At 69.3% G+C, this 227,935-nt stretch carries 214 protein-coding genes, 1 tRNA gene and 3 riboswitches (1 of these 218 cut by a window edge); of the genes, 60 read left to right on the top strand and 155 right to left on the bottom strand.

The window, feature by feature from the left end:
• Positions 1-19 precede the first annotated feature (19 nt).
• Together AB0E69_RS18715 and AB0E69_RS18710 are read left to right on the top strand one after the other, a co-directional pair.
• The gene (locus tag AB0E69_RS18715) at positions 20-622 is read left to right on the top strand and encodes a DUF3000 domain-containing protein (protein WP_360146888.1); all 603 of its coding nucleotides are present in this window, start codon (positions 20-22) and stop codon (positions 620-622) included.
• Entirely contained in the window at positions 619-1,875 is a 1,257-nt protein-coding gene (locus AB0E69_RS18710) for an HRDC domain-containing protein (protein WP_360146885.1), read from the top strand. Before AB0E69_RS18715 ends, AB0E69_RS18710 begins: the two co-directional genes overlap by 4 nt.
• On the opposite strand, the gene AB0E69_RS18705 is transcribed toward AB0E69_RS18710, so the two are convergent.
• The 5 genes from AB0E69_RS18705 to AB0E69_RS18685 form a co-directional block, all read right to left on the bottom strand.
• On the bottom strand, positions 1,769-3,046 hold the full coding sequence (locus AB0E69_RS18705) for an MFS transporter (RefSeq protein WP_360146882.1): 1,278 nt from the start codon (positions 3,044-3,046) through the stop codon (positions 1,769-1,771). The genes AB0E69_RS18710 and AB0E69_RS18705 overlap by 107 nt on opposite strands.
• Positions 3,043-3,633, bottom strand: coding sequence for a helix-turn-helix domain-containing protein (locus AB0E69_RS18700; protein WP_360146879.1), 591 nt, complete (start codon positions 3,631-3,633; stop codon positions 3,043-3,045). The genes AB0E69_RS18705 and AB0E69_RS18700 overlap by 4 nt, the downstream gene beginning before the upstream one ends.
• Positions 3,634-3,723: 90 nt before the next feature.
• Positions 3,724-4,212 (bottom strand): glutathione peroxidase, encoded by a 489-nt coding sequence (locus AB0E69_RS18695; protein ID WP_360146876.1) that lies wholly within the window; start codon positions 4,210-4,212, stop codon positions 3,724-3,726.
• Between the two features lie 14 nt (positions 4,213-4,226).
• Positions 4,227-4,385: a hypothetical protein gene (locus tag AB0E69_RS18690; RefSeq protein ID WP_360146873.1), complete on the bottom strand. Its 159-nt coding sequence runs from the start codon at positions 4,383-4,385 to the stop codon at positions 4,227-4,229.
• A gap of 55 nt (positions 4,386-4,440) precedes the next feature.
• Complete coding sequence (locus tag AB0E69_RS18685) at positions 4,441-5,109, bottom strand: hypothetical protein (protein WP_360146870.1); 669 nt, start codon at positions 5,107-5,109, stop codon at positions 4,441-4,443.
• Between the two features lie 166 nt (positions 5,110-5,275).
• On the opposite strand from AB0E69_RS18685, the gene AB0E69_RS18680 reads away from it, so the two are divergent.
• A complete protein-coding gene (locus tag AB0E69_RS18680) occupies positions 5,276-6,493 on the top strand; it encodes an acetyl-CoA C-acyltransferase (RefSeq protein ID WP_360146868.1) in 1,218 nt (405 codons plus the stop codon).
• Positions 6,490-8,604 (top strand): 3-hydroxyacyl-CoA dehydrogenase NAD-binding domain-containing protein, encoded by a 2,115-nt coding sequence (locus AB0E69_RS18675; protein WP_360146865.1) that lies wholly within the window; start codon positions 6,490-6,492, stop codon positions 8,602-8,604. Before AB0E69_RS18680 ends, AB0E69_RS18675 begins: the two co-directional genes overlap by 4 nt.
• Positions 8,605-8,748: 144 nt before the next feature.
• Here the strand turns inward: AB0E69_RS18675 and AB0E69_RS18670 are convergent, their stop codons facing one another.
• The 5 genes from AB0E69_RS18670 to dxs form a co-directional block, all read right to left on the bottom strand.
• A complete protein-coding gene (locus AB0E69_RS18670) occupies positions 8,749-10,050 on the bottom strand; it encodes a basic secretory protein-like protein (protein ID WP_360146862.1) in 1,302 nt (433 codons plus the stop codon).
• Positions 10,051-10,110: 60 nt separating this feature from the next.
• Entirely contained in the window at positions 10,111-11,592 is a 1,482-nt protein-coding gene (locus tag AB0E69_RS18665) for an amino acid permease (protein WP_360146859.1), read from the bottom strand.
• Positions 11,593-11,679: 87 nt separating this feature from the next.
• Positions 11,680-13,053, bottom strand: coding sequence for a hypothetical protein (locus AB0E69_RS18660; protein WP_360146856.1), 1,374 nt, complete (start codon positions 13,051-13,053; stop codon positions 11,680-11,682).
• Between the two features lie 99 nt (positions 13,054-13,152).
• Positions 13,153-14,487: a hypothetical protein gene (locus AB0E69_RS18655; RefSeq protein WP_360146853.1), complete on the bottom strand. Its 1,335-nt coding sequence runs from the start codon at positions 14,485-14,487 to the stop codon at positions 13,153-13,155.
• 10 nt (positions 14,488-14,497) lie between these two features.
• The gene (dxs, locus tag AB0E69_RS18650; RefSeq protein WP_360146850.1) at positions 14,498-16,372 is read right to left on the bottom strand and encodes a 1-deoxy-D-xylulose-5-phosphate synthase; all 1,875 of its coding nucleotides are present in this window, start codon (positions 16,370-16,372) and stop codon (positions 14,498-14,500) included.
• A 157-nt stretch (positions 16,373-16,529) separates the two neighbouring features.
• On the opposite strand from dxs, the gene AB0E69_RS18645 reads away from it, so the two are divergent.
• Complete coding sequence (locus AB0E69_RS18645) at positions 16,530-17,054, top strand: DUF402 domain-containing protein (RefSeq protein WP_360146847.1); 525 nt, start codon at positions 16,530-16,532, stop codon at positions 17,052-17,054.
• 238 nt (positions 17,055-17,292) lie between these two features.
• Positions 17,293-17,787 (top strand): DUF402 domain-containing protein, encoded by a 495-nt coding sequence (locus tag AB0E69_RS18640; RefSeq protein WP_360146844.1) that lies wholly within the window; start codon positions 17,293-17,295, stop codon positions 17,785-17,787.
• Here AB0E69_RS18640 and AB0E69_RS18635 read toward each other — a convergent pair.
• Positions 17,784-19,292: a CocE/NonD family hydrolase gene (locus tag AB0E69_RS18635; RefSeq protein WP_360146841.1), complete on the bottom strand. Its 1,509-nt coding sequence runs from the start codon at positions 19,290-19,292 to the stop codon at positions 17,784-17,786. The genes AB0E69_RS18640 and AB0E69_RS18635 overlap by 4 nt on opposite strands.
• 131 nt (positions 19,293-19,423) lie before the next feature.
• Between AB0E69_RS18635 and AB0E69_RS18630 the strand changes: the two genes are divergently transcribed.
• Together AB0E69_RS18630 and AB0E69_RS18625 are read left to right on the top strand one after the other, a co-directional pair.
• On the top strand, positions 19,424-21,331 hold the full coding sequence (locus AB0E69_RS18630; RefSeq protein WP_360146838.1) for a Na+/H+ antiporter: 1,908 nt from the start codon (positions 19,424-19,426) through the stop codon (positions 21,329-21,331).
• A 4-nt stretch (positions 21,332-21,335) separates the two neighbouring features.
• Complete coding sequence (locus AB0E69_RS18625) at positions 21,336-21,746, top strand: HIT family protein (RefSeq protein WP_360146835.1); 411 nt, start codon at positions 21,336-21,338, stop codon at positions 21,744-21,746.
• Here the strand turns inward: AB0E69_RS18625 and AB0E69_RS18620 are convergent.
• A complete protein-coding gene (locus AB0E69_RS18620; protein WP_360146832.1) occupies positions 21,743-22,258 on the bottom strand; it encodes a GNAT family N-acetyltransferase in 516 nt (171 codons plus the stop codon). The two genes, AB0E69_RS18625 and AB0E69_RS18620, sit on opposite strands and share 4 nt — an antisense overlap.
• Entirely contained in the window at positions 22,239-22,799 is a 561-nt protein-coding gene (locus AB0E69_RS18615; RefSeq protein WP_360146829.1) for a HEAT repeat domain-containing protein, read from the bottom strand. The genes AB0E69_RS18620 and AB0E69_RS18615 overlap by 20 nt, the downstream gene beginning before the upstream one ends.
• Positions 22,800-22,901: 102 nt before the next feature.
• Here AB0E69_RS18615 and AB0E69_RS18610 point away from each other — a divergent pair, with 102 nt between their 5' ends.
• Positions 22,902-23,885 (top strand): hypothetical protein, encoded by a 984-nt coding sequence (locus AB0E69_RS18610; RefSeq protein ID WP_360146826.1) that lies wholly within the window; start codon positions 22,902-22,904, stop codon positions 23,883-23,885.
• A 9-nt stretch (positions 23,886-23,894) separates the two neighbouring features.
• Here AB0E69_RS18610 and AB0E69_RS18605 read toward each other — a convergent pair whose 3' ends face one another.
• The 6 genes from AB0E69_RS18605 to AB0E69_RS18580 all read right to left on the bottom strand — a co-directional run bounded on the left by AB0E69_RS18605 (position 23,895) and on the right by AB0E69_RS18580 (position 35,224).
• Positions 23,895-24,125: a cold shock domain-containing protein gene (locus AB0E69_RS18605; RefSeq protein WP_360146823.1), complete on the bottom strand. Its 231-nt coding sequence runs from the start codon at positions 24,123-24,125 to the stop codon at positions 23,895-23,897.
• Complete coding sequence (gene acnA, locus AB0E69_RS18600) at positions 24,122-26,896, bottom strand: aconitate hydratase AcnA (protein WP_360146820.1); 2,775 nt, start codon at positions 26,894-26,896, stop codon at positions 24,122-24,124. Before acnA ends, AB0E69_RS18605 begins: the two co-directional genes overlap by 4 nt.
• A 145-nt stretch (positions 26,897-27,041) precedes the next feature.
• Positions 27,042-27,974, bottom strand: a complete 933-nt coding sequence (locus tag AB0E69_RS18595; protein WP_360146817.1) for an LLM class F420-dependent oxidoreductase — start codon at positions 27,972-27,974, stop codon at positions 27,042-27,044.
• A gap of 21 nt (positions 27,975-27,995) precedes the next feature.
• Positions 27,996-31,961, bottom strand: a complete 3,966-nt coding sequence (locus AB0E69_RS18590) for a hypothetical protein (protein ID WP_360146814.1) — start codon at positions 31,959-31,961, stop codon at positions 27,996-27,998.
• 36 nt (positions 31,962-31,997) lie between these two features.
• Entirely contained in the window at positions 31,998-33,197 is a 1,200-nt protein-coding gene (locus tag AB0E69_RS18585; protein ID WP_360146811.1) for a class I SAM-dependent RNA methyltransferase, read from the bottom strand.
• Complete coding sequence (locus AB0E69_RS18580) at positions 33,194-35,224, bottom strand: APC family permease (RefSeq protein WP_360146808.1); 2,031 nt, start codon at positions 35,222-35,224, stop codon at positions 33,194-33,196. Before AB0E69_RS18580 ends, AB0E69_RS18585 begins: the two co-directional genes overlap by 4 nt.
• Before the next feature lie 108 nt (positions 35,225-35,332).
• Here AB0E69_RS18580 and AB0E69_RS18575 point away from each other — a divergent pair, with 108 nt between their 5' ends.
• Together AB0E69_RS18575 and AB0E69_RS18570 are read left to right on the top strand one after the other, a co-directional pair.
• Positions 35,333-35,980: a TrkA family potassium uptake protein gene (locus AB0E69_RS18575; protein ID WP_360148504.1), complete on the top strand. Its 648-nt coding sequence runs from the start codon at positions 35,333-35,335 to the stop codon at positions 35,978-35,980.
• Positions 35,980-36,660 carry a TrkA family potassium uptake protein gene (locus tag AB0E69_RS18570; RefSeq protein ID WP_360146805.1) on the top strand — a complete coding sequence of 227 codons (681 nt, stop codon included), beginning with the start codon at positions 35,980-35,982 and terminating at the stop codon, positions 36,658-36,660. The genes AB0E69_RS18575 and AB0E69_RS18570 overlap by 1 nt, the downstream gene beginning before the upstream one ends.
• A gap of 39 nt (positions 36,661-36,699) precedes the next feature.
• Here the strand turns inward: AB0E69_RS18570 and AB0E69_RS18565 are convergent, their stop codons facing one another.
• From AB0E69_RS18565 to dut, 4 genes are all read right to left on the bottom strand, one after another.
• On the bottom strand, positions 36,700-37,443 hold the full coding sequence (locus tag AB0E69_RS18565; RefSeq protein WP_360146802.1) for a DUF3159 domain-containing protein: 744 nt from the start codon (positions 37,441-37,443) through the stop codon (positions 36,700-36,702).
• On the bottom strand, positions 37,436-37,825 hold the full coding sequence (locus tag AB0E69_RS18560) for an OB-fold nucleic acid binding domain-containing protein (protein WP_360146799.1): 390 nt from the start codon (positions 37,823-37,825) through the stop codon (positions 37,436-37,438). Before AB0E69_RS18560 ends, AB0E69_RS18565 begins: the two co-directional genes overlap by 8 nt.
• Before the next feature lie 40 nt (positions 37,826-37,865).
• Positions 37,866-38,510: a DUF3710 domain-containing protein gene (locus tag AB0E69_RS18555; protein WP_360146796.1), complete on the bottom strand. Its 645-nt coding sequence runs from the start codon at positions 38,508-38,510 to the stop codon at positions 37,866-37,868.
• 77 nt (positions 38,511-38,587) lie between these two features.
• Positions 38,588-39,040 (bottom strand): dUTP diphosphatase, encoded by a 453-nt coding sequence (gene dut, locus AB0E69_RS18550; protein WP_360146793.1) that lies wholly within the window; start codon positions 39,038-39,040, stop codon positions 38,588-38,590.
• Between the two features lie 53 nt (positions 39,041-39,093).
• Here dut and AB0E69_RS18545 point away from each other — a divergent pair, with 53 nt between their 5' ends.
• Both AB0E69_RS18545 and AB0E69_RS18540 read left to right on the top strand, forming a co-directional pair.
• A complete protein-coding gene (locus AB0E69_RS18545; RefSeq protein ID WP_360146790.1) occupies positions 39,094-39,549 on the top strand; it encodes a DUF3093 domain-containing protein in 456 nt (151 codons plus the stop codon).
• 28 nt (positions 39,550-39,577) lie between these two features.
• Complete coding sequence (locus AB0E69_RS18540; protein ID WP_360146787.1) at positions 39,578-39,904, top strand: DUF4235 domain-containing protein; 327 nt, start codon at positions 39,578-39,580, stop codon at positions 39,902-39,904.
• An 82-nt stretch (positions 39,905-39,986) separates the two neighbouring features.
• Here the strand turns inward: AB0E69_RS18540 and AB0E69_RS18535 are convergent, their stop codons facing one another.
• The 3 genes from AB0E69_RS18535 to AB0E69_RS18525 all read right to left on the bottom strand — a co-directional run bounded on the left by AB0E69_RS18535 (position 39,987) and on the right by AB0E69_RS18525 (position 42,447).
• Entirely contained in the window at positions 39,987-40,286 is a 300-nt protein-coding gene (locus AB0E69_RS18535) for a DUF4193 domain-containing protein (RefSeq protein ID WP_130379292.1), read from the bottom strand.
• Between the two features lie 296 nt (positions 40,287-40,582).
• Positions 40,583-41,377, bottom strand: coding sequence for an inositol monophosphatase family protein (locus AB0E69_RS18530; RefSeq protein ID WP_360146784.1), 795 nt, complete (start codon positions 41,375-41,377; stop codon positions 40,583-40,585).
• Positions 41,374-42,447: a ferrochelatase gene (locus AB0E69_RS18525; protein ID WP_360146781.1), complete on the bottom strand. Its 1,074-nt coding sequence runs from the start codon at positions 42,445-42,447 to the stop codon at positions 41,374-41,376. Before AB0E69_RS18525 ends, AB0E69_RS18530 begins: the two co-directional genes overlap by 4 nt.
• A 72-nt stretch (positions 42,448-42,519) precedes the next feature.
• Here AB0E69_RS18525 and AB0E69_RS18520 point away from each other — a divergent pair, with 72 nt between their 5' ends.
• Positions 42,520-43,695 (top strand): MFS transporter, encoded by a 1,176-nt coding sequence (locus AB0E69_RS18520; protein ID WP_360146778.1) that lies wholly within the window; start codon positions 42,520-42,522, stop codon positions 43,693-43,695.
• A gap of 39 nt (positions 43,696-43,734) precedes the next feature.
• Positions 43,735-44,439 (top strand): MerR family transcriptional regulator, encoded by a 705-nt coding sequence (locus tag AB0E69_RS18515; protein ID WP_360146775.1) that lies wholly within the window; start codon positions 43,735-43,737, stop codon positions 44,437-44,439.
• On the opposite strand, the gene AB0E69_RS18510 is transcribed toward AB0E69_RS18515, so the two are convergent.
• Positions 44,422-45,027 (bottom strand): trimeric intracellular cation channel family protein, encoded by a 606-nt coding sequence (locus AB0E69_RS18510; protein ID WP_360146772.1) that lies wholly within the window; start codon positions 45,025-45,027, stop codon positions 44,422-44,424. The two genes, AB0E69_RS18515 and AB0E69_RS18510, sit on opposite strands and share 18 nt — an antisense overlap.
• A gap of 55 nt (positions 45,028-45,082) precedes the next feature.
• Between AB0E69_RS18510 and AB0E69_RS18505 the strand changes: the two genes are divergently transcribed.
• Positions 45,083-46,060, top strand: a complete 978-nt coding sequence (locus tag AB0E69_RS18505) for an aminoglycoside phosphotransferase (RefSeq protein WP_360146769.1) — start codon at positions 45,083-45,085, stop codon at positions 46,058-46,060.
• 17 nt (positions 46,061-46,077) lie between these two features.
• The gene (fdhD, locus tag AB0E69_RS18500) at positions 46,078-46,911 is read left to right on the top strand and encodes a formate dehydrogenase accessory sulfurtransferase FdhD (RefSeq protein WP_360146766.1); all 834 of its coding nucleotides are present in this window, start codon (positions 46,078-46,080) and stop codon (positions 46,909-46,911) included.
• On the opposite strand, the gene AB0E69_RS18495 is transcribed toward fdhD, so the two are convergent.
• Together AB0E69_RS18495 and AB0E69_RS18490 are read right to left on the bottom strand one after the other, a co-directional pair.
• Positions 46,895-49,642 carry an AAA family ATPase gene (locus AB0E69_RS18495; RefSeq protein ID WP_360146763.1) on the bottom strand — a complete coding sequence of 916 codons (2,748 nt, stop codon included), beginning with the start codon at positions 49,640-49,642 and terminating at the stop codon, positions 46,895-46,897. The two genes, fdhD and AB0E69_RS18495, sit on opposite strands and share 17 nt — an antisense overlap.
• The gene (locus AB0E69_RS18490) at positions 49,639-50,775 is read right to left on the bottom strand and encodes a metallophosphoesterase (protein WP_360146760.1); all 1,137 of its coding nucleotides are present in this window, start codon (positions 50,773-50,775) and stop codon (positions 49,639-49,641) included. Before AB0E69_RS18490 ends, AB0E69_RS18495 begins: the two co-directional genes overlap by 4 nt.
• 128 nt (positions 50,776-50,903) lie before the next feature.
• On the opposite strand from AB0E69_RS18490, the gene AB0E69_RS18485 reads away from it, so the two are divergent.
• Both AB0E69_RS18485 and AB0E69_RS18480 read left to right on the top strand, forming a co-directional pair.
• Positions 50,904-51,443, top strand: coding sequence for a GNAT family N-acetyltransferase (locus tag AB0E69_RS18485; protein WP_360146757.1), 540 nt, complete (start codon positions 50,904-50,906; stop codon positions 51,441-51,443).
• Positions 51,436-51,930 carry an HAD family acid phosphatase gene (locus tag AB0E69_RS18480; protein WP_360146754.1) on the top strand — a complete coding sequence of 165 codons (495 nt, stop codon included), beginning with the start codon at positions 51,436-51,438 and terminating at the stop codon, positions 51,928-51,930. The genes AB0E69_RS18485 and AB0E69_RS18480 overlap by 8 nt, the downstream gene beginning before the upstream one ends.
• A 1-nt stretch (position 51,931) precedes the next feature.
• Here AB0E69_RS18480 and AB0E69_RS18475 read toward each other — a convergent pair whose 3' ends face one another.
• Genes AB0E69_RS18475 through AB0E69_RS18455 form a run of 5 tightly spaced genes read right to left on the bottom strand, consistent with a single transcriptional unit; the run spans position 51,932 to position 57,515 of the window.
• On the bottom strand, positions 51,932-53,617 hold the full coding sequence (locus AB0E69_RS18475) for an ABC transporter substrate-binding protein (RefSeq protein WP_360146751.1): 1,686 nt from the start codon (positions 53,615-53,617) through the stop codon (positions 51,932-51,934).
• The gene (locus AB0E69_RS18470; protein WP_360146748.1) at positions 53,610-54,605 is read right to left on the bottom strand and encodes an ABC transporter ATP-binding protein; all 996 of its coding nucleotides are present in this window, start codon (positions 54,603-54,605) and stop codon (positions 53,610-53,612) included. The genes AB0E69_RS18475 and AB0E69_RS18470 overlap by 8 nt, the downstream gene beginning before the upstream one ends.
• Positions 54,598-55,593 carry an ABC transporter ATP-binding protein gene (locus tag AB0E69_RS18465; protein ID WP_360146745.1) on the bottom strand — a complete coding sequence of 332 codons (996 nt, stop codon included), beginning with the start codon at positions 55,591-55,593 and terminating at the stop codon, positions 54,598-54,600. The genes AB0E69_RS18470 and AB0E69_RS18465 overlap by 8 nt, the downstream gene beginning before the upstream one ends.
• Complete coding sequence (locus AB0E69_RS18460) at positions 55,586-56,584, bottom strand: ABC transporter permease (protein ID WP_360146742.1); 999 nt, start codon at positions 56,582-56,584, stop codon at positions 55,586-55,588. Before AB0E69_RS18460 ends, AB0E69_RS18465 begins: the two co-directional genes overlap by 8 nt.
• Position 56,585: 1 nt before the next feature.
• A complete protein-coding gene (locus tag AB0E69_RS18455; RefSeq protein ID WP_360146739.1) occupies positions 56,586-57,515 on the bottom strand; it encodes an ABC transporter permease in 930 nt (309 codons plus the stop codon).
• 145 nt (positions 57,516-57,660) lie between these two features.
• On the opposite strand from AB0E69_RS18455, the gene AB0E69_RS18450 reads away from it, so the two are divergent.
• A complete protein-coding gene (locus AB0E69_RS18450) occupies positions 57,661-58,143 on the top strand; it encodes an alpha/beta hydrolase (protein WP_360146736.1) in 483 nt (160 codons plus the stop codon).
• A gap of 162 nt (positions 58,144-58,305) precedes the next feature.
• Here the strand turns inward: AB0E69_RS18450 and AB0E69_RS18445 are convergent, their stop codons facing one another.
• The 3 genes from AB0E69_RS18445 to AB0E69_RS18435 form a co-directional block, all read right to left on the bottom strand.
• The gene (locus AB0E69_RS18445; RefSeq protein ID WP_360146733.1) at positions 58,306-58,926 is read right to left on the bottom strand and encodes a hypothetical protein; all 621 of its coding nucleotides are present in this window, start codon (positions 58,924-58,926) and stop codon (positions 58,306-58,308) included.
• A 23-nt stretch (positions 58,927-58,949) separates the two neighbouring features.
• Positions 58,950-59,498 (bottom strand): hypothetical protein, encoded by a 549-nt coding sequence (locus tag AB0E69_RS18440; RefSeq protein WP_360146730.1) that lies wholly within the window; start codon positions 59,496-59,498, stop codon positions 58,950-58,952.
• Between the two features lie 95 nt (positions 59,499-59,593).
• Positions 59,594-60,115: a sigma-70 family RNA polymerase sigma factor gene (locus AB0E69_RS18435; RefSeq protein WP_360146727.1), complete on the bottom strand. Its 522-nt coding sequence runs from the start codon at positions 60,113-60,115 to the stop codon at positions 59,594-59,596.
• Between the two features lie 91 nt (positions 60,116-60,206).
• On the opposite strand from AB0E69_RS18435, the gene AB0E69_RS18430 reads away from it, so the two are divergent.
• Positions 60,207-61,718 (top strand): TldD/PmbA family protein, encoded by a 1,512-nt coding sequence (locus AB0E69_RS18430; protein WP_360146724.1) that lies wholly within the window; start codon positions 60,207-60,209, stop codon positions 61,716-61,718.
• Positions 61,715-63,118, top strand: coding sequence for a metallopeptidase TldD-related protein (locus tag AB0E69_RS18425; RefSeq protein ID WP_360146721.1), 1,404 nt, complete (start codon positions 61,715-61,717; stop codon positions 63,116-63,118). Before AB0E69_RS18430 ends, AB0E69_RS18425 begins: the two co-directional genes overlap by 4 nt.
• An 82-nt stretch (positions 63,119-63,200) precedes the next feature.
• On the opposite strand, the gene AB0E69_RS18420 is transcribed toward AB0E69_RS18425, so the two are convergent.
• Together AB0E69_RS18420 and AB0E69_RS18415 are read right to left on the bottom strand one after the other, a co-directional pair.
• Complete coding sequence (locus tag AB0E69_RS18420) at positions 63,201-63,626, bottom strand: DUF805 domain-containing protein (protein ID WP_360146718.1); 426 nt, start codon at positions 63,624-63,626, stop codon at positions 63,201-63,203.
• A gap of 150 nt (positions 63,627-63,776) precedes the next feature.
• Positions 63,777-64,436, bottom strand: coding sequence for a class I SAM-dependent methyltransferase (locus tag AB0E69_RS18415; protein ID WP_360146715.1), 660 nt, complete (start codon positions 64,434-64,436; stop codon positions 63,777-63,779).
• 501 nt (positions 64,437-64,937) lie between these two features.
• On the opposite strand from AB0E69_RS18415, the gene AB0E69_RS18410 reads away from it, so the two are divergent.
• The 4 genes from AB0E69_RS18410 to AB0E69_RS18395 all read left to right on the top strand — a co-directional run bounded on the left by AB0E69_RS18410 (position 64,938) and on the right by AB0E69_RS18395 (position 70,777).
• Positions 64,938-67,016 carry a DUF2157 domain-containing protein gene (locus AB0E69_RS18410; protein WP_360146712.1) on the top strand — a complete coding sequence of 693 codons (2,079 nt, stop codon included), beginning with the start codon at positions 64,938-64,940 and terminating at the stop codon, positions 67,014-67,016.
• Between the two features lie 104 nt (positions 67,017-67,120).
• On the top strand, positions 67,121-68,683 hold the full coding sequence (locus AB0E69_RS18405; protein WP_360146709.1) for a PfkB family carbohydrate kinase: 1,563 nt from the start codon (positions 67,121-67,123) through the stop codon (positions 68,681-68,683).
• Between the two features lie 220 nt (positions 68,684-68,903).
• Complete coding sequence (locus tag AB0E69_RS18400; RefSeq protein ID WP_360146706.1) at positions 68,904-69,173, top strand: hypothetical protein; 270 nt, start codon at positions 68,904-68,906, stop codon at positions 69,171-69,173.
• Positions 69,174-69,232: 59 nt separating this feature from the next.
• Positions 69,233-70,777: a PfkB family carbohydrate kinase gene (locus tag AB0E69_RS18395; protein ID WP_360146703.1), complete on the top strand. Its 1,545-nt coding sequence runs from the start codon at positions 69,233-69,235 to the stop codon at positions 70,775-70,777.
• Here AB0E69_RS18395 and AB0E69_RS18390 read toward each other — a convergent pair.
• From AB0E69_RS18390 to AB0E69_RS18305, 18 genes are all read right to left on the bottom strand, one after another.
• On the bottom strand, positions 70,756-71,571 hold the full coding sequence (locus AB0E69_RS18390) for a hypothetical protein (protein WP_360146700.1): 816 nt from the start codon (positions 71,569-71,571) through the stop codon (positions 70,756-70,758). The genes AB0E69_RS18395 and AB0E69_RS18390 overlap by 22 nt on opposite strands.
• Positions 71,572-71,826: 255 nt before the next feature.
• Positions 71,827-72,342, bottom strand: a complete 516-nt coding sequence (locus tag AB0E69_RS18385; RefSeq protein ID WP_360146697.1) for a hypothetical protein — start codon at positions 72,340-72,342, stop codon at positions 71,827-71,829.
• 349 nt (positions 72,343-72,691) lie between these two features.
• Positions 72,692-74,326: an IucA/IucC family protein gene (locus AB0E69_RS18380; protein ID WP_360146694.1), complete on the bottom strand. Its 1,635-nt coding sequence runs from the start codon at positions 74,324-74,326 to the stop codon at positions 72,692-72,694.
• A 296-nt stretch (positions 74,327-74,622) separates the two neighbouring features.
• Positions 74,623-75,885: a SidA/IucD/PvdA family monooxygenase gene (locus AB0E69_RS18375; RefSeq protein ID WP_360146692.1), complete on the bottom strand. Its 1,263-nt coding sequence runs from the start codon at positions 75,883-75,885 to the stop codon at positions 74,623-74,625.
• The gene (locus AB0E69_RS18370; RefSeq protein ID WP_360146689.1) at positions 75,878-76,420 is read right to left on the bottom strand and encodes a GNAT family N-acetyltransferase; all 543 of its coding nucleotides are present in this window, start codon (positions 76,418-76,420) and stop codon (positions 75,878-75,880) included. Before AB0E69_RS18370 ends, AB0E69_RS18375 begins: the two co-directional genes overlap by 8 nt.
• A complete protein-coding gene (locus AB0E69_RS18365) occupies positions 76,417-78,036 on the bottom strand; it encodes an IucA/IucC family protein (protein ID WP_360146686.1) in 1,620 nt (539 codons plus the stop codon). The genes AB0E69_RS18370 and AB0E69_RS18365 overlap by 4 nt, the downstream gene beginning before the upstream one ends.
• Positions 78,033-79,742, bottom strand: a complete 1,710-nt coding sequence (locus AB0E69_RS18360) for a pyridoxal-dependent decarboxylase (RefSeq protein WP_360146683.1) — start codon at positions 79,740-79,742, stop codon at positions 78,033-78,035. The genes AB0E69_RS18365 and AB0E69_RS18360 overlap by 4 nt, the downstream gene beginning before the upstream one ends.
• A gap of 109 nt (positions 79,743-79,851) precedes the next feature.
• A complete protein-coding gene (locus AB0E69_RS18355; protein ID WP_360146680.1) occupies positions 79,852-81,153 on the bottom strand; it encodes a serine hydrolase domain-containing protein in 1,302 nt (433 codons plus the stop codon).
• A gap of 44 nt (positions 81,154-81,197) precedes the next feature.
• Positions 81,198-84,038, bottom strand: a complete 2,841-nt coding sequence (gcvP, locus tag AB0E69_RS18350) for an aminomethyl-transferring glycine dehydrogenase (protein WP_360146677.1) — start codon at positions 84,036-84,038, stop codon at positions 81,198-81,200.
• Positions 84,039-84,111: 73 nt separating this feature from the next.
• Positions 84,112-84,200: riboswitch (glycine riboswitch) on the bottom strand.
• Positions 84,201-84,289: 89 nt separating this feature from the next.
• Positions 84,290-84,796: a MerR family transcriptional regulator gene (locus AB0E69_RS18345; protein WP_360148501.1), complete on the bottom strand. Its 507-nt coding sequence runs from the start codon at positions 84,794-84,796 to the stop codon at positions 84,290-84,292.
• A gap of 337 nt (positions 84,797-85,133) precedes the next feature.
• Entirely contained in the window at positions 85,134-85,628 is a 495-nt protein-coding gene (locus AB0E69_RS18340; RefSeq protein WP_360146674.1) for a bifunctional nuclease family protein, read from the bottom strand.
• A 50-nt stretch (positions 85,629-85,678) separates the two neighbouring features.
• On the bottom strand, positions 85,679-86,377 hold the full coding sequence (locus AB0E69_RS18335) for a MerR family transcriptional regulator (RefSeq protein WP_360146671.1): 699 nt from the start codon (positions 86,375-86,377) through the stop codon (positions 85,679-85,681).
• Positions 86,364-86,921, bottom strand: coding sequence for an FHA domain-containing protein (locus AB0E69_RS18330; protein WP_360146668.1), 558 nt, complete (start codon positions 86,919-86,921; stop codon positions 86,364-86,366). Before AB0E69_RS18330 ends, AB0E69_RS18335 begins: the two co-directional genes overlap by 14 nt.
• 147 nt (positions 86,922-87,068) lie before the next feature.
• The gene (gcvH, locus tag AB0E69_RS18325; protein ID WP_360146665.1) at positions 87,069-87,452 is read right to left on the bottom strand and encodes a glycine cleavage system protein GcvH; all 384 of its coding nucleotides are present in this window, start codon (positions 87,450-87,452) and stop codon (positions 87,069-87,071) included.
• Between the two features lie 39 nt (positions 87,453-87,491).
• Complete coding sequence (locus AB0E69_RS18320; protein WP_360146662.1) at positions 87,492-88,382, bottom strand: DUF881 domain-containing protein; 891 nt, start codon at positions 88,380-88,382, stop codon at positions 87,492-87,494.
• A gap of 1 nt (position 88,383) precedes the next feature.
• Complete coding sequence (locus tag AB0E69_RS18315; RefSeq protein WP_131352136.1) at positions 88,384-88,716, bottom strand: small basic family protein; 333 nt, start codon at positions 88,714-88,716, stop codon at positions 88,384-88,386.
• Positions 88,713-89,543, bottom strand: a complete 831-nt coding sequence (locus AB0E69_RS18310) for a DUF881 domain-containing protein (RefSeq protein WP_360146658.1) — start codon at positions 89,541-89,543, stop codon at positions 88,713-88,715. The genes AB0E69_RS18315 and AB0E69_RS18310 overlap by 4 nt, the downstream gene beginning before the upstream one ends.
• Positions 89,544-89,547: 4 nt before the next feature.
• The gene (locus AB0E69_RS18305; RefSeq protein WP_360146655.1) at positions 89,548-90,144 is read right to left on the bottom strand and encodes a CDP-alcohol phosphatidyltransferase family protein; all 597 of its coding nucleotides are present in this window, start codon (positions 90,142-90,144) and stop codon (positions 89,548-89,550) included.
• A 198-nt stretch (positions 90,145-90,342) separates the two neighbouring features.
• On the opposite strand from AB0E69_RS18305, the gene AB0E69_RS18300 reads away from it, so the two are divergent.
• Both AB0E69_RS18300 and AB0E69_RS18295 read left to right on the top strand, forming a co-directional pair.
• Positions 90,343-90,711, top strand: coding sequence for a YciI family protein (locus AB0E69_RS18300; protein ID WP_360146652.1), 369 nt, complete (start codon positions 90,343-90,345; stop codon positions 90,709-90,711).
• Entirely contained in the window at positions 90,711-91,907 is a 1,197-nt protein-coding gene (locus tag AB0E69_RS18295; protein ID WP_360148498.1) for a DUF6596 domain-containing protein, read from the top strand. The genes AB0E69_RS18300 and AB0E69_RS18295 overlap by 1 nt, the downstream gene beginning before the upstream one ends.
• Here AB0E69_RS18295 and AB0E69_RS18290 read toward each other — a convergent pair.
• From AB0E69_RS18290 to AB0E69_RS18280, 3 genes are all read right to left on the bottom strand, one after another.
• On the bottom strand, positions 91,882-92,646 hold the full coding sequence (locus AB0E69_RS18290; protein ID WP_360146649.1) for a class I SAM-dependent methyltransferase: 765 nt from the start codon (positions 92,644-92,646) through the stop codon (positions 91,882-91,884). The two genes, AB0E69_RS18295 and AB0E69_RS18290, sit on opposite strands and share 26 nt — an antisense overlap.
• A gap of 110 nt (positions 92,647-92,756) precedes the next feature.
• A complete protein-coding gene (locus tag AB0E69_RS18285) occupies positions 92,757-94,310 on the bottom strand; it encodes a DNA polymerase Y family protein (RefSeq protein WP_360146646.1) in 1,554 nt (517 codons plus the stop codon).
• A gap of 56 nt (positions 94,311-94,366) precedes the next feature.
• Positions 94,367-95,287, bottom strand: coding sequence for a hypothetical protein (locus tag AB0E69_RS18280; protein ID WP_360146643.1), 921 nt, complete (start codon positions 95,285-95,287; stop codon positions 94,367-94,369).
• Positions 95,288-95,363: 76 nt separating this feature from the next.
• Here AB0E69_RS18280 and AB0E69_RS18275 point away from each other — a divergent pair, with 76 nt between their 5' ends.
• Genes AB0E69_RS18275 through AB0E69_RS18265 form a run of 3 tightly spaced genes read left to right on the top strand, consistent with a single transcriptional unit; the run spans position 95,364 to position 97,123 of the window.
• Positions 95,364-95,891: a hypothetical protein gene (locus tag AB0E69_RS18275; protein ID WP_360146640.1), complete on the top strand. Its 528-nt coding sequence runs from the start codon at positions 95,364-95,366 to the stop codon at positions 95,889-95,891.
• A gap of 9 nt (positions 95,892-95,900) precedes the next feature.
• Positions 95,901-96,365: a PPOX class F420-dependent oxidoreductase gene (locus AB0E69_RS18270; protein WP_360146637.1), complete on the top strand. Its 465-nt coding sequence runs from the start codon at positions 95,901-95,903 to the stop codon at positions 96,363-96,365.
• 20 nt (positions 96,366-96,385) lie between these two features.
• Entirely contained in the window at positions 96,386-97,123 is a 738-nt protein-coding gene (locus AB0E69_RS18265) for a PIG-L family deacetylase (protein ID WP_360146634.1), read from the top strand.
• Here the strand turns inward: AB0E69_RS18265 and AB0E69_RS18260 are convergent.
• From AB0E69_RS18260 to AB0E69_RS18200, 13 genes are all read right to left on the bottom strand, one after another.
• Positions 97,092-97,778, bottom strand: coding sequence for a GntR family transcriptional regulator (locus tag AB0E69_RS18260; RefSeq protein WP_360146631.1), 687 nt, complete (start codon positions 97,776-97,778; stop codon positions 97,092-97,094). The two genes, AB0E69_RS18265 and AB0E69_RS18260, sit on opposite strands and share 32 nt — an antisense overlap.
• A gap of 132 nt (positions 97,779-97,910) precedes the next feature.
• Positions 97,911-98,846 (bottom strand): zinc-binding alcohol dehydrogenase family protein, encoded by a 936-nt coding sequence (locus AB0E69_RS18255; protein WP_360146628.1) that lies wholly within the window; start codon positions 98,844-98,846, stop codon positions 97,911-97,913.
• A 64-nt stretch (positions 98,847-98,910) separates the two neighbouring features.
• Positions 98,911-99,810, bottom strand: coding sequence for an amidohydrolase family protein (locus tag AB0E69_RS18250; RefSeq protein WP_360146625.1), 900 nt, complete (start codon positions 99,808-99,810; stop codon positions 98,911-98,913).
• A gap of 1 nt (position 99,811) precedes the next feature.
• Positions 99,812-100,204, bottom strand: a complete 393-nt coding sequence (locus AB0E69_RS18245) for a cupin domain-containing protein (RefSeq protein ID WP_360146622.1) — start codon at positions 100,202-100,204, stop codon at positions 99,812-99,814.
• A complete protein-coding gene (locus tag AB0E69_RS18240; protein WP_360146619.1) occupies positions 100,201-101,757 on the bottom strand; it encodes an FAD-dependent monooxygenase in 1,557 nt (518 codons plus the stop codon). The genes AB0E69_RS18245 and AB0E69_RS18240 overlap by 4 nt, the downstream gene beginning before the upstream one ends.
• Positions 101,754-102,497 (bottom strand): SDR family NAD(P)-dependent oxidoreductase, encoded by a 744-nt coding sequence (locus tag AB0E69_RS18235; RefSeq protein WP_360146616.1) that lies wholly within the window; start codon positions 102,495-102,497, stop codon positions 101,754-101,756. Before AB0E69_RS18235 ends, AB0E69_RS18240 begins: the two co-directional genes overlap by 4 nt.
• Positions 102,494-103,192, bottom strand: coding sequence for a GntR family transcriptional regulator (locus AB0E69_RS18230; protein ID WP_360146613.1), 699 nt, complete (start codon positions 103,190-103,192; stop codon positions 102,494-102,496). Before AB0E69_RS18230 ends, AB0E69_RS18235 begins: the two co-directional genes overlap by 4 nt.
• Positions 103,189-104,034 (bottom strand): fumarylacetoacetate hydrolase family protein, encoded by an 846-nt coding sequence (locus AB0E69_RS18225; protein WP_360146610.1) that lies wholly within the window; start codon positions 104,032-104,034, stop codon positions 103,189-103,191. Before AB0E69_RS18225 ends, AB0E69_RS18230 begins: the two co-directional genes overlap by 4 nt.
• Before the next feature lie 40 nt (positions 104,035-104,074).
• Positions 104,075-104,470 carry a RidA family protein gene (locus AB0E69_RS18220; protein ID WP_360146607.1) on the bottom strand — a complete coding sequence of 132 codons (396 nt, stop codon included), beginning with the start codon at positions 104,468-104,470 and terminating at the stop codon, positions 104,075-104,077.
• A complete protein-coding gene (locus AB0E69_RS18215; RefSeq protein ID WP_360146604.1) occupies positions 104,470-105,558 on the bottom strand; it encodes an Ldh family oxidoreductase in 1,089 nt (362 codons plus the stop codon). The genes AB0E69_RS18220 and AB0E69_RS18215 overlap by 1 nt, the downstream gene beginning before the upstream one ends.
• Positions 105,555-106,334, bottom strand: a complete 780-nt coding sequence (locus tag AB0E69_RS18210; protein ID WP_360146601.1) for an ABC transporter permease — start codon at positions 106,332-106,334, stop codon at positions 105,555-105,557. The genes AB0E69_RS18215 and AB0E69_RS18210 overlap by 4 nt, the downstream gene beginning before the upstream one ends.
• On the bottom strand, positions 106,331-107,140 hold the full coding sequence (locus tag AB0E69_RS18205) for an ABC transporter ATP-binding protein (protein ID WP_360146598.1): 810 nt from the start codon (positions 107,138-107,140) through the stop codon (positions 106,331-106,333). Before AB0E69_RS18205 ends, AB0E69_RS18210 begins: the two co-directional genes overlap by 4 nt.
• Before the next feature lie 47 nt (positions 107,141-107,187).
• The gene (locus AB0E69_RS18200; RefSeq protein ID WP_360146595.1) at positions 107,188-108,213 is read right to left on the bottom strand and encodes an ABC transporter substrate-binding protein; all 1,026 of its coding nucleotides are present in this window, start codon (positions 108,211-108,213) and stop codon (positions 107,188-107,190) included.
• A 372-nt stretch (positions 108,214-108,585) separates the two neighbouring features.
• Between AB0E69_RS18200 and AB0E69_RS18195 the strand changes: the two genes are divergently transcribed.
• A complete protein-coding gene (locus tag AB0E69_RS18195) occupies positions 108,586-109,941 on the top strand; it encodes a histidine kinase (protein ID WP_360146592.1) in 1,356 nt (451 codons plus the stop codon).
• A gap of 1 nt (position 109,942) precedes the next feature.
• A complete protein-coding gene (locus tag AB0E69_RS18190) occupies positions 109,943-110,593 on the top strand; it encodes a response regulator transcription factor (protein WP_360146589.1) in 651 nt (216 codons plus the stop codon).
• An 18-nt stretch (positions 110,594-110,611) separates the two neighbouring features.
• Here the strand turns inward: AB0E69_RS18190 and AB0E69_RS18185 are convergent, their stop codons facing one another.
• Entirely contained in the window at positions 110,612-111,139 is a 528-nt protein-coding gene (locus AB0E69_RS18185) for a MarR family winged helix-turn-helix transcriptional regulator (protein WP_360146586.1), read from the bottom strand.
• Between the two features lie 121 nt (positions 111,140-111,260).
• On the opposite strand from AB0E69_RS18185, the gene AB0E69_RS18180 reads away from it, so the two are divergent.
• Positions 111,261-111,932, top strand: coding sequence for an NAD(P)H-dependent oxidoreductase (locus tag AB0E69_RS18180; protein WP_360146583.1), 672 nt, complete (start codon positions 111,261-111,263; stop codon positions 111,930-111,932).
• 54 nt (positions 111,933-111,986) lie between these two features.
• On the opposite strand, the gene AB0E69_RS18175 is transcribed toward AB0E69_RS18180, so the two are convergent.
• The 9 genes from AB0E69_RS18175 to AB0E69_RS18135 form a co-directional block, all read right to left on the bottom strand.
• Positions 111,987-112,817 (bottom strand): putative RNA methyltransferase, encoded by an 831-nt coding sequence (locus tag AB0E69_RS18175; RefSeq protein ID WP_360146580.1) that lies wholly within the window; start codon positions 112,815-112,817, stop codon positions 111,987-111,989.
• Between the two features lie 4 nt (positions 112,818-112,821).
• Positions 112,822-113,781 carry an ABC transporter permease subunit gene (locus AB0E69_RS18170; RefSeq protein ID WP_360146577.1) on the bottom strand — a complete coding sequence of 320 codons (960 nt, stop codon included), beginning with the start codon at positions 113,779-113,781 and terminating at the stop codon, positions 112,822-112,824.
• Positions 113,768-114,703 carry an ABC transporter ATP-binding protein gene (locus tag AB0E69_RS18165; RefSeq protein ID WP_360146574.1) on the bottom strand — a complete coding sequence of 312 codons (936 nt, stop codon included), beginning with the start codon at positions 114,701-114,703 and terminating at the stop codon, positions 113,768-113,770. Before AB0E69_RS18165 ends, AB0E69_RS18170 begins: the two co-directional genes overlap by 14 nt.
• Positions 114,704-114,779: 76 nt before the next feature.
• Positions 114,780-115,829, bottom strand: a complete 1,050-nt coding sequence (locus AB0E69_RS18160) for a hypothetical protein (RefSeq protein ID WP_360146571.1) — start codon at positions 115,827-115,829, stop codon at positions 114,780-114,782.
• 232 nt (positions 115,830-116,061) lie between these two features.
• Positions 116,062-116,661, bottom strand: a complete 600-nt coding sequence (locus tag AB0E69_RS18155; protein ID WP_360146568.1) for a hypothetical protein — start codon at positions 116,659-116,661, stop codon at positions 116,062-116,064.
• On the bottom strand, positions 116,658-117,998 hold the full coding sequence (gene bluB / locus AB0E69_RS18150; protein ID WP_360146565.1) for a 5,6-dimethylbenzimidazole synthase: 1,341 nt from the start codon (positions 117,996-117,998) through the stop codon (positions 116,658-116,660). Before bluB ends, AB0E69_RS18155 begins: the two co-directional genes overlap by 4 nt.
• Positions 117,995-119,503: a cobyrinate a,c-diamide synthase gene (locus tag AB0E69_RS18145; RefSeq protein WP_360146562.1), complete on the bottom strand. Its 1,509-nt coding sequence runs from the start codon at positions 119,501-119,503 to the stop codon at positions 117,995-117,997. The genes bluB and AB0E69_RS18145 overlap by 4 nt, the downstream gene beginning before the upstream one ends.
• A gap of 43 nt (positions 119,504-119,546) precedes the next feature.
• Positions 119,547-120,161: a cob(I)yrinic acid a,c-diamide adenosyltransferase gene (cobO, locus tag AB0E69_RS18140; RefSeq protein WP_360146559.1), complete on the bottom strand. Its 615-nt coding sequence runs from the start codon at positions 120,159-120,161 to the stop codon at positions 119,547-119,549.
• 1 nt (position 120,162) lies between these two features.
• Positions 120,163-122,289, bottom strand: a complete 2,127-nt coding sequence (locus tag AB0E69_RS18135) for a magnesium chelatase subunit D family protein (protein ID WP_360146556.1) — start codon at positions 122,287-122,289, stop codon at positions 120,163-120,165.
• Between the two features lie 171 nt (positions 122,290-122,460).
• Positions 122,461-122,526, bottom strand: a riboswitch (cobalamin riboswitch).
• 130 nt (positions 122,527-122,656) lie between these two features.
• On the opposite strand from AB0E69_RS18135, the gene AB0E69_RS18130 reads away from it, so the two are divergent.
• A complete protein-coding gene (locus tag AB0E69_RS18130; protein WP_360146553.1) occupies positions 122,657-123,343 on the top strand; it encodes a 3-keto-5-aminohexanoate cleavage protein in 687 nt (228 codons plus the stop codon).
• Here the strand turns inward: AB0E69_RS18130 and surE are convergent.
• The 5 genes from surE to AB0E69_RS18105 all read right to left on the bottom strand — a co-directional run bounded on the left by surE (position 123,340) and on the right by AB0E69_RS18105 (position 130,542).
• On the bottom strand, positions 123,340-124,116 hold the full coding sequence (gene surE / locus AB0E69_RS18125) for a 5'/3'-nucleotidase SurE (protein ID WP_360146550.1): 777 nt from the start codon (positions 124,114-124,116) through the stop codon (positions 123,340-123,342). The two genes, AB0E69_RS18130 and surE, sit on opposite strands and share 4 nt — an antisense overlap.
• Positions 124,117-124,129: 13 nt before the next feature.
• Entirely contained in the window at positions 124,130-127,837 is a 3,708-nt protein-coding gene (gene cobN, locus AB0E69_RS18120; RefSeq protein WP_360146547.1) for a cobaltochelatase subunit CobN, read from the bottom strand.
• A gap of 32 nt (positions 127,838-127,869) precedes the next feature.
• Positions 127,870-127,983, bottom strand: a riboswitch (cobalamin riboswitch).
• 2 nt (positions 127,984-127,985) lie between these two features.
• Positions 127,986-128,954, bottom strand: coding sequence for a DUF3500 domain-containing protein (locus AB0E69_RS18115; protein WP_360146544.1), 969 nt, complete (start codon positions 128,952-128,954; stop codon positions 127,986-127,988).
• Complete coding sequence (locus tag AB0E69_RS18110) at positions 128,945-129,625, bottom strand: phosphoglycerate mutase family protein (protein WP_360146541.1); 681 nt, start codon at positions 129,623-129,625, stop codon at positions 128,945-128,947. Before AB0E69_RS18110 ends, AB0E69_RS18115 begins: the two co-directional genes overlap by 10 nt.
• A complete protein-coding gene (locus tag AB0E69_RS18105) occupies positions 129,616-130,542 on the bottom strand; it encodes a cobalamin biosynthesis protein (protein WP_360146538.1) in 927 nt (308 codons plus the stop codon). The genes AB0E69_RS18110 and AB0E69_RS18105 overlap by 10 nt, the downstream gene beginning before the upstream one ends.
• Before the next feature lie 44 nt (positions 130,543-130,586).
• On the opposite strand from AB0E69_RS18105, the gene AB0E69_RS18100 reads away from it, so the two are divergent.
• Genes AB0E69_RS18100 through AB0E69_RS18090 form a run of 3 tightly spaced genes read left to right on the top strand, consistent with a single transcriptional unit; the run spans position 130,587 to position 133,314 of the window.
• A complete protein-coding gene (locus AB0E69_RS18100) occupies positions 130,587-131,396 on the top strand; it encodes a serine hydrolase (protein ID WP_360146535.1) in 810 nt (269 codons plus the stop codon).
• Positions 131,393-132,451, top strand: coding sequence for a dipeptide epimerase (locus AB0E69_RS18095; RefSeq protein ID WP_360146532.1), 1,059 nt, complete (start codon positions 131,393-131,395; stop codon positions 132,449-132,451). The genes AB0E69_RS18100 and AB0E69_RS18095 overlap by 4 nt, the downstream gene beginning before the upstream one ends.
• The gene (locus AB0E69_RS18090) at positions 132,448-133,314 is read left to right on the top strand and encodes an NlpC/P60 family protein (protein WP_360146529.1); all 867 of its coding nucleotides are present in this window, start codon (positions 132,448-132,450) and stop codon (positions 133,312-133,314) included. Before AB0E69_RS18095 ends, AB0E69_RS18090 begins: the two co-directional genes overlap by 4 nt.
• Here the strand turns inward: AB0E69_RS18090 and AB0E69_RS18085 are convergent.
• From AB0E69_RS18085 to AB0E69_RS18060, 6 genes are all read right to left on the bottom strand, one after another.
• Positions 133,308-134,333 (bottom strand): TerC family protein, encoded by a 1,026-nt coding sequence (locus AB0E69_RS18085; RefSeq protein ID WP_360146526.1) that lies wholly within the window; start codon positions 134,331-134,333, stop codon positions 133,308-133,310. The two genes, AB0E69_RS18090 and AB0E69_RS18085, sit on opposite strands and share 7 nt — an antisense overlap.
• Positions 134,334-134,556: 223 nt before the next feature.
• Complete coding sequence (locus tag AB0E69_RS18080) at positions 134,557-135,393, bottom strand: NAD(P)H-binding protein (RefSeq protein WP_360146523.1); 837 nt, start codon at positions 135,391-135,393, stop codon at positions 134,557-134,559.
• 115 nt (positions 135,394-135,508) lie between these two features.
• Positions 135,509-136,495 (bottom strand): Lrp/AsnC family transcriptional regulator, encoded by a 987-nt coding sequence (locus tag AB0E69_RS18075; RefSeq protein ID WP_360146520.1) that lies wholly within the window; start codon positions 136,493-136,495, stop codon positions 135,509-135,511.
• A gap of 41 nt (positions 136,496-136,536) precedes the next feature.
• Entirely contained in the window at positions 136,537-137,136 is a 600-nt protein-coding gene (locus AB0E69_RS18070) for an SDR family oxidoreductase (protein WP_360146517.1), read from the bottom strand.
• A gap of 68 nt (positions 137,137-137,204) precedes the next feature.
• Positions 137,205-137,564, bottom strand: a complete 360-nt coding sequence (locus tag AB0E69_RS18065; RefSeq protein WP_360146514.1) for an MmcQ/YjbR family DNA-binding protein — start codon at positions 137,562-137,564, stop codon at positions 137,205-137,207.
• Positions 137,564-137,932, bottom strand: coding sequence for a VOC family protein (locus tag AB0E69_RS18060; RefSeq protein WP_360146511.1), 369 nt, complete (start codon positions 137,930-137,932; stop codon positions 137,564-137,566). The genes AB0E69_RS18065 and AB0E69_RS18060 overlap by 1 nt, the downstream gene beginning before the upstream one ends.
• Before the next feature lie 60 nt (positions 137,933-137,992).
• Between AB0E69_RS18060 and AB0E69_RS18055 the strand changes: the two genes are divergently transcribed.
• Positions 137,993-138,907: a carbon-nitrogen hydrolase family protein gene (locus tag AB0E69_RS18055; protein WP_360146508.1), complete on the top strand. Its 915-nt coding sequence runs from the start codon at positions 137,993-137,995 to the stop codon at positions 138,905-138,907.
• 1 nt (position 138,908) lies between these two features.
• Here the strand turns inward: AB0E69_RS18055 and uvrB are convergent, their stop codons facing one another.
• From uvrB to coaE, 6 genes are all read right to left on the bottom strand, one after another.
• A complete protein-coding gene (gene uvrB / locus AB0E69_RS18050) occupies positions 138,909-141,026 on the bottom strand; it encodes an excinuclease ABC subunit UvrB (RefSeq protein WP_360146505.1) in 2,118 nt (705 codons plus the stop codon).
• A 47-nt stretch (positions 141,027-141,073) separates the two neighbouring features.
• Positions 141,074-141,754, bottom strand: coding sequence for a hypothetical protein (locus AB0E69_RS18045; protein ID WP_360146502.1), 681 nt, complete (start codon positions 141,752-141,754; stop codon positions 141,074-141,076).
• 202 nt (positions 141,755-141,956) lie between these two features.
• Positions 141,957-142,847 carry a hypothetical protein gene (locus AB0E69_RS18040; protein ID WP_360146499.1) on the bottom strand — a complete coding sequence of 297 codons (891 nt, stop codon included), beginning with the start codon at positions 142,845-142,847 and terminating at the stop codon, positions 141,957-141,959.
• Complete coding sequence (locus tag AB0E69_RS18035) at positions 142,844-143,905, bottom strand: hypothetical protein (RefSeq protein ID WP_360146496.1); 1,062 nt, start codon at positions 143,903-143,905, stop codon at positions 142,844-142,846. Before AB0E69_RS18035 ends, AB0E69_RS18040 begins: the two co-directional genes overlap by 4 nt.
• On the bottom strand, positions 143,902-145,023 hold the full coding sequence (locus AB0E69_RS18030; protein WP_360146493.1) for a PrsW family glutamic-type intramembrane protease: 1,122 nt from the start codon (positions 145,021-145,023) through the stop codon (positions 143,902-143,904). The genes AB0E69_RS18035 and AB0E69_RS18030 overlap by 4 nt, the downstream gene beginning before the upstream one ends.
• A gap of 205 nt (positions 145,024-145,228) precedes the next feature.
• Positions 145,229-145,846: a dephospho-CoA kinase gene (gene coaE, locus AB0E69_RS18025; RefSeq protein ID WP_360146490.1), complete on the bottom strand. Its 618-nt coding sequence runs from the start codon at positions 145,844-145,846 to the stop codon at positions 145,229-145,231.
• A gap of 33 nt (positions 145,847-145,879) precedes the next feature.
• Between coaE and AB0E69_RS18020 the strand changes: the two genes are divergently transcribed.
• Entirely contained in the window at positions 145,880-146,527 is a 648-nt protein-coding gene (locus AB0E69_RS18020; protein WP_360146487.1) for a hypothetical protein, read from the top strand.
• Between the two features lie 307 nt (positions 146,528-146,834).
• On the opposite strand, the gene rpsA is transcribed toward AB0E69_RS18020, so the two are convergent.
• Both rpsA and AB0E69_RS18010 read right to left on the bottom strand, forming a co-directional pair.
• A complete protein-coding gene (gene rpsA / locus AB0E69_RS18015) occupies positions 146,835-148,313 on the bottom strand; it encodes a 30S ribosomal protein S1 (protein WP_325040627.1) in 1,479 nt (492 codons plus the stop codon).
• 252 nt (positions 148,314-148,565) lie between these two features.
• Positions 148,566-149,423, bottom strand: coding sequence for a phosphotransferase (locus AB0E69_RS18010; protein WP_360146484.1), 858 nt, complete (start codon positions 149,421-149,423; stop codon positions 148,566-148,568).
• A 24-nt stretch (positions 149,424-149,447) separates the two neighbouring features.
• Between AB0E69_RS18010 and AB0E69_RS18005 the strand changes: the two genes are divergently transcribed.
• On the top strand, positions 149,448-150,248 hold the full coding sequence (locus tag AB0E69_RS18005) for a class I SAM-dependent methyltransferase (protein ID WP_360146481.1): 801 nt from the start codon (positions 149,448-149,450) through the stop codon (positions 150,246-150,248).
• Complete coding sequence (locus tag AB0E69_RS18000; protein ID WP_360146478.1) at positions 150,245-151,288, top strand: acyltransferase; 1,044 nt, start codon at positions 150,245-150,247, stop codon at positions 151,286-151,288. Before AB0E69_RS18005 ends, AB0E69_RS18000 begins: the two co-directional genes overlap by 4 nt.
• On the opposite strand, the gene AB0E69_RS17995 is transcribed toward AB0E69_RS18000, so the two are convergent.
• Positions 151,186-153,330, bottom strand: a complete 2,145-nt coding sequence (locus tag AB0E69_RS17995) for an alpha-(1->3)-arabinofuranosyltransferase family protein (RefSeq protein ID WP_360146475.1) — start codon at positions 153,328-153,330, stop codon at positions 151,186-151,188. The two genes, AB0E69_RS18000 and AB0E69_RS17995, sit on opposite strands and share 103 nt — an antisense overlap.
• A gap of 99 nt (positions 153,331-153,429) precedes the next feature.
• Here AB0E69_RS17995 and AB0E69_RS17990 point away from each other — a divergent pair, with 99 nt between their 5' ends.
• Positions 153,430-154,671 (top strand): polysaccharide biosynthesis protein, encoded by a 1,242-nt coding sequence (locus AB0E69_RS17990; RefSeq protein WP_360146472.1) that lies wholly within the window; start codon positions 153,430-153,432, stop codon positions 154,669-154,671.
• A gap of 28 nt (positions 154,672-154,699) precedes the next feature.
• On the top strand, positions 154,700-155,179 hold the full coding sequence (locus AB0E69_RS17985) for an NUDIX domain-containing protein (protein ID WP_360146469.1): 480 nt from the start codon (positions 154,700-154,702) through the stop codon (positions 155,177-155,179).
• On the opposite strand, the gene AB0E69_RS17980 is transcribed toward AB0E69_RS17985, so the two are convergent.
• Positions 155,163-156,008: a hypothetical protein gene (locus AB0E69_RS17980; RefSeq protein ID WP_360146466.1), complete on the bottom strand. Its 846-nt coding sequence runs from the start codon at positions 156,006-156,008 to the stop codon at positions 155,163-155,165. The two genes, AB0E69_RS17985 and AB0E69_RS17980, sit on opposite strands and share 17 nt — an antisense overlap.
• Positions 156,009-156,023: 15 nt before the next feature.
• The gene (polA, locus tag AB0E69_RS17975; protein WP_360146463.1) at positions 156,024-158,750 is read right to left on the bottom strand and encodes a DNA polymerase I; all 2,727 of its coding nucleotides are present in this window, start codon (positions 158,748-158,750) and stop codon (positions 156,024-156,026) included.
• Positions 158,751-158,797: 47 nt separating this feature from the next.
• Between polA and AB0E69_RS17970 the strand changes: the two genes are divergently transcribed.
• Positions 158,798-159,217: a hotdog fold thioesterase gene (locus AB0E69_RS17970; RefSeq protein WP_360146460.1), complete on the top strand. Its 420-nt coding sequence runs from the start codon at positions 158,798-158,800 to the stop codon at positions 159,215-159,217.
• On the opposite strand, the gene AB0E69_RS17965 is transcribed toward AB0E69_RS17970, so the two are convergent.
• Positions 159,180-159,779 carry a GNAT family N-acetyltransferase gene (locus tag AB0E69_RS17965; RefSeq protein ID WP_360146457.1) on the bottom strand — a complete coding sequence of 200 codons (600 nt, stop codon included), beginning with the start codon at positions 159,777-159,779 and terminating at the stop codon, positions 159,180-159,182. The genes AB0E69_RS17970 and AB0E69_RS17965 overlap by 38 nt on opposite strands.
• Before the next feature lie 114 nt (positions 159,780-159,893).
• Here AB0E69_RS17965 and AB0E69_RS17960 point away from each other — a divergent pair, with 114 nt between their 5' ends.
• Entirely contained in the window at positions 159,894-160,634 is a 741-nt protein-coding gene (locus AB0E69_RS17960) for a DUF554 domain-containing protein (RefSeq protein ID WP_360146454.1), read from the top strand.
• A 16-nt stretch (positions 160,635-160,650) separates the two neighbouring features.
• Here AB0E69_RS17960 and AB0E69_RS17955 read toward each other — a convergent pair whose 3' ends face one another.
• From AB0E69_RS17955 to AB0E69_RS17895, 13 genes are all read right to left on the bottom strand, one after another.
• Positions 160,651-161,367, bottom strand: coding sequence for an ABC transporter ATP-binding protein (locus tag AB0E69_RS17955; protein ID WP_360146451.1), 717 nt, complete (start codon positions 161,365-161,367; stop codon positions 160,651-160,653).
• Positions 161,364-162,335, bottom strand: coding sequence for an ABC transporter ATP-binding protein (locus AB0E69_RS17950; RefSeq protein WP_360146448.1), 972 nt, complete (start codon positions 162,333-162,335; stop codon positions 161,364-161,366). The genes AB0E69_RS17955 and AB0E69_RS17950 overlap by 4 nt, the downstream gene beginning before the upstream one ends.
• Positions 162,332-164,047 (bottom strand): branched-chain amino acid ABC transporter permease, encoded by a 1,716-nt coding sequence (locus AB0E69_RS17945; protein WP_360146445.1) that lies wholly within the window; start codon positions 164,045-164,047, stop codon positions 162,332-162,334. Before AB0E69_RS17945 ends, AB0E69_RS17950 begins: the two co-directional genes overlap by 4 nt.
• A complete protein-coding gene (locus AB0E69_RS17940) occupies positions 164,044-165,381 on the bottom strand; it encodes a branched-chain amino acid ABC transporter permease (RefSeq protein WP_360146442.1) in 1,338 nt (445 codons plus the stop codon). The genes AB0E69_RS17945 and AB0E69_RS17940 overlap by 4 nt, the downstream gene beginning before the upstream one ends.
• Positions 165,382-165,465: 84 nt before the next feature.
• A complete protein-coding gene (locus AB0E69_RS17935) occupies positions 165,466-166,707 on the bottom strand; it encodes a branched-chain amino acid ABC transporter substrate-binding protein (protein WP_360146439.1) in 1,242 nt (413 codons plus the stop codon).
• A 182-nt stretch (positions 166,708-166,889) separates the two neighbouring features.
• Complete coding sequence (locus tag AB0E69_RS17930; protein ID WP_360146436.1) at positions 166,890-167,471, bottom strand: response regulator; 582 nt, start codon at positions 167,469-167,471, stop codon at positions 166,890-166,892.
• A 25-nt stretch (positions 167,472-167,496) separates the two neighbouring features.
• Positions 167,497-168,261 carry a transcriptional regulator gene (locus tag AB0E69_RS17925; protein WP_360146433.1) on the bottom strand — a complete coding sequence of 255 codons (765 nt, stop codon included), beginning with the start codon at positions 168,259-168,261 and terminating at the stop codon, positions 167,497-167,499.
• Positions 168,262-168,293: 32 nt separating this feature from the next.
• Positions 168,294-168,378 (bottom strand) — tRNA-Leu (locus tag AB0E69_RS17920).
• A 414-nt stretch (positions 168,379-168,792) separates the two neighbouring features.
• Complete coding sequence (gene pyk, locus AB0E69_RS17915; protein WP_360146430.1) at positions 168,793-170,244, bottom strand: pyruvate kinase; 1,452 nt, start codon at positions 170,242-170,244, stop codon at positions 168,793-168,795.
• Between the two features lie 100 nt (positions 170,245-170,344).
• Positions 170,345-171,895: a metallophosphoesterase gene (locus AB0E69_RS17910; protein ID WP_360146427.1), complete on the bottom strand. Its 1,551-nt coding sequence runs from the start codon at positions 171,893-171,895 to the stop codon at positions 170,345-170,347.
• Between the two features lie 57 nt (positions 171,896-171,952).
• Complete coding sequence (locus AB0E69_RS17905; protein ID WP_360146424.1) at positions 171,953-173,419, bottom strand: glutamate synthase subunit beta; 1,467 nt, start codon at positions 173,417-173,419, stop codon at positions 171,953-171,955.
• Positions 173,419-177,957: a glutamate synthase large subunit gene (gltB, locus tag AB0E69_RS17900; protein ID WP_360146421.1), complete on the bottom strand. Its 4,539-nt coding sequence runs from the start codon at positions 177,955-177,957 to the stop codon at positions 173,419-173,421. Before gltB ends, AB0E69_RS17905 begins: the two co-directional genes overlap by 1 nt.
• Before the next feature lie 206 nt (positions 177,958-178,163).
• Entirely contained in the window at positions 178,164-178,988 is an 825-nt protein-coding gene (locus AB0E69_RS17895; protein ID WP_360146418.1) for a phytanoyl-CoA dioxygenase family protein, read from the bottom strand.
• A gap of 109 nt (positions 178,989-179,097) precedes the next feature.
• On the opposite strand from AB0E69_RS17895, the gene AB0E69_RS17890 reads away from it, so the two are divergent.
• Together AB0E69_RS17890 and AB0E69_RS17885 are read left to right on the top strand one after the other, a co-directional pair.
• Positions 179,098-179,949, top strand: a complete 852-nt coding sequence (locus AB0E69_RS17890) for an AraC family transcriptional regulator (protein WP_360146415.1) — start codon at positions 179,098-179,100, stop codon at positions 179,947-179,949.
• Between the two features lie 71 nt (positions 179,950-180,020).
• On the top strand, positions 180,021-180,878 hold the full coding sequence (locus tag AB0E69_RS17885) for an aminoglycoside phosphotransferase family protein (protein WP_360146412.1): 858 nt from the start codon (positions 180,021-180,023) through the stop codon (positions 180,876-180,878).
• Here the strand turns inward: AB0E69_RS17885 and AB0E69_RS17880 are convergent.
• Entirely contained in the window at positions 180,833-181,603 is a 771-nt protein-coding gene (locus AB0E69_RS17880) for a hypothetical protein (RefSeq protein WP_360146409.1), read from the bottom strand. The two genes, AB0E69_RS17885 and AB0E69_RS17880, sit on opposite strands and share 46 nt — an antisense overlap.
• A gap of 10 nt (positions 181,604-181,613) precedes the next feature.
• On the opposite strand from AB0E69_RS17880, the gene AB0E69_RS17875 reads away from it, so the two are divergent.
• Positions 181,614-182,636 carry a 1-aminocyclopropane-1-carboxylate deaminase gene (locus AB0E69_RS17875; protein WP_360146406.1) on the top strand — a complete coding sequence of 341 codons (1,023 nt, stop codon included), beginning with the start codon at positions 181,614-181,616 and terminating at the stop codon, positions 182,634-182,636.
• On the opposite strand, the gene AB0E69_RS17870 is transcribed toward AB0E69_RS17875, so the two are convergent.
• From AB0E69_RS17870 to hisI, 13 genes are all read right to left on the bottom strand, one after another.
• Complete coding sequence (locus tag AB0E69_RS17870) at positions 182,633-183,835, bottom strand: hypothetical protein (protein WP_360146403.1); 1,203 nt, start codon at positions 183,833-183,835, stop codon at positions 182,633-182,635. The two genes, AB0E69_RS17875 and AB0E69_RS17870, sit on opposite strands and share 4 nt — an antisense overlap.
• Before the next feature lie 81 nt (positions 183,836-183,916).
• Positions 183,917-184,558, bottom strand: coding sequence for a VIT1/CCC1 transporter family protein (locus tag AB0E69_RS17865; RefSeq protein ID WP_360148495.1), 642 nt, complete (start codon positions 184,556-184,558; stop codon positions 183,917-183,919).
• 76 nt (positions 184,559-184,634) lie between these two features.
• On the bottom strand, positions 184,635-185,693 hold the full coding sequence (gene lgt, locus AB0E69_RS17860) for a prolipoprotein diacylglyceryl transferase (RefSeq protein WP_360146400.1): 1,059 nt from the start codon (positions 185,691-185,693) through the stop codon (positions 184,635-184,637).
• A 93-nt stretch (positions 185,694-185,786) separates the two neighbouring features.
• Positions 185,787-186,473, bottom strand: coding sequence for a thioredoxin domain-containing protein (locus AB0E69_RS17855; RefSeq protein WP_360146397.1), 687 nt, complete (start codon positions 186,471-186,473; stop codon positions 185,787-185,789).
• Complete coding sequence (locus AB0E69_RS17850; protein ID WP_360146394.1) at positions 186,470-186,931, bottom strand: MauE/DoxX family redox-associated membrane protein; 462 nt, start codon at positions 186,929-186,931, stop codon at positions 186,470-186,472. The genes AB0E69_RS17855 and AB0E69_RS17850 overlap by 4 nt, the downstream gene beginning before the upstream one ends.
• Positions 186,928-187,581, bottom strand: coding sequence for an SCO family protein (locus tag AB0E69_RS17845; RefSeq protein ID WP_360146391.1), 654 nt, complete (start codon positions 187,579-187,581; stop codon positions 186,928-186,930). Before AB0E69_RS17845 ends, AB0E69_RS17850 begins: the two co-directional genes overlap by 4 nt.
• A 7-nt stretch (positions 187,582-187,588) precedes the next feature.
• Positions 187,589-188,413, bottom strand: a complete 825-nt coding sequence (trpA, locus tag AB0E69_RS17840) for a tryptophan synthase subunit alpha (RefSeq protein WP_360146388.1) — start codon at positions 188,411-188,413, stop codon at positions 187,589-187,591.
• The gene (gene trpB, locus AB0E69_RS17835; RefSeq protein WP_360146385.1) at positions 188,406-189,617 is read right to left on the bottom strand and encodes a tryptophan synthase subunit beta; all 1,212 of its coding nucleotides are present in this window, start codon (positions 189,615-189,617) and stop codon (positions 188,406-188,408) included. Before trpB ends, trpA begins: the two co-directional genes overlap by 8 nt.
• Positions 189,618-189,860: 243 nt before the next feature.
• The gene (gene trpC / locus AB0E69_RS17830) at positions 189,861-190,667 is read right to left on the bottom strand and encodes an indole-3-glycerol phosphate synthase TrpC (RefSeq protein WP_360146382.1); all 807 of its coding nucleotides are present in this window, start codon (positions 190,665-190,667) and stop codon (positions 189,861-189,863) included.
• A gap of 13 nt (positions 190,668-190,680) precedes the next feature.
• Positions 190,681-190,938 carry an HGxxPAAW family protein gene (locus AB0E69_RS17825; RefSeq protein ID WP_360146379.1) on the bottom strand — a complete coding sequence of 86 codons (258 nt, stop codon included), beginning with the start codon at positions 190,936-190,938 and terminating at the stop codon, positions 190,681-190,683.
• A 55-nt stretch (positions 190,939-190,993) separates the two neighbouring features.
• Positions 190,994-191,524: a Trp biosynthesis-associated membrane protein gene (locus tag AB0E69_RS17820; protein WP_360146376.1), complete on the bottom strand. Its 531-nt coding sequence runs from the start codon at positions 191,522-191,524 to the stop codon at positions 190,994-190,996.
• Positions 191,521-193,011: an anthranilate synthase component I gene (locus tag AB0E69_RS17815; protein WP_360146373.1), complete on the bottom strand. Its 1,491-nt coding sequence runs from the start codon at positions 193,009-193,011 to the stop codon at positions 191,521-191,523. Before AB0E69_RS17815 ends, AB0E69_RS17820 begins: the two co-directional genes overlap by 4 nt.
• Entirely contained in the window at positions 193,008-193,340 is a 333-nt protein-coding gene (hisI, locus tag AB0E69_RS17810) for a phosphoribosyl-AMP cyclohydrolase (protein WP_360146370.1), read from the bottom strand. Before hisI ends, AB0E69_RS17815 begins: the two co-directional genes overlap by 4 nt.
• Positions 193,341-193,390: 50 nt before the next feature.
• Here hisI and AB0E69_RS17805 point away from each other — a divergent pair, with 50 nt between their 5' ends.
• Together AB0E69_RS17805 and AB0E69_RS17800 are read left to right on the top strand one after the other, a co-directional pair.
• Positions 193,391-193,813 carry a hypothetical protein gene (locus AB0E69_RS17805; RefSeq protein ID WP_360146367.1) on the top strand — a complete coding sequence of 141 codons (423 nt, stop codon included), beginning with the start codon at positions 193,391-193,393 and terminating at the stop codon, positions 193,811-193,813.
• A 12-nt stretch (positions 193,814-193,825) separates the two neighbouring features.
• The gene (locus AB0E69_RS17800) at positions 193,826-194,902 is read left to right on the top strand and encodes a dipeptidase (RefSeq protein WP_360146364.1); all 1,077 of its coding nucleotides are present in this window, start codon (positions 193,826-193,828) and stop codon (positions 194,900-194,902) included.
• Here AB0E69_RS17800 and AB0E69_RS17795 read toward each other — a convergent pair.
• On the bottom strand, positions 194,899-195,765 hold the full coding sequence (locus AB0E69_RS17795) for a GNAT family N-acetyltransferase (RefSeq protein ID WP_360146361.1): 867 nt from the start codon (positions 195,763-195,765) through the stop codon (positions 194,899-194,901). The genes AB0E69_RS17800 and AB0E69_RS17795 overlap by 4 nt on opposite strands.
• Positions 195,766-195,886: 121 nt before the next feature.
• Here AB0E69_RS17795 and AB0E69_RS17790 point away from each other — a divergent pair, with 121 nt between their 5' ends.
• A complete protein-coding gene (locus AB0E69_RS17790) occupies positions 195,887-196,207 on the top strand; it encodes a Fe-S cluster assembly protein HesB (protein WP_360146358.1) in 321 nt (106 codons plus the stop codon).
• A gap of 323 nt (positions 196,208-196,530) precedes the next feature.
• Here AB0E69_RS17790 and AB0E69_RS17785 read toward each other — a convergent pair whose 3' ends face one another.
• Together AB0E69_RS17785 and AB0E69_RS17780 are read right to left on the bottom strand one after the other, a co-directional pair.
• On the bottom strand, positions 196,531-198,327 hold the full coding sequence (locus AB0E69_RS17785) for an ABC transporter ATP-binding protein (RefSeq protein WP_360146355.1): 1,797 nt from the start codon (positions 198,325-198,327) through the stop codon (positions 196,531-196,533).
• The gene (locus tag AB0E69_RS17780) at positions 198,324-200,165 is read right to left on the bottom strand and encodes an ABC transporter ATP-binding protein (RefSeq protein WP_360148492.1); all 1,842 of its coding nucleotides are present in this window, start codon (positions 200,163-200,165) and stop codon (positions 198,324-198,326) included. The genes AB0E69_RS17785 and AB0E69_RS17780 overlap by 4 nt, the downstream gene beginning before the upstream one ends.
• A 99-nt stretch (positions 200,166-200,264) precedes the next feature.
• Here AB0E69_RS17780 and AB0E69_RS17775 point away from each other — a divergent pair, with 99 nt between their 5' ends.
• Positions 200,265-200,906, top strand: coding sequence for a TIGR03085 family metal-binding protein (locus tag AB0E69_RS17775; RefSeq protein ID WP_360146352.1), 642 nt, complete (start codon positions 200,265-200,267; stop codon positions 200,904-200,906).
• On the opposite strand, the gene AB0E69_RS17770 is transcribed toward AB0E69_RS17775, so the two are convergent.
• The 4 genes from AB0E69_RS17770 to AB0E69_RS17755 form a co-directional block, all read right to left on the bottom strand.
• Positions 200,892-201,479 (bottom strand): VTT domain-containing protein, encoded by a 588-nt coding sequence (locus AB0E69_RS17770; RefSeq protein ID WP_360146349.1) that lies wholly within the window; start codon positions 201,477-201,479, stop codon positions 200,892-200,894. The genes AB0E69_RS17775 and AB0E69_RS17770 overlap by 15 nt on opposite strands.
• The gene (locus tag AB0E69_RS17765; protein WP_360146346.1) at positions 201,476-202,231 is read right to left on the bottom strand and encodes an MBL fold metallo-hydrolase; all 756 of its coding nucleotides are present in this window, start codon (positions 202,229-202,231) and stop codon (positions 201,476-201,478) included. The genes AB0E69_RS17770 and AB0E69_RS17765 overlap by 4 nt, the downstream gene beginning before the upstream one ends.
• Before the next feature lie 3 nt (positions 202,232-202,234).
• On the bottom strand, positions 202,235-204,373 hold the full coding sequence (locus tag AB0E69_RS17760) for an alkaline phosphatase family protein (protein WP_360146343.1): 2,139 nt from the start codon (positions 204,371-204,373) through the stop codon (positions 202,235-202,237).
• Between the two features lie 84 nt (positions 204,374-204,457).
• Entirely contained in the window at positions 204,458-205,756 is a 1,299-nt protein-coding gene (locus AB0E69_RS17755) for a family 43 glycosylhydrolase (RefSeq protein ID WP_360146340.1), read from the bottom strand.
• A gap of 94 nt (positions 205,757-205,850) precedes the next feature.
• Between AB0E69_RS17755 and dacB the strand changes: the two genes are divergently transcribed.
• The gene (gene dacB, locus AB0E69_RS17750; RefSeq protein WP_360146337.1) at positions 205,851-207,401 is read left to right on the top strand and encodes a D-alanyl-D-alanine carboxypeptidase/D-alanyl-D-alanine-endopeptidase; all 1,551 of its coding nucleotides are present in this window, start codon (positions 205,851-205,853) and stop codon (positions 207,399-207,401) included.
• 40 nt (positions 207,402-207,441) lie between these two features.
• Positions 207,442-208,380, top strand: coding sequence for a GNAT family N-acetyltransferase (locus AB0E69_RS17745; RefSeq protein WP_360146334.1), 939 nt, complete (start codon positions 207,442-207,444; stop codon positions 208,378-208,380).
• 42 nt (positions 208,381-208,422) lie between these two features.
• On the opposite strand, the gene AB0E69_RS17740 is transcribed toward AB0E69_RS17745, so the two are convergent.
• Both AB0E69_RS17740 and AB0E69_RS17735 read right to left on the bottom strand, forming a co-directional pair.
• Positions 208,423-209,022, bottom strand: a complete 600-nt coding sequence (locus AB0E69_RS17740; protein ID WP_360146331.1) for a hypothetical protein — start codon at positions 209,020-209,022, stop codon at positions 208,423-208,425.
• Positions 209,015-209,515, bottom strand: coding sequence for a sigma-70 family RNA polymerase sigma factor (locus tag AB0E69_RS17735; RefSeq protein ID WP_360146328.1), 501 nt, complete (start codon positions 209,513-209,515; stop codon positions 209,015-209,017). The genes AB0E69_RS17740 and AB0E69_RS17735 overlap by 8 nt, the downstream gene beginning before the upstream one ends.
• Before the next feature lie 101 nt (positions 209,516-209,616).
• Between AB0E69_RS17735 and AB0E69_RS17730 the strand changes: the two genes are divergently transcribed.
• Positions 209,617-210,201 (top strand): helix-turn-helix domain-containing protein, encoded by a 585-nt coding sequence (locus AB0E69_RS17730; protein ID WP_360146325.1) that lies wholly within the window; start codon positions 209,617-209,619, stop codon positions 210,199-210,201.
• Positions 210,201-211,481, top strand: a complete 1,281-nt coding sequence (locus AB0E69_RS17725) for an MFS transporter (protein WP_360146322.1) — start codon at positions 210,201-210,203, stop codon at positions 211,479-211,481. The genes AB0E69_RS17730 and AB0E69_RS17725 overlap by 1 nt, the downstream gene beginning before the upstream one ends.
• Here AB0E69_RS17725 and AB0E69_RS17720 read toward each other — a convergent pair.
• The 5 genes from AB0E69_RS17720 to hisF form a co-directional block, all read right to left on the bottom strand.
• Positions 211,448-212,122 carry a hypothetical protein gene (locus AB0E69_RS17720; protein WP_360146319.1) on the bottom strand — a complete coding sequence of 225 codons (675 nt, stop codon included), beginning with the start codon at positions 212,120-212,122 and terminating at the stop codon, positions 211,448-211,450. The genes AB0E69_RS17725 and AB0E69_RS17720 overlap by 34 nt on opposite strands.
• Before the next feature lie 111 nt (positions 212,123-212,233).
• The gene (locus AB0E69_RS17715) at positions 212,234-213,838 is read right to left on the bottom strand and encodes an MDR family MFS transporter (protein ID WP_360146316.1); all 1,605 of its coding nucleotides are present in this window, start codon (positions 213,836-213,838) and stop codon (positions 212,234-212,236) included.
• Entirely contained in the window at positions 213,838-214,344 is a 507-nt protein-coding gene (locus AB0E69_RS17710) for a MarR family winged helix-turn-helix transcriptional regulator (protein WP_360146313.1), read from the bottom strand. The genes AB0E69_RS17715 and AB0E69_RS17710 overlap by 1 nt, the downstream gene beginning before the upstream one ends.
• Before the next feature lie 236 nt (positions 214,345-214,580).
• A complete protein-coding gene (locus AB0E69_RS17705; RefSeq protein ID WP_360146310.1) occupies positions 214,581-215,072 on the bottom strand; it encodes a MarR family transcriptional regulator in 492 nt (163 codons plus the stop codon).
• Positions 215,069-215,830 carry an imidazole glycerol phosphate synthase subunit HisF gene (hisF, locus tag AB0E69_RS17700; RefSeq protein WP_360146307.1) on the bottom strand — a complete coding sequence of 254 codons (762 nt, stop codon included), beginning with the start codon at positions 215,828-215,830 and terminating at the stop codon, positions 215,069-215,071. The genes AB0E69_RS17705 and hisF overlap by 4 nt, the downstream gene beginning before the upstream one ends.
• Before the next feature lie 120 nt (positions 215,831-215,950).
• Here hisF and AB0E69_RS17695 point away from each other — a divergent pair, with 120 nt between their 5' ends.
• Positions 215,951-217,474 (top strand): M1 family metallopeptidase, encoded by a 1,524-nt coding sequence (locus AB0E69_RS17695; RefSeq protein ID WP_360146304.1) that lies wholly within the window; start codon positions 215,951-215,953, stop codon positions 217,472-217,474.
• Here the strand turns inward: AB0E69_RS17695 and AB0E69_RS17690 are convergent.
• Genes AB0E69_RS17690 through priA form a run of 6 tightly spaced genes read right to left on the bottom strand, consistent with a single transcriptional unit; the run spans position 217,471 to position 224,857 of the window.
• The gene (locus AB0E69_RS17690) at positions 217,471-218,073 is read right to left on the bottom strand and encodes a hypothetical protein (RefSeq protein ID WP_360146301.1); all 603 of its coding nucleotides are present in this window, start codon (positions 218,071-218,073) and stop codon (positions 217,471-217,473) included. The two genes, AB0E69_RS17695 and AB0E69_RS17690, sit on opposite strands and share 4 nt — an antisense overlap.
• Before the next feature lie 4 nt (positions 218,074-218,077).
• Positions 218,078-219,010 carry a lysophospholipid acyltransferase family protein gene (locus AB0E69_RS17685; RefSeq protein ID WP_360146298.1) on the bottom strand — a complete coding sequence of 311 codons (933 nt, stop codon included), beginning with the start codon at positions 219,008-219,010 and terminating at the stop codon, positions 218,078-218,080.
• Complete coding sequence (locus AB0E69_RS17680; protein ID WP_360146295.1) at positions 219,010-220,590, bottom strand: lactate racemase domain-containing protein; 1,581 nt, start codon at positions 220,588-220,590, stop codon at positions 219,010-219,012. The genes AB0E69_RS17685 and AB0E69_RS17680 overlap by 1 nt, the downstream gene beginning before the upstream one ends.
• Before the next feature lie 48 nt (positions 220,591-220,638).
• Positions 220,639-221,835: an alcohol dehydrogenase catalytic domain-containing protein gene (locus tag AB0E69_RS17675; protein WP_360146292.1), complete on the bottom strand. Its 1,197-nt coding sequence runs from the start codon at positions 221,833-221,835 to the stop codon at positions 220,639-220,641.
• Positions 221,832-224,123, bottom strand: coding sequence for an HAD-IB family hydrolase (locus AB0E69_RS17670; protein ID WP_360146289.1), 2,292 nt, complete (start codon positions 224,121-224,123; stop codon positions 221,832-221,834). Before AB0E69_RS17670 ends, AB0E69_RS17675 begins: the two co-directional genes overlap by 4 nt.
• Positions 224,120-224,857 (bottom strand): bifunctional 1-(5-phosphoribosyl)-5-((5-phosphoribosylamino)methylideneamino)imidazole-4-carboxamide isomerase/phosphoribosylanthranilate isomerase PriA, encoded by a 738-nt coding sequence (gene priA, locus AB0E69_RS17665; protein ID WP_360146286.1) that lies wholly within the window; start codon positions 224,855-224,857, stop codon positions 224,120-224,122. Before priA ends, AB0E69_RS17670 begins: the two co-directional genes overlap by 4 nt.
• Positions 224,858-224,980: 123 nt before the next feature.
• Here priA and AB0E69_RS17660 point away from each other — a divergent pair, with 123 nt between their 5' ends.
• Complete coding sequence (locus tag AB0E69_RS17660; RefSeq protein ID WP_360146283.1) at positions 224,981-226,093, top strand: cytochrome P450; 1,113 nt, start codon at positions 224,981-224,983, stop codon at positions 226,091-226,093.
• Here AB0E69_RS17660 and AB0E69_RS17655 read toward each other — a convergent pair.
• Complete coding sequence (locus AB0E69_RS17655; RefSeq protein WP_360146280.1) at positions 226,077-226,829, bottom strand: class I SAM-dependent methyltransferase; 753 nt, start codon at positions 226,827-226,829, stop codon at positions 226,077-226,079. The genes AB0E69_RS17660 and AB0E69_RS17655 overlap by 17 nt on opposite strands.
• Before the next feature lie 3 nt (positions 226,830-226,832).
• On the bottom strand, positions 226,833-227,609 hold the full coding sequence (locus tag AB0E69_RS17650; protein ID WP_360146277.1) for a TSUP family transporter: 777 nt from the start codon (positions 227,607-227,609) through the stop codon (positions 226,833-226,835).
• 100 nt (positions 227,610-227,709) lie between these two features.
• On the opposite strand from AB0E69_RS17650, the gene AB0E69_RS17645 reads away from it, so the two are divergent.
• Positions 227,710-227,935, top strand: partial view of a YciI family protein gene (locus tag AB0E69_RS17645; protein WP_360146274.1) — the 5' portion only. 170 nt of this gene lie beyond the right edge of the window; the window shows 226 of its 396 coding nt (coding positions 1-226); its start codon is at positions 227,710-227,712; its stop codon lies beyond the right edge, outside the window.

The raw sequence follows: 227,935 nt of genomic DNA, 5'->3' as shown, positions 1-227,935 counted from the left end.
CAGTCGTAGGCTGCGAAGCATGGGTGCCCGCAAGCAGGTCGACGCGCCACCCGCCGAGTTCGCCGAGGCAGTCTCGCAGTTACGAGGTGCCCGGTTCCGGCCCGAGGTCTTCGTCGAGGAGATGCCCGCGCCGCAGCGGATCGCTCCGCACGCGGCCGCGGTCAGCGCCGACGTGACGGTCGACGGCGACGATGTCGCCACCGGCCGGCTCGTCATCCTCTACGACCCGGACGGGAACGACGCCTGGCAGTCGACCTTCCGCTGTGTCGCGTACGTGCGCGCCGCCGTCGAACCGGAGATGGTGACCGACGCGCTGCTCGGTGGTGTGGGCTGGACCTGGCTGATGGAGGCCCTGGGCGACCGGGGTGCCGACTTCCTGGCCCCGAGCGGTACCGTCACCAGGGTGGTATCGGAGAGCTTCGGCGGCATGGCCGACGACGACGCGACGGCGGAGATCGAGATCCGCGCGTCCTGGAGCCCCGTGCCCGGACCGGGTGGACTGGTCGACGTGACCAAGCACGCCGAGGCGTGGGGCGAGGTGCTCTGTACGGCGGCCGGACTGCCGCCGGTTCCGCCGGGTGTGGTGGCGATGCCGACCCGGCGCGGACAGCGGGGCCGATGAGCCCAGCCGAGACCCAGCCCACCGAATCGGCCGACCCGGCCGCCCAACTGCCCCTGCTCGAGCTCAGGGACGGGCTGTCCGACGTGATCGACACCGACAGCGTGCTGACCGAGACGGTCGAGGCCTTCCGGGCCGGCACCGGACCGGTCGCCGTCGACGCCGAACGCGCCTCCGGCTATCGCTACTCGCACCGGGCGTACCTGGTCCAGCTGCGCCGTGAGGGCTCCGGCTCGGCGCTGGTCGACCCAATCCCGTTCGGCGACCTGTCCGCGCTCGGTGACGCGATCGTCGACGCCGAGTGGATCATCCACGCCGCCAACCAGGACCTGGCCTGCCTGGCCGAGGTCGGGATGGTGCCGCGGAAGGTGTTCGACACCGAGCTGGCCGGCCGCCTGCTCGGGTACCCGAAGGTCGGGCTCGCCTCGCTGGTCAGCGAAGTGCTGGGCTACCGGATGCGCAAGGAGCACTCGGCCGCGGACTGGTCGACCCGCCCGCTGCCCGCGCCCTGGCTGGTGTACGCCGCGCTCGACGTCGAGATGCTGATCGAGCTGCGCGACGCGATCGAGGCGGAGCTGCGCCGCGAGGGCAAGTGGGAGTGGGCCGAGCAGGAGTTCGCGGCCATCCTCGACGCCCCGCCGCGTGAGCCCAAGCCGGACCCGTGGCGGCGTACGTCGGGGATGCACCGGGTCCGGAACCGTCGCGCGCTCGCCGTGGTCCGCGCGCTGTGGGAGGCGCGGGACCAGATCGCCGCGGCAGCGGACATCTCCCCTGGCCGGATCCTGCCGGACGCCGCGATCGTCGAGGCCGCGTCGGCGATGCCGGCCGACCGGGACGCGCTCCAGAAGCTCACCGCGTTCAAGGGCCGGGGCGCCCACCGGCACATGCGGACCTGGTGGGAGGCGGTCGACCACGCCCGCCGGCTGCCCGACTCGGAGCTGCCAAAACAGGGACCGCGGTACGACGGCCCGCCGCCGGCCCGCGCCTGGGCCGACCGGGACCCGGACGCCGCCGCGCGCTTGTCCGCTGCCCGTGCTGCGGTCGCCGAGATCGCCGAGGCGCACCGGCTGCCGACCGAGAACCTGCTCTCCCCCGACACGATCCGCCGGCTGGCCTGGTCGCCGCCGCCCGACCTGAACCTTCAGGTGGTCACGACGTTCCTTCGGGAGCACCTGGCTCGGCCGTGGCAGATCGGGCTGACGGCAGAGGTTCTGACGGCGGCGATGTCGTCCGAGGCGAAGAAATCGCTCGACTGATCTCGTCGCGCAGGCTGACCACGATCTGCACCGCGCCGAGCAGGATCACGGCCGCGATGATCGCGAAGATCTGCCGGTAGCTCAGCAGACTCACGAGCAAGCTGCCGAGGGCGAGCGAGACCGCCTGCGGGGTGGAGAAGAGCACCTCGACCGCTGTCGACACCCGGCCGATCAGATGGCCGGGTGACCGGCGCTGCATCAAGGTCGTGAAGGCGACGAACGTCCACGGCAGGCCGAGCCCGCAGATGGCTGCACCCATCAGGACGACGAGGATGGTCGGCGCGACGATGCAGACGATCGTGGCGGCGGCGAGTGCGACCAGACCGAGCGCGCAGACCGCGACCTCACCGAGCCGGTGGACCGCACGCGCAGCGGTCAGGCCGCCGAGGATCGCGCCCACACCTTGCGCGGTGACGAAGACACCGGCGTACGTCGCCGGCTTGTCGAAGGCGTCCAGCAGCGCGTAGATCGAGGACTCGAAGAAGCCGATCACGAGGATCGAGATCGCCATCCCGATCAGGACGTTGCGGAGTACCCGCTCGCCGACCAGGAAGCGGACGCCGGCCAGTACGTCGTTCTTGAAGTGGTGCTCGACCGGGGCCGGAGCCTCGCGGACCTTGATCGTCGCGATCAGCAGGCCGGCCAGGACGAACGTCGTCGCGTCCACGACGGCCACCAGCCAGCCGCCCACGCCGGCGAAGATCGCGGCGCCGAGCAACGGGCCGAACAGCCGGTAGCCCTCCTTGATCGTGGCCAGGCTGGAGTTCGCGTCGACCAGGAGCTCGTCCGGCAGCAGGTCCTTCAGGAGGCCGTTCAGCGCCGCGGGCAGGACGACGAACGAAACGCCGTACAGGAAGGCGACCACCCAGATCAGCCACACGTCGTCGGCGTTCCGGACCAGCACGAGCGGGAGGACCGCGGCTGCGCTGGCGAAGTTGCCCCAGACCAGGATCGCCTTACGGGGCAGGCGATCCACCCAGACCCCGAGCAGCGGGGCGCCAAGCGCGGGCAGCACCATGAAGAAGAACGTCAGGCCGGCCAGCGCGTTCGAGCCGGTGAGGGTCTTCACCCACATGCTCAGCACCAGCAACATCACCGAGTCGCCGAGCATCGACGTACTCAGCCCGCTGAACAGCCGCGCGAAGCCAGGCTGCGCGAATAGTTTCCTCATGCCGGTTCCACCCCCGGGAAGTACGTCGGTACGCCCCAGACGACGAACTCGCAGAGTCGTGCGCCGACCGGCCGTTGCTTCGGATCGGTCAGGCGCTCCTCGTAGCGGTCGAGCACCGCGGTGAGCGCGTCGTTCATCTCCTTGAGCTCGGCGGCGGTCAGCCAGGCGACCATCTCCGAGCCGGCCTGCGCCTTCCGCCACTCCTCGGGCTCCTCCGGCGCGCGGTCGCGGGCCTCGCGCATCCGGTCCAGCGCCCGGCCCATCGTCACCTCGGACAGCGCCTGCGCGGCCCGCCGCTCCTCGAGCGACGGCGACGAGTGCTCCTCGTCCCAGCGGAATCCGAGCCCGGGCACCTGCCACGGCCGCTGCCGGCCCTTGCCGCCCTCGGCCTCCTCGACGAACCCGTGCTGCGCGAGCTTGCGCAGGTGCCACGAGCAGTTGGCAGGCGTTTCGTCGAGCCGGTCGGCCAGCTCGGTCGCGGTGAGCGGCCCACTGATCGAGAGCAGTTCGACGATCGCCATCCGCACCGGGTGGGCCAGTGCGTTGAGCTCACGCGGGTCGCTGAGACGGCGGTGTGGGGCCGGCATGCGTCGAAAGTACTCTTTCGAAAGAGTTGTTGCAATGCCAGACACAGAAAATCCCCGCCGCGGTGTCGGCGCGGCGGGGATTCGGTGGAGCTACTTCGTCAGCTGGGTCTCGATGGCGGCGACGACCTCGTCCGACTCGGGCTCGGTGCGCGGGCGGAAGCGGGCCGCGACGGTGCCCTCGGGGGTGATCAGGAACTTCTCGAAGTTCCACTGGATGTCGCCCGCCTCGCCGTCGGCGTCCGGCGTCAGGGTCAGCTCGGAGTACAGCGGGTGCCGGTCGTCACCGTTCACCTCGAGCTTGTCCAGCATCGGGAACGTGACGCCGTACGTCGTGGAGCAGAACGTCTCGATCTCCTCGGCCGAGCCGGGCTCCTGGCCGCCGAACTGGTTGCAGGGCACGCCGAGCACGGTGAAGCCGCGGGACCCGTACCGCTTCTGCAGGTTCTCGAGGCCCTCGTACTGCGGGGTGAGGCCGCACTTCGAGGCGACGTTGACGACCAGGACGGCCTTGCCCTTGTAGTCGCCGAGGGAGGTCGGCGCGCCGGACAGGGTCGTCAGTGGAATGTCGTAGAGGCTCATGAACGTCCTTGGGGCTAGGGAGCTGACGGGCGAGAAAGTCTTCGGTACGGCGCGAGCTCGAGCAGACCGGGCAGCGCGGAGCCGTGGTAGCTCACCAGCGCGTCCGGCGACGACACGGCGGACACGTTGAAGCCGAGGCCACCGCCGGAGCGTCGTCGGCGGCGGTGCCCCACTCGTGGACCGGCATCAAACCTGAGGCGGTGTCGATCTCGGTAAGTTTTGCCTGGGTCACACGGTGAAGCGTACGACCTCCGGCGAAACCGGCGCTGGCTCGGGTGCGGGCATCCAGGCCTTGGTCTCCTCGATCGCGTCGACCAGCAGCTTGTACAGCCGGTCGTCAGGATCGCGGACGCAGGCCTGGGAGATGCCTTCGACCGCGCACGACACCGCCCGTGGCGCCGTCCGGCGGGCGAAGTCCGGCGTACTGCGGTGCGACCGGGCGGTGAAGGACCGCGCCCACTTGGTCGCCGCCGGGACCGTCTCGAGCACTGCGGCCGAGGCTGCCTCGAGGTCGCCGAGCGGCCGGCCGTCGAGGTCGGCGAGGTGCTTCTCCCCCACCAGCAGCGCGACGGCCAGGATGTACTGGCGCTCCTGCGACACCACCGGCAGCGCGTGCTGGATGCAGCGCGCGGTGACCCGCGGTACGACGTGCGGGTCCTCGGGCGTCAGCCCGATCACCGACGGGATCAGCGGTGCCAGCCGGGACCGGCCGGCGTCCGTCGTGCAGTCGTTGACGTCGCGCGCGACGCCTGCGAGCAGGGCGTGGGTGCAGGCCGGGTGGTCCGACCAGGGCTCACCGGCGAGGAAGGAGGCGAACTCCATGAAGCAGGCGCCCTTGCGTGGGTTGCGGTGTTTCCCCCGGCTCAGGACCGGCACGGCAAGATCAAGATTGTTCATTGAACAGCTCCAGTACGGCGGACCTTGCCTCCAGGATGCGCCCAATCGCCGCAATTGACCACGGGTTGCTGTGAGCAGCTCCACAGCGCCGGGGTGTTTGGCGGTTCTGTTACTCACGGGTAGCATTCGGGTAGCTTTCCCGACCCCTTAGAGGAGGGCCACCAAGGTGCCCCGACAAAACAGCCCCCGTGAGATCCGCGACGTGGTGTTCGTCGACGGTGTTCGCACCCCGTTCGGCAAGGCCAAAGGTCAATACGCCGAAACCCGCGCCGATGACCTCGTCATCAAGTGCATCCGGGAGCTGCTGCGGCGGAACCCGGGTCTCCCCCCGGAGCGGGTGGACGAGGTCGCGATCGCGGCCACCACCCAGATCGGCGACCAGGGCCTGACCATCGGCCGCACCGCCGCCCTGCTGGCCGGGCTGCCGAACACGACGCCCGGCTACGCCATCGACCGGATGTGCGCCGGCGCGATGACCGCCGTCACCACGACGGCCTCCGGGATCGCCTTCGGTGCGTACGACGTGGTCGTCGCCGGCGGCGTCGAGCACATGGGCCGGCACCCGATGGGCGAGGGCGTGGACCCGAACCCGCGGATCATCGCCGAGAAGCTGGTCGACACGTCCGCGCTGGTGATGGGCTCGACCGCGGAGAACCTGCACGACCGGTTCCCGGGGATCACCAAGGAGCGCGCCGACAAGTTCGCCGCGGCGTCCCAGGAGAAGGCGGCCAAGGCGTACGCGAACGACCTGATCCAGCCGGACCTCGTGCCGATCGCGACCCGATCGGCCGAGCAGGGCTGGGGCTTCGCGGCCACCGACGAGCCGATGCGGCCGGGGACCACGGTCGAGGATCTGGGCACGCTGAAGACGCCGTTCCGTCCGCACGGCCGGGTCACGGCCGGCAACTCGGCCGGTATCAACGACGGCGCCACCGCCTGCGTGCTGACCTCGTCCGAGGCGGCCGAGGAGCTCGGACTCAAGCCGAAGATGAAGCTGGTGTCCTACGGCTTCGCCGGCGTCGAGCCCGAGGTGATGGGCGTCGGCCCGATCCCGGCGACCGAGAAGGCGCTGAAGCTGGCCGGCCTGACCATCGACGACGTCCAGGCCTTCGAGGTCAACGAGGCGTTCGCCGTCCAGGTGATCGCGTTCCTCGAGCACTACGGCATCGCGGACGACGACCCGCGGGTCAACCCGTACGGCGGCGCGATCGCGTACGGCCACCCGCTGGCGTCCTCCGGGGTCCGGCTGATGAACCAGCTGGCCACGCAGTTCGAGCAGCGCCCCGAGGTCCGCTACGGCCTCACCACCATGTGCGTCGGCCTCGGCATGGGCGGCACCGTCATCTGGGAGAACCCGAACTGGGAAGGGAACGCGGCCGCATGAGCGACTTGCAGGCATTGATCTCGGAAGCGTCCGCGCTGTCGACGGACGAGGTCGTCACGCTGGCGCACTCGCGGGACGTCGTACTGCCGGGCAAGGCCGGCACGATGGCGCTGATCACACTCGACAACGGGCACGACCACACCAAGCCGAACACCTTCGGCCCGAAGGGTCTCGGCTCGCTGAACGCGGCCATCGACGCGGCGCTGGCCCGCGACGAGATCGTCGCGATCGGCGTCACCGGCAAGCCGTTCATCCTGGCCGCGGGCGCGGACCTGTCCGGCGTACCGAAGCTGACCGACCGGGAGCAGGCGCTGGCGCTCGGCCAGATCGGGCACGGCGTACTGCGCAAGCTCGTCGACGGCGGCAAGCCGTCGTTCGCGTTCGTGAACGGGGTGGCGCTCGGCGGCGGGCTCGAGGTCGCGCTGCACGCCACGTATCGGACGGTGTCGGTGGCCGCGGGCATGCTCGCGACGCCGGAGGTGTTCCTCGGCCTGCTCCCGGGCTGGGGCGGCAACTTCCTGCTGCCGAACCTGATCGGCGCGGACAACGCGGTCGAGGTCGTCGTCGAGAACGCCCTGAACCAGAACAAGATGCTCGGCGGGCCGGAGGCGGTGAGGCTCGGGATCGGCGACGTACTGCTGGACTCGGCCGACTTCCTGGAGCAGTCGCTGCTGTGGGCTTCGAAGGTCCTCACCGGCGCGGTCGCCGTCGAGCGGCCCGCGGCTGACCGGGGCGAGGCATGGGACGCGGCCGTTGCCCGGGGCAAGGCGTTCGCCGATCTCAAGGTCAGCGGCGCGGCGCCGGCGCCGTACCGGGCGCTGGACCTGATCGCGGCGGCCAAGGACAACGACCGGGATCGCGGCTTCGCGGCCGAGGACGAGGCGCTGGCCGACCTGATCATGAGCGAGGAGCTGCGGAGCGGGCTCTACGCGTTCGACCTGGTGAACAGGCGGGCCAAGCGGCCGGCGGGTGCGCCGGACAAGTCGCTGGCCCGGCCGGTTACCAAGGTCGGTGTCGTCGGCGCCGGCCTGATGGCTGGTCAGCTGGCGCTGCTGTTCGTCCGGCGGCTCGAGGTGCCGGTGGTGCTGACGGACCTGGACCAGGAGCGGGTCGACCGCGGTGTCGGGTACGTGCACGGCGAGATCGACAAGCTGCTCGGTAAGGGTCGCATCCGCCCGGACAAGGCGAACCAGCTGAAGGCGCTGGTCACCGGGTCGGTGGACCGCTCGGCGTTCGCGGACGCGGACTTCGTGATCGAGGCCGTGTTCGAGGAACTGCAGCTGAAGAAGACGATCTTCGCCGACCTGGAGAAGATCGTCCGGCCGGACGCGATCCTGGCCACCAACACGTCGTCGTTGTCGGTGACGGAGATGGCGGCGGACCTGGAGCACCCCGAGCGGGTCGTCGGGTTCCACTTCTTCAACCCGGTCGCGGTGCTGCCGCTGCTGGAGATCATCCGGGCGGACCGCACCGACGACGCCTCGCTGGCGACGGCCTTCGCGGTCGGGAAGACGCTGAAGAAGTCGTGCGTGCTGGTGAAGGACGCGCCGGCGTTCGTGGTCAACCGGCTGCTCACCCGCTTCCTGGGTGAGGTCAGCGCGGCGGTCGACGAGGGTACGCCGATCCCGGCGGCCGACAAGGCGCTCTCGGCGCTCGGTCTCCCGATGCCGCCGTTCGTCCTGCTGCAGCTGGTCGGCCTGCCGGTCGCACTGCACGTGGCGGAGACGATGCACCGCGCGTACCCGGACCGGTTCGCCGTGTCCTCGAACCTCGCCAAAGTCGTTGCTGCAGGCAAGAGTTCCTTCTACCTCTGGCCGGAAGGCAAGCCGGTGGTCGACCCCGAGGTCGAGGCCCTCGTCACCGTAGGCGACAAACCCTCCACCCCGGACGAGCTCCGCACCCGAGTCCTCACCGCCCTGGCCGAGGAAATCAAGATCATGCTCGACGAGGGCGTGGTCGCCGAGGCACAGGACATCGACCTGTGCCTGCTGCTGGGCGCCGGCTGGCCCTTCCACCTGGGCGGCATCACGCCGTACCTCGACCGCTCCGGCATCGCCGAAAAGGTCAACGGCACCCGCTTCCTCCCCAAGGGCACCGCCAGCCTCGCGTGACGCAACACCCGCCCCCGCCACCCTCGCTCCCTCAACACGAGCGGATATCCCCGCGAGTTGAGGGTTCTCCCCTCGCATACCACCGGAGAACCCTCAGCTGCAGGGGATATCCCCTCGTGTTGGGAGGGACGGCGGCGCGGGGGGTCAGCCCTTGAAGGTTTTGACGGCGGCGGCTAGTTGGGTGCGGGTCAGGCCGGTGTACTTCGCTAGCGTGGGCTCGGAGAAGCCGGTGGTGGCCAGGGCTGTGTAGAGGGTGGCGAGCTTCTTTTCGCCCAGCTTGTGGGCGAGGTACTCGACGGTCCACCAGCTGGTGCCGTAGGCGGCGTCGGCGTTGGTGTCGAAGAGCGCTTGGTCGGGCAGCCCCTTCAGCTTCGGCAGGTACTTCGTTTTGACGGTCTTGCGGTACGGGTCGACGGTCCAGTGCGGGTCGTCCTCGATCGCCCGGCAGCGGACGTACTCGGCCAGCCCTTCGACCATCCAGATCGGCGCCCGAGTGCCCAGGGTGGCGGTGGCCACATGCGTCATCTCGTGGACCAGCAGGTCCTTGTCGAGACGCTTGCGGAGGTCCGGGTTGACCACGATCCGGCTGCCGATCGGCGGGCCGAGCGGTTTGCCGAGCTGCTCGCCCTGGAAGAGCGTGACCGCCTTCGCCGCGATCGTCCAGCCGGCGCCGTTCCCCGAGGTCCAGATCGTCGACATCACCTGGGTGTCCGGCATCGCGACCACCAGCACGGCACCGTTCCACGGGCGTTTCCAGTGCCGGCGTACCGACGCCACCGCGGCCTGTGCAACGTCGGCGACCTTCGTGCCGAGCGCCGCCTCCTTCTGGTCCACGACCACGACGACCGGCCCACGCCGGACCAGCGCGACCTCCTCGAAGTCCCACGGCTGCCGGTGCCCGTCGTGGCTGAGCAACGAGTCGGTCTGCACGTCGTCCACCAGGATCCACGCACTCCCCCGCCGTACGAACGTGTACCCGAGGTCGGTCTGCGCCGGCTTCGGGTCCAGCCCGCCGATCCGGTACCGCATCATCACCCGGGTCGAGAACGTCGTCGGCCCGAACTTCTCGATCAGCCCCGGTCCGGGGTCGAACTTGTCGGCGGTGAAGTACGACAACGAGGCGAGCCCGAACTTCCGCAGGTTCGTGAACAGCAGCTGCTGCCGCGCCACCAGCGCGGCCTGCTTCGGATCGACCGAAGCCATGAAGCCCTTCAGATCGCCCTTGAGTACGGCGCTCGCCCGGCGCGCGAGCACCGCGTCGACAGCCTGCTTCCGCGCGAGCTCGTCCGCTGCGGTCAACTGCCCCGGCGTCGAGGTCGGCACGACCGCGGCCGCGCTGCTGCGCGGCGGCGAATCACCCTGCCGGACGCGAACGGTGACCACGGTCGCCGACGCGGCGAGCGCCAGCACGGCGACGCCCGCGAGCAGGCGCCTCGGGTGATTCATGGGGTTCCCCTCGGACGGTCGGCTGATCCTATCGCCCGGCCGACCGCCCGAGGGCCCGGTTCAGGCCTTCTGCGCCTGGCCGGTGCGCTGCTCGATGCCGACCCGGCTCTTCCGGTAGCCGTAGAGCGCGTAGAGGACGAAGCCGAGCACCATCCAGATCGCGAACCGCAGCCAGGTCTCCAGCGACAGGTTCAGCATCAGGTACACACAGATGACCGCGGCCAGGATCGGGATCACCGGGTTGCCCGGCACCCGGAAGGAGCGCTCGATGTCCGGGCGGCTCTTCCGCAGCAGCGGTACGGCGATCGAGACCAGCGTGAACGCGGCCAGCGTGCCGATGTTCACCATCTCCTCGAGCTTCCCGATCGGGGTCACGCCGGCGATGATCGCGACGACGATGCCGATCCCGATCGTCAGCCGGTACGGCGTACCCCACTTCGGGTGCGTCTTGCCGAGCTGCCGGGGCATCAGGTGGTCGCGGCTCATCGCGAACACGACGCGGGCCGCACCGATCATCAGCGTCAGCACGACCGTGGTCAGACCGGCGACCGCGCCCGCCGAGATCAGCGTCGCGAAGCCACCCCGGCCGACCGACCGGAACGCCTCGGCGAGCGCCGCCTCACCATTGATGTCGGAGTACTTCACCATGCCGGTGATCACGACGCAGACCAGCACGTAGAGCACGGTGCAGATCGCCAGCGAGCCGATGATGCCGCGCGGCAGGTCGCGCTGCGGGTTCTGCGCCTCCTCGGCGGTGGTCGCGACCACGTCGAAGCCGATGAACGCGAAGAACACCAGCGACGCACCGGAGACCAGGCCCATCACGCCGAACGTCGACGGGGTGAAGCCGAAGATCGCCTGGAACAGCGGCGTGGTCAGCTCGACGCCGCCGCCCGCGGCCGGCTGGCTCGGCGGGATGAACGGGGTCAGGTTCGAGCCCTTGATGTAGAACAGGCCGGCCACGATCACGAACAGCACCACGAACAGCTTGATCCCGACCAGCACCAGGTTGACCCGCAGCGACTCCTTGATGCCGATCGTCGCCAGCGTCGCGAGCACCAGGACGAGCAGCATCGCGAGCACGTTGACGTGGCTGTCCGGGCCGATCGAGTCCGGCCAGCCCAGGCCTATCTCGTCGAGGAACAACTTCGCGTACGTCGACCAGCCCTGCGACACCACGCTGGCGCCGAGCATCAGCTCGAGCAGCAGGTCCCAGCCGATGATCCAGGCAAAGATCTCACCGAGGGAGAAGTACGAGAACGTGTACGCCGATCCCGACACCGGCACGGTGGACGAGAACTCGGCGTAGCAGAGGGCGGCCAGCGCACAGCAGACGGCGGCCAGGACGAAGGACAGTGCGATGCCCGGACCGGCGTACAGCTTGGCGGCCCGCCCGGTCAGGGTGAAGATGCCGGCGCCGATGATGACGCCGATGCCGAAGACCGTCAGGTCGATGGCGGTGAGGCGTTTCTTGAGCTGGTACTCGGGTTCGTCGGTGTCGGCGATCGACTGCTCGATCGTCTTCTTCCGGACAAGACTCATCAGCGCCTCCTCGACTGTGCCTTACCCAAAGGCAGGGACGGAACCCTTCGACTTTGCCTCTCTGACGCGACGAGGTCAAACCGCCACTCAGCGTTGCGGCCGGTACGTTGCCAGCGCCGTCCAGAGGGTCGCCTCGGTCAGTCCGGCCCGGCTGAGCAGGATCCGGTCGCGCGATCCCTGATCGGTGCCGTGCGCGGCCATGTCCTCGTACAGCGCCTCGACGTTGCCGATCCCGATCCGCTGGACGAGGTACCGGACGGCGAGCCAGCTCACGCCGTACACGTCCGCGTTGCTCTCGTAGAAGCCGAGATCGGTCGGCAGCGCGGTCATCTGCGGCAGCGCCTCGTCGATCACCTCCTGCTCCCACTTGCCGACCTCGCCCGATCCGCTGATCGCCTCGATCCCGCTCCAGGAGACGTACTCGGCCGACCCTTCGGCCAGCCAGAGCGGTTCGTACCCGCCGAGGTCGGCGGTCGCGACGTGGGTGATCTCGTGCGACAGCAGGATCTCGTCGACCCGGTCGCGCTCGTTCGGGTTGATCGCGATGTAGCCGCCGGCGACCGTGCCGTCCGCGGTGTCCTGACCCGGCAGCGACGAGAACGTGGAGCCGGTGCTGGCGGCCGACTCGATGTCCTCGTCGGCGAACCGAGCGTCCCGGACCTCGGTCTCGTCGAGCGCGATCACGAACACCGAGCCGCGCCACTTCCGCGGCCAGTACGCCGTGACCTCGGCGAGCCCCTCGTTCGCGGCCGCGGCGATCCGCTGCGCGCGCTTGGTGTCGCCCTTCTCGACCACGACCAGCACCCGCGGGCCGCGGTGCACCTCGATCCGGCCGAGGTCCCAGGCCTCCCGGTGCGCACCCGGGCCGAGCTCGCCGTCCAGGTCGTCGTCGTCCGCGAGCACCCAGTGCCCGTGCCGGGTGATGAAGGTATAGCCGAGCTCGGTCGTCACCGGGGTGATGTCGACCTTCGGGATCTGGTACCGCATCAGCACCCGCACGAGGTACGTCGACGGCCCGTGCGCCTGCACCGCGGTCTGGTTGATCCGCTCCTCGGCCTGGCTGTACCCGAGCTCACCGAAGCCGATCTCGACCAGGTTCGCGAACAGGATCTTCTGCGCCGCGCGAAGCTTCTTGTCGGCCGGGTCCACATCGGCCAGGAACAGCGCCTCGTTGCCGGTCTGAACGGCTTGCGCGCGGCGGATGAGGATGGAGTCGACGGCAACTTTCCGGGCCGCCACAGCCTGGCTGATGCGCGACGGCCGGGTGGACTTCGGCGGGTCCTGCTTCGGCGCCTGGGTCGCGACCGTGCGCGCCTCGGCGTCGTTCTTCCGGTCCTCGACCGTGTAGCCCACGCCACCCGACACCAGGGCGACCGCCAGCAGCAGGCCCGGCCAGCGGCGGGGCCCAGGGGGCGGGGCCTGGGCGCCGGAAGTTCCGCCGCCCGGGGTGGTCGCACTCACTTCGGGTCGTTCCCCTCCGAGTACCCGGTCAGTTGCAAGCCCGTACCCTACTCGACCGCGCCGGAAGCGTGCGGTATACAGCAGCCGATACAGCAGCCGTCAGGCCGAGGCGGCGGTCTTGAGGGCCTTGAAGAGGGTGGCCTCGGTCAGGCCGAGGTGCTCGAGCATGATCCGGTCCCGCTCCTGCTGCGAGGTGCCGAGCGCGGCCAGCTCGCGGTACAGCGTGCCGACCTCGACCCCGCCGTACCGGGTGAAGAGGTAGTCGACGGCCAGCCAGGACAGCGGGTACGAGCTGTCGGCCTGGTCGAAGAAGGTCGCGTCCGGCGGCAGCGCCTTCGCCGTGGCCAGATACTTCGTCCGGACGTCCTGGCGGTACCTCGTCAGCGCGAGGTCCTGCTCTCCGTCCATCGGCAGGAACTCGACGTACGTCGCGGCGCCCTCGACCATCCACCGCGGTGCGAACGGACCGTACGGCGCGGTCGCGACGTGGGTGAACTCGTGGGCCAGCGTGCGGGCGTCGACCTTGGCCCGGTTGTTCGGGTTGATCACGACGTACGAGTCGGCCCGCTCGCCCGCACCGGTGACCTCGCCGGGCAACGTGCGGTAGACGAACGTCGCCATCGCGAGCGCGTCCTCGGCGTTCTTGGGCTGGGTGTAGTCGGCGCCGCGGACCACCTTGTCGTCGAGCGCGATCACCACGCCGGAGCCGTTCCAGCCACCGGGCCAGCTCTTGCTGACCGCCTTCACCGCGCTACCGGCCATGCCGACGAGCTTGGTCGCGAGCTGGTCCTGCCCCTTCTCGACGACCACCAGGACACGCGGCGCACGTTTGACGAGCACGGCACCCATGTCCCAGGCCTCTTCGTGCGAGCCCTTCGGGAGCCGCGTATCGAGGTCGCTGTCGGACACCAGCATCCAGATGCCGCTCGCCGTCTTCGTGAACGTGTAGCCGAGCATCGCCCGGACGGGGACCAGGTCGATACCGCGGATCTGGTACGTCATCGCGATCGCGACCAGGTACGTCGAGGGGCCGTGCTTGCGGGTGATCGCGTCGTCGTACTGCTGCGCGAGCTGCTGGTACGCGAGCTTCGCGAAGCCGAACTCGCGGAGGTTGGCGAACAGGGTCCGCTGCCGGGTGACCAGCTTGGTGTCGGCCGGGTTGACGTCGGCGAGGAACGCCTTCTCGTCGCCGGTCAGGACGGCCTGCGCGCGGCGCTTCAGGACGTTGTCGACGGCGGTGGCGCGGGCGGCGAGGTCGACGCTGGGGGTGGTGTCGCTCGGGCTGTCTTTGTCCGCGGCCTCGGTCGAGCGGTGGAGGGCAAGGCCGCCGGTCACGGCGACCGCTACCAGGACGAAGGCAAGGAGAAACGGCCACGCTCGCGTACGGCGCCGTACCGCGGCGTGGCGGCTGTGCCGCCCTCCCCCCTCTACCACGGCTCGGACCTTAGGCGTTGCCGGCGGGCTCGGTCACGTCCGCGCCCTGGCGGCCGGCGATCAGTTCGGTGATGTCGCGGGCCAGTTCCTGCCCGGTGAGGCCGATCTCCTGCAGGACGGCCGGGCGCTTGGCGTGCTCGAGGAACTGCTGCGGGATGCCGAAGTCGCGGACCGGCGTGGAGACACCCGCATCGCGGAGCGCCTGGGCGATCATCGAGCCGCAACCACCGGCCCGGCCGTTGTCCTCGATCGTGACGACCAGCTTGAACTTCGTCGCCAGCTCGACCAGCTTCGGGTCGACCGGCTTCACCCAGCGCGGGTCGACGACAGTGACGCCGAAGCCCTGGGCCTCCAGCCGCCGGGCGACGTCCATCGCGGTGGCGGCCATCGAGCCGATCCCGACGAGCAGAACGTCCGTACCGGAACGCTTCAGGATGTCGCTGCCGCCGACGCGGTCGATCGCCTCGATGTCCGGGAACACCTCGCCCTTCGCGTACCGCAGCACGGTCGGGGCGTCGTCGACGTCGATCGCCTCGTTCAGCAACTCCTCGACGCGCTTGCCGTCGCGGGGCGCGGCCAGGCGGAGGCCCGGGACGACCTGCAGGATCGACATGTCCCACATGCCGTTGTGGCTGGCGCCGTCGTCGCCGGTCACGCCGGCGCGGTCGAGCACGAAGGTCACGCCGCACTTGTGCAGGGCGACGTCCAGCAGCAACTGGTCGAAGGCGCGGTTCAGAAAGGTCGCGTAGAGGCCTACGACCGGGTGCATGCCGCCCATCGCGAGACCGGCCGCGGACGTGACCGCGTGCTGCTCGGCGATGCCGACGTCGAAGGTCCGGTCCGGGAAGGCCTCCGCGAACTGCGCGAGACCGGTCGGGTGCAGCATCGCCGCGGTGATCGCGACCACGTCCGGGCGGCGGTGGCCGATCCGGACCAGCTCGTCGGAGAACACGTCGGTCCAGCCGCGCGGCTTGTTCGCCGGGCGGATCTGGTGGAAGTTGTCCTCCTCGTCCTGCTCGGCGGCGGCGTACCCGAAGCCCTTCTGGGTCACCGCGTGCACGATCACCGGGCCGCCGAAGGCCTTCGCGTTCCGCAGCGCGTCCTCGAGCGCCTGGCGGTCGTGCCCGTCCACCGGACCGACGTACTTGAGGCCGAGGTCCTCGAACATGCCCTGCGGGGCGAGCATGTCCTTCAGGCCCTTCTTGACGCCGTGCAGCACCTCGTACATCGGCGGGCCGACGTACGGCGTGCGGCCGAGGTTCTTCTTGATCAGGTCGAGGATCTTCTCGTACCGCGGGTTGGTGCGCAGGCTGGTCAGGTGCGTGGCCAGGCCGCCGACGGTCGGGCTGTACGAGCGACCGTTGTCGTTGACGATGATGACCAGCTTGAGGTCCTGGGCGGCGGCGATGTTGTTCAGCGCCTCCCAGGCCATGCCGCCGGTGAGGCCGCCGTCGCCGATCAGGGCGACCACATGGCGGTCCTCCTTGCGCAGCCGGTACGCCTTGGCGAGGCCGTCGGCGTACGACAGGCTGGTCGAGGCGTGGCTGTTCTCGACGATGTCGTGCTCGGACTCGGCCTGGCTCGGGTAGCCGGACAGGCCGCCCTGCTGGCGCAGCGTGTCGAACTTCGGTGCGCGGCCGGTGACGAGCTTGTGGACGTAGGTCTGATGGCCGGTGTCGAAGACGAACCGGTCCCGCGGCGAGTCGAAGACCCGGTGCATGGCGAGGGTGATCTCCACCATGCCGAGGTTCGGCCCGAGGTGACCGCCGGTCCGGGACACGGTCTCCACCAGGACGTCCCGGATCTCCGCCGCGAGATCGGTGAGCTGCTGACCGGTCAGCTTCTTCAGGTCCGCCGGCCCTGCGACCGTCTCCAGCACGCGCATCGAGCTCCTCCCGCGGGTCTTCCTCGAATGCTTGAGTCTATGCACCCCGTGCCCCGAATCCGAACCGGGCAACGGCCCCCTGACCAATCTCACACTCCAAGACGCCGAGCGGGAGTCGCTGGTTCGAAGTGAAGTGCGTCTCACTTAGAGTAGCGGCGTGGGAGCCGGTGAGGACGTCGATGCGCGAATGGTGAAGACGCTGTTCCTGAAGTACGACGGGCAGCCGCACCGCCTGGTCGAAGCCGTCCGCCTGGGTGAGGACGAGCACGGCCTCTGGGTCGGCTCCGTGCCGGGCACGCGCGGGCAGCGCGCGGACGGCAGCTGGACCACCATCGACCACCATCGCGTCCGACTCTTCCCGCGCGGCCAGTGGTGGAGCGCCCTCTTCAACGACACGCCGCACCAGACGGCCATCTACTGCGACATCACGATGCCGGCCGAGTTCGGCGTCGACTCCGTGACGCTGGTCGACCTGGACCTGGACATCCGCCTGATGCGCGACGGCTCGGTCCGCGTCATGGACGAAGACGAGTTCGAGGCCCATCAGCTCCGCTACAGCTACCCACCCCAGATCATCGCCACGGCCCAGGCCACCTGCAACCACCTCGCCACCGCGATCACGCGCTCCGAGCCCTTCACCACCGCCTACAAGCCCTACCTGGAACGGATCCGCTCGCTGTAAACGCTCTCCAGACGTCAACCGGCCCCCACCGGCTAGGAGCCCCCCTGAGCCGGCAAGGGCCGATCAGCGTGGCCGGGCAAACGCCGGGCACCAGGACATCCTCCGTCGCCCAGCGCAACGAGTCCACTCCCCAGAGCAAAGTTGCAGCTTCCTGCAGTTCAGCAGTCGGGACCTGCTGGGGCCTGCGGCGACTTGCGTCACCCGCCGCCCCGGACCCCGGGAACGATAGGTTTCGGGTATGCGCGATGTCCGGGTGGTGTATCGGAAGTTCGATGAGACGTTGCACTGGCACCAGTGGATGCGGTTACTCGGGGAGGACGAGTACGGCGTCTGGCTGGGCGCGCAGGCGGGGGCCGTGTCGCAGCGCGGGAACGAGCTGGTGGTGACCCAGGAGCAGGCGCACGTGCAGTTGTTTCCGCGGGACCAGTGGTTCACGGCGATCTTCAACGATCCGCCGCGGTTCACCGAGATCTACGCGGACATCACCACGCCGGTGGAGTTCTCCGAGGACGTGGTCACGATGATCGATCTCGACCTCGACGTGATCAAGCGGCGGGACGGGACCGTGTTCGTGGACGACGAGGACGAGTTCGCGGAGCACCAGGTGAAGTACGGCTACCCGGCCGACGTGATCGCGACGGCCCAGTCGACGTGCGACTGGCTGGTCGGTGCGGTGGCGACCGAGGAGCCGTTCCTGACCGTCTACAAGACGTACCTCGACAAGATCCGCTAGCCGGCGTGGACCGTGAGGACGCCGTGCTTCAGCAGTAGCGCGCCGGGGATCGGGCCGCGCTGACCGGCGTACATGTCGGCCAGTGGCGCGACGGTCAGGTAGAGGTTCTGGCCGGCCGGTACGTCGACGGCGATCGCGGGCAGCTCGATCGTCCGCCGCACTCCCCTGGCCGCGTGCTTCTCGCGGAGCGGCATCGTGTTGTTCTGCACGACCTTGGCGGTCAGCGGGTTGGTGCCGACGCTCAGCGCGAAGTACGCCGCGGACTGTGGGACGACGGTGTAGACGTTGGCGGTGAGGTGAGGCGTGCCAGCGACGGTGATCGGGCCTTTGGCCAGTTTGAGGTTGAGGGGCAGCCCGACGCCGGTCGGGATCGCGATCTTGCCGAGCTTGAAGGTCCGGTTCGGCGACAGGCTTCGTTGCGTCAGGCAACGACCATTCGCGGTGGACAGGTGGTAGGTGCCGAAACCGGACAAACCGGTCCGACTGCCGAGCAGCCGGAGCTTCATGAAGCGGATCGCCAGGCCGGAGAAGTCAGGTGAGCCGAGCGCGATCGAGCACGGATCACCCGGCGTCGCGAAGCCAGGTGGTACGACGGCCGGCAGCGTGTGGCCGCCGTTGTAGCCGATGAACAGCGACTTCGCCCGCGCCTGAGCTGTCAGCGCGCGATCGAAGTTCGCCAGCCCCTGGTTGAGGTTGAACAGGTTGTCCGAGATGCCCTGCCCGAGCAGCACCGGGATGTCGAGCTTCCGCCCTTGGGCCACGTGCCACGCGGGACCGTTGTGCGCGAAGAACGCGGTCAGGTCCCGCCCGGCCTTCCCGGCCGGCCACGCCCCGGTCGCGATCAACGTCACGAACCCGGCCGACACCGCGGGCGGCAGATGCGTCCCGCCACCCGCGAACAGGATCGACAGCCACAGCGTCCGCGCGGCTTCGGCCGGCGCCAGGCTCTGCTTCAGGTCCCACCACGTGATCTCCGGCGCCAGGGCATCGAAGCGTGTCCGGCCGCGGTCGCGCAGCTCGGTGAACGCGCCCGCGAACTGGTATCCGCCGCCGTACGACCCACCGATCGCGCCGATCAGCGGATCGCCCGGCCGCTGCTGGGTCACCCAGTCCAGCCCGGCGACCAGGTCGACGAGCTTGACCACGTCGCGCCCCTCGAAGTCCGGGTTCATCACGTGCGCGACGCCCGTACTCTCGCCGAAGCTCCGCTGGTCGAAGCTCAGCACCCCGAACCCCGCGTCGAGCCACGCCTTGAACGCGGCCGGGTCCTTGGTCCGGCTGCCGCCCCAACCGTGGCTGTGGAAGATCAGCGGCACGGTGTGCGCGGCCGAGGCCCCGGCCGGCCTGAAGAGCGAGTAGCAGATCTTCACCGGTGTCGTCGTACCCGGCTCCGGGACGGACGCGACGCAGCCGTTCACCTCCGTAGCGGCCGACGCGGGCACCGCCGTCAGGGCCGATGAGAGAACCGCGACCACTCCAGCCAGTGCAGCCATCCGACGACGCATCAGTCACTCCCGGTGATCGACGAACCTCGCTGCGCACACGTTAACCGACCCACCTGCCCGAGGACAGCTCTCGGCTCAGCCCACGGCGAACCAGCGCGGCGAAATCGGCACCGCGCTGCGACACTGTGCCCGTGCATATCGCGATCGAGGTCGTGGCCCTCGTCGCCGTGGTCGCGGCCGGAGCCGCGCTGGCCCGGCGGCTAGGGATCTCGGCTCCCCTGTTCCTGGTGGTCATCGGGATCGCCGCGTCGTACCTCCCGTTCATCCCGCGCGTCGAGCTGGCGCCGGAGGTCGTGCTGGTCGGCTTCCTGCCGCCGCTGCTGTACTCCGCCGCGATCAAGACCAGCCTGCTCGACTTCACCAAGCACCGCCGCTCGATCGGCCTGCTGTCCGTCGGCCTGGTCGCGTTCACCGCCCTCGGTGTCGGCGTGGTCGCCTGGTGGCTGCTCGGCGCGGTCGCCGAAGGCCTCGGCCAGCAGCCCCTTCCGTTCTGGGCCGCCTTCGCGATCGGCGCCGTCGTCGCCCCGCCGGACGCCGTCGCGGCCACCGCGATCGCCAAGCGCGTCGGCCTCCCCCGCCGCGTGGTCACGATCCTCGAGGGCGAGAGCCTGCTGAACGACGCGACCGCCCTGGTCTGTCTCCGGACGGCGATCGCTGCCGCCGCGGTGACGCCAACCGTGCTGCACGTCGGCCTGGACTTCCTCCGCGCGGCCGGCGGCGGGGTCCTGATCGGGCTGATCGTCGCGATCCTGCTGGCCAAGATCCGGCGGCGGTTCACCGACCCGGTGCTCGACACCACGCTCAGCCTGACCGCGCCGTTCGTCGCCTACATCGCGGCCGAGAACCACTACGTGCACGCGTCCGGCGTGCTCGCCGTGGTCGTGACCGGCCTGCTGCTCGGGCACAAGGCGCCGATCATCCAGTCGGCGAAGTCGCGGATGTCGGAGCGCACCAACTGGCGCACGTTCCAGTTCCTGCTGGAGAACACGGTCTTCCTGCTGATCGGCCTGCAGACCCGGTGGATTCTCGACGATCTCCGCGGGAGCCCGTTGCCGGCCTGGCTGATCGCCATGGCGACCATCGCGGTGTTCGCGGCGGTCGTGCTGCTGCGGCCGATCTGGATCATCCCGACCACGCTGCTGTCCCGGCGCGTCCTCGGCCCGTCGCGGCCGGGGCCGGTCTCGTTCCCGGCGCTCATCGTCGTGTCCTGGGCCGGGATGCGCGGTGTGGTCACGCTCGCCGCGGTCTTCACGCTGCCCGAGGACACCCCGCACCGCGAGGTCCTCGTGTTCATTGCGCTGGCCGTGACCGCGGGCACGCTCCTCGTCCAGGGCTCGACGCTGCCGTGGGTGGTCCGGCGGCTGAGGCTGCCCGGCCCCGACCCAGCGGAGGACGCGCTGCAGGAGGCCGCCGTACTCCAGGGTGCGCACCGGGCCGCGATCGAGAAGCTCGACGAGATCACTACGCCGTCCGACCCGCCTGCAGTGCTCGACATACTGCGGCAGCGTGGTGAGGCGCGGGCGCAGGCGGCCTGGGAGCGGCTCGGGCGGCCGGAGAGCGAGTACGAGACGCCGAGCGAGGCGTACCGGCGGTTGCGGATCGCGATGCTGGAGGCCGAGCGGTCGCACATCCTCAAGGTGCGCGACGCCGGGCTGGTCGCCGACGAAGTACTGCAGCGGGCCCAGTCCGCGCTCGACATCGAGGAGTCGATCCTCGACCGCGACGAGGACGACGACGTCGGTGGGCGCTCGGAGGACCTGCGGCCGAAGACGACGCCGGGTGGCGCGTGCGAGCACCTCGACCAGGCGCCGATCGTGGTCACGCCGAAGACGCCCGACGGCTGCGAGGAGTGCCTGGCCGACGGCGGCACCTGGGTCCACCTGCGGCTCTGCCTGGGCTGCGGCCACGTCGGCTGCTGCGACTCGTCGCCGGCGAAGCACGCGAGCCTGCACTTCGACGACACGAAGCATCCGGTGATGCGCAGTTTCGAGCCGGGCGAGAACTGGCGTTGGTGCTTCGTCGACGAGAAGCTAGGTTGACGAGATGGCGGACTGTCTCTTCTGCTCCATCATTGCCGGTACGACGCCGGCGCAGCTCGTGCTGGATACCCCGGAGGTCGTGGGCTTCCTCGACATCCGGCCGGTGTTCAAGGGGCACACGCTGATCGTGCCGCGCGCGCATATCGACACGCTGGTCGAGCTGCCGGACGAGCTGATGGTCCCGTTCTTCGGCGCGGCCCGGTCGGTGGCGGCCGCGGTGCGTACGGCGTTCGACGCGCAGGGGTCGTTCGTTGCCGTCAACAACGTGGTGTCGCAGTCCGTGCCGCACCTGCACGTCCACGTCGTACCGCGAACCAAGGGCGACGGGCTGCGCGGGTTCTTCTGGCCGCGGACGAAGTACGCCGACGACGCCGAGGCCGCGGAGTACGCCGGGAAGCTGCGGGCGGCGCTCTAGAGAGTCCGCTCGTACTCGACCTGGGCCAGCGGGACGCCGTCGCCGAAGTCGCGGGTCTGCGTGGTGCCGGTCTCGGTGAAGCCGCACTTGACGTAGAAGCGGCGGGATTGCGGGGTGTCGCGCAGGGTCCAGAGGTGGACGCGGTCGAAACCTTGCGCTTTGAGCTGCTCGAGGGTGCCGTCCATCAAGGCCATGGAGACGCCGCTGCCCCAGCCGTCGGGGTGCGTGTAGAAGCTGTAGATCTCGGCGAGGCCGGGACGGGTCTCGGACGGCATCGACCACGACATCGCCAGCGGCCGCTCGCCGACGAAGCCGAGCATGACCAGGCCGTTCGCGGACGCGAGCCGCTCGTGCCAGCGGCCGAGTCGACTCTCGATCCCACTGCGGGCCACCTTCTCCGGGAAGAGCGGAGCGTACGCCGCCGCCCACGAAGCCGCGTGGATCTCGCCGACCGTTTGACCGTCGTCGGTGGTCGCCGGACGCACGGTGATATCAGTGGACAGGTCGGTCAAGTCGCTCCTCCAGCTGAGCCAAAGCCCGCTCGACAGCCGCACGCACGGCCTGATCAGGATCGTCCGCCAGCGGCCGGATCGCCTCGGCGTGCTCGAACTCCCCCGCGGCTCCGACGGCCCGCACTGCCGCCGCCCGAACCCGCGGCAGCTCGTGCTCGAGCATCGGCAGCAGCAGCTCGACGAGCTGCCCCAGCTCGCGCTGCGCGGTAATGCGGGCCACGTGCTCCCGGACCCGCCACGCCTCGTCGCCCGCGGCAACGGTCAGCGCATCCACCACGTCGTCCCGCCAGACGTACAGGAACGCCCGCGCCGCCCACACCCGCACCCAGTAGTAGTTCACCGGATCCACCGGCGTCTTCCAACCGCCCGGGTTGCTGCTCCCGGTGATCGCCACCAGCTTCGGCAACTCGGCGCCGTACGCCGCCTCGCCGTCGATCTCGCCGGTCAGGAACGCGATGCACCAGTCGATCACCGTGTCCTCGCCGTACTTCGCGGTCGCGGCGAGGATCACGTCCCGGGGTTTCTCCCGCTCGGTGGCCATGCGCTCAGTAAAGCGGCTCGCACCGACAGTTTCGATCTCCCTGACCCCGCGCCGTCATTACGCTCGCAGCTCAGCTTCGAGGAGCTTCGAGGAGGTGGACGGATGGCCGGCGGACGTCTGCTCGACCCGTCGTCGGACGACTACCGGCGGGTCGCCGGGCTGATTCGGTCCGCCCATCGAGCGGTCGGAGCGACGCAAACGCAGTGGTGGAACGGCCAGATCGCTCTGCTCCGCACGCTGAGCAGCACGCGCAGCCGAGTGGATCTGGACGGCACGATCCACGTGCACCCGCGGCACGTGCTGGGAGCCCTGCGCGAGCACGACCTGTCGGCGTCGCGAGCTGCGTCGTACGACGTGGTGCGGGAGGCGCTGCGGATGGCCGGTCCGACCGGTCTGACGTCACGGCCGAACCAGCCGCTGGATCAGGCGTTGCCGGCCAATTACGGCGGTCTCGACCGTGCGCTGGCGGAGCAACGGGCGCAGGAGATCACCGCAGCCGTCATGGCCGAGAACGGGCTGCCGCACCTCACCACGTCGACCGAGGTGACGTCGACGGCGTACGCCGCCGCGGCCCGTGGGTTGGTCGATCGCCTCACCGAGGCCTGTGACCGGCCGCGCGAGGAAGTGTTCGACGAGGTACTGCGGAGCGAGAAGACCAATCGCTGGGTGAGCGCGATCGTGATGGTCGCCGAGGCGCAGCGTCCCGGACTACTCGACGCGATGAAACTGCATGGCCGGGACCTCAATCTGATGGAGGAGCACCGCGCCGCCGGTCGCCAGTGGGCGCGGCTGGGCACGCCGCCCGGTCGCGAGGACCTGACCGCAACCAGCCGCGGCTACGAGATCGGCCGGGACACCGGCGGCCTCCTCGCCGGCGCCGGAAGAGCAGCAGGAATAGTCGCCTCCGCCGGACTCGACCTGAACCCCCGGCCCGAGCCCAGGTCCGCGGCGTCGGCCACCCGCGAGCTGACGCCGGACGAACTCCTCGGCCCGCAGGTATCGCCTACAGGTACGCCGACCACAACCAGCACGGCTCCGGCAGTGCGCCCCACGCCCGAGCGCCCCGAGCACCAGACGGGCAAGTAGCCACTTCAGCTACAGAGTCTTGGCCCAGGTTGCGCGGTAGGCGTAGCCGTCCTGGCCGGGGTGTTCCCAGCGCAAGTGGACGGTGGTGCCAGGCGTGAGTGAGCGGAATCCGTCGGCCTCGATCACCGAGTAGTGCGTCCAGCAGCCGCCAGGAGTGCTGGGGCAGTCCAGGACGCCCCAGCCCTCCTCGTCGGACCAGGTGCGGACGACGGCGTCGTCCGCACCGGTGCGCCGGTTCATCCCGCGATCAGCGACCGCAGGACGTACTGCAGGATGCCGCCGTTGCGGTAGTAGTCGGCCTCGCCGGGGGTGTCGATGCGGACGACCGCGTCGAACTCCGTCTCCGCACCGTCCGGGGAGGTCGCCTTGACGTGCACCGTGCGCGGGACGTCGCCGTCGTTCAGCGCGGTGACGCCGGTGATGTAGAAGGTCTCCTCGCCGGTCAGGCCGAGCGACTCCGCGGTCTCGCCCTCCGGGTACTGCAGCGGGAGGACCCCCATGCCGATCAGGTTCGACCGGTGGATGCGCTCGAACGACTCGGTGATCACGGCCTTCGCGCCGAGCAGCGCCGTACCCTTGGCCGCCCAGTCACGGGACGAGCCCGAGCCGTACTCCTTGCCGGCCAGGATCACCAGCGGCGTACCGGCTTCGGCGTACGCCTGGGCCGCGTCGTAGATGCTCGTCACCGGCGCGTCGGGCTTGGTGAAGTCGCGGGTGAAGCCGCCCTCGGTGCCCGGCGCGATCTGGTTGCGGAGCCGGATGTTGGCGAACGTACCGCGGATCATCACCTCGTGGTTGCCCCGGCGGGAACCGTACGAGTTGAAGTCCTTGCGCGCGACACCGTGGTCGGCCAGGTACGTCCCCGCCGGGCTGTCGGCCTTGATCGAGCCGGCCGGCGAGATGTGGTCGGTGGTGACCGAGTCGCCCAGCTTGGCCAGCACCCGCGCCCCGGCGATGTCGGTCACCGGCGACGGGTCCTTGGCCATGCCCTCGAAGTACGGAGGCTTCCGCACGTACGTCGAGTCGGCGTCCCAGGCGAACGTCTTGCCCTCGGGCGTCGGCAGCGACTGCCAGCGCTCGTCACCGGCGAACACGTCCGCGTAGTCCTTGGTGAACATCTCCTTGTTGATCGACGACGCGATCGTCGCCTCGACGTCCTCGGCGGTCGGCCAGATGTCCTTCAGGAACACGTCGTTGCCGTCCTGATCCTGGCCCAGGGCGTCGGTCTCGAAGTCGAAGTCCATCGTCCCGGCGAGCGCGTACGCGATCACCAGCGGCGGGCTGGCCAGGTAGTTCATCTTCACGTCCGGGTTGATCCGGCCCTCGAAGTTCCGGTTGCCGGACAGCACGCTCACGACCGCCAGGTCCGCTTCCTGGACGCCGGCCGAGATCGGCTCGGGCAGCGGGCCCGAGTTCCCGATGCACGTCGTACAGCCGTAGCCGACCAGGTGGAAGCCGAGCTTCTCGAGGTACGGCGTGACGCCGGCCTTCTCGTAGTAGTCGGTGACGACCTTCGACCCCGGTGCGAGCGACGTCTTCACCCACGGCTTCGACGCCAGACCCTTGTCGACCGCGTTCTTCGCCAGCAGCGCGGCGGCCAGCATCACCGACGGGTTGGAGGTGTTGGTGCAGGAGGTGATGCTCGCGATCACCACGTGGCCGTGGTCGAGCTCGATCTCCTGGCCGTCGAGGCTGACCGTGGTCTTCTTCGACGGCCGGTCCTTGGCACCCTGCACCACGTGCGGGTTGTCGTCGGGATGGCCGTGCCCGTTCGGCGCGTCGCTGCCCGGGAAGCTGCCGAGCTCCGAAGGGTCGACGTCGAGCTCCTCGGTCGCGTAGTCACCGAGCACGCCGCGGAACGACTCCTTGGCCTTGCTCAGCTCGATCCGGTCCTGCGGACGCTTCGGGCCGGCGATCGACGGCACGACCGTCGACAGATCGAGCTCGAGGTACTCCGAGAACCGCGGCTCGACGGCCGGGTCGTGCCAGAGGCCCTGCTCCTTCGCGTACGCCTCGACCAGCGCGACGTCGTCGTCCGAGCGACCGGTCAGCCGCAGGTAGTCGAGCGTCACGTCGTCGATCGGGAAGATCGCGCAGGTGGAGCCGAACTCCGGGCTCATGTTGCCGATCGTGGCGCGGTTGGCCAGCGGCACCGCGGCGACGCCGTCGCCGTAGAACTCGACGAACTTGCCGACCACACCGTGCTTGCGCAGCATCTGGGTGATCGTCAGCACGACGTCGGTGGCGGTCGCGCCGGCCGGGACCGCGCCGGTGAGCTTGAAGCCGACGACCTTCGGGATCAGCATGCTGACCGGCTGGCCGAGCATCGCGGCCTCGGCCTCGATCCCGCCGACGCCCCAGCCGAGCACGCCGAGGCCGTTCACCATCGTGGTGTGGCTGTCGGTGCCGACGCAGGTATCGGGGTACGCCTGGCCGTTGCGGACCATCACCGTGCGGGCCAGGTGCTCGATGTTCACCTGGTGCACGATGCCGGTGCCCGGCGGGACGACCTTGAACTCGTCGAACGCGGTCTGGCCCCAGCGCAGGAACTGGTACCGCTCGCGGTTGCGCTCGTACTCGAACTCGACGTTGCGCTCGAACGCGTCCTGGCGGCCGAAGACGTCGATGATGACCGAGTGGTCGATGACGAGCTCGGCCGGCGCCAGCGGGTTGATCTTGGTCGGGTCACCGCCGAGCTCGCCGACCGCCTCGCGCATCGTGGCCAGGTCGACGACGCACGGGACGCCGGTGAAGTCCTGCATGATCACCCGGGCCGGGGTGAACTGGATCTCGGTGTCGGGGGCCGCGTTCTGGTCCCAGCTGCCGAGCTTGCGGATGTGGTCGGCGGTGATGTTCGCGCCGTCCTCGGTCCGCAGCAGGTTCTCGAGCAGGACCTTCAGCGAGTACGGCAGCGTGTCCGCACCCTCGATGCCCGCCAACCTGAAGATCTCGTACGACTGCCCGTTGACCTCGAGTGCCCCCTTGGCACCGAAGCTGTCGACGCTCGCCATCAACCTGCTCCTCTGTCCGTCCGTGTCCGCTGTGCCCATCCTGCCGAGGGGCCTGCCCGGGCACGAGGTCAGGTCGACCTAACCTCGCGCCCCGCAAACTCTCTCGACATCAAGATACACGACATCGAGCCACCTTCGGCGGCTGTTACGAAACCTGTGGAAGAACTTCGGCCGCGATCAGGTCGAGGTGGTCGAGGTCCTTCAGGTCCATGATCTGCACGTACTGGCGCTGCGAACCGATGGCGGCGTACTGACCGATGCGGTCGACGACCTCGGCGGGGGTGCCGGCGATGCTGTTCGCCTTCAGGTCGTCGACGTCGCGGCCGATCGCGTCGGCGCGCTGCTTCACCTCGGCGTCGTCCTTACCGACGACGACCGTGTGAGCGGTGGAGAGGGCGAGGGTCTTCGGGTCGCGACCGGCCGTGGTGCACGCGGCCTGGACCCGCTTGAAGAGGGTCTCGGTCTCCTCGACTCCACGGAAGCCGGCGTTGAACTCAGCGGCGTACTGCGCGGCGAGGGCGGGCGTACGCTTCTTGCCCGCACCGCCGACGATGACCGGCGGGTGCGGCTGCTGGACCGGCTTCGGGAGCGCCGGGGAGTCGGTGAGCCGGTAGTGCTTGCCCTCGAAGTTGTACTTCTCCCCCACCGGCGTGTCCCACAGGCCGGTGATCAGCTCGAGCTGCTCGGTCAGCAGGTCGAAGCGGCCGGGGGTGTCGGGGAACTCGAGGCCGTACGCCTGGTGCTCGGCCTCGTACCAGCCGGCGCCGAGCCCGAGCTCGGCGCGGCCGCCGCTCATCTGGTCGACCTGCGCGACGGTGATCGCGAGCACGCCCGGGTTACGGAAGGTGGCTGAGCTGACGAGGGTGCCGAGCTTGATGCGCTTCGTCTCCCGGGCCAGTCCGGCCAACGTGATCCAGGCATCCGACGGACCGGGCAGGCCGTCGCTGGGGCCCATCACCAGATAGTGGTCCGAGCGGAAGAACGCGTCGAAGCCGTTCTCCTCGGTCTTGCGGGCAACGGCAAGCAGGTCGTCGTACGACGCGCCCTGCTGGGGTTCGGTGAAGATCCTGAGCAGCATGCCGCCCACGCTATCTCGGACCTACGTCACCGAGGTGTAGAGCTGTTCGAGGTACGACGGTTGCCACTCCGGGCCGCGGTTGTAGAGGCGGCGTACCAGGCCCATGACGTCGAGGCGCGGCTCGATCGGGTTGTCCCACCAGTCGGGCACCTGGTCGTACCACCGGTCGATCCGGAGCGTCCGGCCGGCCGCGTCGATCCGCGCGAACAGCCAGCCGCCGAGCTCGCCCTTGCTCTCGGTCAGCCAGAGATCGCCGAGCAGGCCGCTGAGCTTGTCGGGCGCGTGCTCCTCGTCGTCGATCTCGGGAGGCTCAAGATCGAACCGGTACGACGGCGCCGCCGGATCCAGCACCTGCACCTGAATCGTGAACCCCGAAGGCACCACCGCAGTCCGCGCCCGGCACCAGGCATGCAACGCCCGCACCGCCTCCGACTCCCCCGGCTTGGGCCGCGGCCGCTCGACCTCAGCCCGCATAGCCTCCTCCACCGACCCAACAACAGGCACCACCCGAGGCCCATCAGCCCCCACCAGCCCCAACCCCGGAACAGACATCCGAGCGACGACGGATGCATCCGCCGCCCCGTTCGCCAGCCCGTTGGTTCCGTTGGCGAGCCCATTGGTCGTCCCGTTGGCGAGCCCGTTGGGGCCTCCATGCAGCAGCCCGTTGGCCCGCCCATCAGCCAACCCGTTGCCTACCGCATGAACCTGCCCATTCGACCCCTGACCAGGCTCAACCTCATCAAACCCAACAGCCTGAATAACCCCAGTCGGCTCCTCATCCCCAACAACCGGCACCACCCCAGTCGGCACCTCATCCCCCGCCTCCACCACCTCCGACTGCCCCTGCCGCACCACCTGAGGCTCTTCCTGCTCAGACTGCTGCTCGCCCTCAGCGCGCAGCGCCCGCTCGCGATCCAGCGGGTGCAGCTCCCCCTGCCGCGCGACCTGCGCTTGCGGCTGCTCGGCGTACTGCTGCTCGGCGTACTCCTGCTGCGCGACCTGCGGCTGCTGCTCCGCGTACTGCGGCTCCGCGTGCTCCTGGCGCGCGACCTGCGGCTGCTCGGGGTGCTGCTCGTCCTCGGCGGGCAGCGGGTGTTCTCGGTCCAGCGGGTGCGGCTGCGCCTGCCGCGCCACCTGCGGTTGCTGCTGCGGCTCTTGGGGCTGCTCGGGGTGTGGGGCGTCGTCCGGCCAGGGGGATGGGTCGGGGTCCGGGTGTGGATATGGGTTGGGGTCCGGCTCGGGCTGTGGGATCCGCTCGGGATCAGGCTCTGGACCAGGTACAGGCTCAGGTGTCGGACCAGGCTCGGGCCCAGGCAGAGGCTCAGGATCTGGAACGGGCGAGGGCTCAGGTTCAGGCCCAGGAAGCGGCTCGGGATACGGCTCCGGGCGTGGTTGCGGGCTCGGGCCCGGCTGCGGGACCGGGTCGGGCTGTGGGCCTGGACCTGGGTATGGCGTCGGGCCGGGCTGAGGGCCGGGGCCTGGCGGGGCCGGGGTGGGCTGAGGACCGGGACCGGGACCCGGGTGTGGGGTTGGGTCGGGTTGGGGGCCGGGGCCTGGGGTTGGGCCGGGGGTGGGTGGGGTGGGTTGGGGCCAGGGGGCTGGGTGGGGTTCTGGTTGGGGCCAGGTGTCAGTGTCTAGTTGAGCTTGAGGGCTGGGCGCACGCTCGGTGTAGATCTCGTCCTCGTCGTCGTCCACACCTCGGACCTCGAACCGGAGGGCGGGCCGCTCAGGCGCAACCTCTGCACTGTCGTCTTCGTACCCAGCCGACTCACCACCGTCGAACCCAACCTCGGCACGCAAGGTGCGCCCATCAGACCCGGTGGGCTCGGTGGTTTCGGTGGTTGGCTGTTGGACGTCGGGTGGGTCGGGCTCCTCGTTCTCGAGGGATTCGACTACTGCGGGGATCTCGGCGGTTTGGTCGTCCTCGTCGAGTGCCTGCGGGTCCTGGGAGACGTATTGCGTCTGCTCCTGGTATGCCGACTGCTCGTGGCCCGTCTCGAGGGTGGACGGGGCGTCGTACGTCGGTTGCTGGGTGGCTGGTGCAGGCGCGGGGGTGGTCGCGTCGGGCTCGGCTGGGGCGAAGGGTGATGGGCCTGTGAAGGTGGCCGGTTCGTCTTCGGTTTCGGTCGGTTCGTCGTCCAGGACGGCGGCGATCTCGGCTGTTGGGGCGTCGTCGTCTTCGAGGTCTGCGGCCGGTGCGAACGGGGAGTCGGCGGGGGCTTCGTCCTCGGATGCGGGAGGTGCGAATGGCGAGCTGGTCGGTGCGGTGGCCGCGTCCGTGGTTGGTGCGAAGGGCGAGTTGACGGGCGGCGCGTCGTCGCGGGGTGGGGCGAAGGGTGAGCTTGTCGGCGTGGCCTGGGCTGGGCCGGTGGCGGCCGGTGGCTGGGCGTGGCCTGAGGGCGCGGGGGTGGTCGGCGGCTGGGCTTTGGCCGGCTGCTGGACGTGCGCCGAGGGGTGCGCCGCAGGTTGGGCTTGGGTCGGCTGCTGGACGTGCGCCGCAGGGTGGGCGTGGGCCGACGGGTGCGCGGGAGGTTGGGCGTGAGCCGACGGGTGGGTCGGCTGGGGTGGGGATTGGGTGGGGTCTTCTACCCATTGGCCGTTGATCCAGGCGGGGCCGGTCCAGGCGGGGTTGTTGGCGGGGGTGTCGGTGAAGGGGTTGTACTCGCTGGTTGCCTCTTGGGTGGACCAGGACGGCTGTTCGGCGGTTTCCCAGTCTTGTTCATCGGTGGGGGCTGTGGGGGCGGGCGCGTCGGCGAAGAGGCTGTTGTAGAAGTCTTCGCCTTCGTAGACGCCGCCGCCTACGCGCGGCGGCTCGGCCGACGGGAGGGTCGGGTCGTAGCCGGGACGCGTCGGGTCGTACGTCGCGGGCTCGCCGGGCTGGTGCCGCGTGGGCAGGCCGTTGTTCGGCAGGTTGTCCGGGAGATACGTGCCGGGCGCCGACACATCGCGCGGCTGCTGACGACCAGGTACGTCGTACCCGCCGCCAGGCTGGTCGTGGCCGCCGCGCTGGTCGTGGCCGCCGCGCTGGTCGTGGCCGCCGCGCTGGTCGTGGCCGCGGGGCTGGTCGTACGCCTCGGCCTGCTGGTGACCAGAGTCCGCGTGCTCTTCGGACTTGCGCCGCCGCAGCCAACCCTGCTTCTTGACCGTCACGCCGTACTCGTCGTCGGCCGGGCGAGGCGCGGGAGTGTCCGCGATCGGCTGGTTGGTGAACGGGCTGAAGCCGGGCGGGACGACGTACGACTCCTCGTCGTCGACGGGTCTCAGGTCGTCTGGTGCGCCGGTCACATCGTCTACAACGACCGACACCTCGGCTGTGTCAGGGTCGACGGACAAACTTGCCGGTACTGCAAAATTCGCCTCGAAATCGGCGGCCGCCGCAACCCCCGCGGCCAGGTCCGGCTGCACGGGCGAGCGCGGCGCGATGCCGAAGCGGTCGAAGAACGCGGCCAGCGCCTCGGCCGTCACCCCCTGACGCGCCGCGTGGATGAGCGACACGCCGAACGGGCGCAACTCGTCCAACCCACCGAGGTAGTCCGCCCACTCGGCGACCCACTCGACCATCTCCTCGGCCGCCGCCTCGTCCGACGTGATCCATGAGCCGATCGGCGCGAACCCGTCCTCGACCGGCTCCCACGGGTCCCCCGGGTACGACGCCCGCGCCCACGTCCCGTTGAACGCGCCGTAGACGAACCCGAGCTCGCCCGCCTCCTGCCGCTGCCGCACTTCCGGCTGCCCGACCCAGTCCGGCGAGCCCGCCAGCAGGTCCTCGCCGGCCGTCTGGCTGTGCTGCGTGTGGTAGCCCCACAGGACCGCGCGCCCGTCGCCCAGCCGGGCCATCCGCAGCACCGAGGCCGACTCGTCCTGATGGTGGTACCCGTCCGCGGACGCGTACCACCGCCGGTCGAAGCCCGTGGCATGCGCGACCGCCGCGAGGGCGGACCAGCGGGCCCGCAGCTCCTCCGGGTCGTCCAAGTCAACGAGCGGCATCAGGGTCTCCAGCGCATTGGAATCCAGGCCAGAACGCTACCCGAGGCCTCCCGAGGGCACCACTTCACTGTCCACAGGCTCCAGTATCGCCACGCACTCGATGTGGTGCGTCATCCCGAACAGATCGAACGCCCGCAGCGAGGCGATCCCGTACCCGAGCCGCCCGAACGTCTTCAGATCTCGGGCCAGCGCCGCCGGATCACATGCCACGTACGCGACCCGCCGAGGCCCCAGCCCGGCGATCCGCCGTACGACGTCCTTCCCGGCGCCCGTCCGCGGCGGGTCGAGCACCACCAGGTCCACCCGCTCGAGCCCCTGCCCGGCAGCCGCGTTCAGCACCCGGTCGACGTCGCCCTGCTCGAGCGTCACGCCCTCCAGATCGTGCAGGTTCCGCCGGGCGTTCCGTACGGCGTCCTTGTCCGCCTCGATCGCCAGCACCCCGCACCCAGCCTCCGCCAGGAACGCAGCGAACAACCCCACCCCGGAGTACAGGTCCAGCGCGGTCTCCCCCGGCGACGGCTCCAACCCGCTCAGTACGGCGTCCACCAGCGTCTCCGGTGCCGCCGGGTGCACCTGCCAGAAGCCACCGGCCTCCACCAGGAAGCGCCGGTCGCGCACCACCTCGACCAAACGCTCACCAGCCGCTGCGTCCGTCAGTACGGCGGTCTTGCCCTCGGACGACACCACCGACTGCACCGACGACACGCCCGGCCACCGCGACGAAAGCACGTCCGGTGTTCCGGGGTGCGCGATCAGGCACCGGTCGATCGCGATCAGGTCGTGCGACCGGTGCGCGTACATCCCCGGCCGCTCGTCCACCACGGCGTACCGCATCCGTGTCCGCCACCCGAGGCCGTCGTCGCCCGGCGACTCCATCACGATCGTCCGCTCGATCCCACCGATCCGCCGGAGCGTGTCCGACACGACCGTCGCCTTCAGCCGCCGCTGCTCGACGATGTTGGCGTGCTGGAAGTCACATCCGCCGCACAGCCCCGGACCCGCGTACGGGCACGGCGGCTCGATCCGCTGGGGTGACGGGGTCAGCACCTGGACCGCGTCGGCCCGCAGGTACTTCGCGGTCTGCTCCGTGATCCGGGCGTGCACCAGCTCGCCCGGCAAGGCATGCCGGACGAACACCACCTGCCCTTCGTGCCGGGCCACACAGTGTCCCCCGTGCGCTACTGGACCTACTTCCAGCTCGACTACCGCTCCGACCAGACTGTCTTCGTCTGTCACCGATCTCCTGACGACTTGCGGGCCCCACGCCGTACCTGGCCGGCCACCCGTTCCACCCTGTCCTGCCGCTCCTCGGCCCCCTGCGACGAGAGCAGCTGGTAAGGAACGGACGTAACCATGACACCAGGTGTGAACAAGAGCCGCCCCTTGAGCCGCAGTGCGCTCTGGTTGTGGAGGATGTGCTCCCACCAGTGCCCAACCACGTACTCCGGGATGTACACCATCACCACATCCCGCGGTGACTGCCGCCGGATGTCCCGCACGTACTGCAGAATCGGCCGCGTGATCTCGCGGTACGGCGAGGCCAGCCGCTTGAGCGGGATCGGGATCCCCCGCGCGTCCCACTCGGCCTGGAGCGCGTCCGACTCGTCCCGGTCGACGTCGACCGTGACCGCCTCCACCGTGTACGGCCGGGCGGCCTTGGCGAACGCCAGCGCCCGCAGGGTCGGCTTGTGCAGCTTGGAGACCAGCACGATCGCGTGCACCCGGGACGGCAGCATCAGGGGCTCCTCACTGCCCACAGCCATCTGCTTCCGGACCGTCTCGTAGTGCCGGTGGATCCCCTTCATCAGCAGGAACAGCAGGGCCATCGCGATGATCGCGATGTACGCCCCGAGCAGGAACTTGGTGATCAGCACGATCACCAGCACGACGCCGGTCAGGGTCAGGCCGACGGCGTTGATCACCCGGGACCGGATCATCCGGGCCCGCCGGCCCGGGTCCTGCTCGCTCTTCAGCAGCCGGGTCCAGTGCCGGACCATCCCGATCTGGCTGGTGGTGAACGAGACGAACACGCCGACGATGTAGAGCTGGATCAGCCGGGTGACCTCGGCGTTGAACGCGACGATCAGCACGATCGCGAAGCCCGCCAGGATGATGATGCCGTTACTGAACGCGAGCCGGTCGCCGCGCGTGTGCAGCTGCCGCGGCAGGTAGCCGTCGCGGGCCAGGATCGACCCGAGCACCGGGAAGCCGTTGAAGGCGGTGTTCGCGGCCAGCACCAGGATCACGCCGGTCGCCGCCGCGACCAGGTAGAAGCCGGGCGAGAAGTGGTCGAAGATGCCCTTGGCGAGCTGCCCGATGACCGGGTCCTGCTGGTAGCCGTCGCCCACCGGGATGCCGTCGCGGAGCAGCTGCGTGGCCGGGTCCTCGGCGAACCGGACCTTCATCACGTTGGCCAGGGTCACCACGCTGACCACCATCGCGATCGAGATGGTGCCGAGCAGCGCCAAGGTGGTCGCGGCGTTCCGGCTCTTCGGCTTCTTGAAGGCCGGTACGCCGTTGCTGATCGCCTCCACGCCGGTCAGCGCGGCACACCCCGACGAGAACGCCCGCAGGATCAGGAACGACATCGCCAGGCCACTGGCGCCGTGCGCGAACTGGTCCTCGGCCGCGATGTCGAACCCGGCGCTGGAGGCGTCCGGCAGGTGCCCGAACAGCAGCCGCCCGAACCCCCAGGCCGCCATCCCGAGGATGGTGAACATGAAGATGTACGTCGGAACCGCGAACGCGGCCCCGGACTCGCGCACCCCGCGCAGGTTCATCGTGGTCAGGAACAGGACCGCGACCACAGCCGCCAGGGCCTCGTGACCTTCCAGAGCTGGAATCGCCGAGGCGGCGTACTGCGCCGCCGAGGAGATCGACACCGCGACGGTCAGCACGTAGTCGACCAGCAGGGCGCTGGCGACCGTCAGGCCCGCGGTCGGGCCGAGGTTCACGGTGGCGACCTCGTAGTCACCGCCACCGGACGGGTAGGCGTGCACGTTCTGGCGGTACGACAGCACCACGACGATCAGCACCACCGCGACGGCGAGCGAGATCTTCCAGGAGATCGTCAGCGCCGCAAGGCCCGCGATCGACAACGTCAGGAAGATCTCGTCCGGCGCGTAAGCGACCGATGACAAGGCGTCACTGGCGAACACAGGCAGCGCGATGCGCTTCGGGAGGAGGGTCTCACCGAGCTGGGTACTGCGGAGCTTGCGCCCGAGCAGCAGCCGCTTGCCGATGTCGCCTAGAGCGGGGGTCACGCGGTTGATGTTAGAGGGCAACCAGTTCCGGTGTAGCGTCTACCACTGCCGAACCGACCCAGTGGGCCCTTGCGGGCAGGGAGTGATCACGGAGTGCACGTCGTCATCATGGGCTGCGGCCGCGTCGGATCGACGCTGGCGCGGACCCTGGAGAAGCGGGGCCACACGGTCGCGATCATCGACCAGTCGGCCGACGCGTTCCGCCGGCTCAGCCCGAACTTCGCCGGCCGGACCGTTACCGGCATGGGGTTCGACCGCGAGGTGCTGATCGAGGCCGGGATCGAGGAGGCGGAGGCGTTCGCCGCCGTCTCCAACGGCGACAACTCGAACATCCTGGCCGCCCGGGTGGCCCGCGAGACGTTCGGCATCGGCAACGTGGTGGCCCGGATATACGACCCGGGCCGCGCCGAGGTCTACCAGCGGCTCGGGATCCCCACGGTCGGCACGGTCCGGTGGACCGTCGACCAGATGATCCGCCGGCTGCTGCCCGAGGGCTCCGAGCCGGAGTGGCGGGACCCGTCGGCGACGGTCCGGCTGGCCGAGGTCCACGTGCACTCCGACTGGATCGGCCGGCTCGCTCTGGACATCGAGAAGGCCACCGGCGCGCGGGTCGCGTTCCTGACCCGGCTCGGCGAAGGCCTGCTGCCCCGTCACGACACGGTCATCCAGGAGGGTGACCTGGTCCACGTGGTGATGCTGGAGAAGGACGCCGCCGCGATCGAGTCCCAACTCGGCGCGAAGCCTGAGGAGCTGTGATGCGGGTAGCCATCGCCGGAGCCGGCAACGTCGGGCGATCGATCGCTTCCGAGCTGCTCGAGAACGGCCACGAGGTGCTGCTGATCGACAAGGACCCGCGGGCGATCAAGGCCGAGTCGGTGCCGCGGGCCGAGTGGCTGCTGGCCGATGCCTGCGAGCTCTCCTCGCTCGAGGAGGCCGCGCTGCAGCGCTGCCAGGTCGCGATCGCCAGCACCGGTGACGACAAGGTCAACCTGGTCGTCTCGCTGCTCGCCAAGACCGAGTTCGGCGTCCCGCGAACCGTTGCCCGGGTCAACCATCCGCGGAACGAGTGGATGTTCAACGAGGCCTGGGGTGTGGACGTGTCGGTGTCCACGCCGCGGATCATGTCCGCGCTGGTCGAGGAGGCGGTCTCGGTCGGCGACCTGGTCCGGCTGTTCACCTTCCGCCAGGGCGACGCGAACCTGGTCGAGCTGACCCTGCCTGAGGACTCGCCGATGATCGGCGCCCGGGTCGGCGACATCGACTGGCCGCTGGACACCGCGCTGGTCGTCATCCTCCGCGAGGGCCGGGTACTGCGCCCGGACCCGGAGAGCACGCTCGAGCTCGGCGACGAGCTGTTGTTCGTGGCGGCCGACGAGACCGAGGAGTCCCTCGAGGACATGCTGTCCCCGCACCATCGCACCAACGGCAACTCCTGAGACAACAGAACGCCTGGTCCGGCCGGATCAGGCGTTCACTCACTTCTCGGGCGTCGCACCCTCAGTGGCATCGGTAGATTTGGCCGGCGGCAGGTCCGGCTTGGTGCCGCGGAGCAGGTGGGTGAAGTTCTCCTTGACCTCGTCCCACTTCTCCTCGCTCATCGACCCCTTCAGGACGACGTACGCCGCCCACAGCGTCAGCGCGTAGAACGGCAGGCCGAGCGCGACCTTGGCGATGCCGAGGGCGTTCACGCTGTGGGTCAGGTACAGCGGGACCATGATCGCGAGCCGGATGCCGATCTGGGCGGCGAACACCAGCGTCACCCGGTTCAGCGCGCGGAACAGTTCCTGGTCGTTGCGCCAGGCCAGCCAGGTCTGCGTGATCGCGCCGTACAGCAGGCCGAACAGCGGATAGCGGGTGAGGATCGTGACCGTGTAGAGGACGAAGAAACCGGTGTTCAGCAGGATGCCGGGCAGGAACACGTCCTGCGCGTGGCCAGTCCGGTGCGCCGTGTACGCGGAGATCAGGACGCCGACGAAGCCACCGAAGACGTTCGCGACCGGCTGCCGGCGGATCAGCCGGACCAGGCCGACCACCGCGGCGGCGGAGATCGCGACGATCAAGGCCAGCTTGAGGTCGTGGTCGCTGAACGCGTAGACGATCGTGAAGGCGATCCAGGGCAGGCCGATGTCGACCAGCATCCCGGCCCAGCCGACCAATTGCTTGCCGAGGCTCTTCTGCTCGGCGGGCTTGCCGTGGACCGCAGCCTCCTGCTCAGCCATGCGCGGCCTGCGGACGGAGCTCGTAGCGCGGGTTGAACATCACCCGGTCACCGTCCACGACGCCGATCCGCCCGGAGGCGATCAGCTCCGAGCCGGCGTGGATGCCGCCGATCTTGCGGCGGCCGAGCCAGATCAGCTTGACCGCGCCGGATCCGTCGTACAACTCGCCCTCCAGGGCCGGGACGCCGCCGCGCGGACTGAACGTGATGGTGCGCAGCGTGCCGTACAGGGTGACCATCTCTCGGTCGCGGCAGCCGGTGATCAGGCGCGCGCCGCAGTCCTTGCCGAAGTCCTGAAGGACCTCGGCGTCCTGCTCGTCGCGGTCACCGGCGAGGCCCCGGAAGGCACGCTTCCACAGCCCCGCGGGTTTGTTGCTACCCATGTCTCACCACACTTCTCACCACACTGCCGAGTGTAGTCCGTCAGGCCTCTTCGGGCTCGACCGGTTGAGCGTCCGGCGGGAGCGTCAGCGGCAGCGACTCGCGGACCGCCATCGGCTCGGTGCCACGCACGACGATCACGCTCCGCAGCGTCTCCTCCATCGGCGGCGCGGCGTCCGGCTCGACGGCGGCGCGGCCGAGCACGGTCGCGCGGAGCATCCAGCGCGGGCCGTCCACACCGATCACCCGGGAGGTCTGGCTGAAGATCTGCCCGTTCGGGTCCTGGACCGGGACGACGAGCACCAGCTCGGTACCGAAGGCGCCCTCGGCCTCGGTCGCCGTACCGCCCATCTTGCTGGCCTCGGCCGCGATCTCCTCGCGGACCTCGTCCCAGATACCGCTCGACTTCGGCGCGGCGAACGCGCGCAGCTCGAGCGCGGAGTCCTCGAGCACCAGCAGGATCGCCTGCACCTGGCCGGTCTGCTCGTCGACCTGCAGCCGCAGCTCCATACCGGGCTGGCCCGTGATCCGCAGCGCACCCAGGTCGATCCGGTCGTCCGCCTCGAGCACGTCGGCCTCGACCTCGGTGGAGTCGTACGGTCCGTTCGCGCGCGGGTCCGTGCTCTCGTCCTCGACCGGGATATCCGTCTCGGGGTCCTCGTTCTTGCCCTTGCGGCGGAAGATCACAGCTCTTGCCTACTTCCTTGGTAATTTTTACGGCCGCCGTAGTCTCGCGCACCCGTCAGGTCAACGGTTGCACTTGCTCAGCGTGTCACACCACCGAAACCACCGGTCGAGCCGTACCCCCCGTCGCCACGGGCCGAACCGGGCAGCGTGGTCACCTCGACGAAGCGGGCCTTCTCGACCTGCTGGATGACCAGCTGCGCGATCCGGTCGCCGCGGCGGAACGTCACCTCGTCGTGCAGGTCGTGGTTGATCAGGCACACCTTGATCTCGCCGCGGTAGCCGGCGTCGACCGTGCCCGGCGTGTTCACCAGCGAGACGCCGTGCTTGGCGGCCAGGCCGGAGCGCGGGTGCACGAATGCGGCGTACCCGTCCTGGAGGGCGATCGCGATCCCGGTGCCGACCACGCCGCGCTCGCCGGGCTTCAGGGTCAGGTCGGACGCCGCCACCAGGTCCGCGCCGGCGTCGCCGGGGTGCGAGTACGCCGGCATCGGCAGGTCGGGGTCGAGTCGCTGGATCAGTACCTCGGTCATGAGAGGCGACCCTATCGAGGACCACCGACACCGCTCGTGCCAGGCTGGGGCCCGTGGGTAGCTATCGCGAGACCCTCCGGGTCCCGGCCTCGTGGTGGATCATCGCCACCGCTCTGGTCATCACGCTGTTCGTCATCACGTACGTGCCGGTCGGGTCGTTCGCCGCGGTCCTCGTCGGCGGAGTCACCTTGCTGATCGCGCTGATGATCTTCCTGCAGTACGGCGGGGCGCGGGTCGAGGTGGACGACCAGCGGTTCCGGGCCGGGCGGGCTGTGATCGACCGGGCGCAGCTCGGCCGGGTCGAGGCGCTGACCGGCGACGCGGCGCGGGCCGCGTTCGGGCGGGACTGCGACCCGAAGGCTTACCTCCTGCTGCGCAGCTACGTGAAGGGCGCCGTGCGGGTCGAGATCACCGACCCCGGCGACCCGGCGCCGTACTGGGTGGTGGCCACTCGGCACCCGGACCGGTTGGCTGCCGCGCTGAGCGGGCACAGCGTGGGAAGATCCTGACTGTCAAAGGTTTCGTTAGGAGAGAGCAGTGGTCGGAGCGAAGATCGGCTGGAAGCTGGTGCAGGCCGCGTTCAGCATCGTGGTCGGCCTGGCCGCGAGCAAGGCTGTCAGCGCGGCGTGGAAGCTCGGTTCCGGCGGGAAGCCGCCGAAGGACGGCCAGGGTGAGTACCTCGAGGTGATGACCTGGGCAGCCGCCAGTGCGGCAGCCGCGGCGGCCGCCCGGCTGTTCGCGGAGCGGCGGGCAGCGGCGTACTACCTGAGGTCCACCGGACACGCCCCGCCCGGGTACGTCGAGGACGCCACCGCGCGGATCGTCAAGGGCACGGACACCGGGCTGGTCAAGAAGGACCGGTAGCGGTCGAGACACGACAGCGGGACCGTCCCACCGAGGTGGGACGGTCCCGCTGTCCGTTGCAGACGAAGTAGGGCGGCTCCGATCAGGCTGCGCAGTCGCGGCAGATCAGCTGTCCGTTCTTCGTCTCGGCGAGCTGGCTGCGGTGGTGGACCAGGAAGCAGCTCGAACAGGTGAACTCGTCGGCCTGGCGCGGGAGGACCCGGACCGCCAGCTCTTCGTGGCTCAGGTCGGCGCCGGGCAGCTCGAAGCTCTCGGCCGCCTCGGCCTCGTCCTCGTCGACCTTGCCGGAGTTCTTGTCGTGACGGCGAGTCTTCAGCTCTTCGATCGACTCTTCGGAAGCGTCCTCGTCCGTCTTGCGCGGGGCGTCGTAATCAGTCGCCATGGTGTTTCCCTGCCCTCTTCGTACCCGTGGTGTTGCCTGCTGAGCCCTTGAACGGGTAGAGCGGCCGAGAAATTCCGCGCCGGAGCACCGCGCCGAACTTTCGTCCCCCGAAACCCTTGACAGCCAGGCCGGGACCGGCAAACTACCGTTCCCGAGGACGGGATTGTGCCCTATAACCGTCCGGGATGCACGACTGGGTCCACGGTCTGACCCGCGTGTCGCCACAAATGTCAGGACCGAACACACGAATGCTCATTAGTGCGCGGTACTGCGCAGAAACGAGCACTCAGCCGTTTCTAAGCACGCAACGGGTCCGCCGCGGCCAGCAGATCGTGGAACGGCCCGAACAGCGCCGGGCCGGCCGCGATCGACATCTCCGGCGAGACCGGCGCCCCGTGCAGGCCCCCGGTCAACGCGCCGGCCTCGGAAGCGATCAGTGCACCCGCTCCGTAGTCCCACGGGTTCAGTCCGCGCTCGTAGACGACGTCCAGGCGCCCGCAGGCGACGTAGCAGAGGTCGATCGCCCCGACCCCGATCCGGCGGATGTCCCGGACCTTCGTGATCAGGTGCTGGACCACCTCGGCCTGGACCTGCCGCCGCGCCGGGTCGTACCCGAACCCGGTCCCGACCAGCGCCTTGCTCAACTCGGTCTCCCCCGACACCTGGATCGGCTTGCCGTCCGCGAACGCGCCACCACCCTTCGTGGCGGTGAACACCTCGCCCTTCGGCGCGTCCACGACCACGCCGGCGACGGTCTCGCCGTCCACCTCGACCGCGATCGAGACGGCGTACGTCGGGAGGTCGTAGAGGTAGTTGACGGTGCCGTCGATCGGGTCGACCACCCAGCGCACCCCGCTGGTCCCGGTGACGTCGTCACCCTCTTCGCCGAGGAAGGAGTCGTCCGGCCGGGCCTCCAGGACCCGGGCGCGGATCAGCTCCTCGGACTCGCGGTCGACCGCAGTCACGACGTCGGTGACCGTGCTCTTGGTGTCGGCGACGGTGATCTGACCACGCCGGCGCTCGACGATCAGGCGCGCGGCCTCCTCGGCGACGTCGACCGCGAGCTTGAGCAGATCCTGGGAGGAGGTCATACGGCTTCCTTCTGCGGAGTAGGTCGACGGAGCGGCGGGCAGCAGTCGTGGCGGCAGTCGTCCCAGCCTGGGCCCAGCTTGCCGACACAGGGCCGGGTGGGCTGCTCGCCGCGCTCGGCGGCGGCCCGCTCGAGGACGAGGTCGCGGAGCATGGTGACGAACCTCTCGTCCGTCCCCGGGGTCGCGGCCCGGGCCATCGGGAGGCCCAGCTTCTCCGCCGTCTCGGCCGCCTCGGTATCGAGGTCGTAGATGACCTCCATGTGGTCGCTGACGAACCCGATCGGGACCACTGCCACGCCCGGCACACCTGCAGCGGCCAGCGTCTCCAAGTGGTCGTTCACGTCCGGCTCGAGCCACGGCACCTGCGGCGGCCCGGACCGGGAGCAGTAGACGATGTCGGTACGCCGCGTCTGTCCGGTCCGGCGCTCCATCTCGGCCGAGATCTCCGCGGCCACGTCCAGGTGCCAGTCGACGTACCCGTTGCCGTCCGGGCCGCTGGTCGCGTTCATCGCGGTCGGGATCGAGTGCGTCACGTACGCGATCGCCGAGCCCTCGGGCAGCCCGCTCAGCGCCTCGGCCGTGGACTCGACGAACGAGCTGACGAAGCCCGGGTGGTTCGCGTAGTGCCGGAGCTTGTCGATCCGCGGCGCGTCCGGGACCTGCCGGGCCGCGTCCTCGAGGTTCTCGCGGTACTGCCGGCAGCCGGAGTACGACGGGTAGGCCGAGGTGACGATCACCACCGCGCGGCGGATCCCGTCGGCGGCCATCTCGCGCAGCGTGTCGGTCAGGTACGGCGCCCAGTTCCGGTTGCCCCAGTAGATCGGGAGGTCCAGACCGGCCGCGTCGAACGACGCCCGCAGCGCCTTCAGCAGGTCCCGGTTCTGGTCGTTGATCGGGCTCCGGCCGCCGAACCGGTAGTAGTGCTCACCGACCTCCTTGAGCCGCTCGTCCGGGATCCCCCGGCCGCGGGTCACGTTCTGCAGGAACGGCAGGACGTCCTCGGGCTTCTCCGGACCACCGAAGGAGAGCAGCAGGACGGCGTCGTAGGGCGAGGCAGCAGGCACCGGCATATTCCAAGCTTCTCAGACTCGCTGAAGTTAGAGTGTTCCCGGTCTCTCATGCTCAAGCCTTACGTTCACCTCATGCGCCGGCCCGGCGCCGGCGCGTTCTTCGCGGCCGGGATCCTCGGGCGGATGCCGATCTCGATGATCGGGCTCGGCATCGTCATCCTGATCGCCCAGGAGAGTGGCTCCTACGGCCTGGCCGGGGCGATCTCCGGCGTGGCCGTGATCGCCGGAGCGCTCACCGGCCCGGTCCAGGGCCGGCTGGTGGACCGGCTCGGGCAGCGCGGCCTGCTGCTGGTCGGCTCGGTCGCCTGCACCGTCGCGCTGGCCGCACTCCTCGTCGCAGTGCGTGCCGACGCCGCCACCTGGGTCCTCTACCTGCTGTCGTTCATTGCCGGAGGCACCCGTCCGCAGGTGGGGTCGTTCGTCCGCGCCCGCTGGACGCACCTGCTCGGCCGTGGCCGTGCGCTGCAGACGGCGTTCGCCCTCGAGGCAGTCGGCGACGAGGTGGTCTTCATCGTCGGCCCGGTCCTCGTCAGCACTCTCGCCACCCAGCTCAGCCCGTACGTCGCCCTGTCCGCTGCCGGTGTGCTGGGCCTCGCCGGCGGCATCTGGCTGGCGTTGCTCCGGGCATCCGATCCGGCGGGGCGCGGCAAGGCGGACGGCAGCGAGCAGGCGCCACTCCCGTGGCTGTCGATCATGCTGCTCAGCCTGATCGGGCTTGGCCTCGGCGCGACCCTCGGTGCGGCCGAGGTGGTCACCATCGCGTTCACCACCGAGAAGGGCGAGGCCGGGCTGTCCGGCGTCGTACTGGCGATCTGGGCGTTCGGCAGTCTGCTGGCCGGGCTCTGGTACGGCTCGGTGCACTGGCGGGCCCCGGTCGAGCGGCGGCTGCTGCTCGGCACGATCGCGCTCGCCGTCACCCTCGCGCCACTCCCCTGGGTCAACAGTGTGTGGCTGCTCGGCGTCGTGCTGTTCGGCTGCGGGATGACGATCGCTCCGACGATGGTCGCGGTGACCGCCTGCGTCGAGGAATGGGTGCCGCCCGAGCGGCTGACCGAGGCGATCACTTGGACGGTCACAGGCATCCTGCTCGGTGTCGCGCCGGGTAACGCAGCCGCCGGACACGCCGTCGACGTCTGGGGACCGTCGGACGCCTACTGGGTCCCCTTCAGCGTCGGGATCGCCTGCGCGATCGTCGCCGCGGTCTCCATCACCTTCGCGCGGCCGAAGCGGACGTTCGCCCATAACTAGTCTTGTATCTCCGGTTACGGGAGATGTGAGGGTGTCGGTATGGACCACTCGATCGGTGCGGTCGCGCGGCGGGCCGGTGCCACGGTCAAGACCGTGCGGCACTACTCCGACCTGGGCTTGCTCGAGTACCGGCGTACGTCGGCCGGCCACCGGCGGTACGACGAGGACGCGGTCGCGCGGGTGCGGCTGATCCGGACGCTGCGTGCGCTGGGCATCGACCTGCCGACCGTCCGGGCGGTGCTCGTTCAGGAGCAGACGCTGGCCGAGGTCCTGTCCACTCACGCCGACGCGCTCGCCGTACAGATCCGTGCGTTGCAGCTGACGTACGAGGTGCTGCGTCGGTCCACGACTCTGGAGGAGCTCGAGCACATGCACGATCTGACCGCCCAGTCCGCCACCGAACGCCAGGCGCTGGTGGCCGGCTTCCTGTCCGCCACGCTTGGCGACGACCCCGCGCTCGCGGCCGTTCGCCAGAACCTCACGCCCGTGCTGTCCGATGACGCCGACGACCAGCAGGTCGCGGCCTGGCTCGAGCTCGCCGTCCTGCTGCAGGACCCGGACTTCCGTGAGTCGGTACGGCGGATGGCCGTGGGGTACCAGGCGCTCGTCGGGGACGACCAGCCGTTGTGGGTCGATCGCGGGCGGCTGATCGAGCTGCGGCGTACCGTCGGCGGGCCGCGCTGGAAGCGCTACGCCGAGCTGGTTGCCGTGGTCAACGGGTGGGACTCACGGGTTGCGGGGTAGCGGTGCGTTCCAGCCGCGGCGGATGGCGAGCAGGCGGATCGTGAAGCAGGTCAGCGCGGCGACGATCGGGACCCAGAGCGCGTCGTAGGAGAGGGCCGCGGCGACGACCACGATGCCGGCGCCGAGGAACGCCGGGGTGGCGTAGATCTCGGAGCGGAGGACGACCGGCACGCGGCCGCTGAGCAGGTCGCGGACCACGCCGCCGCCGATGCCGGAGATCGTGCCGAGCAGGGCGGCGGAGAACGGGGACAGGCCGTAGTCGATCGCCTTCAGCGCACCGGTCACGCAGAACAGGGCGAGGCCGGCCGCGTCGAAGATGTTCACCAGGCGTTCGACGCGGCCGATGCCCGGGTGGAGGAAGAACGTGAGCAGGCCGGCGACGATCGGGACGACGAGGTACCGCCAGTCCCGGAGGGCGGCGGGTGGGGTGTCGCCGATCAGTACGTCGCGGAGGAAGCCGCCGCCGAGGCCGGTGACGAGCGCGAGCACCTGGATGCCGAACACGTCCAGCTTCTTGCGGACGCCGACCAGTGCGCCGGTGATCCCGAACACGAAGATGCCCACCAGGTCGAGCACATGCAGCACCATGCGTCCGACGCTAAACCACGAGCGCCGGTCGACCCGTGCTTCTATCGTTGTGGCCATGCCGCGCCCTGCCGAGGTGGACTACACCGCAACGTCCCTCCGCCCGACCTGGGACACGCTCCCGGCCGCCCTGCACGAGGCCCTGACAGTTGCCCTAGGCACCGACATCACCGAGGTCGGCCAGTCCGTCGGCTCCGGCTTCACGGGCGGCTTCGCAGCCCCCGCCCACCTCGCCGACGGTCGCCGAGTCTTCATCAAAGCCTCCGACGAAACCCTCCACTCGTACGACGCCTACCAGCGCGAGGCCGAGGTCGTCCCGCACCTCCCCAAAGCAGCTAACGCCCCAGCAATCATCACCACGGCTCATGCTGAGGACGACCTGGCCTGGTTTGCGGTGGTTTCTGAGTGGGTGGAGGGGCGGATGCCGGGGAGTCCCTGGACGCCTGCCGACTTCGACGTGGTGACAGCTACGTGTGAGGGGATGGCTGCGGCGATGGAGCCGAGTCCTCTGGATGGGTTGGGGTCGTTTGCGGGGCTGGTTGGGGACGATGTCGGCGTGCCTGCCCAGATCCTCGCCGGTGAGCGACCGTTCCCGAGCCGCCTGCAGGAATGGGTGCCGAAGGTGCTTCCGGAGCTGGCCGAGTTGGCTCAACTTGCGCCTGAGGCGCTCCAGGGTGATACCGCGGCGCACTCGGATCTGCGGGCGGACAACATCCTGATCGGCCCCGACAGCACCTGCTGGATCGTCGACTGGAACTGGCTCACGCTCGCGCCGCGATGGGTCGACTGGGCCGGTCTGCTCCCGATCGCCCAGCACGACGGCATCGACACCTTCGACGCGGTACGCCGGAGCCCGCTGACCGCCGACGTACCCGATGACCACCTCGACGCGTTCATGGCCCTGATCGCCGCGTACATGATGAAGAACACCGACGCTCCGCCCCCGCCGGGCTGTACGCCGGCCCTGCGCGAGCACCAGCGGTTCTACGCCTGGACCTACCTCGACTGGCTCGCCGTACGACGCAACTGGGGGTAGCGACCTACCGTGGAGGTATGACGAAGGGTCCCACCACGAGGTTCAAGGTCGAGGTGCTCGACGGCGACCGCACGTCCCGCCGCGAGGATGTCGTCACCACCGAGGAACCGCTCGAGCTGCGCCTGGAGTGGCCCGGCCGCCCGCCGGAGCCGCTCGTCGTCACCATGCGCACCCCCGGCGCCGACTTCGAGCTGGCCGCCGGCTTCTGTCTGGGTGAGGGCTTCGCGGTCCGTCCGGACGCGATCCGGACCGTTGCCTACTGCACCGATGTGAAGCTGACCCGCGAGCAGCAGTTCAACACCGTCACGATCACCCTCGACGCTCCCCCGGACCGCGAACCACCCCAACGGTACGGCGTCACCTCCGCCGCCTGCGGCGTCTGCGGCCAGCAGAGCCTGGACGAACTAGCAGACCGCTCGTACGCCCCGGTGGACCCGGTGGAGGTCTCGGTCGACGTTGTACGCCGCCTCCCCGACCTGCTCCGCGAGGCGCAGCCCATGTTCAGCCGCACCGGCGGCCTGCACGCCGCCGGCCTCTTCACCGCCGAAGGCCGCAAGGTCGTCGTCAAAGAGGACGTGGGCCGCCACAATGCGGTGGACAAGGTCGTCGGCTGGACCGTCCTCAACCACCACAGCCGCAAGGGCCTGGTGATGGCGGTCAGCGGCCGCCTCGGCTACGAGATCGTCCAGAAAGCCGTGGCCGCCGGCATTGGCATGATCGTCGCCGTGGGCGCGCCGTCGAGCCTGGCGGTGGATCTCGCCCGCCAGTTCAACGTAACGATCGCCGGCTTCACCCGGGGCGACCGCTGCGTCGTTTACAGCGCCCCCGAGCGGATCATCCGTCCAGCTTGATGAAGGTGGCCTTCGGGACGTACTCGTAGCGGTCGGGCATGCAGGTCAGGATGATGATCTGGCCGTGGTCGCCGGCGCGGCCAAGGAGGGCGCCCATGTCGCGAAGGCGGGCCTTGTCGGACCAGCCGAGGGCGTCGTCGAAGATGACCGGGACGCTGCCTTCGCCGGTGCTGACCAGGTGGCTGATGGCGAGGCGGGTGATGATCGCCAGCTGCTCCTGAGCGCCTGTCGAGAGCGCCTCCACCGGCAGTCGTATGCCGTCCAGCTCGCGTTCGGCGACGGCCAGGTCGTCGTCCAGCCAGACGCGGAAGGACGGGCCGTACACGCTGCGGCCGAGCGCTTCGATCCGGCTCTGCAGCGGTTCGGAGTACTTCGTCTGGGCCTCGGCCCGGTGCCGGCTCAACGTCTCGTGCACCCGCCGCGCCGCCTCCGCGCGGCGCCGGAGCCCGTCGTGCTCCGCGCGTACGGCGGCCAGCTCGAGGTCGGCGACGTCGCGCCGGGTCGCGAGACCGTCGCGCCCGGACTGCTCCAACCTGCCCTCGGTCGTCCGGAGCGCGTCGCGCAGCGTGTCCCGCTCGCCCTGCAGCCGGGTCGCCACGGCCAGCGCATCCGCCAGCTCGCCCGCGACCTGATCAGCCCCGGCCTCGTTGACCTGCTCCTGTACGGCGGTCAGCTCCTCGAGCACCGCCTCGACCTCCGCCATCGCCTCGCCCTCGGCAACGGCCACCGCGTCGTCGTCCAGCACAGCCCGGGCTGCCTCCAGCGCCTCGACCGCAGCCGCGAGCCGCTCCCCTGCGAGCTCCGACCTGGCCCGCGCGTTCTGCGCCTCGGACCGGTCCTCGTCCGCGGCCTTCCGGGCCTGCGCCGCCGCGAACTCGGCATCCGCCAGCAGCCGCTCCACCTCGGCCAGCGCGTCCCGCGCGTCCTCCAAGGCCCGCTGCGCACTGCCCAGGTCGCCCGGGTCCGGCGCAGGTACTTCGAAGTCGTCGAACAGCGTGTCGTGCGGCGACACGAACTCCTCGAACAGCGACATCTGCCCCGGTACACCTTCGACCGCGGGCTCCTTGCCGCCGTTGTCCTCCGGCTCGTCGTCGCCGATCCGCGCCGTCAGTACTGCGATCCGCTCCCCCGGATCTCCACCGGCGGTCAGCGACTTCTCGGTCCGGCGCGCCTCGTTCAGCTCGGCGCTCGCCGTGTCCGCCTTGCGCAGCAGCTCCCGTGCTGCCGCGACGTCCTTGACGCCAGCCTTCTTCAGCAGGTCCTGTTCCCGGCGTACGGCGTCGTCCACCCGCGAGCGCAGCGTCGCCGCCTCGCCGCCGGCGCGCACGGTCACCACGACCAGCTCGGGTACGCCGACCACGAGCTCGCCGGAGACCAGCACCTGCGCCGACTCGTCGAACCCGAGCTCAGCGGGTACGGCCCCCTCCAGCCCGGTCCCCTTGAGCTCGACCGCCGAGCCACCGAGCCGTCGTACCGTCACCTCGGGTACGCCGGCCGCGAGCGCCGCGCGAGCCTCGACCACCGCCGCGCGGGCGTCCTCGAGCGCGGCGACCATGCCGTCGTCGACCTTGATCCGGTCCAGGATCGTCCCGGCCGCGGCGATCCGGCTGCGGACGTCGAGCAGCTCGGCCTGCTGTCCGAGCAGCCGGTCCAACTCGGCGCGGTCCATCAGGTCAGCGACCCGGCGCTCGGCCTCCTGCACGTCGGTACGGCGGAGGTCCTTCAGCTCGACGACCTCGGCCAGCGCTGCTTCCGCGGCCCGCACGGTGTCGGCCGCCGTCTTCGCGACCAGATCCGCGTCGGCGCGGCGAGCGGCGAGCTCGGCGTCGTACTTCGTGAACCGCGCGACCTCGTCGAGCAGGTGCTCGCGCTCGACGCGGGTCCGGGTGTGGTTCTCCAGGCGGGCGCGGGCGGTCTCCGCACGAGAACGGACCGAGTCGCGGCGGAGCAGGATCTCGTCGGTCGCCTGCTTGCGTTCGCGGAGCTCCTCGACGACGCGCAGCTGGTCCGTGAGCCGATCGGCGACGTCACTGAGGTCGAGCGTGAGGCGCTCGGCGCGGCGGATGTCCTGCTGGACCTCCTCCATCGCCTTCAACGCCTGGGCCGCCGTCAACTCGGCGGCCGTGACCGCGCGCTCGGACTTGGCGAAGTCGCCGGTCGGGCGGCCGCCGCGGGTCCAGTAGCGCAGATACTCGTGCTCGACGGCACTCACGAGCGGCATCGAGGCGCCGTCGACCGGCGTACCGGACTCGGCAGTGACCGCGGTGATCAGCGGCTCGGCGTCCGCGGGTGTTGGGAGGACCAACGACTGACCCTGGCTGACCATCAGCGTCTGCCAGAGGACCGGGTCGACGTTCTCGTGGAAGAGGCGTTCGGCCTCGTTGTGCGCCTCACGGCCCGTCCAGGACTGGCGGCGGCCGTCGGGGGCGACGACGGTCAGCTCGGTCTGGCGGTTCTTCAGCCAGCGCTTGGTGTACGTGAGCTCGCGGCCGCCGAGGGTCAGCTCGGCGGTGACCTCCGGGCCGACGTCCTGGCCGACCGGCTGGATGTCGCGGATCCGCGTCGACTTGGAATCGTCGGGCAGGTCGAAGACCAGGCCGAACGCCTCGACCAGGCTGGACTTGCCGACCTCGTTGTCGCCGACGACGACGGTGGTCCCGAGCGCGGGAAAGCGAACAATACGTTCCTTGACGCCGCGGAAGTCCCGCAGCGCCAAGCTGTGTAGTCTCATCCCGCGTCCCGCGCCAGCCGGTGCATGAGGGAGAGCGCAGCGCCGGCGTCCTCGTCGCCGCCGGCCAGTGCCTGCCGCAGCTCCTCCATCGCGGCACGGGCCGGACCGCTCAGCTGGAGCGCGTCGAGATCGGCGGCGTCCGGTGCGGGGCGGACGGTCCAGAACTTGGCCCAACGCTCGACGCTCGCGAAGACCTCGCCCTGGGCGTCGATCATCGCGTCGAGGCGAGCCAGCAGCGGGAGCGAGAGGGATCCGTCGCCGGCGAGCCGGACGTAGGTCCGCTCCTTGTCCGGGAGGTCGGCGAACCAGTCCTCGAGCGCGGTGATCGCGTCCTCGTCGAACAACTCGACCCGGTGATCGACCATGTGCCAGGCACCGACCCGGGCCGGTTCCACCTCGATGCCGATGCCGATCTCTGCACCGATCGTGACTTTGAGGACGTTCCCCGGCGCGTCCTCCTCGGGCGACGTGACTTCCTGCGTCCCCGAGAACCAGATCCGGTCGGTGACGCGCGTGGTCGAGTGCCGGTCGCCGAGGCCGACGTACTGCAAGCGTCCGTCGGCGACGGCTGCTTCCAGCGCGACCTGGTCGATGTTCGGTACTTCGGACATGCCGCCGGAGAGGCTGGTGAGCTGGCCGTGGGCGAGCAGGATCCGGATGGTGCCGTCGCTCGGCTGCAGGTCGGCGTACCCGGGTGCTGCTGGGTCGCTGAGCGGGCGACGCGAGCGCCATGGTGCGCCGACGATCTCCACGCCCGGGAGGATCTCCAGCGGGGTGGTGTCGGTCAGGACGGTCACATGCTCCGGAGCGTGCGCCTGCCACTGGCTGGACGTCCACAGCGAGCCCGGCTCGAGGGCATCGTGGTTGCCCGGCAGCAGGACCACCGGCACCGGGATCCGCTTCAGCGCTTCACAAGCACGCAAGATCGTCTGCCGCTCGACCTGGTTGTGCTCGAAGACATCCCCGGTGACGACGACGAACTTGGCACCCGTGTCCTTCGCGACCTCACCGATCCGTGCGACAGCGTCCAGCCGGGCCTGCCCCCACCGGGCCTGCCCGTCCGGCCCCAGGAACCGGCGCAATATCCCCAGCTGCCAGTCCGAGCTGTGCAGAAACGTGATCGACTCGTCCATCGCGGAGAGAACGCTAACCCGCGCCGACGGTAACCCCCAACCCAACACACCCCAACCCCCGAACCGCCCACACTCCGGACACCTCAATTCAGGTGAGTGAAGTGCGGATCAGGTGAGAGAGTCCGGGCATGGAGACCGAGCGACTGCGGCTGCGGCAGTTCCGCATCGACGACGCCGAGCTGCTGGTGGGGCTGGATTCTGATCCGGAGGTGATGCGATACCTGACTGGGCAGCCGACGCCGCGCGAGGAGCTCGAGGACGTGGTGTTGCCGGGGATCTTGAAGGTGTACGCGGAGCATCCTGGGCTCGGGACGTTTGCTGCTGAGGATCGGGACGGGTTTGTGGGGTGGTTCGGGTTGCAGCCCACGGACGAGCCGACGGCTGTGGATGTCGGGTACCGGTTGCTGCGGAGAGCCTGGGGGAAGGGGTATGCGACCGAAGGGACCAAGGCGCTGATCGAGCATGCGTTCACCGAGCTCGGGATGGAGCGGGTGGTGGCGGACACGATGGCGGTCAACCACCGGTCGCGGGACGTGATGCGGCGGGCCGGGCTGCGGTTCGTCAGGGTGTACCACGAGCACTTCGAGGATCCGCTGCCCGGGACCGAGTTCGGGGAGGTCGAGTACGCGATCGACCGTGGGACCTGGGAAGCTACCCAGCATGGGTGACGATCGGGCGTACGCCGTACTGGACATCGACGCGACGCTGTCCGACACCAGCAAGCGGATCCACTTCCTGGAGAAGAAGCCCAAGGACTGGGACTCGTTCTTCGCGCACGCCAAGGAAGACTCAGTGCTCGACGAAGGGCTCGCGGTCGCGACGACGCTGGCGGCCGAGCACGAGATCGTCTACCTGACCGGGCGGCCGGAGCGGCTGCGGCGGGACACGGTCAAGTGGCTCAAGGACAACGGCTTTCCGGAAGGGAAGCTGTACATGCGCGGCAACACCGACCGGCGCCCGTCGATGCTGATGAAGCTCACCAGGCTCAACCGCCTCGCCGAGGAGCGCCCGGTCGCCGTGCTGGTCGACGACGACGTGAAGGTGATCGCGGCCGCGGAGAAGGCCGGCTACACGGTGATGAGGGCCGACTGGGGACTCGATGCCGAGACCCAGCCGACCCTCTTCGAAGCTCAGGAGCGCGAAGGACGCACCTGATCTACTTACTGAGACCAACCGTGAGCACGTTCGCGTACGGCGGGTACGCCGGCAGGTAGAAGTTCTGCACCTTGGACCCGTGCATGAACGCGTTCCGCGCGTAAATCAGCGGCACGATCGGCGCGTCACCCATGATCTGCTTGTCGACCGCGGCCCACAGCCCCGCGGCCTTGCCCTGGTCCGTCTCGGCCGTGGCTGCGCCGATCGCCGAGTCCACCGCAGGGTTCGAGTAGCGGGAGATGTTGTACCCGCCGTTGCCGATCTCCGAGGTCCCGAACAGCGGCTGGATGTTGCCGATCGCGCTCGGGAAGTCCGGCAGCCAGCTGGACACGGTCAGGTCGAAGTCCGGCTTGTTCCCGGTGATCAGGTCGGTCAGCGGCTCGGAGTCCAGCGGCTTGATGGTGACCGCGATTCCGGCCCGCTTCAGCCCCTGCTGGATCGCCTGGGCGACGCCGAGACCGGTGGTGTTGTCGGCGACGAGCACCAGGCTCAGGTTGCTGACCCCGGCGGCCGCGAGCAGCTGCTTCGCCTTCTCCGGGTCACCGGCCGGCGGCGCCTGGTACAGGTCGTACTTGGTGTACCCGTCGATCCCCGGCGTGATCAGTGTCGACGCGATCTCACCGCCGTACTCCGGTCCGCCCTCGGCGACCTGGACGGCCTGCTTGTCGACGGCGTACTCGATCGCCTTGCGGACCTCAGGCTTGGCCAGCGCCGGGCGCTGCGTGTTCATCGCCAGGTACTCCAGGGCGCCGGCCGGCGACGTCGCCACCCGGGCCTTGACCGCCGGGTTGCCGTTGATCGTCGGGATCAGCGCGGCCGGCACGGACACACCGGTCGACGCGGCGAACTTGTCGTCGCCCGCGTCCGCGATCAGCCGCTGGTTCACCACGTCCGGCTGCAGGCCCATGTCGGTCACGATCGAGTCCGGCAGACCGGTCCGGGCCTGGTCGGTCGACTTGTCCCAGTTCGGGTTGCGGACCAGCACGAGCTTCGAGCCCGGGGTGTACGACTGCACCTGGTACGGCCCGCTCGCCATCGGCTTCTCGCCGTAGTGCGCCGGGTCGGTGTCCGCCTTCTTCGGCACCGGCGAGAAGGCCGGCATGCTGGCGATCCACGGCCAGTCGCCGTACGGCTTGTTCAGCTTGAACACGATCGTGCTGTCGTCCGGCGTCTCGACCGAGGCCAGCTCGGCGCCCTTGTACGGGCCCTGGTACTTGTCGCCGCCGACGAGCAGCGACTTGTGGTACCCCAGCCCGCCGGACAGCTCCGGCGCGAACGACCGCTCGATGCCGTACTTGATGTCGCCGGCAACGATCGGCGAACCGTCGGCGTACTTCAGGCCCGGCTTCAGCTTGTAGGTCCAGGTCTTGCCGCCGTCGCTGGCCTGGCCGATGTCGGTGGCCAGGTCCGGGACCACCTCGGTGGCCTTGTCCGGCGAGGTCTTCCAGGACGTCAGGCCGCGCAGCACCAGGTGGATGCTGCTGATGCCGAGGTTCTGGCTCTTGGCCGGGTCGTAGCTGATCTCCTTGCTGGTGCTGAGCACGTGGAACGTGCCGCCCTGCTCGGCCGCTGCGGCGTTCCCGCCACTCGGCGTCGACTTGCTGTTGGCGTTGCAGGCCGCGGCCGCCAGCGCCAGTACGGCGGCTACTGCCACCGCACGGGATATGCCCTTCAGTTGATTAGACACTGAATACTGACCTCTCTGGGGTGGGGGGCTCTGGGAAGTAGCAGGCGGCCCGGTGTTCTGCGGAGCCGTGCACAGGCTCGAGCACCGGTCGTTTGGTCGCGCACACGTCCTCTGCCTTGTAGCACCGGGTGCGGAACGGGCAGCCGGACGGCGGGTCGATCGGCGTCGGTACGTCGCCGGTCAGCACGATCCGGTCCCGGACCACGCCCGGCTCAGGCACCGGTACGGCGGACAGCAACGCCTTTGTGTACGGGTGGGCCGGCGCGGCGTACACCTGGTCCGCGGGGCCCTCTTCGACGATCGTGCCGAGGTACATCACCGCGAGCCGGTTCGCGACCTGCCGTACGACGGCCAGGTCGTGGGCGACGAGCACATACGACAGGCCAAGCTCGTCGCGCAGGTCCGCCAACAGGTTCAGGACCTGGGCCTGGACGGACACGTCGAGCGCGGACACCGGCTCGTCGCAGACCAGCAGCTCCGGCTTGACCGACAGGGCCCGGGCGATGCCGATCCGCTGCCGCTGACCACCGGAGAACTCGTGCGGGTACCGCTCGAGGTGCTGCTCGGCAAGCCCGACCTGCTCGAGCAGCTCGACAAGCTGGGCCCGGGTCGGGCGGATGCCTTGCGCGCGGAACGGCGTACTCAGGATCGTCCCGACCGACTGCCGCGGGTTGAGCGACGCCTGCGGGTCCTGGAAGACCATCTGGATCCGCCGCCGGACCGGTCGCAGCCGACGCCCGCGGACCTTGGTGACGTCCTTGCCACCGATCTCGACCCGGCCCTGGGTCGGGTCGAGCAGCCGGGTCGCGAGCCGGGCCAGCGTTGACTTGCCCGAGCCCGACTCGCCGACCAGGCCGACGGTCTCGCCCTTGCGGACGGTGAAGTTCACTCCGTCGACCGCGCGGACGGCCTGCGCCTTCTGGAACGGGAGGCCGCGGAGCCCGAAGTACTTCTTGACGTCCTTGAGGTTGAGCAGCTCGTCAGACATCGGACGGCCTCCGTCCCAGGTGGCAGGCCGCCTCGTGATCGCCTTCGCCGGGGCGCGGTGTGAGCTCCGGTCGCTCGGTGATGCACCGCTCCCCCACGAGGTGCGTGTAGGCGCACCGCGGCTGGAACGGGCACCCGGTCGTGATCGAGCCGGGCGACGGCGGGGAACCGGGGATCGTGGTGAGCCGCGGCCGCGGCGGTACGTCGACCCGCGGCATGGCACCGAGCAGCCCGAGGCTGTACGGGTGCGCGGCGCGGTAGAACAGGTCCCGGACGGTACCGCGCTCGGCCGCGCGGCCGGCGTACATCACCAGGACGTCGTCGGCGACCTCCGCGACCACGCCGAGGTCGTGCGAGATCAGGATCAGCGCCGTCCCGAACTCTTCCTGGACGTCGGCGAGCAGCTGCATGATCTGCGCCTGCACGGTCACGTCGAGTGCGGTCGTCGGCTCGTCCGCGATCAGCACCCGTGGGTCGTTCACCAGAGCCATAGCAATTACGACCCGCTGCCGCATTCCCCCGGAGAACTCGTGCGGGAAGCCGTTCGCCCGGCGGACCGCGTCCGGGATGCCGACCTTGTCGAGCATCTCGACGGCCCGCTGGTGCGCGACCTTCTTCGAGACGTCGTGGTGCAGCCGGTACGCCTCGGCGACCTGCCAGCCGACGCTGTAGTACGGGTTCAGCGCGGAGAGCGCGTCCTGGAAGACCATCGCGATGTCGTTGCCGCGGATCTTGCGGAGCTCGTCGTTGGGCAGGCCGATCAGCTCGCGGCCGTCCAGGAGCACCTCGCCGGTGACGTCCGCGGTCGACGGCAGCAGGCCCATCACCGCGGCCGAGCTGACGCTCTTGCCGGAGCCGGACTCGCCCACGATCGCGAGCGTCTCCCCTGGCGCGACGGCGAAGTCGATGCCGTCGACAGCCGGCACCAGACCACCCTCGGTGCTGAACGTGACGTGCAGATCATGCACTTCGAGTATCGGCTCAGCCATGGCTCACCCTCGGATCGAGCGCACCGTGCACTATGTCCACCACCAGGTTCGCGAGGATGATCAGGAAGGCTGCGAAGAGCGTCACGCCGACGACCACGGCCACGTCCAGCGAGCCGACCGCGGTGATCAGCAGGTCGCCCAGACCCTGCATGCTGAACACCTTCTCGGTCAGGATCGCGCCGCCGAGCAGACCGCCGAGATCGAGACCGAACAGCGTCACGATCGGGACCAGAACGCCACGCAGCCCGTGCGTCAGGACGACCCGGGCCTCGCCGGCGCCCTTCGCTCGCGCGGTAGTGATGTAGTCGAGGTTCAGCTCCTCGAGCATCTGCGAGCGGGTGATCCGGATGTACGCCGCGGCCTGGAGCACGGCGAGCACGAGCCAGGGCGTGACCAGGTGCCAGGCCCAGTCGACCGGGCTGTCGGTGAAGGCGACGTACCCGTTGACCGGGACCATGTTGAGCCAGAAGCCGAACACCAGGATCGCGAGCAGCCCGAGCAGGAAGGACGGGGTCGAGACGCCCAGCAACGCGACTCCGACGGACAGGCGGTCGAGCAGGCGGCCTCGGTTGAGCGCCGCGACGACACCGAGCGAGACGCCGAGCAGCAGCCAGAGTACGGCGGCGCCGACCGCGATCGAGGCGGTGATCGACAGCCGCTCGACGATCAGGGTGGTGACCGGACGAGCCAGGGGGAACGAGTACCCGAAGCAGGGTGCGTTGCAGTGGACGGCCGCCGAACCCTCGCCGAAGGTACGGCCGGCAAAGATGCCCTTCAGGAAGCTCAGGTACTGCTGCATGGTGCTCTGGTCGAGCTGCATGAAGTGCCGGGCCTGCTCGAGGCGGTCCGGCGTACACGGTTTGCCGCACGCGAGGTGGGCCGGGTCGGCAGGGATCGCGTAGAAGACCAGGTAGACGGCCAGGCTCAGCGCGAGCATCACGAGCAACGCGCTGAACAGCCGCCGGATCACGAACCAGACGAGGTCGGGCATGTCAGTTCGTCCTCCGCAGCCGGACGTCGAACGCGTCACGTACGCCGTCACCGAGCAACGTGAAACCGAGCACGGCGAGGAACAGCATGGCGCCCGGGAAGACCAGGAACCACGGGTCCGCGCCGGTGTAGACCCAGGCGATCGAGTCCGAGATCGACCGGCCGAGGTCCGGGGTCGGTGGCGGTACGCCGACGCCCAGGAAGGACAATGCCGCCTCGGTCCCGACGTACCCGGGGATGGCGAGGGTGGCGACGACCAGGACCGGACCGAGCAGGTTCGGCAGCAGCTCGCGGGTGATCACCATCCAGCCGGACGAGCCGACGCTGCGGGCCGCCTCGACGAACTCGCGGGCGACCAGCGAGCGGGCCTGGTTGCGGATCAGCCGGGCCAGGCCGGCCCAGCCGAAGACGCTCAGCACCAGGATCAGCAGCAGCCAGCGCGGGAACCGCGCCGGCACGATGATGCCCAGGGCAATCATGAAGACGAGCTGCGGGAAGCCGAACAGGAAGTCCAGCAGCCGGGACACGATCGCGTCGTACCAGCCGCCGAAGTACGCCGCGCTGATGCCGACCAGGGTGCCGACGACGGCCGTGATCACCGTCACCACGACGGCGATGAACAGCGACGTCCGCAGGCCGAGCACCACGATCGAGAACAGGTCGCGACCGGTCAGCGGCTCGACGCCGAACCAGTGGCTACCGCTCGCACCACCTACCGCACCGCGTGGGGCGTTGCCGCGGGCCGGGTCGAGCAGGTCGATGTGGTACGTCGTCGCGTCCTGGCCGGCGAGCTTGACCAGGAGCGGGGCGGCCGCGGCGATCACGATCAGCAGCACGACCAGCACGACACCGACGCGCGCGCTGCGGTCCCGCCGTAGCCGGCGCACCGCCTGCCGGGTGGGCGAAACGGTCCCGGCGACCGAGGAACTCACAAGCACTCCCGACAGGTTCGATTCATGCAGCCGACAGACACTAGGCCGCATCCTTCCACCACCGTGGTTGCATCTCGAATCCCGAGAATCTCAGGTCGGTAACTGTGGATTCGGGTAGCTGCTGTGGGTTGGTTACGCTCCGCTGGTGGACGACGTAGTGCAGGTGGGCTCGCGGGAACTGCGGTACAGCATTTATGGACCGGCGGACGGCGTACCGGTCCTGTCCTTCGGCGGCTCCCCCAGCACCCGCTGGAAGCGCCCTGACGCGGTGCGCGCAGTCGAGGAGTGCGGCGTACGGCTGGTAACACCTGACCGCCCCGGGTACGGCGGCTCGACCCGCCAGCCCGGCCGGACGGTCGCCTCCGCGGCTGTGGACGCCGCGGCGGTAGCTAACGCGCTGAGCTGGGACCGCTTCACAGTAACCGGCGGCTCCGGCGGCGGCCCGCACGCGCTGGCCTGTGCTGCGCTGTTGGGTGACCTGCCGGCGGCCCAGAGATCCCCGGTGACGGCCCACCGGCCCGCGACGACCCCGCCGCGATGGCCCGCCTGCACGCAACCTTCGTCACAAGCTTCGAAGGCTGGGAAGACGACTACCTGGCGTTTGCTGAGCCCTGGGGATTTGAGCTGAGTGCGGTCCAGGTTCCAGTGAGCGTCTGGTACGGCTCAGACGACCAGCGAGCCACCGAAGCAGCTGAAGTCCTACTGACAGCGATCCCCACCGCTGAACGCCACCCGTACATCGGCGGCCACATCCAACCCCCAGAGGCTTACCGAGACCTGCTGAGCTGGCTTATTGGTCGATGAGTTCCCAACGGCGTTTGGGGAGTAGGCGGAGGGCTAGGGCGGTGATGGCTGCGCCTAGGAGGACGCCGGGGATGGTCCAGCGCCAGCCGGTGAAGAACGTGGTGGTGGGGGCCGCGGCCTGCTGCGCTGGGGGTGGTGTGGGGGCCGGGGTGGCGACTATGGCGTAGCCGTCGGTCAGGGTGGGGCCGCCTTCGAAGGAGCCGTGGAGGAGGTTCAGGTCGCCGAGGAGTTGGAGGAGGCGGACTGGGTTGGCGGCTCGGTGCCAGGTGGGTTTGCTGGGGTTGGTGTCCGTCATCAGGTCCTCGGTCTGGATCCACGGGCCACCGGGTGCGTCGGGGTAGATGATGTCGATGCGCCAGATGGACATGTCGTGGATGAGCCAGGTAGCACGGACGAAGCGGCCGGTGTCGTGCTGTGCACCCGTGGGCTCGGCTTTCGTCGGTGTCTGGACGAGAGCTTGGAGGTCGGCGTACCGCTGGTCCTCGTAGCCCAGACCGATGACAGTCGGCGGGGCGCTGAGCAGCACGCTGGTCGGGCCGCCGGCGTGAGCTGGTACTGCGGTGAACGCGAAGAGGACTGCGGCCAGGAGCAGCATGCGTCGGATCATGTCCCGAATACACCGCGGACCTACTAGTTGGTTCCCTCGGCCAGTTCGACGGCTCTGGCCTTGTTGACACCTTCCAGGCGGTAGGTGATGCCGTCGCGGACCCACACCAGGGTCGGTGCGGCAATGCGTACGACGCGCTTGTCGACCAGCACGAGGTTGTGCGGCGTCTTGAACCAGTAGCCGTTGACTGCGTCGACGTACTCGAGGTCTTCGTAGTACTGCTTGAGGTACATCGGCTGGATGTCGGACTGGAACTGCTCCAGCCGGACACCAGGCCAGCTCATCGCGACGAAGCCTTTCGACGCTTGTACGCCGGTTGGCTCGCCCAGGACCGCAGGGTGAACGGGTGTGAAGCCAGCTGTCTGAGCCGCCTGGTCCAGCGACAAGCGCCCAGAGATCGTCGGGACAGGCGGGGCAGTGCTGGGGCCAGTAGGGACCTGCTGGGCCTCCACTCCCCCGATCCGCAGCCACTCAGCGACCGTGGCGCGCACAGGTGGCGTCAGCACGACACCTCCCAGCAGCACCAGGAAGCCGGCGAGGAAAGCGCGCCACCGCCGTCTCTTGACGGGCATGCCAGCGACCCGAGTGAGCACAGCGGCCGTCAGCCCCTCCTCCACGGGAGGTACGTCGACTGAGCGCCCCACGGCCCTTAGCTCGTCCTCGAGACTCATCGCTGCACCTCCTTGTCCGGCAGAGCGTCCCGTAGTCGACCCAGCGCGCGGTGCAGGCGCGACTTGACCGTCCCGCGCGGCCAGCCGAGCACCACAGCGGTCTCCTGCTCATCCAGGTCCAGCAGATAGCGACAGGTCACGACGAGCCGCATCGGGTCCGGCAACGCCCGTACGGCGGCCAGCAGCTCAGCCCGCCGCTCCAGCGACACCGCCTCCTCGGCAGGGTCGAGTACGACGTCCAGCGGCGCCGCCCGCTCCTCCCGCTTCGCCCTGCGCCCACGAGCCCGTACGGCGTTCCGCGTCTCGTTGGCCACGATCCGCAGCAACCACGGCCGGAACGCCGACCCGGAGCGGAACCCGCCGAGACCCCGGTACGCCTTGACGAACGCCTCCTGCACCACGTCGTCCGCATCCGCGCCGGCTCCGAGGAACACCGCCGTACGCTTCGCCATCGGGGCATGCCGAACCACCAGCTCGCCGTACGCGGCGCTGTCGCCGCCGCGGACCCGAGCCAGCACGTCCGCTTCGTCGTCCGGGCTGACTGTCGCTCCTTCCGTCCCTGTGGATACACCACGGCACGCATCCAGGTTCCCTGTATAGGGTCTGGATGTGCCCGATATCGATGCGTCGTTCCTCGACCTTCCCCGTCACGAGCTTGCCGGTGCCGCGCTGCAGCGGGCCCGCGACCTCGGCGCGACCTACGCCGAGTTCCGCCTGGAGCGGATCAAGTCGGAGTGGATCTCGCTCCGCGACAGCGTGCTCGAGAGCGCGGCCGACGACGAGGACCTCGGCCTCGCGGTCCGCGTGATCCACGACGGGACCTGGGGGTTCGCCTCCGGCGTTGCGCTCACCGAGGACGAGGCGGTCCGGGTCGCCGAGCAGGCGGTCAACATGGCCCAGGTGTCGAGCGCGATCAACGCCGAGCCGATCGAGCTCGCCGACGAGCCCGTGTACGACGACGTGACCTGGACGTCGTCGTACGAGATCGACCCGTTCTCGGTGCCGCGGGCCGAGAAGATCGCGCTGCTCACCGACTACAGCGACCGGCTGCTGAACGCGGACGGCGTCGCGCACGTGAGCGTCCGGGTCGCGACGATCCACGAGTGCAAGTTCTACGCGAACACCGCGGGGACGTCGTACACCCAGCAACGCGTCCGGATCGGTCCGGACCTCACCGCGCACGCGGTCGCCGAGGACCGGTTCGACTCGATGTCGAGCCTGGCGCCGCCGGCCGGGCGCGGGTGGGAGTACATGACCGGCACCGGCTGGGACTGGGACGACGAGCTCGCGCAGATGCCCGGCTGGCTGGCCGAGAAGATGGCCGCGCCGACGGTCGAGGCCGGCACGTACGACCTGGTCATCGATCCGTCGAACCTCTGGCTGACCATCCACGAGTCGATCGGCCACGCCACCGAGCTGGACCGCGCGCTCGGCTACGAGGCCAACTACGCGGGCACCAGCTTCGCCACCACGGACAAGTTCGGCACGCTCAAGTACGGATCGCCGGTCATGCACGTCACCGGCGACCGCACCGCCGAGCACGGCCTCTCCACGGTCGGCTACGACGACGAGGGCGTCGCGGGCCAGCAGTGGGACCTGGTCAAGGACGGCATCCTCGTCGGCTACCAGGTCGACCGCCGCATGGCGAAGAAGAACGAGGACCTGCTCGGGACCCCACGCTCCAACGGCTGCGCGTACGCCGACTCCTCCGGCCACATCCCGATCCAGCGGATGGCCAACGTCTCGCTCCAGCCCGCGGCGGACGGTCCGTCGACCGCGGAGCTGATCAGCCAGGTGGAGAACGGGATCTATATCGTCGGCGACAAGTCCTGGTCGATCGACATGCAGCGGTACAACTTCCAGTTCACCGGCCAGCGGTTCTACAAGATCACCAACGGCAAGCTCGACGGCCAGCTCCGCGACGTCGCCTACCAGGCCACGACGACCGACTTCTGGGGCTCGATGGAGGCCGTCGGCGGCCCGCAGACGTACGTTCTCGGCGGCGCGCTGAACTGCGGCAAGGCCGAGCCGGCCCAGAGCGGCGCGGTCAGCCACGGCTGCCCGTCCGCGTTGTTCCGCAGTGTCCGCATTCTCAACACCACGCAGGAGGCCGGCCGGTGACGATTCAGCTCACGCCGCAGGACACGATCGAGCGGGGTCTCGCCCTGGCCGCGGCCGAAGGCGCGGACGGCTGCGTCGTGATCGTCGCCGAAACGTCCAGCACCAACCTGCGCTGGGCCAACAACACCCTGACCACCAACGGCGCGCTCCGCGGTTCCAACGTGACCGTGATCGCCACGGTCGGCGCCGGCGAGGGTACGGCGGCCGGCGTCGTCAGCCGCTCGTCCGCCACCGACGCGTCGCTGCAGCCCTTGGTGGCCGCGGCCGTCGCGACGGCCCGTACGGCGGGGCCCGCGGAGGACGCGCGTCCGCTGCTCGAGGGATCGGCCGGCGCCGACTGGGACCTCGAGCCCGAGGAGACCACGGTCGACGTCTACGCGTCCTTCGCACCCGCGCTCGGGGACACGTTGCGGAAGGCCGCCCGCGAGGACCGCCGGCTGTACGGATTCGCCGACCACGCCGTCGTCACGACGTACGTTGGTTCGTCCACCGGTCTGCGGCTGCGGCACGCGATCCCGCGGGGGTACGTGACCTCGACCGGCAAGACCGGCGACCTGACCCGCTCGGCCTGGGTCGGAGCGGCCACCCGCGACTTCACCGACGTCGACGCACACACTCTCGACGCGGAGCTCAACCGGCGCCTGGGCTGGGCCGCGCGGACCGTGCCGATGGACGCGGGCCGGTACCCGACGATCCTGCCGCCGGACGCGGTCGCCGACCTGGCGACGTACATGTTCTGGAACCTCGACGGTCGCGACTCCTTCGAGGGCCGGACGGTGTTCTCGAAGGCCGGCGGCGGGACGCGGCTCGGCGAGACGCTGACGCCGCATCCGGTGACGTTGCGGTCCGATCCGTTGCTGCCCGGCCTGGAGACCTCGCCGTTCGTGGTCGCGCAGACGTCGGGTGGGTCGTTCAGCGTGTTCGACAACGGGCTCACGCTCGGTGCGACGGACTGGATCCGCGGCGGGAAGCTCGAGCATCTGATGACGAGCCGTGCCACCGCGGACCTGATCGGCGCACCGGCTGCGACGCCGTACATCGAGAACTATGTGCTCTCGGTCGACGGCGCCTCCGGGTCGACGGACGAACTGGTCGCCGGGCTCGACCGCGGTCTGTTGCTGACCTGCTTGTGGTACATCCGGAGCGTCGATCCGCAGACGCTGCTGCTGACCGGGCTGACGCGCGACGGCGTGTACCTGGTGGAGAACGGCGAGGTGACCGGTGCCGTGAACAACTTCCGCTTCAACGAGAGCCCGGTCGACCTGCTCGCCCGGTTCAGCGCGGCCGGCGCGACCGTGCCGGCGTTCTCGCGGGAGTGGAGCGACGACTTCTCCCGGATCGCGGCGCCGCCGCTGCTGGTGCCGGACTTCAACATGTCGAGCGTCAGCCAGGCCAGCTGAAACGCAAGAACGCCCCCGCTCTGTGCGGGGGCGTTCTTGCGTTTCTTGCGGTGTCTTGCCGGTCTTGCGGTGTCTTGCCTGGTCAGACGGTCGGGTAACCCGGCTCGGCCGGTCCCGCCTGGCCCGGGCCGCCGAACCGCTCGGCCGCCTTCGGGTCGGGACCGTACTGGTTGTCACCGGCCCCACCCTCCTGGGCGGCGAACACGATCCAGACGATCCAGCCGACGCAGGGGATCAGGTTGATCAGGATCCACCAGCCGCTGCGGTTCGTGTCGTGCATGCGCCGCACACCGACGGCCAGCGACGGGATCAGCACCGCGAGGCTGTAGATCGTCGACAGCACACCGCTGCTGTTGTTCGGGCCGTAGTCCAGGCCGGCGATCCGGTCGATGATGCTGAGGATGATGGAGACGATCGCGCTGAAGAGCACGAACATCCAGTACTCCTTGCGCCGGGCCCGGCCGGCGAAGACGGCGTACTTCTTCAAGACGTCGAGGTACCACTGCATTGGTGTATCTCCGATGGTCGAAGGTGAGACGCGGACAGAGCCTGTCGGAACCGGTCGGGTTCGTCAATGCAACTTTTCGCTTTGGTGACCACACCGCAATCTCCCGCGCCTGTCGTCACCTTTTCGAGATCGGAGAACCTAGAGCCGGCTTCAGCTGTCCTTGGCCAGCGTGACGCGCCACATCCGGCGCGGACCTTCCTGGTACGGCGTGAGCTCGTCGAGCCGCCACTGGTCGGCGAGCTCGTTGACGAGCGCCTCGTCGAAGAACCGGCCGACGAACCCGTCGTGCTCGGACAGGCCGTCCGCGAGCCGGCGCCAGTGCTGCGAACACGGGTCATCGGTCGACCACACGGCGTACACGAAAACCCCACCAGGACACAGAACCCGGTGGATCTCGGCGACCAGCGACCGCAGCTCGGCCTGCGAGAACGCCATGTTCAGCAGGAGATTCGCGAACACCGCGTTCACGGTCGCGTCGGCCGGCGGCAGCGGGTCGCGGACGTCGTGCAGCGCGGCGGTGACGCGATCGTCCAGCCCTTCGCGCTGCGCCTCGTGCCGCAACTGGTCGAGCGCGGCGTCGCTGAAGTCGGTCGCGTGCACGCTGAATCCCTGCCTGGCAAGGAAAAGCGCGTCCCGGCCGTGGCCGGCGCCGAGCTCCAGCACGTCATCGATGCCCGCGGCACCGAACGCCTCGACCGCCCGATGCGCCGCGGCGGAAGGCTCCGCGCCGTGCAGCCGCGGCCGCTTCGCGTACGCCGCCTGCCAGCGTTCCTGCTGAGCTCGCGCGAGCTCGACGTGTCCAGTGTTCATGTTGCTCCCCGTGGTCGTCACGCCGATCTGGACGATCGGCAGACCGCAGCAGCCTACGTCAGAACTTTTGAGTAGACGTACTCAAGCGCAAAACCGTTCCGTCTCGGGACAGTGGAGAAGACCCGAGGAGAAGCCATGCCGACCACCCCCATCACCTGCCCGACCTGCCACACCCCACTGCTGGTCGCCATCGACCTCACCCCAACCCCACAGCCTTTTCCACAACCTCCCCACCCTGTGGACAACCCCCTCCCCTCCACACCCCCACCTGCCACCTCACCTGCCACCTCACCTGCCACCTCACCTGCGACCTCACCTGCCACCTCACCTGCCACCTCACCTGCCACCTCACCGCCTGCCACCTCACCGCCTGCCGCCACACCACCCGCCGCACCACCCGCCGCACCACCTGCTACCTCACCACCCGCCGCACCACCTGCTACCTCACCACCCGCTACCTCACCGCCCGCCGCCGCACCACCTGCGGCCTACCCATCACCTGTGGCCTACCCACCCGCGGCCGCCTACTCATCTGCTCCGTACGCACCTGCTGACCATCCGTCGGCTGGCTACCCGCCTGCTGCCTACCCACCTGCTTCGTACCCGCCGCCCCCACCACCTCGCGGCTACACCCCGGCACTACCTCGCCCCACCACTGCTTCTTCCACCCCAGTCCAGGGCCATCACGGACGTGCCCCTCAAGCCACCCCATCCGTCCCCGCCCCACCACCTCCCCCGCAGTACCCCACACACACCAAGCCGAAGCGCGAACGCCGCCGCCTCAGCCCCCAGGCCACCCTCCTCAGCCTCGGCGTACTCCTCCTCCTCGCCGCCGGCGTCACCTTCCTCGCCGTCAACTGGGACAGCCTCCCCGCCCTCGCCCAGGCCGGCATCATCGGCACCCTCGCCGCCCTCGCCTTCGCCGGCTCCATCCCCGCCGGCCGCCGCAACCTGACCGGCACCGCCGAGGCCCTCGCCATCCTCGGCACCGGCCTGCTGACCGTCGACCTGTACGGCGCCCGCGCGCTCGGCCTGATCTCGATCCCGAGCGACCTCACCTACACCGGCATCGTCTTCGGATCAGTTGCCGTGATCACCCTTCTGATGACCCGCCTGGCCCCGAAGGTCGTCACGTACGGCGTCACCACCGTCATCGCCGCCCAACTCCCGCTCCCGCTGATCCTGATCCACCGCACCAGCCTCCCGGTCATCCTCGCCGCCCTCCTGGCCCAGGTCGTCGCGACCCTCGTCCTCACCAGCCGAGGTACGCCGATCGTCCGCCGCACCGGCGCGATCACCGCCGCCGTCGTACTCCTCGGCATCCTCGTCACCGGCATGATCCGCACGCTGACCCGCGTGGTCGACTTCTACACGCTGACCGGCACGTACCTCGCGCGGACCGACCTGCCGTACACCATCGCCACCGCCGCAGTCACCTGCCTGGCCGCCGCCACCGGCATCGCCATCCTCCGCCGCCGACCTGGATGGATCCCGGTCAGCCTCGGCATCGGCATCTGCTCGTCAGCAGCCGCCTTCGCCGTCGCGACGACGGTCCTCCAACTCCCCGGCCCCCACCGCTGGTACGCAACCGCGCTGGCCACCGCGCTCGCCATCACCGCACTGATCGTCGCCCGCCGTACCGCGCTGATCCTGCACACAGCAGCAATCACCGTCACCGCCGTAGACCTCTTCTTCTGCCTGGCCCAGAGCGACATCCGCCAACTCGGCTACCTGACCGCAATCACCGCAGTACTGGCGATCGCCGCCGTTTACCGCAAAATCCTCGCCTCCACCCCCGCCATCTACACCGCCAGCCTCGGTGCCCAAACCACCGTCCTACTCTTCACCGCCGACCACTACATCCCCCACTACCCCGCCGCCATCGCCCTCGCCGTAATAGCCGCCATCGGCGTAGCAATAGCCTGCCGCTACATCGCAAACCCCCTGGAACAAACGCTCCTCGCCACAGCAACCACCGCCGCCATCCTGGCCGAAGTAATCGCAATCCTCACCACCACCGAAACCGCCACCGGAGTAGTCCTGACAATCACCGCCGCCCCCTTGGTTGCCTACGGCATGAACCCCCTAAGACGCCCAGCCCTACCTTTAGCCGCCTTCCTCCTCATAACCGCCAACACAACCTTCGCCCTGAGCACCGGCACCACCACCCTCGAGTGGTACACCATCCCGCCGGCCGCAATCCTCCTCGCCCTAGGAATCCTTGCCTGGCGCAACCAATCCAGCTGGATCTCCCTAGCCCCCGGCCTACTCCTGGGCCTGGCCCCCTCCACCCTGATAGCCAACACCTCCGACAACTGGCTCCGCCCCACCCTGGTAATCACCACCGCCGTCCTCCTCATCCTCATCGGAGTCCGCTACGCCCTCCAATCCCCCTTCCTCATCGGCGCCACCGCAATCCTCAAAATCACCCTCTGGCAACTCCTAGAAGTAGCCCCCCTCATCCCCCGCTGGATCACCCTCGCCACCGCCGGCCTAATCCTCCTGACAGTAGGCGCCACCTACGAACGCCGCCTAACCCAAGCCAAACAAGCCACCCGCTGGGTCAGCTCCCTGAAATGAATCAAATGCATGCTCCGCCCGACGACGCGCTGACAAGACCGCCGGACTAGCGCGGTTAACCGCATAATGGCCATGTTGACCTCGCTGTGCTGGGGGGCGCGCGCATGTCCGACTATTCGACCCAAGGACCAACCGAGGCGTCCTACCTGGTGCCCGTCTTCGAGTCCCTACGTCGATACGACGGCCTGACCGCGAAACATCTCCAATCAGCCCGCGCCGCCCAGCCCCTCCTCCGCCTCCCGGTGGTCCAGAACCAGGCCGTCCGCAGCGGCAACAAACCAGCAGAAGCCGCGGTCGAGGTGATCGTCGAGCAAATCCAACTCCTCGACTCGATCACCGACCGCATCATCGCCGACTCCATTCTCAAACTCGGCATCTATCTCGACCTCTACAAGCCGCCCGCCATCCCAAAACGCGCCATCCACGCCCTGCGAGACGGCGCACTAGGCGCTCGACGACGGGCACTCGTCGACCATTGGGAAGCCCTCCACCTGGCCCACGGCGCCCCACCCACTTCAGAACCTCCCGGTGAACACACCCTCCGCGGCAAAACAGAAAGCGAGGTCTTCGAACGCCTGGCCGCCCTGCTCCTGGACCCTCCGCGGGTCGTCGACCTGGTCGAGGCAGACTCGACCTCGGCCCCGACCTCAACCTCGACCTCAACCTCGGCTCCGACCTCGGCCCCGACCCGGAGCGCACCTGACGTCCAGCGCGCCACGAGCGGAAAGGTCGTGGTCATCGGCGGCGTCGCAATGGACCACATCTGGCGGACCAAGTCGATCCCTGACGTCGCGACCTCAGCCATGGCGATGAGTTACATCCGTTCCCCTGGCGGAAAGGGCTTCAGCCAGGCGGTCGCAGCGGCGCACCTCGATCTCGACGTCTCGCTCATCGCAGCCATCGCCGCCGACGACGCCGGTCAGGAGATCAGGTCGTCGCTGATGCGCGAGGGCGTCGACACCTCTCTCCTGAGGACGATCCCGAACCCGGGGCTCCGAACCCCGACAACCGGAATCCTCGAACTGCCCGCCGGCAACAGCTCTGCCGTGGTCTGGCGCGACGGTGTCGAGCTCGACAGCTCCACCATCGATCAACGCGCAACCGCGATCAGGTCGTGCAACGTACTGCTACTGACCTTCGAGATGCCGCAGTCCGTCCTGCGACACATCCTCAGCCTTGTCAATTCCAGCCCGAACCGGCCAGTCGTCATCGTGACTCCCGGCCAACCGTACGCCGACGGCCACCTCCTCAGCCCGGCCCTCAAACAAATCGACTACCTCGTCGCCCACCTGTGGGAGCTCGAGGGATTCGCACTGTCCGACGAGCCGAGATACGACCCGCAACTCCTCAGCGACGACCTGCTGAGCCTCGGCCTGCCCTCACTCTGCCTTTTGGTCGAGCGCGGAGGGACGGTCTACCAACGAGGCGAGGCGCAATCGATTCCAGACCCGAAATCGTCCCTCAGAGATTCCTCGATCACCCGCGACACCTTCTGCGCCGCCCTGGGCGCCCGTCTCATCGACCACACCTCACTGACACTCGCCGACATCCGCTGGGCTGCTGCCGCAATGGCGTGCTTCGCCGAGGCCTATCACCGGGCCCCTTCGCACCCGCGGCGCGACGCGGTCGACAAGAAGTACCGCGAACTCTTCCCAGACGCAGACTGACTTGCCAATTGGCATCGCACTTCGCCCAATTGGCAGCCGCCGCTGATCAGGCAGTCATCTGCACGTGCCAATGCCCGCCATTTGGTGGCAAAACTCGCCCCTGCCGATCTCAAATGCACGGGACGACCATGAGATCAGATGCCACAAGCATCGCCAGCGAGTCGACAGGACCCGAACCCCGAGCCCGTCGAACGCGCGAGATCAAGGATCGAGGGACACCATGGACGGCAACCAAGCACTCGCACTGCTGCTGATCTTCGCCTTCTCGTTCGCGATCGCCAAGAACTGGAGGAAGGTTCTCGTCTTCCTCGGCGCACTGGCAATGACGGCCGTCTGCTTCGGCGTGTACAGCATCGTCACCATGGTCGACAGCACCATCGCCCCCGGCCCCGTCGCCCCTACCACCACCGCCCCGAGCACCGCCGGCCCGAGGGACCTGAAAGCAGGCCCTCCCGTCGAAAAGCACCAGAAGACAACTCAACAGCGCTGACGAAGCGGCGCCGTGGTCACTCCGGCCACGGCGCCTGACCAAGGAGATGGCACGGACCGATGACCACAAGTAGCGACGAGCAGTCAACCGACATCCTGTTGCTCGCCAACGTCCTCGAAAAGCTCCGCACCCGTGCCGGCCTCACCGCCGACCGCCTTCGCCTGGACCGCACAGGTCTGGCGGCGCCGTTGCTGGACCTGGTCGCCGATGTCCCTGACACCGACCCGGTCGACGCCGCGCTGAGCCTGGTCGCCGACTGCGTCCTTGGCGAGCTGGGCGGCACCCACCGCATCGTCGCGGACGTGGTGCTCGCGCTCGAGCTGCACGACGACGCGCTCGCGGCTGCAGGCATCGACGATCGGATCATCCGCTCCCTGTATCGGTCAGCGCTCGGCCGTCGTCGTGAGACGCTGCTGAACAATTGGCACGCCCTCCACGCAGTCCTTGGCCAGGAGGCGACCGCCGCGCCGAGCGACCGAGCTCTTCGCGGTTCGCTCGAGCCCGCCGTACTGGGTGAGCTGGCCGGCCGGCTCGTACGCAGGGCCGGCTCGTTGACCCGCTCTGAGCATGCGATCGGAACCTCGCCGACCGGCCGAGTGGTCGTTGTCGGCGGCGCGGTCATGGACGCGAGGTTCCACATCGCAGCCCTTCCCGCTCCGGAGACCTCGACCGAGGCGTACGGATTCGATCTCTTACCTGGAGGCAAGGCGCTGACGCAGGCGGTCGCCGCCGCGCGCCTCGGGTTGAAGACCTCGCTGATCGCTGCGGTCACGGACGATCCGTTCGGTGAGGAGATCATGCAGCATCTCGAAAACGAGGGTGTCGATACCTCGCTGGTCAAGCGCGTACGCGGCCGCCACGCCCCGTTCACCGGCATCCTCGAGCGCGAACTGGGCGACAGCATCGCGGTCAGTTGGCGCAATCAGGGTGAAGTGGTCATCGAGGCCAAGGACATCGACGAGCGGTACGACGACCTGGTCGCGTGCGATGCGCTGCTGATGACCTTCGAGGTACCGCGTGAGGTCATGCAGCACACGCTTGCCCTGGTCCGCAGCAACCCCGTCAGCCGGCCGCTGGTCATCGTGACGCCGGGTCAGCCTTACGTCGACGAGAAGATCTCCCGGGATGCGTTTCCGCGGATCGACTACCTGGTCGCCAATCCCTGGGAGCTCGGCTCCTTCGCGCCGCAGGGACTCAGTCCATTCGACCCGGACCCTGTCGCCAGAAGTCTGCTGGCATTCGGTCTGGAGACGCTCTGCCTCTTGGTCAACGGCGGTTGCACCGTCTACTCCAGAGCGTCCGACCAGCCGGTCAGCGTGCCGAGCATCCCGTCGATCTACAAGGAGGCGTCGGCGTCCCGAGATGCCTTTTGCGCAGCGCTCGCTGCCCGCCTCATCGACAACGAGCGGAAGTTCACCGACGGCGTTGCGCGCTGGGCGGCGGCCGCGATGTCCTGTGCGGCCATGGACTATCCATTGCCTAATCCCTTACCGGACCGGCAGCGTATCGATGACTTGCTCGCCCGAACGCACCTCGCTGTCAGCGACCCAACCGATCTGACAGCGTCAGGTGGTCAGATCAGTCAGCGGCGGAGCAGGCGGTAGTCATCTGGTGCGACATGTTCGGTCACGCCGCGCAGCCGGCAGCAGAAGATCACCGAGTTGAGCAGACGGACGCGGCTCTGTTCGAAACGATGAGACCGATTCGCCGCACCGAGCTCGGCCAGGTTGGCGCCACCGAAGCGGGTCCGGAGCTGACGAGGGCTCGCGTAGAGGCCGTCGACGTACAGGTAGGGCCGTGCCGTGATCGACATCCACTGCCGCCAGTTTGCGGACCGATAACTGGCTCCGGTGAAGCCAAGATTCGGATCGACCGCCGTCGTAAGGACCTGCGCGCTCGGTAGCTCCTGCCGGATCGCCTGGCGCACCTTGGCCAGCAGGCACGAGATCGCATTCGGCGGCGCGACGTCGAACGAGTAGACGCGCGAGACGTCGTACGCAGCTCCAAGGGGTACGCCGAACTGCTTCTGCAACTGGCGACCGACGCGCATCCACTCCAATGGCGAGACACTGCACAAGGTCACGGGACGACCGCTCAAGGGATCGACCAACGCAAAGTTGACCGACCCGGCACGAGCACTCCGAAGGTAGTGAAGGCGCCCGAAGACCTCGTCCGCAACATCGTTCTTGAGCCGAACGAAACGAAGGTCGCTGAGCGGGAACTCGTCGCGCGGAATCAGCGCGTCAACACTGCGCAAATCGTCCCGAAGCCGATCCGCGGTGCGATGCAACTCGTCGGCAACATCTCGCCGGGAGACACGGCCGTCCGGCCGAACCAGCAGCGGCAGATGTAAAAGACCGCGCACACTCAAGGCCCGGGTGGGGACCTGGTGTTTCATCGCTGCGTTGGCCAGCAGAGAGACGAACTCGGGAGCCTGACTCCGGCACTCGTCTAGTGAAAGCGCGCGTGCCTGAACCGGGGGGCAGGCGAATGAACGGATCGGAGGCGCAGGAACAGGCGCCGAGTCGAGGAGTCCGAGGCCGGCCGGGTAATGGGCCTCGGGGATAGTACTGGACAAACGAACAATCTCCTGTCTGACCGCCGACAGTCTGCTCGGCACGCGTCGAGCAGACCTGACCGACTAGAACCGCGCCTACGCGGCGCCGTACTGAATGGCGCCGGCTCCGAACGCGCCGGACACTCGCTGGTGGATGGTCAGCGATCGGAACCAGGGAGCCATTCGCGTCAGATAGAAGCTGCGAACTGCCTTGCGCCAAGCCGGGCTCGTGGCCCGCTTGAGAATTTGGTACCGCGGCCAGACGGCATCGCTCCGTAGCTCCTTGAAGCGTCTCCGGCTGACGGCCTTGTACTCGATAGACCGCTCGGTGAGGTCTTCGTAGTACTCACAGAGCACCGCACGGTCTCTGAGTTTCTCGAATCGGCTGAACTGATCGAACTGGACGAACGTCAGGTCGATGACTAATCGCCGCGCCGACGACTCGCGTCCGATCTCGATCCAGCAATGAGACGCCGCGATCTCATCGCTACCACTGAACAAGACATCACCGAAGCAATAGCGCGCGTTGCGCCGGGCTGGCCAGGCGAGCCTGTGCAGGAGCCACGCCGAACTGACGCCGCACTGCCCGACTGAATCAGGCTGGCCCGCCACCCGCGGTGTTTTCGGGTGCCTGGTCTCGTCTGTCCAGGCAGCGGTCAGGACGCCGTGGTACTTGTCGAGTCTCCGCTGCAGACGGCGGAGACGCCGACCCGGAGCGGTCAGCCGTGCCGCTGACCGATCGCTCGGCTGGGTGGACGGAATGCCCTTGTACGAAGCTGGGGCCGGCAATTCAATTTCGGCAGCAGACGGCGCTACCGCAGCGAGACAGTCAAGCATTAGACCGTTGACTCCATCCGGGCGGTCATCAAACCGACGCCTGACAGACTAGATCGAAGGTCGCCCTGCGTGTCAACTCAGCCACTCTGCGTGGCGAGGTCCGGACGGGGTTCATCGCGCCATTTCATCGGCTCGCAGCTCGACTTGGCAAGACTTCGCTGGTTCCGGGTGTCTCCAGGTGGAGCGGATTCTGGATGGTGCCGGCTGCGGGGATGGGTGGGCGGGTGTCGAGGTCGGTGTAGCCGAGGGTCAGGCGGTAGGTGTTCAGGGGGTAGCGGAGGAAGGTGGGGGCGGTGAAGGCGGTGGCTGCTAGGCGGGTTGCGTGTTGGGGGTGGGTTTGGGTGTAGAGGTCTATCTCGGCGCGGGCCAGGGACCAGAAGGTTTGTTCGGGGATGAGGCTCTGGGCGGCTAGGGGGTTTAGGACGCCTAGGAGGAGGGCGTCTACTACGTACTGGCGGAGGATGGGCCAGGGCTTGCGTGGGAGGACTCTGGTGTGGGAGTCGGGTTCTTTGCCTCGGGCGTCTATTGGGTCGGTGGAGATGTTGATGTCGTCGACCAGGTCCTTGATGACAAGGCGGTGGGGGATGCCGGCGGGGGTGCAGATGATGGCTAGGTTTTCGCCGTGGGGATTTACGGTGATGCCGTAGTTGTGGAGTAGGTGGAGTAGCGGGCGGAGGAGGGTGGCCAGTAGGGCAGCCAGCCAGTCGCTGGGGTCGGCTCCGGAGCGGGTGATGAGGGCTTGGGGGAAGCCGGGGTGGAGGACGGCGGCTAGGGGCCAGATGGATTCGCCTTCTTGGAGGCGGCGGTCTGTTGGGTCTCGGTAGATGACGCCTAGGGTTTCGGTCCACTGGTAGGGGATGCGGGGCGTTGTTGAGAGTTGGGGGTGGGGGACGGTTACTGAGGCGACTTCGCCTAGGAGTTCGGTGCCTAGGGTGGTGAAGACTTTGTCTCGGGACCAGAGGCCGCGTAGCCATTGGGTGAGCATGGGGGCGGCGAGGGTGCAGTGGGTGGGGAGGCCTCGGTAGACGCTGGTGTTGAGGATTTTCAGGGGGAGTTTTACCTGGTAGCGCGTCGGGTTTGAGATGTTGACCATGGTGCGGATGGATTGGGTACGGAGGTACTCGTCGGGGGACTCGCCCAGGATGACGATTTCGCCGGTGGCTAGTTCTCTGGACCATTGGGTGCGGATTACGTGGTCCAGTTGCCAGGGGTGGCAGGGGAGCCAGACGTAGCTGTCGGGGTCGTCGAGTTTGGCACGGAAGGACTCGATGGTGTCTGGGTCAAGTTCGCGGTGGATGACGGCGTGTTCGGAGAGGTCTGGGGTGGCTCGGAACTCCGCCAAGCCGCGGCGTACGGCTAGCCAGGTCAGGTGGACGGGGCGACGGGCTTCGGGGGCGTAGCGCTCCGAGTCGGAGGCGGAGAAGCCTAGGCGGCCTTTGTTGGCTACCAGGAGGGGGTGGCCGGTTAGGTGGCCCTCGAGGTGGGTGTGGTGGAGGTCTAAGAGGTCTTCTGCTGGGATGGCGGTTTCTGCCATGCGTACGTCGGCTGCGAGGGTGTTGGTGAGCTCCGCGACGTAGCCGGCGATGGTGGAGCCGTCGAGGTTCAGTACGTCGGCTGCTTCGACGAAGAACTGGATCGGGTCAGTAGCCACCTCGCTCTCGTCGTTGCCGAGGATGCCGGAGGTCGTACGGCGGATGGAGTCTGGGTCGACCCGCCAACTGTCGAAGCCACCTCGCGTCGCCTCGAAGGTGTAGGACACCCCGCCGAACTGCAGTCGGTACTCAACCGGCCGTGGCGAGGCCGGGGTCGGGTTGGTCTGGGCCGGACGAGCGGGGCTAGGCGGAGCCGAAGTCGGTGTGGTGGTGGGGGGCGAGCTGGGCCCGAGCTCGCCCTCAACCGGCCGCGGCGAGCCTGGGGTTGGGTTGGTCTGGGCCGGATGAGTGGCTGGGTTGGGCGTTGGTGGAGCCTGTACGGCTGGGTGGAGGAGGCCTTCGGTGGAGAACTGGCTGATCAGTTTGGCGAGGAGTGCTGAGGAGCACTTTGTCCAGTGGGGGTTCATCTGGGGGTGGTGAAGGTTGTGAAGGCGGTGGTTTTCGGGAGGGGGTAGAGCTCGCGGTTCGTGATGGTGTTGAGGATTGTGGCGTTGCGGGGGGCGGTTAGGCCTAGGTCGGGGGCGGCTACGCCGTGGGTGTGGAGGTCGGCGTTGGCTACGAAGATTCGGTTGGTGAGGGCGGGGGTGGTGGCGACGCTGTGGTTTCGGTTGATGGTCCAGCGGCCGGCGGTGTCGTGGTGGATCTGGGGTTCCAGGGAGGACATGAAGGGGACTGGGCGGTTGCGGTAGCCGGTGGCGGCTATGACTATGTCGGTGGTGTGGTGGAAGGTGCGGCCGGTGTCGGCGTGGAGCATGGTCAGGTTGACGCCGTCACGCCCAGACGAGGCGGACGTTACGGCTACGCCTACCTGCAGGTCGGCTGGGGCAGCGGTTAGGTCTCGGGTGTAGAGCTCGTCGTGGATGGCCTCGAGGGTTTCTGAGGAGATGCCCTTGTAGTGGCGCCATTGGTCTTTGACCAGTTTGTCTCGGACCGGCTCGTCGAGGGCGTGGAAGTAGTCGACGTACGACGGGGTGGTCATCTCCAGGACCAGCTTGGAGTAGTCCAGCGGGGTGAACGCTGCGGTGCGGGTCAGCCAGGAGACGGCCGGGCCGTTGGCGCGGAGGAGGTCCAGAGTGCATTCGGCGCCTGACTGGCCGGAGCCGAGGACGGTGACGTGGCCGGCGGTAAGGAGGTCCGGACGACGGAAGAGGTAGTCCGCGGAGTGCAGGAAGCGATCCGAAGGGAGGTCGCTCAGGGCTGCGGGTACATGCGGTTCAGTGCCGACGCCGAGGACCAGATGGCGAGTCTCGAAGGTTTCGACGGTGTCTCCACGCTCAACGGTGAGTGAGAAGGCAGAGCCGTCCCACGTGACCTCCCTGACGTGGTGGCCGAAGTGGAGCGAGTCCAGTTGGGCTGCGCACCAGCGCAGGTAGGTCTCGTACTCCTGTCGCGTCGGGTGGAACTTCTCCCGGACGTAGAACTGGTAGAGCCGGTCGTTGTCCTTCAAGAACGAGAGAAACGACAGGTGGTGCGCCGGCTCGACCAGTGAGACCAGGTCGGCCAGGAACGACACCTGCAGCATGGCGTCGGAGAACATCAGGCCGCGGTGCCAGGTGAACTCGGGCCGGCTGTCCAGGACGGCCAGCTGTACGTCGTCCACGCCGTCGGCCAGTGCGGCCAGGCCGAGGTTGAACGGGCCACACCCGATAGCGATCACGTCATACATCTGAGGCCTCCCGAACCATCAGTACTGCGGTCTTGTCAGGCAGCCGCAGCTCCCCGCGTTCTTCGAAGCCCGCCGCGCGGAACGCACGGATGGACGGGCTGTTGGTGACGTCCGGCTCGGCCACGACCCGCTGACAGGCCGAGTCTGCAGCCAGCAAAGCGTCTGCCAGCGCGCGGAGCAGTCGGCGGCCGAGTCCACGTCCCACGCGAGTGAGGTCGCCGATGGCGACATGCACTCCCCAGTCGTGGTCGTCGTAGGCGTAGTGCTCCGCCAGTCGGTCAAGCCGGACCCGGTACAGCTCGACGTAGCCGAAGTCCTCGGCCTCGACCGCGACGACGCACGGCACGGAGTGCTCCCCCGCTGCCTGCTGCTCGATCTCTTGCGCCCAGCGCGCTACGGACCAGTCCTGCTGCCACCAGCGTTGGATGTGCGGCTGTGACATCCACTGCGCGATCCGTGCCGCGTCCGCCGTACCAGCCGGCCGCAGGTCGAAGCTGTGCGACAGGTGGAGCAGCGGGCTGCTGTCACACCTCACCGGACGCGCAGTGGGTTGGAGATGTCGAGGTACACCGACTGGGCGTCCAGTGGAGCCACTACCTCGTCAATGCCGCGCAGGCGGGTCAACATGTTCGCCTTGCAGGGCAGTGTCTCCGCTTCGAGCCACCGACGGGCCAGCCGATCGCCGGACGGTCCGGCGGCCTTCAGCAACGGCAGTGCGAGGGTCAAGCGCTCACGCACCACCTCGAGCAGCGACACCTCATCCGCGACGCCGTCCACAGCGAGACAACCGACCACAGCGAGCGCTTGGTTGTGCAGCAGGTAGTACGTGAGCCGGTCATCGACGATGGCATCGTCCACGACCGCCAGCGTCGAGTCACGCAGCCCGGTGACCGCCAGCAGACCCCGCAGGTACGACGAAGCCAGGTAGTACCCCTGATTGTCGCGATAGGCCCCGCCCCTGATACGTCCGGCCCCGTCCAGCCGGACCAGGGTGTTCTGCTGATGCGCCTCGAGCCCGATACCGGTTTCGGCGTACAGGTGCAGCATCGGGATCAACACGTTGTCGATGTACGCCGCTACCCACGCGGCTGGATCGTCGGCGGCATATGTACTCAATCGGCTCATCCCATCGGGACGTGGCGCGACTAGACCGGCCAAACATTGATAACTGTTGACGTCAATAGGTACTTCCCGTACAGCAACGTCAAGTCCCGTCAATGTTGATCCACTCTCGTCAAGAGCAACCCAGGCCGGGTCGCGAACGATGGAGAACCGTGGATGAGCAGTTGCCGTCCCTGCGTTGTACGCCGCATCCAGCAACCGGTTGATCTCGAGACCGCGCCGCAGCTCGGTCGCCGTCGACTCCCGCCGCGAGTTCGTGATCCGCAGCCCGAGCGAGAGCTTCAGCATCACCGGTAGGTCCGGGTGGAAGACGGTTCGCAGACTCGACGTGGGGTACCACTCCGCACCGGAAGGACCAAGCGCCTTCACCCGACCGTCAGCGATCAACGAAGCCACCCGCGGTCGCGACAGCAGCGATGCCGCCTGCCACGGATGGGCCGGGATCAGCACCCGCTCCGCCGACGGAGTGATACCGGCCAGCGCGCCCATCAGCTGCAGAGCGTCCAGTCCCTGCAGCGAGGGCGCGCCGGCCACCTGGTCCGACGACACCAGCTCGGCGTCGGCCTCGAACCAGTGCACCGCGAAACGGCCTCCGAGCTCCGGTGAGTACGCCGCCAACTCGTCGCCGCTCAGCCCGTCGCGGCTCTTCGGGGCCGGGTGGTTGAGGTGTCCGAGCAGCAACGCCTGCTCGGTCTCGAGGAACCGACCCGGGCCACGCTCGCCGTCAGCGGCTTCCAGGAAGTGGGAAACGTTGCGCACCGACTCAGCAGTTCGCGCGACGAGATCGTCGACCTCCGCCGGGTCTGCGCCGGCGGACAGCACCCGAACGAGTTCCTCCGGAGCCGGTGGAGCACCGTCAACAAGCACGTGACTGAATTGGTGCAGACCCGTTCGGGAGGCGTGCTCGACCTCGGCGGTGACGGTCGAGCTGCCGGCCTGGAAAGTCAGTGATCCAAGGGAGACGGGCACCATCGACTCACGCGTGTAGCACCGCAGGATCGCGTTCAGATGAGCATCTTCCGAAGTCACGCTGCTCCCTCACCCGTCTCCGTCAGGACATCGAGGGCGGTGGCCACGACCTGGTCCAGCAGATCCTCGATGTCGGTTGCGGTGGCGTTCGGGTTCAGCAGCGTCAGCTTCAACGCGACCGCCGCCGGACGGCCACCTCGGGCCGGGACCTTGGTCCGGCCGATCAGCACCCGCCCGGACGTCAGCAACCGACGCCGGACCTCCCCCTGCAACGCGTCCAGCTCGGCCGGCGGCAGGTCCCTCACGTCCCGCCCGTCCTGCAGGTTCCGCCGGTCCCGCCCGTCCCGCACGTCCTGCAGATCCCGCCCGTCCAGCACGTCTTGCAGATCCCGCCCGTCCAGCACGTCTTGCAGGTCCTGCCCGTCCGGCAGGTCCTGCAAGTCCCGCAGGTCCCGCCCGTCCGGCACGTCCCGCAGGTCCCGCCGGTCCGGCACGTCCTGCAGGTCCGGGAGGCCCTGCCGCACGATCCGGAACAGGACCGTGGTCAGCGTTACCGGGGCCAGTAGTTCGAGGTTGCTGTCGGCGACGATTCGGGCCGCGGCGGCGTGGGCGAGCTCGTGGCAGGTGTCCAGCATCGTGCCCAGCCCCGCCCGCCCGTACGCCGTCAGCGTGGTCGCAACCTTGACCGCATCCGGCCGCCGCGTCGTCTGCAAGCTGCGGCCGAGCAGCCCGTCCAGGCCGGAGTCGATGTCGTCAGCCGGATTCAGGTAGTCCACCGAACGGTCGAAGGCGGAGAACCGCTTCCGGTCGGCGACCAGCAGCACACTGGTCGCCGCCGGCTGCCAGCCGATCTTGTGCAGGTCGAGCGTCACCGAGTCGGCCAGCGAGACCTCAGCAAGCAGCGGAGCCAGCCGGTCGGAGAACAACGCCCCGAACCCGTACGCCGCATCCACATGCAGCCAAACGCCATGAGCACGGGCCAGCGCCGCGATCGGCGCGATCGGGTCGATCGATCCGAAGTCCGTCGTACCGGCGGTGGCGACCACCGCGACCGGCGTACGCCCCGGGACCGCCAGCTCCGCCTCCAACACGTCGATCCGCAGCCGGAAGTCCTCGTCGGACGGGATCGTGACCACAGCCTGCTCCCCAAGACCCAGCGCGGCACAGGCCCGTTGCACGGAGAAGTGCGCGAGCTCGGAGCAGAACACCACCGGCCGCAGCAAACCCTGCACACCATCACGCCGTACGTCGATCCCCGCAGCCGCCGCCGCGCTGTCCCGGGCGATCAGCACCGCGAGCAGGTTGGAGATGGAGCCACCGGGCGTCAGCACACCATCGGCGGACGGACCAAACCCCGCAAGCCCGGCCAGCGCCTTCACCACCCACTGCTCGATCGCCAGCGTCGCCGGACCCGAGTCGTAGGTGTCCATCGACGCATTGCTGGCCGACGCCAGCGCGTCAGCGTCCACCGCGACCTGCAGCACCGGCGGTTGCAGGTGCGCAGCCGCGTGCGGGTGGCTGAGGTCGATTCCATTCACCGAGAGCAGCCCGGCGATCAGGTCGAGCGCGGCGGACTCCCCCACGCCGGTCGACGGCACTCGCGGCTCCCCCAGGACCTCCGCCGTACGCCGCAGCACCGCTCCCGGCGTGCCGTGCGGCAACGGTCCACGCTCACGGTCCGCGACCGTCGAGGCCAGCGGCCAGCGGGCGGCGAACGGATCGCGAACGGGTGCGGGCAGCGCGGTCAGACGCGCGGGCTGCGACATCCAGATCTCCCGGGAAGTTGTCGAGTAAGGCAACCCTTACTAAGGCAGCCCTAACCTTTGCCCGGTGTACTCACCGTGTCAACTCAGCCACGGGTTCGAGTGGCGATCCTCACGTGCCGTACGGCGTCCGCGTCAGGATGAAGGTCGCCACGTCGAGATGAGAGATGGTGTCGCCGTTCCGGACGACGTGCAGCTTTTCGCCGGCCAGGTAGCCGTCCCGACCGACGTACAGGTCAGGGCCCAGCGGAGAGAGCCGCCCACCGAGACCGCCGCTCAGCTGGAGGATGCCGCCGACAACCGAGATGGTGAGGGGCGTGTTGCCCCAGTACCAGTGGCCCAGCAACTCCTCACCCTGCGCCAGCGCGGGCTCGGGGACCCACTCCTGCGCGACCGGCGGTTCGTAGCGGGTCAGGATGCGGAGGAGGTCGGGGGCGAGCGAAGCGACTCGACCGTACGTCGCATTGCCCAGCGTCACCGCGCCGACGCGGCGGACGCGGTCGACGAACAGGCCGGCAAGGAAACCAGGCATCGAGCCGGTGTGGCCGATGAGGAGGTGCGGGTCGTCCGCGATCAGGCGGAGGCCGAGGCCGTACGACGCGGTCAGGCCCTCCCGCGGGTCCGCAGCGGACGGCGTCGCCATCTCCTCGACCGTGTCGCGGCTGAGCACCTCCTGCAGCGGGTCGATCCAGAACGCCGCGAGCCGCGCCAGGTCCTCGATCGTGCTCCACAGCTGGCCCGCCGGAGCCATCGCGCCGGAGTCGTACGCAGGCTCCGCGACGAGGCGGCCGCTGAACGGATGGACGGAGAAGCCCTCAGCCGCGGCGCCGGTCGGGAAGTACGACGTACGCCGCATCTCGAGCGGGTCGAGGATCCGCTCCTGCACGAGCTCCAGCCAGGACGAGCCGCGCAGCCGGGCGACGATCTCGCCCAGCAGGCCGTACCCGAGGTTGGAGTAGTGGTGGCGCCGGTCGGCCGGTCCGACCGCCTGCGAGTCGTGCATCGCCGCAGTCAGCTCGTCGAAGCTGATCCCCGGGTTCCGCTCCCACCACGGGCCGACGGGCTCCGCGTTCATCCCGCCGCTGTGCGCCAGCAGGTGCCGGATCGTCCGGTCCCCGAGCGCGATCCCCGGCAGATGCTTGCCCATAGCATCATTCAGCGACAGCAGCCCGGCGTCCCGGCACTGCATCACCAGCACCGCCGTCAGCGTCTTGGTGATCGACCCGATCCGGTACTGCACATCCGGACCGGGCGCCGCACCGTCCGCCGTAGCAAACCGTCCGCGCGCCCCCGTCCACACCAGGGCGCCGTCCCGGAGCACCCCCGCACTGACCGAAGGCAACCGAGCCTCACTCTGCGCCACCGCAACCTCGGCGAACAGAGCAGCGGCAGTGTCAGGTCGTACGGACGTCACGCCAGGCCTCCGGCAGTCAGATGCTCAAAGCGCCATCGTATTTCCTACTCGAACGCCTCCGGGGCGGGGCAGGAGCAGATCAGGTTCCGGTCGCCGTACGCGCCGTCGATCCGGCGGACCGGAGGCCAGTACTTCGAGGCCCGGTCCACCGAGCGCGGGAAGGCGGCCTCCTCGCGGGTGTAGGCGTGCTCCCACTTGTCGTTGATCACCGACTCGGCCGTGTGGGGAGCGTTGACCAGCGGGTTGTCGGCGGCCGGCCACTCCCCCGCCGCGACCCGGTCGATCTCGTGCCGGATGGCGATCATCGCGTCGCAGAAGCGGTCCAGCTCGCCCAGGTCCTCGGACTCGGTCGGCTCGACCATCAGCGTGCCCGCGACCGGGAACGACATCGTCGGCGCGTGGAAGCCGTAGTCGATCAGCCGCTTCGCGACGTCGTCGACGCTGATCCCGGTCTCCTTCGTCATCGGCCGCAGGTCCAGGATGCACTCGTGCGCGACCAGGCCATTCTCGCCGGCGTAGAGCACCGGGAAGGCGCCCTCGAGCCGCTTCGCCACGTAGTTCGCCGTCAGTACGGCGGCCTTGGTCGCATCCGTCAGACCGGAAGCGCCCATCATCCGCATGTACGCCCACGAGATCGCCAGCACACCCGCGGACCCGAACGGCGCCGCGCTGATCGGCCCGACGCCCGACTCCGGGCCGGCCTGGTCGAGCAGCGGGTGGTTCGGCAGGTACGGCGCCAGGTGCGCGGCGACCGCGACCGGACCGACACCCGGACCGCCACCGCCGTGCGGGATGCAGAACGTCTTGTGCAGGTTCAGGTGCGAGACGTCGCCGCCGAACTCACCCGGCTTCGCCAGCCCGAGCAGCGCGTTCAGGTTCGCGCCGTCGACGTACACCTGGCCGCCGTGGTCGTGGACGATCCGGCAGACCTCGCGGACGCTCTCCTCGTACACGCCGTGCGTCGACGGGTACGTGATCATGATCGCGGCCAGCGCGGACGCGTGCTCGGCGGCCTTCGCGCGCAGGTCGTCGAGGTCGATCGTGCCGTCCTCGTTGCCCTTGACAACGACCACCTTCATGCCGGCCATCACCGCGGACGCCGCGTTGGTCCCGTGCGCGCTCGCCGGGATCAGGCAGACCTTCCGGTCGAGGGCACCCTGCGCGTGGTGGTACCCGCGGATCGCGAGCAGCCCGGCCAGCTCACCCTGGGAGCCCGCGTTCGGCTGGATCGAGACCTTCGCGTACCCCGTGACCTCGGCCAGCCAGCGCTCCAGTTGCCCGATCAGCTTCACGTACCCGGCCGCGTCCTCGACCGGCGCGAACGGGTGCATGTCGGCGAACTCCGGCCAGGTGACCGGCTCCATCTCGGTGGTCGCGTTCAGCTTCATCGTGCAGGATCCGAGCGGGATCATGCCGCGGTCCAGCGCGTAGTCCTTGTCGGACAGCTTGCGCAGGTACCGCAGCATCGCCGTCTCCGACCGGTGCGTGTTGAACACCGGGTGCGTCAGGTACTCCGTCGTCCGCTCCACCGCGATCGCCGGAGCGCCGAGCGTGTCGTCGTACTGCACGCCGAAGGACTGGGCGACCCGGGTCAGCGTCGCGACATCGGTCTTCTCGTCGCAGGAGATGCCGACGTGGTCCGCGTCGACGAGCCGCAGCCAGATCCCGTTCTGCCGGGCGGCGTCGACGACGTCGGCGGCGCGGCCGGGGACGCGGGCGAGCACGGTGTCGAAGAAGTCGTCGTGCACGACCTCGACGCCACCGGAGCGCAGCGACGCGGCCAGCTTGCCGGCGTAGTCGTGCACGCGCTCCGCGATCGACCGCAGGCCGTCAGGCCCGTGGTAGACGGCGTACATCGAGGCGACGACGGCCAGCAGGACCTGCGCCGTACAGATGTTGGAGGTCGCCTTCTCGCGGCGGATGTGCTGCTCACGCGTCTGCAGCGCGAGCCGGTACGCCGGGGCGCCGTCGGAGTCGACCGAGACGCCGACGAGGCGACCGGGCAACTGCCGCTCGAGCCCGTCGCGCACGGACATGAACCCAGCGTGCGGGCCACCGTAGAACAGCGGTACGCCGAAGCGCTGCGAGGAGCCGATGACGATGTCGGCGCCGGCCTCGCCCGGTGCCTCGAGCACCGTCAGCGCGAGCAGGTCGGAGGCGACGGCAACCAACGTGTCGCGCTCGTGCGCAGCGTCGATCAGCGGCTTCAACGATCGGACAACGCCGCCGGAGCCCGGGTACTGCACCAGGAGACCGAAGAAGTCACCCTCAGGCAGACCGTCGGTCGTGTCCGCGACGACAACCTCGATACCGAGCGCTTGGGCGCGGGTCTGGACGACCGCGATCGTCTGCGCGAAGCAGTCCGCGTCGACCAGGAAGCGGTCGGACTTGCTCTTCTTGTTCGACCGGTGCGCCAGCGTCATCGCCTCGGCGGCCGCGGTCGCCTCGTCGAGCAGCGACGCGTTGGCGGTCGGCAGGCCGGTCAGGTCGGAGACGACGGTCTGGAAGTTCAGCAGGGCCTCGAGCCGGCCCTGGGAGATCTCCGGCTGGTACGGCGTGTACGCGGTGTACCAGGCCGGGTTCTCGACCAGGCGGCGGACGATGACGGACGGCGTGAAGGTGCCGTAGTACCCCTGGCCGATCATCGAGGTGGCGACGTTGTTCCGCGCGGCGAGCTGGCGGAGCTCGGTGAGCGCGTCCACCTCGGAGGCCGGCTCGGGCAGCCGGAGCGCCTCGGCCGAGCGGATCGAGGCCGGGACCGCGGCGTCCACGAGCGCGTCGACGTCGTCGTACCCGAGGAGCTGGACCATCCGGGTGATCTCGTCCGGGCGCGGTCCGATGTGCCGGTCGGCGAACGTCGCCGAAAGCTGCGGTGTGTTGTTCATCTAGAGGCTCCGTGTGCTGGCAAGTGCTTCCGGTCGCCTCCCCCTCTGTCACATGAGCATGCTCCAGAGTCGCCTGTCACGCTCGGTCCGTGGGCCTGAGAGGTTCCGGGGAGGAATTGCCCCTTCGGCGCCCGGTGAACGGGTCTCTCCCGAGTGCGGTGTACGGCTGACGTCGAGGCTACCAGGAATCTCCGAGCAGTTCGGGCAGCATCCGCTGTACGTCGTACAGCGGAGCACGGAAGAAGACTGGGTCAGCCCGTCATGCGCGCGCGGCGACGGGCCGCGAGCTCGTCGTTCGCGTGGTCCTCGCCGTCGGACTCACCGTGACCGTCGGCGCGCTCCTTCGGGAGCTCGGACAGCGAGCCCTCGACCTCGCGCCAGACACCGCCGAGCGCGATCCCGAACACGCCCTGGCCGCCGGCCAGCAGGTCGATGACCTCGTCCGGCGAGGTGCACATGTACACCGAGGCGCCGTCGGACATCAGCGTGATCTGGGTCAGGTCGTCGAAGCCGCGCTTGCTCAGGTGCGCGATCGCGGTCCGGATCTGCTGCAGCGAGATGCCCGCGTCCAGCAGCCGCTTGATCACCTTCAGCAACAGCACGTCGCGGAACCCGTACAGCCGCTGGGTGCCGGAGCCGGTCGCCGGGCGGACAGACGGGGAGACCAGGCCGGTGCGGGCCCAGTAGTCGAGCTGCCGGTACGTGATCCCGGCCGCGGCACACGCGGTCGGGCCCCGGAACCCGACGTCCTCCGGCATCGGCCGCAGGTCGTCGTCGAACAGCAGGCCCTGGACGCCGGCGGTTGCCTTGGCAGCCGCCACAGCCTCGGCGTGTGCTTCGGACGTCGACTGCGCCGTCAGATCCGTGTCGCCGGTGCGTGTCACGCCTGAGCCTCCCTGGATACCGACTGGAACGAGCCATCTCCGTGGAGTGACAGCACCCCACGACTCCTTCACGGTAAGCCGCCGCCCGAACCGGGTCAACGACAACCGCACCGAGCCGGAAGCGTGTCGCGACCGCAGCACGAATCGTTACCTACCCGCTCTTGTACCACGCTGGGCAAATCGGCGGGTCAGGCTTGACTCAGGGCCTCGGTCAGCTCTTGTCGAAGTCTTCCGGCGTCACCTGGTCGAGGAACTCCCGGAAGCGCTCGACTTCCTCTTCTTCCTCGACCTCGTCGGTGGCGCCGGTCTCGCTGTCGGGGACCGGGATGCCGGCCTCGGCCAGGATCTCCTCGGCGCAGAACACCGGGGTCCCGGTCCGCAGCGCGAGGGCGATCGAGTCCGACGGGCGGGCCGAGATCTCGGTCTTGTCGTCGAACACCAGGATCGCCTCGAACACCCCGTCGGTGAGGTTCACGATCCGGACCTGGCTGAGCGTGTGCCCCAGCACGCGGATGGTCTCCGCGAACAGGTCGTGGGTCAGCGGCCGCGGCGGCTCCATGCCCTGCTGGGCGAACGCGATCGCGCTGGCCTCGGCCGCACCGATCCAGATCGGCAGGTACCGCTCCCCACCGACCTCTCTCAGCAGCACGATCGGCTGACTCGAGGGCATCTCCACCCGGACTCCGACCACGTCGACTTCGCGCACACCTCAAGCCTACTCCGCAGTCAACTCATCAGCGGTGCCGCGGGGTGCCGCTAAGCCTGCGGCAGGCGGGCCCGGACGAGTGCCGTGTGCAACCGGACGGTCAGCGCGGCGAGCTCCTCGGTCTGACCGGTCCGGCGTGGCCCGGTGACCTGCTCGATCAGGCCAACCTCCCGGTCTGCCGCCGTACGGAACGCCCGCAGGTGGCGCGGCTCGATGCCGTACGCCGCCAGCTCGGCCGCGACCTGTGCGACGACGATCGCGTCCCCGCCGTAGTGGTTGCCGTTGGCCACCACGAGGCCATGTGTCTCCAGCTCACGAAGGAACTCGGGCTGTACGTCGGCGGCGGCCAGCAGCTCGGTCCGGGTCAGCCGCAGCTCGGTGCCCGAGGCACCGAAATCCTCGGCGACCGGCTGACCGGGGGTCTGCGGCAACGAGCTCGGCGCGACCGGCGGACCTGCGGCCGCCGGACGGAGACCGCGGTCGATCGCACCGAGGTGTTCCTTGATCACTTTCAGTGGCAGGTACTGGTCGCGTTGCACGGTCAGCACGTACCGCAGCCGCTCGACGTCCGCGGCGCTGAACTTGCGGTAGCCCGAGGCGGTCCGGGCCGGCGTCACCAGTCCCTCGGCCTCGAGGAACCGGATCTTCGAGATCGTGACGTCGGCGAACTCGTCCTGGAGCAGCTGCAGCACCTCCCCGATGCCACGACCTGCACCGGGAGTGTCGGCAGCTGGCTCAGGCTTGGCCACTGGCGTAGTACACCAGCCGGTACTTGCCGATCTGGACCTCGTCGCCGTTGTTCAGCAGGACCTCGTCGATCCGGTCGCGGTTCACGTACGTGCCGTTCAGGCTGCCCACGTCGCGGACCTTGACGCCGGACAGGTCCCGGCGGAACTCCGCGTGCCGGCGGGAGACCGTGACGTCGTCCAGGAAGATGTCGCTGTCCGGGTGCCGGCCGGCGGTGACCACGTCGACGTCGAGCAGGAACCGGCTGCCCGCGTTCGGGCCGCGCTGGACGATCAGCAGCGCGGATCCGGCCGGCAGTGCGCCGACCGCGGCCTCGTCGTCGGCCGAGAGCGGCTCGCCGGTCCCGGCCGGCTCCGGCTCGATCCCGATCGGGGTGAGCATCGCGGTGTCGGTGACGCCCGGCGTGCCCGCAGGCGGTGTCGAGGGGGTCGAGGGGGTCGCCGGGGCTGCCGCCGGGCGGTCCGCGCCAGGCAGCATCGCTCCGCACTGCGAGCAGAACCGGCTGCCCTCGGAGTTCTCGTGCCCGCACTGGTTGCAGAACGGCATGCTGTGATCCTCCCGATCGCCGGCGGTCCGGCGACGTTTCGTAGACCCCGTGTTAACAAGTGTGGACGTGACCTCAACCCTCGACCAGCGGTTGAGGTCCGGTAACGCTATCAGGACGGTCCAAGCCCTGGACGCAGTACACCGAGCTCAGCTCTGGTCGAGCTGGCCCTGGTAGGTCTCGGCGTCCATCAGCGCGTCGATCTCGGCGGCGTCCTCGATCTCGATGTCGAGCAGCCAGCCCTCGCCGTACGGGTCGCTGTTGACCAGGTCGGGCTGGTCCGCGAGCGCCTCGTTCACGGCGGTCACGGTGCCGTTCAGCGGCGCGAACAGGTCGCTGACGCTCTTGGTCGACTCCAGCTCGCCACAGGCGTCGCCGGCGCGCACCTTGCTGCCGACGTCCGGCAGCTGCACGTAGACGATGTCGCCGAGCTGGTCCTGGGCGAAGTCGGTGATGCCGACCCGCACCGGGCCCTCTTCGCCGGCCTTCACCCACTCGTGCTCGGCCGTGTACTTCAGGTCTTCGGGGTACACCGTCAATCCTCTTTCACTCAGAGACAGCTACAGGGACAGCTACTTGGTCGGGCTGGGGGCCGGGCGAGCGTAACGATGCTCCTCCGGCGCGTGCAAGGCAGTGACGGACACGGAGTCGAGCTCGGTCACCTCGGCCGTGCCACCCACCTGTGGACCGGTCACCTCGCTGATCAGGCCGCCGGGGAAGTTGGCCGCCTCGGCCAGGTTGTGCGACTCGCCGATCGCCTCGATGGTGTACGGCGAGTTCACCTTCACGCCGTCGACCCGGATCCCGGGGGCGTCGTCGGTGAAGTCGGTACTGGCGACCACCCGGGCGGCCCCGTTGATCTGGATCGCCTCGGCACCGGCGTCGCGGAGCTCCTCGATCGCGTCCAGCAGGTTGCTGGACGTCATCTTGCCCTCCGGGTCGTTCAGCGTGATCCGGACGCCCGGGCCGACCGCGGGCAGCGTGCCGGCCAGGATGCCGAGCGTGCGGACCTGGGCCTCGGCCTGCTCGCGGGCGGTCTGGGCCTTGTCCGCGCTGGAGGACAGCGAGTTCTTCCGCTCCTCCAGCTCGGCGATCTCGCTCTCCAGCCGGCGAGTGTTCTGCCCGAGGCCGTCCAGGATCGCGATCAGGTCCTCGCGGCGGGCGTTCTGGTAGCCGTCGTCGGCCCGGTTCACCCGGACCTGGACGACGGCCATGCAGGCGACCAGCGCGAGGACGACGGCCACGATCGCCTGGCCGCGGGACGGCTTGAAACCGGACCGCAGCCGGCGCAGCGCCAGGTTGGGGATCCTGGGCTTGGGCATCGGCGTCGGTACGGCGGGCTGCGTCGGGCCGGCGGGCTGGGTCGGGATGGCAGGCTGGGTCGGGCCGCCCGGGGCCGGATCCGGCGTCCGGTTGGGCGTCGGGTCCGGGGGCGGGCCGGCGGTCGGCTTGTCGTCGCTCATGTCAGGCCCGGAAGATGTGCCGGCGGATGGCGGCCATGTTGGTGAAGATGCGGATGCCGAGCACGACCACGACGCCGGTGGACAGCTGCGAACCGACGCCGAGCTGGTCGCCGAGGTACACGATCAGCGCCGCGATCAGCACGTTCGACACGAACGAGACGACGAACACCTTGTCGTCGAAGATCCCGTCCAGGAACGCCCGGAGCGCGCCGAAGACCGCGTCCAGCGCGGCGACCACGGCGATCGGGAGGTACGGCTGGGCCCACTCCGGTACGTCGGGCGCGACCAGCAGGCCGATCACGACTCCGATCACCAGGCCGAGGACGGCGATCACTTCGAGCCACCTACCTTCGCGTATCGCAGCGCGATGGTGGCATCGGCCGGCACCAGCAAGGAATCCTCCGTCGTGATCGTCATCCGGACATCGAAGTTGCTGACCAGGTACTGCACCCACTGGCCGCCCGAGCTCTGCGCGAACCGGGCCGGCATGGTCGCGGTGTCACCGATCGCGAGCACCGTGTACGGCGGGGTCAGCGAGCTGTAGTCGACCGTGATCGCGCTGCCCGCGCCACGGATCGCGGTCAGTGAGGTGATGCGGTGACCGTTCACCGCGACCGCCTCCGCCCCGGACGTCCACAGGCCGTTGACGAGCTGCTGCAGGTCGACGTCGAGCAGCCGGCCCTCCTTGGCGTCGGCGTCCTTCGCGTCGTCGATCACCGCCTTCAGTCCGGGCCCGGTCACCGAGATGGCGCCGGTCCGCAGCTCGAGGTCGTCCAGCTTCTGCTGCAGCGCCGCGCCGTTCGTGTCGTTGCTGAGCCCGCTCGCCTGCAACCGCCGTACCTCGTCGGCCAGCTGGGACTGTTTGGTGCGCATGTTGTTCAGCCCGGTGTTGGCCTGGTTGATGCGGGTGATCAGCTCCTTGCGCTGCTTCTCCGCCTCGGGGGCGCTGCGGTAGTTCTGCGAGGCGGCGATCGCGAGCAGGAAGCCGAGCACGACGGTAGCGACGACGAGCATGATGCGGTGCCGCGAGCGGGCGGACTGCTGCGGGCGCGTCCGGGCGGCGACGGCGTACCCCTCGTCGATCGGGTGGGCCATCAGGTTGTTCAGCAGCGACATCGACGCGTCGACCCGGCGCGGCTTGTCTGGAGCCTGTTGCGTCACCGCTCTACCCGGCCGTGTCCTTGATCGGCTTCACCGTCTGGATCAGGTGGCGGAGCTGGGCGAAGTACAGCGCGCCGGCCCAGTAGTACAGACCGGTTCCCCAGATCGCGAACGCCCAGCCGAACACGCGGGCGAGCAGGTTGAGCGTGGTGTCGCCGTCGCCGAGCAGCAGCAACGGGAACGCGTAGAGCAGGCAGAACGTGGCGGACTTGCCGAGGAAGTGCACCGGCAGCGCGTTGAAGCCGCGGCGGTGCAGCGCCGGCAGGGTCAGCGTCAGCAGCACGTCCCGCAACGGCAGCGCGATCGCCAGCCACCACGGGATGATGTCGCGCAACGCGAGGCCGAGGACGGTGGCGAAGATGTACAGCCGGTCGGCGACCGGGTCGAGCATCTGGCCGAGCCGGGAGGTCTGGTTCATCCGCCGGGCGATCTGGCCGTCGGCCCAGTCGGTGAAGCCGGAGACGGCCAGCACCAGCAGGGCCCAACCGTCCTCCTGCGGGCCGAGGACCAGCCAGAGGAACAGTGGCACACCCAGCAACCGGAGCAGGCTGAGCGCGTTCGGGATCGTCCACACCCGGTCGGACACTTCGACGTCCGGCACGCGACCCCTCCCTCTCTCCACCCTGATTCCGGTCGTAACTGTACTTGGGCGCACCGACGGACCGGTGCCCGGCCACACCAGGGCATGCCCCGGCTTCCCGTGAATACCTGAACGCCTGTTCCGGGTTCCTGCTATGCCCGCTGCCAACCGGTGACCCGATCGATACGCAAGGGTGATGCTTGAGCTGGGAGGTGTTCGATGAGGTTTCTGGTGCTGATCTACGGCAACCCGGAGTCGCGGGCGGTGTGGGACGCGATGACGGACGAGCAGAAGAAGGAAGGGATGGCGGGGTACGCCGCCCTGCGCGAGGCGCTGGCGGTCCAGGACGAGCTCGTCGCCTCGGAGTCGCTGGACGATCCCGCGCTGACCAAGCAGGTGCAGGTCCGCGACGGCCGCCCGCTGACGACGGACGGGCCGTTCGCCGAGGTCAAGGAGCAGCTGGCCGGGTTCTACCTGCTGGACTGCGAGTCCATGGATCGCGCGGTGGAGATCGTGGCGCAGATCCCGGAGGCGCCGTTCAGCGTGGTCGAGGTGCGTCCGGTCCGCGACCTCGGTGCCTTCGCTTGATCCTCGAGGAGCTGCTACGGGAGCAGGCGCCGCAGGTGCTGGCCGCGCTGGTCCGCCGGTACGGCGACTTCGACGCGTGCGAGGACGCCGTACAGGAGGCGCTGCTCGCGGCGTCGCTGCAGTGGCCTGGCGAGGGGGTGCCGGACAACCCGCGGGGCTGGCTGATCACGGTCGCCTCTCGGCGGCGGATCGAAGTACTGCGGAACGAGGTGGCCCGGGCGCGGCGAGAGGAGACTGTTGCCGCGTGGGCTCCGCCCGAACCGGGTGCATCCGACGACGACTCGCTGACGTTGCTGATGCTGTGCTGCCACCCGGAGCTGACGGCGCAGTCGCAGGTCGCGCTCACGCTGCGTGCGGTCGGCGGGTTGACGACCGGTGAGATCGCCCGGGCATTTCTGGTGCCTGAGGCAACGATCGGGCAACGGATCAGCCGGGCGAAGGCCAAGTTGAAGGGTGCCCGGTTCGCGTTGCCGCCGGCGTCGGAGCAGCCGGAGCGGCTGGTCGCCGTACTGCATGTGCTGTATCTCATCTTCAACGAGGGCTACACAGCGTCGTCGGGTGCGTCGTTGCACCGGGTCGAGCTGAGCGCGGAGGCGATCCGGCTGACGCGGCAGCTGCACGCGTTGCTACCTGACGACGGTGAGGTAGCCGGGTTGCTGGCGTTGATGCTGCTGACGGATGCGCGGCGGCCGGCGCGGACGACGCCGGACGGCTCTCTGGTGCCGTTGCCGGAGCAGGACCGGGCCTTGTGGGACGCGGCGGCGATTGCCGAGGGCACCGAGTTGATCGCGTCGACGCTGCGGACCGCGCCGATCGGTGCGTATCAGCTGCAGGCCGCGATTGCCGCCGTACACGACTCGGCCGCGCGGGCCGAGGAGACGGAGTGGCGCGAGATCCTGATGCTCTACGAACTGCTGGAGACGACGGCGCCCGGGCCGATGGTGACGCTGAATCGCATCGTCGCGGTGGCGATGGTGCACGGGCCGGCGGCCGGGTTGTCGCAGCTCGACGCGGTCGATCCCGCGTTGGCCGATCACCATCGGGTGGCGGCGGTGCGGGCCCATCTGCTCGAGCTGTCGGGTGATGAGCCGGCCGCGCGGCAGGCGTACGAGCTCGCGGCGCGGCTGACCCAGAGCATCCCGGAACAGCGTTATCTGCAGGACCGCGCGTCTAGATTGTCGGCCGGCCCCAGGTGAGCTCGGCCTGGATGGTGAGCTCGATGAAGCCGTCCTTGGTGTACGGGCGTACGGCGGCTTCGACGCCCGTGTCGAAGTCCGCGGCTTCCTCGGCTGACATCAGGTCGCGGGCCAGGCTCGACGTCGAGTGGAACTGCTCGATGTAGTCGGCGACCCGCTGGTGGTACGTGACCGGTGTCGTCCGCACCGTGCCGTTCAGGTCGAGCAGGCCCTGGTCGCGGATCGCTTCGCTGACGTTGTACTTCGGGTCGTGGTTCTGCTTGCGCGAGTGGCGCTGGATGACCTTGACCAGGTCGTCCCACCACGGCATGTCGACCGGCCCGTGCTCGATGACGACCAGCTGCGCGTTCGGGGTGAGGTGCGGGACGATCCGGGCGAAGGTCTCCGCCCAGGGCATCCAGTGGATGCTGGCGCCGGCGGTGACCAGGGCGTACGGGCCGTTGAGGTCCGCGGTCTCGATGCTGCTGACCTGCCAGGAGATGTTCGGGTGGTCGCCGCCGGGCCGCTGCTTGCCGGCCTCGATCATCGGCGCGGAGAAGTCGATCGCGTCGATGTGCTCGACGCGCGGGGCCAGCGGGCGGGTGAGCGCGCCTTCGCCGGCGCCGATGTCGAGGACGCGGCGCGGCTCGTCGGTGATGAGGCCGATCAGCCGGTCGAAGACCTCGTCCGGGTACGGCGGGCGGTGCTGGTAGGCCTCGGCAACTTTCTCCTGCTGGAACGACGCCGCAAGTTCAGTCATGCGGGCAGCGTAGCCGCGCACTTCCCCGCAACCCGGCCATTTCTGCCACCGGCCTACACCGGAACCCGGGCCGGTACTTCGGACGTTGTGCATGAGCCCCGAGGCCCGGGTCAGTCGTAGGTGGCTTGGGCCTGCCAGGTGGTTCGGTGGAGGGTGAAGAGCCAGGCTCGGGTGTCGGCGGTCTGGAACTGGAAGCGGGCCTGGCGGGACTCGGTGGCGGGGTCCCACCAGCGTTCGGTGCTGAGCCAGGGGCCGGCCCAGGCGATGACCGGGTGCAGCTTGTTGCTGTCGGCAACTTGTGGGGCGGGGGCCAGCCGGAAGGCGGCCGGAGCGCCGGAGAGCTCGCCCCGCGCGGTGACCGAGACCTCGGAGCCGTCTGCCGCGAACACCTCCGCCGCCAGCGGTTCCGGGAAGATCGTGGTGGGCGCGAGCGTCGGCCAGCGCTGCGGGTCCGCGCCGGTGATCGCCCCGGGCCACGGCTGGTCCGGGTCGCGGGCCGGCACCGGCGGGTCGCCCCACGGGACCAGCGTCTGCCGCTCGGCGAACCCGCGCCCGCCGCCGATCACCACCGACAGGACCGCGCCGTGACCGAGCATGCTCTGCACCCGCGACAGTGCCCGGTGGATCCGCTCGTCCGGTCCGCCGCCCCACAACCCGTCGACGTGCTCACCGACCGGGTCCACCTGGTCGGGGATCAGCCGGATCCGGACGACGGGTGAGGTCAGCTCGCTGGTCGCCGTACCGCTCCCCTGCAGCTGCCAGCGGACCCGGTCCACCACGTCGGCCGGGGTGAACCAGCGCGGGTGCAGCCACTCCCGCTCGTGGATCCGTCCGGACTCGGTGCCGATCTCGACCCGGAGCGTCGTACAGACCACGCCGAGCTCGGTCAGCCGGGCGATCAGTTCGTCGGCGACCGTGCGGACCGCGAACGCGACCTGGTCGACGCGGTCCACGGACGGTTCGAAGTCGAGCGTGCGGACGAGCTCCGGCGGGATCTCCCGGCCGACGACTGCGCGGTCGTCGTACCCGCAGGCGAGCCGGTGGGCGAAGGCGCCGTCGGGGCCGAACCGGCTGAGCACCTCGGTCCGGGACAGCTGGGCGAACGCACCGAGCGACCGCAGGCCGAGCCGGCGGAGCAGGTCGGTGAGCACGGGTTGCTCGAGTACGTCGACGCTCAGCGGGGCGAGGTACTCCGGGGAGCCGCCCGGCGGCACCACCTGGATCCGGGTCTCCGCGGAGCTGCCCCGGGCGGCCTGCTCGGCGGCGAACGGGCCGTCGGCGATCCCCACCCGGCTGCCCGGTATGTCGAACGTCTCCAGCCGGTCCAGCAGCTTCTCCGCCGCCAGCTCCTCGCTCCCGTAGAACCGGGCCGGACCGCGGGCCTTCAACGCGCACATGCCCGGGCGGATCACCTGGACGCCGGGGATGATCGCCTCCAGGCACGCGATCACCGGGTCGAACGCCCGCGCGTCGAGCACCGGGTCGTACTTCAGCACCACCAGCTCCGGGCACCGGGACTGCGCGTCCCGGGCCCGCTGCCCGCGTCGCACCCCCTCGGCCCGCGCAGCCGCCGACGTGGCCAGCACCTTCCCCTTCTCCAGCACCGCCACCGGCTCCCCCACTCCCCGCCCGGCCGCCACCACCGGCCAGTCCGGAACCCACACAACCACTGTCCGGACAAGCCCCCGCCCAGAACCGTTTGCCGCGCTGCCGGTACTCATCAGACTGCGGCACCGATCTGTGCGGGCCATTCCTCGTGCCAGGAGGAGGTGGCTGGTTCGGTGGGGTGGATGGTGCCGTCGGGGGCTGGGAGCCAGAGGTGGTGGCGGTGGTTGGTGGCGGCGCGGCGGCCGGTGACGGTGATCGTGGCCTGGCGGGCGGTGAGGAGACCTTCGCCGTCGCCGAGACCGGTCCAGGTGCTGCTCTCCACCTCGAACCGGGCCTCGCTGCCCGGCCAGGAGCCGACCGCCACCAGCATCGCGCCGCGGGTCCGGAGCCGTGCGGCGAGCCGGGACGCCTCGCCTGGTGTCACCTCACCGGGTGGGCGGACGACCACCACGGTCAGTGCATCGACCAGCGCGGCGACGACGTTGAGCCAGTCGTGGCCGGGGTCCGGCACGAGCACGAGACGCTCGAGGTCGACGCCGAGCCCGCGCGCCGCCTCCGCCCCGAACGAGGGCACCCCGACCACCCCGCACCACGCCCCCTCGGCGGACGGACCGGCCATCAGCGCCATCACCAGGGCGGCGCTGCCGCGCACGGAGTACGCCGACCCGCCCCGCAAGCTCGCGCCACCCAGCAACTCGGAAACCGCCGGCAAGGTCGGCAGCTCCCGATCCACCCCGGCCGTGTCCAACGCCTGCTGCACCCGAGCCACCGACGGAACCCGAGTAACCCCCTCCACCGCAGCAAGCCGAACCACCTGCTCGGGCGCCTCCACCGCGTCCCCGAGGTGTGCATCCGGATCAAAGCTCGTCACCGTCGCCAACTGCTCAGGACGAGGGTCAGCCGGAGCAGGCGGAGCGGCCGGGGCGGCAGAGCTCTCTTTCAGGGCTTTGGCCTGGGCGAGAAGCAGCCGCGCCTGATCCAGCGCTGTCACCTTCGACGCCACCTTCGACGCCACCGTCGTGCTCCCCGTCATAACCCCATGTTCGAACACCTGTTCGAACATGTCAATCCGGTCGTCCACACCCCCGCGGCCGGTTAAAGTCGCGGGCATGCGACGCGTCGAGGACACTCGGTTCAGGGACGCGCTGCGGCAGGTCGAGGACAGTATCGACGACGCCTGGGACAGATTCTGCGGCGAGTCCGGAGTCACTCCCGGTACGCCGGAAGCCACCGAACTGGCCGAGCTCGTCCTGCAGGACACGTCCGAGTTCGGCTGGCGCGTCGTGGACGGAGCGCTCAAGCAGCTGACCTGCGAAGACTGCGGCAAGAGCCTCGGCGCCGGTGACGCCGGGTGCGCGAGCTGTGACCGCGCCAACGGGTTCCGCTTCGCCGCGCAGGAGGTCGACCGCCCGCAGGTCCCGCCAGGCAACGAGCACGCCCTCCGAGTCTCCTCCGCCGTCGCCCGGACCAGGAACCGCTACTCCCCGCGCGCCAGAGCCGGCTACGAACTCCTCCTTCCCGACCTCCTCGACGGCGCCCTCCCCACCACCCCGCAAGCCCAGCGGATGAAGGACCTGATCAACCAGCTCACCGACGACCAACTGGAGCGCCTCATCACCCCTGACGACCTGAAATAGGGTGGTGGTATGCCGAGGACTATTGCCACCAATACCAAGGTCGATCTTGAGGGGCTGCTGGAGTTTGTGCGGCCGCGTCATCACATGTTGTTGATCACCACGCGGGCGGACGGCTCGCCGCAGGCGTCGCCGGTGTCGGGTGGGGTGGACGAGCAGGGCCGGATCGTCATCTCGTCGTACCCGGAGCGGGCCAAGAGCACCAACGTGAAGCGGACCGGCCGGGCCAGTGTGCTCGTCCTCTCCGACGACTGGAACGGTGCATGGACCCAGGTGGACGGTGCAGGTGAGGTCATCGAGCTACCGGACGCCGTTGAGCCACTCGTCGACTACTACCGCTCGATCTCCGGCGAGCACCCCGACTGGGACGAGTACCGCGAGGCCATGCGCACCCAGGGCAAGTGCCTGATCCGCATCACCCCCGAGCGCTGGAGCCCGGTCGCAACCGGCGGCTTCCCGGCCAGGCTGGCGGACTAGGGACTGGGAGCCACGCTCTCATGCGGACGGCGCTGGTCGTCCATGCGCACCCGGACGACGAGGTGTTCGCGACCGGCGCCGCCACCTCCGCACTGAGCGAGCAGGGCTGGTACGTCGTACTCCGAGTGGCCACCGCGGGAGTCGGCAGTGCGGCCGACCACCTCACCGCCTCCTGCGAGCTCCTCGGCATCGACGAGTGGGACTGGCTCGGCACAGAGGATCAGTGGATCGACGACGGCGGCCATGCCGGCCCGCAGACGCTGGCCGCCGCCGAGCCCGCCACCATCGCCGAAGAGATCGAAATGGCAGTGCTAGCGGTAGAGCCGCAGCTGCTGCTCACCGTGGGCAGCGACGGCCTCACCGGCCACCCCGACCACATCGCCATCTCGCAGGCAGTGCAGCTGGCGCTGGAGCGGGTGCACTGTCGCACGTTGGGTGCACGGCTGCGAGCGCAGGATGTGCGGGCAGGTGAGCAGCTGCTCCAGCAGTTCGTGGCCGGGCAGCCCGGATCCGGGCGGATGGTCGGCTGCGGACCCGAAACGCCGCTCGAGGACCTGACCACGACCCGGGACCAGCGCCGCCGCCAGGCAATGGACGAGTACTACCCGGGCCTGGGCACCCAGCCGCTCGAAGAGCTGACCAAGACCCACAACCCCAGCAGCGACGGTTTGCTGCTCAGAGCGGTGTACGACGCCACCAGCTGGCAGACAGACCGGTTCGAAGAGCTCAGCGCGAGCGACGCTCCATCGTCTCGGTGATCCGCTGCATGGCGCCCTCGAGGTGCTGACGCAGCGCCGCGTCGGCCCCCTCCTCGTCGTGCTCCACGCACGCGTCCAGGATGGCCTGGTGCTCGCGCCGCGTCTGCTCGATCCGCGCCTTCGTCTGCCGGGAGCCGAACCGGTACCGCTCGCTGTTCTGCCACACCGGCTCGATGGCGCGCGGCAGCCACCGCGACCCACCCGCCCGGTAGATGGCGAAGTGGAACTCGGTATGGGCCTGCCGGGACGCGATGTTGTCGCCGAGCTTCGACAACCGGACATGCTCGGCCAGCGCGGCCCGGGCCGTCGCCGCGTCCGACTCGGAGAACCGGGTGGCGGCGGCTCGTACGGCGAGCGACTCCAGCGCGAGGCGGGTCGCGTGCGTGTCCCGCAGGTCCTCCATCGACAGCTCACGGACCCAGGCGCCCTTGTGCGGCACAATCTCGACCAGGCCGAGCGCGGCCATCCGGCGCAGCCCCTCGCGGATCGGCATCTGGCTCATGTCGAGCCGTTTGGCGAGCTCCTCGAGCCGGAGCGCCGTACCGCTGGGCAGCTCGCCGGACAGGATGAGCTCGTGCAGCTCGGCGGCGGCTTCCTCAGCGAGCGTACGACGGCCGGCCGGTCCCCCAGGTGTGAGCTCGAGTCGTCGGGTCATCGGTTGCCGGCTGCCTCTCTCTCCTTCGCGCAGACAAGCTCTGCATACAACTCTGGGAGGTAACCGTAGCTGCCGGGTGGGCATCTCGGCGCGTCAAACGAAAGATTGCTCACGAATCCGCACCACAGGGCCTCAAAGGACCGACAGATCCAGCAGCACCCGGCCCGCCTGACGGTCGAGTACGTCGGCGACCCGGTCCGCGGGTACGACGTCGTAGTCCGCGCGCCACGACGCCGGCGCGATGTCCGCCAGGGCCTGACCGACCGCGTCCGCTGCCGGCGTGGTCCGCTGCACGTTCACCGGGAGCACGCGCAGGTCACGACCGATCAGCTGGTGCAGGTCGAGCGTGGTGAACTCCCCGGCCTTGTAACCCAGCAAGGCGATCCGCCCACCCGGCGCGAGGTGCCCGAGCACCCCGCTGGTCACCGGACCGCCCAGGGTGTCGATGGCCGCGTCACACCACGGCAGCTCCCGGCCAACCTGTCCCAGCCCGTCCACGCGCACGATCTGGTCCACCAGCCCAGCCGTGGCATCCGCGAAGTCGTCCAGCCCCACCAAGCCGATCACCCGCGCCGCACCAGCCGACCGAGCGGCCACAGCACACAGCCGCCCGACCAGACTGGTCACACCGGTGACGACGACGGTCTCGCCGGTCAGCACCTGAGCAACCCGCCGTACTGCGGTATGCGCCGTCAACGCCTGCGTCAGCAACGCCAGCGCCACACCAGGCTCCAACGACGACGGCAGCCGGTGTACGGCGGCATCCGGTACGACGGCGTACCGCCCCCACACGCCGGACCGCGTCACGCCAACGCCTTCGCCCCGGACGACCACTGACGTGCCAGGCTCCAATGACGAAGAGGTCACCACGACCCCGGTGCCCTCCGACCCCGGCACGAACGGCATCGACGGCTGCTTGCCCGCCAGCGTGGACCGGTCCTGCGCGGTCACACCCGCCAGCCGCATCTCCACCAGCGTCTCACCAGGCCCCGCGACGAACTCCAGCTCGTCGGCCTTCAACTGCTGTCCTGGACCGTGGCTGTGCAGCACAGTCCCCCGCGTACTCATACCCATTCCCCGTTCACCACGATTTGATATCTGATCACAAACTCGATCAGGGCGAAACCACGTCTCAGCACGCGGAGACCTCCTTCGCCAGCGGCCGGGTGAGTTCCCCGGCGGCCGCGGACCGCGCGGCGGACACGACGTCGCTGCCCATCGGGAACGGCCAGTCGCTGCCGGCCAGCACCCGCTCGGGCCCGAACGTCTTCGTCAACAGCTCCAGTACGGCGTCGTCGTGCACCAGGTCGTCGACGTAGAACCGGCGCAGCGCCTCGGCGACCGGCAACGACACCGGTTCGATCCCAGGGCGGCTCTGGTCGATCCCACGCTGCCACCGGCCGGCCACCGCCGCCGTCACACCACCCCCATGGCACAGGCAGAACCGGATCCCCGGAAACCGCCCCGGCACGTCCGCGAAGACCAGTTCGGCCGCGGCCAGGCCGGTCTCGTACGGATTCCCCAACAGGTTCGACAAGTAGAACGACCGAAGCCGCTGGTCGTCACTGTGGCCCGGGTGAATCAGCGTGAACGCCTCCAGCGCGTCCAGCACCCGCCACACCGGGTCCAGCCCGGCATAGCCCGGCGTACCGAGCGCGAAGCCGCTGAAGACACCCTCCTGCGCCAGCTGAGCGGCCACAGCCGGCGCTGACGGGTCGTGCAGCGGGAGCTGCGCCAGCACCCGCAGCTGCGGCGTAGCGAGCTCACGCAGCCCCTGGTTCACCAGCGAGGCCCACTCAGGCCCAGCGTCGTACCGGAAGAGAGCCGGCGGGACGGACACCACTGCACCATCCAGCGACTGCGAAGAGACCCAGTGCAGCAGCGCTGCCGGGTCCGCGAGCCGCTGCAGCGGCAGGCGCTCACCGTCGACCAGGAGCGCGCCATGGTCGACGGACAGCCCGAAGTCACCCCGATGCGCCGCCGACAGCACGGTCGGCGGGATCAGGTGCGTGTGGACGTCCCAGCCGGCCATGTCAGCGGGCGTCCTCGTCGTTGGCGTAGAACGACGGCCGCTCGGGGTAGTGCGGTCCGTCGTACACCTCGAGCAGGACCGACGTCTCCTCGGCGAGCGTCGGCCCGTGCACGCGGCCCTTCGGGTTCCAGTAGAAGCTGCCCTTGGTCAGCGTGACTCCGGTCGGCACGTACGTGTACCGCCCGGACAGACAGAACATGAACTGGTTCGACGCGTGGCTGTGCTCGCTCGGGATCCCCGAGCCCTGCTCGAACCGCACCAGCGCGATCGACGCCTCGGTCTCCGGGTCGCGCCACAACATCTTGTGCGACAGCCCACCCAGCGACTTCTCCACCCACTCCAGGTCGTCCGTCTGCAGCAGGACCTCCCGCAGCGGCTCGTCGAAGCTGCTCATGGCACCTCCCGCCCGGTGACGTGCTTGTACAGCTCGAAGGCCACGCCAGGTGCGTACGGCGCCACAGCCGCGATATGCCCGTCCGGCCGGATCAGTACGACGCTGTCCGCCGGTACGCCGTACCGCTTGGTGGCCACGCTGCCCGGATCGAACAAGGCCCGGTCGCGCAGACCAGAGTCGTGAGGCGCGTCCCAGCGCGAGACGGCGAAGTGCTGCAACGCCGGCGACTCGTTTGCCGGGATCACCGGGCGACGCCGTACGTCGGTGAAGTAAAGCGCGACGAACGAGTCCCGACAGAGTTCGTGGATCGTGACCCGGCCCGTCGGGCTCTGCAAGGTCAGGTCCGGCGCCCGGTCACCTGCGCGCACCGCAGGCGGTGCCTCGCTGGTCGCCACCATCGACCAGTCGCCCACGCCCTCCACATCGAGCCGCACACTGAGCAGAGTCCGGTTGTACGCCGTCGCCCACGCGCCGGTGCCTTCGGTCACCGCACCCCGCTGCTGAGCCATGTACTTGCGGGCAGCCTCGGCCATCTCGCCCGAGCCGTCGATCGCCACCGGCCGCTGCTCCTGCTCGTACCCGTCGAGCAGCTCCGGTGACGCCCAGCCCCGCAGCACCCAGGCCAGCCGCCAGGGCAGGTTCGACGCGTCCAGCGCACCGGTGTTCAGGCCGAGCGCCCACATCGGCGTGATCAGGTGCGCCGCGTCTCCCATCAGAAAGACCTTGCGGTCGCGCGTCCACTTCTCGGCGACCCGATGGTGCACGTTGTAGATGACCGAGCCCATCAGCTCGATCCGGTCCACTTCGCCGATGAACTGCTTGACCTTCACCAGCAGGTCCTCGTCGCCAGGGGTCTCGGCACCCGGTGCGAGCGGGAACAGGAACCGCCAGTTGTCCGGCTGCCGGATCAGCACCATCCACTCGGACTTGTCCGCGAAGTAGGCGAGGTACGGGTAGTCACGCGCGTTGTCGACGTCCAGGTCGACCACCACGTCGATCAGCATGTACCGCTCGGCCAGGGTCTCCCCCACGACCTTCACCCCGAGTGCGTCGCGGATCCGCGACCGCCCGCCGTCGCACGCCAGCAGGTACGACGCCTCCAGCTCCTGCGGGCCGTCCGGCGTCTCCAGCTGCAGCACCACGCGGTCGTCGCGGACCTCGAACGAGGTCATCCGGTGCTGCGTCCGCACCGGCTCCGGCAGCGCCGCCGCCAGGATCGGCTCCATTTTCTGCTGCGGCAGGTTGATCACGAACGGGAACTGGGTGTCGTTGACCAGCTCGGACAGCTGCACCGACGCCCGCGGCGTATTGGTGGCCCGGTCGATGTCACCGATCTCGTCGATCCGCAGCGCGGCGGACAGGATGCCGTCGACCGCGCCGTACCGGTTCCAGATCTCCAGCGTCCGGCTGAGCGTCGTACCGGCCTTGGTGTCGGACGACAGGACGGCGTCCTCCTCCAGCAGCACGTACGGGATGCCGTAGTGCGCTAGACCGAGCGCGGTGGTCAGACCGATCGGTCCGGCACCCACGACAGCGACAGGCAGTTGGTTCACTCGTTCACTCCGGGCAACTCGATAAAGCTCGTGAGCTTGGCAAAGGCCCGTTCCCGGGTCAGCACCGACCCCGTCATCGCGGCGGCGTCGGAGAGCAGGAACAGCAGCGGTCCGACCACGTCGTCGGGGTCGCCGATACCTATGGTGTCGCGCCAGTGCTCCCGGTCGGCACCGGCGTTCGCTCCGCGGAACTGCGCGGTGTCGATCACGCCCGGCGCGACCACGTTCACCCTGACCCGGTGGTCGGCCACCTCAGCAGCCAGCGACTTGGCAAAGGCCACCAGCGCCGCCTTGCTCGCCGCGTACGCCGACGCGCCCGGGTAGCCCGTCGGAGCCATCCCGGAGGTGAACACCACCACCGAACCGGACTGCTGCGCCACCAGGTGCGGTACGACGGCCTGACACGTCCAGACGACGCCGTCCAGGTTCACCTGCAGCGTGCGAGTCCACTCGGCCGGGTCCATGTCCAGCACCGACGACCGGGGCTGGACGGCAGCACCAGCGACCAGACCGTTGATCCGCCCGTGCCGCTGCACAACGGCGTCTACGGCTGCGGCCACAGCGGACCGGTCCGCCACGTCGACCTCGACGTACTCGACCCCGTCTGCCGGCGGGGTGACGTCGAAGACCACCGCAGTGCCACCACAGCCGTTGACTGCCTGTGCCAGCGCCGCACCGATGCCCTGGGCACCCCCGGTGATCACCACGACCTCACCGGTCGCATCGAAGCTCACCTTCATGACGTCTCCTTCTGCTTCGACGTCATGGTCTCGGTGATCCGCTGGAACGCGCCGGCCAAGTGGCTCCGCAGCGCCCGCTCCGCCTCGTCCGGGTTGCGGTCCACGCACGCGTCAAGGATCGCCTGGTGCTCCTGCCGGCTCCGCTCGATCAGGAACGCCGTCGGCCGGCTGCCGAACCGGTACCGCTCGCTGTTCTGCCAAACCGGCTCGATGGCCCGCGGTAGCCACTGCGACCCGCTGGCCCGGTAGATAGCGAAGTGGAAGTCCGCGTGCGCCTGCCGCGCACCGGCCGAATCCTCCGCCCGGGACAAGCGGAGGTGCTCGGCCAGTGCCGCAGCCGCCTTGCTCAGGTCCTCCTCCGAGAACCGCTCAGCAGCAGCCCGTACGGCGAGACTCTCCAGCGCCAGCCTGGTCTCGTGCGTGTCGCGCAGATCGGCCAGCGACAGGTCACGCACCCACGCACCGCGGTGCGGGATGATCTCGACCAGTCCGAGCGCCTCCAGCCGTCGCAGCCCTTCGCGGACCGGCATCTGGCTCATCTCGAGCCGACTGGCCAGCTCCACCAGCCGCAGCGGCGTACCGCTCGGCAGCTCACCGGACAGGATCAGCTGGTGCAGCTCAGCGGCCGCATGCTCGGCCAGCGTGCGCCGGCCGCCCTTGCCGCCGCCTGGCAGCAGCTCCAACGGCCCGCTCATACCTTGCTCACCTTGCTCACTTTGTTACGCAGCTCGCCCAGCTTGTCGGCGCGGGTGACGACCACGTCGCCGTCCTGCAGGAAGACCTGCGGCTCCCGCGCGTTGCCGATGCCCGCCGGCGTGCCGGTCAGCAGCAGGTCGCCAGGGCGCAGCGTCATCCCGAAGGACAACTCGCTGATCAGCGTGGCCACGTCGAACGCCATCTGCCGGGTCGATGCGTCCTGGCGGACCTCACCGTTCACCAGGCACTGCAGCTGGATGTCTTGTGGGTCACCGACCTCGTCCGCGGTCACGATCCACGGCCCGAGCGGCATGGTGTTGTCGATGCTCTTCCCCTTCAGCCACTGACCGCCGTGCGCCCGCTGGAGGTCCCGCTGGGACACGTCGTTCGCCAGCGTGTAGCCCCAGACATGGTCCAGCGCCGTCTCGGCCGGGATGTTCCGGCCGGTCTTGCCGATCACCAGCGCGACCTCGGCCTCGTAGTCCCACTTGGCGGAGATCGCCGGGTCCCAGGCGATGTCGTCGTACGGACCGATCACCACGTCCGGTCCCTTGGTGAAGAAGGTCGGGTGCTCGGGCCGCTCCACGTCCTGCCCCTCGCGCTTGCCCTTGCTCTCCTCGAAGTGGTCCCAGTAGTTCCACCCCGTACAGAGGATGTCCCGCCGGAACCGCGTCAGCGGTGCCCGCACCATCCCTGCGTTCCAAGGGATCGACTCCCCTGACAGCGCTGCCCCGTTGGCCACCACGCCGGTCAGATCAGTTGCCGACAGCAACTGAACCAGGTCCCCCTCGAGCACGCCGGGCACGTCCCGCCCGGCATGCGACACCATCACGTACCGCATCTCAGGTCCACTCGACGCCGCGCACAGCAATCACCCCCGGTCATGCGACAACCGCTATCGCGTTGATCTCGATCAGGTAGTCCGGATGTGCGAGCTTGCTGACCTCGACCATGGTCGACGCCGGCAACGGCTCGGTGAAGTACTGCGCCCGGATCTCGTGGATCCTGGCGAAGTCCTCCATGTTGCGCACGTACACATCCACCCGGCAGACGTCCGCGAGCGTCCCACCGGCGGCCTCGACCGCCGACCTGAGGTTCTCGCACACCTGCCGGGTCTGCTCCTGGACGTCCCCGACGCCGGCGATACTGCCGTCCGGGCGTCGTGCAGTCATCCCGGACACGAACACCAGCCGCCCGGTCGCCTCCACCGTGGTGGCCTGCGAGAACACACCGTTCGGGCTGCGCAGCGCGGTCGTCGAAACCTGTTCCTTCGCCATCAGCTCAGTGCCCCTCCCGCCGGTACGACGGCACCGACCGCACGCGCCGCCGCCAGCAGTCCGTCCAGTCCCGACCGCTCGATCAGGACACCGTGCCGGCGCTGCTGCGCCGCCCGCTCGGCCTCGATCTCACCGGGCAGGTAGAGCCGGTTCACGCCCGGAGCGGTCGCACTCCCCCGGACCCGCGCGGCCAGCCCGGACGAGCGCCGCCGGAAGCTCTCCACCCCACCCATCAGCTCGGGGTCGATGGCCAGGAACAGGTGCGCGCAGTCGTTCGGCCGGTCCGGCTCGCGGTACAGCGGCCGGACCTGGTCGCCCCACCCGCCGCCGCTGAGGACACCGGTCAGTACGTCGATCATCAGCGCCAGCCCGAAGCCCTTGTGCCCGGCGGCCGGCAGCAGCATCCCAAGCACCGCCTCCTCGGCGTCGGTGGTCGGCGTCCCGGACCGGTCGGTCGCCCAGGTCTCCGGGATCGGCCGCCCGGCCGAGGCGGCCAGCCGGATCTTGCCCAGGGCAACGGCCGAGAGGGCCATGTCCAGCACGATCTCCACGCCGGCCGAGGTCGGTACGGCGATCGCCAGCGGGTTGTTGCCGACGATCCGCTCGGCGCCGCCGGGGGCGGGCATCAGCGGAGTCGTGTTCGACATCGCGATACCGATACACCCGGCCTGTCCGGCCTGCATCGCCCACCGGCTGGCCGCGCCGAAGTGGTGCGCATTCCGCACCGAGACCAGGCCGATGCCGTAGCGGCCGGCCCGCTCGATCGCGTGTCCCATCGCCTGCGGGCTGGACAGCTGACCCATCCCGCCACGCGCGTCCGCGACCAGCGCGGCGCCGGCGTCGTACAGGATGTCGAGCTCGCGCTCGCGGGTCACCCCGCCGGCGTTCAGGCGCTCGACGTACATCGGGACCAGCATCACGCCGTGCGAGCTGACGCCGCGCAGGTCGGCCTCGATGAGGGCGGCGGCGATCTTCCCCGCGTCCTCAGGGTCGAAGCCGACCGCGGTGAAGACGGCCGCAACGGTCGCCTCCAGCCAGGCCGGACGAACAAGGACGCGCCGGTCCGCGTCGGAGGCTTGTGCGGTCACCGCTTCTCCTGGGCCCAAGGCAGCAGCAAGTGCTCCAGTAGCACCAGTGCGTAGAACAGGACGATGCTCATGATGCTGAGCAGCGTGATCGCGGCGAACGCCAGTGTGGTGTCGGCGCTCGCCCCGGACTGCTGGATCACGTACCCGAGTCCCTTGGTGGCACCAACGAACTCGGCGATCACCGACCCGATCACCGCGAGCGAGATCGCCACCTTGAACCCGGTGAAGATCTGCGGCATCGCGAACCGGAGCCGGAGCTTGAAGAACTCCTGGGCCCGGGTGGCCTTCAGCGAGCGCATCAGCTCGACCAGCTCGGCCGGCGTCGACTTCATCCCCTGCGCGGTCGAGATCACGATCGGGAAGAAGCACATCAGCAGCACCATCAGGACCTTCGGCCACTGGCCGAAGCCCCACCAGACCACCAGCAGCGGCGCGATCGCCACCTTCGGGATCGAGTTGACCATCAGCAGCAGCGGGTAGACCAGCCGCTCCAGGATCGCCGAACGGACGATCACCAGCGCGATCGGTACGCCGACGGCGATCGCGAGCAGGAAGCCCTCGACCGTCTCCAGCAACGACGTACCGGTCTCCTGCAGCAGCTCACCCGGCTGCTCGAAGAACTTCAGCACCACGGCCCACGGCGTCGGCAGCAGGAACGGCTCGATCTTGAACACCAGGATCGCGCCCCACCAGATCCCGAACACCGCGACCAGACCGACGACCGGCAGCAGGACGGCGGCCACCGGCGAGCTGGTCAGCCACGAACGCTTGGTCACCGCGGCCACACTTCCTCGACCAGCCGCTCCGCCACCGGCGGGGTCTTGTCCGCGAGCAGCCCGTGCAGCTTCGCGCTGATCGTGGCCACCTCGGTCACGTGCGCGTTCTGCCCGAGGCTGCGCGGGCGCGGGATGCCGATGTCGACGATCTCGCGCATCCGGCCCGGCCGCGGGGTCAGCACGACCACCCGGTCGGCCAGCACGACCGCCTCCTCGATCGAGTGCGTGACGAACACGATCGTGGTGGACAGCTCCATCTTGATCCGTTGCAGCTCCTCGGACAGCTCGGTCCGGGTGAGCGCGTCGAGCGCGGAGAACGGCTCGTCCATCAGCATCACCTGCGGGTCGCGGATCAGCGACCGGCACAGCGAGACCCGTTGCTGCATACCCCCCGACAGCTCGTGCGGCAGCCGGCGCTCGAAGCCTTGCAGCCCGACCAGCTCGAGCAGCTGGTGCGCCCGCTCGCGGTACTGCGCCTTGCCGCGATCGCCCGCCCCACGGTCGATCTCGACCGGGAGCATCACGTTCGACAGCACGTTCCGCCACGGCAACAGGGCCGGGCGCTGGAACATGAACGACACGTCCCGGCGCGGGCCGGTGACGGCCTCGCCCGCCACCCGCACCGAGCCGGAGGTCGGAGACAGCAGACCGGCGATCAGCCGGAGGAGTGTGGACTTGCCACACCCCGACCGGCCGATCAGCGTGACGAACTCGCCTGCTTGGACGTCCAGGTCGATCTTCTCGAGGGCAGTCACCTGGCCCTCGCGTCCGTCGAAGACCTGTCCCACACCGTCCAGGCGAATCATCCGGTCCGTGCGTCTCCTCTGCTTCCTCAGGTGTTCCGGGTGCCGCGTCAGGCCTTCGGCGCGAGGCTCATCGTGACCACGTCGTCGGCGGTGACCGCGCCCTTCTTGATCGCCTGGTACTTCTCCAGCAGCGAGATGATCGTGTTCACCCGGGTGGGACTGACGTCACCGAGTGGACCCTTGAAGGTTGCCGGCTTGGTGTAGTCCTTCATGATCTCGAGCTCCTTGGTGGCCACCTCGAGATTCGTGTCCGGGACGTACTTCTTCAGGATCGCGGCCGACCCGGCCGGGTCGTTCACGGTGTCCTGCAGACCCTTGAGCAGCGCGGCGGTGAACTTCTTCACCTGGTCCGGGTGGTCCTTGGCCAGGTCGGTCCGGGTGAGGATCGCGTTCCCGTACAGGTCCGGCAGCGCGTCGCCGTACGACAGCTTGATCACCTTGCGGTGCTTGTCGTCGGCCTTGGCGATCAGCGGCTCGCCGACCATGAACTGCCCGATGCCCGACACCTTCCCGCTGCTCAGCAGCTTCGGCAGCGCCGGCGGCGGCGACGGGATGAACGCCACCCTCTTCGGGTCGATGCCGACCGCCGCGGCGTAGACCGGGAACATCACCGTGTTGGTCGAGCCCGGCTGGTCGCCGATGCTCTTGCCCTCCAGGTCCTTGGGCTTGTTGATGCCCATTCCCTCCAGCGACATGATCCCGGCCAGCGACTTCTGGTGGATCATGCCGACCGTGGTCACCGGCAGCTTCTGCTTGCCCAGGGTGATCACGATCGCGGTGAAGTCGCCGATGCCGTAGTCGGCCTGACCACCGGCCACCAGCTTCATCACGTCGACGGTGCCGGACCCGCGGTTGATCTTGACGTCGAAGCCGGCGTCCTTGAAGTACCCCTTGTCCAGCGCGACGTACGCGTACGCCTCGCGGCCGAAGGCGTTGAACGAGGTCAGGTAGCTGACCTTCGTCAGGCCCTTGTCGCCGGCCGCCTTGTCCTTGTCGTCCCCACTGTTGCACGCACTGACCAGGGCGAGCCCCAGGACCGTCACCAGGGCGATGACGGAACGCCTCAACCTCATATCGACCTCTCTCGTCCCGATATTTGATCAAACATCAAATATGGAAAGGTGGTCAATCCGCTCACGGGGACTTCACCCGGACTTTACGTCCGGTGCGCCGGGGTCCTCGTCGAGCCTGCTGGCCACCGATCCTGGAGCCGTTCCCCATACCTGTCCGTCCGGACGGGCACCCGCCCCGACCACAGACCGTACCTGCCTTGACAGCAGATCGCGACGCCCGCGAGCGCCGAACCGGGCCGCACCCCGTCAAATTTGCGTAAACCCCGTGCGTTACGTGATTCAGCCCACCCGCTGGAGCCCGGAACAAGGGTTTCCCGGCGCTCACTCGGGGGAGGGAGGTGGCGACCCGGTCCGGTTTGACACCATGAAGAGATGACGGACGGCGTAGTACAGCGCGGCGCGGCCGATCCGTCACGCGGAACAGACGCGGCACCTGAGCCGCCAGCCGGAACAAGACTGGTCCGCCGGTTCTGGTACGCCGTCAGCAGTCTGTGGCGGCCGTCGACGTACCTGCGCTGGGTCTACCTGCTGCTCGGCGCCGCACTGGTGCTGGCCTTCATCCTCGTCGACAGCGCGCTCGGCGCGGTGGTCGGCGACCTCGGCATGCCGAAAGTTGCCACCGGCATCATCTGGGTGCTGCTCGGGCTGGTCCCACCGGTCGTGCTCGGGCTGCTGCCTGCCGTCCGCGAGGTGCAGGGCATCGCGGTCGAGTCGTTGCTCGCGGTCCGGTTCGAGGAGAAGCCGCTCGGGCCGGCCCGGACCTGGGCGCAGCGGCGGCGGACCACGCTGTGGTTCTGCCTGCACCTGATCTCGGGCGGGGTCGTCGGCACCGTCAGCACGATCGTGTTCGGCGTCGGCGCGATGTGGCTGGCGGCACCGTTCCGCTCCCCCGGGACGCGGGACGTCGTACCCGGGATGGAGTACCGCGTCCGCGGCAACTGGACCGACCTGTGGATGCCGGCCGCCGCGATCGGTGGACTGGCCGCGCTCTTCCTGCTGTCGGCCGCGGTGGGTGCGCTGCTCGCGTACCTCGCGCCGCAGGTGCTCGGGCCGTCCGCCGCCGAGCGGATCGAACTGCTCGAGCGGCAGACCGCAACGCTTGCCGAGCGCAACCGTTTGGCCCGCGAGCTGCACGACAGCGTCGGGCACACGCTCAGCCTGGTGACCATCCAGGCGGCTGCGGCGCGACGTGTCCTGGCGACCGACCCGCAGTTCGCCGAGACCGCGCTCGCGGCAATGGAGACTTCGGCGCGGGCAGCGCTGGCCGACCTGGATCACGTACTCGGGCTGTTGCGCGACGACCGGCGGCCGGGGTCCCGGACCGCGCCGCAGACCACCCTCGACGCCCTCGACCGGCTGGTCGACGCGACCCGGGCCGGCGGGATCACGGTCGAGGTCGAGCGGTCGGGCCAGCTCGAGAAGCTGCCTGCCGCAGTGTCGCGGGAGGCGTACCGGATCGTTCAGGAGGGGCTCACCAACGCGATCCGGCACGCGGGCCGGCCGGCCAACGAGCTGACCGTGCGCTTATCGATCCGGCTGGACGGCTCCGGGCTGCGGCTCGCGGTGACCAACCCGGTCAGCGGCAAGTCGGACCACTCCGGCGGCGGCCGGGGGTTGGCCGGTATCCGTGAAAGAGTCGCCGTACTGCGTGGCTCGGTGGTGGCCGGTCCGGCCGACGACGGCTGGCGGCTCGCGGTGACGTTGCCGGTCGGCGTGACGAAGGGATGACATGAACCTATCGGTGGTCGTGGTCGACGACGAGCCGCTGATCCGCAGCGGGCTCCGCGCCATCATCAACGCCGAGCCCGACCTGAGCGTGGTCGGCGAGGCGGGTGACGGCGCCGAGGTGCTGCCGGTGGTACGCCGTACCCGTCCCGACGTCGTGTTGATGGATGTGCGGATGCCCGCGGTGGACGGCATCCACGCCACGCGGCTGCTGCTGGAGAGCCTCGACCCGGCGCCGCGCGTGCTGGTCGTCACCACGTTCGAGAACGACGACTACGTATACGACGCGCTGAGGGCCGGCGCGTCCGGGTTCCTGCTGAAGCGGACGCCGCCGGACGACATCATCGCCGCGATCCGCACGGTCGCGCGCAGCGAGTCTCTGCTGTTCCCGGAGGCGATCCGGTCGCTCGCGCTGGCCCACGCCGGGAGCCCCACGTCGACCGGTCTCGACGAGTACCAGCTGACCGAGCGGGAGCAGGAGGTCCTGCGGTTGATGGCCCGCGGCCTGTCCAACGCGGAGATCGCGGAGGAGCTCATCCTCGGCCTGCAGACGGTCAAGACCCACGTGGCGAACGTGCTGGCCAAGCTGAACGCGCGGGACCGCACGCAAGCCGTGATCCGCGCCTACGAGTCAGGCTTCGTGCCCCTGCACTAACACTGCACTAAGACTGCACTAGTCCAACTCGTCGGCGAGCTGGCACGCGTTGTGCAGCGGATCGACGGTGTTGGCCTTCATCGCGACCCGCCGGAGCAGCAGCCGGAAGCTCTCGCGCTCGGAGTCGTCGAGGACGCCGAGCACCTCGTCCTCGGTGGCGCGGAGCCGGAGCTCGAGCTGGCAGAGCAGGTCGGTGCCCTGCTCGGTCGGCGCAATCAGACGGGCCCGCCGGTCGGCCGGGTCCGGGCGACGCTGCACCAGGCCGGCCTTCTCCAGGTCGTCCAGCAGGTACGTCATCACGGTCCGGTCCACGCCGAGCTGAGCGGCTAGGTCGAGCTGACGCTTCGGGCCCTCGGCCTTGGTGGTCGCGAGCACCTGGTAGCCGCGCGGGCCGCCGGGAACGCCCTCCAGGGCGACGCCTGACGCCTTCGCGTACCGCCGGAAGACCACGCCCAGCGCCCAGCCGAGATCGGCCTCCACCGGCGCGCCACTGGGCTCGACGCCGCGGACGGGCGCGGCCGCGGTGTCGGGCGAAGTACTGGTCACGCCTCCATCGTACGTGGTCTACGCCACCTAGAATATGATCTGGCTTGAATATGTTCTGTGCGACAGACTATCTTCGAAGCAGCTCAACTGAGCCAGCCCCCAAACTCGATGGAGATCATTGATGAGCACCCTGTTACGCGTCGATGCCAGCATCCGGCTGGAGGGTTCGGTGTCCCGCGCCCTGGCGGACAGCGCCGAAGCCGCCTGGAGGGCGGAGCACCCGGACGGCATCGTCGTACGACGCGACCTCGGGCAGCACCCGCTGTCCGCGACCGTGTGGCCGACCCTGGCCCGGGCGCAGGTCCTCGGCCAGGACGCGGTGACCGAGGAGGACCGGCAGGCGCTCGCCGAGGCCCAGGCGGTCGCCGCGGAGGTCGTGGCCGAGGTCAAGAACGCTGACGCGATCTTGCTCGCCATTCCGCTGTACAACTACGGCATCGCCCAGCACGTGAAGACCTGGATCGACCTGCTGCTGATCGACCGGGACCTGGTCTACGGCTCGCAGCCGCTGGCCGGGCGCCCGGCGATCTTCGCGCTGGCCCGTGGCGGCGGCTACGGACCCGGTACGCCGAAGCACGGCTGGGACCACGCGACGCCGTACCTCGAGCGCATCTTCGGCGACGTGTTCGGCATGACGATCCGGACCGCCGCGGCCGAGCTCACGCTGGCCCCGGTGACGCCGGGGATGGAGGAACTGATCGACGCCTCGAAGGTCTCGGAGTCCGCGGCACACGTCGAAGCCGAGACGCACGGCACCACGGTCGCCCGCGAACTGATCGGGCGCGCGGCCTGACCGGTCGCTGAGCTGTTTTCTGAAAGCTTCAGTGGTGCCGAGCTCGAGCCGGCATCACCGGGGCCGCCAGGTCGACAGGGTGACGGACAGCGTCACGATCGCAGGTTCCGGGAGTACGGCGATGCGCTGCAACAGCTCCCGGTAGTTCAGGTGGCGCGCGCTCGGCGTCATCAGCACCAGCTGCTCGACCGCGGACCGGTCGAGCCGCATGACCTCCTCGACCAGCTCGCTGCCGACACGTTCGAACTCCCCCGCCAACGACTCCTGCAGTCGTCGCTCCTTCTCGGCGTCGACGCTGACCAGCCCGAGTACGTCGACCAGCTGAACGAGATGATCCTGGTTCGGGGTGACCACCAGCAGGCGGCCGTCAGGCGCGAGGACGCGAGCCATCTCGGCCGCGTTGCGTGGGGCAAACACATTGAGCAGCAGCTGGACCGAGTCGTCCAGCAGCGGCAGCTCCTTCCACGCGTCGCACACCACGGAGGCGATCCGCGGATCCACCTTGGCGGCGCGGCGGGCGGCGTACTTGGACACGTCCAGGGCGATCCCGCGTCGTTCCGGCGCCAGTCCGAGGACTCCGGCCAGGTAGTAGCCCGTACCGGCGCCGACCTCCGCGACCACGTCGTCCGCGGCCAGCTCCGCAGCCAGGATCAGTGCGTCCCGGATCGGCGCGTAGTGGCCGCTGCCGAGGAAGACCGTCCGGGCGCCGACCATCGCGGCCGAGTCACCCTCGATGCCGTTGGACGCCGAGGGCAACAAGTTCAGGTAGCCCTGCTTGGCCAGGTCGTAGGCGTGGCCTTGCGGGCAGCGCGCCGTACGGTCGGTCAGCTCGAGCTGGTTGCTACAGACCGGACAGCGCAGTACGGCGACCAGGGCAGGATCCACCGGCTCAGGTTATGTCCCGGCTGGTGATCCGGGCCCAGGCGGCCGCGTAGAAGACGACCAGATAGCCGCCCTGGAGCAAGAGGTTGCGCGCTATCTCGTGCCAGTACGGCGGGTCGCGGAGCAGGTCGGCGAACGACTGCCAGCGGAAGATCAGCAGCCACGGGTGGATCGCGTGCAGCTGCGGGATCGCGGTCAGGATGCCGAGGATGACGAACGAACCGAACGTCGCCGCCATCGCGGCCAGCGGGGTCGAGGTCAGCGAGGAGATGAACAGGCCGATCGCGGCCAGGCCGAGCAGCGACAGCGAGATCACGACCGCGATCCCGAGCGCGCGGAGCAGGCCCTCCCCCAGCGAGATGGTCGAGCCGGAGAGCAGGAGGACGTCGCCGACCGGGAACAGGATGAAGCCGACGATCAGGCCGGAGATCCAGACCGTCATCGTCGCGGCCAGGCAGAAGATCGCGAGCGCGACCATCTTGGCGGCGAGCAGGCGGGAGCGGCCGGCCGGCGCCGTCAGCAGGTTGCGGAGGGTGCCGAGGCTGGCCTCGCCGGCCAGGGACTCGCCGGAGATGACGGTGACCGCGGTCGGCAGGAAGAACGGGAGCGACAGGCCGAGGCTGCCCACGATCAGGAAGAGACCGTTGCCGGCGATCTGCCCGATGAAGCCCTCGGCACCGCTGTCGGAGCCGGCGATCCGGATCGCGATCCCGATCAGCAGCGGGACCGCGGCCAGGACACCGAGCCCGACCTGCGTGCGGGCGCGGGCGAACACGAGCCGCAGCTCGGACCCGAACAGCGCGAGGGTATGCCGTCCGGCGCTCGGCCGCACGGCCGGGGACATCGCGGTGCCTGCGGACGCGCCCGCGACGGCGCCCGTCCCGGCAGCGCCCGTTCCCGCGGCGCCGGTTGCGGCGGCGCCGGTCTCGGCGGCGCCCGCTCCAGCGGGTGCTTCACTCTGCGACATCGAAGCCCTCTCCGGTCAGTGCCACGAAGGCTTCCTCCAGGCTAGGGCGCTCCAGGCCGAAGCCGTGGATGCGGACGTCGGCGGCCACCAGGGCGGCCGCGAACTTCTCGATCGGCAGCTCGCCCGGATCACCCTCGACGACTTCCTCGGTCGTCTTCAGGTCGGTCACGCCCAGCCCCTGCAGCGTCTCGGCCGCGGCGGCGAGGTCCGGCGTACGGACGACCAGTCGCGGCCGGAGCTCGGAGCGCAGGTCGGCGACCGTGGACTGGCGCACCAGCTTGCCGCGGCTCATCACCGCGGCGTGTGTGCAGACCTGTTCGACCTCGGCCAGCAGGTGGGTCGAGGTGAAGATCGTCGTACCGTCGCTCGCCAGCTCGCGGAGCAGGTTGCGGACCTCGCGGGTGCCCTGCGGGTCGAGGCCGTTGGTCGGCTCGTCCAGGACCAGGAGCTCGCGGCGCTGCATCAGGGCGACCGCGATCCCGAGCCGCTGCCGCATGCCGAGGGAGTACGCGCGGACCTTCTTGCCGGCCGCGTTCGACAGGCCGACCCGCTCGAGCGCCTCGCCGGCGCGGGCCTTCCGGGTCTTCGGGTCGGCCGTCCGGTCGGCGGCGTCGAAGCGGAGCAGGTTGGCCTGGCCGGTCCAGAACGGGTAGAACGCCGGTCCCTCGACCAGCGCGCCGACCCGGGGCAGCACCCGGAGGTGCGCCTTCGGCATCGGCTCGCCGAGCAGCTCGACCTCACCGCCGGTGGGTGAGATCAGGCCGAGCAGCATCCGGATCGTCGTCGTCTTCCCCGAGCCGTTCGGCCCGAGGAAGCCGAACACACTGCCGGCCGGCACCTCCAGGTCGACCGCGTCCACTGCGACCTGTCCACTGTGGAACCGCTTGGTCAGACCCCGGGTCACGACCGGCGCGCTCGTCATGGTGCTCACCCTATTGCCCGCTCGGTGCTCGGCCCGGCGCCGACTCGCTCGTGGGCGGTGGTGGCCAGCAGGGTGGTCAGCGGGGCGCCTTGGCCGCGGCGGCCTGCAGGGTGTCCGGGGTGACCAGGCCGGCGAAGACCCGGCCGTCGTCGGTGATCAACGCGTTCACCATCTTGCTGGTCACCAGCTTCCCCTTGCCCCACGAGCCCTGCACCACCGGCGCCTTGGCCAGGAGCTGGCCGAGCGGGCCGTTGGTCAGCTGGGCGGTCTCGCCGCTCCGGATCATCGCGACGGCCTCCCAGCCCTCGCCGATCACGGTCGGCTTCGCGTCTGCACCCGGCTTGCCCTGGCCCGGCTTGAACGTGCGCGGAACCTCACGGTTCGGCACCTTCTCGCCCGGCGCGCCCGGCACCTTTCCGTCAGTCACCTTCACGCCCTTCGGCGGGGTGAACGCGAACGTGCTCGCCGAGGGTACGTCGAACGACACCGACGTGAAGCCGAACTCGACCGCCGCGTTCTTACCGCTCCGCGGCATCACGGTCACGTCCAGCGGGACCCACGTCTTGGAGTCGATCGCCAGGGTCACCGAGCCGACCGTGCTCTTGTCGGACTTCGGCACCAGGCGCAGCTTGTAGGCGTCCCGGCCGGCGACCTTCTCGGTCCCGCTGACCTGGACCTTGGTGGTCGGGTCGATCGCGTCGAGGAACTGCTTGGCCACCGCCTGCGGGTCGTAGTCCCGCGGCGTGACGCCCTTCTTGTCCGGCAGCGTCGGGTGCGCCGGAACGGTCAGCCTGGTGGCCTCGCGCTTGTCCGAGTCGTAGGCCCAGGCGGACTTGCCGTCCGTGGTCCAGACCCGCTCGGCCTGGTTGTCCAGCACCGAGACCCGCGCCTTGTCCGGCGTCGCGAACGCGACCCGCGCGGTGTGCTCACCGGTCAGGAACTCGGTGAACTGGCTCGCGCCCGCCACACCCGGTAGCACCGGGAGCCCCAGGTCGGTCTTCGAGTGCACCGTGCCGCTCAGGCCGTCGACCTTCGCGGTCTGCACCTTCGCGAGCAGGTCCTGCGCGGTGATCCCGGGCAGATGCGGCGACGACGCGTCGGCCACTGCCGGCCCGAGAAGCCCCACCCCTGCCACTACCGCGACTGACGTGACCGGAACCAACCACCGTCGACTGCGCTGCGTTGCACCCATATGTACAGCCTCGCACCGGCCGGTGGCCGAACCAAGGGGGGTCAGGGTGAGTTCACCCAAAAGAGTGAGCCCGGCGTACTACCGTGGTCGTACGCCGGTACCTCAGCGTGACTTCTCAGCGCGATTTCTCAGCTGGATTTCTCGGCGGGACTTCTCAGGCGACTTCTCAGCGGGACTGGAGGGCGTCCAGGGCCACCGTCATCGCGGCGGCGACGCGGAAGTCGAGGCGCTGGTCCTGGACCGTGATCCGGTAGCGGTCCCGGACCGAGATCTTCCGCTCCACCGACAGCACGGGCTGGCCGGTGCTCGCGTCGGTGAAGTCGAAGTGGAAGATGAACGGCAGCGGGATCTCGCCGACGAACGGGACGAACTCCCAGACCCGGCGGACGATCGCGACCGTCGGGTTGCGCTCGGTGCCGTTCGCGTACACCTCACCGGCCGTCAGCTGCCAGCTGGACCGGAGCAGGCTCTTCCCGAACTCCTTCTTGAACCACCCGATCGGCACGCCGTCGGCGTCCGTCACGTCGTACCCGGAGCCGAGGTCGATCGCCTTGCGGGCCTTGAACGAGAACACCGGCTGGCTCTTGGTGTCGTCGGTGTAGAACGTGACCTGCTCCTTGAGCGCCATCCGCTTCTGCTGCGCGAACGCCAGCAGCGCGCCGTCGGACCCGTCCGGGTTGGTGGCGATCAGCTCGTACTTGTTGGCCATCAGCGTGACCCGCTGCTTCATCGAGAACGCGGGGACGTACATCGGCTCGGTGGTCATGCGGAGGAGTGTGTCAGACCACAGGCTCGGGCACCCAGGGCCACACCCCGGGCGAGCGCCGCGGCCCGCTCCGACCGGTCCGATACCTCGACGACAAGGTGCGCGACGCCTTGCAGCCCGAGGTCCCGGGCGATCTCCACGCCGAACTCGACTGCTTCCTCCGTTGTCCGCGCCGGCCGCCAGAGGATGCCGAAGTCCTTGGCCGGTCGGTCCGTTCCAAGGTCGATGAGGAGTACGTCGGGCTGCTCGAGGGCCGCGCGGTCGCCGCCGACGACCAGGCGCAAGGTTTGTCCGGTGGTTACTGCCGCGGCGCCGGCCTGAACGGCGTCGTCGACGATCGAGGCGTCGCGGCGGCCCCACTCCTCGTGGTGGATCGCCCAGGTGAGCGGACGGCGCTTGGCCCAGCCCGTCCGGACGAGTTCGGGGGCGGCGGCGAACTCATCGACGTACCCGACGCAGAGGTAGCCGACGAGCTCGATGTGCGGCGGGAGGTCGAGGACGGCCTGTACTTCGGACGGTTCGAAGAAGGAGACCCAGCCGACGCCGAGGCCCTCCGCCCGCGCGGCGAGCCAGAGGTTCTGGATCGCGATCGCTGCCGAGAACCAGGTGGTGCGGGGGTCCGCGTGCCGGCCCAGGACGTGGCGGCCGCCGCGGCCGGGGTCGCAGGTGACGGCGATGTTCACCGGTGTGTCGAGGATCGCCTCGATCTTGAGTCCGTCGAATGCGGCGCGGCGGTCGTCGGGGAGGGATGCGGCGAAGGCGTCGCGCTGCGCGGTGGCCAAGTCGTGGATCTTGCGGCGGGTGGCGTGGTCCCGGATGACGAGGAAGTCCCACGGCTGACTGAGCCCGACGCTGGGGGCGCGATGAGCCGCTTCGAGCACCCTCGTCAGCAGATCAGCTGGAACTGGCACGTCAAGGAAGCCTCGGCGGACGTCTCGGCGCTCGGCGATCACGCGGTGGACGACCTCGCGGTCGTTTGCGTCGTAGCCGGGCGCTGGTAGGCGGCCGACGGCGACCGTTGCGTTGGTACTCCGCTGCTTCTGGACGATCAGCTGAGCACCTGCGGCAAGGACAGCCGCCTCGGCGACGCTCGGCGTACCTGTCAGCTCGTCGACCCGGGTGCTGGGGGTCGGTGTCGGTTGCTCGGCCAGGTCGGTCGCTTTGAAGGTGCATATGTCGACGCCGAGCTGCTTGAGGGCGGGCTCGTGTTCCCGGCCGTCCAGTGTGGCGACGAGGGTGATCTCGCCGTCGATGCCCTTTATTGCGCGGTCGATCAGCTCGCGGAGTTCGTCGTACGGCGTGCCGCTTCGGAGGCCGATGCCCAGGACGAGCCTCATGACTCGAACTCCCTGGCCGCCGCGACGAACCGGGCCGGTACGTCGGGTGTTGCCGTCCAGTGCAGATGTAGGTACGACGCGTGGACGTGGGGGCGGGCGATGCCTTCGACGCCGCCTGGCAGGTGCCAGGCCGGGCTCACGCCGTCGTCGGGCTCGATCGCGGTTCGGTGGAACTCGTGGCCTCGCACGCGGCGTCCTTCGTCGTAGAAGGTGGTGGTGGTCGCGGCTACGGCGGTGCGGTAGCCGAGGGTGAGCTTGCCGGTCATGTGTGCGGTCGCCGGGAGTACGCCGGTCAGTTTGTGGCCGTCGAGCTCGCGACAGAGGTAGAGGAGGCCGGCGCACTCGGCGACTGTGGGCATGCCGCTGGTGATCTTGGAGCTGACCTGGGTGTGGAGGTCTTTGTTCGCTGACAGGGCTTCTGCGTGTAGCTCTGGGAAGCCGCCGCCGAGATACAAGCCTGCGGTTGCCTCGGGCAACTTGTCGGTGAGGGGGTCGAAGGTGACTACCTCGGCGCCTGCGGCTCGCAGCAGCTCTGTGGTCTCGGTGTAGTGGAAGGAGAAGACCGGACCGGCCGCAACAGCAATCAGCGGCTGATGGCCCTGGACTGAGGTGAGCGGAGGAGCCGGATGCCCCGAGGTGGGGGTGGTTGCTGTGGCCCGATGTCCCGAGGTCGGGAGGATGCCCGTGGCCGGATGCCCTGCGGTCGGGGGGATTGGCGTGGCCGGATGCCCTGAGGCGGGGGTGGCCGCGGTGGCCCGGGGGTGGGTTACTTCGGTGGTTGGGTTCCAGGGGGTGAAGGCCTGGGGAGGGGCTGCTTTGGCGGCTGTTGTGAAGGTGGTTAGGTCTACGCCTTGGCGGACCAACTCGGTGGCGGCTGTTACTGCTTGTTCGGCTTGGGTTTGTTGTTCGGTGGCGGGGATCAGGCCCAGGTGGCGGCTGGGGACGGTCAGGCGGGGGTCTCGGCGGAGGGTGCCGAGGACGGGGATGCCGGTCGGAGCCACGCCGGCGCGGACCTCGGCTTCGTGGCGGTCGGAGCCGAGTTTGTTGAGGATGACGCCGACGATGCGGATCTCCGGGTCGTAGGCAACGAAACCCTGCACGACAGCGCCGACGCTGCGCCCGGCGGCCGATGCGTCGACGACCAGCACGACGGGAGCCTTGAGCAGCTTCGCCACGTGCGCGGTAGAGGCATAGCCGTCGGTCCCGAGCGCGCCGTCGTACAGACCCATCACGCCCTCGATGACGGCGATGTCGGCATCGGCGGCGCCGTGCGCGAACAGCGGTCCGACGCGCTCCTCCCCCGACAGCATCGGGTCGAGGTTCCGCCCGGGCCGTCCGGTCGCGACGGCGTGGAAGCCAGGGTCGATGTAGTCCGGGCCGACCTTGAACCCCGCGACCGTGTGCCCTGCCTGCCGCAGCGCACCCATCAGCCCGACAGCAACAGTCGTCTTCCCAGTGCCCGACGCGGGCGCGGCCACCACGACCCGCGGCACGCTCCCGGTCACCGCCGGATCACCTCAGGTGCGACCCCGCGACGAGTCTCGGGCGTTACCACTCGATGCCCTTCTGACCCTTTTGACCGGCGTCCATCGGGTGCTTGACCTTGGTCATCTGGGTGACCAGGTCGGCGGCCTCCATCAGCGCGGGATGGGCGTCGCGGCCGGTGATCACGACGTACTGGTGACCTGGACGCGTCGTCAGCGTCTCGACCACTTCGGCGACGTCGATCCAGCCCCACTTCATCGGGTACGTGAACTCGTCGAGGACGTACAGGTCATGCGTCTCGGCCGCGAGCCGGCGCTGGATCTCCCGCCAGCCCTCGAGCGCGTCCGCCGCGTGATCTTCCTCGGTGCCGGCCTTGCGGGACCAGCTCCAGCCTTCGCCCATCTTGTGCCACTCGACCGGCCCACCCTGACCGGTCGTCGCATGCACCTCGCCGAGCGCCTTGAACGCGCTCTCCTCGCCGACCTTCCACTTCGCGCTCTTCACGAACTGGAAGACCCCGAGGTTCCAGCCCTGGTTCCAGCCGCGCAGCGCCATCCCGAACGCGGCGGTCGACTTCCCCTTCATCTCGCCGGTGTGCACCATCAGCAACGGGCGGTTGCGCCGCTGCCGCGTGGTCAGTCCGTCGTCCGGTACGGCGGTCGGCTGTCCCTTCGGCATCTCAGGCCACCTTCCGGTCCATGACCGTACGGACAAGGTTGCCCGCAGCAACATCTCCGAGGTCGAGGTACTCCGCTCCGAGCGCACCCGCGAGCTCGCCCGCCAACCCGAGCCGGACCCCACGCCGCGGCTCGCAGTCGACGACCACGGTCGCGATCCCGCCCTGGGCCAGCCATCCCGCAGCCTGCCGTGCCCTGGCGAACGCGTTGTCCCCGTGCGTCGCCCGCCCGTCGGTCACCAGCACCAGCAGCGGGCGGCGGCGCGGGTCACGGATCGCGGCGATCCGCAGTACCTCGGCTGCTTGCAGGAGCCCTTCGGCGAGCGGCGTACGCCCACCGGTCGGGAGCGACTCCAACCGCCGTACGGCGGTCTCCACGCTGCCGGTCGGCGGGAGCGCGACGGTCGCGGCGGCGCCCGCGAAGGTCACCAGCCCGACGGTGTCGCGCCGCTGGTACGCGTCGAGCAGCAGCGAGACGATCGCCGTCTTCACCTCGCCCATCCGCTTCTTCGTCCCCATCGAGCCGGACGCATCCACGCAGAAGAGCACGAGATTCCCCTCTCGCCCTTCCCGCACGGCAAGCCGCACGTCCGCCGGCCGCACCCGCAGCCCGGCGCCCCTCCGCCCGCGCACCTGCTGGTACGGCGCCGCACTCCGGATGGTCGACAGCAGATGCAGCCGCCCCATCTCACGCCCAACCCGCGGACGATCGCCCACCACCCGCCCAACATCCGTGATAGCCCTCGACCGCCGCCCAGCAACCCCCACACCAGCCGCCTGCACACTGAGCAGCCGAGCCCGATACGGCTCAGAGCTACCGACAACATCTCCGACCGGCGCGACACCCGCCTGCTTGTCGGAGTCACCACCCGCCGGATCGCTCAACCCCCGGTCGTCCGCTCCTGCACCTGCGCGCCCACGGGGGTCGGCGCCGCCCGGGCCGTCCGAGTCGCTCGGGCGGTCCGCCCGGTGCGGGCCGTCCGCGCGGTCCGCGGCGTCGCCGGGGCCGGCGGGCTCGCCGCCTTGCTCCCCCCTCGGATCGGCACTCGCCGGGCCTCCGTTGTTCGCAGACAGTTCTGGGTCCGCGTCGGCAGTCGGCTCTTCGCGACCACGATCGTCCCCACCCGACCCCGGTCCATCACCATCCGGATCGTCATCCGGGGTGCTGTTTCTGATGGCTTCTTCGAGCGCCTGCTCGTCGAGCCCCGGGGTGTCGAACGGGTTCCGCCGCCGTCGGTGCGGCAGCGCGAGTTTGGCCGCGGCGCGGACGTCCTCGACCTCGACGACGGTGCGGCCGGACCAGGCCGCGTGCGCAACCGCAGTACGAGCCGTGACGAGGTCGGCGCGCATCCCGTCGACGTCGAACGCGGCGCAGATCTCCGCGATCTGCCGCAGGGCACCATCGGTCAGGATCACTTCGGAGAGCAGGTCCCGCGCCTTCACGATCCGCTCGGCGAGCTCACGCTGCGGCCCGTCGTACCGGACCACGAAGCCCTCCGGATCCGCCTCGTACCCGAGCCGTGCGCGCATCACCTCGACGCGTACGGCGGGGTCGCGGCTGGCGACCACGTCCACGGTCAGCCCGAACCGGTCGAGCAGCTGCGGCCGCAGCTCGCCCTCCTCCGGGTTCATCGTCCCGACCAGCACGAACCGCGCCGGGTGCGTGACCGAAACCCCGTCCCGCTCGACCGTCGCCCTGCCCATCGCGGCGGCGTCGAGCAGTACGTCGACCAGGTGGTCGTGCAGCAGGTTCACTTCGTCGACGTACAGCAACCCGCGGTGAGCAGCAGCCAGCAGACCCGGTTCGTACGCCGTGACTCCCTCGGTCAGCGCCTTCTCCAGGTGCAACGACCCGAGCACCCGGTCCTCAGTAGCCCCGACTGGTAGCTCCACCAACCGCGCAGGCCGAACGGCGCGTTCATCGGAGTGCGGGCCGTCCGGACAGCCGGCGTCCGGGTGATCTGGGTCGCAGGAGAAGCGGCACCCGGGTACGACGTCGACCGGCGGCAGGATCTCGGTGAGGGCGCGGACGGCGGTCGACTTCGCCGTACCCTTCTCGCCGCGGATCAGCACCCCGCCGATCGCCGGCGAGATCGTGGCCAGGACGAGCGCCAGCTGGAGCTCGTCCATCCCGACGATCGCGGTGAACGGAAACCCGTTCGATGACTTGGATGGCCTGGATGGCCTGGATGGCTTCGATGGCGCTGCCCGCACGGCGGTGGTCCCTTTCGTCGAGCGGGTGTCCACGCCCGCCACGGCAGTTGGCACGCCGGAACGGCAGCTCCGGCGAACGGCCGCGGATGTCCTGGCTCCCGGGGATCTCCCCCGGTCACAGTGGCGGGACCGCCCCGGACTCGCACCGGGTTCCTCCACGACCGTCGGCCCGATCATGGCACACCCCACCCAGTCCCTCAGCGACGAGGTTCACACAGCTCGTCCTCGGTGTCGCCGCCGGCCCGGTCGCCGGTCGAGCCCTTGATCGTCTTAGCCTCGGTGCATGATCAAGGTCTGTTTGAACGGGGATCGGGGTCAGCGGGATCACCCTGGGGTGCCGATCACGCCCGTGCAGGTCGGGGTGGCGGCTGCGGAGGCCGTGGGGGCGGGGGCTCAGGCTGTGCATGTGCATCCGCGGGGAGTCGACGGGGTGGAGAGCCTCGCGTGGGTTGACATCCGGGCCGCGGTGGAGGCGGTGCGGGGCACCTGTCCTGGGGTGCCGGTGGGGGTGTCGACCCGGGAAGGGATTGTGCCGGAGGTCGCGGAGCGGGTTCGGTTGGTTGGTGAGTGGGAGCGCGGGCCGGACTTTGCGAGTGTGAACTTTCATGAGGTCGGGGCCGAGTGGGTGGCCGACACCCTGACTTCGCGTGGGATCGGCGTGGAGGCCGGGCTGTTCACACTGGAGGCGGCGCGTCGGTATCTCGCCTGGGGTGGTGAGGTGACGAGGGTGCTGGTGGAGGCGATTGCGGGGATCTCCCCGGGCGTGGACGGGATCGCGGCCGCACAGGCGGTGCTGGAGGTCCTCGGGCGCGACGACGTGCTGGTGCACGGCGAGAACGGGTGGGCCTGGCCGGTACTGCGATGGGCCCAAGCATGCGGGTACGACATACGGGTTGGCCTCGAAGACATGCTCAGCGGACCGGAAGGCCAGCCGGTGAAAACCAACGCCGATCTCGTGAGCTTTCTCTAGTCGGCTCGGTTGGTCAGGCGCTTGGCCAACGCGGTGGCGGCGGTGTCGTCCTTCACCTCGCGGATGCCGACGATCGGCGTGACGGTCACGAACCCGGCGGCGAGCAAGGCCTCGTCCGAGCCGGCCACCGGATCCGGCCGGACCGGCTCGAGCATGATCATCGGCTCGCCCGTCGGCGCGGTGGTGCCGACAACCCGCGAGCGCTTGATCGGCGCGAGGGATGCATGCCGTACGCCGGCCAGCTGGGCCAGCGGCAGGTCCGGCACATTGATGGTCAGAACCGTCCCGGCCGGCTCGCCGAGGACCCAGCCGAGCGCCTCGACCGCGACGGCCGCCGCGGTCGGCCAGTACGCCGGGTCCTCCGACGCCATGCTCATCGCCACCGCCGACAGCCCCTGCCCGGCCGCGGTCAGCGCCGCCGCCACGGTGCCGGAGTGGAAGATCGGTACGCCGATGTTGTGCCCACGGTTGATCCCCGACAGCACCACGTCCGGCGCCGCCCCGAACGCCCCGACGACGGCCAGCGTGACCGCGAGCGCCGGCGTACCGTCGATCCCCAGGTACGTGACCCCGTCGACGACGTCCGTCTCGGTCCGGATCGGCCGCCCGACCATCCCGGCGCGGGCCGAGCCGACCCCGCTCTCGTCGTTGATCGGCGCGACCACGAGGACGTCGTACCCGAGCTCGGCGACCGCCGGCGCGAGTGCACGGATCCCGGGAGCGCGATAGCCGTCGTCGTTCGTGATCAGGACCCTGGGCCGGTCGGTTGCCATGGGCTCCACCCAATCAGCCGCGATCCTCGATGTCACCCTCCGTCTCAAGGACGGCGTTCCGCAGCGTCTCCAGCGCCTCGGCCGACGGTTCCGTCCACAGCCCGCGCTGGGCGGCCTCGAGCAGCCGCTCCGCGATCCCGTGCCGCGCCCACGGGTTCGATTTCCGGAAGAACTCGGCCATCTCCGGGTCCGCGACGTACTCCGTGGTCAGCGTCTCGTACATCCAGTCGTCGACCACGCCCGCGGTCGCGTCGTACCCGAACAGGTAGTCCACGGTCGCTGCCATCTCGAACGCGCCCTTGTACCCGTGCCGCCGCATCGCCGCCATCCACCGCGGGTTCACCACCCGGGCGCGAAACACCCGCTTGGCCTCTTCGTCGAGCGACCGCGTCTTCACTTGCGCGGGTACGGCGGAGTCGCCGACGTACGCCTTCGGGTTCGCGCCGGTGAGATGCCGGACCATCGCGATCATGCCGCCGTGGTACTGGAAGTAGTCGTCGGAGTCCATGATGTCGTGCTCGCGGGTGTCCGCGTTCTTCGCGGCGACCTGGATCCGGGCGTACGCGCGCTCCATCGACCCGCGCGCCTCGGCGCCGTCCAGGCCCTTGCCGTACGCGTACCCGCCCCAAACGGCGTACACCTCGGCCAGCTCGGCGTCAGTCCGCCAGTTGCGCGCATCGACGAGCGGCAGCAGGCCGGCGCCGTACGAGCCGGGCTTGGACCCGAACACGCGAGCCGTCGCCTGCCGTACGTCGTTGCCCGAGGCAACGTCTTCGTCAACGTGCGCCTTCAGGAAGTTCTCGGCGGGCGCCTCGTCCAACGCCGCCACCGTTCGCACGGCCTCGTCGAGCAGCGCGACGACGTGCGGGAACGCGTCCCGGAAAAACCCGGAGATCCGGATCGTGACGTCGATCCGCGGCCGTCCGAGCTCCTCGATGCCGACCACGTCGAACCCGGTCACCCGCCGCGACGCCTCGTCCCAGACCGGCCGGCACCCGAGCAGCCACAGCACCTCGGCCAGGTCGTCGCCCTGCGTGCGCATCGCCGACGTACCCCAGATAGTCAGCCCGACCGATCGCGGGTACTCCCCCGTCTCGGCCTGGTGCCGAGCGAGCAGCGAGTCGGCGAGCGCGACGCCGACGTCCCACGCGTTCCGGCTCGGGATCGCCTTCGGGTCGACGGCGTAGAAGTTGCGCCCTGTTGGCAGAACGTTCACCAGCCCACGGGTCGGCGACCCCGACGGCCCGGCCTCGACGAACCGCCCGTCCAACGCCCGCAGTACGTTCGTGAGCTCGTCCCCGGTCCGCGCCAGCCGAGGCACAACCTCCTCCGCCGCAAACCTCAACGTGCGCACTACCTCTTCGGAGTCCCGGGCCAACACCTCAGCCACCACAACCGGAACCTTCGTCACGTCCCAGCTCATGGTCTCCATCCCGACCACGAGCTTCCGCGCAACGGCCTCCAGAATGTCCACTCCATCAGCGCCGGTCACGGCTGGTAGGTCGACGAGAGTGGCGAGGTCGGCGAGATCAGCCGCAGGCCCAGGACTGTCGAGCAGAGCGGCTTCGTCGACGCCGAAGGACTGGCCGAGAGCAGCGCGGAGCCCGCGGATCGAGTACGAGCCGCCCCACAGCTGCCGCGCCCGCAGTACCGCGAGGACGAGGTTCACCCGCGCCTCGCCCACGGGCGCACCGCCGAGGATGTGCAGCCCGTCCCGGATCTGCACGTCCTTGATCTCGCACAGGTAACCGTCCAGGTGCAGCACGAACTCGTCGAATTCGTCGTCCGCCGGCTTGTCCGACGTGTGCAGGTCGTGGTGCAGCTGCGCCGCCTGGATCAGCGTCCAGATCTGCGCCCGCAGTGTCGGCACCTTCTCCGGGTCCAACGCGGACACGGTCGCGTACTCGTCGAGCAGGTACTCCAGCTTCGCCATGTCGCCGTACGTCTCCGCCCGCGCCATCGGCGGCACCAGGTGGTCGACGACGGTCGCGTGCGCCCGCCGCTTGGCCTGCGTCCCCTCCCCCGGGTCGTTGACGATGAACGGGTAGACCATCGGCAGGTTCCCGAGCACGGCGTCCGGCGCGCAGTCGGCCGCCATCCCGATGCCCTTGCCGGGGAGCCATTCCAGCGTGCCGTGCTTGCCGAGGTGTACGACGGCGTGGGCACCGAAACCGCCGTCTTCGGGCCGGGCCTCGAGCCAGCGGTACGCCGCCAGGTAGTGGTGCGACGGCGCCATGTCCGGGTCGTGGTAGATCGCCACCGGGTTCTCGCCGAACCCGCGCGGCGGCTGGATCATCAGTACGACGTTCCCGAACCGCAGCGCCGCGAGCGCGATCGCCGGCTCGTCCCCGGAGTTGTCGACGTACAACTCGCCCGGCGCCGCACCCCACGCCTCGATCATTGCCGCCTGCAACGATTCCGGGGTCCGGCCGAACCACTTCGCGTACGTCGACAGCGGGACCTTCGCCACGGCGTTGGCCAGTTGCTCGTCGGTCAGCCAGTCGACGTCGTGCCCACCGGCCGCGATCAGCCGATGGATCAGCCCGTCCGCGCCGTCCGCGCCCTGCAGCTCGCTCAGGTCCAGCCCGCCGAGGTCGTAGCCGGCGGTCTCCAACTGCCCGAGCAGCACGACCGCCGACGCCGGCGTGTCCAGGCCGACCGCGTTCCCGATCCGCGCGTGCTTGGTCGGGTACGACGACAACACCAGGGCCAGCCGCTTCTCGGCGGCCGGCACGTGCCGCAGCCGGGCGTGCGCGACGGCGATACCGGCCAGCCGCGCACATCGCTCCGCGTCCGGTGCGTACCGGGCCAGCCCGTCGGCGTCGTACGACTTGAACGAGAACGGGATCGTGATCAGCCGTCCGTCGAACTCCGGAATCGCCACCTGCGTCGCCGCGTCCAGCGGGCTGATCGCGGCATCGCTCTCCACCCACTGCTCACGGGTCGACGTCAGGGCGAGGCCCTGGATGAGCGGGATGTCGAGGGAGGCGAGCGCACCGGCGTCCCAAGCGTCATCGGCTCCGCCCGCGCTCGCGTTGGCCGCGACCGAGCCGCCCGCCGCGAGCAACGTGGTGACGAGGACGTCGCACTTCCGCAGCAGCTCGAACAGCCCGGCGTTCTCGTCGCTCGTGGGGTCGAGCCCGCGCAGCGTGCCGCAGTACACCGGCAACGGCTGCGCGCCGGCGTCGGCGACCGCGGTGGCGAGCGCGTCGACGAACGCGGTGTTGCCGGAGATCTCGTGGGCGCGGTAGTAGACGATCCCGACCACCGGCCGGTCGTCCTCGGTGAAGGACCCGCGGACGCCGTACGCCGGGAGTGTCCGCGGCGGCTCGAACTCGTCGCCGGTCAGCAGCAGCGTGTCGCGGAGGAATCCGGCCAGGTTGCGGAGGTTCTCCGCGCCGCCCTCGCGCAGGTAGGCGAGTGCCTCGGTGACCGCGCCGGCGGGCACGGTCGACAGCGACATCAGCTCGGCGTCGGGCGCGGCCTCACCGCTGACCACGACCGTCGGCCTGCCCGACGCGAGGACCGCGTCGAGCCCGTCCTCCCAGGCTCGTTTGCCGCCGAGCAGCCGGACGACGACCACCTCGGCGGCCTCGAGCAGCGGGCCCAGCGCGCTCAGCTCGAGCCGGGCCGGGTTGGCGACCTTCCACCCGGCACCCGCCTCGGCAGCGGCCAGGAGATCGGTATCAGCAGTCGACAGCAGCAGAAGATTCGCAGCCACGCGGGCAGTCCTTCCCGGGGTGTCCACGCCCCGACCGGAGGTACGACGGCGGCAGTTCCTGACTCCCCCTCACGGGGTCACAGTGGCGGGACCGTCCCGGACTCACACCGGGTTCCTGCTGGGTTGCCGTCGGATGACCTTGCTGACTCTAGCGGTGCATGGAGTAGTGCTGGGCCAGGAGATCGGTTCCCCAGTCGTTACGCAGGTCACGCCAGACCGAGTGGATGTGGTTCGCGTCGTCCTGGGTGTTGTCGTACTCGGCCAGGAACGTCGGCCCGGCGATCGAGTAGTAGTGCCGGTGGCCGACCCCGGGTTCGGTCGCGCCGGCCCAGGCGAAGGTCAGGCGCTCGATGCCCTGCTCGGTGATGTCCTGCCAGGTCTGCAACCCGATCGGCCCGGCCGCGCGACCGACGTACTGGCCGATCAGCAGGCTGAAGAGCTGACGCTGGTCCTCGGTCATGTCGCCGTACGGGAGGCCGCTGTGCAGGAGCTTGGGGTCGGCGACCGGGTCGTGGCGGGTCAGGATGTCGTCGGGAGCGTCCGGCGAGACGACCGCGAGCTCGCGCTGACCGGGCTCCAGCGCGTGCAGGAGCTGGAAGCCCAGGTCCTGCTCGGCGGCAAGGAAGCGGCGGCCGGCCTGCGGTCCTTCCCGGACCTCGGCCGGGTTCGAGCCGAGGAACTGCGGGGTGAACGAGATCGCGCCGTCGACCAGTGTGACGTGGATCGCCAGGTGATGACCGTTGAGCCGCCAGGCCCAGGGTTCGACACCGGACGGGTCACCGAGCACCCGCAGTAAGTAGCGCCCGCCGAGGACCGAGCCCTCCCAGGCGCCGGTGTCCGGCAGGGGCGGGATGCCGCGGAGGAGGACCTCGGCGTCGAGGACCGCCCAGGAGTCGGCCGCGCCGCGCTCGCTGCAGCCGATCTCGACCAGCCGCTTCGCCAGATCCTGCTGACCGGGCGTCAGATCGGACAGCGGCAAGCCGGGACGGTCGCCGGGCAGGTAGGTCCAGTCCTTGTGGTCCGGTGTGTCGAAGGGGGCGCGGATCTTGTCGAGCTGGGCGGGCGTCAGGCTCGCCAGCAGGTCGATGACGGCTTGCTGCGTCTGCTCTACAACCATGCCGATCGCTCCGATTCCGTCGGTTCGTAGGATGTCCACTGCTCGAACGGCCGATCCAGCTTGTACCGGAATTCCGGCTGCCGCAGCAGGACGCGTGTTTCGGCGTTGCCCGGGTTGCGCAGCGTCTCGACGAACCGTACCGACCAGTGGAACCAGCGCATGCAGAACAATCGCATCGTGAGCCCGTGCGACACCAGCAGCACGTTCCGTGGCGCGTCCGGCGACTCGAAGTCACGGTGCATCGTCTCGAGGAACGTCGAGACGCGGTCGTACACGTCCGCACCTGACTCGCCGTGGGTGAACCGGTAGAAGAAGTGCCCGAACGCGTCCCGGAGCTCCTCCTGGTGCTCGATGTCCGCGGTGTCCTGCAGGTTCGCCCAGTCCTGCTCGCGCAACCGCGGCTCCTCCCGCGGCAACCCGATCAGGTCGTCCAGCCCCAGCGAGTCCAGCGTCTGCCGAGCCCGCAGGTACGGCGAGACGTACACCCGCGCAGGCTCGTTCTCGAACAGCTCCCGCAGGTACTTCCCCGCCTTGCCCGCCTGCTCGTGCCCGTGCGCCGTCAACGGCACGGCGTGGTCGGGAATCCGCTCATAGACCGTCTTGTCCAGATTCGCCTCGGACTCCCCGTGCCTGATCAGAGCAATTCGCAACGGCCGGTGGCTCAGCCCCATCGCTTCCTCCCCAGTAGTGCGATCCCGGCCGCGACTCCGGCGGCAGCAACTCCAACGCGCCGGGCCAGTGCAGCGGTACGGCGTACGTCGCCAACTGTGGGCGCTGGTCCGTCTCCGAGCGTGCCTCGGTCTTCCTGGTAGGTGCCGTAGTTGTTGGTGCCGCCCAGGGTCAGCCCTAGCGCCCCGGCGAAGGCTGCTTCGACCGGCCCGGCGTTTGGGCTTGGGTGCTTCGGGGCGTCCCGCATCCATGCCGCACGTGCTTCCGGCAGCCGTCCGGCCGCCAAGCCCGTCAGCACCGCACAGACTCGGGCGGGTAGCAGGTTGAGGACGTCGTCCAGGCGGGCGGAGGCCCAGCCGAAGTTCTGGTACTTGGGTGAGTGGTAGCCGACCATCGCGTCGAGGGTGTTGGCCGCGCGGTAGCCGAGGAGGCCGGGGACGCCGAAGATGCCGCCCCAGAGCAGCGGGGCGACGCAGGCGTCGGACGTGTTTTCGGCGATGGACTCCACCGTGGCGCGGGCGAGCTCGTCCGCCTCGAGCATGGTGGCGTCGCGGGCGCAGAGGTGGCTCAGGCGGTCCCGTGCTGCCGGGATGTCTTTCTCCTCCAGCAGGCCCGCCATGGTTTCGGCCTCGCGTTCCAGGCTGCGGGCGCCGAGGACGGTCCAGGTGGCGGCGGCGGTGAGTGCGGTGTGGAGGAACGGATGCCTGCGGGTGAGGCGCTCCAGCGAGATGCCCAGGAACGTCGTGGTACCGACGAGGACCGCCGTGTACGCCGTACCGGCGGGGCGGGAGTCGGCGTACAGGTGGCGCTCGAGGCGGGTCGCGGTCTGGCCGAAACCGGCTACTGAGTGGAAGCGGCGGGGGTCACCGAGGAGGCGGTCGGCGGCGAAGCCGAGGAGGAGACCGAGAGCCCGGGACACCCTACGGAGTCTGCCAGGTCGGCGTTTGTGATTGGGTGATCGGCATGGGAATCGCGGAACTGCTCGAGCGGGTCGCGGGGAGCGGCCAGTTCGGGGTGTGGCTCGGGCGGCTGGACGGCGTACCGGTGTTCGAGCACGAGGCGGAGCGGACGCACTACTCCGCGAGCACGATGAAGCTGCCGGTGGCGATGGCCATGATGGCGAAGGTCGCGGCCGGTGAGCTTGCGCTCGACCAGCCGGTGACGGTGCACAACGACTTCGCGTCCGCGGCCGGCGGCCGGTTCGGCGTCAACCCGGCCGAGGACGAGGCGCCGGCGACCTGGGCCAAGCTCGGCGAGCAGGTTCCGCTCGGCTGGCTCGCCACCGAGATGATCACCCGCTCCAGCAACCTCGCCACCGACCTCGTCCTCGAACAGGTCGGCGTCGACGCCGCCAACCAGGTGCTGGCGAAGTCCGCGATCGGCTCGGGTTCTGTCATCCAGCGCGGGATCGACGACCGGGCCGCTCAGGCGGCCGGGATCAGCAACCTGATGAGTCCGGCCGGGCTGGCCGGCGTACTTGTTGCCGTCGGCAATCAGGTGGACGGTCAGTACGTGCGTGACCTGTTGGCGGGCAACCAGTGGAACGGCGAGATCCCCGCGCTGCTGCCGCCCGGCACTCGAGTCGAGCACAAGAATGGCTGGGACACGCGGATCCGGCACGACGGCGGCATCGTCCGTCCGGACGACGCGGACCCGTTCGTGGTGGTCGTGTGTACGACATCCGACCTGCCCGACGCGGACGCCCAGAAGCTGATCGCCGAGATCGCGCTGGAGGCCTGGAACCACCGCCACGCCCTGGAGACCGTGCGGTGAAGCTCACCACGCACCTCGTGCGAGCGCCCCTCCACACACCCTTCGTCACCGCGCTCCGGTCCACCACGCATGCCGAGTCGCTCCTGGTCGAGCTGACCGACGGCGACCTCACCGGCTGGGGCGAAGCACCGCAGGTCTGGAAGGTGACCGGCGACTCCATCGCCGGCTCTCAGGCCTGCATCGAAGGCCCGATCGCCACCGCTCTCGACGGCCTCGGCCCCGACGACCTGACCGAGGCCCTGCGCCGAGTGCAGGGCGCAGCGGTAGGCAACTTCGCCGCGAAGGACGCGGTCGACGTCGCCTTGCACGACCTGGCAGCGCGTCGACGCGGCCAGACCCTGCACGGCTTCCTCGGCTCGACCGTCGACGTGGTCCGCACCGACGTGACCCTGTCGGTCGGCGACGCAGACGCTCTGGCCGAGGCCGGGCGCGCCCGCCTCGCCGACGGCTTCGACGTACTCAAGCTCAAGCTCGGGACGGACGCCGCCGGCGACATCGAGCGGGTGCGGCGCGTGCGCGACGCGATCGGCCCGGTGCCGCGGCTGCGGCTCGACGCCAACCAGGGATGGACGCGACGCGACGCGGTGAAGGTGATCCAGGCGGTCGAGGACTGTGACCTCGAGCTCGTCGAGCAGCCCGTCGCGGCCGCCGACCTCGAGGGCATGGCATGGGTGAGGGATCGCGTCGGTACGCCGATCCTCGCCGACGAATCCGTCTTCGGCGTCCGCGACCTCGTCAACGTCATCCGGCACGGCGCTGCCGACCTGGTCAACGTCAAGCTCGCCAAGTGCGGCGGCCTGGCCCCCGCCCGGACACTGCTCGAGGTGGCTCGTGAGCACGGGATCGGCGCGATCGTCGGCTGCATGATGGAGGGCCACGTCGGCGTCGGCGCGGCCGCCGCACTCGTCTCGGCGTACCCGACCGTGGCCGTCAACGACCTGGACGCGGCCTGGTGGCTGCGGGCGGCGCCGGTGGCCGGCGGGATCCGGTACGAAGGCTCGCTGATCCGCCTGCCTTCAGGTCCTGGGCTCGGCGTGACAGGCTTGAGCGCATGAAGTTAGCCGCCGCCAAAGTCCCGGTCAGTACGGTCTGGACCTCGCCGGATGCGCCGCGTGACGTGGACGCTCCGGCGATCGCCGCTCAACCCGACGTGGCCGCCTGGGCCGCCTCGATGAACACCGAGATCCGGCTCGGCCTGCACGGCCGGACGCTCACCCAGCTGCTGTTCGCCGAACCCGTCCTGGTGCGGTCGGAACGCGACGGCTGGTCCGAGATCCTGGCGCCCTGGCAGCCGTCGTCGCAGGACGAGCTCGGGTACCCCGGGTGGGTGCCGTCGAGTCACCTCGGCGAGCTGCCGCAGAGCGCCGAGTCACCGGTCACCATCGCCGTACCGACCGCCTCCCTGCTGGACGAGCCTGGTGGCCGTCCGGTGGCCGAGCTGTCGTTCGCGACCGTGCTGGCCTCCGTGGAGCAGGCCAATGGCTTCACCCGGGTGGCTACGCCCGACGCCGGCTCCGCGTGGCTCGCTGACGACGTACTGCGGTCCGCGCATGAGCCGTCGGAGCCGGAGGACCGGCTGAAGCTGGGGTCGTTGTTCCTCGGGCTGGAGTACCTCTGGGGTGGTACGGCGGCGTACGGGCTGGACTGCTCCGGGCTGGTGCACACGGTGAGCCGAGTGCTCGGGCTGAGGACGCCGCGGGACGCCCATGACCAGGCGGACACACTGATGAACATCCCGGCGGACGAGGCGCGGCCGGGCGACCTGTACTTCTTCGCCCGGCCGGGGAAGCCGGTGCACCACGTCGGGTTCGTTTCGCCGGAGGGGATGCTGCACGCGTCCGAGACCGGCAAGCGGCTGGAGAACGGGCCGCTGACCGACGAACGCCACGCGATGCTGGTCGCCGCTGCCCGCTACTGACGCTCCTCCGCCGGCTTGGGGTCCACCGCCGGCGCGGGGTCGACCGCCGGCGTGCTGTTGCGCGACTTGTGCAGGCTGGCGACCGTGGTGATGCCGAGCGTGATGATGATGAAGCCGAGCGAGAACCAGATCGGGATCTCCGGCGCCCACTCGATGTGGTGACCGCCGTTGACGAACGGCAACTCGTTCACGTGCATGGCGTGCAGGACCAGCTTCACACCGATGAACGCGAGCACCACCGACAGGCCGATCGACAGGTAGACCAGCCGCTTCAGCAGGTCACCGAGCAGGAAGTACAGCTGCCGCAGACCCATCAGCGCGAACACGTTCGCGGTGAAGACCAGGAACGGCTCCTGGGTCAGGCCGTAGATCGCCGGGATCGAGTCGAGCGCGAACAGCAGGTCCGTCGTGCCGAGCGCGATGATCACGAGCGCCATCGGGGTGACGAGCCGCTTGCCGTTCTTCCGCACGGTCAGCTTGACGCCGTTGTACTCGTCGGTGGCGTTCAGCCGCTTCTTCGCGAACCGGATGACCGCGTTCTCCTTGAAGTCGTCGTCGTCGTTCTCGCCCTGCATCGCGAGGTGGATCGCGGTGTAGACCAGGAACGCACCGAACAGGTAGAAGACCCAGGAGAACTCGTTGATCGCGGCCGCGCCGACCGCGATGAAGACGCCGCGGAACACCAGCGCCAGGATGATGCCGATCAGCAGCGCGGTCTGCTGGTACTTCCTGGGCACGCTGAACCTGGACATGATGATCAGGAAGATGAACAGGTTGTCGACGCTCAGGCTGTACTCGGTCAGCCAGCCGGCGAAGAACTCACCGGCGTACTCGCCGCCGGAGAACACCCAGACACCGAGGCCGAACAGCACCGCGAGGCCTACGTACCCGGCGATCGCCCGGGCCGATTCCTTGGTGCTCGGCTCGTGCGGGCGACGGCCGATGACGAAGACGTCGACGATCAGCAGCGCGAGCAGCAGGCCGACGGTGATGTACCAGACATAAGGCGCAACGTGCATTGATACCTCCGGAGCTCAGACGAAACATCCACTCCGAAGGTCTCTTCCGCCTGGCCGGTGCGGCCGGGCCGGTGGCACCGGGCCTGGGCGTGAACCCGAGACCGTGATGACGATGCCGCCGCGAAGGAATACTCCCCTTCTCCGCCTCTATTCTGACTGCTGGTTGTCCACAACTCCAAATCATGCTCAGAAATCAATTGGTTGCCGATGAACCTCGTCGCGATCAGCGGAAAGCTGCGACGTGGTCGCGGGCCCACTCGGCGTACGGGACCGGCGGCCGCCCGAGGACCCGCTCGGCGGTGGCGGTCCGGAACCAGCCGTCCGCCGCGGTCCCCCGGCGGACGAAGTGCAGGATCGCGTCGACGATCTCCGGCTCCCCCACGCCGAACATCTCCCGGGCGCGGCGCTCGTCGAGCTCCTCGACGGCGATCGACTCGTCGAGCTCCTCGGCGATCAGGGCGACCTGCTCGCGCAGGGTCAGCGGCTCGGCGCCGGTCAGCAGCGCGGAGACCTCCTGAGGGTCGGCGCCGGACAGGGCCGCGACGGCGACTGCGGCGATGTCGCGTTCGTGGATCGGCGCGGAGACGGAGCCGGGGTGGACGAGGCTGACGGTCCGGCGGGACCTGATCGAGGACGCCCAGTTCAGGGCGTTGTTGGCCAACACCAGCGGCCGGATCGGCACCAACTCCGGGCCGCTGGTGCTCAGCAGGTCCTCGGTCATTCGGTGCTCGACGGTGATCGGGTTGGACGTTGCCCAGGGCAGCAACACGCTCCCCGAGGACAGCAGGACGACACGTTCGACGCCGGCGGCGCGGGCGGCCTTGCCGAAGGCGGTCGCGCCGTGGGGTTCGGCGTACAGGAAGACCTGCTTGACGCCGTCCAGGGCCGCGGCGAGCGTCTCCGGGCGGGTCAGGTCGGCCTGGACGACGTCGATGCCGGGCGCGAAGTCGGCCTTCGCGAGGTCGCGGACGGAGGCGCGCACCGGTACGCGGGCCGCCTGCAGCCCGTCGAGAACGTGCCGGCCGACGGCGCCGCGAGCGCCGATGACGAGAGTGGTCATGGAGAGAGCTCCTCACGATTGATTTCGTCGACCAGCATGCTGGAGCGGCTCACGAAGTAGCGTGAGGTGGGACGAAAGTGTGCGGATCTCGACAGGTCGCGCTGGTTGGGTGTCGTTATCCGACGGAGCGAGGTACGGCGTAGCGCGTCGTCGCGGCCTTGACCGTGCGCAGGACCGGGGTCAGGTTGACCTGGGTGACACCGGGCTGCCCGGCGATCTGGGTCGTCAGGTACCGATACAGGCCGCCGGGTGAGTGACTGCCGATCGCCGCGAAGAGCGACGTCGACCCGGTCGTGGCGGCTACGAAGGCGACCTCGGCGTGTGTGGCGAGGGCGCGGCCGATCGCGTCGAGCCGATCCGGGGTGACGGCGAGCCGCAGCATCGCCCGAGCGGGCACACCTTGCAGGCGTGGGTCGGCATCGATGTCGAAACTGAGCACGCCGGTCGCGACCAGCGCGCGCAGCCGTCGGCGTACCGTCGGTGCGGACACCTCGCAGACCTTCGCGAGGCGCTCGATCGGCGCGCGGCCGTCGGTCCGTAGCTCGTCGAACAGCCGGCGGTCGACCTCGTCGAGCGCGACCGCCGCTCCGGTCGAGTCGGGTGCCGGCGGTTGGCGCTGCAGCTCGGCGACCTGGTCGGGACGTAGCGAGCCGGCCTTGGCATACGGCGACCCCGCGCCGCCGTAGAAGACCTGGAGAACCTCGGCGGCCTCAACGTCGATGACCTGCCTGGTCCGGGGCAGTACTTCGAGCAGGAGCGGGCCGACGTCGTCGCCGTACACCGTGCACTCGATCTCGGTGCCGCCCGCGCAGAGATTCACCCAGCTGGTGTCCGGCCGGCGGGCGAGCGCGTCCGCGACCTCACCGGCGGCACTCGGTACGGCGCGCACCCGCAGCAGCCACTGCACCTCCCGGGTCCGGCCGGGGTGACTCAGCGCCGTGACGCGGAGGGCGCCGCTCTCCCTGAGCCGTGCGTACCGGCGGGCGACGGTCTGGTCGGAGACGCCGAGGACCTCGGCCAGGCGACGGAACGGCGCGCGGGCGTCGACGTGCAACGCGTGGAGCAGTTCACGGTCGAGCTGGTCGAACGGGTCTGCGGTCACGGATGTCGAGAATAGAACACTGCGCCGCGATCCGTGGAGCATCAGGGAACGCTGACGCCGCCGTCCGCAACGATCACCGCGCCGGTGACGAAGCTCGAGCGAGGTGAGGCGAGGAACAGGACGACCTCGGCGATGTCCTCCGATGTCCCGTAGCGGCCGAGCGGGGCCTGCGCACCGAGGAACTGCATCTGCTCCTCGGGCACGATCTCCAGCAGCTTGTCGGTCCGGATCATCCCGGCACAGACCGCGTTCACCCGCACGCCGGCGGACCCGAACTCGACCGACCACGACCGGGTCATCGACTCCAGCGCCGCCTTGGTCCCGCTGTACGCCGCGGCGACCGGCATCCCGATCCGGGCGCCGATCGAGGACGTGTTGACGATCGCGCCACCGCCGGCCGCGGCCATCCGCGGGGCGATCGAGGCGGTCAGGAAGTAGGCGCTGCGTAGGTTGACGTCGTAGATCCGCTGGAACTCGTCGGGCGTGACCGCCACGGTCGGGACCATCGGGTAGAACCCGGCGTTGTTGACCAGGATGCCGATCTCGCCGACCGTTTCGGTCAGTCGATCGAGCTCGCCCAAATCGGCCAGATCGGCCGGCACGAACGTTGCCCGGCCGCCCGCTGTCAGACCCCATCGCACGACTGTAGGTTTCGCCGCCGGTCCGCCGCCCCGCCACACCGCCCGCTGACCACGAACTGCTCAGAACCTCACTCGGGGCGCAGCCTGCGTGGCAGCTTCGACACCACCGTCGCGTAGGACGCGTCGATCAGCTCGAGGATCTCGTCATCGGGCACGACCCCGCCCAGCCGCACGGTGTTCCAGCCGGACCGCCCGAGGTACGGCATCTTGCTGACAGCGTCGGGATAGGTCTCGACCAGCTCGTCGGCCTCTTCCCGAGTCGCCCCACACTTCAGCCCGACGCTGCTCCCGCCGCCGAGAAACGCGAAGATCTTGTCCCCCACCTTCGCGACCGTGTCGCCTTCCCACGGCTCGTCCGGCCAGGCCCCAGGCTTCCCCAGGCAGTAAGCCAGCACGTCGGCACCACTCAGCCGTGCCATCCGCGCCATCAGCTGTGGGTGACGGCTTCGACGTTGTTGCCGTCGGGGTCTCGCATGAAGACGGCGTAGTAGCCGGGGTGGTACTCGGGCCATTCCTTCGGTGCGTGGAGGACCTCGGCGCCGAGCTCCTGTACTGCGTCGTGGATCTGGTCGACGGTCGCCCGGTCTGGGGCCGTGAATGCCACGTGGATCTCGCGCTGCACCCCACCCGTCGTCTGCTTGCCCAGCCAGAACTTCGGTACGCCGTCGGCGCCGGACAGACCGAGGACGTCGCCGAACTCCATCGCCACCTTGATACCCAACGGGCCCAGCACGGCCTCGTAGAACCGGCGGCTGGCGTCCAGGTTGTCGCACTGCACCGACAGATGATCGAACACGCTTCCTCCCCCTGCTGGCTGGTCGTGAATTGCACACTAGACCCCAGGAGGGACAGAACTATGACATCGGTTGTGGTTGCCGCGGTCCAGGCCGGCTCGGTGCTGTTCGACACCCCGGCGACGCTCGAGAAGGCCGAGCGCTACGTGCGGGAAGCCGCCGCGTCCGGGGCTCGCTTGATCGTGCTGCCCGAGGCGTTCCTCGGTGGTTACCCGAAGGGCGCCGACTTCGGGATCGTGGTCGGCTCACGGTCGCCCGAGGGTCGCGAGCTGTTCCGCCGGTACCGCGAGGCAGCCGTCACGCTCGACGGGCCGGAGGTCGGGCGGCTCGCGGAGCTGGCGGCCGAGCTCGACGTACACCTGGTCGCGGGGGTGATCGAGCGCGACGGCGGGACGCTCTACTGCACCGCGGTGTTCATCGATCCGCAGCACGGCCTGGTGGCGCACCACCGGAAGCTGATGCCGACCGCGGCCGAGCGGTACCTCTGGGGTCAGGGCGACGGCTCGACGATGCCCGCGGTCCGGACCGGGTTCGCGACGCTCGGCGCCGCGATCTGCTGGGAGAACTACATGCCGCTGTTCCGCCAGTCGATGTACGCGAAGGGCGTCGAGATCTGGTGCGCCCCGACGGTCGACGACCGCGAGCAGTGGCAGGCGACGATGCGCCACATCGCGCTCGAGGGCCGCTGCTTCGTCGTCAGCGCGAACCAGTACCTGACCGATACCTCAACGACACCTGCGACCGTGCTGATCAACGGCGGCAGCACGATCATCTCGCCGCTCGGCGAGATCCTCGCCGGCCCGTTGCGGACCGGCGAGGGTGTCCTCGTCGCGGAGCTCGACCTCGCCGAACTCGATCGCGGGTACTTCGACTTCGACTCCGTCGGCCACTACGCACGGCCGGACATCTTCACCCTGACGGTGGACGAGTCGCCCCGCCACACCGTCGTACGTCGCAGCGGACCGCCGCGGAGCTGACCTACTTCGCGCCGGCGTTCGTCATCTGGCGGAGCTCCTTCTTCAGCTCGGAGATCTCGTCGCGGAACCGGGCCGCGACCTCGAACTGGAGCTCGGCGGCCGCGTTGTGCATCTGGTCGGTCAGCTGCTGGATCAGGTCCGCGAGGTCGGAGGACGGCAGGCCACCGGCCAGCTCCTTCGCCTTCTCCCCCGCCCGGTCACCGGCACGGCCCTTGCCGCCACCCGGCACCGGCGCCTTGCCGCGCGACTGCGTCCGCCCGGAGCCGAGCAGCTCCGCGGTGTCCGCGTCCTCGCGGGCCAGCATGTCGGTGATGTCCGCGATCCGCTTCCGCAGCGGCTGCGGGTCGATCCCGTGCTCCTCGTTGTACGCCGTCTGCTTCGCGCGCCGCCGGTTGGTCTCGTCGATCGCCTGCTCCATCGACGGCGTGATCCTGTCGGCGTACATGAACACCTGGCCGGACACGTTCCGCGCCGCGCGGCCGATGGTCTGGATCAGCGATCGGCCGGAGCGCAGGAAGCCTTCCTTGTCCGCGTCCAGGATCGCGACCAGCGACACCTCGGGCAGGTCCAGACCCTCGCGCAGCAGGTTGATGCCGACGAGGACGTCGAACTCGCCCATCCGCAGCTCGCGCAGCAGCTCGACCCGCCGCAGCGTGTCCACCTCGCTGTGCAGGTACCGCGTCCGGATGCCCATCTCGAGCAGGTAGTCGGTCAGGTCCTCGGACATCTTCTTGGTCAGCGTCGTCACCAGGACCCGCTCGTCGCGCTCGACCCGGCCCCGGATCTCGTGGATCAGGTCGTCGATCTGGCCCTTGGTCGGCTTCACGATCACCTCGGGGTCGACCAGACCGGTCGGCCGGATGATCTGCTCGACGAACCCGTCCGACTTGTCCTGCTCGTACTGCCCCGGGGTCGCGGACAGGTAGACCGTCTGGCCGATCCGCTCCAGGAACTCCTCCCAGCGCAGCGGCCGGTTGTCCATCGCCGACGGCAGCCGGAACCCGTGCTCGACCAGCGTCCGCTTCCGGGACATGTCGCCCTCGTACATCCCGCCGATCTGCGGGACGGTCACGTGCGACTCGTCGATGACGAGCAGGAAGTCCTCGGGGAAGTAGTCGAGCAGGCAGTGCGGCGCCGAACCGGGCTCGCGGCCGTCGGTGTGCCGCGAGTAGTTCTCGATCCCGGAGCAGGTGCCGATCTGCCGCATCATCTCGATGTCGTACGTCGTCCGCATCCGCAGCCGCTGCGCCTCGAGCAGCTGACCGTTCCGCTCCAGCTCGGTGAGGCGCTCCGCGAGCTCGGCCTCGATCGAGGTGATCGCGCGCTCCATCTTCTCCGGCGCGGTCACGTAGTGCGTGGCGGCACCGATGTAGACCTCGTCCTCCTCGCTGAGCACTTCGCCGGTGACCGGGTGCAGCGTCATCACCCGCTCGATCTCGTCACCGAAGAACTCCACCCGGACGGCCAGCTCCTGGTACACCGGGAAGACCTCGAGTGTGTCGCCGCGGACCCGGAACGTGCCGCGGGTGCCGGCCAGGTCGTTGCGCGCGTACTGCACGCCGACCAGCTTGCGGAGCAGGCCGTCGCGGTCCATCTCGGTGCCGACCTTCACATGAATCATCCGGTTCATGTACTCGTCGGCGGAGCCCAGGCCGTAGATGCAGGACACGGTCGCGACCACGACCACGTCGCGACGGGTCAGCAGCGACCAGGTGGCCGAGTGCCGGAGCCGCTCGACCTCCTCGTTGATCGAGGAGTCCTTCTCGATGTAGGTGTCCGTCTGCGGGACATACGCCTCGGGCTGGTAGTAGTCGTAGTACGAGACGAAGTACTCGACCGCGTTCTCCGGGAAGAAGTGGCGGAGCTCGTTCGCGAACTGGGCCGCGAGCGTCTTGTTCGGCTGCAGGATCAGCATCGGCCGCTGGATCCGCTCGGCCAGCCAGGCGATCGTCGCGGTCTTACCGGTACCGGTCGCGCCCAGCAGCACGACATCCTGCTCACCGGCGTTGATCCGCCGCTCCAGGTCGGCGATCGCGGCCGGCTGGTCACCGGCCGGCTGGAAGTCCGACTCCACCTTCAGCGGCGCGACCATCCGCTGCAGTTCCGACACCTCTCTCATGCCCACCACCGTACGACCCCGCGTCGACAGTTTCTGAAAACCGCAGGTCAGAAGCTCTTCACGACGGAGTTGTTCATGTACATGAGCTCGTTCACCCGGCGGTTGTAGACCCGTGCCTCGAGCGCGGCGTCGGTCGCCGTCACCCGGTCGAACTGGTCCTGGTAGGCGGTGACGAAACCACGCATCGCGATCTTCGCCTTGCTCTTGGTCACGTACGTGCCGGTGTACGACAGCGCGTAGCAGGACTTGATCTTCGGGTTGGCGGGCGTGCAGGCGACCGTCTTGCTGATCTTCACGCCCTGGTAGCTGGCGGACTCGATGTCGGCCAGGTGCTCGGCGAAGCCCTTGGCGTCGTACAGCTCGGTCTGCCGGACCCAGTAGTAGCCGTCGATCAGTCCGCGCGCGCTGAACTGCTGGAGGATCCAGTTCTGGCCGGAGATGGACTTGTCCGGCGACTTGAGCCAGCCCTTGGCCGGCGTGAACCAGATCCCGTTGCCGACCTCGACGCCGGTGTCGTTCGGGCCCTTGGCGTCGTCCGGCGACGGCGTCGGTGACGGCGTGTAGAGCGTGCCGGGCGCGTTCGGCGTCTGCTTCGCCTCCGGCTTGCTCTTGCCACCACCGGTGACCAGTACGACCACGCCGACCGCGATCAGCACGACCGCGACGACCGCACAGGCCACGATGATCCACTGGTTCCGGCTCGACTTTCGCGGCTGCTGCGGCCGCATCGGACCTGAGCCCCATCCACCGGGACCACCCGGTCCACCAGGCCCACCAGGACCCGCAGGCCCTTGACCCCAGCCGCCCGGCGCGGGCCCACCAGCAGCCGGTCCGGGACCCCAGCCACCGGGAGCCGGGGCGGGCGGCGGAGCGGGCTGCGAACCGTACTGCTGACTCATAGCTCTTCCTCGGGGTAGATCCGGGGGCTCGTCACAGGCTGTCGAGCACCGACTTCTTCATCGTCTCGGCGTCCGCTTCGGCCTTCTGGGCGAAGTCGACTCGGGTCCGGAAGTCCAGCGCCGTGACGACCTTGTCCTTGCGCCGGTACGCCTCGACGTAGCCCTGCACCTTCACGTCCGCCCCGGTCTTGTCCTTGGCGGTGGAGGTGTAGCTGATCGCGACGCACTCCTCCAAGACGTCCTTCGGGCACGGCAGGTTCCGTACGTTGCCGAGCTGCGCGATCTCGTTCGCGGTCTCGCCCTCGACGATGCCGAGCACGTACGCCTGCGCGGTGACGTTCTCCTTCTGCCGGACCCAGAAGAACGACCGCGGGTCGCCGTTCGGCGCGTACGTGACCAGCTGCTTGCCCTGCTTCTCCGTCGTCAGCACGCTCCACCCCTCGACCGGTACGACGGTCACGCCGAAGCCGACCGGTACCGCGTTCGGCGGGGGCTGGTACGACGATGCCGGCGCCGTCGGAGTGGCCGGCGTACCCGAGGAGCTCGGGCTCTTCGACGGGTCCGCCTTGTCGTCGCCACCACCGGACAGCAGCACCAGGGCCACCGCGACCAGCGCCACCACGATCAGCCCGGCGCCGATCGGGATCAGCAGCGGCGGGACCCGGAAGCCCTTCTTCTCCGGTGCCGGCCGCCGCAGCGAAGGCGGACCGACGTTCTCACCCCAGGCCGAGCCGGTCTCCGTCGTGGGGCCGGGACCCTGGTTCGGGTCCCCGCCCCACGGCGACGGAGGTGGTGGTACCTCGAGGTCCCAGGGCGACGGCGGGAGCTGCTCCTCCGGCTCGTCGCCCCCGTCCGCGTCCGGCCCCGTCTGGTTGACCCAGGGGTTGCCGGCGCTGGAACCCTTGTCGCGCTTTCCGCTCACTGACTCTTGACCACCGACTGCAGCATCGCGTCCGAGTCCGTCCGGATGCTGTTGATCTTGTCCTTGCGTCCGTACACCCGGATGATCGTGATCACGCCGTCGTTGCGCTCGACCACGCCGACGAACCCGACCACCGGCAGGGTGCCGTTCTGGCTGGTCGAGATCGCGTCGAAGTTCTGCGTGGTGACCTTCTTGACCGGGGTGTTGTCGCCTTCGCCCGGCGTGGTCAGCTTCGGGCTGCCGGTCTTGACCTGGGACAGGTCCTTGGTCTCGGCCTCGAGCAGCTTCGGCAGCACCGTCTCGGTGGTCTCGTCCGACTCGGCCTTCCAGGCGTTCACCATGAAGTACGCCTCGCCCTGCTTGAGCAGGTAGACGCCGGTGAAACCGTCGACGGTCTTGCGGATGTAGCCGGGCTGCGGCTTCACGAAGACGCCCTCGGCGACCTCGATGCCCTCGTCGGTCCCCGGCGACGGCTGGCTGGTCGTCGGCGACGGGGCCGGGTTCGGGTCGGCCTGCTTGTCGTCACCCTTGAAGACGACCGCAAGGACGACACCGATCACGGCGACGGCGAGGAACGCGCCACCGGCGATGAACAGCGACTTCTTGCTGCCACCGCGGCGCGCGGGCTGGCCGCCGTACCCGGGGGCCCATGGCTGCTGACCGGGGTACTGCTGCTGGCCCGGGTAGCCCGGCTGCTGGTACTGCTGCTGACCCGGGTACTGCTGCTGACCGGGGAAGGCCTGCTGCTGCCCCGGCGGCTGGCCGGGCTGCTGGTACGGCGGCTGTCCCGGCTGCTGGCCGTAGCCCGGGGGCGCCTGCGGCGGCTGCCCGTACCCAGGCTGCTGCCCATAGCCCGGCTGCTGCGGCGGCTGCTGGGGCCGCTGACCGTAACCAGGCGGCGGCCCAGGCTGCTGCGGCGGCTGGCCGTACCCGGGCTGGCCCGGCTGACCCTGCTGCGGCGGCCGTCCGCCGTACGGCGGCTGACCCGGCTGGCCCTGTGGTCCTGGCTGTCCCGACTGCCCCGGCTGACCGCCGTAGGGTGGCTGCTGGTTGCTCATGCCTGCGTCTCCCCAGTCGTCGCTCCGGTTGCTGCAGTCACACCACGAGCGGATTTCGGTACCGAGCGCACAGAGTTGCCGCATGCGGAGCAGAAGTCGGAGTGCGGCAGCAGCGGCATCTCACAACGCGAGCAGAACGCCAGGTCGCCCGACGCGTGGTTGGATCCGCCGCGCGCCGCTGACTCCAGCGCGGCCTCGAGCAGGCCCTTGTGCAGCACGGTCCGCACCCGGATGATCAGCGCGCCCAGCAGCAACAGGCCCCAGACCACACCGAGGATCGAGCCGACCGTCGAGCCGTGACCGCCGACGAACCCGAGCAGGTAGACCCCGCCCTGGAACAGCGCGTTCACCGCCATCGCCTGGAGCAGTCCGCCGACCCAGCGCGTGCTGAAGCCGTCATACCCCTCGCCCAGGCCGGAGAACTCCGCACCGGCGAGGCCGGTGGCCGACCCGTACACCAGCGGCTTGATGAAGCCGTGCAGCACTACGATCGAGATCCACGTGCCGGCGCTGCTGCCCGGACCGGCGAAGCCGCCGGAGATCCAGCCCCAGTGCAGCACCAGCGTCTCGAAGCACGCGTACCCGACGCCGGCGACCACGCCGAAGGTGAAGCCGTCCATCAGGTCGTCGTACCGCGGCCGGGAGGCCAGGTAGAGCGGGCCGATCTGGCGGATCAGCTCCGACACGACCGGCACCAGCAGGAGCAGGATGAGCAGGTCCCGTCCGGACGGACCGGCGCTGTTGCCGCCGATCGTGTCCAGGGACAGCGTCAGCTTGTCCTTCCAGATCCAGGTGAAGACGGCCGCCAGTACGCCGGTCAGCACGAAGGCTGCCGCGACCACCGGGATCGGCTCGTCCTCCCAGAGGTTCACGTCGTACAGGTAGATGATGTAGACGATCGGGATGGCGAAGGCCGCGATCATGATCGCCACCGGGAGCGCGCCGAGCGCGGCCGTCACCACGGTCAGCAGCAGGGCGACGCCCAGTGCGACCTTGTAGGTGTACGGCTGCTGGCCGGACCCCTGGGGCATGATCGTCGAGACCAGTTTGAACGACGCCACCGGCTCATCCGGCCTGGCGGCGTACGCCTTCTTCCGCTCGGCGTCCCCGGTGCGCATGTCGTTGCCACAGTGGTGGCAGAAGTGCGACACCTCGGGGACGTCAGAGTTGCAGCGCGGGCAGACCACGCCAACCTCCCAACCTCGGACGTCCGGACCGGCGCGGGGCGCGCCGTCGGTGGCCGGCCCCGGGGCAACGCCCCGGACCGAACCGGGACAGATTCTCGTACAGCCGGTCCCGGATTCATCATTTACCGCGCAAGGGTCACCTTTTCGTGTCCGGACCGTGGCCGGAGTGCTGCCGCAGCGTCGTCCACACGTCGCCGATCCGGCGGCCCAGCTCCTCGAGGGAACCGGAGTTGTCCACCACCACGTCCGCGACCGCCAGCCGGTCCTCGCGGGACGCCTGGCTGGCGATGCGCTGTTTCGCTTCCGCCTCAGTCATTCCGCGCTGGGTGGTCAGCCGTTCCAGCTGCACCTCGACCGGTACGTCGACCACGAGGACGAGGTCGAACTTGTCCGCTTGACCGGTCTCGACCAGCAGTGGGATGTCGTGCACGACGATCGCGTCGTCGTCGGCCGCCGCCTCGATCTCCGCGGCCCGGTGCCGGACCCGCGGGTGGATGATCGCCTCGAGCTTCCGCCGGGCGGTCTCGTCGCCGAACACGATCTTCCCGAGCGCCGGCCGGTCCAGGTCACCGTCGGCCGTGAGTACGCCGTCGCCGAAGGCCGCGACCACCTCCGCCAGCCCGTCCGTCCCGCGCGCGACCACCTCGCGCGCCAGTACGTCGGAGTCGATCAGCACGGCGCCCCGCGCGACCAGGCGCGACGACACCGCGCTCTTCCCGGCGCCGATTCCCCCGGTCAGTCCCACTCTCAGCACGCCAGCACCCTACTCAACGACCTACCATGACCTATGGGGTGGTTCCGACGGCGGCAGACCGGAGACGAGCTGGGTCACGTCCGGTTGATGGCCGAGGCGGACGCGGTCGAGTTCGGCGAAGAGCTCATGCGGTTCGGCGAGCTGCTCGACGGCGAGGAGCTCGACGCTGACACCCGGCACGACTATCAGGCTGCTCTGGACGCTTACGAGCTGGCCAAGCGGCTGGTCGACAGGCTCGACTCGGTGGACTCGATCAGCATGGTCATCGACACGCTGACCACCGGCCGGTACGCGCTGGCCTGCGTGCGGGCCCGGGTGGGTGGCGAGCCGCTACCGGAGCGCCGTACGCCGTGCTTCTTCGACCCTCGGCATGGGCCCGCGGCGCGGGACGTGGTCTGGACGCCCCGCAACGGAGGGACGCGGAAGGTGCCGGCGTGTGCGCAGGACCTGGCCCGGATCCAGGCCGGCGAGGAGCCACCGATCCGCATGGTCCGGTACGGCGAACAACAGGTCCCCGCCTGGGAAGCCGGCGCCCCCAACGAGCCCTACCGAATCGGCTTCTTCTCCGCCAGCGGCGCCCGAGCCCACGTCATCTGGCTAAAAATCCTCATGAAAGGCGAAGGCCACGGCCAATGGGGCAACGACTTCGGCAAACCCAAAATCCGCCGCCCGTATGACTGAAAGAAAATGAAGGAACTGAAAGACAAGATCAAGAAACGAAAGGAAAGAAAGAAATATAGAGTGGCCTGGGTGCGTGGCTGGGTGGGCATGCCGGTGACGGTCCGTCTCCTGCCGTGACGTTGAAGCCTGGGCCGGCATTGGTGCGCTGTTCCCGGGTCCGGGCTAACCGGCACCAGACGCCGAAGCCAGCCCCGCGCCGCCCACTCCATATCTTTGTCTTTCCTTTGTTCTTTTGGTCTTTGCTCTTCGGACGTGCGAGACCCCCGCGCCCTGGGGGTGCGGGGGTCTCGGGAGCAACCGGGTGGGGTCAGCCCTGGCCGGTCAGTTTTTCGCGGAGGGCCTGCAGGGCCTCGTCGGATGCGAGCGCGCCCTCGACGGGAGCGTCGTCCTTCGGGGCGGCCGCGGACGAGTACGTCGATGCCTCGCCGGCCTCGACGTCCGCCGTCTTGGCGTCCTCGATCTGCTTCTTGTGGGCCTCCCAGCGCGTGTGGGCCTCGGCGTACTGCCGCTCCCACTCCTCGCGCTGTGCGTCGAAGCCCTCGAGCCACTCGCCCGTCTCCGGGTCGAAGCCCTCCGGGTAGATGTAGTTGCCCTGGTCGTCGTACGTCGCCGTCATGCCGTAGAGCGTCGGGTCGAAGTCGTCCGAGACCGGGTCGACACCCTCGTTGGCCTGCTTCAGCGACAGCGAGATCCGGCGCCGCTCCAGGTCGATGTCGATGATCTTGACCATCACGTCGTCGTTCACCTGGACGACCTGCTCCGGGATCTCGACGTGCCGCTCGGCCAGCTCGGAGATGTGCACCAGACCCTCGATGCCCTCCTCCACGCGGACGAACGCACCGAAGGGAACCAGCTTGGTGACCTTGCCGGGCACGATCTGGCCCATCTGGTGGGTCCGGGCGAACTGCTGCCACGGGTCTTCCTGGGTCGCCTTCAGCGACAGCGAGACGCGCTCGCGGTCCATGTCGACGTCCAGCACCTCGACGGTGACCTCCTGGCCGACCTCGACCACCTCGGTCGGGTGGTCGATGTGCTTCCAGGACAGCTCCGACACGTGCACCAGGCCGTCCACGCCGCCGAGGTCCACGAACGCACCGAAGTTGACGATCGAGGACACGACACCCTTGCGGATCTGGCCCTTCTGCAGCTGGGTGAGGAAGTTCATCCGCACCTCGGACTGCGTCTGCTCCAGCCACGCCCGGCGGGACAGGACCACGTTGTTGCGGTTCTTGTCCAGCTCGATGATCTTGGCCTCGATCTCCTGGCCGACGTACGGCTGGAGGTCGCGGACCCGGCGCATCTCGACGAGCGAGGCCGGCAGGAAGCCACGGAGGCCGATGTCCAGGATGAGACCACCCTTGACGACCTCGATGACGGTACCGGTGACGACGCCGTCCTCTTCCTTGATCTTCTCGATCGTGCCCCAGGCCTTCTCGTACTGGGCGCGCTTCTTCGAGAGGATCAGACGGCCTTCCTTGTCCTCCTTCTGGAGAACCAGGGCCTCGACGTGATCGCCGACGTTGACGACCTCGTTCGGGTCGACGTCGTGCTTGATCGACAGCTCGCGGGAGGGAATCACGCCTTCGGTCTTGTAACCGATGTCGAGCAGGACCTCGTCCCGGTCGACCTTGACGATGGTGCCCTCGACGATGTCGCCGTCGTTGAAGTACTTGATGGTCTGATCGATCGCCGCGAGGAAGTCTTCCTCCGACCCGATGTCATTGACCGCTACCTGCGGGGTGGTGCGTACTGCGGGGTCGAGAGGTGCCTCGATGCTGGCCGTCATGTGGTGGGTTGCTCCGTGGACTGGTGGTGTCGTGAGGTCGCGTCAATGAGCCGTTGGATCGCACCACACCGCTGGATTGCCTGAAGAGCACAGATTCACCACCGACTAGCTGCGAGCACGAGCCTGCTCCGTCCGAGGTCGCGCGGGCCCATAGCGCATCTCACAGAATACCGGTCTTGACGAAGGCAGCACAACCTGGGGCACCCGGTCCCGACCGGCCGCCCGCCGAGGTGTCCCGACGTGCCATTGACCTCAGCGTACGACGTCCAGGTCCGGACGGCCGCCCGCAAGGTCCCTGGTGTCCGCCATTCGGGAGACCAGCCGGTAGGCGGCGGCACCGACTTCGTGCAGGTCAGCCCGGGTGGCGAGGTCCAGCAAGGCCCACAGGTCGGCCGCGCGGGCCCGGTCCACCACTCGCTCCCCCAGGTCCAATTCGTCGAGCACGGCACCCGCCAGCACCCGATCCTCGCAGAAGCGGAAAAGGTTTCCGAGATCGGCGTACGGCGAACCCGCGTGAGCGAACTCCCAGTCGATCAGCCCGGTGATCCGGGCCGTCTCCGGGTCGACCAACAGGTTCTTCGGGTTGAAGTCGCTGTGCACGAGACAGACCCGGTCCAGACCATCGGCCAGCAGGTCCTCCGCCTGGTCCAGCACGGAGGTCAGGTCCACCCCGAGCCCCAGGCCGGCGGCGTACTGCTCCAGGTCACCCAGCTGGAACGGTTCGATCGTCAGGTCGCCATCCCGGAACATCCCCGCCTTCAGGAACGGCATGCCGCTCAGCCGGGCCAGCAGCTCGCCCAGCTGAGTCCCGACCGTCCGCCGCTGATCGGCAGTGGCGGTCTCCAGGAAGACCTGCAGGTTCACCCCGGGCAGGCGCTCGGTCAGCAGGTACGGCGGGTCGTCGTACGAGCCCTCGCGCTTCAGATCGAGCACTCGCGGCACCGGGAGCAGCCCACGAACCAGCTGGAGCAGGGCGGCGTCCACCACCGCCCGATCCGGGTCGGTGGCGTAGAACTTGAGCACTGCCTCTTCGCCACCGGCGCTGACCGCGAACGTCTGCCCGCCGTAGCCGCCGGTCAAGGGAACGGCACTGGCTGCGAAGTCGCTCATGCGCTCGACACTAAAGTGTCCCGGGTGAACAAGCCGGTGCGGGTGGAGCTGACCGAGGCGGAGACCTCGCATGCCAGCCGTACCTACTGGGACTCCGCGGCTGATGAGTACCTGGTCGAGCATGGCGAGTTCCTCGGCGACGACCGGTTCATCTGGTGCCCGGAGGGTGTGGACGAAGAGGCGGCGCAGCTGCTCGGACCTGTCCGTGGCAAGCGAGTGCTCGAGGTCGGCTGTGGAGCCGCTCAGTGCTCGCGGTGGCTGGTGGGACAGGGAGCGAATGTCGTTGCCTTTGACATCTCGATCGAGCAGCTCCGGATCGCGCAGCAGCTCGACGTACGCACCGGTACCGCGGTCCGCACGGTCGCGGCTGACGCCACCGCGCTCCCGTACTGCAGCGCGACGTTCGACATCGTGTGCTCAGCCTTTGGCGCACTGCCCTTCGTGGCCGACGCCGGTACGGCGCTGCGCGAGATCGCTCGCGTGCTGAAGCCGGGCGGCCTGCTGGTCTTCTCGGTGACCCACCCGTTCCGCTGGACCATGCCGGACGACCCGACCGCGGCCGGACTGCGCATCACCCACTCGTACTTCGACCGGACGCCGTACGTCGAGGTCGACGACGCCGGTACTGCGGTCTACGCCGAGCACCACCGGACAACCGGTGACTGGATCCGTGAACTGACCAGCGCCGGGCTGGTGGTCGACGACCTGCTCGAACCGGAGTGGCCGGCCGGACACGACATGGTCTGGGGCGGCTGGGGACCGGAGCGCGGCCGCTTCGTCCCAGGGACTGCCATCTGGACCGCGCACAAGGGAGGCGACGCGTGACGCGTTTCCGGGCTCTGGACGGGCTCCGCGCCATCGCGGCGCTCGCCGTACTGACCTCGCTCGTCGGGCGGCACTCCGATCCCCCGTTCGGCGCGCTGGTGTCCCGGCTGGACGTCGGGTGGGCGGTGTTCTTCGCGATCTCCGGCTTCCTGCTCTACCGCCCGCACGTGCTGGCGTGGTTCTCCGGCGCGGAGCCGCCGCTCACGCTGTCGTACCTGCGTGGCCGGGCCTTGCGCATCCTGCCGGCGCTGGTCGTCACTGTGGCGCTCTGCCTGCTGCTGGGGTCGTCTGACGCCGCCTACCTGCGCTGGGCGCTCCTGACCCCGCTGCTCTTCTACCTGTTGCTGCCGGGGCTCGGCCGACTGCTGACTGGGTACGAGCGTCCGACCCGGCGCAGTGTCCGTTGGCGAATGCTGGTCCTGGTCGCGCTGACCGTCCTCGGCCCCGTCTGGATGGCGGTGGTGACTGCTACTGGCCATCCGCAGGCTCGGTTGTGGCTGCCTGGGTACCTGGGCTGGTTCGCCGTCGGCATGGGCTTCGCACTGTGGCAGGTGGCTCGCGCAACCGGACGACTCGGCACGTCTGCCCTGGACACCCTCACCAGGCTCCCCGGCACACTCTGGGGAATCGCTGCGGCCCTGCTGCTCATCGCTGCGACTCCACTGGCCGGACCGTTCGACCAGTCCGAGCCCGCACCGGCCCAGGCGTTGCTGAAGAACCTGCTCTACACCGTGATCGTGGCCTGTGTGCTGTTCCCGGTCCTGACGCCAACCGCGCAGACCGTCCGGGTGCTCGGCGGCCGGATCGGACAGCTCGCCGGCCGCCTGTCGTACGGCGTGGTCGCCTACCAGTTCGTCGTACTGGCCCTGGTCGATGCGCCGTTCGTTGTCCTGCTGCCGGTGACCCTGGTCGGGTCGGTCGCCCTCGCCGCTGTCAGCTACCGCTGGATCGAGCGACCGCTCACGCGCCTGGGTAAGAACACCGCAGTGGCCAGGACCGTCAGCAGCGCGAGCAACCCAACCAGCAACCCCGCGCGGTAGGCGCGGTCCGGCATGAAGCGGGCGGTGACCGCCTGCTCGGGCCCTGCCGGCAGCAGCCAGCCCTGCTGCCACCCGTCGATCCGGATCGGCGTCAACCGCTGCCCGGCACTGTCGTACGCAATCCAGCCCGCGTCGTAGTTCTGCGCGACCGCCAGCACGGACTGCTCGTTGGCCAGCGGTACCTCGACCGTCAGCTCGGCGGGATTGGGCCGCCAGACGTCTACACCCTGCACCGGCGTCACGGCCACATCGCCGAACCCCGCCTTGGCCAGCGTCACCTCGGTCGGCACGAACCCGCCGGTCGCCTGCACATCCACCTGGTGCCGGCCGGAGCGCAGCGGAACGCTTGCCACCCCGCACAGGCTGTACGCCACCGGCCGCCCGTCCTGCGCGGTCGCCTTCAGCTGGGTCCGCACCGGCACACCGTCGATCCGAATGGCCGGCCCGTTGCCGCAGTACGTCCCTACCCGCCCGGTCGAGCTCACCGGCTTCTTCAGGTCGCCCTGGGCCAGCGCAGTCCCACGCACCTCGTACGACGCCGCCTGTGGCAGCTGCATCATCCGGCTGAACTCGCCCGCGTTGGCAGCGTTCCGGAACACCACCGCGCTCGGCTGACGCGTTGGCGCCGCGTCGTCGGTCCGAATCAGCGGCAACCCCACGAACTGCCCAGCGGCCGCGTCCGCACTGAGCACGGCCTCACGACTGCCACCAAGAGCGGTCAGCACCGTCGGTACGTCGTCAGCCGTCCCACTGACCTCCACCAACCGGGACTGCGGGACCAGCCGACTCGCACTGGTCGGACCGGCGTCGTAGACCTCCACACTGCGGTAGCGCTGAACCATCGGCCCGTACGCCGCCACCCGGCGCAGCCCAGCCGTCTTGAGGCTCCGGTACACGGCCTCCGGGGTGTCCCTGCCGACTACGACGTACCGGATGCCGCTGCGGGCGAGCTCCTGGCGGAGTGCCTGGTCGCCGATCCCGGATGCGAGTCGCTGCTCGACGTCCTCGGTAGCGGCTGCTGTCGGCCGCGTGAGCAGGGCCTCCAGCGGCTGCGCGGCCGGCACGACCAGGACGCTGCCCGGTTCGGACTGCCCGTCGAGCCACGCCGCAGCCTGCTGCCACTGCCCAGGAATGGAGTCGTACGCACTGTCCGGCCGGATCAGCACCACGGGCAGAGCAGCGGCCGCGGCCAGGACGGCGGCCAGGACGGCGGCCAGGACGGGCAGGAGACGACGATGCCTGACGCGAGTGGGCAGGTAGCGCGCAGCAGCCAGCGCTAGGGGCAGGCCGAACAGTAGCCCGACCGCGGCCGGCCAGTGCGTGAGGCTGGGCGGGACGCCGTACCGACTGAGCAGCAGGAGCGGGACGAGCCACCAGAGCGAAACGGCGACCACGAAGCCGAGCCAGACCAGTGTGACCTTCAGCTTCGCCCGCCGCACCAGCCAGGCCGCCGGCAGTACCAGTGCGGCCAGGTTGGCGATCGGGTTCGAACCACCGATCAACGCGAACGCGACAGCCGACCACCCGACCCGCCACCAACTGGACCGCGGCCGCGTCGAAACGAGCGACAGCAGCACCCAGGGCGCGATCGCCATCGGCCAGACGTCGATCGGCAGCTCGCCGAAGGTCCGCGGCAGCACGACGTACAGCAGCGCAACGGCAAAGCGTGTCGTCGGGACGCCGTACCGCAAGGCGTGACACAACTTCCAGACCCCGAGGAACCCGACGCAGAGGACCAGCGACCACCAAAGCCGCTGCGTGATCCAGTCCGGCACCGACAGCGCGTCGAGCAACCAGTGCACCGGCCCCAACGGGACCAGGTAACCGTAGGCATCGCTCTGCAGCTGGCCGAAGCCGCTCTGCGGGTCCCACAGGTGCAGGGCTCGCTCCAGCAAGCGGCCGGGCGAGGCGGTGAGCTCCAGCTTGCTCTCGGGGACGATCTTGCCCGGCGCATGCTGGAAGCACAGGGCGACGAGAGCAAGGCAGCCCAGCACGAGCCGCGCTCGCCAGACCACCTGCTCGGTACTCCGTGCTGTCCCCACCGGCCGTGACATTAACGGATCCGGTGCGGTCCGGTGAGACATCGTTGCCGTACCGTGAGGTCCGCAGCAGCAAGTCCGAGCGAAACGGTGACCTTGAGCGTGAGCACGACCGGCCAGAGAACGCGTGGGGCCTTCCTCCGCAGCGCCACAGTGGTGGCCGTCGCGATGGCGATCATGAACGTCGCCGCCTACGGCTTCACACTGATCGGCTCCCGCCGGCTGATGCCCGAGCAGTTCGGCGCGATCACCGCGCTGCTGGGTCTGCTGCTGATCGGCAACGTCGCGTCCCTGGGGCTGCAGGCGACCGGAGCCCGGCGGTTGGCGACGCACACCGGTGAAGGCGCCGCGTCGCTGGCTGACGCGATGCTCAAGGCGGGGCGCCGGGCAGCAGCTGGGCTGACTGTGGTTTGCCTGGTGCTGACGCCGCTGTTCATGTGGCTGCTGCACATCGACTCGATCGTCGCGATCGTGCTGCTGGCGCCGACGCTCGGGTGCCTGACGCTGATGGGGTCGCAGCTGGGTGTGCTGCAGGGCAGCCACCGCTGGACCGAGCTGGCGGCTGTCTACACGACCAGCGGGCTTGGCCGGCTCGTGCTGGGCGGCGGTGCGTTGCTTGTGCATCCCTCGCTCGACTGGGCGGTGATCGGACTCGCGCTCGGGTCGGTCGTGCCGGCTCTGCTGGGGCAGCTCCTCCTCCGTGGCTCGAGCGGCGCTACCGGCGCGCAGGTCAAGGAGGTCGTGCGGGAGACGATGCACGGCACCCACACGCTGCTCGCCTTCTTCGCCCTGGCCAACGCCGACGTGCTGTTCGCCCGCGCACTGCTCGACGAGAAGGACAGCGGGTACTACGCGGCCGGTCTGATTGTCGCAAAGGCCTGTCTGTTCCTGCCGCAGTTCGTGATCGTGCTGGTGTTCCCATCGCTGGCCAACTCTCCCGGTGACACCGTCCGGCTCCGCCGAGCCGTGCTGGCGGTCGCAGGTCTCGGCGTATGCGCGGTAGCCGGCACCCTGATCCTGCCGGACCTCGTGGTCGCGGTCATCGGCGGCAAGGCGAAGTACGCCGAGCTCGGCCCGTACACCTGGCTGTTCGCGATCGCCGGCTCCGCGTACGCCGTACTGCAGATGGTCGTGTACGCCGCCATCGCGCAGCAGGAGAAGCGCGCGGCCCTGGCCATCTGGCTCGGCCTGGTCGTGCTGGCGGTCGCCGCCGGCATCGTGCTCGGCACCGACACCGCCACCGGCCTCAACGGTGTGAAGGTGCTGGTCGCCATCACCAGCACCTGCGCGCTGCTGCTGTCGGCCGGCCTGGCGACCGGTCTGCACCGCCAGGCCAGCAACTAGCAACTTCGGGCTGGATAGGCTCGAGGACATGCCGACGCCGAAGTTCATCCTCGAGTTGCGCGAGAAGATCGGGCACGACCTGTTGTGGCTCACGGGTCTCACCGGGGTGGTGCTCGACGACCGCGACCAGGTCCTGCTCGTCCAGCGCGCCGACACCCGCGGCTGGGCCCTGATCGGCGGGATCCTGGAGCCGGGCGAGCAGCCGGCCGTCGGGCTGGTCCGGGAGATCTTCGAGGAGACCGCGGTCGAGGCAGCCGTGGAGCGACTGGTCAGCGTCGAGTCGTTCCCGCCGGCCAGCTACCCGAACGGTGACCGGGTCCAGTTCCTCGACCTGTGCTTCCGCTGCCGCCCGCTGCGCGGCGAGGCCCAGGTGAACGACGACGAGTCGATCGACGTCCGCTGGTGGCCGCTCGCGGACCTGCCACCCCTCCGCGACACCGACCTGATGCTGCTCCAGCGAGCCCTCTCCCCCGCCGACCAGCCGCTCTACCTCACCTCCGAAGACTGAGCTGCAGGTCCCGCAACCAGCGCTCATCCATCGCCGGCTCCTTCGTCAGCAGGTCCGCGAGCTGCCGGCGCACCTTCGGCGTCTTCCCGGCCTGCACCACCCGGACCGCTTCGGCGAGGGCCAAGCGCGTGTTCTCGTCACGGCGCGGGGCGGCGACCTCCCGGTCGCTCCACGCGGTGCGGCGGAACGACGCCGCAGTCTTGTGCTGGTAGTCGCCGAAGTACTCCCAGAGCCGCGCGTCGAGCGACACGTTGCGGATCGCGGACGCGGGCAGCTCGTCGGCGAGAGCGACGTGCTGCTGCCAGCGGTAGCCGTTCGGGCTGGTCTTCTTGCGCGGGGTGATGCCGATGAAGCGGAGCTGCCGGCGGATCACGTCCCACTGGGCATGCTCGTCGTCGATCCAGCGACGCAGCACGGCGAACAGGTTCTGGAACGTCGATCCCAGCAGCACCAGGTCGACGAAGACCGTCGGGCGGCCACGCATGAGGTCCGCCGGCGCCAGACCGTCCGCGGCCAGGTTCGCTCGCAGCTGCCGGAGCTCGGCGTCGCTGAACCCCTTGCCGTCCGCGCGGAAGAGCGACAACGGAAGCTGATGCAGGCCGGCGCTCCACCCGGTGTCGGCCAGAGCGCCGCTCAGCAGGTCGTACAGGCTGTCGACCGACCGCCCGACGAAGTACAACTCGCCGTTGCCGCACTGCCCGAGGACCCTGGCCGCGCACCGGATCAGGTCGTGGAGGAAGAACGGCTCCCAGATCTCCTCGTCGCCCAGCATCGAGCCCAACTGGTCGGGGCGGACCAGATCCCAACGGAACGGGCGGTTCGGCTCCACAGCGTCAGGAGTGGCTCAGTGGGCGGCTTCGTGCCAGGTGCGGCCGATGCCGACCGAGACGTCGAGTGGCACGGACATGTCGACGGCGTGGCCCATGTCGCGGCGGACCAGCTCCTCGAGCGGCTCGCGCTCGCCGGGGGCGATCTCGAAGACGAGCTCGTCGTGGACCTGGAGCAGCATCCGCGACTTCAGGCCGGACGCGCGCAGCGATGCGTCGACCTTCAGCATCGCCATCTTGATCACGTCCGCCGCCGACCCCTGGATCGGGGCGTTCAGTGCCATCCGCTCGGCCATCTCGCGCCGCTGCCGGTTGTCGCTGGTCAGGTCCGGCAGGTACCGCCGGCGCCCCAGGATCGTCTCGGTGTACCCGCTCTTGCCGGCGTCGATCACGATCGACCGCAGGTAGTCACGGACCCCGCCGAAGCCCTCGAAGTACTCGTCCATCAGGCCCTTGGCCTCGTCGACGCCGATCTTCAGCTGCTGACTCAGCCCGTACGCCGACAGGCCGTAGGCGAGGCCGTAGTTCATCGCCTTGATCTTGGCCCGCTGCTCCTGCGTCACCGCGGCCGGCTCCACCGAGAACACCCGCGACGCGGTCACCGAGTGGAAGTCCATCCCGGAGTTGAACGCGTCGATCAGGCCGGCGTCCTTGGACACGTGCGCCATGATCCGCATCTCGATCTGGCTGTAGTCCGCCGACATCAGCGACTCGTTGCCCTCGCCGACGATGAAGGCCTGCCGGATCCGGCGGCCCTCCTCGGTCCGGATCGGGATGTTCTGCAGGTTCGGGTCGGTCGAGCTGAGCCGCCCGGTCGCCGCGATGGTCTGGTTGAACGTGGTGTGGATCCGCCCGTCGCGCGGGCTGATCGTCTTCAGCAGGCCCTCGACGGTCTGCCGCAGCCGGGTCGCGTCCCGGTGCGCCAGCAGGTACGCCAGGAACGGGTGCTCGGTCTTCTCGAACAGCGCCTGCAGCGAGTCCGCGTCGGTCGTGTACCCGGTCTTGGTCCGCTTGGTCTTCGGCATCTGCAGCTCGTCGAACAGCACCACCTGCAGCTGCTTCGGCGAGCCGAGGTTGATCTCCTTGCCGATCACCTCGTACGCCGAGGCGGCCGCGTCCCGCACGCCGGTGGCGAACCGCTCCTCGAGCTCCTCCAGGTACGGCCGGTCGACCGCGATCCCGTCCCGCTCCATGCCTGCGATGACGTGGATCAGCGGCAGCTCGACGTCCGCGAGCAGCGCCGTACCGGCCTGCTTCTCGAGCTCGACGTCGAGCGTGTCGGCCAGGTCGGCGATCGCGCGGGCGCGCAGCATCGTGTGGTCCGCGGCCGGGCCGCCCTCGACGTCGTCGAAGCTGAGCTGGCCGTTGTCGGCCTCCTCGTTGCGCAGCTCACGCTTGAGGTACCGCACGGTCAGGTCGGCCAGGTCGTACGCGCGCTGGTCCGGGCGGACCAGGTACGCGCTCAGCTGGGTGTCCGAGCGCAGGCCGCCGAGCGTCCAGCCGCGCTCCAGGAAGCCGAGCAGCGGACCCTTGGCGTCGTGCAGCGCCTTCGGCATGTTCGGGTCGGCGAGCCAGGCCTTCCAGGCGTCCTCGTCGTCCGGCGTCAGCGTGTCCGGGTCGAACCAGGCGGCCGCCCCCGAGGCGTTCGCCAGGGCCAGCCCGGTGATCTGGCCGGTACCGCCACCCCAGCTGCCCTGGACGGCCACGCCGACCCGCTCGCCGCCGCTCACGTGCTCCTTGAGCCAGGCCGCGACCTCACCCGGCTTCAGCTGCACACCGTCGAGCTCGAAGCCGTGGTCGACGGTCGCGTCGACCTCCTCGTGCTCGGCGACCAGCCGCTCGCGCAGCACCCGGAACTCCAGGCTGTCGAACAGCGTGTGCACCTTGTCCCGGTCCCACGGCACCCGGGCCAGGTCGTCGACCGTCACGTCGAGGGTGAGGTCGCGGACCAGCTCGTTGATCTGCCGGTTCCGGATCACGTCGGCGAGGTGGTCGCGCAGCGACTCGCCGGCCTTGCCCTTGATCTCGTTCACCCGGTCGACCACGTCGTTCAGCGAACCGAACTGGTTCAGCCACTTCGCCGCCGTCTTGGGGCCGACCCCCGGCACGCCGGGCAGGTTGTCGCTCTGCTCCCCCACCAGCGCGGCGAGATCCGGGTACAGCCGCGGGCCCACGCCGTACTTCTCTTCGATCGCGGCCGGGTCCATCCGGGCGATCTCGGACACCCCACGCTTCGGGTACAGCACCGTCACGTCGTCGCTGACCAGCTGGAACGCGTCCCGGTCACCGCTGCTGATCAGCACCTCGAAACCCTGCTCCGCCGCCTGGGTCGCGAGCGTCGCGATGATGTCGTCGGCCTCCCAGCCGTCGATCTCGGTGGTCGGGATCCGGAGCGCCTCCAGCACCTCCTTGACCAGCGAGATCTGGCCGCTGAACTCGTCCGGCGACTTCGAGCGACCCGCCTTGTACTCCGCGTACTGCTCGGTGCGGAAGGTCTTGCGGGACACGTCGAACGCGACACAGATGTGCGTCGGCTGCTCGTCGCGGAGCATGTTGATCAGCATCGAAGTGAACCCGTACACCGCGTTGGTGTGCTGCCCGGTGGTGGTGGAGAAGTTCTCCACCGGGAGCGCGTAGAACGCCCGGTACGCCAGCGAGTGCCCGTCCAGCAGCAGGATCCGCGGCCGGCCGGTGCCTGCCTGCGGGTCCTTGGTCAACGTCGAAGTCTGGGTTTCAGGAGCCACGTACCGACTCTAGTGGGTCCCACGGACAGTTCTGACACACTGCTTCCGTGACAGATGAAACGAACCTCGGACCCGGTATGACCATGGAGGGCACGCTCCTCCAGCTGATGGGAATCGTTGTCAGCGAAGCTGCACCGGAGCGCGTGGTCGCGACGATGCCGGTCAAGGGCAACACCCAGCCCTACGGCCTCCTGCACGGCGGCGCGTCCTGCGTCCTGGCCGAGAGCCTCGGCTCGATCGGCTCGGCCATGCACGCGGCGCAGTACGGCAAGGTCGCGGTCGGCGTCGACATCAACGCCACCCACCACCGCGCGGTCCGCGACGGCACGGTCACCGGCGTCGCGACGCCGATCTACCTCGGCCGTACGACGACGTCGTACGAGGTCGTCATCACCGACGACCGGGACAAGCGCGTCTGCACCGCCCGCATCACTTGCCAGCTGATCCAGGCTCCACCTGGGAGCTGAGCGCGTGCGCGCGCCGGGCCACGGCCGACCGGCGCGACGAGAGCAGGGCCAGCAGGTTCGGCGCGTGCTCGGCGGCCAGCCGCCGGCGCACGGTGTGCGTGTTCGCGAACCGCAGTACGCCGGCCTGCCCCAGCCCGAGCCGGGCCAGGAACCGGTTCGCCTCGCGGGCGATCGCGGGCGCCACCACGGCCAGGTGGGCGCAGCACTCGTGCTCGGCCCACGCGACCGCCTCGGCGATCAGCGCCTTGCCCAGGCCGTGCCGGCGGGCGGCGTCGCTGACGTGCAGGTACTCGACGGTGATCGTCGCGTCGTCGTGCAGCGGCGTGATCGCGGTCCGGCGCAGGTACGCCATGCCGTGCACCTCGCCGTCCAGCTCGCCGACCAGCAGCCGGCCGAACGGATCGTCCAGATGCTTGCTGACGGCAACCTCGACCGCGGCGGCCGACGGCGGCGCCGGCAACCGGGACGGCAACCCGGCGCCCAGGGTGGTGAACTCGCGCCACAGTGCGACCAAGGCACCGGCATCACCCTGCCGGGCGTCCCTCACCTCGATGGCTGCCACCACAGCGACCTCCTGGTCCGGTCCACCCCCGAGGTGAACAGACGGGCCGATACGCTCGTCCTCGCGCAACAGTAGGCCCTTGGGGGTCACATGCAAAGCTGAGCGGAGTCCCCTGTGTTCATCGGAATCGGGACCGTCGTGAATGTCGCGACGGTGCTCGTCGGATCGGTACTCGGCGTACTCGTCGGACACCGGCTCAGTCACCGCACCCGGGAACTGGTCACGGACGCGATCGGCCTGGTCACGCTGCTGATCGCGATCTCCGCGGCGCTCACCGTCGGCGACCACGCGCTCAAGGATGCGGTCGGCGACAGCGCTCCGGTGCTGATCGTGCTGGGCGCGATGCTGCTCGGCGGGATCGCCGGATCGCTGCTGCACATCGAGGAGCGGTTGGAGGGGTTCGGCGCGTGGATGCAGCACCGCTTCGACCGCGGCGAGGGCGAAGGCAAGTTCGTCGAGGGCTTCGTGTCCGCGTCGATGGTGTTCTGCGTCGGCCCGTTGACGTTCCTCGGCGCGCTCTCCGACGGCCTCGGCCGGGGCGCGGACCAGCTGTTCCTGAAGGCGGTCCTGGACGACTTCACGTCCATCGCCTTCGCCGCATCGTTCGGCTGGGGCGTAGCAGCCTCAGCCCTGGTGGTCCTCGTCGTACAGGGCCTGATGACCGCTGTCGGCGCAGTACTGGGCGATGTACTGCCGGATGCCCACGTGACTGCCCTCGGCGCCACCGGAGGCGTGATGCTCATCGGTGTCGCGTTGAGATTGCTGAAGCTGAAGCAAGTTGCGGTCGCGGACCTGCTGCCCGCGTTGATCGTGGCGCCGCTGCTGGTTCAGTTGCTCGTTGTCATCCGCAACTGAACCAGCAGCGTGCAGCTCAGTCCTCGCCGAGGTACGCCTTCCGCACCTCGTCGTTGACCAGCAGGTCGCGGCCGGAACCGGACAGCACGATCTGCCCGACCTCCAGCACGTAGCCGAAGTCGGCCCGCTTCAGCGCCGCCTGCGCGTTCTGCTCCACCAGCAGGATCGTCGTCCCCTGCCGCTGCAGCTCGGTCACCGTCGACATGATCCGCTTCATCATGATCGGCGACAGACCCATCGACGGCTCATCCAGCATCAGCAGCTTCGGCCGGCTCATCATCGCCCGGCCCATCGCCAGCATCTGCTGCTCACCGCCGGAGAACGTGCCGGCCGGCTGCTTGCGCCGCTCCCCAAGGATCGGGAACAGGTCGTACGCCGCGTCCAGGTCGGTCCGGACCCCGGCCGCGTCGTTGCGCGAGAACGCGCCCAGCATCAGGTTCTCCTCGACCGACAGCCGGGGGAAGATCCGCCGGCCCTCGGGCGAGTGCGCCAGCCCGCGCGCGACGATGTCGTGCGCGGCGACGTGGTCGATCCGCTCGCCCTGGAACCAGATCTCGCCCGCGTTCGGCCGGAGCAGGCCGGAGATCGTCTTCAGCGTGGTGGTCTTGCCGGCGCCGTTGGTGCCGATCAGCGACACCACCTGCCCCTGCTCCACGCTGAAGCTGATCCGCTTCACGGCCAGGATCTTGCCGTAGGCAACTTCGAGGTCCTTGACCTCGAGCATTGCGCTCATGGGCGACCCTCCTCTTCGGCGACCGTCGTGTCCTGGACGTGCGCGTCCTGGACGTCGACGTCCTCCTCGTCGTCCTCACCGGTGCCGATGTAGGCCTCGATCACCCGCGGGTCGGACTGCACCTCGGCCGGCGAGCCCTCGATCAGCGCCTGCCCCTGGACCAGGCAGAGCACCCGGTCGCAGAGGTTGAAGATGAACCGCATGTCGTGCTCGATCACGACCACCGACAGGCCCGAGTCCCGGATCTTGAAGATCAGGTCACTGGCCTGGCGGGTCTCCTGCGGGTTCATACCGGCCGTCGGCTCGTCCAGCAGGATGAGCTTCGGGTCGGTGGCCAGCGCGCGGGCGATCTCGAGCCGCCGCTGGTCGCCGTACGGCATGTTCCGGGCCAGGTGGTCGGTCGAGCGGCCGAGGCCGACGAACGCCAGCAGCTCCTGCGCCCGGGCCCGGGTCGCGGCCTCCTCGCGGCGGAACTTCGGCCCGCGCAGTACGGACGTGAGCGCACCGGAGCTGGTTCGGCTGTACCGCCCGACCATCACGTTCTCCAGCGCGGTCATGTTGCCGAACAGCCGGATGTTCTGGAACGTCCGGGCCATCCCGGCGCGGACCACCGCGCGCGGCTTCGGCGGCAACGGCGACAGCGCCGCGACCTCCTGCACCGCGACGGCCGGTGGCCTCGGCACCTGGTTCTTCCGCCCCGGCCGCGGCACCTTCGGCGCCTTGCGGGGCGTCCCGGCGAACCGCACCTGGCCACTGGTCGGCCGGTACAGCCCGGTCAGGCAGTTGAAGAACGTGGTCTTACCGGCGCCGTTCGGGCCGATCAGACCGACGATCTCGCCTTCCCGTACGGTCAGGTCGACCTTGTTGACGGCCAGCAGACCGCCGAACCGCATGGTCACACCGGTTGCCTCGAGCACCGGGTTTCCGACCTGACGAGTCTGGCCGGGCACTGGCTGGGTGACGGTCATCTGGCCTCCTCCACCATCAGATGCTCTTCCTCGACGGCTTCGGCCAGGCCTTCGTCCTCTTCGTGGAACTCCAGCTGCCTTCGTCTGCTCGCGACCAGGCCCTCCGGCCGGAACCGCATCATCAGCACCAGCAGCAGACCGAACAGCAGCAGCCGGTACTCCGAGAAGAACCGCAGCTTCTCCGGCAGCAGCTTCAGGATCGTCGCACCGAGCAGCACACCGGCGATGGTGCCCATACCGCCGAGCACGATCGCGGCGAGCAGGAACGCCGATTCCAGGAACTGGTACTGGTCCGGACTGACCGCGGCATCCTGATGCGCCTTGATCGTGCCGGCCAGACCGGCCAGGAACGCACCGACCGCGAACGCGAGCAGCTTCAGGCCGAACACGTTCACGCCCATCGCCTCGGCGGCCTTCTCGTCCTCCCGGATCGCCACCCAGCCGCGCCCGATCCGGCTGTTGTTCAGCCGGGCGAAGACCAGGATGACGCCACCGATCAGGATCAGCAGCAGGAAGTAGTAGTTCGAGAACCGGCCGAGGTCGATCCCGGCGATCGTGTGGTCCTTGCCGAAGTCGAAACCGCCGAGCTTCAGGTCCGGGATCCCCGGGACGCCGTTCGGGCCGTTGGTCAGGTTCGGGCCGTTGTTGCCGTCCAGGTTGCCCATCGAGAACCGGAAGATCTCACCGAAGCCGAGCGTCACGATGGCCAGGTAGTCGCCGGAGACCCGGAGCGTCGGCGTACCGATGATCAGGCCCAGGACGGCGGCCACACAGGCACCGAGCAGCACCACGACCAGGAACGGCGGCTTCCAGCCGACCGTCGCGAACGCCGACTGTGAGAGTACGGCGGCCGTGTACGCACCCGACCCGAGGAACGCGATGTACCCGAGGTCGAGCAGGCCGGCCAGGCCGACCACGATGTTCAGGCCCATCGCGGTGGCGCTGAAGATCAGCACCTGGTTCGCGATCGACATGTTCGCGTCCGACCCGTTCTGGGTGAACGGGAACAGGAACGCCACCGCGAACGCGGCCAGCGTCAGCACCTTCTTGTGCCGCTGCGCGACGTGGCCGATCCACGACATCACGCCGGTCCGGAACAACGCCACCGTGAGTACGGCGACGAAGACCAGACAGAGCACGAACGACCAGGCGTCCTGCAGGCCGAGCGCGTACGCCGCGACGAACAGCACGGCCGCCATCAGCACCGCGATCGAGAGAATCTCGAACCAGCTCGGCAGCTTCGCCTCGCTCAGGTCGCGCAGGTGCCGCAGCGGCAGCATCCAGCCGGACACCGCCAGTACGAGCCCGCCCACGAGCGTCACGTAGGCGCCCGGGTTGACGTTGATCAGGCCGTCGGAGTCGGTCGAGATCGCGATCAGCACCAGGATCATGTACAACGCCAGGCCGGCACCCAGCATCCGGATGCCGAGCGTCGCGTCCAGCCAGGAACCCAGCTTGGTCAGCGGGCCCTTCTCGGCCAGCAGCAGGACCAGCGCCAGTACCGCGACGATGATCGCCAGGATCTGCAGGCCACCGGGGTAGAAGTTGATCGACAGGTCGTTCAGGATCGAGCTGTCGTAGCTCCACGACAGGAACGAGCCCACGAGCGCCAGCACCACACCGGCGATGCCGAGCGGCCAGGCGATCGGCTTGCCCGGCCGGGCCGGAGGTACTTCGGTTGCCTCCGGCACCGGAGTCTTGACATCCGTCATGCTCGGTCCACCACCCTCGCGCCGAGCAGGCCCTGCGGCCTGAAGACCAGTACCAGAATCAGAATGACGAACGCCCAGACGTCCTTCCAGGTGCTGCCACCGAACTGACCTGGGATGTACTGCGTCGCCATCGCCTCGACCAGTCCGAGCACCAGACCACCCACGACCGCGCCGTAGACGTTGCCGATACCACCGAGGACGGCGGCCGTGAACGCCTTCAGACCGGCCAGGAAGCCCATCCGGAAGTCGATGTTGTTGTTCTGCAGACCCTGCGAGACACCCGCGATGGCCGCCAGTACGGCGCCCAGCGCGAACGCGACCACGATGATCCGGTCGACGTTGATGCCCATCAGCCGGGCGGTGTCCGGGTCCTGCGACACGGCCTGCATACCGCGGCCGAGCCGGGTCCGGTTGATGAAGAACCAGAGCAGCACCGCGCACACCAGCAGCGCCGAGACCGTGAAGATCGCCGACCGCTGGATGGTCACGCCACCGACCTGGAACGCCTTGCCCGTGACCACGTCGATCTGCGGGAACGGGATGCGCTGCTTCGCACTCGGCCACTCGAACGGCTTGCCGCTGTGCTCCGGCCTGGTGATCAGCTTCTTGAAGATCACCCAGCCGATCTCGCCGGCCAGCGCGGCCGCGGTCGCCGCGACCGCCACCGCCTGCACGCCGATCGTGGCCTGCGCGCGGTCCTTCAGCATCCGGCCGGCCAGCAGGCCGATCCCGGTGCCGACGACGGCGCCACCGACGATCGCCGCGGCGATCAGTCCGGCGTTCAGATCACGGTCGACCAGCCGCAGGATCGCCCAGAAGAGGACGGCTCCACCGGCTCCGCCGAGCAGCGGGGCCCGGTCGTACCACCTGGAGACCGGGTGGTTCAGGTGCGCATCGGTCCGCCGGGAGCCGACGGCGTACCCGAGACCGATCGCCAGGCCCACGAAGACCAGGACGACCCAGCTCGGACGCTCGTAGAACAACCGGATGAACTCCTGCAGGAACACGGAGATGCCGATCGCGGTGATCAGTGGCGCGAGTCGTGGCGCGTTCCGCAGGGGACGGTACGCGATACGTTCCATCAGCACCGCGGTGCCGACCGACGCGATCATGGCACCGACGATCATCACCGGCAGGATCCAGACGCTGGTGTGACCGTCGAAGAACAACAGGTACGTGGTCAGTGCGCCGAACGCACCGATCATGAAGACCTCGCCGTGGGCGAAGTTGATGAGCTGCACGATGCCGTACACGACGGTGTAACCCACCGCGATCAGGGCGTACAGCGAGCCCAAGGTCAGGCCGTTGACGAGCTGCTGCAAGAACTGGTCCACGTCGACCTCCCATCTGCCTCAGTTATGACACGCCTCGGGGGTGGGAGGATCGCTCCCACCCCCGAGACATGAGGTCGACTCCGCTTACTTTTCTTCGAAGGCCTTGGTCTCGACCGTGGCCCACTGGCCCGCGTCGACCTTGTAGACGGTCAGCACCTTGCTGGTGCTGTCGCCGTACTGGTCGAACGCGACCTTGCCGGTCACGCCGTCGAAGGAGACCTTGCTCATGGCATCGACCGTCGCCTGCCGCGCCGACTCGACGTCCTTGGCGTCCTTCAGCGAGGTCTTCAGCGCGTTGATGATCGCGTTGGCCGCGTCGTAGGAGTAGCCGCCGTACGCCGCGGAGTCCTCCTTGTAGCCTTCCTTCTTGTAGTCCGCGAGGAAGGTCTTGCCGGCGTCGGTCGAGTCGGTCGGGGCACCGACGGACGTCGACAGGTCACCCGTGCTGGTCTTGCCCGCCAGGGTGATGTACTTCGGGTCCTTGATGCCGTCGCCGCCCATCAGCGGGACGTTCAGGCCGGCGGCCTTCATCTGCTGCGAGAGCGGACCGGCCTGCGGGTACTCACCGCCGTAGTAGATCGCCTGCGGCTTCGACGGGCTGATCGCGGAGATCACGGCCGAGTAGTTCGAGTCGTCCGGGTTGATCGTCTGCGCCGCGACGACGGTGCCACCGAGCTTCTTGAACTCCTCGGTGAAGGTGCCGACCAGACCCTGGCCGTAGGCCTTCTTGTCGTGGATCGTGGCGACCTTGGTGATCTTCGCGGTCTCGTACAGGTACCGGGCCGCGAACGGGCCCTGGACCGCGTCGGTGGTGCAGGTACGGAAGTACGTCGGGTACGGCCGCTTCGGAGCGGTCTGCCAGTCGGGACCCTGGGTCAGGCCGGGGCCGGTGTTGGCCGGCGAGACCTGGACGATGTTCTTCGGCGCAAGCACCGGCTGCACCTGCTGGCTGACGCTGGTGTTCAGCGTGCCGACGACGCCGATGACGTCCTTGTCGCCGGCCAGCGCGGTGGCGGCGTTCTTACCGGGGTCCGGCTTGGCCTCGTCGTCCTTCGGCACGACCTCGAGCTTCCAGCCCGGGATGGTGTTGTTGTCGTTGGCCTGCTTCACCGCCAGCTCGACGGAGTGCTGGATACCCAGACCCAGGGCCGACAAGTCTCCGGACAGCGGCGCGATCACGCCGATCTTCGCGGTCTTGGTCGAGCCTCCGGAGCCCCCGCCAGAGTTGTTGCCACTGCGTGAGCCGCAGGCAGTCAGGGCCAACGACGCCACGAGCAGCGTCGCGCCGACCCGTACTACGGAACGCTGGTGCACTGTTCCTCCCATGTCTGGATAGTCCGAGCAGATATCCCGGACTCTCGCGTTTGCCGCGAGCATCCGCAGGTTAGACCTCGGGTGGCTCTTCAGGCGATGTCACGGAGCGTGTGTTGTGAGGTCGTTACAGCGGTAAGCAGCATGGGTATTGGTGATTGCTGTACGTGCGCTCAGGTCAGTGGACGCAGAGTGAGTCAGTCGCTACTGCCCGCCTCGTCAACGACCAACTGCGCGACCTGCCGCATGGAAACTCTTTTGTCCATGGCGGTTTTCTGGATCCATCGGAACGAGTCCGGCTCGGACAGCCCGAACTTCGTCTGCAGCACCGACTTGGCCCGATCCACCAGCTTCCGCGTCTCCAGCCGCTCGGCCAGGTCCGCGACCTCGGCCTCCAGCTCGGCGAGCTCCACGTACCGGGACGCGGCGATCTCGATCGCGGGCAGCAGATCGGCCTTGGAGAACGGTTTCACCAGGTACGCCATCGCGCCGGCGTCCCGCGCCCGCTCGACCAGCTCCCGCTGCGAGAACGCCGTCAGCATCAGCACCGGCGCGATCCGCTCGCCCGCGATCTTCTCGGCCGCACTCAGGCCGTCCAGCTTCGGCATCTTCACATCGAGGATGACCAGATCAGGCCGATGCTCCTCGGCAAGCCGGATAGCCTCCTCGCCGTCCCCCGCCTGCCCCACAACGTCATACCCCTCCTCCGCGAGCATCTCCGCCAGATCCATCCGAATCAAAGCTTCATCCTCAGCGATCACCACACGCTTAGCAGTCACGCCCACACCATATCGACCTCACCCCTTAGCCCCCACGAAGCCGTCCAACGCCTCCAGCTTCCTTCCGGCTGACCGCGATCGCGTTCCGCCGAGGCTGTCGCCACGCGATCCCCAGCAGATCCAGCGCATCGGTGAGAATCTTGCGGATGTCCTCAGACTCGTTGGAGAACATGTACCGCACGTAGAAGTACCGCTTCCCGGTCGCCGGCTTGCTCGCCCAGTTCACGAACCGGCATCCGTCCGAGTGGAACAGCCCCCGCAGCAACTGTTCGGGGTACTTGGCAACTATCTCCAGCTGCCAGTCCCGCAACTCGATCGTCCGCAAGTGCTTCCGCCCAGGACCGTGCTGCGGAAACACACAAGGCCAGTGCTTCCACCGCGCCTCGACCATGATCGCCCCCGGCCGCTTCCGCAGACACGGACTGGCCCCCGGCTTGACCCGCTTGATCGTCTCTGCGATCTCCTGATTCAGCTCGGCGTACCTGGCATCGTTCGCGATCTGCAGCGTGAACACGCCCCGCCGCGCCCGCGCGATCGACCCATCGCCCAGATACCAGCCGAGCAGCAAGGCGTACGCCGCCTCGTCCAACTCGGCCCCGTCACACCGCGGACACGGAGTCGGCTGAAACCCAGTGCCACGCGGCAGCCCCTGCCGCTGGTACAACCGCCGCCACCGCCGGATCGTCTTGATGGCAACGCCATGCTGCGCAGCATTCGCCCGATCACTGAACCCAGCATCCGACATCCGCAACGCCGAGTCGACCGTCTCCTGCGACCTGATGTGCCCCATGCCTCATGCTCTTCCAGAGCACCGACAGTCTGTGCCGGGTGTGGGATTTGAACCCACAAGCCCTTGCGGGCAATGGTGTTTGAGACCATCGCGTTTGCCTAGTTTCGCCAACCCGGCAGGTTGCTGGAGCAACTCTAGCGGCACCGCGCGAGATTCCGCTCATCGGCCCACCACGATCCGGTCCGCAACCAGCAGACGAGCAGTCGAGCTACTCTCCGTCACAGCTGGACCGCCCGGACCACCAAGTCCTACCCGCCCGCCCGCCTCGGGCCCCCTGCTCAAACGGGAAGCTGCCCGCAGTTCTTCAACTGGCATTTGTTCACCCGGCTGGGTGACCGGTCGAGTCCGTCCCAATCACAACCCCTGAGCGCGCGCCTTGAGCCACTCAGCGCTGCGCCCGGGCACCAGCCCAGGCACCTCTCTAAATCTCTTCTTGTTCTTTCTTGTTCTTGTTCTGCATGCGTCGAGGCGGACGGTCTGGTGGCCGTCCGCCTCAACCAATTCTCTAAATCTTATTCTTATCTTGTTTTCTTACGGGTTGGGGCTGCGGTAGGCGGGGGCTATGCCTTCGATGGCGTCGCCCATGCGGTGGACTCTGAGGGCGTTGGTGGAGCCGGGGAGGCTGGGTGGGGAGCCGGCGACGATGACTACCAGGTCGCCCTTTTCGAGTTTGCCGAGTTCGAGGAGGCGCTGGTCTACCTGGCGGACCATCTCGTCGGTGTGCTCGACCGTGGGGACGATGTAGGTCTCGACGCCCCAGGTGACGCTCAGCCAGGAGCTGACGGACGGGACCGGGGTGAAGGCCAGGAGCGGGACCTCGGTGCGATAGCGGGCCAGTCGGAGGGCGGTGTCGCCGGACTGGGTGAACGCGATCAGGTACTTCGCATCCAGTCGCTCAGCAACATCCGCCGCCGCGCGGGCGATGACCCCGCCCTTGGTGCGCGGCTCCCAGTCGATGGAGTGGACGCGGCTCAGGCCCTGCTCTTCCGTCGCCTCCACGATCCGCGCCATCGTCTTGACGGTTTCGATCGGGAAACGGCCGACGCTGGTCTCGCCGGAGAGCATGACCGCGTCGGCGCCGTCGAGTACGGCGTTCGCCACGTCGGACGCCTCCGCACGGGTCGGCCGCGGGGCGGAGATCATCGACTCGAGCATCTGGGTGGCGACGATGACCGGCTTCGCGTTCAGGCGGGCCTGGTCGATGATCAGCTTCTGGACCAGCGGGACGTCCTCGAGCGGAAGCTCCACCCCGAGGTCGCCGCGGGCCACCATGAACCCGTCGAAGGCCTCGATGATCTCGTCCAGGTTGGCGACCGCCTGCGGCTTCTCGATCTTGGCGACGACCGGGAGCCGGAGCCCCTCCTCGTCCATGATCTTGTGCACCAGCTGGATGTCGGCCGCGTCGCGCACGAACGACAGCGCGATCATGTCGGCCGGCAGGTGCAAGGCCCAGCGCAGGTCCTCGGCGTCCTTCTCCGACAGCGCCGGCACGCTCACCGACACACCCGGCAGGTTGATGCCCTTGTGGTTCGACACCGGCCCGCCCACGGTGACCCGGCAGATCACGTCGGTCGCGGTCACCTCCTCGGCGACGAGCGCGATCCGGCCGTCGTCGATGAGCAGCTGGTCGCCCGGCTTCACGTCACCCGGCAGACCGTCGTACGTCGTACCGCAGATGGTCACGTCACCGGGCACCTCGCGGGTGGTGATGGTGAAGCGCTCGCCGTAGGTCAGCGTGGCCTTGCCCTCGGCGAACTCGGCCAGCCGGATCTTCGGGCCCTGCAGGTCCACCAGGATGCCGACGTTCTTACCGGTTTCGGCGGCAGCGGTGCGGATCCGCTGGTAGATGCGCTCATGCTCGGCATGGGCGCCGTGACTCAGGTTCAGCCTGGCGACATCCATACCCGCTTGGACAAGTTCCATGATGCGCTCCGGGGCGGCCGTAGCCGGGCCGAGCGTACAAACGATCTTTGCGCGACGCACGTCACAAAACCCTACTCCTACGAACCACTGCCCCCGCTGGTCCACCCCCCTTACCCGACAGTTAACAGGTGGAAACCATTCGGCACCGGCGGCCGGATCGTCAGGAAGGCAAGGGGGTGTAGGCCCCGACCGTCACGTCACCACCTGGCCCCGCGGTGACCGGCTGCAGGCCGACCGGCTTCCCCTTCTGGTACGTGATGAGGGTGACCTCACCCGGTTTCCGCAACGTGTAGCCGAGCGCGAAGGCGTACGCCGCTCCCCCGGTCGTCCCGTTCGTGTACGTCGTCACCGGCCGCTCCTCCACCACCCGCGTCTCCGGCCCGACCTGGCGGTGCAAATGACCGGACACCAGCAGCGTCGCGCACCCGCGCTCGGCGCTCTCGGCGTACGACGAGGGGTCGTGCACCACCATCGTGGCGATCCGTTTGTCCTCCGGCTGGTCGCATGCGATGTCCGCAAGCCGCTTCGACTGGTGATCGATCGTCTCGTCCCCTGGACTGTCCGCGCTGCCGAGCCCGGTCTTGGTCGGGTCGCTGTCGCCGAAGAACCGGATCCCGGCGACCTCGACCGGCTTGCTGTCGAGCACGGTGAACCCGGCCTTGCGCATGAACTCCTCGACGTGCCCGCCGGCGTCGTGGTTGCCGGCCACCGCGACCACCTTGAGGTCCTTGAAGTGCTGTTTCAGCGAGTTGATGCTGAACGCCTCCCACGACTCCCCCGACGAGGTGTCGTCGCCGGCGTCGATCAAGACTTTCGCCTTGCCCGCCTTGCCGACCGCGGCGGCGAATCCGTCGATACCGATGTTGTCGTGCCGGTCCGACACCAGGATCGCGACCGTTTCCTGCTCGCTCGGCTGGTGGATCTCCGGCGCGACGTCCGCGACCCGGTCCTTCAGCTGCCCGTAGAGCTGGGTGGACTTCTTGTACGTCTCGACCAGCGTCCGGATGATCCCGACCCCGCCCGTGGCCGAGAACCCGGACGCGACCTCGACCTGCTTCAGCCGGTCGTCGAAGGACAGCTCCGGGAGCAGCTTGAACAGTGGCTGCCACTGGGTGGGTGGTACTTCGGCCGGCCGCATCCGCCCGGGTCCGAAGATCGAGGCGATCGTGATCAGCATCGCGACCAGGATCACGATCGAGCGGTGCTCGAACCGCCGCTCGTGCCGGTGCACGAGATGCCAGAGCTCCTGCCGGCGGCGGGTCCCGAGCGCGGTCCAGAGGGTCGCGACCACGACGACCACGAGCAGGCCGGTGCCGGCGCCGGCGACCGCGTTGTCGACCGCCATCTCCTGGATGACCTGCTTGATCCGCCCGATCTCACCGTCGGGCTGGGAGGCGATCAGGGTGTCGCGGGTGAGCAACTCGGTCAGGCTGCTCGCGTCCGTCTCCTGGACGTCGATGTTGACGCCGATCCCGCCGGGCGTGTTGGCCGGGATCCGCAGCCGCGGCAGTACGGCGCCGAGGTCGAGCGTGGCGTGCCCGTCGAACGTCGGCGACATCGTCGCCGCGTGCGCGCCGATCGTGACCCGCTCAGAGTCGTTGACGAACCCGAGCAGCCCGACCACCACCGAGGTCACGACGAAGATCAGGCCAAGCCCGGCCCACGGCGCGATCGCACGGAGCCGAGCTCTGGTCACCAGGCGCGTTGCCACCGTTCCAACCTATCGGGCCGGACTCCCTCGGGCCGCGCAGGCCCGAGGGGAGTCGGCTCAGACAGCGAGCGGCCGGGCCGTCGGCGGAATCGGGGTGGGCAGCCGGGACGAGCCGGTGAGGTGGGTGTCGACGCCGTTGGCGCAGGACCGGCCCTCGGCGATCGCCCAGACGATCAGCGACTGTCCGCGACCGGCGTCACCACAGGCGTACACGCCCTCGACCGACGTCGCGTAGTTGTTGTCCCGCTTCACGTTCCCGCGCTCGTCGAGCTCGACACCGAGCTGCTCGAGGAACCCTTCGCGCTCAGGCCCGAGGAAGCCCATCGCGAGCAGCACGAGCTGCGCCGGGATGGTCCGCTCGGTGCCCTCGACCGGTACGAACCGGCCGTCGTTGAACTCGACCTCGACCAGGTTCAGCCCCGAGACGTTGCCGTGCCCGTCGGCCTCGAAGTTCACCGTCGACACCGAGTAGACCCGGTCGCCGCCCTCCTCGTGCGCGGACGCGACCCGGTAGATCATCGGGTACGTCGGCCACGGCTGGCCCGCCGGCCGGTCCTCGCCGGGCCGCGGCATGATCTCCAGCTGGGTGACGGACCGCGCGCCCTGACGGTGCGCCGTACCCAGGCAGTCGGCGCCGGTGTCACCGCCGCCGATGATGACCACGTCCTTGCCAGTGGCAACGATCTGGTCCGCGACGGCCCGTCCGAGCGAGGCCCGGTTCGATTGCGGCAGGTACTCCATCGCCTGGTGGATGCCGCCGTACTCGCGGCCCGGTACCGGGAGGTCGCGCGCTGCCGTGGCCCCGGTCGCGATCACGACCGCGTCGTACCGCTGCTTGAGCTGGCTGCCGGTCACGTCCACGCCGACGTTCACGCCGGAGCGGAAGACCGTGCCTTCCTCCTTCATCTGCTGGATCCGCCGGTCGAGCTGGAGCTTCTCCATCTTGAACTCGGGGATGCCGTACCGCAGCAGGCCGCCCGGCGCGTCCGCCCGCTCGTAGACCGCGACCGTGTGCCCGGCCCGGGTCAGCTGCTGCGCCGCGGCCAGACCGGCCGGACCGGAACCTACGACCGCGATCGTCTTGCCGGTCAGCCACTCCGGCGGCTGGGGCCGGACGTCGCCGGTCTCCCAGGCCTTGTCGATGATCGCGACCTCGACGTTCTTGATCGTCACCGGGTCCTGGTTGATGCCGAGCACGCAGGCGGTCTCGCACGGTGCCGGGCACAGCCGCCCCGTGAACTCCGGGAAGTTGTTGGTCGCGTGCAGGCGCTCGATCGCGCTGGACCAGTCGTCCCGCCAGACCAGGTCGTTCCACTCCGGGATCAGGTTCCCGAGCGGGCAGCCGTTGTGGCAGAACGGGATACCGCAGTCCATGCAGCGGCCGGCCTGCTTGGTGATGATCGGCAGCAGCGCCTTTCCGGGCCCGCCGGGGTAGACCTCTTTCCAGTCCTGCACCCGCTCCTCGACCGGCCGCCGGTCGGCGACCTGGCGCGGGGTGGTCAGGAATCCCTTGGGGTCAGCCATCAGATGGCCTCCATCATCGCTCGCGTGGTGGCGTCCTCGTCCAGCCCGTCGCGCTCGGCGGCCGCCTTGGCCGCCAGCACCCGGGCGTAGTCGCGGGGCAGCACCGTGGTGAACCTGGTGGCAGCGGCGGGCCAGTCGGCGAGCAACTTGGCCGCCCGTTCCGAACCGGTCTCCTCCTGGTGCCGCCGGACCAGGTCGTGCAACAGCTCGGACTCGTCCTCGGTGAGCGGGAGCAGGTCCACCAGCTCCGGGTTCACCAGGGCACGGTCCAGGTCGAGCACGTGGGCCACGCCGCCCGACATGCCCGCCGCGAAGTTCCGGCCGACGGCGCCGAGTACGACGACGCGCCCACCGGTCATGTACTCGCAGCCGTGATCGCCGACCGACTCGACCACCGCGGTGGCGCCGGAGTTCCGGACGCAGAACCGCTGGCCGACGCCGCCGCTGATGAACAGCTCACCAGAGGTGGCGCCGTACGCGATCACGTTGCCGGCGATGATCTGGTCGGCCGCGTCGAACCGGGCTCGGCGGTCCGGCCGGATCACGATCCGGCCGCCGGACAGGCCCTTGCCGACGTAGTCGTTGGCGTCACCCTCGAGCCGCAGGGTGACTCCGCGCGGGACGAAGGCGGCGAACGAGTTGCCGGCCGACCCGGTGAAGGTCAGGTCGATCGTGCCGTCAGCGAGACCGGCGGCCTTGTACCGCTTGGTGATCTCGTGACCGAGCATGGTGCCGACGGTCCGGTTCACGTTCCGGATCGCGAGCTGGGCCCGGACCGGCTCGCCGTTGTCCAGCGCCGGGGCGCAGATCCGGATCAGCTCGTTGTCGAGCGCCTTGTCCAGGCCGTGGTTCTGCTCGACGGTCCGGTGCAGCGAGGCGCCCTCGGGCAGCGCCGGCACGTGCAGGATCGGCGACAGGTCGAGCCCGTCGGCCTTCCAGTGGTCGACCGCGCGCTGGATGTCGAGGACCTCGGCGTGGCCGATCGCCTCGTTCAGGGTCCGGAAGCCGAGCTCGGCCAGGTACTCGCGGACCTCCTCGGCGATGAACTCGAAGAAGTTCACCACGAACTCGGGCTTGCCGGAGAACCGCTCGCGGAGCACCGGGTTCTGGGTGGCGACGCCGACCGGGCAGGTGTCCAGATGGCAGACCCGCATCATGATGCAGCCCGACACCACCAGCGGCGCGGTTGCGAAACCGTACTCCTCGGCGCCGAGGAGGGCCGCGACGACGACGTCCCGGCCGGTCTTCAGCTGGCCGTCGGTCTGGACCACGATCCGGTCCCGCAACCCGTTCAGCAGCAGGGTCTGCTGGGTCTCGGCCAGGCCGAGCTCCCACGGGCCGCCGGCGTGCTTGAGCGAGGTCAGCGGCGCCGCACCGGTACCACCGTCGTGGCCGGAGATCAGTACGACGTCCGCGTGCGCCTTGGAGACACCGGCGGCGATCGTGCCGACGCCGACCTCGGAGACCAGCTTCACGTGGATCCGCGCCTGCGGGTTCGCGTTCTTCAGGTCGTGGATCAGCTGCGCCAGGTCCTCGATCGAGTAGATGTCGTGGTGCGGCGGCGGCGAGATCAGGCCGACGCCGGGCGTCGAGTGCCGCGTGTTCGCGACCCACGGGTACACCTTCGGGCCGGGCAGCTGCCCGCCCTCGCCGGGCTTCGCGCCCTGCGCCATCTTGATCTGGATGTCGTCGGAGTTCGTCAGGTACTCGGCGGTGACGCCGAAGCGCCCGGACGCGACCTGCTTGATCGAGCTCCGCCGGGCCGGGTCGTACAGCCGGTCGGCGTCCTCGCCGCCCTCACCGGTGTTCGACTTGCCGCCGAGCTGGTTCATCGCGATCGCCAGCGTGGTGTGCGCCTCGGCACTGATCGAGCCGTAGCTCATCGCACCGGTCGAGAATCGCTTGACGATCTCGCTGACCGGCTCGACCTCGTCGATCGGGATCGGCTGCCGGTCGCTCTTGAACCCGAACAAACCGCGCAGCGTCATCAGCCGCTCGGACTGCTCGTCGACCTTCGCCGTGTACTGCTTGAAGATGTCGTACCGCCCGGTGCGGGTGCTGTGCTGCAGCCGGAACACCGTGTCCGGGTCGAACAGGTGCGGCTCGCCCTCGCGGCGCCACTGGTACTCGCCGCCGATCTCGAGCTTGCGGTGCGCGGCCAGGATCCCGTCCGCCGGGTACGCGCGCAGGTGCCGGCGCCGTACCTCCTCGGCGATCGCGTCCAGGCCGACGCCGCCGATCCGCGACGACGTACCGGTGAAGTAGATGTCGACCAGGAACGGGGACAGCCCGTTCGCCTCGAAGATCTGGGCGCCGGTGTACGACGCGACCGTCGAGACACCCATCTTCGACATCACCTTGAGCACGCCCTTGCCGAGCGACTTCACCACGTTGCGCACCGCCTGCTCGGGCTCGATCCCCGGCAGGTAGGTGCCCTGACGGCACAGGTCCTCGACGGACTCGAGCGCCAGGTACGGGTTGATCGCGGCGGCGCCGTACCCCATCAGGAGAGCGACGTGGTGCACCTCGCGGACGTCACCGGCCTCGACCACCAGACCGACCTGGGTGCGGGTCTTCTTCCGCACCAGGTGGTGATGCACCGCGGCGGTCAGCAGCAGCGACGGGATCGGCGCGCTGTCGGCGTTCGAGTGCCGGTCGGACAGCACCAGAATGCGGGTGCCGTCCTCGATCGCGGCGCTCGCCTCGGCGCACAGCTCGTCCAGCCGGGACCGCAGCGCCTCGCCGCCGCCCTCCACGTCGTACACGCCGCGGAGCACGGTGGTGGCCAGGCCGGGCATGTCGCCGTCGAGGTTGATGTGCCGGAGCTTGGCCAGTTCGTCGTTGGTGATCACCGGGAACGGGATCACCACCTGACGGCAGGACGACGGGCTCGGGTTCAGCAGGTTGGACTCCGGGCCGAGGCTGGACGACAGCGAGGTCACCAGCTCCTCGCGGATCGCGTCCAGCGGCGGGTTCGTGACCTGGGCGAACAGCTGCGCGAAGTAGTCGAACAGCAGTCGCGGCCGGTCGCTCAGCACCGCGATCGGGGTGTCGGTACCCATCGAGCCGATCGGCTCCGCACCGGACTTCGCCATCGGGGTGAGGATGACCCGCAGCTCCTCCTCGGTGTATCCGAAGACCTGCTGGCGCCGCGTCACCGACGCGTGGCTGTGGACGACGTGCTCGCGCTCGTGCAGGTCCTCGAACCGGATCAGGCCGGCGTGCAGCCACTCGTCGTACGGCTGCTCGGCGGCGAGCGCGTTCTTCACCTCGGCGTCGGTGATGATCCGGTGGGCCTCGACGTCGACCAGGAAGATCCGGCCCGGCTCGAGCCGGCCCTTCTCGGTCACGGTCGCGGGGTCGATGTCGAGGACACCGGCCTCCGACGCGAGGACGACGAGGCCGTCGTCGGTCACCCAGTACCGCGAGGGGCGCAGGCCGTTGCGGTCCAGGACCGCGCCGACCTTCGTACCGTCGGAGAAGACCACCGACGCGGGGCCGTCCCAGGGCTCCATCAGCGTGGAGTGGAACTCGTAGAACGCGCGCCGCTTCGGGTCCATCGTGGTGGCGTTCTCCCACGCCTCCGGGATCATCATCAGCATCGCGTGCGGCAGCGAGCGGCCGCCGAGGTGCAGCAGCTCGAGCACCTCGTCGAAGGACGCGGAGTCGGACGCTCCCGGCGTACAGATCGGGTACAGCTGCTCGAGGTCACCCGGGATCAGGTCGCTGGCGAGCAGTGCCTCGCGGGCGCGCATCCAGTTCCGGTTGCCCTGGACGGTGTTGATCTCACCGTTGTGGGCGATGTACCGGTACGGGTGGGCCAGCGGCCAGGACGGGAACGTGTTCGTCGAGAAGCGGCTGTGCACGACGCCGATCGCCGAGGCGAGGTCGGGGTCGGTCAGCTCGGGGAAGAACTTGTCCAGCTGGTCGGTGGTCAGCATCCCCTTGTAGGTGATGGTCCGGCCGGACAGCGACGGGAAGTAGGTCTCGGTCTCCTTCTCGGCCCGCTTCCGGAGCCGGAACGCCATCCGCTCCAGGGCGAGTCCGAGGACCCGGCCGGACTTCGCGGACACGAACAGCTGCCGGAACGTCGGCATCACCGAGCGCGCGGTCGCGCCGAGCAGGCCGGGGGTGGTCGGAACCTCCCGCCAGCCCAGCACGGTGAGCTGCTCCTCGGCGGCCAGCTCCTCGATCCGTGCGACGGCTTTGGCGGCGTCGTCGGGATCGGCCGGCAGGAACGCGATACCGGTGGCATAGCTGTGCCGCGGCGGCAGCTCGAACTCGCACACCTTGCGGTAGAAGGCGTCCGGGACCTGCAGCAGGATGCCGGCACCGTCACCGGAGTCCGGCTCGGCACCGGAGGCGCCACGGTGCTCGAGATTCCGCAGGGCGGTCAAAGCCTTGGCCACGATGTCGTGGCTCGGTTCACCGGTCAGGGTCGCGACGAAGGCGACACCACAGGCGTCGTGCTCGTGCTGTCCGTCGTAGAGACCCTCAGCGGGCCTCTGCAGCGTTCCGGTGGGGGGGCGACCAAACATTCAGGGGCTCCCGTCGTCCTACGGTCAAATACAACTGGCCGCGGGACAACACTGGCCCAAGCCGGGAGTCCCGAGACTACCTCATGACGCCCACCAAATGGACTCCCGTCCCACCGCCAGTACACCTTTCACTCACCACACTCACTTTTAGTGAAAAACTGCTCACTCACAGTTGCATCTCCTCGCGGAACGGCTTTTGAGACTCGTCAGTGCAGTGATTCGACGACGGGATTGAGGTTGCTGGCGGCCAGGTCGCCGGGTTGGAGGCCGGGGAGCCAGCGGCGCAGGTCGGCGGCTTGGGCCGGGTTCGCCGGCGGTTGCACGATCAGGTCGGCGTCGTGCCAGATGATCGTCATGACTTCGCGCACCCGGTCCGCGAGATTCGCCGGCGCCCTGTGCACCGTCCGTCCGGCGTGGAACGTCACATCGCCGGCCGCCATGGCTCTGGGGGAGCTGACGGAGTACCGGCCGGTGGCGAACAGCCGGTCGAAGTGATCCTCGGAGGCGTCGGAGATGTGCACGTCGCTCAGCGGGCCGTCCTGGTGGCTGCCGCCGGCGAACATCAGTCCGCCCATTTCCGCGGCGATCGGGACCAGAGGCATCCACATCGTCAGCATCCGATGGCCGTCGAGGGGCCAGTACATCGCATCCTGGTGCCACGGGGTGATGCCTCCACCAACCTCCTTGAACAATGCTTGGTCGTGGTAGATCCGGACGCGATCGCAGCCGAGCAGTTGCGCGGCGATGCCTGCGAAGCGGCCCGCCAGGACGAACGCCGCGACGCCAGGGTCCTGCTGCCACAGATTCGACACCTGCACGAACGCCTTGCCGTAGGTGTCGCGCTGGTCGAGCGGACGAGACTCCTGGTTGTGTCGCCAGGCAGCTTCGCGGATGACCTCCTGGTACGCACTGGCCTCCTCGGCCGACGCCACGGCAGGAAGGTGGACGAATCCTTCCGTTCGGAACCGGGACACGTCCTCGGGGGCGACCAGGTACGGCGTATTCAGACGGGGCAGGGAGTTCGCGTCCATGGGTCAGGTCCTTTCGGTGCTCGAGACTGGCTGACCAATACGAACGCGGGTGGCAGGATCCCGCTCGGAACGGGCTGGTGGAACTGGTATCTGTTGGTATCGTCCGTCGATGGCGAAGGTGTGGCTCGACGCAACGCGTGCGGGCACCCACGGCGGCGTCGGAGATCTGATCCTGGCCGGACGTCAGGATCACGGTCAAGGCATCCTGACCGGCGGCAGGCCGCGCTACTACCCGGCCTACGCCTTCTCCTTCGTCACCAGGGGAATCGGCCGGTACCGCGACGCCAACCGAGATGTGGCCATCGGGCCGGGCACCGTGGCGTACGTGTTCCCCGGAGTCCCGCACTGGTACGGCGTCCTCGACCCGACCGGACACTGGGACGAGGTCTACCTGGCCTTCACCGGCCCGATCTTCGACGTCGCGGCAGACCAGGGTCTGCTCGATGTGCGGCAGCCGCTGCGCAGCCTGCGCGACGTCGCCTATTGGAAGCGTCGCATCGAGACGTTCCGGACCCGCCGTCCGCCGATCGGCCGGCGGGCGCGCGACGCCGAGGCCTGCGAGGTACTTCAGCTGCTCGCCGACTTTGCTGCGGCCGGTGATCCGGAGCCTCCGCAGTACGGCGACGACTGGATCGAACTGTCCTGCTCCCTGCTGCGGGCTGACCCGGGCGAACGAGTCGACCTGGAGTCCGTGGCGCTGGCTGTCGGAATGCCGTACGAGACCTGGCGGCGACGGTTTCGGGACCGCACCGGCTACTCCCCTGGTCGCTATCGACTGAACCATCGAATCGACACCGCCGTCGAACTGGCACGCTACTCCACGATGCCGTCCCGAGAGATCGCTGCGGCCCTCGGATTCAGCGATGAGCAACACCTCGCTCGGCATCTCAAGGCCGCCACGGGTCGTACGGCTCGGCAGCTGCGGAACCAGATCGCCCGGTCCCCCGCACCGAACGCCTGACCGCGGTTCACCTTTCCGTCCTGGGTGTGCGCTGATCGCTAGTACCACCCTCAGGTGGTAGATCTGGTCGAATGCACTGGGAACCTGGGGACGACTGGACGGCGCTGACCGCGGGCACGGGAGTGTCCAACGGTGGGGTGTGGCGGACGCCGGACGGGTTCGTGGTGAAGCGGCTGGTTCCTGGGGTCGAGCGGCCCGCACACTACGCGTACTGGCGGCGGCAGGCCGAGGTCGCGCGGTCCGGGCTGCTGGAGTCGACGCTCGGGCTGCGCGCGCCGCGGTGTCTCAAGGTCGAGACCGATCCAGCCGGGATCGCGGTGTGGACGGAGGCGGTCGACACGACGGACCTCGAGCCGATGGAGCTGGCTGAGGCTTTGGGGCGGTTCGCGCTCAACGCACTGGAGCCGGCGCCGTGGTTCGCGCGGGGAATCTTGCGGGATCGACTGGCGAACGACGAGGGCCGGGGCGGGTGGAGTGCGCTCGCTTCGGTGCCGGCTCTCGCACCGGAGCTGCGGCAGGTCTGCGGACAACTCTGGGAACGCAGGGCCGACGTCATGACGGAGCTCGACCGGCTTCCACAGCAGGTGATTCACGGCGATGCACATCCGCTCAACCTGTTGCGTCGTACTGGTCGGGAGGTTGTCGCGGCTGACTGGGAACAGTTCGGGACAGGTCCGGTGGGGTTCGATCCTGCGTACCTTGCGTTGTCGACCGATCACCCTGTCACCGAAGTGGTCGGTGGGTATCAGGCCGGCAGTGGCGGTCTGTGGCCGGTGGAGGTGGTGCGGCGCGGGGTTGTGCTGGTGGCTGCGGTGACGTTGGTGGCTCGGGCTGCCTGGTCGCTCGGTCAGCCGGAGCCTGGGGATCACCTGGAGCGGCTGGTTCAGCAGGCCGAGGTGGTAGCGGAAGCGGTCAGCCACCTGTCGTAGAACGCGCTGTAGCTCGGGAAGCGGGTCGTGGTCGCCTCTACCAGGACCTCCCGGAGAGGCGCCGGCGGGTCCGGCAGCAGGACGAGCGCGGCGCGGGCCATGACGTACGCCGTGGTCCGCGAGTCGATCGGTGCGCCCAGCGCGAGCTGCTCGGGAGCCATGAATCGTTCCGAGCCGAACATCCGGCCCATGGTGTTGCGGTACGGCCCGCGCACGTACGTGTCGAGGTCCATCACGGTGAGCCGGCGGGTGCCGAAGTCGTACATCATCGCGCCGTCGTAGAAGTCACCCTCGACCCAGCCCGCCTCGTCGAGCCTCGCGTGCAGTTCGTAGAGCGTGTCCAGCACGGTCAGGATCTCGTCGGCGGGGAGCACCCGGAAGCGTTCCCGGGTCGCGGGCGGGCCGAGCAGCTCTCCGTCGCGCCACTCGTAGACCAGCATCGGGCCGGCGGCGGATTCGATCACGGCGTGCAGGGTGGGCAGCGCCGGGTGCTGGACCGAGCGGGCGAGCTCGACGGCGGTTCGGAGCAGGGCGACGCGGTCGTCGAAGTCGAGGTACGGCGTGGGGTCGGACGGGTCGCCGGCGGTCTTGACGAAGTACCGGGTGTCGGCGGTCTCGACGCCGTACGAGAAGTTGCCGGAGTCCTGGGTGGTGAATCGGGCGAAGATGGTCCCGAGTCGATCGAGGTAGTCGACCGGGTGGACAGCGATCTCGCTGGGGAGCATGGAGGAGAGCATGGCACTGAGTGACTTTCCGCGGCATCCGCTTTTGTTCGGGCCGAGCCCAATGCATCGGCTGGAGCGGTTGACGGAGTACCTGGGTGGGGCGAACCTCTGGGCGAAGCGGGAGGACTGCAACTCCGGGCTCGCGTACGGCGGGAACAAGACCCGGAAGCTGGAGTACCTGATCCCGGACGCGCTGGCGCAGGGTGCGGACACGCTGGTGTCGATCGGCGGATACCAGTCGAACCACACGCGGCAGGTAGCGGCGGTCGCGGCGAAGCTCGGGATGAAGGCGGTGCTGGTCCAGGAGAGCTGGGTGAACTGGCCGGACGCGGTCAACGACCGGGTCGGCAACATCCTGCTCAGCCGGATCATGGGGGCCGAGGTGCGGCTGGATCCGTCCGGGTTCGGGATCGGCTTCAAGGACAGCTGGAAGCAGGCGCTGGCGGACGTGGAGGCGCGGGGCGGTACGCCGTACGCGATCCCGGCGGGGGCTTCGGACCATCGGCTGGGCGGCCTGGGGTTCGCGAACTGGGCCTACGAGGTCGAGCAGCAGGAGCGGGAGCTCGGAGTGTTCTTCGACACGATCGTCGTGTGCGCGGTGACCGGGTCGACGCAGGCGGGGATGATCGCCGGGTTCGCCGGCCAGCAGCGGCCGCGGCGGGTGATCGGGATCGACGCGAGCGCGAAGCTGCAGGAGACGCGGGACCAGGTCGCACGGATCGCCCGGAGTACGGCGTCCTTGATCGAGCTCGGACGCGAGCTGCGCGACGACGAGATCGTGGTGCTCGAGGGCTGGGCCGGCGACGAGTACGGGATCCCGGTGCAGTCCACCCTGGACGCGATCCGCATCACCGGCCAGCTGGAGGGGATGATCATCGACCCGGTCTACGAGGGAAAGTCAATGGCAGGCCTGATCTCACTGGTCCGCTCCGGCGAGATCCCCCCGAACTCCAACGTCCTCTACGCCCACCTCGGCGGCCAACCGGCCCTCAACGCCTACAGCAGCCTGTTCACAACGTCTCAGCCGATCTAGAGACGAGCCTCCGCGCAGACCTTGTGTGCAGGGCGTCCGGTACTGTCTCGCAGGTTCGTCAACCCATTGCACGACACACAGGGCTGCGGATCGGCGCTCCAATGCGATCGGTCGGTCCAGTTCAGCATCTTCGGCTCGGTAGCGGTTCGGAGATCGAGATCTGGACGTAGGTGCGCAATCGCCAACGCCAGGCCGGTGTCGCGAATCGGTGTGGGCGGAGCGCGGAACCCGGTCTCTTCGCCGTACCTGCAGGACGTGTCGAGCGGCCGCTCGCGGACTTCGGCCTCAACGGGCTCGGGTGCGACCTGTTCAACTTCCTCGGTCTCGTCCGCTGCGATCTCGTAGTACCTGTCCAGCTCCCGACGAGGAGCCCAGAGATACCTTTCGGCCCGGGAACCGGCCACCCGCTTGACATGTAGGACGCGGTACTCGCCGCTGGCGGTGAACTCCACCAGCTTGTTCAGGAGAAGGTTGTGGGCCGGCAACCATTGAGCGTGGAACTTCCCGCAGCGTCCATACCTGCTGACCGGGCAGGGCAGGACGGAGCTGATGTCACATCGCCAGATGTCGAGCTGGTTGACGCCGCCGACGATGTCGAGCGGGTCACCTGCCACGATCTCCCGCCACGGCGTCTCTTTGATCCGTGACCACGGTGCCCGGTTGATCAGTTCGGCCTTGGCCGACTTCGTCAGCCACATCGAGGTCAGGCCGTCACGTTTCGCGAGCTCGGTACGGCGTTCCACGGCCCGCCGTCCCAGTTTGGACATCTGCGGCTCCCACCCGATCCGGATGCCGTTCAGACCGTCGACGATGACGTCGGTACGTCGCCTCCCGTCGACCGACCTGGACTCGACATCCGCTGCGAACCCGACCGCCTCGGCGTCCTTGCAGATACGTTCCTTCAGCGCCTTGTGCTCATCGCTCTCTGCAGGCGTGACCTCGTGCTTGCCAGGATTGCGATGGACGGCGACGGGGCCGCATGCGCGCTGCTGAATGTACATGTAGGGCGACTTGCCCTCGGCCTCGGAGTTGCACGGAAGTCCACGCGCGCTCTGGATGCACTGCAACAACTCACGATCCGGGTCGGCGTCGTCTCCGTAGATCTCGCTCCACAGGTCCGGGAAGCCCGGCTGACCGAGGTCGGGCAGCGTCAGGTTCAGCTCGATGCCGTACCTGGTGCAGAACACGCTGCTCGCCATCTTTCGATGGTAACTACAAGTATTCGGGCCGCAACTGTCGATGAGTGTCGCTCATGATGCTCAACGGGTCCTTCCGGTGCGTCAGCCGATGCCGGGGCCGACGAGGGTGCCTACGGAGTAGGTGAGGGCGGCTGCGGCGGCGCCGAGGAAGAGTTGGCGGAGGCCGGAGTACCACCAGGAGCGGCTGGTGACGCGGGAGACGACGGCGCCGCAGACGAAGAGTGCGGTCAGGGACAGGATCAGGCTGGGGACGACGCTGCCGGCGCCGAAGAGGTACGGCGCGAGCGGGATGAAGGCGCCGATTGCGAAGCAGACGAACGATGATGCTGCTGCGATCACCGGGTTCGGGAGGTCGGTGGGGTCGATGCCGAGCTCTTCGCGGACGTGCTCCTCGAGGGCCTGCTCCGGGTCGGCGTGGAACTGCTTCGCGACCTTGCTGGCCAGATCCGGGTCCAGGCCCTTGGCCCGGTAGGTCTCCGCCAGCTCGATCTCTTCGTCGATCGGGTGTCTGGCGATCTCCTTGCGCTCGACCTCGATCTCGGCTCTCGCCAGCTCCCGTTGCGAGGCGACGGAGGTGTACTCCCCCGCCGCCATCGAGAACGCGCCCGCGGCCAGCCCAGCCAGGCCTGCCAGCACGATGAACTTGCTGCCTGAGCTGGTCCCGCCGTCCATCCCCGCGATCAGCGCGAAGTTCGACACCAAACCATCCATCGCCCCGAACACGGCCGGCCGCAGCCAGCCCCCGTTCACATCACGATGCCGATGGTCACCGTGATGCTCAGCAGAAACATCAGGCGCCTCAGTCACGAGACCCGTCTGCGTGGTCAGACCCATTGGTGGTCACCTTCGGCTTCGCCTCGGCAGCCTGTGTTTTGTCGCTGTCTGCGGCTGACTGCACCTTCGTAGCGTCCTCGCCGTCGGTGGCTGCGTCGCTCTTCTCGCCGTCGGTGGCGGTGGCCGTCTTGTCAGCTTCGGTGGGGGCGTTTGCGCCGTCGGTGGGCTTGCCGGCGGCTGCTCCTACGGAGGTGTCTTCCTGGCCTGGGGTGCGGCGGGTGCTGATGATGAAGGCGGCTACGGCCAGGACGAAGAGGATGATGGCGGTCCACACGTTCAGGCGGAGGCCGAGGAAGTGGTTGACCGTGTCGATGCGCAGGTTCTCGATCCAGGCGCGGCCGGCGGTGTACGCCGCGACGTACAAGAAGAACGCGCGGCCGTGGCCGAACTTGAAGCGGCGGTCGAGGAGGATCACCAAAGCCATCACCCCAAGGTTCCAGACCGCCTCGTAGAGGAACGTGGGGTGGAAGGTGGCATAGTCCGCATACCCGGACGGGCGGTGCTCGGGGGAGATCTCCAGGCCCCACGGCTTGTCCGTCGGGCGGCCGAAGAGTTCCTGGTTGAAGTAGTTGCCGAAGCGCCCGAAGACCTGTGCCAGCGCGATCCCGGGCGCCATCACGTCCAGCACCGGCAGGAACGGCACCTTCGCCCGCCGGCACGCGATCCAGGCGCCGAGCGCGCCGAATCCGACCGCACCCCAGATGCCCAGCCCGCCGTGCCAGATCTTCAGCGCGTCGATCGGGTGCCGGCCCTCGCCGAAGTACAGCTCGGCGTCCGTGATCACGTGGTAGATCCGCGCCCCGACCAGGCCGAACGGGATCGCCCAGAACATGATGTCGGCCAGCACCGGAGCGGACCCGCCACGGGCGACCCAGCGCCGGCGGCCGACCCAGTAGCCGACGAAGATGCCGGCCAGGATGCACAGCGCGTACGCGCGCAGCGGCAGGCCGAGGACGTGCCAGACACCCTGGCTCGGGCTGGGGATGAACGCCGGAACCATCACGGCGGGAATCAGACTAGACATGACAAGCAGGAACGCTACTCGACCGGTCCCGACCACGACCAGGAACCCTGGGTCACGGTCGGGACTCGGTGCGTAGGTGGCTCCAAGCCCCTCCTAGCTCGCGATCCCGGCGACGGCCTTCTGCAGGCCGTCGGCGGTCAACTGATCGGTCGGGAGCTTCTTCTCATTCACGTAGACGGTCGGCGTGCCCGTGACACCGCGGTCGTCGGCAGCCTTGGACACGGACTCCAGCCAGTCCTTGTACGTGTTGTTCTGCACGGCCTCCTGGAACTTCGCGTCACCAATGTCGAGCTGCTTGCCCAGCTCCAGCAGCTGATCTGTCGTCCAAGACTTCGAGAAGTCGCCGTACATCTCGTCGGCGAAGCTCAGCGCCTTGCCGTTCGCGGCCGCCGCGGCGAACGCGTTCGCCAACCGCGGCGAGGCGTTCGGGTTCACGAACTGCATCGGCCAGTAGGTCAGCGTCGCCGTACCGTCCTGCACCAGCTTGTCGATGGTCGCGCCGCTGGCCTCCTCGAACTCCGCGCAGTGCGGGCAGCGGAAGTCGAGGTACAGGTCGATGTGCGCCTTCGCCCCGGCCTTACCGACCGTGACGCCCTTCCCGGACGTCCCGGGCCCGGTGATCAGCGCGGGCTCCGGCCGGCCGTTCGAGCTGACGGACACCTTCGAGTGGCCGCGGTAGTACTGCACGCCGACGCCGGCCGCGAGGGCCAGTACCAGGATCACCACCACCACGATCCCCGGTGAGATCCGGCGTTGCGGCTGCTGCACGGTGTTACTCACGACGCGACGACTCCTTGCGGCTCTGATACGACAGCGAACTTGCTGACCGGGAAACGCCACAGCCAGCCGGCCAACACGAGCAGACCGACGTCCCGCAGGATCTCCTGCAGGTACTTCGTCTGTCCGGTCGCGACCGGACCGCCGCCGCCGAAGCAGCCGCAGTCGATCGACAACCCGCGAGCCCAGGCGGACGAGACCGCGGCGATGAACACCACCAGGAAAGCACCCGCGGCGACGGCCGACGCGCGGACACCGAAACCGACGATCAACAGCAACCCGATCGCGATCTCCAGGAACGGCAGACCCCACCCGACCGGCGCCACCAGCGCCGACGGCAGCAACTCGTACGCGCGTACGGCCTGCGCCGCCGTCTCCGGATCGGCCACCTTCAACGCGCCCGCGACGAGCATCACGCCGCCGAGCAGCAGCCGCGCGACCAGTGAGATCCACGCCCTCACTGGTTGTCCTCGACCAGCTTCCCGAAGTCGTGGGCCAGGTCACCGATCGCAGCGTTGGACAGCCACAGCACGTTCGCCTTGTCGTTCTTGCCGAAGCCGATCACCTGCGCACCGTGACCGACCTCGTACCCACCGGAGGGGAGCTTCTGCATCCCTTCCACCGGTACGCCGACCGCCTTGGCGATGTCCTTGATCGACGTCAGCGACCCGGTCAGCCCGGTGAACGCCGGGTCGAACCGGTCCAGGTACTTGCGGATCACCGGCCCGCTGTCCCGAGCCGGATCCGTGGTGATGAACAGCAGCTGGATCTGGTCGCGCACCGACTTGTCGAGCTTGGTCAGCGCGGACGCCACGTCGGCCATCACGGTCGGGCACACGTCCGGACAGTTCGTGTAGCCGAAGAACACCAGCGTGACCGGCTTCTTCGTCGAGGTGACCAGATTGAACTGGTTGCCGCCGGTGTCGGTCAGCGTGGCCGCGGGCAACGAGTACGGGCGGTCGAGCGCCGCACCCCGCAACCCGTTCGGGTCCTGCGAGGTGCGGATGATCGCTCCACCCGGATTGTCCGCCTTCTCCTTGCCACTGCACCCCGCCAGGGCCAGCAGCGCCACCGCTGCGAGAAGCAGGGCGGCGTTCCTGGTTCGACTCACGGGGGTTCTAACGATCGACGGACTGACGGGGTTCCCGGCGGACGCCTTCGGACAGGTCCTCGGTGAGCGCGCGGACCCCGGCGGGGCCGGCCTCGTCGAGCGCCTTCACGAAGGCCGAGCCGACGATCACCGCGTCCGCGAACCGGGCGACACCGGCCGCCTGGTCCCCGTTCGACACGCCCAGACCGACGCCGACCGGTACGCCGGTGACCGCCTTGGTGCGAGCCACGAGCGGCTGGGCCAGGTCCGACGGCTTCTCCCGCGCGCCGGTGACGCCCATCACAGCGGTCGCGTAGACGAAACCACGGCAGGCGGCGGTGGTCATCTTGATCCGCTCGTCGGTCGAGGACGGCGAGACCAGGAACACCTTGTCCAGGTCGTGCTTGTCCGCGGCCGCGATCCACTCCGCGCCCTCGTCCGGGATCAGGTCGGGCGTGATCAGCCCCGCTCCCCCGACTCCGGCGAAGTCGGTGGCCCAGCGGTCCACGCCGTACCGCTCGATCGGGTTCCAGTACGTCATCACGAGCACGGGCACGTCGGAGTACGCCGCGAGCTTCTCGACCGTGCTGAGCACGTCCCGCGTCCGCAGCCCGCCGGCCAGCGCGGCCTCGGCGGCGCGCTGGATCGTGACCCCGTCCATTACCGGGTCGCTGTACGGGAAGCCGATCTCGAGGACGTCGACGCCGCCGTCGACCATCGCCTTGATCGCGTCCACGCCGCCGTCGTACGACGGGTAGCCGGCCGGCAGGTACCCGACCAGGGCCGCCCGGCCGGAGTCGTTCGCGGCCCGGACCGCGGTCCCGGCCTTGCCCAGGGCAACCAGGTCACTCATGCCCGGCCGCCTCTCCACCCAGCCCGAACCACTTCGCGGCCGTGTCCATGTCCTTGTCCCCACGCCCGGAGAGGTTCACCAGGATCGTTGCCTCAGGCCCCAACTCGCGCGCGACGTCGAGCGCACCCGCGACCGCGTGCGCCGACTCGATCGCCGGGATGATGCCCTCGGTCTGCGACAGCAGCCGGAACGCGTCCATTGCCTCGGCGTCGGTCTTCGGCCAGTACTTCGCCCGGCCGGTCTCGGCCAGCCACGCGTGCTCCGGACCCACGCCCGGGTAGTCCAGTCCGGCCGAGATCGAGTGCGACTCGATCGTCTGCCCGTCCTCGTCCTGCAGCAAGAACGACCGCGCACCGTGCAGTACGCCGACCTGACCGGCGGTGATCGTCGCCGCGTGCCGGCCGGTCTCGAAGCCGTCGCCACCCGGCTCGACGCCGTACAGCTTCACGTCCTGGTCGGGGATGAACGCGGTGAACAGACCGATCGCGTTCGACCCGCCGCCGACCGCCGCCACCGCCGCGTCCGGCAGCTTGCCGAGCAGCTCGAGCGACTGCGCCCGGGCCTCGTCGCCGATGCCGCGGACGAAGTCGCGCACCATCGCCGGGAACGGGTGCGAACCCGCCGCCGTCCCGAGGATGTAGTGCGTCTTGTCGACGCTGGCGACCCAGTCGCGGAGCGCGTCGTTGATCGCGTCCTTCAGCGTCCGGCTGCCGGTCTTGACCGAGATCACCTCGGCGCCGAGCAGCTTCATCCGGGCCACGTTCAGCGCCTGGCGCTCGGTGTCGACCTCGCCCATGTAGACGACGCACTCGAGGCCGAGATACGCACACGCGGTCGCGGTCGCGACGCCGTGCTGGCCGGCACCGGTCTCCGCGATCACCCGCGGCTTGCCCATCCGCTTGGTCAGCAGCGCCTGGCCGATCGCGTTCCGGATCTTGTGCGCACCGGTGTGGTTCAGGTCCTCGCGCTTGAGCAGGATCCGCGCCCCGGCCGCGTCGGACAGCCGGGTCGCGTCGTACAGCAGGCTCGGGGCGCCGATGTACTCGCGCAGCATCCGCTCGAACTCACCGGTGAACTCCGGGTCGGCCATCGCCTCGCGCCACGCGGTCGTGAGCTCGTCGAGCGGCGCGATCAGCGCCTCCGGCATGAACCGGCCGCCGAAACGGCCGAAGTGCCCGAGCTGGTCGGGCAGCACACTACTCATCCGACAAAACCTTCCAAACCCGGCTTAGGCAGCGCGGGAGAGCTTCTGTCCCGGGCCGTTTGGACCGGCCGGGAGGGCCAGTGCTTCAGGTGTGGTGTAGCTCGAACGATAACGGTGTCCAGGTGCGTGCATCGTGGTGCTTGAGTAGTGGCCTCGATGCGGAGCATCGTGGGCGCTGCTCAAGTGCCGCGAGGTGCGTGCCTGGGCGCCGTTAGCGCCGAGCTACACCACACCTGAAGCACTTTAGTGCCGCTGCTGGATGGCGGGGTGCGATCCGGCGGCGACGAGGTCGGCGACCGAGGCACGAGGATCGCGGCCGGTCACCAGGGTTTCACCGACGAGGACGACATCGGCCCCGGCGCGCGCGAACTCGATTACATCATGCGGCCCGCGAACGCCCGACTCCGCCACCCGGACCAGCTCCTTCGGGATGGTCGGCGCGATCCGCGCGAAGGTGTCCCGGTCGACCTCGAGGGTCTTCAGGTTCCGGTTGTTCACGCCGATCAGCTGAGCCCCCGCGTCCACCGCACGCAGGGTCTCCTCCTCGTCGTGCACCTCGACCAGCGGGCACAGGCCGATCGACTGGGCCCGCTCGATCAGCGACACCAGCGCCTCCTGCTCGAGCGCCGCGACGATCAGCAGCACCATGTCGGCGCCGGCCGCGCGGGCCTCCCAGAGCTGGTACGACGAGACGATGAAGTCCTTGCGCAGCACGGGCACGTCGACCCGGCCGCGGACCGCGCGCAGGTCGTCCAGGCTGCCGTTGAACCGGCGCTCCTCGGTCAGCACCGAGATCGCGGCGGCGCCGCCGCCCTCGTACTCCCCGGCCAGCGCCGCCGGGTCGGTGATCTCGGCCAGGTCGCCCGCGGACGGGCTGGACCGCTTCACCTCGGCGATGATCGCGATCCCGTCACCACGGAACACCGGCATCGGGTCCTTGGCGTCGGGCTTGCGCTGGGCCTCCTGCTTCAGGTCGTCCAGGCTGACCCGCGCCTGGCGCTCCGCGAGGTCCTCCCGGACCCCCGCGAGAATGTCGTCAAGCACAGTCATGTCCGTCCGCCCCTCAGTGTTCGTCGTCGGTCGGAACTCCGAAACCGAGCAGCTGCAGCACCTTGCCGGCGAGCGCACCCAGCACGACGACCGCGACGGAGATCCAGAACAGCACCCAGTTCGGGCCGAGCACCATCGCGATCGCGCCGACCGTGAAACCGATCAGCACGATGGTGACCGCGGTCCACGCCGCCGGGCTGTTGCCGTGCAGGTCGTGCGGCGCCTCCTCGCGCTGCGCTACCCGGGCTTGATCGGCCGTCGTATTGTCCATAGTTGGCGCCACTCCTCGTTGTCGTCCGTCCTATTGTGGCGGTACCCCGCCGCGATCACAGAGTCGGGTCCTCCCCCGCGTCGATCGCCTTCCACTGATCGGCCGGTGCGGCGGCCGGATCACGCTCGTATCGCGCGGTGGGCCGCCGCCACCGCTGCGCCGTCAGCACGGTCAGCACACCGGCCGCGGCCAGCGCGATCCCGCCCGCCAGCGCGAACCACGGCGCCGGTCCCAGCGACTGCGTGACATGGTCCGCCACCACCTCACTCAGCTCCGGCCGCAACCTGCTCAGTTCGGGGCCATCGGGGCGCACGCTCAAGGCGACCACGATCGCGCCGACGCCGAGCAGGGCCACCAAACCGCCCAGGACTCGCCGGAGCGCGGTCCCAGCGAGCTTCGTCACCACCACGGCGACGACACCCGCGAGCGCGAGCGTGACCGGCGCCTTGGTGATCGAGTAGCCGGTGAAGTGCACCGGAAGCCGCCCGTTGCCGGCATCCGCTGACACCCAGGTCAGGTACCCCGACAGCCCGAGCAGGATCAGCGCCGCGAGCGCGAGCAGGTCGACCAGTCGTTGGGCTCTCATACGTCGCTGAACGTCCCCGCGACCGCGATCGCGTTGAGTACGGCGGCCGCCTTGGTCCGGCACTCGGCGTCCTCGGAGGCCGGGTCGGAGTCGGCCACGATCCCCGCCCCGGCCTGCACGTACGCCGTCCCGCCGCGCAGTACCGCGGTCCGGATGGCGATCGCGGTGTCCGCGTCACCGGCGAAATCGAGGTAGCCGACGATCCCGCCGTACACCCCGCGGCGGGTGACCTCGAGCTTGTCGATGATCTCCATCGCGCGCGGCTTCGGTGCCCCGGACAACGTCCCGGCCGGGAATGCGGCGGTCAGCGCGTCGAAGGCGGTCTTGCCGGCCGCCAGCTGCCCGGTGACCGTCGACTCCAGGTGCATCACGTGGCTGTACCGGCGGACGTCCATGAAGTCGACCACCTCGACCGTGCCCGGCGCACAGACCTTGCCCACGTCGTTTCGGCCGAGGTCGACCAGCATCAGGTGCTCCGCGCGCTCCTTCACGTCCGCGCGCAGCTCCTCCTCCAGCGCGTGGTCCTCCTCCGGTGTCGTACCGCGGCGGCGGGTGCCGGCGATCGGGTGCAGGATCACCTTGTTGTCGGTGACCTTGACCAGCGCCTCCGGGCTGGAGCCGACGATGTCGAAGCCGTCCAGGCGGACCAGGTACATGTACGGGCTCGGGTTGGAGCGGCGCAGTACCCGGTAGATGTCCAGCGCGGACGCGGTCGTCTGCAGCTCGAAGCGCTGGGAGACGACGATCTGGAACGCCTCTCCGGCCCGGATCTCCTCCTTGGCGTGCTCGACCGCCTCGCGGTACTCCGCGCTCGAGCGCTGCCGGTGCGGGTCCGGCTGGGCCAGCCGGTCGGCGCGGACGACGTACGACGGGGTCGCCTGGGCGAGGTCGCGCTCCATCGCGTCGAGCCGGCGGACGGCGTCGGCGTACGCCTCGTCGACGCGCTCGTCGGAGTCGTCCCAGTTGACCGCGTTGGCGATCAGCCAGATCTCGCCGGTCTCGTGGTCGAGCGCGGCCAGGTCGGTGGCGAACAGGAAGGTCAGCTCGGGCAGGCCGAGGTCGTCGGTCGTTGTGTCCGGCAACCGCTCGATCCGGCGGACCGCGTCGTACCCGAGGAAGCCGACCATGCCGCCGGTCAACGGCGGCAGGTCCGGCAGGCGCGGGGTGTGCAGGATCTCCAGCGTCTCGCGCAGCGCCTGCAGCGGGTCACCGGACTCCGGCAGGCCTACTGGCGGGTTGCCGGTCCAGACGGCCTGGCCGTCGCGCTCGGTCAGCGTCGCGGCGGAGCGGACGCCGATGAACGAGTACCGCGACCAGACGCCGCCGTTCTCGGCCGACTCCAGCAGGAAGGTGCCTTCGCGTTCGGCGGCGAGCTTGCCGTACACGCCGATCGGCGTCTCGGCGTCGCCCAGCAGCCGGCGGGTGACGGGGATGACGCGGCGGTCCTTCGCGTAGTCGCGGAAGGTCTCCAGGTCCGGGGTGTTCACGCCGCGGTCACCTCGATCTCGCCGTGCTCGAAGCAGCTGCGGGTGCCGGTGTGACAGGCGGGGCCTTCCTGGTCGACGAGGACGAGCAGGGTGTCGGCGTCGCAGTCGACGAGGATCTGCTTGACGTGCTGACGATGGCCGCTGGTCTCACCCTTGACCCAGTACTCCTGCCGGCTCCGCGACCAGAACGTGCTGCGGCCGCTCGCCGCGGTCCGCCGCACGGCCTCGGCGTTCATCCAGCCCACCATCAGGACCTCGCGCGTGTCGTACTGCTGCACCACCGCCGGAATCAACCCGGCCCCATCGAAGGTCAGCTCGTCGATAGTCACCCCCCTATTGTCTCCGATACCAAGGACTGCTTTGACCACGGGAGGCCACGGTGGACCTGAACGCGTACTACGCAGAACAGAAGCGCCGGCGCGAGGTTGCCGAGCAGGAGTTCGCGGCGCGCGCGGACACCTGGCGGTTCACGCTCGCACCGGAGGCACAGGACTGGGCCGCGGACTGGCCGGCGATCACCGAGGCGAACCTGCTGCAGCTGGTGCTACAGGCGGATGCCGCTGGACTTTTTCTGACAGCAGAAGCGGGGTCGGTGCGTAGCGCCTACAGCTACCGCGACCAGTACACCGAGGCGACCACCGCGACCGGCTTCGGTTTCTGGCCGGAGACTGCCGAGTACCTGGTCGTGCACGCCGCCCAGGCGATCATGTACGACGAGCTGCCGGGCCTCGACGCGTTCGGCGTCCTGCGGCGGGTGGCCGACACGTTCCAGCAGCCGGCCGCGGGCTACGAACAATCCTGACAAGATGACTGAATGGCGAACGACGACTGGGTGATTGACGGGCACAACGATCTGCCTATCGCGTTCTACGAGCTGTGTGGGTACGACCTCGACGCGTATGACCTGGGTGGGTCGGTGCCGCAGTTGAACACGGATCTTCCGCGGCTGCGGGCCGGGCGGGTCGGGGGGCAGTTCTGGTCGTTGTGGGTGCCGCAGGACGAGCACGCCGTACGGCGGACGTTCGAGCAGCTCGACTTCGTGCACCGGTTGGTCGAGCGGTTCCCGGACGACCTGCGGCTGGCGGACACGGCCGATGACGTCGAGGCCGCGATGAAGGCCGGGCGGGTCGCCTCGCTGATGGGCATGGAGGGCGGCCACTCGATCGGGGAGTCGCTGGGCGTACTGCGGGTGATGCGGGAGCTCGGCGTGAGGTACATGACGCTGACGCACAACCACAACGTGTCCTGGGCGGACTCCGGGACCGACGAGCCGGTGCTCGGCGGGCTGAACGAGTTCGGCGAGGACGTGGTCCGGGAGATGAACCGCATCGGCATGCTCGTCGACCTCTCCCACGTCTCCGCGGACACGATGCGGCACGCGCTGCGCGTCACCAGTGCACCGGTGATCTTCAGCCACTCGTCGGCCCGTGCGGTCTGCGACGTACCGCGCAACGCACCGGACGACGTGCTGGAGACCCTGGCGGCCAACGACGGCGTCTGCATGGTCACCTTCGTCCCGTACTTCGTCTCCCAGGCGTACGTCGACTGGACCAACGGACTGCACGCGCTCGCCAAGGAGCACGGTCTGGAAGGGTCGGAGCACCGCGAGCAGGTCGAGGCGATGTACGACGTACCCCGTCCGGACGTGACGCTGGCAGATGTGGTCGAGCACGTCGAGCACGTTCGTGAGGTGGCCGGGGTGGATCACATCGGGCTCGGCGGGGACTACGACGGCTGCCCGGAGTTCCCGGTGGAGCTGCCGGACGTGTCGACGTACCCAGTGCTGTTCCAGGCCCTGGCCGACCGCGGCTGGAGCGACCAGGACCTGACAAAGCTTGCTAACGGCAACATCTTGCGGGTACTGCGGGCCGCCGACGACGTGGCGGCCTAGCCCTCCCGGCGCTGCGGGCGGATCTCGGGCTGCGGCTCGAGTCCGGCCGCCTGGTACGTCGCGACTCCGCCGACGTTGGACGCCGGCGTACAGGTGTAGATGCTCGACGCGCCCAGCTCCTGCAGCACCCGCGCACACCCGAGCACTATCGCCTTACCGTAGCCACGGCCGCGGTGCAGCCGGTGCACCCCCATCGGCTCGATGTAGCCCGGCTTGCCCTCGCCTGCGGACCACACGGTCGCGGCCGCGACCGACTCGCCGAGCTGGTTCCGGGCGACCAGGCAGCGCGCATCCTCGTACACCGGGCCGTCTGCCATCGCGTGCCAGCGCGCGTCGGTGAACGTCGACCCCTCGAAGGCAGCCCGCTGTACGCCGGTGCGCTCGTGCGCCTCCTCCGCGCCGATGACGTCGATCCGGACACCCGGGTCCTCGACCGGCGTGCTCAGATCGCGGCACAGCGCGGCCCACGGGTCGTGCGCGTTCCAGCCGTCCTTGAACAGCAGGTCCTGGACGAGCGCACCCATCGGCGACTCGACATAGACCTTGCCCTCGATCAGCACGCCGACGTCCGGGGTGGACACGTCATGCACGAGCACCTGGGCCAGCTCCGGGTCCCGCTGCGCGTCCGGCGCGATCGACAGCCGCAGCGTGTCCGAGTCGTCGAGCAGGCCGATCGCGACGATCACGCCGTCCCGGGTCCAGGTCCGCGTCGCAGCCGTGGTCGCCTCCGGGCCGAACCGCCACTGCCACCCGATGTCGCCCGGGTGCAGCTGGTACGGGTCGTTGTCTCGCTGCCAGTCACGCAGCGCGGCCACCAGGCCGCCCAGCTCGTCGGTCCCCGGAGTCTTCAGCTCGATCGCCATGGTGTCAGATCACACACCATCGCACCGACAGTTCGCACGCAGGTTTCCGCGGCCGGGGTTTGTGATCCTGGGCATCGGGCACGGGACGGGCTCAACCGACAACCGACGGATGGAGTGGGCTGTGCTGACCCTGACTGAGAACGCGACACTGGTGATCAAGAGCATCACCGGCGTCGAGGGCGCGCCGGAGGGGGCCGGGGTGCGGATCTCGCAGGAGAACCCGGCGGATCCGGCACTCGCGGTGACGACGACCGAGGCACCGGCGCCGGGCGACCAGGTGGTCGAGGACGCCGGCGCGCGGGTGTTCCTCGAGCAGAACGCCGCCAACGCGCTGGACGACAAGATCCTGGACGCAGCGGTCGACGACAAGGGCGGTGTCGAGTTCCTGCTGGTACCCCAGCCGGGAGCCGGCCGCGAGAACGGCGCCGCCCCCACCAGCTGACCCCCAGCTGACCCCGCAGACGGCCGGACCCCTCCCCGGGCCCGGCCGTCTCGCACGCCCGGGCCCGGCAGACGAACGAGGCAGCCGAAAACGACAGGAAGGAAGAGAGATTTCACAGTGGTGGCTGGCTCCGGTGACCGACCGGGGCTTTGGCCGCGCGACGCAGCACTGGCTCCCAGCCGCACTCGGTGATCGCGCCGGTCGTGGCAGCCTCCCGCGGCCGGACACCCCGACAACTTCCGGCCGATCACCGGAGCCGGCCAACCCTCTAAATCTCTTCTTTTCTGGTCTTTTTTCTTCCTGATGATTCTCTTTCTTGCTTTTCAGAGGGTGCTTCGTTGGGCTATCCAGCTGTTGTGGAGGCGGGTGTAGACGCCGCCGGCGCCGACCAGCTCGGCGTGGGAGCCGCGTTCTACGACTTCGCCGTTGTCGAAGACCAGGACCTCGTCGGCGGCCTCGGCGGTGGAGAGGCGGTGGGCGATGGTGACCGACGTACGGCCCGCCATCAGCCGCTCGAGCGCAGCGTTGACACGGACCTCGGTGCCGGGGTCCACGGCCGAGGTGGCCTCGTCCAGCACCAGCAGGTCCGGGTCGGCGATGTTCGCGCGGACCAGCGCGACCAGCTGCCGCTCGCCCGCCGACAGCGACTCACCACGCTGTCCGACAGGTGAGTCGAGCCCGTCCGGCAGCGACTCCAGCCAGTCCGTCAGCCCGAGCGACTCGAAGGCGGTCAGCAGCTGCGCGTCCGTCACTTCCGGCCGGCCGAACCGCACGTTGTCCGCCAGCGACGCGTCGAACAGGTACCCGTCCTGCGGCACCATCACCACCCGCTCCCGCAGCGACTCGAACGAGATCTCCCGCGCATCCACCCCGTCCAGCCGCACCGCACCGGACGACGGGTCCATCAGCCGGGTCAGCAGCTTCGCGAACGTCGTCTTCCCGGACCCGGTCTCCCCCACCACAGCGACGCGCCGATGCGGCGCGATCCGTACGTCGACATCGCGCAGTACCAGCTCACCCTCCGGGTAGGCGAAGTCGACGTCGTCGAACTCGACCGTGATCGGTCCCCGCGCCTGCTTCACGCCCGCCTCACCCGGGTCGACCACGTCGGCCGGAGTGGCGATCACACCGAGCACCCGCCGCCAGCCGGCGAACGCACTCTGCGCGTCGGTCAGCACCTGCGTAGCGATCTGCACCGGGTCGGAGAACAGTGACACCAGGAACATGAACGCCAGCAGCTCACCCAGCGTGGCCTGCTTGTCGACACCGAGCAGCACACCGACCGTCAGCACCCCGGCGTTCGCCAGACCGGCCGCCAGACCACCGATCGAGAAGGTCAGACCGGTGATCGCCTGCGCCTTGGTCGCAGTCCGCCGGTAGTCGTCGATCGTCGCGTCGATCCGGGTCTGCGTCCGCTGCTCGATCGCGTACGCGCGAACCACCTGCGCCCCGACGACCGGCTCCGAGATCGCGGACAGCATCTCGCCGACCTTCGCCCGGACGATCCCGTACGCCGCCGACATCGCACGCTGCAGGTACTTCAGGCTGAGGAACAGCGGGATGAAGCACAGCAGCACGACCAGCGCGAGCTGCCACGAGTAGATGAACATCACCACGGTCGCGAGCAGCATCTGCCCGAGGCTGACGATGAAGATGAACCCGCCGAACTGCAGGAACTGCGACACCGTGTCCACGTCCGACGTGACCCGGCTGACGAGCGCACCCCGCCGCTCGGTGCTCTGCGTCAGCACCGGCAGGTCGTGCACGTGCCGGAACGCCTTGATCCGCATCGTCGCCAGCCCGGACTCCGAGTTGATCGCCAGCCGCACGGTGGTCAGGTACGACGCACCCGCCGTCAGGACCACACCTAGCGCGCAGACGACGACCATCCACGCCACGTACGACATGTTCGGCCCGCCGGCACCGGACAGACCCTTGTCGATCGTCTGCTGCACCGCGATCGGTACGACGATCCGCCCCGCGGTCATGGTCAGCGCCAGGATCCCGGTCACCCACCACCCACGCGCCAGCTCCGGCGAGACCTTCAGCCCCTCCTTGAGCGTCTCGATCCCACCGGCGTTGTCGCCATGGTCGAGCCGAGTCGCCTCCGCCGCGCTCACGCTGATGCTCCTTCCGCGTCCAGGTCTGCTTCGAGCTCCGCCTCTTCCTGGCGGCGCTCCGCGTCCTTTTCGTAGGCGTCGACCAGGTCCCGGTAGGCGGGCGACGTCTGCTGCAGCTCGGTGTGGGTGCCGTGCGCGAGGATCCGGCCCTCGTCCAGGAACAGCACCTCGTCGGCGAGCGAGATCGTCGCCTTCCGGTAGGCGATCACCAGCACGGTGGTGGCGGCACCGCTCTCCTCGTGTACGACCTCGCGCAGGCCGGCCAGGATCCGTGCCTCGACCTGCGGGTCCACCGCGCTGGTGGCGTCGTCCAGGATCAGCAGCCGCGGCCGCCGGACCAGTGCGCGGGCCAGCGCGATCCGCTGCCGCTGCCCGCCGGACAGCGTCGTACCGCGCTCGCCGACCTTGGTGTCCAGGCCGTCCGACAGCGCCTTGACGAACCCGTCCCCCTGGGCGATCCGCAGCGCGTCCCAGATGTCCTCGTCGCTGTAGTCACCGCCGAGCGTGATGTTGCCCCGGATCGTGTCGTCGAACAGGAACGCGGTCTGCGCCACCAGCGCCACCGAGCCGGCCAGCTCGTCGCGGGCCAGCTCCCGCAGGTCGATCCCGTCGACCTTGACCGAGCCCTCCTCCGGGTCGATCAGGCGGGTCAGCAGCGTGGTCAGCGTGGACTTGCCGGCACCGGTCGGTCCCACCACGGCGACCGTCCGGCCGGGCTCGATCGCGAAGTCCATCCCGGCCAGTACGTCGCGCTCCGGGAGGTATCCGAACCGCAGACCGGAGACCTGCAGCCGAGCGGCTGTCGTCGACGTCAGCCGCGCCTCGCCGTACTCCATCCCGCCCTCGGCGGTGAGCACGCGCTGGACCCGGTCCCAGCCGACGACCGACCGCGGGAGCTCACCGAGCACCCAGCCGAGCGCCCGGATCGGGAAGCCGATCAGCGTGAACAGGAACGCCACCTGGACCACGTCACCGGCGTCAGCCGCACCCGAGCGAACCCGGTACACACCGACCAGCAGTACGGCAAGGACGCCCAGCCGGGGCAGGCCGTCGATGACCGGGTCGAACATGCCACGCGCCTTGTTCACCGCGATGTTCGCGTCCCGGAGCGCGTAGGTCGGACCGCGGAAGCGCTCGGTCTCGGCCGCCTCCCGGCCCAGCGTCTTCACCACCAGCGCACCGTCGAAGGACTCGTGCGCCACCTCGGACACGTCGGCGCGCAGCTGCTGCGCACGCGTCGCCAGCGGCTGCAGGTAGCGCTGGAAGATCACGTTCGCCACGAAGACCAGCGGGAAGACGCAGCAGCCGACCACGGCCAGCCAGACGTCGGCGGCGAACATCGCGAGGGTCGCGAACACCAGCATCGCGATCACCCCGATCGCCATCGGCAGCGGCGCGATCACGAACCAGATCGACTCCACGTCGGCGTTCGCGTTCGACAGCAGCATGCCGGTGGAGTGCTGGTGGTGCCACTCGAGCGGAAGCTTCAGGTACTGCCGGGTGACGCGGCGCCGGTACGTCGCCTGCAGCCGGTACTGCATCACGCCGGCGCCGATGCGCCGCCCGACCACGCCGATCGCGTTCAGCACCGCGATGCCGAGGAACAGGCCGATCAGTGACCCGATCGTGCCGCCGGTGACGTCGCCACGCTCGAACGCGGGCCGGATCAGGTGGTCGGTGGCGTAGCCGAGCGCCCAGCCGCCGGCGACCGTCATACCGCCGTACAGCATGCTGGCGAGCACGGACAGCGTGAAGACGCCCGGCTCCTCCCAGATCGCCACCCGCAGCACCGCGAGCCCTCTCCGGGTGACGCTGCCCTTGGCGGGGACTTTCGGCACAGGCAAGGCGCACTCCAGGCAGTCAGGTGCATATACGGGACACGAGCATGACAACGATTGACATTCTGCCATTCGCACCCGACAACTACGATCGAGTATGTGACCGACTACAGCCGGGTAGAACGACGTGCACTGTGTGACTTGTTCGACCAGCTCGGGCCCTCCCAGCCCACGCTCTGCGACGGTTGGGACACCTACGACCTGGCCGTGCACCTCTACGTCCGCGAGGCGGACCCGATGGCCGGGCCGGGGATCATGATCTCGGCGCTGGCCGACACGACCGAGAGACGGATGCAGCGGGCCAAGGAGCGCTACAACTTCGCCGACGTCGTCGACAAGGTGCGCAACGGACCACCGACGGTCTCGATCTACGCGGTGCCGAAGCTCGGTCACCAGCTGAACACGACGGAGTACTTCGTCCACCACGAGGACGTCCGGCGCGCTCAGCCGGCGTACGACGTCCGCGCGCTGCCGGCCGACCAGCAGGAGGGCCTGTGGAAGGCAGTCCGGCTGGCGGCGAAGACGATGACCCGGAAGTCGCCGAGCGGTCTGGTGCTCCGGCTGCCCGACGGGACGACGTCGGTCGCCAAGCGGCCCACCGAGGCCGGCAGTGTCACGGTGACCGGTGAGCCGGCGGAGCTGGTGCTGTTCTGCTTCGGCCGTCAGCAGGTGGCCGACGTACAGCTCGAGGGTGACGCCGAGACGGTCGAGCGGCTCAGGAACGCGTCATTCGGGGTCTGACTTGCGGTTGCGCCGGGCGCGCTGGATGAGGCTGCTGACGACCGTCGTCAGGATCACCAGCACGACCGCCGCGACCACGCCCTCCCACGGCTTGGGGAAGAGCGCGTAGCCGAGCAGTCCGATCGCCATGTACACCGCGGACCACAGCGACGACGCGGCCAGGTCCACCAGCGCGAACCGCTCCCACTTGTAGCCGGCCAGCCCGGCGGCCAGCAACACCGGCACTCGGCCACCGGGGATGAGGCGCGACGTCAGCAGTACGCCGATCTCATGCTCGGCCAGCCGGTCCCGTAGCGCGTCCAGGGACGCGTTGTCGCGCAGCCACCCGATCCGCTTGGCCAGACGCTCTCCACCGAACCGGCAGCCGGCGTACACGATCAGGTCGCCGACGTACGCCCCGGCCGCGCCGGCAATGAGCACGCCGAGCAGTCCGAACGGCGTGCTGTGCGACGCCAGTACTGCGCCTGCTGACACCGCAGCACCCGTCGGCAGCACCGGCAGCACCGCACCGATCAGCACTGCCCCGGCCAGCGCGAACAGGTACCAGAGGTCGAACTTGGTGTCGCCGCTCATGCCAGCACCTCGATCGACTCGCCCGGCTCGAGCAGCTCAACCCTCACCTCAGGGTCCACGGCCGCTTTGAACTTGTCACCCGGTGGCAGAAACAGCTCCGGCTTCACCCAGTCCATCCCGATCGGCCAGAACGTCCCGAAATGCACCGGTACGGCGATCTTCGCCCGCACCCGGCGTACCGCCTCCGCCGCACGCACGGCGTCCAGGTGTCCCGGCCCGAGCGACGGCCCCCACCCGCCGACTGGCACCAGCGCGAGGTCGACCGGACCGGCCTCCGCGGCGAGCTCGTCGTACAGGTCGGTGTCACCGGCGAACCACACGCTCGGTGCGCCCTCGACCCGGTACCCGACGGCTGGTCCGCTGTGCCCGGACCAGGGCAGCCGCCGTCCGTCGTGGTTCGCGGTGACCGTGGTGATGTCCAGCGACCCGATCCGCACTTGGTTGCCCGGGGCAACCTCAATGCAGCGGTCCGAGAACGCGGGACCGCTGTCGGCATGGATCAGCTTGGCCGCACCCCGCGGTACGACCAGTGCCGCGTCCGGAGCGACCAGCGGCAGCGAGGTGAGGTGCAGGTGGTCGGCGTGCATGTGCGAGATCAGTACGGCGTCGCACTCCCCCGCCTCTGGTAACGGAGCGGGTCCGCGGCGCCGGCGGAGGTGTGCGATCCGCGACGTGAGCACGGGGTCGGTCAGGAGCCGCGTGCCGTTCGCCTCGATGGTGGTGGTGGCATGCCCCCACCAGGTGATCCGCACTCCTCAGGCCTCCACACTCGACTCGACGCTGGGCTCGGCACCGGGCTCGGCACCGGGCTCTCGAGGCTTCAGGTCCTGCCGGTGTCCGAGCTTCTCCAGCCAGCTGATCAGCAGTTCGTGGACCGCGTCGGAGCCTACGGGAGGGTCCGTCAGCACCCAACGGCTCGGGTGGACCAGCACGGCCTCGGTCTGCCAGCCGCCGATGCCGCCATGGCATCCGACCAGCTCCTCGAACGCCGCCACCTCCTGCGTGTAGTCGTCCACTCGGCTGACCACGACCAGGTCGCCGTTGTGCGGCATCTCCGCCTGCCGAAGCAGCGAGTCGGGCGCGAACGGGCCATACGCCGCCAGCGGATCCTCGCCCTCGACACGGCCGGACCGAAGCACCCGGACCCCCGCCCGGCCGATCGCGAGCGGCCCCTCGGCCAGCGAGTCGACCACCACGAACCCGATCCCCGGGTGCGTCGCCAGACCGGGAATGAGCTTCGGGTGCAGCAGCTCGATCTCCTCCATCGGCACTCGGCCGGGCGTGGTGGCGAGGTAGAGCAGCGCCAGGTTGCCGGACGCGGTGACGACGATCTGCTCGTCCGCGGCCACCGGCGGCTCGCACTCCTTGGGCCCGAGCTCCACCTCGCCTGACTTCAGGTGCAGGGCCTTGCGGGTGACCGCGCCGCCGACGCCGCTACGCATCGACAGCTCGGTGAGGAACGCGTTCACCGGCCCCCAGCCCTCGGACTTGCCGACCGCCGCGACCGGCTCCTTGGTGGTGTCGACCAGCTCGTCGACCACCTGGGTCAGCGTCCGGCCGTAGCGCTGGAGGAAGGTGGAGCCCTGGCTCTGGCCGTGGTCGGAGAGCACCACGATCTCGTACGAGTGCGGGAGCAGATCGATGATCCGCTGCAGTGCCCCGAGCACCCGGTCCAGACCCTCCAGTGTCTGCAGCGACTCCGGGCGGGTCGGTCCGGCGTGGTGCGCGACCTCGTCGTAGTCGACGAAGTCGCAGTAGATCACCGGAGTGCCCTTGATGAGCTCGTCGGTGATCAGCGAGACGTTCAGGTCGCGCAGCAGGACGTTGGTGACCGCCCGCAGGAAGATGTAGCCGCCACCGCGCTTCACCCGCGGGACCAGGTGCCGCGCGCGCTGCCGGCGGGCCTGGTGCAGCTCCTTGATCATCTCCCCGAAGCACAGGATCAGCCCGCGCGCGGCACCCTGCGGGCTGGAGAAGAACCGCACATAGCCACGGCTGCGGTGGTCCGGCAGCGCGGCCCGGCTGAACACCAGCTCGCACTTGTCCGCGTCACCGGACCAGTTGTTGCTGATGCTGACGCCGCCGTCGGCGAGCAGCCCGAGCCCGTCGGAGAGCCGGGTCTCGATCTCCGCGGCGTCCCGGCCGCGGTTGGTGACCATCACCCGGCCGGTCTCCTTCTCGTACCACCGGAAGGCCGGGATCTGCCGCGAGCCGCCGTGCAGGATGCCGGCCTGGCTGGCCGGAGTGGTGGCCGGTACGCCGGTGTGCCAGGTAACCATCGAGTGGTTGCCGTCGCGGATCCAACCGCCGAGATTCGGCAGGTTGCCCGCCAGGACCATCCAGTTCAGCAGCGGCGCGGACAGGCCGTCGATCTGGATGATCAGCATCCCGGTCTTCGGCGCCGGCTGCAGCGTCCGGGCCCGGCGGTGCACGACCCGCATGACCTCGGCGACGTACGCGTCGTCGCTGCCGGCGTACGCGATCCAGCCGACGAAGGCGCTGATCGACGACATCCAGATCGCGACCAGCAGCGGCGCCTCGACCCCGCCGTGCAGCGTCACCCCCGGGTCGACCGAGATGCCGACGTACACGACGGCGAACTGGGACAGCAGTCCCCCGACCAGGACGCCGATCGACCCGATCAGGACCGCGATACCGGCCAGCACCCAGCGCATCAGCACCGAGAAGACCGCCAGCAGCACGACCAGCCGGAAGATCGGCAGCCGGCCGTCGCTGCTGATCTGCGGCAGCGTCCAGAACGTGATCACCAGCGAGATCAGCGACGCCAGCCCGCCGTACAGCATCGCCGTGATCCCGCGGCCGGTACGGCGCAGGTCCAGCCAGACCGGCCGACGCCGCCGGTCCCCGCTCACCTGCTCTGGTGGTTTGACCATCCGTGCTTCGTACTCCCCGTCCGTGCCCCCTGGCGCCTCCTGGTGCAGGTACGAGGGTACGGGGTCGCGCCGCCAAGCACCTGGCTATTGCATCTCGAGGTAGTCCACCTCGGTGTAGAGGCGGCCTTTCGTCAGCCGGACCGTGTTCCAGCCGGCCTTCAGCACGACCGGTACGGAGCTCTCGTGCCAGTTGTCCCAGCCGGTGGCCGGGTAGCTGACCGTGCCCTGGCTGTTGCCGTTGACAACGAGCCCGTGGCTGGCGGTGCCGCGCGATCCGTTCGCGTAACCGATATGCAGCGTGTAGTCACCGGCGACCGGCGCGTACATCGACTCCTCGACCCAGGAGTCGGGGTAGTCGATGTATGCGACCACCTTCCCGTCGGAGGCGCCGGCCGCGTTCGAACGGACCACGCAGTGGTTCAGCTGCCCGCTCTCGCCCTCGATCCGGACCCGACTGCCACGGACGATCGGGAGGTCGTTCGCCCAGCCCAGGTCCGCCTCGAAGAGGTGCCGCGCCCCGTCCACCCAGCCGTGCACGAACACCTTGTCGCCGACGAAATTGGCGCCACCTGGACCACACACGTGGCCGTCGAACGTGTCAGTCGTCATCAGCGGGCGGAACGCGGTCGTCCACGGACCAGTGAGGCTGGTGGCAGTCGCGTACGACGTCTGGTAGTTGCAGTTGTTGTAGCCGCTGCTGGAGAAGAAGAGCACGTACCGGCTGTCGCGCTGAACCAGGTCCGGCGCCTCGATGATGCCGTTCGACGTGAGCAGGGCGGTGTTGCCCCCGACGAGGGTCTGGCCGTCGTTCGTCGTACGGGTCAGCCAGAGCGTGGAGGGCTTGCCGACGGCGTTGCCCTCGTTCTTCCACACCAGATAGCGGGTGCCGTCCTTCGCGACGAAGGTGTTGGGGTCGATGGCACCGCCTTGGTCGAGCGGGCAGATGAGTGGCGTCGTACCGACCGGGGTGAACGGGCCGAGTGGTGACGTGGCTGTCGCCACGCCGATGCACTGGCGGCCGGTCTCCTTGTGCCACGCGGCGTAGGTGAGCGTGTAGGTGCCGTCCGGGTTCGGGTAGACGTCCGGGGCCCAGGTGCGGCCGAGTTGCGCCCAGGCGCTGGACGGACCGTCCGGCATGGCGTCGCCACGGATGGTCCACGGCCCGTCCGGGCTCGGCGCAGTCGCGACCGGGACGGTCCCGAGTCCGCTGTTGGTCGAGTAGGCGTACCAGGTCCCGTTCTGCTCGAAGACGTCCGGGTCCGGGAAGTCGGTGCTGATGATGTCCTTCGGGAAGACCGCGCCGCCGGCCGCGCGCGCCGGCGCGGTCAGAAAGGCGGTCAGGGTAAGTGCGGCCACGAGGGCCGCGAGAAGTCGCCTGGCCATGACACTCCTCAGGTGGGGGCGGATACCTGGACCACAGGCTAAGCGAGGTAGAGACTGCTCAGGTAGGTTTTCGACTGAACCGAAAGGTTGCCTCGTGAGTCATTTACGCACAGTGGTTGCCGCCGTCGCCGCGGCCGCAGCCGCCATCGGTGGGGTCGTCACCCAATCGGCCGGAGCCCCCGCAGGCGTCCAGGCGACCGCCCTGCAGCAGCGGCTTGACAGTCTGCTCAACGACAGCCGGTACGACGGCTCACAGGTCGCGCTGGTCGTCCGGGACGCCACGACGGGCGAGACGCTGTACGACCGGAACGGCGGCACCCGGATGCTGCCCGCGTCCAACACCAAGCTGTTCACGTCGACCGCGGCGATGCACGTGCTCGGTCCGTCGTACCGCTTCCACACCGACGTGCTCGCCACCGCACCCGTCCGCGGTGGGAAGCTGCGCGGTGACCTCTACCTCAAGGGGTACGGCGACCCGACCGCGCTGGAGTCCGACTACGCCGGACTGGCGACGCAGCTGCGGGCTGCCGGCGTACGCCGGGTCGACGGCAATCTGATCGACGACACGTACTTCGACCACGTCCGCCTCGGCGACAGCTGGGCCTGGGACGACGAGCCGTTCTACTACAACGCCCAGATCTCCGCGCTGACGCTGGCCCCGAACACCGACTACGACTCGGGTACGGCGATCGTCGAGAGCCGGCCCGCTGCGACCGTGGGCGCTCCGCTGCAGCTCACCATGGTCCCGGCGAACGGCGTACTCAAGGTGATCAACACCGCGACCACGGGCGCCGCCGGATCGTCGAACACGCTGGACGTCGAGCGCGACCACGGCACCAACATCGTCCGGGTCAGTGGTTCGATGCCGCTCGGCGCATCGGTCGACCAGGAGTGGGTGACCGTGTGGGAGCCGGAGCTCTACGCGGCCGACGTGTTCCGGCGCGCGCTGACCGCTCAGGGGATCTCGGTGAGCGGCCGGATCAAGAACGCGGCAACCCCGGCGAGCGCGACCCGGCTGGCCCGGGACGAGTCGATGACCGTCGGCGAGCTGATGACGCCGTTCCTCAAGCTGTCGAACAACATGCACGCCGAGACGCTGGTCAAGACGATGGGCGCGGTGGCCGAGGCGGACGGCAGCTGGTCGGCTGGGCTCGGCGTGGTGACCGGCTACGCCCAGAGCATCGGTGTCGACACCAGCCGGATCCGTCTGTCCGACGGCTCCGGTCTGTCCCGCAAGGTCAACGTGACCGCAGACGCGGTGACCGACGTACTGATCGGCGCCCAGAAGGAGCCGTGGTGGCAGCAGTGGTACGACGCGCTACCGATCGCCGGTAACCCCGCGCGGTTCGTCGGCGGCACGCTGCGCAGCCGGATGCTGAACACTCCGGCCGCCAACAACCTGCACGGCAAGACCGGTTCGCTGACCGGTGTCACAGCTCTGTCCGGTTACGTCAGCACGAAGGACGGCCGCAAGCTTGTCTTCTCCATGCTGAGCAACAACTACCTGAGCAGCCCACGCTCGATCGAGGACGCCGTCGGCGTGACCCTGGCCTCCTGGTCCGACCAGGCACCACCCGCGGCGGTCAGCAACCTCCGATCCACCTCGACCAGCAGCTGCGAGAGCGAGTGGGTCAAGGCCTGCTAATCGGCTCGACAGTACGGCGGCCATCCACCACTATGCGTGCATGACCGCCATACTGCCTGAAGGGCACACCGTGCGTCCGATGCGGGTCGAGGACGCGCAGGTGATTGCCGAGGAGTCGGCGGCATACATGCGGGAGTTGATCGGCTTCAGCAAGCACAGCCCGGAGGATGTCGCCAACTATCTCCGCATGCCCGGGTTCGACCCGGCGACCGACGGATGGATGGTTCTGGATCGGGCGGGACGGTACGCCGGCTCGGCGACCGCTGCCCTCAGCGGCGGCGGGACCCGGGCCGGCCTCGAGGTGCTGAGCAAGGACCCGGCTGTCGCGCGATGGCTGCTGGACAAGGCCCTGCAGCGAGTCAGAGGGCCGAAGGACGTGCTGGTCAGCATCGCGGCGGTGCGGCAGGACGAGCTGTGGCCGGACCTGCTCCTGGCCGCCGGCTTCAACCGAGAGACCTCTACCGAGCGGATGCGGATCACCTTCGACGGTCCGGTCCCGCGCCCCGCAGTACCCGAGGGCGTGACGGTACGGCGCGGCGCGTACGACGACCAGACCCGCCGCGCGGCCCACGCCGTACTGGTGGAAGCCTTCAAGGAGCAGCCGACCGCGGACCCACGCCCGTACGACGAGTGGGTCGAGTCCCGGGAGGCACGGTCGACGTTCGACTGGTCGCAGCTCACCTTGCTCGAGCTGGACGGCCAGGGCGTCGCCATGACCGAGTGCAACGACAACTTCGTCACCAGCGACAACTGCGGGTACGTCGGACGCCTGGCCGTCGTCACGTCCGCGCGTGGTCGGGGCCTGGCGAAGTACCTCCTCCGCGACGCCTTCGCGACCGACTCGGCGGCCGGGCGGACCGGAACGATCCTGCACGTCGACTCCCGCAACCCGACGCCGGCGGTAGCGCTCTACCGGTCCGTCGGGATGCGACCGGACCTGATCAGTGACGTGTGGCGGCAGACGCTCCCGGCTGAGTGAGACGACCTCACCAGGGCGGTCGCGGTCCGCCCTGGCGAGGCGTCAGTTCAGGACGGTGCGGAAGCCCTTCGTGCCGGCGTACACGGTCCGGTAGCCCAGCGGCCGCCGGAGCTCTACCTGGAGCGTGGTCGGCGCCACCGACCGGTGGTTGCACTGGTGGCCCTCGCGCTGGTCCGGCGCGACGCCGTAGCGGTACGCCGCGATCCGCACCGCGGCGTTGTCCTGCGAGAGGATCCTGACGATCGTGTTCGGCACACACGGCTCGACCGCGACGTCGTCCCGGGCGACCGTGACGATCACGATGGTCGGGCTGGCCGGATCCACCCGGACCGCGGTCACGGCGATCTCACCCCGCTGCACCAGCCAGGTGGCCCCGATCCTGAACTGCGCCGGTGGCGCCCCTTCGTCCAGGGCCGCGTGCACCGGCACGGTCGGGGCGTCGTCCGGCGCCGCCGGCTCGCGCATCGTCCGCGGTACTCCGATGCCCGCCGAGATCCCGGCCACCACCACGACCGCAGCGACCGCACCGGCGATCACCCGGTGGCGACGCCGGCGTTCCCGGACGGCCTGCTCGACGTACTCGAACGGCGGCGCCTCCTCCGGCGACTGCTCGTCGACGTACTCGGTCAGTAGGTCACGCATGCTCGGTCACCTCCAGCAGCGGCGCGAGCGCCCGCCGCGCCCTTGCCAGCCGGGACTTCACCGTGCCCGGCGGCACCTGTAGCTCCTCGGCGATCTGCTCCACCGGCAGATCCATGACGTGATGCAGTACGACGACCGCCCGCTGCTCCGGCGTGATCCGCGCCAACGCGGCCGCCACGTCCAACGCGTTGCCGTCCGGCCCGGGCGCCGGCTCGACGCGTCCAGACAGCCTCGCCAGCGCGCGGTGAGCGACCTGCTGGCGGCGTAACCGGCTGATCAGGTTCCGGACCGCGACCGCGCGCACCCAGGCCTCCGGGTCGTCGTACCGGCGGATGGCGTCCCAGCGGCCGAGCAGCTTGACGTACGCGTCCTGCGCGACCTCCTCGGCGTCTGCGCGCGACCCACCGATGGAGACCAGGACGCCGATGAGCCGCGGCCAGGTGCGCCGGTAGAGCGCCGCGACCTCGGCCGCCGGATCGCCGTCGTCCCGCACGTGGCCACCTCCCACCTGGTGTCTACCCGGCTAACACGCGCGACCACCAGATCCGGTTCCCCCACTTGCCCGCCGAAGATCTGAGAGATTACTCTCGAAACATGTCTCTCAGAAATCCGTACGGCGATTTCGAGGTCACCGACCCGCAGGCGATGCGCGCACTGGCGCACCCGGTCCGGCTCGCCGCGCTCAGCTACCTGCAGCGGAACGGACCGGCCACCGCGACCCAGCTCTCCGACCACGTCGGCGCCTCCCCCTCGGTCACCAGCTGGCACCTGCGGCACCTGGCCGAGTTCGGGCTCGTGGTCGACGTACCGCCGCCGAGCGGCACCGACCGGCGGCAACGCTGGTGGAACGCGGTGTCGCACGGATTTCGCTACCAGGCGCCGGACACGCCGGAGGGCGCCGAGGCCGGTCGGCTGCTCCGGACCGAGATGATGAACCAGGCCTTCGAAACGGCCCAGCGGTGGCTCGTCGAGATCGAGCCTGACCTCGATCCGGCCTGGAGCCGGCTGGCCGGGTCGGCCAACACGCGGTTGGTGGTCACCGCCGAGGAGCTCGAGGCGATCGAGTCGGCGATCGAGCAACTGCTCGCGCCGTACGTGCAGCGCCGCGACGCGGGCGAGGCGCCGGACGACGCCCGGTCGGTTCGCCACCTTCGCTTTTCGTTGCCGGAAGCAACCTAGTGAGGACCGTTACCAGCCTCTGGCGCGACCAGCACTTCCGGAGGTACTGGTCAGCGCAGTCCGTCTCCGAGTTCGGCGACCGGATCACCGAGCTGGCACTGCCACTGATCGCAGTCACCATGCTGCACGCCTCCCCCAGCCAGGTCGGCTTCTTGACCGCGGCCGTCTGGCTGCCGAACCTCGCATCGCTGTTCATCGGCACCTGGGTCGAACAGCGAGCGGACAAGCGGCCGCTGATGATCACGGCGGACCTGGCGCGGCTCGTGGTCCTGATCAGCTTGCCGGTGGCCTACTGGCTGGACCTGCTCAGCCTCGCTCACCTGTACGTGATCGCGATTCTCACCGGCGTGGCCAAGGTCGTGTTCAACACGGCGTACTCCGCGTTCTTCGTGCGACTGGTGGACCGCGAGCACTTCCTCGAGGCCAACAGCAAGCTGTCCGCCAGTAGGTCGATCTCGTTCATGGCCGGGCCGGCGGTCGGCGGCATCCTCGTCCAGTGGCTGACCGCGCCGGTCGCGATCGTCGTCGACGCGGCCACCTTCGCCTTCTCGGCGATCCAGCTCAGCCGGACCAAGGTCGAGCCTGGCGTGGTCGAGCAGTCGGCGGAGCCGTTGCTCGAGCGGGCCCGCGCAGGCATGCGGTACCTGCTGCGGCACCCATACCTGAAGCACAGCCTGGGCTGCTCGACCACGATCAACTTCTTCAACCTGATCGCCGGCGCGCTGCTCGTGCTGTTCGCCAGCCGGGACCTGGGGTTGTCGGCCGGCACGATCGGTCTGGCCTTCGGCATCGGCGCGATCGGTTCCCTGGTCGGCGCGGTCGGCGCTGCCCCGCTGAGCCGGCTGCTCGGTATCGGCCCGTTGATCGCCGTCGGCGCGGTCGTGTTCCCGGGCGCGGTCGCGATCGCCGCACTGGCCGACGGGCCCAGCTGGGTGAAGGCGACGCTGCTGGCATCCGCCGAGTTCGTCAGTGGGTTCGCGGTGATGTGCTTCGACGTACCGAACAACGCACTGCAGGCCGCCGTGACGCACGAGCACATGCGCAGCCGGGTGTCGGGCGCGTACTCCACGATCAACTACGGGATCAGGCCGCTCGGCGCGGTGGTCGGAGGGTTCCTCGGCACCTGGGTCGGTGTCCGCGAAACCCTCCTCCTGTCCGCGGCCGGCGGCCTGCTCGCCATGCTGTGGCTGGTCCGGTCGCCGAACCTCCGTACGCGGACGATCGCCGGCCTCGAACCACCCGAGGTTCAGCTCTTGTCGATGTCTCCGAAACCGGAGTAGAAGGCGTTGATGCACCACACCGAGCCGTCCTTGCGTGCCGAGACCGCCGCGGTGTGGATGATGTGGCTCGGGTTCCCGGCCGCCGGCGTCGTCGGGACCGCCCGGTTGCCCAGCTTGCCGGCGAGCTCCAGGCCGGCCAGGTTCAGCACCGATTTGCCCGAGTTGTCGTAGACGATGGTGTAGTGCGGGCCCTGGGCAACGGCCAGGGCGATGCGCGGGAGCGTCAGGCGCTTGCTCTTCTCGTCCTTGCAGGTCATCGCGGCGGCGCCGGCGGCGTTACGGGCGTTCACCTTCGCCACAAAGGCCTCCATCGGCTTCATGTACTGCGGGTCCTGCTCGATGCCGGTGGACGAGGTGGGCACCGAGGAGGTCGGCGTCTCGCCCGCACTCGGCTCGGTGCCCGGCCCTGTACTGGCCCCGGTGCTCGGCTGGGTGCTCGAGGGCGCGGCCGGCTCGGCGGTGCCCGAGTCGCCGCGGAGGAAGCCGGGCGTGACGAAGCCGGTCACCACGAAGACGACCAGCATCACGCCGAGGGCGACCAGCGACACGATCAGTCCGGTGTTCCGCTGCCTGGGCGGCGGAGACGGTGGTGGTGGCGGTGGTGGCGGTGCTCCCCACTGCGGTTGGTACCCCGAGCTCATGATGTCCTTTCCTCTGCGGTCTATACCGGCGAACACCGTAGTACGTCATCGGACCGCAGACGTACGCGGTGCTCCCGAGGCTCGGAAGCACCGCGTAGGGGACGAGACGGCTCAGTCGTGAACCGCGCGATCGGCGAGGTCCTCGACGTCGTCGACCTTGGCGACGGTCCGGCGGAGCGGGACCTCCTTGATGAAGAGGACCGCCACCAGGCTGACGACCGCACACGCGGCGGCGATCAGGAAGATCCGTCCGGTGGCATCGCCGTACGAATGGCGGACCAGCTCGGCGAGCTGCGGCGGCAGGTGGCCGACGTCGAGCAGGCTCGTGCTGCCGGAGCCGCCCTCCTGCAGCTTGCGCGCGGCCTCGGCACCGTTCGGCCCGGCGAGTACGCCGGCCACGATCAGGTCCTTGACCCGCGCCGCGAGCACCGCGCCGAGAGCCGAGACGCCGACCGCACCGCCCAGGCTGCGGAAGAACGCGACCGTCGCGCTGGACGCGCCGATCTGGGTCACGTCGACGGTGTTCTGGACCGCGAGGACCAGGTTCTGCATCGTCATCCCCATGCCGAGACCCATCGACAGCATGCCGAGCCCGACGAACCAGTACGGGGTGGCGTGGTCGATCGTGCCGAGGATCAGCAGACCCACGAGCAGCAGGATCCCGCCGGCGACGAGGTACCGCTTCCACTTGCCGTAGCGGGTGATCAGCTGACCGGACCCGGCCGAGCCGATGAACGACCCGAGCATCATCGGGATGGTGAGCAGGCCGGCCTCGGTCGGGCTGTAGCCGCGGGCGATCTGGAAGTACTGACCGAGGAACAGCGCGCTGCCGAACAGCGCGACCCCGACCGCCAGGCTGGCGATGATCGCGAGCGCGGTGGTCCGCTCCCGGACGACCTTGAGCGGGACGAGCGGCTCGGCGACCCGGTTCTCGACCAGTACGGCGAGGAACCCGACGAGCAGCGTGCCGCCGACGAACAGCGCGGACTGCCAGGACATCCAGGCGAAGTCGGTGCCGGCGAAGGTCACCCACAGCAGCGGCAGGCTGGCCGCGATGCTGATCAGGACCGCGCCGACGTAGTCGATCCGCACTTCACGCTTGAGCGTCGGCAGGTGCAGGTACTTCTGCAGGATCACCAGGCTGACCACGGCCAGCGGGACACAGACGTAGAAGCACCAGCGCCAGCCCAGCCACGAGGTGTCGACGATGACGCCGCCGATGAGCGGGCCGGACACGGTCGCGACCGCCATCACGGCACCCATGTAGCCGGAGTACCGGCCGCGGCTGCGGGGCGGGATCGCGGCGCCGATGATCGCCTGCGCGAGCGCCATCAGACCACCCATCGCGAGGCCCTGCAGGACGCGAGCACCGATCAGGAACGGCACAGTGTGGGACAAGCCGGCCAGCGCGGATCCGATGACGAAGACCGAGATCGCGATCTGGACCAGCAGCTTCTTGCTCACCAGATCCGCGAGCTTGCCCCAGATCGGGGTGGACACCGTAGTGGCCAGCAGGCTCGCGGTGAGGACCCAGGTGTACTGCGTCTGGGTGCCCTCGAGGTCCGCGATGATCGTCGGCAGGGCATTGCTGACGATCGTCGAGCTGAGCATCGCCGTGAACAGCGCGGCCAGCAGCCCGATCAGGATCTCGAGGATCTCGCGGTGGGTGAGTTCCGGCGCGGTAGGCAGGTCGCGCCGGGTCTCGGTGACAGTCATCAGTCTCCTGTTGGTTGGGAACGCCTCACGACCTGGTTGGCCTCGGTGATCGCGCGCGCGACCCGCTGCAGGGTGTGCCCTGCCGCGATCAGCGCGTCGTCGTCGAGGTCGTCCAGGGCGGATCGAAGTTGCTGGGTGTAGGACGAGTAGAGAGCCTCCAGCCGGGCCCGGCCCTCGGTGGAGAGGCTGACCAGGCCGACCCGGGCATCCGCTGGGTCCGGCCGACGGCTCACCAGTCCGTCGGCCTCCAGGGCACTCACCTGCCGGCTCACGACCGAGGGGTCGACGCCGAGCTTGGCGGCGATCTCCCCGCCGCGCTGCTCGCCGTCCTTGGCCAGGATCTTGAGCATGCTCGCGTCGGACCGGCGCAGCCCACTGTCGGGCATCAGGTGCCGGTGCTCGATGCAGCGCACGGCCCGGATCAGCGAACTGACCCCTTCGATCAATTCATGAGCCGCGGAGTCCCGCTCTACCCCCGGGACGAGGGGTGGCTGAGCTAGTTGCATAACCCAACTATATACCCAGATGGTTGGTTTCCACAACCATATGCACAGTCTGTGGACAACCAACCACTCCCAGTCCCCACTCACCCGGCCGCCCGCCGATGCCGTTTGAGGGGTCGACCCCTGAAGCGGTGGGTTGGCACGCCGTATTTAGGCCTGCCAACCCACCATCTGAGGGGTCGACCCCTCAAACGGCGCTCGACGCCGCCGGCTTGGGCGGGTGGGGCGGGGTGGGGCTGTCAGCCGAGGTCGGCGTTCAGGCGGGCCAGGAGGCGGCCCAGGTCGGAGAGGTCGGTGGGCGACCAGGTGGCGAGGATGGCGCGGAACTCGGTCTGGCGCTGGGCCCGCATGGCGTCGTACCGTTCGGCGCCGACCGTGGTGAGGCGGAGCAGGCGGGCCCGGCCGTCGTCGGGATCGCCGATGCGTTCGATCAGGCCCAGGTTCTCGAGTTGGGTGATGCCGCGGCTGACGGTGGACTTGTCCAGGCCCAGGACCTGCGCGACGTCGGACGCGCGGACGCCGGCACCGGTGCCGAGCCCGATCTGGGAGATCAGCGCGTACCCGGCCGCATCCATCTCCGGATGCACCCGCCGGGCCAGCCGCAGCGACGCCGACCGCGAGCGCCGGAACAGCGCCGACAGCTCCTGCTCGATCGAAGCGACCAACCGCTCCGACCGCTCTCCCGGCTCGTCGACGCAGTCCTCGAGAGCTTCCGAGTTGTTGACGCTCACCGGACCACGATCCCGGCGTCCCGGAGTGCCTTCTTCACGTCGGCGATGCGGAAGTCGCCGAAGTGGAAGACGCTGGCGGCGAGTACGGCGTCCGCGCCCGCCTGCACCGCGGGTGGAAAGTGTTCCGGGGCACCGGCTCCCCCGCTCGCGATCAGCGGGACGTCGACGACCGCCCGGACGGCCTTGATCAGCTCGAGGTCGAAGCCCTGTTTGGTGCCGTCGGCATCCATCGAGTTGAGCAGGATCTCCCCCGCGCCCAGCTCGCAGCCGCGTTGGGCCCACTCGATCGCGTCCAGCCCGGCGGACTTCCGCCCGCCGTGCGTGGTCACCTCGAACCCGCTCGGCTGGTCCGTGGACCGCCGTACGTCGAGGGACAGGACCAGCACCTGGTTGCCGAACCGGTGGGCGATCTCCCGGATCACCTCCGGCCGCGCGATCGCACCGGTGTTGATCCCGACCTTGTCCGCCCCCGCCCGCAGCAGCCGGTCGACGTCGGACGCCTCGCGGACCCCGCCGCCCACCGTGAGCGGGATGAACACCTGCTCGGCGGTCCGCCCGACCACGTCGTACGTCGTCTCGCGCGAGCCGGACGACGCGGTGATGTCGAGGAATGTGAGCTCGTCGGCCCCTTCGGCGTCGTACAGCTGCGCCATCTCGACCGGGTCGCCGGCGTCGCGCAGGCCGGTGAAGTTGACGCCCTTGACCACCCGCCCGGCATCGACGTCCAGGCAGGGGATCACTCGCACGGCAAGGCTCACCGGGCAAGCGTACCGACCCGACTATTCGGTTCTGGCTGAATGTCTCGCCAGAACGGCTCCCGAGACCTCATCGGAGGCAACGGTGAGCGAAGTATCCGGACGATCGGGAGGTTTTGATCGATGCGCACGTCCATTCGCAGGCTCGCCGTGACCACGGTGGGCCTGGCCGTCATAGCCGGCGCTGTCACCGGCTCGGCCGCAGCCGCCGAGGAGCGTCCGGCCCCGGGCGCTCCTGGCGTCGGTGACTCGGTCTTCCCGAACCTGGGCAATGGCGGCTACCAGGCCGAGCACTACCTGATCGAGATGAAGTACGACCCCACCACCAAGCTCATCGATGCCACGACGACCATGCAAGCGCAGGCCACCCAGCGACTGTCCCAGTTCGACCTCGACGCCTACGGCCTCGACATCGCCTCCGTCGAGGTCGACGGCCACCCGGCCACCTTCACCCAGGACGGGCACGAGCTGGTCGTCACTCCGGCGGCGCGTATCGGCTCCCGGTTCAGCGTGAAGGTGCACTACTCCGCCGACCCGCGCCGGCTCAAGCCCCCGCTCGGCGGGTTCGTCGCCACCCCGGACGGGTTCAGCACAGCGCCGCAGCCGGACGTCGCGCACACCGTCTTCCCCGGCAACGACCACCCGTCCGACAAGGCGTACTACACCTTCAAGGTGACCGCCCCGGAAGGGACGATCGGGGTCGCGAACGGTGATCAGGTGGGTGAAGAAGCGAACGTCGACGGCAGCACGACGTACACCTATGTCTCGCAGTCACCGATGCCGACCGAGCTCGTGCAGATCTCGGTCGGTGACTTCGCCATCGTCGACCACGGCACGCTGCCGACGGGCGCCCGGCTGCGGGATGTCGTGCCAACCGGTCGGCTCACCGACCTGACGCGGACGCTGGAGCTCACCAAGGGACAGCTCGGGTGGATGGAGGAGCGGCTCGGTCCGTTCCCGTTCGAGGCGTACGGACTGCTTCCGGTGAACTCGGACGCCTCCGACGCCTTCGACTTCACCGGGCTCGAGACGCAGACGCTGACGCTCTACAAGCCCAACTTCCTGAAGCGGCCGGAGAACCAGATCGGCACCCACATGGTGCACGAGATCACCCACAGCTGGTTCGGCAACAGCGTCTCGCCGGCCGACTGGGGCAGCCTGTGGCTGAACGAGGGCAACGCCAACTACTACTCGTTCCTGTACACCTATGACCGTGGCTGGACCGACAGCCACGGCAAGACCAGCATGCTCGACCGGATGCACGAGGCGTACGGCGTCGGCGACATCTGGCGGGCCAAGTCCGGGCCGGTGGCGCGGCCGAACGCGGCGAACCTGTTCGACGACATCCGCTACACCGGCGGCACGTTGACGCTGTTCGCGCTGTCGGAGAAGCTCGGCGTGGACAAGTTCAACCAGATTCAGGCTGCCTGGTTGCGGACCTACAAGAACCGCTCCGCGACCACTGAGGACTACATCGATCTTGCCACCCGGGTGAGCTGTGACCCGACCGTCCGCCCGTTCCTGGAGGACTGGCTGTACGGCACCAAGGAGCCCGCGATGCCGAACCACCCGGACTGGGTTGCCACCCCGCCGACGGCGCAGACTCTTCGCACCGTCGATGTCCAGCGGGACCGCTACGAAGGCTAGCGAAACGAGTGGAACGCGGCGCGGAGGATCGGCCAGGCGATCAGCACGCCGACAGCAGCTGAGAGTACTTGGGTCAGGATGGTCCGCGCCGGGTTTCGCCGTACCGCGGGGTCGACGCCGAACTCGGTCAGGAGCTGCCGCGGGGTGAGTACCTCGCGGTGCTCCGCCGGCAGGCCGATCAGGTCGACGGCTTGATGGAGGGTCTCCAGCGGCCAGAACGCCCGCGGAGCCGAGATCCGGTTGCCGTCGGCGTCGAGGATGACCAGGAAACCGGAGGCGATCCGGCTCACGCGGTCGACAAGCACGACCCGGACGACCTGCGAGCGCTGCAGCACCCGTGGTTGACCCCACGGGGTTGCCCGGTAGGTGATCGCGTCGGCGTCCACAGCCAGCGTCGTACTGCGAACAATCAGCCGAAACACCAGGAACACGGCGGCGAGCAGTACGACGAGCAGCCCGCCGGCGACCGGCCAACTGATGGCCCAGAATCCGAGCGAAACGCAGAGCACAGCGACGAGCACCGCGTACAGCGCCAGCAGGAGCAGGTACGAGCGGCCTGCGGCGGTCGGAGACGGCCGCAGCACAACGGATGACGTCATCGAACTACTTCCAGGCGCGGCGCTTGGACTCGGCCGGACGGATCGGGCGGGTGGACTCCCAGACGCGGCGCCAGCGGGCACCGGACGGCCCCGTCTGGACCGGCGACGCACCGATCGCGGCCCGGCGGCGCGACTCGTACCAGGTGGTGGACTCCTCGTCGAGGAGCGCCGACACCGCGGCGGAGATCCGTGGCGCGAACTCCCGCGGGGTCTCCCCCTCGAGCGGGTGCAGCGGGTCGCCGTACCGGATCGCGACCGCCGGACGCCCGGGAACCGGCCAGCCCCGGCCGCGCGGCATCGCCGCGAACGACCCCTTGATGCCGACCGGAACGACCGGCACCCCGTGCTCGACGGCGAGGTACGCCGCCCCCATCCGGAACCGCTGCATCCAGCCGTCCGGCGAGCGCGTGCCCTCCGGGAACACGACCACGTTCCACCCGTCGGCCAGCAGGTCGCCGGGCGTCGAGCTCATCTTGCCGCCGCGCCGCTCGATCGGGAACGTGTTGAACACGATCGCCGACCCGGCCGCCCGCCACCAGGTGTCGAAGAAGTAGTCGGCCGCCGCCGCGAACGCCGTCTTCCGCCGGATCGCGTCCGGCAGCGACAGCAGCAGCAACGGCGTGTCCAGGTGCGACGAGTGGTTCGCGACGATGATCGCCGGACCGTTCAGCTTCAGCAGCGAGTCCAGGCCGCTGACGTGCTGGCTCAGCTCGAAGCCGAGGATCGCGTTCAGCGGGCCCTTCTGGATCATGTCCCGGACCGCGATCGCGGCCGGGGTCCGGGCCCACCGGGTCGGGAAGACCGTGGTCTCCTTCGGCAGCACGTACGGCTCGGCCGACCGCGGTACCTGCGGTCGCCGGCCCCACCGCCAGCCGCGCGCGACCTGCCGCACGTCCTTCACGGTGTCGCGGCTGAACCTGACCAGGCTCGTGCCCATCAGTGCACGTCCGCGATCAGGTTCGGCGGGTTGTGCAGGTACGTGATCGACGGCGACCGGCCGACCGAGTGGCTGACCATCTCGAGCGCGTCCTGCAGCGTCGACGCGGACCGGAAGCCCATCCGCTCGACGGTCTTGCGGTCCGCGCCGACCCAGACGACGTCACCGCAGTGGTCGAGGCAGTGGCTGATCCAGTACCACATGTAGAACGGGTGCACGCCGTGGTACGCGTACGACGTCCGGTACAGGTGGATGTACCACGGGTCCTCGGCGTACTGCTTCTCGAACTTCGCCTCGATGGTCGCCGGGTCGGTCGACTCCGACAGCACCTCCTCGAAGAAGTCGACGTACGACGGGTGGTGCAGCTGGCTGAACTCGTACGGCACCGGGTGGTAGAGGATCAGCGCGCCGTCCTTGCGGACGATCGGGTTCCCGCGGTACGCGTTGAAGTGGTAGCCCATCCCCATGCACGCGGCCAGGATCGGGTTCATCACCGAGTTGACGTTGTACGGGCAGATGTACGGGACGCCGATGATGCCGACGTCGGACTGGCCGTTGACCTCGACCAGGTGCTGGCGGTGCACCATCTCGAGCGTCCGGTCGTGCACCGGCTCGATCGCGCCGGCGTTGATCCCGGTCACCTTGTAGTACGACCGCTGGTCCTGGAAGATCTTGTTCCGCAGCTTCGCCGGCGCGGCGGCCAGCCCGCGCTTGGCGCCGAGGAACACCGCCTGGTCCTTCGGCGTCCACTCCCACTCCCGCTTGTGCAGGAACGCCATCGACGGGTTGAACACGTCGTTGTTCATCGACGTCTCGATCTGGAAGACCTTGACGTGCTGGGTCAGCACCTCGCCCATCCGCCAGGCCGAGTGGTGCATCTTGGACGCCTTGTGGTCCATGAACGACCGGGAGTTGATCATCGTGTGGCTGTTGTGGTGGTGCTTCAGCGACTTGTACGACGCCAGGCCGATCGACGTGGACTTGTGGCCACCGTCCATCGCGACCAGGTTCACGTTCACGTAGACGAGCAGGTCGGACTCGGCCGCCCGCTTCGAGATCTCGACGTCCTCGCCGTGCCGGGTGACCCCCAGGTGGGTCAGGTTGTCCCGGTCCTCGGCGTCGAAGTTGTAGAGCTTGCCGTCCGGGAAGAACGACCGGAAGACGCGCTCGCCGACGATGCCGCGCAGCTCGCTCGGGGTGAGCCGGCGGTGCAGCGCGTTCGCCGAGATCAGCTCGACGTCGTCGACACCGGCCCGGGCGGCCATCTCCAGCACCGCCTCGATGACGCGCTGCCGGATGTCCGGCTTCACCATCGGCGGCAGCGGCAGCGAGATGTCGTCGAACGCGATCGTCAGCCGCATCCCGGCGAACAGCAGCTCGGGCAGCGGCTCGGACTCGATCGGGTTCAGCAGCGCGCGCTGGATCTCCTCGTCGAGGTCGGGCACCCCCGGCAGCGACTCCGGCGGGTACACCACCTTGGTCCCCTGCGGGAACCGCTCGAGCAGGAAGCCCTGCCCGTTGTGCACCAGCAGCGGCGGCGTCCGGTCGTCCACCTCGAGCACAAACCCTGGGCGAGCCATGTCAGTACCTCTCTCGTCGTACGTCGTGCGTCCTCATCGGTGCGGCCCTCATGAGGCCCTCACATCGAAGGCGACCTTGACCGTGCCGAGGCGGCCGGCCGAATGCGCGTGGTCGATCGCCTCGCGCCAGCGGTACAGCGGGTAGCGCGCGCCGACGATCCCGTCCAGCGGCGCCTTCCCGGCCAGCTCGAGAGCGGTCTCGAAGGCCGGGCGGTCGTTGGGCTCCTCGCGGTTGGACGCGTAGGTGCCGGTCAGCTCGAGCTCGCGGAACCACAGCGGCGACAGGTCGGCGCCGGTCGACGGCATGCCGGACAGGATCACCCGGCCGCCGGCCTTGGTGACCCGCAGCACGGTGTCGATCGAGTCCTTGCTGCCGACCGCGTCCATGGCGATGTCGACCCCGCCGAGCAGGAACTCCTTCGCCAGCTCCGGCTTCAGCCGGAACGCGCCGGTGGCCCGGCGGACGCCACGGAACACCTCGTCCGGGGCGACCACGTCGCTGGCGCCGAACGCCCGGGCCAGCTCGCGCTGCTTCGGGTGCTTGGCGACAACCGTGATCCGGCCGACCTGGGTCAGCTCGCGCAGCGCGAGGGTTGCGAACAGCCCGACCGCGCCCGCGCCACTGACCAGCACCGACTGGCCCGGCTCGACCCGGGCCCGCAGCGCGGTGTGTACGGCGCACGCCAGCGGCTCGGTCAGCACGGCGCGCTCGTCGGACAGGCCGTCGGGTACGGCGTACAGCTGGCTGCGGTGGGCGACCATGACGTTGCCCCAGCCGCCTCCGGTGTCGGCGCAGTACCCGGTCTGCAGACCAGGGGAAACGTGGCCGACCGTGATCCGGTCGCACCGGTTCGTGTGGCCGGTGGCGCAGTTCGTGCAGAGCTCGACGCCGCGCGCAGCGCAGGTGAGGACGGAGTCCATCACCACCCGGGTGCCCTTGGGCAGGTCCTCGCAGTCGTCGAGCAGCTCGCCGACGATCTCGTGGCCAGGCACGAACGGCATCGACACCATCGCGGTGAAGTAGAACTTGGTCGAGCCGGTCACCATGCCGAGGTCCGAGCCGCAGATCCCGGACAGGATCGGCCGGATCCGGGCCCAGCCGGGCCGGTCCGCCTTCGGCTCGTCGATGGTGACGAGCCGCAGCGGCGCCGCGGGTCCGGTCAGGATGCCGGGGATCCGGCCGCCGATCGCCTTGGCCGCCAGGAACTTGGCCGGCGACCGGTACATCTCCAGGGCGAGCATCATTGGGTCTTCACCCCGGGAATCTCCAGTCGGGACGTGTGGGAGGCGGACTTCCAGTCGACGATCTGCCAGCGCGCGGCCCGGGCGGCCCGGTACAGCGGGACGTCGGGTGACACCGCGACCGGGTTGCCGACCGCCTGCAGCATCGGCAGGTCGGAGTGGCTGTCGGCGTACGCGAACGACTTGGACAGGTCGATACCGGTACCGCGGACCCGGTTGCGGATCCAGGCCGCCCGGGACTCGCCGACCAGCGGCGGACTGGTCAGGGACCCGTTGCAGCGGCCGTTGTCGTCGAGCGCCAGCTCGGCCGCGACGATCTCGTCGAACAGCGGCCGCAGCGGCCGGGTCAGCTGCCGGATCGCGCCGGTGATCAGGATCGTCTTGTGCCCGGCGGCGCGGTGCTCGCGGACCCGCCGGACCGCGGCGCCGCTGAGCCGGTCGAGGACGTGCTCGGCCAGGATCTCGTCGACGATCGCGTCCAGCTCGGCCGGGTCGGCACCCTCGTAGCGGCGGTAGATGGTGCGCAGGAACTTGCCCCGGTCCTTGCGCTCGGCCGAGACCAGCTTCGGCAGCCGGCGCAGCATCGCTCCGAGCTCTCCGACCCGCTCCCGGCTGTCGAGCTCCGGCAGCCGCATCCAGAGATAGGTCTCGATCACGTTCGAGGACAGCAGCGTGCCGTCCATGTCGAACGCGGCGATCACCTCGGTGCCGTCGTTCTTCTCGACCTTCTTCAGCACGCCGGCGGTCTCGGCGAGCGCCCGGTTCCGCTTCTTCCGGACCACGTCGAGGCGGCGCATCGAGGCGGTGATGCTGGGCAGGTGGACGTCCTGCAGGTAGACCTTCCAGTCGACCACCGAGACGTCGCACCAGAACTTCTCCCGGTCCTCGGGATCCAGGGAGTTGTGCAGCGCGAGCGTGTTGTCGTCGACGAACTGCAGCTCGACCTGGACGTACTCGCCGTACAGGTCGAGCAGCCGGCGGAGGAAGTCCAGCCGGCGCTTCTGCACGTCGAGCTCGCGGGCGTACTTGCGGGTGCGCTCGCTGCGCGGGATCCGGGTCACCACCGCGTCGGCGAGCTTGTGCGCCCGCTCGCCGAACCGGAGCGTGTTCTCCACCGAGTCGCCGCCCGGGTAGCGCCAGATCGGCAGCCGGACGTCCCCGCGGTCGCCCATGTCGAACGGGTGCCGCAGGAAGTACTCGCGGATCCACGGGTGCAGCTTGTGGAAGCTGAGCGGGTTGCGGTAGCCGGAGCCAATGGTGAAGTACTCCGGCTTGGCGACCTCGGCGTCGCGGGCCATCACTGCGCAGATCGCCCCGACCACGTGGTCGACCGGGACCATCTCGATCACCGCGTCACCGGTGGTCGGGAACTCCGGCAGCTCGCCGCGGCCGTAGGCCAGCAGGATCGGCTCGGCCATCTTGAAGCCTTCGATCCAGCCCGGGTACGGCGTGGTCCAGGCGGACTCGACGATCGCCGGCCGCACGATCGAGGCCGGCATCCGCTCGGCGAACTCCTCCACGACCCGTTCGCCGAGGGCCTTGGTGAAGGTGTACGCGTCGGTCCAGCCGAGGCTGCGGGCGCGCTCGGTGCCGGTCTCGACCAGCCGCTTCGCCACCCACTCGATCCGGCGCCGCTCGGTGTCGGCCGCCGTCGTCATCGGTCCGGCCCGGCCGTGCAGTTTGTCGGCCTCCTTGTGGAACTTCGCCAGCAACGCCGGCTCCCGGGACTGCTCCTCGACCCGCGCCTTCATCCCCATCCCGGCCTCGACCTCGACCCGCCAGTCGACGGTGTGGTCGATCGGGGCCTCGGGCACGGCGCCGCGCCGGCGGCCGGCCGTGTAGGCGGTGGAGATGTGGACGTAGTGGACCAGGCGGCCGGTCTCCTCGATCCGCTCGAGCAGCTGCTTGGTCCCGAGCACGTTGGTCGTGAACGCCTCGTGGATCGGCGGGTCGAAGCTGACGTCGCCGGCGCAGTGCACGACCACGTCCAGGTCCTTCGGCAGCTCTGGTACGTCGGACAGGTCGCCGTCGATGACCTGGATCCGGGCGGCGGCCAGCGCCGCGGCGTCGGCGTACGGCGTGTTCTCGCCGTAGAAGCCCTGGAAGATCCCCTTGCGGAGCACCTGCGCGAGCCGGTCGGAGCCCGTCATCGAGCCCTTCGGCCGGATGATCACGGCCACGGTGGTGCCCGGCAGTTCGCCGATGATCCGGTGCAGCAGCGCCTCGCCGATGAACCCGGTGACGCCGGTGACCAGGACCTTCTTGTCCTTGAGCTTCTCGGCCAGCCTCACTTGTCGCCTCCACGCGTGAGTTCCAGTGCCTCGGTGAGGGTGAACGCACCTGCGTACAGGGCCTTACCCACGATCACGCCCTCGACGCCTGCGGGGACCAGCGTCATGAGCGCTTTCAGGTCGTCCAGCGCCGAAACCCCACCGGAGGCGATCACCGGCTTGGCGGTCCGCTCGCACAGGTCCCGGTACAGGTCGAGGTTCGGTCCCTGGAGCATGCCGTCCTTGGTGACGTCGGTGACCACGTAGCGCTCGCAGCCGGCCGTCTCCAGCCGCTCGAGCACCTCGTACAGGTCGCCGCCCTCCTTGGTCCAGCCGCGGGCCGCGAGGGTCCGGCCGCGGACGTCCAGGCCGATCGCGACCCGGTCGCCGTACTGCTGGATGATCCGGTCGCACCACTCCGGGTTCTCCAGGGCGGCGGTGCCGATGTTGACCCGGCGGGCGCCGGTGGCCAGCGCGGCCTCCAGCGAGTCGTCGTCGCGGATGCCGCCGGAGAGCTCGACCTGCACGTCCAGCTTGCCGGTCACCTCGGCCAGCAGCGCGCGGTTGCTGCCGCGGCCGAACGCCGCGTCCAGGTCGACCAGGTGGATCCAGTCCGCCCCGGCCTCCTGCCAGGCCATCGCCGCGGCCAGCGGATCGCCGTACGACGTCTCGCTGCCGGCCGCGCCCTGCACCAGCCGAACCGCCTGTCCGTCCGCCACATCCACGGCAGGCAGCAGCACCAGGTTGTCTGACATGGGCCACACCTTAAGGGGCTGGAATGACGCGTTCGTAACCCGGAGCCCCGCTGAGTCGTTGAGATCCGATCTGTCTCAGCAATACCAGCATGGTAACTGGTATTACCGAATTAGGCTGGCTTCATGGTGACTGTGGCCGACCTCGAACGCGACCCACATCCGACCCTGGCGGCGATCCGCCCGATCGGCTGGATCGACGCCGTGAACTCCTGGTACGTGACCTCCCGTGCCCTGGCTCTCGACGTCCTGCGTGATCCGGAGACCTTCACGGTCGACGACCCGCGCTTCTCCACTGCCCAGGTCGTCGGGCCGTCGATGCTGTCCCTCGACGGCACCCATCACAAGGCCCATCGCGACCCCTTCGAGGGCCCGTTCAGCCTGGCCGAAACCCGGCGTCGCTTCACCGAACCCGTCCAGCAGACCGTGTCAGGCTTGATCTCCGCATTGAAACCACCCGCGGACCTTCGGGCGCGCTTGGCTGGCCCGTTGTCCGTTGCCGTGGTCGCGTACTCCCTCGGCCTACCACCGGCCTCCGCAGCAACAGTCCTGGACTGGTACACCGCGATCTCCGCGTCCGTGTCCGGCGTCTCCGCCGGCCGACCGGTCACGGCCGAGGGCGCCGCCGCCTTCGCCGAGCTCCACAAGCACGTTGCCTCAGGCATCGATGCGTCGGAGTCACTGCTCGCGGTCGCCGCGCACGCAGGTCTCGACACAGAGGCCGTCGTCTCGAACGCCGCGGTCTTCATGTTCGGCGGCATCGAGACCACCGAGGGCATGATCACCAACGCGCTGTGGCACCTGCTGACGCACCGCGACCAGCTGGAGCTGGTGCTCGCCGACCCGTCGCTCCTCCCGAACGCCATGGAGGAGTCCCTGCGCCTGGAGCCGGCCGCGGCCGTCGTCGACCGCTACGCCACCCGCGACGTCGAGCTCGCCGGTGCATCGATCCGCGCCGGCGACATGGTCACGGTCTCCCTCGCGGGCGCCGGCCGCGACCCCGCCGTCTTCGACTCTCCGGATGACTTTCTGGTTCAGCGCCCGAACGCCCGCCGCCACCTGGCCTTCGCGAGCGGGCCGCACATCTGCCTGGGCATGCACCTGACCCGCCTCGAGACCCTGGCCGCCCTGGAGGCTGTACTCCGGCTGCCTGGCCTGCGCCTGCTCCCGGACTCGCCACCGCCGGTAGGTCTGGTCTTCCGCAAACCCACGGCTCTCAGGGTCACCTGGGACGCGTAAGCACCAGCACCGCACCCGGGTGCAGAGGCATCATCCGCTCCGGCTCGCGTTGAGCATCCGCGGCAAACCGCGCGAACCCGGGGTCCAGCTCATCGGCGGGCAGGTGCTCAAAGGTCGACAGCGCCCGCAGACTGACCCGCTCGTACGTCTCCCGCAACGTCCGCTGCTTCTCCGCGCTCACCCAGACAACCTCCTCGCCTGGCACCAGCCCGGCCTCTGCCGCCATCGCCTGCGCCTCGGCCAGCGTGGGGTACATCGCCGCGTCGACGGTCCGCGCGGACGGGAAGTACTCGTACCAGAACAGGTCCGGCATCAGGTCGGCGAACTGGCTGCGCAGGAACGCCACTCCCCCGGGCCGCAGCACCCGGCGTACCTCTCGCAGGCCCTGGGCCTGATCGCGAAAGTGATGGAAGGACAAGAACATCAGCACGGCGTCAACCGATGCCTCCGGCAACGGAATCGCTTCCGCACTGCCGGCCAGGTAGGTCACCCGCGGATGTGCCGCCGCCAGCACCCGCATCCCCTCGGCCGGCTCGACGCCGTACACCTGACCCTGGAACTCCTCGGCGAGGCCCGGCGTCAGCCGCCCGGTGCCGCTCCCGAGGTCCAGCACGTCCAACGGCCGGCGCTCCGGTAGATGTTCCGCGAGGGCTCCGGTCCAGCGCCGGACCTCCTCGACCGCCATCCCGCGGCCGGCGGTGTACACCTGGCTCATCCGACCGTCGTAGTCGACCATTCGTCAACTGTAGAAGACGTCGTAGGCCAGCCTGAGGATGAGGGCGGAGACGACGACCAGGAAGATGATCCGGACGAACCTGCTGCCGCGGGCCACCGCCGTCCGGGCGCCGAGCAGGCCGCCGAGCATGTTGGCGGCGCCCATGATCAGGCCGAGGATCCACAGCGGCGAGCCGTGCGCGGCGAAGACGGCGATGGCGCCGAGGTTGGTGGCGACGTTGGCGATCTTCGCCTTCGCGCTGGCCTGGAGGAAGTTGTAGCCGAGGAAACCGACCAGGGCGAAGATCAGGAACGAGCCGGTCCCGGGACCGACCGCGCCGTCGTAGAAGCCGATCAGCATGCCGACCGCGCCGGCCGCGACATAGTGGTCGCGGCCGTCGAAGCGTAGTGCGGTGCGTGCACCGAGTGACGGCTTGAGCGCGGTGTAGATCGCGACTCCGACCAGCAGCACGAGCACGATCGGCTTGAACCACGCCATCGGGATCTTCGTCGCCACCAGCGCGCCGGCCGCGGCCCCGATACCGGCCAGCAGCGCCATCGGCAGGACGGTCTTCCGGTCCGGCCGGACCTTCACGCCGAACGTGACCGCGCTGGTCGCCGTACCGAACAGAGACGAGATCTTGTTGGTGGACAGGATCTGCGCCGGTGACGCATGCGGCAGGCCGAGCAGCATCGCCGGCAGCTGCAGCAGCCCGCCGCCCCCGACCACCGCATCGATCCAGCCGGCCGCGAACGCGGCCACCACCAGGAACAACACCGTCAGTAACGAGATCTCAGGCACCGCGGAACATCCTCACCGACCCGATGATCAGGTAAGGGCGTTGTACGACACAACCTTTACACCATCGTGTGAGAGCTTCACCTCAGGAACAATGGGCGGGGTGAAGTTCCTACTACTGATCCACAACAACGCCGAGGCGCTCGAGGGTTACTCCGAGGAGCAGCTGATGGAGATGTCCGGCGGCCCCGCGGCGGTCGTCGCCACCGCGCGCGAACTGCAGGCCAGTGGTGAGCTGCTCTCGATCCTGTCGCTGAAGGACCCGCGCGAGAGCAAGAGGGTCCAGCTGGTCGGGGGGACGCCGGTGGTGTCGGACCGGCCGTTCCTGG

It is taken from the genome of Kribbella sp. NPDC026611, from assembly GCF_040638345.1.
Lineage (GTDB): Bacteria > Actinomycetota > Actinomycetes > Propionibacteriales > Kribbellaceae > Kribbella.
The sequence above is the reverse complement of the archived record's forward strand: the minus strand, read 5'-3'. Positions and strand labels throughout refer to the sequence as shown.

Coding starts and splice junctions, on each gene's coding strand:
- AB0E69_RS18440 (WP_360146730.1), bottom strand. CDS start 59,498: ATGCCCGTCAAGAGACGGCGGTGGCGCGCTTTCCTCGCCGGCTTCCTG.
- AB0E69_RS18525 (WP_360146781.1), bottom strand. CDS start 42,447: ATGCCGGTGCCTGCTGCCTCGCCCTACGACGCCGTCCTGCTGCTCTCC.
- acnA (WP_360146820.1), bottom strand. CDS start 26,896: ATGGCGAGCGTCGACAGCTTCGGTGCCAAGGGGGCACTCGAGGTCAAC.
- AB0E69_RS18230 (WP_360146613.1), bottom strand. CDS start 103,192: ATGAGCGGGCCGTTGGAGCTGCTGCCAGGCGGCGGCAAGGGCGGCCGG.
- AB0E69_RS17825 (WP_360146379.1), bottom strand. CDS start 190,938: ATGGACAATACGACGGCCGATCAAGCCCGGGTAGCGCAGCGCGAGGAG.
- AB0E69_RS18460 (WP_360146742.1), bottom strand. CDS start 56,584: ATGCCCGACCTCGTCTGGTTCGTGATCCGGCGGCTGTTCAGCGCGTTG.
- AB0E69_RS18110 (WP_360146541.1), bottom strand. CDS start 129,625: ATGGGGCTGAGCCACCGGCCGTTGCGAATTGCTCTGATCAGGCACGGG.
- AB0E69_RS17685 (WP_360146298.1), bottom strand. CDS start 219,010: ATGGGCACGAGCCTGGTCAGGTTCAGCCGCGACACCGTGAAGGACGTG.
- AB0E69_RS17905 (WP_360146424.1), bottom strand. CDS start 173,419: ATGGCTGACCCCAAGGGATTCCTGACCACCCCGCGCCAGGTCGCCGAC.
- AB0E69_RS18595 (WP_360146817.1), bottom strand. CDS start 27,974: ATGCTGCTCAGGATCTTCACCGAACCCCAGCAGGGCGCGTCGTACGAC.
- priA (WP_360146286.1), bottom strand. CDS start 224,857: ATGTCAGACAACCTGGTGCTGCTGCCTGCCGTGGATGTGGCGGACGGA.
- AB0E69_RS18345 (WP_360148501.1), bottom strand. CDS start 84,796: ATGCCGGAGGACGTCGGGTTCCGGGGCCCGACCGCGTGTGCCGCGGCC.
- AB0E69_RS18195 (WP_360146592.1), top strand. CDS start 108,586: ATGACGGACGGCGTAGTACAGCGCGGCGCGGCCGATCCGTCACGCGGA.
- AB0E69_RS17745 (WP_360146334.1), top strand. CDS start 207,442: ATGACCGCCATACTGCCTGAAGGGCACACCGTGCGTCCGATGCGGGTC.
- AB0E69_RS18205 (WP_360146598.1), bottom strand. CDS start 107,140: ATGATTCGCCTGGACGGTGTGGGACAGGTCTTCGACGGACGCGAGGGC.
- AB0E69_RS18165 (WP_360146574.1), bottom strand. CDS start 114,703: ATGACGAGCGCGCCGGTCGTGACCCGGGGTCTGACCAAGCGGTTCCAC.
- AB0E69_RS18200 (WP_360146595.1), bottom strand. CDS start 108,213: ATGAGGTTGAGGCGTTCCGTCATCGCCCTGGTGACGGTCCTGGGGCTC.
- AB0E69_RS17895 (WP_360146418.1), bottom strand. CDS start 178,988: ATGGACGCGAACTCCCTGCCCCGTCTGAATACGCCGTACCTGGTCGCC.
- AB0E69_RS18010 (WP_360146484.1), bottom strand. CDS start 149,423: ATGAGCGACTTCGCAGCCAGTGCCGTTCCCTTGACCGGCGGCTACGGC.
- AB0E69_RS18640 (WP_360146844.1), top strand. CDS start 17,293: ATGCGCGATGTCCGGGTGGTGTATCGGAAGTTCGATGAGACGTTGCAC.
- AB0E69_RS17715 (WP_360146316.1), bottom strand. CDS start 213,838: ATGACTGTCACCGAGACCCGGCGCGACCTGCCTACCGCGCCGGAACTC.
- AB0E69_RS18190 (WP_360146589.1), top strand. CDS start 109,943: ATGAACCTATCGGTGGTCGTGGTCGACGACGAGCCGCTGATCCGCAGC.
- AB0E69_RS18490 (WP_360146760.1), bottom strand. CDS start 50,775: ATGGACGAGTCGATCACGTTTCTGCACAGCTCGGACTGGCAGCTGGGG.
- uvrB (WP_360146505.1), bottom strand. CDS start 141,026: ATGAGAGAGGTGTCGGAACTGCAGCGGATGGTCGCGCCGCTGAAGGTG.
- AB0E69_RS18030 (WP_360146493.1), bottom strand. CDS start 145,023: ATGCGCACCGGGGACGCCGAGCGGAAGAAGGCGTACGCCGCCAGGCCG.
- AB0E69_RS18670 (WP_360146862.1), bottom strand. CDS start 10,050: ATGAATCACCCGAGGCGCCTGCTCGCGGGCGTCGCCGTGCTGGCGCTC.
- AB0E69_RS18480 (WP_360146754.1), top strand. CDS start 51,436: ATGGGTGACGATCGGGCGTACGCCGTACTGGACATCGACGCGACGCTG.
- AB0E69_RS18665 (WP_360146859.1), bottom strand. CDS start 11,592: ATGAGTCTTGTCCGGAAGAAGACGATCGAGCAGTCGATCGCCGACACC.
- AB0E69_RS18420 (WP_360146718.1), bottom strand. CDS start 63,626: ATGCAGTGGTACCTCGACGTCTTGAAGAAGTACGCCGTCTTCGCCGGC.
- AB0E69_RS18265 (WP_360146634.1), top strand. CDS start 96,386: ATGCGGACGGCGCTGGTCGTCCATGCGCACCCGGACGACGAGGTGTTC.
- AB0E69_RS18115 (WP_360146544.1), bottom strand. CDS start 128,954: ATGGTTGTAGAGCAGACGCAGCAAGCCGTCATCGACCTGCTGGCGAGC.
- AB0E69_RS17755 (WP_360146340.1), bottom strand. CDS start 205,756: ATGGCCAGGCGACTTCTCGCGGCCCTCGTGGCCGCACTTACCCTGACC.
- AB0E69_RS18045 (WP_360146502.1), bottom strand. CDS start 141,754: ATGCGGCCGCAGCAGCCGCGAAAGTCGAGCCGGAACCAGTGGATCATC.
- AB0E69_RS17740 (WP_360146331.1), bottom strand. CDS start 209,022: ATGCGTGACCTACTGACCGAGTACGTCGACGAGCAGTCGCCGGAGGAG.
- AB0E69_RS18705 (WP_360146882.1), bottom strand. CDS start 3,046: ATGAGGAAACTATTCGCGCAGCCTGGCTTCGCGCGGCTGTTCAGCGGG.
- AB0E69_RS17950 (WP_360146448.1), bottom strand. CDS start 162,335: ATGACCGTCACCCAGCCAGTGCCCGGCCAGACTCGTCAGGTCGGAAAC.
- AB0E69_RS18220 (WP_360146607.1), bottom strand. CDS start 104,470: ATGGCGAAGGAACAGGTTTCGACGACCGCGCTGCGCAGCCCGAACGGT.
- AB0E69_RS18390 (WP_360146700.1), bottom strand. CDS start 71,571: ATGAAACACCAGGTCCCCACCCGGGCCTTGAGTGTGCGCGGTCTTTTA.
- AB0E69_RS18035 (WP_360146496.1), bottom strand. CDS start 143,905: ATGAGCAACCAGCAGCCACCCTACGGCGGTCAGCCGGGGCAGTCGGGA.
- AB0E69_RS17880 (WP_360146409.1), bottom strand. CDS start 181,603: ATGCTCCCCAGCGAGATCGCTGTCCACCCGGTCGACTACCTCGATCGA.
- AB0E69_RS17655 (WP_360146280.1), bottom strand. CDS start 226,829: ATGGTCGACTACGACGGTCGGATGAGCCAGGTGTACACCGCCGGCCGC.
- AB0E69_RS18715 (WP_360146888.1), top strand. CDS start 20: ATGGGTGCCCGCAAGCAGGTCGACGCGCCACCCGCCGAGTTCGCCGAG.
- AB0E69_RS18465 (WP_360146745.1), bottom strand. CDS start 55,593: ATGGCTGAGCCGATACTCGAAGTGCATGATCTGCACGTCACGTTCAGC.
- gcvP (WP_360146677.1), bottom strand. CDS start 84,038: ATGAACAACACACCGCAGCTTTCGGCGACGTTCGCCGACCGGCACATC.
- AB0E69_RS17800 (WP_360146364.1), top strand. CDS start 193,826: ATGGCGAACGACGACTGGGTGATTGACGGGCACAACGATCTGCCTATC.
- AB0E69_RS18235 (WP_360146616.1), bottom strand. CDS start 102,497: ATGAAGGTGAGCTTCGATGCGACCGGTGAGGTCGTGGTGATCACCGGG.
- dxs (WP_360146850.1), bottom strand. CDS start 16,372: ATGCGCGTGCTGGAGACGGTCGCAGGGCCGGCGGACCTGAAGAAGCTG.
- rpsA (WP_325040627.1), bottom strand. CDS start 148,313: ATGACGGCCAGCATCGAGGCACCTCTCGACCCCGCAGTACGCACCACC.
- AB0E69_RS17890 (WP_360146415.1), top strand. CDS start 179,098: ATGGCGAAGGTGTGGCTCGACGCAACGCGTGCGGGCACCCACGGCGGC.
- AB0E69_RS17720 (WP_360146319.1), bottom strand. CDS start 212,122: ATGAGCTCGGGGTACCAACCGCAGTGGGGAGCACCGCCACCACCGCCA.
- AB0E69_RS18405 (WP_360146709.1), top strand. CDS start 67,121: ATGTCCGACTATTCGACCCAAGGACCAACCGAGGCGTCCTACCTGGTG.
- AB0E69_RS18300 (WP_360146652.1), top strand. CDS start 90,343: ATGAGGTTTCTGGTGCTGATCTACGGCAACCCGGAGTCGCGGGCGGTG.
- AB0E69_RS18135 (WP_360146556.1), bottom strand. CDS start 122,289: ATGGACGAGCTCCAGCTGGCGCTCGTCCTGGCCACGATCTCGCCGGCG.
- AB0E69_RS17945 (WP_360146445.1), bottom strand. CDS start 164,047: ATGACGGATGTCAAGACTCCGGTGCCGGAGGCAACCGAAGTACCTCCG.
- surE (WP_360146550.1), bottom strand. CDS start 124,116: ATGGCAACCGACCGGCCCAGGGTCCTGATCACGAACGACGACGGCTAT.
- trpC (WP_360146382.1), bottom strand. CDS start 190,667: ATGACTGTGCTTGACGACATTCTCGCGGGGGTCCGGGAGGACCTCGCG.
- AB0E69_RS18245 (WP_360146622.1), bottom strand. CDS start 100,204: ATGAGCAGCTTCGACGAGCCGCTGCGGGAGGTCCTGCTGCAGACGGAC.
- AB0E69_RS17695 (WP_360146304.1), top strand. CDS start 215,951: ATGCGCACGTCCATTCGCAGGCTCGCCGTGACCACGGTGGGCCTGGCC.
- AB0E69_RS17795 (WP_360146361.1), bottom strand. CDS start 195,765: ATGGCGATCGAGCTGAAGACTCCGGGGACCGACGAGCTGGGCGGCCTG.
- AB0E69_RS18320 (WP_360146662.1), bottom strand. CDS start 88,382: ATGAGCGACGACAAGCCGACCGCCGGCCCGCCCCCGGACCCGACGCCC.
- AB0E69_RS18575 (WP_360148504.1), top strand. CDS start 35,333: ATGGGCTGCGGCCGCGTCGGATCGACGCTGGCGCGGACCCTGGAGAAG.
- lgt (WP_360146400.1), bottom strand. CDS start 185,693: ATGTCTAGTCTGATTCCCGCCGTGATGGTTCCGGCGTTCATCCCCAGC.
- AB0E69_RS18625 (WP_360146835.1), top strand. CDS start 21,336: ATGGCGGACTGTCTCTTCTGCTCCATCATTGCCGGTACGACGCCGGCG.
- dut (WP_360146793.1), bottom strand. CDS start 39,040: ATGACCGAGGTACTGATCCAGCGACTCGACCCCGACCTGCCGATGCCG.
- AB0E69_RS18615 (WP_360146829.1), bottom strand. CDS start 22,799: ATGGCCACCGAGCGGGAGAAACCCCGGGACGTGATCCTCGCCGCGACC.
- AB0E69_RS18255 (WP_360146628.1), bottom strand. CDS start 98,846: ATGAGTACGCGGGGGACTGTGCTGCACAGCCACGGTCCAGGACAGCAG.
- AB0E69_RS18510 (WP_360146772.1), bottom strand. CDS start 45,027: ATGGTGCTGCATGTGCTCGACCTGGTGGGCATCTTCGTGTTCGGGATC.
- AB0E69_RS17955 (WP_360146451.1), bottom strand. CDS start 161,367: ATGAGCGCAATGCTCGAGGTCAAGGACCTCGAAGTTGCCTACGGCAAG.
- AB0E69_RS17875 (WP_360146406.1), top strand. CDS start 181,614: ATGGCACTGAGTGACTTTCCGCGGCATCCGCTTTTGTTCGGGCCGAGC.
- AB0E69_RS18495 (WP_360146763.1), bottom strand. CDS start 49,642: ATGAGACTACACAGCTTGGCGCTGCGGGACTTCCGCGGCGTCAAGGAA.
- AB0E69_RS18700 (WP_360146879.1), bottom strand. CDS start 3,633: ATGCCGGCCCCACACCGCCGTCTCAGCGACCCGCGTGAGCTCAACGCA.
- AB0E69_RS18225 (WP_360146610.1), bottom strand. CDS start 104,034: ATGCGGTACGTGATGGTGTCGCATGCCGGGCGGGACGTGCCCGGCGTG.
- AB0E69_RS17870 (WP_360146403.1), bottom strand. CDS start 183,835: ATGGCGAGCAGCGTGTTCTGCACCAGGTACGGCATCGAGCTGAACCTG.
- AB0E69_RS17690 (WP_360146301.1), bottom strand. CDS start 218,073: ATGACGTCATCCGTTGTGCTGCGGCCGTCTCCGACCGCCGCAGGCCGC.
- gltB (WP_360146421.1), bottom strand. CDS start 177,957: ATGTTTGGTCGCCCCCCCACCGGAACGCTGCAGAGGCCCGCTGAGGGT.
- AB0E69_RS18675 (WP_360146865.1), top strand. CDS start 6,490: ATGAGCGACTTGCAGGCATTGATCTCGGAAGCGTCCGCGCTGTCGACG.
- AB0E69_RS17660 (WP_360146283.1), top strand. CDS start 224,981: ATGGTGACTGTGGCCGACCTCGAACGCGACCCACATCCGACCCTGGCG.
- AB0E69_RS18080 (WP_360146523.1), bottom strand. CDS start 135,393: ATGACCACTCTCGTCATCGGCGCTCGCGGCGCCGTCGGCCGGCACGTT.
- AB0E69_RS18130 (WP_360146553.1), top strand. CDS start 122,657: ATGATCAAGGTCTGTTTGAACGGGGATCGGGGTCAGCGGGATCACCCT.
- AB0E69_RS17710 (WP_360146313.1), bottom strand. CDS start 214,344: ATGCAACTAGCTCAGCCACCCCTCGTCCCGGGGGTAGAGCGGGACTCC.
- AB0E69_RS17820 (WP_360146376.1), bottom strand. CDS start 191,524: ATGAGAGCCCAACGACTGGTCGACCTGCTCGCGCTCGCGGCGCTGATC.
- AB0E69_RS17760 (WP_360146343.1), bottom strand. CDS start 204,373: ATGGTCAAACCACCAGAGCAGGTGAGCGGGGACCGGCGGCGTCGGCCG.
- AB0E69_RS18590 (WP_360146814.1), bottom strand. CDS start 31,961: ATGCCGCTCGTTGACTTGGACGACCCGGAGGAGCTGCGGGCCCGCTGG.
- AB0E69_RS18155 (WP_360146568.1), bottom strand. CDS start 116,661: ATGACCACCGAGCCGATGTACGTCCCCGCGTTCTCGATGAAGCAGCGG.
- AB0E69_RS18535 (WP_130379292.1), bottom strand. CDS start 40,286: ATGGCGACTGATTACGACGCCCCGCGCAAGACGGACGAGGACGCTTCC.
- AB0E69_RS18565 (WP_360146802.1), bottom strand. CDS start 37,443: ATGGCTGAGCAGGAGGCTGCGGTCCACGGCAAGCCCGCCGAGCAGAAG.
- AB0E69_RS18290 (WP_360146649.1), bottom strand. CDS start 92,646: ATGACTGAACTTGCGGCGTCGTTCCAGCAGGAGAAAGTTGCCGAGGCC.
- cobO (WP_360146559.1), bottom strand. CDS start 120,161: ATGCCGAAGGGACAGCCGACCGCCGTACCGGACGACGGACTGACCACG.
- bluB (WP_360146565.1), bottom strand. CDS start 117,998: ATGAGGCTCGTCCTGGGCATCGGCCTCCGAAGCGGCACGCCGTACGAC.
- AB0E69_RS18090 (WP_360146529.1), top strand. CDS start 132,448: ATGAAGTTAGCCGCCGCCAAAGTCCCGGTCAGTACGGTCTGGACCTCG.
- AB0E69_RS18020 (WP_360146487.1), top strand. CDS start 145,880: ATGGGGTGGTTCCGACGGCGGCAGACCGGAGACGAGCTGGGTCACGTC.
- AB0E69_RS18395 (WP_360146703.1), top strand. CDS start 69,233: ATGACCACAAGTAGCGACGAGCAGTCAACCGACATCCTGTTGCTCGCC.
- AB0E69_RS18330 (WP_360146668.1), bottom strand. CDS start 86,921: ATGCCGTTCTGCAACCAGTGCGGGCACGAGAACTCCGAGGGCAGCCGG.
- AB0E69_RS18520 (WP_360146778.1), top strand. CDS start 42,520: ATGCGCCGGCCCGGCGCCGGCGCGTTCTTCGCGGCCGGGATCCTCGGG.
- AB0E69_RS18100 (WP_360146535.1), top strand. CDS start 130,587: ATGGGAATCGCGGAACTGCTCGAGCGGGTCGCGGGGAGCGGCCAGTTC.
- AB0E69_RS18445 (WP_360146733.1), bottom strand. CDS start 58,926: ATGATCCGACGCATGCTGCTCCTGGCCGCAGTCCTCTTCGCGTTCACC.
- AB0E69_RS18605 (WP_360146823.1), bottom strand. CDS start 24,125: ATGAACCGGCGCACCGGTGCGGACGACGCCGTCGTCCGCACCTGGTCC.
- AB0E69_RS18250 (WP_360146625.1), bottom strand. CDS start 99,810: ATGGCCGGCTGGGACGTCCACACGCACCTGATCCCGCCGACCGTGCTG.
- AB0E69_RS18570 (WP_360146805.1), top strand. CDS start 35,980: ATGCGGGTAGCCATCGCCGGAGCCGGCAACGTCGGGCGATCGATCGCT.
- AB0E69_RS18505 (WP_360146769.1), top strand. CDS start 45,083: ATGCCGCGCCCTGCCGAGGTGGACTACACCGCAACGTCCCTCCGCCCG.
- AB0E69_RS17770 (WP_360146349.1), bottom strand. CDS start 201,479: ATGAGCGGCGACACCAAGTTCGACCTCTGGTACCTGTTCGCGCTGGCC.
- AB0E69_RS18695 (WP_360146876.1), bottom strand. CDS start 4,212: ATGAGCCTCTACGACATTCCACTGACGACCCTGTCCGGCGCGCCGACC.
- AB0E69_RS18400 (WP_360146706.1), top strand. CDS start 68,904: ATGGACGGCAACCAAGCACTCGCACTGCTGCTGATCTTCGCCTTCTCG.
- AB0E69_RS18280 (WP_360146643.1), bottom strand. CDS start 95,287: ATGACGGGGAGCACGACGGTGGCGTCGAAGGTGGCGTCGAAGGTGACA.
- trpB (WP_360146385.1), bottom strand. CDS start 189,617: ATGAGTAGTGTGCTGCCCGACCAGCTCGGGCACTTCGGCCGTTTCGGC.
- AB0E69_RS18270 (WP_360146637.1), top strand. CDS start 95,901: ATGCCGAGGACTATTGCCACCAATACCAAGGTCGATCTTGAGGGGCTG.
- AB0E69_RS18470 (WP_360146748.1), bottom strand. CDS start 54,605: ATGTCTGACGAGCTGCTCAACCTCAAGGACGTCAAGAAGTACTTCGGG.
- AB0E69_RS18275 (WP_360146640.1), top strand. CDS start 95,364: ATGCGACGCGTCGAGGACACTCGGTTCAGGGACGCGCTGCGGCAGGTC.
- AB0E69_RS18180 (WP_360146583.1), top strand. CDS start 111,261: ATGAGCACCCTGTTACGCGTCGATGCCAGCATCCGGCTGGAGGGTTCG.
- AB0E69_RS17680 (WP_360146295.1), bottom strand. CDS start 220,590: ATGGCTCGCCCAGGGTTTGTGCTCGAGGTGGACGACCGGACGCCGCCG.
- trpA (WP_360146388.1), bottom strand. CDS start 188,413: ATGAGTGACCTGGTTGCCCTGGGCAAGGCCGGGACCGCGGTCCGGGCC.
- AB0E69_RS17885 (WP_360146412.1), top strand. CDS start 180,021: ATGCACTGGGAACCTGGGGACGACTGGACGGCGCTGACCGCGGGCACG.
- AB0E69_RS17675 (WP_360146292.1), bottom strand. CDS start 221,835: ATGATGCTCGCCCTGGAGATGTACCGGTCGCCGGCCAAGTTCCTGGCG.
- AB0E69_RS18360 (WP_360146683.1), bottom strand. CDS start 79,742: ATGTCGCAGCCCGCGCGTCTGACCGCGCTGCCCGCACCCGTTCGCGAT.
- AB0E69_RS18560 (WP_360146799.1), bottom strand. CDS start 37,825: ATGGGTAGCAACAAACCCGCGGGGCTGTGGAAGCGTGCCTTCCGGGGC.
- AB0E69_RS18610 (WP_360146826.1), top strand. CDS start 22,902: ATGGCCGGCGGACGTCTGCTCGACCCGTCGTCGGACGACTACCGGCGG.
- AB0E69_RS17925 (WP_360146433.1), bottom strand. CDS start 168,261: ATGGGGCACATCAGGTCGCAGGAGACGGTCGACTCGGCGTTGCGGATG.
- AB0E69_RS17730 (WP_360146325.1), top strand. CDS start 209,617: ATGTCTCTCAGAAATCCGTACGGCGATTTCGAGGTCACCGACCCGCAG.
- AB0E69_RS18170 (WP_360146577.1), bottom strand. CDS start 113,781: ATGTCGCAGAGTGAAGCACCCGCTGGAGCGGGCGCCGCCGAGACCGGC.
- AB0E69_RS18055 (WP_360146508.1), top strand. CDS start 137,993: ATGACATCGGTTGTGGTTGCCGCGGTCCAGGCCGGCTCGGTGCTGTTC.
- AB0E69_RS18260 (WP_360146631.1), bottom strand. CDS start 97,778: ATGACCCGACGACTCGAGCTCACACCTGGGGGACCGGCCGGCCGTCGT.
- AB0E69_RS18515 (WP_360146775.1), top strand. CDS start 43,735: ATGGACCACTCGATCGGTGCGGTCGCGCGGCGGGCCGGTGCCACGGTC.
- AB0E69_RS18085 (WP_360146526.1), bottom strand. CDS start 134,333: ATGCACGTTGCGCCTTATGTCTGGTACATCACCGTCGGCCTGCTGCTC.
- AB0E69_RS17935 (WP_360146439.1), bottom strand. CDS start 166,707: ATGGGAGGAACAGTGCACCAGCGTTCCGTAGTACGGGTCGGCGCGACG.
- AB0E69_RS18685 (WP_360146870.1), bottom strand. CDS start 5,109: ATGAACAATCTTGATCTTGCCGTGCCGGTCCTGAGCCGGGGGAAACAC.
- AB0E69_RS18710 (WP_360146885.1), top strand. CDS start 619: ATGAGCCCAGCCGAGACCCAGCCCACCGAATCGGCCGACCCGGCCGCC.
- AB0E69_RS17985 (WP_360146469.1), top strand. CDS start 154,700: ATGCCGACGCCGAAGTTCATCCTCGAGTTGCGCGAGAAGATCGGGCAC.
- AB0E69_RS18635 (WP_360146841.1), bottom strand. CDS start 19,292: ATGCGTCGTCGGATGGCTGCACTGGCTGGAGTGGTCGCGGTTCTCTCA.
- AB0E69_RS18415 (WP_360146715.1), bottom strand. CDS start 64,436: ATGAACACTGGACACGTCGAGCTCGCGCGAGCTCAGCAGGAACGCTGG.
- AB0E69_RS18530 (WP_360146784.1), bottom strand. CDS start 41,377: ATGACCTCCTCCCAGGATCTGCTCAAGCTCGCGGTCGACGTCGCCGAG.
- AB0E69_RS18485 (WP_360146757.1), top strand. CDS start 50,904: ATGGAGACCGAGCGACTGCGGCTGCGGCAGTTCCGCATCGACGACGCC.
- AB0E69_RS18375 (WP_360146692.1), bottom strand. CDS start 75,885: ATGTATGACGTGATCGCTATCGGGTGTGGCCCGTTCAACCTCGGCCTG.
- fdhD (WP_360146766.1), top strand. CDS start 46,078: ATGACGAAGGGTCCCACCACGAGGTTCAAGGTCGAGGTGCTCGACGGC.
- AB0E69_RS18065 (WP_360146514.1), bottom strand. CDS start 137,564: ATGGCGCGGATGGCACGGCTGAGTGGTGCCGACGTGCTGGCTTACTGC.